Raw genomic sequence first — 230,686 nt, forward strand, 5'->3', positions numbered from 1 at the left:
TTATTCGGGGTACTTCGCGCAGCGCTCAGATTAATCCCCTCTAAATATACCGAGGGACTTCCCGGCTGGTAGTTAAAGTCATCTCAGCCAACGCAGCGTTGGCAATCGAAAACCCCTGCGATTGCGAGCGCTGCATTTTGCTGCTTACCCAACAAATGTAAAGTGGTTGCTAGTAGGCGAACTTTAGACAGTCTATGGTTTGGGAGTTGGTGCAGTTTCTCCTGCAAAGGAAGTACAATTACCACCGAGGCCAGAAGTAATCGCGCAAGTATTAGTTTTCAGCATTCCCTGATATGTATCAGCACCGGTGCCGGGGCCGCCCAACTCGTCGCTGTAAAGTTCTTTGTCCCAAATTTTGACATTTGCCTCCCTCGCCACAGTCTCCATCAACTTCGGATTAGTTGTAGTTTCGGCAAAAATTGTCGGCACTCCTGCGGTCTTAATTTCTGAGGACAATTCGGCAATTCTTGCTGCGGTGGGCTGTTCCTCAGTCGTCACACCCTGCAAAGCTCCAGCCATCTCCAAACCGTAAGCATCGGCATAGTAACTCAGAGCATCGTGAGTTGTTACTAACTTGCGTTTTTGGGCTGGAATAGTCGCAATTTGAGCTTTGATCCAAGTATCTACTTTTTGCAACTCATCTGTTAAGCTGGCTGCATTTTTTGTATAAATTTGAGCATTGTTGGGGGAAACTTTGATCAATTCATCGCGAATTGTTTCTACCATACGGATGCCATTTTGAGGGTTATGCCAAACGTGAGGGTCAGGGACTTTTTCGCCTTCTGCATGGGATTCGTTTTCCCCTTTCTCTTCGCCGTGCTCGTGATCGTGTTCGCCCATCAACGGTTTGGGAACGGCGAGTTCGTGGACGGCGATTTTGGGCGCGGAATTACTGCTGGATTGAATTAACTTAATGATGCTGGGTTCGTGGTTGTAGCCACCGTATAAAATCAGATTTGCTGTTTCAATCGCTTTGCGGTCTTCCGGCTTAGTTTGATAGGCGTGGGGGTCGTCTCCCGGCTTGATTAGACAGGTGGTGTCGATCGAACTTTGAGCGATTTCTTTAGTTATGTCGCAGATAACGCCAGTCGTGGCCACGACTTTGGGCAAGTTGGTGGCGGGACTAGCTGGAGTTTGAGTTGCGGCGGGACTCTCTGGCACTCCATTGCTTACGTTCTGTCCTCCACTGCACCCAACCAGCCCGCAGCCCATTGCCAAAACAGCCACACCGCAAAATCTGCGGGTTTTTCCAGCCCAGTTCTTTAACATTTTCACCTTTGGAACGATAATCATTATTGCTTTTTCGAGTTATCCTATTGTAGTAGCTACGAACAAGAATCGTTCTCAAAAGTTTGAATTATGTTAGAAGTGCAAGACTTAGCTGTTAATTATCGAGGAATCTCGGCCCTCAACAGCGTGAATTTCCAGTTAGATCCCGGACAATTAACCGGTGTGTTCGGCCCCAACGGCGCGGGCAAAAGCACGATGGTGAAAGCGATGCTGGGATTGATCCCGGCCTGTCGGGGTTTGGTGAAATATCAGGGGCGGTTGTTGAAGCAACAGTTATCGCGGGTGGCTTATGTGCCGCAGCGATCGCAAATTGATTGGGATTATCCGATTACGGTGTGGAATGCGGTAATGATGGCACGAACTGTCCAGACTGGTTGGTTTCGCAGTCCCTCGAAGCAGTCCCAAGAATTGGTGAAGGCTGCTTTGCTGCGGGTGGGAATGTGGGATTTGCGCGATCGGCAAATTGGCGAACTGTCTGGCGGACAGCAGCAGCGGATTTTCTTAGCAAGGTCGATCGCCCAACAAGCCGATTTATTCTTCTTCGACGAACCTTTTAATGCGATCGACAAAGCAACCGAAGAAATTATTTTCGATATTTTTGCCGAACTAAAAGCAGAAAATAAAACATTGCTAGTAATCAGCCACGATTTAGGCGAAACTTTAAAACAGTACGACAATTTATTATTGCTAAATAAGCAGTTAATTGCCACTGGTACCTGCCGGGAAGTGCTCACCGCAGCCAATATTCAAAAAGCCTATGGATACGATTTAAGTTTAGTGTCAGCCTAACCCAAAAAAGATTTATCTTTAAAATTGATAGTGGGACGGGCGTCCCGCCTGTGCAGTTAATTGTGGGACGGGCGTCCCGCCTGTGCAGTTAATTGTGGCACGGGCGTCCCGCCTGTGCAGTTGATTGTAGTTGAAAAAATCCTATTATTGACCTAATTCAATGTTAAACCTACTAATTGAGCCACTACAATTCGAGTTCATGCGAAATGCGATCGCCGTCGGCATTTTGCTAGGAATTCTCTGCGCCGTTGTTGGCTCCTACTTAATTGTACAGCAAATGGGAATGATGGTTGACATGATAGCCCATTCAGTATTAGCAGGATTGCCCGTAGCTTTTTCTTTAGGTTTCAATATTTCCATCGGCGCGTTTATATCGGGAATTATCAGCGCGGTAATAATGGCGTGGATTCAGTCGCAATCGCGCCTTAAAATTGATGCAGTTATGGCATTAATCTTGTCTACCTTTTTAGCAATTAGCGTCACGCTAATTAGCCTGTTGCGGACGACCAAATTAGACTTAGACGGGTTTTTGTTCGGGAATATCTTGTCAGTTGCACCTGCTGACGTGCAGCAGACTTTTGTGATAACTTTGATAATTTTGGTGGCGGTTAAACTCCTTTACAAAGAACTGCTATTTTATACTTTTGACCCGCAAGGAGCGCAAGCGTCCGGTTTACCTGTAAACTGGATTTATTTAGGGATGATTTCGGCGATTACGCTGACGATTGTTGCGAGTTTGCAAACTGTGGGGGCGCTGTTAGTAATCTCGCTATTAATCGGGCCGGGAATAACAGCGTATTTGTTGGTAAAAGAGCTACATTTAATGATGGGATTAGGAGCAATTATTGGGATTACAGCTAGCGTGACTGGTATGTATCTCAGCTATTATTTTAATATGCCGTCTGGGGCGGCAATTGTATTAGTTATTTTTGGGTTATTTTTAGTTGCTTTGCTGTTCAGTCCCAGTCAAGGGATTTTGACAAGAAAGAGAGGATAACACTCTTGGATGCACACACTCTATTTGTTGTGGATTTGTTGTGGATTTTTTACGCTTGCTTACGCAAAAAGTTTCCCGTAGGGATACTGCACCGTGCCCATTGCTGTCAACTTAAGCCTGAAAGCCATGAGATATCTCGCTTTCACCCCAGTCTAGATCCCCCTAAATCCCCCTTAAGAAGGGGGACTTTGAGTTGTTCTTGTCCCCCCCTTTTGAAGGGGGGCTAGGGGGGATCTGGGCTTAATCGTCAAACAGCAGTCTGTGACTACGTTTGACCTTAAGTGGACACCAATGGGCAATACGGTATCCCTACAAGGGCTATATATAGAGGTTCTGCTTAAGTCCTAGCTTACTTACTTAGCTTGACAATAAGCTTCGTAAACGCCGTCCAGCAGTAAGTTGATAGCAAAAGTTGCTTTCTCGGTGGCTAACAGCGCTTCCTGTTTTGCTTCTTCAGTTTGGCAAAGTTCTAACAGCGCTTCGCGGGTGGCTTCCGAGTGGAACTCGTCGGCTTTTTCGTGGACTTTAAAGAAAGACAAAGCAGCTTCGGAATCGATGCCGTAAAATTCCTTCAAACCAGCGATTTTGGTGGTAGAAACTTCGGGGATTTGCGCTTCGTAAGCGTAAAGGGCTGCTAAACCTGTGACGGGCGATTCGCTGCGCGCTAAGTCTTTGAGAATGCGAACGGATTCGCTGGTTTTTTCTAAGTGTTCGTGATCGATAACTGCATTTCTGTCTAAACCCAAACCTTCAGCAAAGCGCAGCCACAGTTCAGGGTGATTAGCAGCGCCTCTCTCTTCTTCTATCAGGTTTTCGAGGAGCATTTGACGAATTTTGATGTCGTCACAGGCGGCGTGCGTAGCGCTGACGTAGGTGGGGAAGTTGTGGACTTGCAGATAGTATTCTTTGGCGTACTCTTGCAGCATTGCCAGGTCGAGTTTACCTTCGTTCCACATTTGGTAGAACGGGTGTTTCAGCAGGTGGTTTTGGTCGAGAATCGTGTTGAGTTGTTCGAGAAATTGCTGTTGGGTCATAATTGTCGATCGCCTTGGAGGATAGTTCAGCCACTAAAATGGTATTGTAATCTCGCATTTTGTCAAGACCAAGTTTTCAATTTTTATGTTTTGATCCAACTGGTGCGCCCGTTATGCGAACTTAGGGCCCTCCGAACCCTTTGCTGCCCATAGATTGTGACCAAACCAGCAATTCACCTCCACAGCCGCCAGCGGCGAGAAACTGGCCTTCGGGATGCCATGCGAGACAGGAAAAACCGCCATCTGCACCTTTGAGAATTTGCAGCAATTGTTCTGCTTCATACCACAAACAAACTTGACCGTCTGCGGCGGCGGAAGCTAATAAAAATGTGCTAGGTTGAAAGGCGATCGCATTTACCACATTTTCATGCACCTCTAACGCCCAAGAATCCCAACCGACTCTTTCATCAGCATCTCTTTCCCAGACAGAAATGCCTTGAGAACTCGAAGCAGCTAACAAAGGCGCCCCCAAAGCATTAGTTTTACCCGACCAAGCTAACTCCCGAACTTTCCCCGGAAAACCCTGCATTACCCACGGTTCAAAATTGCCCCATTCATTAACAATGAGAGTATTGTCCATATTGCCACAAGCTAAATATTCCCCTTGTGGCGACCAAGCAATTGCACCGGTTGCAGAGGGTACTGATAAAATTTCCGGGTCTTCGTCCCAGTCTTCACCATGCCAAACTTTGACACCTTGATAGCCGCTAACTGCCAGATATTGAACCATCGGATGCCATGCTAAATCGAGGATAGATGATGACTCGAAATTCAGCGTTACTTCAACAACATTATCCTCAACATTCCATACTTGAACGTAGCGGCCCATACTGAAAGCTAACTGGTTGCAGTTGGGACTCCAACCTAACTTATCAACCCAGACACGCTGGTTGTCCAAATCAGCAATTAATTCCCCAGAATTAACGCGCCAAATTCGCACTTTTCCATCTTGTCCGCCAGCAGCTAGGAATTGACTGTCGCGGGAAAAAGACAAGCAATCGGCTGATTTATCCGTAGCAGTTTGTAGCGTTTGCAAGGACAATTCATTAACTGCCCCTACTGCCGCCAGCATCACTTCGCCCGCAGCGGAACAGACTGCTAAAGTTTTGCCGTCCGGCGACCAAGTAACAGCAGTTACGTAGTCAGACAGCATTTCTTTAGCGTGAAATTGCATGGTTAGTTCACTTTTATTTGTCTTTTTGTTACCCATATTTATTGAATCTGAGATGTTGCACTCTTCTTAAGAACGGGCAAGATGCCCGTGTCACAAGAGATGAATTTTATTCTGGTGGAACAGGCATCTTGCCTGTTCCGTTCCACAAAAGATGAATTTTATTCTTGTGGAACAGGCATCTGGCCTGTTCCGTTCCACAAGAAATGAATTTTATTCTTGTGGAACAGGCATCTGGCCTGTTCCGTTCCACGGGCAAGATGCCCGTGCCACAAAAGATGAATTTTATTCTTGTGGAACAGGCATCTTGGCTGTTCCATTCCACAAGAGATGAATTTTCATCTTGTGGAACAGGCATCTTGCCTGTTCATAAAAGGCTGATTAAAAATGCTTCAATATGTCAGTTAAACCAGACATCTACGAAAATCCTCTCGCAATTGATTTTCGTTTAAGTCGCGACCGATGAATACAAGCTCGTTTTTCGGAGTTTCTGTAGCCTTCCAAGGTCTATCCGGCCTGCCATCGAACAGCATATGCACTCCTTGAAAAACAAATCTGTTGTTTTCTCCGGCCATATTCAGAATGCCTTTTGTCCGAAAGATATTCGGGCCTTGAGTTCGCAACAATTCCTCAATCCAATCGCTAAATTTGTTGCCATCAATAGCACCGACTTCGACTATTGCTACTGAGGTAACAGTTTCGTCGTGTTCGTGAGTGTGTTCGCCCAAAAAGTCTGGTTCTATTTCTAATGCCCGGTTCAAATCAAATGCTTTGACGCCCAACAAAGCATCCATTTGTAATTCAGCGTTGTAAGTACGGTGAATTTTTGCCATTGCATTCATCGCGCGAATTCGCTTTTCTAATTCTGCCAATTCTTCCTCAGTCACCAAATCAGTTTTGTTGAGCAAAACTACATCAGCGAAGGCAATTTGTTCTTGAGCTTCGTCTGCATCCCAGTGCTGCCAGATGTGCTTGGCATCAACTACCGTGACAACTGCATCTAGCAGTAATGTTTCCCGCATATCTTCATCTACAAAAAATGTTTGAATTACGGGTGCTGGGTCGGCTAAACCTGTGGTTTCGATGACTATGTGATCGAATTTGTCTCGCCGCTTCATCAAATTGCCGATAATCCGAATTAAATCGCCTCGGACCGTACAGCAAATGCAGCCGTTGTTCATCTCAAAAATTTCTTCGTCGGCATCAATTATCAGTTGGTTGTCGATGCCTACTTCGCCGAATTCGTTGACGATGACTGCAACTTTTTTGCCGTGTTCCTGTGTTAAAATTCGGTTCAGTAGCGTAGTTTTGCCTGCGCCGAGATAACCCGTGAGAACGGTAACAGGAACTGATTCGATCGCCCCAGCAGTCACCATACTTTACCTCGATTATTTTACAATGATAACCATTATCGCTATTTTACACCAGACTTGCTGGCAGTGGTCACAATATTAAATAATGTTAATTAATTGTTCGTGAGAGCTTGGAGGGGCGAGTTTTACCAATAATATTTGCTGCAATTCAAAATATCGAGAAACCCGCCCCTCTCAGATCACAATTAATTGTTAATCATAGCTGCAATTCGATCGCGCTCTAGCTCTCGACCAATCAGCACTAATTTGGTTTGGCGGAGTTCGGAAGGTTGCCAAGGACGATCGTAAAAATATTCTATCCGCGAGCCCACACCTTGCAACACCATCCTCATCGGTTTCTTGGGAACCGCCACAAACCCTTTAATCCGATAGATTTCCTCCTGCTGCATCAAGGATTCCAGTTTTTTCACCAAAGCTTCAGGTTCAAACTCGCGATCGGCAATAAAGTAAGTCGAGTTGATATCATCATCGTGTTCGTGTTCCTCCTCAGTGTCGTGGTGACTCGGACGAGACTCCAAATCATCCTCAACCGCCGCATTAAATCCCATTAGCACATCGGGGTTAATTTCGCCACCTTTGCAAGGCACAATTTTCACACTCGGACGCAACTCTTGCTGCAACCAGCTTTGGACTTTCTTGTGAGTTTCCGCATCTACGCGATCGACCTTCGTTAAAAGTACCATATCGGCACAGGCTAACTGGTCTTCAAACAATTCCTCGATCGGAGTTTCGTGATCTAAACTATCATCAGCCTGCCGCTGTGCCATCAAAGCATCGATATCACCGACAAAAGAACCGCTAGCAATAGCTTCGCAATCAACAACAGCAACAACACCGTCTACAGTAGCACCGGTGCGAATTTCCGGCCAGCGAAAAGCTTGAATTAAAGGTTTAGGAAGTGCCAGGCCCGAAGTCTCAATTAAGATACAATCAATTTGCTCTCTGCGCTTCAACAATTCCTGCATAGTCGGCAAGAATTCCTCTTGAACAGTGCAGCAAAGACAACCATTTGTTAGTTCTACAATATTGCTGCTAACATTTTCTTCTTCGTCGCAAACTTGGCAATCGCGCAGCAGTTCTCCGTCAATTCCGATTTCGCCAAATTCGTTCACCAGAACAGCAATGCGGCGACCTTGATTATTTTGCAATAAGTGGCGAATTAAGGTAGTTTTGCCGCTACCGAGAAAACCAGTGATGACAGTAACAGGAATTTTGTGCATTGATAATTTTGTGCTTATTTGGTAATGGGATATCTTGTTCCGAGGCTCTGCCTGGGAATACAGATCTAGAGGCTCTGCCTCGCTGGAATATAAGGAGGGCTTTTAACACGAGGCCGAGCCTCTGGCTATGCACTCCCAGGCCGAGAATGTAGGTGACAACTTAAGACGGAAACCTACAATAAAAGTCGCTTTTAGGCGAAGTCTAGATCCCCCTAAATCCCCCTTAAGAAGGGGAGTAGGGGTTGACTTTGAGAATATTTCTTGTCCCCCCCTTATTAAGGGGGGTTAGGGGGGATCTAGATTTCGATAAAAACAAGAGAGACGGTCGGTTTGACGTTAAGTTGTCACCGATGGGCAAAGCCTGAAAGGAAATAGCTTAATTTCCCAGCGGTGGAATCTTGGCTAAAACGCCTTTTTTCAGAGCTGGAGGACGCTCAGACCAAGGCAACAAACCGTCCGGTTTAGCATAGTATTGACCCGCGCATTCGAGTACAGCCTCGACGCTTTCCGACTCATTTGCTGGTAAATCACCAAACAGATAAGTGTACTTTCCAACAGCAGCAAAAGACACGGCACAAGAGTGACTGCAAGCACTCATGCACTCAACCTCTTGAATATCAAATTTATCAGAAAACTCCCAATCTTTAGCGAGTTGGGACAAGTCTTCCATAAATTGTTGGCCACCGCTTTTGCCTTCGCGCTTGCCGTTTTTCCAAACACTAGCGCAAGCAGTGCAAACAAATAGACTGTGCTTTGTGCGTACAGCCGTGTTAATTCCATCCATCATCCGTACCTCGCAGATGCGTTCAAAAGTGAGTTAGATATCGGCGGGCATTCTGACTTGAGAAACCCCAAGGGTTTCATTACAGTTGCGGGACAGCGCCGGACTTGCACCGAACTTTCCCCGTTTCCTCTAACGGCTGCTCCCCGCTAGAACCGATCGCGAAATCACATCATACCGCACTTGCCGCCTTTTTTCAAAAAAGTTATGTTAGTAATGTCGATCCATCAAAAAAAAATAACTCTTTGTGCAACAGGCCAGATGTCGGTTGCTGACGGGATATAACCCCACCAAAAAAATAACTCTTTGTGGAACAGGCATCTGACCTGTTGCTGACAAGATAGAAACCCATCCAAAAAAAATAACTCTTTGTGTAACAGGCAATATGCCTGTTAATGACGGGCTAGAAGCCCTCCCATACAAACATTACTAAAAACTATATGAACGCCTTCCCCGATTTTTCCACTCACGGCTATCAGATTGAAAAAGAACTCGGACACAACAGTCTCGGCGGCCGAGTTACATACTTAGCGAAAAATACGAATACTCAAAAATTAGTTGTAATTAAGCAATTTCAATTCGCTCAATTAGGTGCTAGCTGGGCAGAATACGAAACTTACGAACAAGAAATTAAAGTTTTGCAAAAACTGGATTTTCCGGGCATTCCCCGCTATCTCGATGCTTTTCAAACTGACAGCGGTTTCTGCATGGTGCAGGAATACAAAAATGCCGAATCTGCTGTCGCCCGGACTTTTTCGCCGCCGGATATCAAACAAATTGCGATCGCAAGTTTAGAGATTTTAGTTGACCTGCAAGCTCAGAAACCGCCGATTATTCACCGCGACATTAAGCCCGAAAACTTGTTAATAGATGACGAACTCAATGTTTACTTAGTAGACTTCGGTTTTGCTCGGCTAGGAGGTGGAAATATCGCCGCTAGCAGCGTCGTCAAAGGCACGATGGGATTCATGCCGCCGGAACAAATGTTCAACCGAGAATTAACCAAAGCGTCGGATCTTTACGGCTTGGGGATAACCCTGATTTGCTTGTTAACTGGTACGAAATCTGCGGATGTTGGTAATTTAGTTGATGCCAATTATGGCATTCATTTCCGGCATTTAGTACCGCCATTGCAGCAGGGTTGGATGAATTGGTTGGAGAGGATGGTAGCGCCAAGATTGCAAGACAGATATCCATCGGCTGCGGATGCTTTAACTGCGCTAGAATCTTTGGATGTCAGCAGCTTGCCGAAAGTGAGAATTGAGCGCGATCGCCTTCAATTCACAGCTACTGAATATGGAGAAATCTTAACACAAACTATTGCAATTAGCAACCCAATTCCCGATACAATACTTTGTGGCAGGTGGGAAGTCGCGCCGCATCCGAACGATCCGCCCCACACGCCCTACGACCACTCTTGGATCTCCTTTGAACCGCAGGCATTTGAAAGCAATAATATCGAGTGTACAATCGCAGTCGATACGAGCAAATTGCTGGAAAGTCAAACTTACAACCGCCAAATCATCTTGCGCGCTAATTCTGAACCCGAAACTCATACAATAGAATTGCAAGCTACAACAGCCCCGCTGCCCGTACCGCAAAAAACTAATTTTTTGTCGGTATTAAGGCTGACTTTCAGATGCTGTTTGATCTTAGCAACTTTTATGTGCTGTTTGCTGTTAACATTTGTGATATTTGACTGGATTGATTATAGTTTCGTCTATCCGGTGGTTGACATCTTTTTGTATTCTGGGACTACTACTATCATGCTTCCCATCTGTTTTACGAGTGGCTTTTTGGGATTTTTAGTCGCCGAAATCTCCATTACAGCCCAATCAAACAAATATGATCTTAATTGGTTTCTAGCTTTATGTGGAGGGTTAACAGGATTGATTTTTTCTGGTTTTATTAGCAGCATATTAACCAGTATTCTTTTTGATATCGCGAAGGGTACGATCGATTATCAATTAATAAGTTTTGTGTATGCTGGGTCAGTGCTGGTTTCGATCCCAGCAACTTTACTTGGAGCCTTAATACTAGGAGGAAGGATTACGAATGTTACGAGCGAAAATGTTACGATAGTAGCAGTTATTATGCTGCTTTTATCATTTTCATTGTATGTTTCTACCGTTAGAATCGTCTTGATTATAGCGCTGGCATCCCTGATTTACAAGATAGTCTATTCGGTCTTTAACAAGCTGATTGACGAGCAGATAGCCAGACAAATTCTTGAAGTAGATGCTACCCAAAGAGCTTTTCTTACTGCCGGATTTTGTATGAGTTTGTCATTAGCATTTCTAAACTTCTTAAACTTAAAATCTCAATTAGCATGGGTTGAACCCAGAGAAATATTAGTTGTAGGAGGAACGATAATGACATCTCTAGCCGTGACTGGAATTCCGTTAATTGACTCGATCGTTTTTAAACCAAAAAGAATGCTTGCCAACTATCACAAATCCAGACCAAATTTAATTAAACCGTAAAAACTTGTTCGCACCAAGGACTTTCAACCTCAATGACTGAAGTCCTCACTAAAAACCTTACCAAACATTAAGAGTCTGCATTCCTGCCTGTTGTTGGCGGATTGTTTCGAGAGTTCGCTTTAAATCCAACTTTTAAAAACCTGGCTATTAACTATCACAACTCTCAACTACTAACTATCAACTATCAACTATCAACTATTTACCTATGAATGCTTTTCCTGACTTTTCCAACTACGGCTATCAAATAACCCGCGAACTCGGACACAATCGCGCTGGCGGTAGAGTTACTTATCTCGCTACCGAAATTAATACCAAACGTTCCGTCGCCGTCAAACAATTTCAATTTGCCCAAACAGGCGCTAATTGGGCTCAATATCAAGCGTGCGAACAAGAAATTCAGATTTTGCGAGAACTCGACTATCCTAGCATTCCCCGCTATTTAGATTCCTTCCCCACTGCATCGGGTTTCTGCATGGTGCAAGAATACAAAAATGCCCCTTCCTTGGCAAATTCTCACCGCTGGAAGCCCGAACAAATCAAGCAAATTGCTATCTCTGTTTTAGAAATACTCAAATACCTGCAAAATCGGGTTCCGCCAGTCATCCACAGAGATTTAAAACCCGAAAATATCTTAGTAAATGACCGGATGAATGTCAGCCTTGTCGATTTCGGATTTGCTAGAATCGGCGGGGGAGAAGTGGCCGCCAGCAGCGTTGTTAAAGGCACTTTGGGCTTTATGCCGCCAGAACAAATGTTCAATCGGCAGCTAACTGTTGCATCGGATTTATACAGTCTCGGCGCGACGCTAATTTGCTTGCTAATCGGCATCAATTCTACCGAAGTTGGAAGTTTGATGGACGATACCGGGCGGATTAATTTTAAACATCGGTTGCCACAGCTAACTCCAGAGTTTCTTGATTGGCTGCAAAAGATGGTGGAACCTAATTTCAAACACCGCTATCTTTCAGCAGAGGCCGCCTTAAATGCTTTAATTCCCCTCGAAGTAGTTCAGCAGCGTAACAACTTAAAACCGGTATTGATATCAGTCGGAGTATTAACAGCAATTTCTGCTATTTTTATTCCGCTTTTTGGGAAATCTCCCGAACCTCAAACAGCAGTAGATCTCAAACGAGTAATCAACTCAGCAAATTTGAACCCTAAGACTCAAGTAATGTTAACTGACGAATTAGAATCAACGAAACTTAGGGATGTTTGGTCCTTGAAGCAAAACAAAAAAGTCTATTTTGCTGTAAGTGCTGCTAACTTGCCAGAAGGAAAATATAGAAGTTATTGTAAGGTTGTCAACCCTCAAGGACTATTCGCAGCCCAGAGTCAATCTTATTTAAAAACGACGGGCGATCGATTAAATACTTGGTGCTGGTACAATTTTAAACAAGATGACAAACCTGGCAATTGGCAGTTTCAATTTTACTTAGACGGTCAAAAAGTGACGCAAAATAGTTTCAAGGTCTTACCTTAAGATAGTTGTTCCGGGCTGGCAGTGAATTTTTTTGCCGTCAAAAGTTGGCGGACTCCAAGTTTCTGCATAACTTGCGTTCTCCCGATCGCTCTCGCATAAAGCACTAATAGTTTTTATTACATTGCTACCCTTTTCTTTGTAAGCAAATACTGCGCCCGTGTAGGATTTCCCGGGGTTCCTATCAGTAGGTTTGACGCTCGCGATCGCGCTTTCAAATTGTGCTGGTTCGCGGTGATTGTGCCTAGTTTGAACCGGGCCTATTGATGAGACGATCCTGTAATTATAGTTCTTGGTCTGTTCTTTAAGTCCAAGACCCAATTTTGCAATTGAATCGCTAAATTGGCCGTATTCTGCATAGTAAGCTTGCTGCGCTTTATTGATGGCTGAAATATATGCTTGGGCTTCTAAAAATGTCTTACCCCTTGGCCGGGACAAGGGCGGGACGATCGTATTGAGTTTGAAATCGTAACATGACGCCATGAGGCCAGCCACAAGCGCGCTGTAAATTGCAATCCTCGGCAGCAAACTGGATACTGGCAATCTCGATTTTTTACGGGCTTTAGCTACATTGACTGACATTTTTTTAACTGTCATAAAGTAAATTTGCCAAGCTTGTAGGGTGCGCCACAAGCACCCTACAGATTACAAATTATGCAGTTTCGTGCTGTTTGTGCCAAGCGGGATGCCACAGCAATTCCGCAGTCGATCGCTTCTCGACCATTTCAGGAGTAATCATACAGTTAGCCACATCCTTGCGAGAAGGCAACTCGTACATCACATCGAGCATTAACTCCTCTAAAATGCTGCGAAGAGCTCTCGCGCCAGTTTTGCGACGATAGGCCTCCTGGGCGATCGCCCGTAGCGCTTCCGGCTGAAATTCCAACTCCACGCTGTCCATCTTTAACAGCTTTTGATACTGCTTCACCAGCGCATTCCGGGGCTCAGTCAATATCTGCATCAAAGCTGCTTCATCCAGCGGCGAAATCACCGTCACCACCGGAATCCGCCCGACAAACTCAGGAATTAAACCAAACTTGACTAAATCGTCCGGCTGTACCTGCTGCAAAATATCAGCCGCCCGCTTGTCTTTCGCCGGCAAAGTCGAGTTGCTTTCGCTTTCCGTTGGCTGAATAAAGCCTAAAGATTTTTTACCCAAACGCTGTTCAACTATTTTTTCCAAACCGACAAAAGCACCGCCACAAATAAATAGAATTTTGCTAGTGTCAACTTGAATAAAATCTTGGTAAGGATGTTTGCGGCCGCCTTGCGGGGGAACATTAACCACTGTTCCTTCCAACATTTTTAGCAGGGCTTGCTGCACTCCTTCTCCCGATACATCCCTGGTAATCGAAGTGTTTTCGCTTTTGCGAGCAATCTTGTCAATTTCATCAATATAAATAATGCCACGTTGCGCCGCTTCAACATCAAAATCGGACATTTGCAACAGTCGCAGCAAGATATTTTCTACATCGTCGCCGACATATCCAGCTTCTGTCAGTGTCGTCGCATCGGCTACCGCAAACGGAACTTCGAGCATTTGCGCCAAACTTTGCGCTAACAAAGTTTTGCCACAACCTGTGGGGCCGACTAGCAGGATGTTGGATTTTTGCAATTCTACATCGCTGTCAGGGGAAGATTTGTCGCTATCTTTAGCTTGGTCAACGCTCAAGCGCTTGTAGTGGTTATAAACTGCTACAGAAAGGACTTTTTTTGCTGAATGCTGACCGATGACGTGGTTGTCTAAATGCTGTTTAATTTCTGTCGGTTTCGGAATTTGAGCTAAAACGATTTTCGATTTGTTCGATCGACCCGGGCGCCGCGTTCCTTGTCCCTGAGACTCTCGCACCTCTGATTGGGGAATCTGTTGACCAATTGTTTTACTGGAGTCAAAGAACTCCTCCTCTAAAATTTCATTGCACAGTTCCACGCATTCATCGCAAATGTAGACGCCGGGCCCAGCTATTAACTTGCGGACGTACTCCTGCGACTTGCCGCAAAAGGAGCATCTGAGATGGGAGTCATATTTTGACATATTTGCCTCTTAATTTACGGTTGCGGTTGCTTGTTTCGACTGGGGAAGTTGCCGCGGGAGCGACCTTAGCTTTGCCCTAGAAGGGTTTCCCGATCGGACACCCAAGCCAGTCAAGCTTCGCGATCTCTATTTCTAAGTTAACACTTTTGAGGCTTTAGTCATTAGTCATGAGTCATTCGAGCAAATTTGAATTTTTCATTTTCACTTGAAAATAAAGCCGCACGGGCTTACCATTTTTTGTATTCCAAAAATTTTCCCGACATAATTATTTTCACTCGATCGCCTTTTGGGTCTGCTTCTTTCTCGACATCCATAGTAAAGTCGATCGCGCTCATAATCCCGTCACCAAATTTTTCGTGAATCACTGCTTTGAGTGGCATCCCGTAAACCTGCATAATTTCATAGAAACGATAAATCAGCGGGTCAACCGGAACCGAGGATTCCAAAGAACCTTTTAAGGGAGGTTCACAGAGAACCGCAGCCATCTCGCTATCTAGTCCCAAAGCCGAGATAATTTTCTCGGCTTCATCTGCTGATGCGGTAGCTTGACGATAAAGAACCGCCGCAATCCAAACTTCGTCGCGCCCCAAAACTTTTTCCAAATCTGCAAAACTAATTCCCTTAGCTTTTTTAGCAGCCAAAAGCTTTTCTGTAATTCCTGAAATTGCCATTAAATATTCTCCCCTTCACTCCAGTGTCCGATGTGAAATATCTCTCACATTTTGGGGATTTTGTCAATACCAAGTTGAGAAAAAAATCGAATTGATAGCTCGGAACTTCAGCAAAAGCTGCTCTCGTCAACCCACAACTCATACAATTTGAGATTTGAGATTTGAGATGCTAGATTGGCAATGACTGATGACTATCAGGGTTGAGAGCTAGTCAACAGTTGCATTCTTTTTTCCAACTGGTATCACAACTGACAAATCCTAAAATAACTCATAACTGCCCTGGGGCAATGGTACAGTTGCAGTATATGTAATAAAAGTTACACACCCAAAGGCATCGGGCCTTCGGCAAACGGCTGAATTTTGATCGTGCTAGCCTGAAGCTCAATCCTCGCTCACGCAGCCAAAGACCCTTTACCACTCAAAACCGGCAACTGACAAAAGTATGGAGATTCAGACCAAAGATTACACGATCCAGTACGATCGCGCTACGCAAACAGTCACCTGTAGCGGCTCGTTCCGACTCAGCCAGGCGGAAGAATACGCACCGATCGTCGATCTGCTCAACGAAGTGGCTGACTCCTGCCCAAACACCGTTACTCTAGACTTGCGAAAGCTAGAATTTTTAAATAGTTCTGGAATTAATATTGTCTCAAAATTTGTGATCAAAGTGCGCCAGCAAAAAAATATTCAAATCGCCATCAAAGGTTCTAAACAGATCCCCTGGCAGATAAAATCCCTGAAAAACTTGCAGCGGCTGATGCCTTCCTTGCACTTAGAATTGGAATAATAACGAAAAAGGTAAAGATGAATCCCCGGCTAAGTCGGGGAACCAGGATGAGGGTGGCTGAAGTTAATCGGAATAAGTCATAGTTAAACTAGCACAAAACCCTAAAAAACTTCAGAACCGACTAAAAATTACCAATTTTCAATTGCTATGCAGGAAGAACCATCCACAGAACAGCTACTTTTCGACGTTCAGCGGCTGAGTGCGGAACTTGAAAACTTGAAGCGCGAAAAGGTTGACCTAGAAATTTTGCTGGAGACTACCACCGAACATTCAGATACGATGGAAGCTCACTTGCTGAGCAAAGCTCAGTTGGCACTGCGTTCAAGTGAAGAGCAGTTTCGGGCGATCGCCTCAGCAACTCCCGTGCCAGTATTGGTTTCTCGCCTCTGTGACGGCTTAATTCTGTATGCGAACGCTCAATTGGCTTCTCTCCTGAACATACCCCTAGAAAAATTGATCGGCTGCAGCACTCCAGACTTTTACTTCAACCCCGCCGATCGCCCAAAGGTACTGGAGGCACTTGCTAAAGAGGGATACCTGCAAAACTACGAACTCCACTGTAAAAAATCAGACGGCACCGCTTTCTGGGCGATGATATCGGTTCAGTCGCTGGTGTTTAACGGGCAGCAGACGGCATTGTGCGCCTTGTACGACCTCACCCAGCGCAAGGAAGCAGAACAAACCCTCCAAGAGAGCGAAAAGCGTCTCCGCCGCCAGAGTTTGGCTTTGTTGCAGCTAGGTAGGCAGAGGACTCTCAACAGCGGTGCGCTGAATGTGGGAATTCGCGAAATTACTGAGGCTGCCGCCCGCACTTTGGATGTGGAAAAAGTCAGCGTCTGGCTTTACAACCATGGAAGATTTGGAACTCGCTACCCCAGCGATCAGCAGCTAAATTTTACGGAGAGAGTGATCGCTCACAACCAAACAGAGCCACTCCATACAGACGCCACCCCCCCAGAGCAAAACGAGGGGGGCAATCATTCTAAGTTTAAAATCCCCAGCCTCAAATTAGTTTGTCTCGACTTGTACGATCGCACCCAGGAGCATCATTTGAGCCGGGAGTCCATATCGGCAAGCGATTTAAATTTATCAATTTTAGATGTTGAAGGCGACGCACCGGGCGAAAATTTGCGATCGGACAATGGTTTAGAACCTACGACAAAGACTCAAAACTCTCTACAAACAAATTTGTCCCACTCATCTTCCCTAGCCGAACATTCCGCTGTGCTGCCAAATGCCAGCAAGCCGAATTCATCCATATTAAATGTAGCAATTAGGCTCGGTGGCCAGATCGTGGGCATCCTCTCTCTCGAACATATCGGCGCCCCCCGCCAGTGGGCTCTGGAGGAGCGCACCTTCGCTGATTCTTTGGCAAATTTGGTAGCGCTGGCGATCGAAGGATTTGAGCGCCAGCGAGCTCAGGAAGCCCTTTCCAAAGCCAAAGCGCAGCTAGAAATGACCGTCGATCAGCGTACCACTCAACTCACCACCGCCAATAAACTGCTCCGCATCGAAATTGCCGAGCGAAAAAGAGCCGAAATAGCCTTGCAAGAAGCCTTACACAAAGCTGAAGCAGCTTCGAGAGCTAAAAGCACTTTTTTAGCCAATATGAGCCACGAGCTGCGGACGCCGCTCAACGCGATTATCGGTTACAGCGAAATGCTACAAGAAGAAGCACGGGAATCGGGACTAGAAGAAATCATTCCCGACACCCAAAAAATTTATAACGCCGGCAAACACTTGCTGACTTTAATTAACGATATTCTAGACCTTTCTAAGATAGAAGCCGGTCGGATGGAGCTTTATTTAGAAAAATTTGATCTCAGTAATTTAATAGAAGAAGTCGTTGCAACTTTGCACCCTTTGGTCGATAAAAATCACAATCAATTGCAAGTTTCTTGCTCTGAAAATTTGGGAGTGATGTATGCAGATTTGACTAAAGTCCGGCAAATTCTGTTCAATTTGCTCTCAAATGCCTTGAAGTTTACCGAAGGTGGAACGGTGCTGTTGAGCGCGACTCGCGAACCAGCAGGCGACAGCGATTGGGTTTATTTGCAGGTATCTGATACGGGGATTGGAATGTCGGCTGAACAGCAACAGAATTTGTTTCAACCTTTTATTCAAGGGGACGCTTCGACTACTCGCAAGTACGGCGGCACCGGTTTAGGATTGGCCATTAGCCGCTTGTTTTGCCAGATGATGGGCGGCGATATAACTGTTGAGAGTGAGTTGGAGGTCGGCTCTACTTTTACTGTTCATTTAAAGGCAAAGGTTGATATTAGTTAAAAGCAAGTTCGGAAATTAACAATGTAGGGGATTTAAGGGATTTAACGGGTGGGGGTTTGACCAGGAATTGTGTACCGGATTTAACGGATTTAACGGATTTAACGGATGGCAAAAGATGGAATAATTTCCCCATTACTAATTTTCCCATTACCAATTACCCATTACCAATTACCAATTCCCTTTTTAATTGTGACACCGATCGCGATCGACCTCTGTTGTCGATCACACAGTAGCATTTTTTTTCAGCCTAGAATACCTATATTATTCCAAGATTGTCCTGCAGGCACGATCGGGCGCCTCGCTGCATTCACAAGTCCCACCTCAACCTAATTAAGGCGGTGGGGGGTTGCTTCCAGAAAGGCAATTTGGTAAAAGTAATGCTATGGTCGCGAAGCAGTAGAAGGCAAAATTTAACAGGAAATCAGGAAGTTTCAAAAGTCTCTGGACGCAGAAACATAATTCTGCTTTTTGGCTTCATACTGCTTCTACGGGCGAGATAGCACTGCTGCTGAAAGCAATGCACAATTTCTCAGAATCAAAGGAGTGCATCTACATGATTAAACCTTGCAGTCAACCGCTAAAAATAAACCCTTTTACTTGTTATCGCGATCCGGCTACAGGCAGGTGGACTACTGTAGTTACAAGTGTTCCAAACACTGGCGAAACAGACTCTAGTTTAAAAGCAGAATCCGAAGGCGAAAACGAAGGTAAAGCAGAAACGATCCTTTCTGCTTCGCCTGCTGTCTCGGTGTCGAAAAAAGTCCTTTCTTTCTCCCTGCCTCCGTTTAAACACCGTGCCAAAAAATCTGCTGTTAGTGTCAGCAGGTAGCTATCGCGGGGGTCTAATCTAGTTTCCACGGTTAGTCCCCGGCGATCGTCAAACCACACAAAACAAACTTATCCATAGCCTAAACTGCCAAAAAGCGATATACTGGCAGCAAACTTTCTCCTGCAATATCCGTGAAGTATTTGCTCGATCGCTGCCTCCACTTTGTATGGACAGACCGACCAATTCGCCAGCGGGGAACAATCATCGTTGCTATCCCCATTATTTTTTTGTTTGCTTCGCTGCTAGCAATTGCAGCCCTTCGGCAGATTACCATACAGATAAGAGAGCGAGCAGATACTAATAGGGCAATACTTCAAGAAACTAACGGCTTGTTAACCCTCGTGGTGGATGCGGAAACGGGCATTCGAGGTTACGGGTTGACGAAGCGCCGCGCCTTTCTCTCACCCTACTTAGAAGCGAAGAAGAGTTTGCCTCCGCTGCTGGCTGAACTCAAAGTTATGGTTCAAGAAAACAAAGTGCAAGCTCAGCGATTTGAAGATATAAAAAAAAGTACCGAACAGCATATAAATTTCTTGCAAAACACTTTGAATAAGCTCGACAGTTCGGCAACAAGCGTGCAGTCGCCGGAAATAATTGAGGTGTTCACTCAAGGCAAATTGAGGAGGGATAACCTGCGCGCAAAAATTAATGTGTTTGCTAATGCCGGCGAAGCCTACCAGAAAGCTCTAGATCAGCAAAGACGGGATTTGATAGATTTCACTAATTTTGTGCAAGTTGCTGGTTTGCTTTTCGGCTGTTTGGGCGCCGGGGCTTCCTGGTATTTATTTGATAGTTTAGAGAAGGAATTGAGGAAGCGGGAAGCTGGCTTGGAAGAAAGTACAAGTCGCATTCAAGCTGTGGTAGACAATGCGGCTGACGGGATTATTACTTTGGACGCACGGGGAAATATTGAGTCTTTTAATAGGGCAGCAGAAAAAATTTTTGGCGAGAAAGCCGATCGAATAATTGGCTCTAACCTGCGGCGACTGATAGCTCAACCGCAGCCTTACAACAGCGTGGGGGATTATTCGATCGAATATTTTGTGTTACATCCCGATACTACGCTGAAGACTTACCAGCAAGAAACAGTTGGACTTCACCACGACGGAACTAAGTTTCCGATGGAGTTAGCTATCAGCGAAATGCGTCTGGCAAATCAACACTTGTTTATTGCGATTTGCCGCGATGCCAGAGGACGAAAACAAGCCGAGGAAACTCTGCGAAAGCAAGCACAAATTCTGGATTTGGCAAACGATACGATCGCGGTACTAGACTTGAATGGGGCAATTTCCTATTGGAATTTGGGGGCGAAGTGGCTCTACGGGTGGCGGAAATCACAAGCAATAGGAAAAAATATTCACCAGCTTTTACAAACAGAATGGGCCCAACCTTTTGAGGTAATTCAAAAAGTATTTTTAGAGAAGGGTTCTTGGCAAGGAGAACTGGTGCGAACTAAGAAAGACGGGACAAAAATAACGGTGGCAAGCCGATGGACTTTGCAGTACGACGATCAAGATCAACCGGTTGCTATTTTGGAAATCAGCAACGATATTAGCGATCGCAAACGCTCAGAAATTGCTTTAGCCCAAAGCGCCCAGCGGTTTCGTGCTACTTTTGAGCAGGCGGCAGTCGGCATGGTTCAAGCGAGTGTAGAAGGTAAATTTCTGTTAGTCAATCAAAAACTTTGCGAAATTTTAGGCTACAGCCGCCAAGAATTGCTGGAGAAAAGATTTCAGGAGATTACTTGGGCAGGAGATTTGGCAAGCGAACTGGAACTTGTGCGCCAATTGTTAGCAGGAGAAATTGAAAATTTCTCTCTGGAAAAGCGCTACATCCGCAAAGACGAAGAGTTGGTGTGGGCAAACTTGACGGTTTCGCTGCTGCGAGAAGAAAATGGCACTCAATTTCTGATGAGTGTGGTTGAAGATATTAGGGATCGCAAACAAGCGGAGGAATCACTGCGGTTGCGCGCTCAAGAATTGAGGTTAACAGCCCAAAATCTGGCTCAAACGACGAATGTTTTAAGAAAGCGGAATCAAGAATTAGACCAGTTTGCTTATGTAGTTTCTCACGATTTGAAAGCGCCGCTCAGGGCGATCGCCAATCTCAGCAGTTGGATAGAAGAAGACCTCAGCGAGTCGATGACAGAGGATACTCTGCACCAAATGAACCTGCTGCGTGGCAGAGTTCACAGGATGGAAGGTTTGATTGAGGGACTGCTACAATATTCCCGCGTCGGAAGGATTCAAGTGCCTTCTGAAATGGTAAAAGTTGAGAAGTTATTAGCAGAAATTATTGATTCGTTGGCGCCACCATCGGGATTTGAGGTGAAAGTTGAACCGGGAATGCCAAATTTTGTGACAGAAAGATTGCTGTTGCAGCAGGTTTTTTCTAATTTAATTAGCAACGCAATTAAGCACAACCGAGCTGAATCCGGTCACGTAAAAATCTCGGTTAAAGAGTTAGATGATTTTTACGAGTTTTCTGTAGAGGATGACGGGCCGGGGATTGCTCCTCAATATCACGATAAAGTTTTTGTAATTTTTCAGACCTTGGAAGCTCGCGATAAAGTTGAAAATACTGGGATTGGTTTGTCGCTGGTGAAAAAAATTGTCGAAGGTCAAGGGGGCAGTATTTCCATCGAATCTGCCGAAGGTGAGGGAGCAACTTTTCGGTTTACTTGGCCGAAGCAACCTATTAGCCAAGACGGAAAATAAAACAACTCTAAAAGTAGGAGGTTTACGGATTACCGCAATCCAAAGAGTAAATGTAGGGTGCAGACGGACTACAGAGAACCCGATAGCGACTGTTTAAACTGCATCACAACGGATTTCGATGATAAATCCATCAGGATCGTAAAAGTAAATGCCGCGTCCTGTAGGGCGAGTGACGGGGCCGCTATCGATCGCAATTTGATTTGACTTTAGCACTTCCAGAGCGCGATCGAACAAATCCGGATCAATATCGAAGGCTAAGTGGTTGGCCCGGGTAAAAGCTTTCTCCGGGTCTGGGTTTGGCGGTTCCAAGTCGGGCTGCCAAAATAAGTCAATAACAGTACCGTCTGGGGTAACGAAATTAGCGACTTTACCAGCGGCTACCATTTCTGTTAAAGTTGCGGGAATTTCTGCACCTGTTAGTTCGTGCAGGCCGAGAATTGTACCGTAGAAGTGGCGGGAAGCTGTCATGTCGCGCACGTTTAAAGCGATATGATGAACGCGGCGCAAATTCCCCGGCGCGAGGGCAATTTTGACGTTGTTTTCGGTAGTTTGCATGATTGTCAATTGCGAATGTTAAAATTGAATGTTTTTAGATTTATTCTAATCGTGCCCTGGAAAATAAACGTTTTAAGTTGGTAGTGAGGACTTCATGGGGGCCCAGAAACCGGTTTTTTTACCTTGGCTGCGGTCTACAACGGGTCTTTTCGTAAAAAAACCCGGTTTCTCAACAATTGTGCGTAAGTCCTAAGCTGTTGTGCATTTAATTTGTATGTTGAGGGCGGGCAGGATGCCCACCCCACAAGAGCAAAAATTTATTTGACTATGCAATTTAAATGCGGATTAGCTTAGTATTGTTATTTTTCTTTAGGAAACGATGCCATACCTACAAATAGCATGGCCAGACCACCTGCCAGAATTGCGAAGGCAAGTAAACCTACCACTAAATCTAATCCCGATGTATTTTCCATTAAATTAAACTGTTCTCCAATTACATACAATCATCGGTATTTGTTCATGGTTTACTGCTTGCAAACAATGAGGAAGAACAGAAAAAAAATAGCTTTTAACTTATTGGAAAAAAAGCCTATTAATTTTTTCCCTCTTCCCTAAACATCCATCCGTTAAATCCGTTAAACCCTGTACACTGCTTAGTTGTCGAACTTCTTATTTCGCCAATTCTCGATCGATAGCAGCGATTAGTTCGGGCGAATCGGGGCCAACACTGCTGCGGAATCTGGCAACCACTTCACCCTGTTTGCTAACTAAGAATTTCTCAAAATTCCAGGAAACCTCACCCTTGGGATCGACTGCACTCGTAAGCTTAGCGTACAGCGGGTGCTGCTGAGTGCCTTTAGCGCGTACTTTGTCAAATAATTCAAAGGTGACGCCGTATTTTGTAGTACAGAAATTGACGATTTCTGGGTTACTTCCGGGTTCTTGACCTCCGAAGTCGTTGCAGGGAAATCCTAAAACACGGAGTCCAGCCGCGCTGTACTTCTGGCTTAATTCTTCGAGTCCTTTGTATTGAGGTGTATAGCCACATTTGGAAGCTACATTAACTATCAAGAGTACCTGGCCAGCGTACTCTCCTAGCTGCTTGTCTTCGCCTGCGATCGTTTTTACTTTAATGTCGGAGATTGTGCTGGGCATTTTCAAATACTTTTAAATTTGACCACCACGATTTTACCGCAAGTCGGTACAATTTTGTCTAGAGGTCGATCGCTCAAAATTTCAATATCCCGGTCGCGGCGGGTTTACGCATCTCAAACTTATATTATAGATATGGGTGAACCCGCCCCTACCAAAATTACGGTTAATTGACCGAACATGATCTTAGTAGATGGCGGTGAACTTTCTCCCCAGCACGACTCGCCACAATCCGCTGTTAGATTTAACTCTCTGAGTGGTGTTCCGTCATCCATTTTTGGTAAGTATCCTCAAGTTGCTTGTCTTCGAGAACGAGTTCTAGGCGGACTTTGACGCAACCGTGACGGGGTTGAGAGGCGATCGAATTTAATATTTTGCTAGCTTTCTGCACAGAGGTAAATTCAGCCTTAACTGTCGGTTCTTGGCGATCAGTCTTAATCTCCGTAAAATCTATACCGGTGATGCTTCCCTCGCCTAAATCTATTTCGGCTAACACCTTCGGATCGTCGCCGACTTGTTCGACAATCAGCTTTTCCCACTGGATGGGCACTTGTACCATCCGAGTTTCAATTTCTTTACGCACTATAACTTCGCCGACTTTGCGCTTGCTGCGATTGATCACCAATCGTTCTTCTAGCAGGCGAATTACTTCTTGATCGACAATATCGAAGTTTTCCTCATCCTCATCTGTCTCCAAATTTGGATCTGTGAGCTCGGCATCTGTTAGATTTGACATAGCTGTTGAGGGATTGGTTAACTCACTGTTGCTGAATTCACTATTCGCTTCTGAAGCATTTTCTAAATACTGACTCCCCGCATTTGCCGAAACTACCGGCAGCAGATCGACTCCATCCGAATTAATAGTTACAAACAGCGCTTTTTGGTGATAATCTACTTTTTTTAGCAGCTTAATACTTAATAAAAAAGTGCGGGGATTTTCGCTGTCTAGCCCGGTCACCACAAAGTTTAACTGACCGTTAGCATCAAAATAGACATCTTTAACTTTGCCGACCAAGTGACCTTGGTTGTCTTTGACGGTAAAACTTTTTAGCTTAGTTCTGACTTTTTCGGGTACCCGGTTGAGACGGGTTATTGATTTGGCAGTTGCTATCTTTTCTGCTGATGCTTGACCGTTCATTTTTTAAACTTTCCTGCTTAGGGATTTTTATTATGAATTGGTAAGGGTAAATTGGTAAAGGCGGGGCAAGTGCATAAACTTTGCCAAAACCAGAAAAGTTTTGTACCCCCCCCGCCCCTCACATAGGAATTACGCGATCGCTACCAATCCAATCAAACCTGCGCGGTGACAGAATTATGTCATTAAGACGCAATTCCTATGCAATAGCTGTTGCGGTTGGTTTAGATAGCTTTATTATCTACAACCGCAGTTCCATCGGTCTTAACGTCTAATTCTTCACGACGCAAGGTTTCTTCGCCCTCAACCGTGCTGCGAACAACTTCTTTTCTGACGTTGACCTCTTCCCGGACGAAAGCTTCCTTGTGAATGTCGGCCGTTTCTTCGTAGACTTCCATGCGTGCAACTTCTCCTGATTGGAAGTCAGCCTCACCGACTGAAACTACTCGACCCGCTTCTACCGGGGTTACTCGATCGATTACGACTCGTTCTTTTTCAATGGGTACTGAAGCTCGCGCTGTTTCAGTTTCCACGCGCTTGCCAACTGCTACTTCGCCTGTTTTTGCGCGGTGTTTGTTGGCAATCAAGCGTTCTTCATAAAGCTTGAGATTTTGGTGCTGCTGTTCGTTGGTTTCGTAGAGGGGGCGGTCCATATCGTAGCTGTAGCTGCTGCGATCGTAGCTAGCAGGAGTTGCAGGAGTTGCAGTGCTTGCAGTGGCAGTTCCTTCATTGCGGTAGACGCCTCTTACCTGTTCTTCGCGATCGTAATCTAATGGTTCTAATTCATTGTAAGCCGGCAATTGTTCTGCTTGAGCTTTGTTGCGAAGGCCTGTGGCGTGGACGCGACGGGATCCGTAGTCGAAGCGGGCCGAGCCGATTGGCAACAATACTTTTTTGCCAAAAATCCAAATACCGGTATCAATTACCAGATAGCGGAAACGACCAGTGTCATCAACCAAAGCATCATAAACCGTGCCTACTTTTTCATCAGAGTCGCCAGCATAAACATCAAATCCCTTGATGTCGTCTCCAGCAAAGATTTCTTCCTGATAATTAGGATAAAATTCTGCTAATTTTTGAAGTGCCATGTATTTTTTCCTCTTTGCTCTACTTAAATTAATAGTAGAAATTAATTCGTTCACTTCCCTCTCCCTAAAGTCAGAAGTGTATTATTTAGGTTGTTTAATACTATAGGAATAGTACGGCATCTCTGCCTCGGTGCTAGCGCGCTCAGCTATTTTAAAGATTCTAAAACTCTACAATCGTCAATTTTATAACAAGTATTAAAACTCAAAGGCAACGGTAGGGACATGGCATTGCGGTGTCCTACTCCCCCTGCTGGACACTCCTTTGTGCTGTGCCTACTGTTAATAATTGTTAACTAGGTGGTGAATAATCAATATTATATAGTAATACACAAAAATCAAAGCCCCTCATCTTGCAGGAGAGGGGCTTCAGGAAAGCTAGAAATTTTAAGTTCAGAGTTGATTGAATTGATTTCTGATAGCTTCTATCCGACTGCGGTTAACCCCCAAATCGGACTGTCCCAGACGCGAAGCCGATCGCACATGAATGACTTTTGCTCCATCATCTACCAAAAATTCAACGTCATCAACAAACCCCATCAAAGCACTGGTGAACTCGGCATAGAGGTAATTATCAGTTGCCGTGATAATTTTAGTTTTTCCATAGGAGTCGATCGCGCCTTTGAGCTTTGCCATCGCTTCACTCTGGGATGAAGTGTATGCCAAAGGCTCAATTTTGTGTTCGGCATCTTCACTGAAGCTGCTGACGCAGTTGGGGGAACTCGGGCACGCTGCGAGTTTTCCTGACTGAATCCCGATATTGGCAGGTCTTGTTCCAGCAAACATTGTTTTTTCTCCGGGTATAGCGATAAAAGTAGCGATCGAAAGTGCCGCTACTGCTAGCAATGACATTAAAATAACTAGGACTTTTTTCAACGCTGTCGGCGATTTTGTTTCAACTGTTTGCAAAGGATTAGCCCTCCTGAAAGTATAAATGCGGTATACTTTTCATATTAATTGAAATTTCCATCAAAAAGTTAAAAAGACTTCTTTTGTTCTTCAATTAACCAGTAAGTCAGCATTCTTCCTTTACCCTTAACCGGGATATGACCCCGTTCTTCCAAAACAAACTGCTCTTTCAAACGCTCGTAACTCGCCGCCGTCACTTGAATTTTACCAGGCAATCCGTTCGACTCCATGCGTGAAGCAACATTAACAGTATCCCCCCACAAATCATAGCTAAATTTACTAATCCCAATAATTCCAGCCACCACAGAACCGCTGTGAATTCCGAGCCTCAATTGAAAATTTTCTCCCATTTTGGCATTAAACCTTCTCAAAGCTGCCTGCATCTCCAAAGCTAAAAGCGCGATCGCCTCAGAATGATCCTCCCGCGGCGTCGGCAAACCCCCAACCACCATGTAAGCATCCCCAATCGTCTTAATCTTTTCCAACCCGTGCAATTCAGACAACCTATCGAACTCGGAGAAAATTCCGTTCAAAATTTCTACCAACTGCGTCGGACTTTTGTGAGCAGAAAACTCTGTAAAACCCACCAAATCAGCAAACAAGACGCTCACCTCATCAAAATGATCCGCTATCAACTTTTGCTCTTTTTGCAAGCGCTCCGCAATAGGTTTCGGTAAAATATTCAGCAGCAATTTCTCGGTTTGCCCTTGCTGCATTTTCAGCGCTGCTTCAGCTTGTTTCCGCTGAATCAACGAACCTAGCTGCGTAGCAACCGCGCTCACTAATTCCAACAAGCGCGGCTGACATTTCAGAACTTTTTCTCGATAAAAAATTAAAATCGCTAAGACTTGATTGTCCGCCAAAATTGGCACCCCAAAAGCAGCTTTCAATCCCACATTCACGGCAATTTCCGATCGCAAAAAAACTTGTGACGGTGCAGTAGAAACATCCTCGATCCATTCAGACTGCTGCGACTGCCAAATCCTCCCCGGGAGTCCCACACCAGGAGCAAAAGTTAACTGCCAACTTGTTTGTCGGAATTGGGCAAAACTGGAGTCACTGACGTACCTGCCTGTAGCGCATTTTAAAAAGCCCTCACTGCAAGGAATCCAAGCTTCGCCTAGATTCCATTCAATAGTTTGGCAAATTAAACCTAAAATCACATCTATAGCCGACTCAAAATCCTCAGATTTGCTAATAGCTTGAGTCGCTTCTAGCAGCAATCTCGTTTCCATTTCCACCTGGTGGCGTTCAGCGATTTCCTGGTGCAACTGGATATTTTGAGCGGTCAATTTTTGATTTTTTTCTTGCAATTGCATTTGCAATGAACGCACAGTAAGTTGGTTGCTCACTCGTGCCAATACTTCTTTAACCTGAAAAGGTTTGGTGATATAATCGGCTCCGCCAACTTCAAAGGCTTTGGCTTTATTTATTCCTTCTTCTAGCGCGCTGAGAAAAATGATAGGAATTTCCCTAAATTGCGATTGTGATTTTAATTTTTTACAGAGTTCGTAGCCGTCAATATCCGGCATCATAATATCGAGTAAAATCAAATCGGGGGCACTAGATTGAATTGCATCTAACGCCGAAAAGCCATTAGTAACAGGCCGAACTTTATAGCCATTTTTTTGCAAAATTCTAATCAACAAACGCAGATTATCTGGCGTATCGTCAACCACTAAAATATCTGCTTGATAGTTTTCAGTTTGTTCCGCCTTGATCTCCATTATCTGATTCCTCCGCCTCGGCAATTAAATTGAGTATTTTCTGGTAATCAAAATTATCGAGATGACCCTGGAGGATTTCCGCTAATTCAGGATGAGCATCCCTTATTTCCTCGATTGTCCTGGCAATTAAGTCAAAATCAGCACTGCGGATTACTTGCTTCATATTGTCTATCCATTCTGCGGGAAGTTTAGGCAAATAAGCAAGCCCAGCATTAGAGTGAGTTCCAGATAGATTATTTCGATCGCCTATTGAGATAAAGTCCGTTGAATTAGAGTAGAGATACTTCACCCCCAAATGTTTGTTGAGGGTATCAAATATATCTGTTTTACGGAAAGGTTTGCTAATAAAATCGTCGCAGCCGACCAATAAAGCAAACGCTTGCCTCCCTTCAATTGTACTAGCTGTCAAAGCAATAATCTTTGGAATCGGGGAGTCAGGATCGGAAATATTCCTTTCCCCGTGTCCTTGCTGCTCTGGTTCTCTCTGCTTGATTCTAGCCTTAATTTGTTTAGTAGCTTCGTAGCCGTCCATCACGGGCATTCGCACATCCATCAAAATTAAGTGCGGATGCCAATATTCCCACATTTCTATTGCTTCCTGGCCGTTGGTGGCTTGTTCCACCCCGAAACCCAAGGGAGAAAGCATTTTGACTAAAAGTTGGCGGTTGTCTTCGCGATCGTCCACAATTAAAATCCGGTAGTACGGTTGATTGGGTTCCAACCCACTAACTTCGCGGTTAAGTTGCGGATCGGGAATCTCAGCAGCATAAACCGCACCTACTGGAATTTCAAATTTAAAACTGGTGCCGACTTCCCGTTGACTTTCTACCACAATTTCTCCTCCCATCAGGCGGACAAATTGACGGCTGATATTTAATCCTAAACCCGTGCCTTTCTGAGTTTTTTGACCCGAAGCTGTTTGCACAAAAGCCTTAAAAATATTCCCCAATTCTTCAGGAGCAATCCCAACTCCTGTATCTTCAATTTCAAACATAAGGAAAAACCCCGAAGCAGTAAAATCCTCAGCATCATCCCTCAATTCTACCTGGGTCAAGTTACTGCTGTTACTAGCAAAATCCCGAATACTTCTTGTGGTATCAAAGCAAGATATCGGACTGTCCAATACATCAATAAATCCCGATTTGTCTAACTTTATAACTCTTAAGATGATTTCTCCTCTTTGCGTAAACTTAATCGCATTACTCAAAAGATTAATCAGCACTTGCCGCAGTTTAATATCATCTGTTCGCACATACTGAGGAACGTCAGCATCGCGCTGGAAACACAACTGCAATTCTTGAGTTTGTACCCGCAGTTGAAACATATCTTGCAAATCGTCAAGCAAGCGGTAGAGATCGAAGTTTTTTGGGTTGAGCGTCATTCGCCCCGCTTCGATTTTTGACAAGTCTAAGACTTCATTGATCAAGGTTAGCAAGTGTTCGCCACTACGGCGAATAATTCTCATATTTTCTCGGTTCTCGACAGTAAGATCCGGGCTGGGTTCCATGATTTGTGCAAAACCGAGTATAGAATTGAGAGGGGTGCGTAACTCGTGGCTCATATTGGCAAGAAAGGTGCTTTTAGCTTTGTTTGCTGCTTCAGCAGCTAATACGGCTTGTTGCAGTTGTTCTGTGCGTTCGTCAATTTGGGCTTCTAATGTGTGGTGGTAATCTGCTAGTATTTTTTCGGCTTGTTTGCGATCGCTAATATCTTGAAAAGCTGCGATCGCATAAGCAATATTTCCGCTAGCGTCAAAAATCGGCGTCGTATTGATCTCGATCGCAATTACTTTGCCATCTTGACGGATTTCTACATCGTCAACCTTGACAGATTCTCCTTTCAGTGCGCGCAAAATTGGCAGATTATCCGGCGAGTACAGCTCACCAGTATTGGCAACATAAAGTTGATAAGTGGCAGCTAATTGTTCCGCAGTGCTTTCCGGGATAGTGTCTGCACCCAGCAAATCCCGCGCTGTCTGGTTGAAATAGGCGATCGATCCATCGGGATGATAAACAGATACCCCCACTGGCAAAGCTTCTAAAAATTGACTCAGGCGGCTTTCACTCGCAGACAGCGCCTCATTTGCTAACTTTAACTCCTCGTTTACTTCTTGCCGCTTATGAATTTCATCGGTTAACTTTTGGTCTTGCAAGTAACTGTGAACTGCTTCTACTACCGTTAATTTTAAGTCTTCATTTTGCCAAGGTTTAGGGATGTAACGGTACAATTTAGCATACTTAATAGCATTGCTAAGAGCTTCCAAATCTGCTTGCCCTGTCAGCATAATTGTCAGCGTATCTGGCGAGCTTTCGTGAATTTTTCTGAGCAGTTCATCCCCTTTAATATCCGGCATGATATAATCGGAAAGCACCAAAGCAATCTCGTATTCATCTGCCTGCAAATCAGCCAGCAAATCTAAAGCATCAGCCCCCCCTTCAGCAGTTTCAATTATACACCGATCGCCGATCGCCTTTTTTAGTTCAATCTTTAAACTGTTCAAAACGTCAGGTTCATCATCAATACAAACAATCACAGGTTTTTTCATAACTTAGCCAGCCCAGATTTTATAGTCTCTATTAACTCTTTGCTTTGCCAGGGTTTGTACAAACAACAGTATAAATCTGCTTCTTTTACTGCCCGCCGAACGGCCGCTGCATCCGCTTGTCCAGTCAACATCACCTTAATGATTTTAGGATATTTTTGGTGAACTTTAATTAAAAGTTCGTCACCTTTAATTCCCGGCATCAGCCAATCAGAAACAACCACAATTACCTGAGATTCTTCTTGAAACTCCTCAAGTAAATCCAAAGCTTCATCACCACTTTCAGCTAATTCATAAAAGTAATCATTTTTGAATTCCTTCTTTAGCTGCATCTTGAGAGTATTCAAGATATCTGGTTCATCATCAACGCAAAGAATTATAGGCTTATTCATCTTTTACTCTCTGCTTAAATTTGAGTAGGTTTACCGACATAACTTGCTTTTAGGTTATTGATTTCGGGCAAGAATGTAGGATATCTGTCCCCTATCTTATACCATTTTAGATTTTAGATTTTAGATTTTAGATGGGAATGACTAATTTCATAAGGGTTGGGAACTTGCCTACAGTTACATTTTTTTAAAACGTGGTATTATTTTAATAGGACTTCCGAAGATAAACCCGCTTTCTTGTAATAAATCTTGTATTTGTCAGTGAGACAGGGACGAGTATCACCGGAAATCAGCCCCCGGCAGGTAAGTTTTGTTTAATAAATTGGCAGCGAGACTGTAAAATTTGTCTGCCCCGGTACAGAATCTACAGCAATTGTGCCTTCGTGTTTTTCCACAATTTTTCTCACAATATCCAGTCCCAAACCGCTACCTTCGCCCGCAGATTTAGTCGTAAAAAAGGGCTGAAAAATTTTGGGAATAACTTCTGGGGGAATGCCTTTGCCGTTATCAGTAAATTTGAGGAAAATATTGGCCTCTTGCTGCCGAGTTTCAATCGTCAAAATACCTTTATAATCCATTGCTTGCAGGGCATTATGAAGGAGATTCGTCCAAACTTGATTTAAATCATCGGGATAGCACATAATTTCGGGTAAATCTCCATAATTTTTAACTACTTCTATACCGTGTTTAAGTTGATTTTGATAAAGGGTTAACACCGTTTCAATGCCATCGTGCAAGTTCGCCTGGACTTTTTCTGGTTTGCTATCAAAATGAGCGTAAGTTTTTAGGGCAAATACTACTTTCCCCGACTTCGCTGTTGCTCTTTGGATCAGGCTAATACTTTTTTTAAAGCTCGCAAACTGGTAAGCACTATTTAAAACCACTTCCCAATCCGGCGATTTAAAAAGTGGCAAGAACTCTTCTATTTTTTCATAAATTTCCATGTCAACTAAAGTATCCGCAATTTCCTCGGAGTTTTCCACAAATTCTGCCATCAACTCCCCCGTCAACTGCTGCTTAAATTTCCGCTTCTCTCTGCTCGTAAATAAAGTTTCTTGATCTGTAGTTCTGTAGAGTAAATTAAAAAAATAACCTTGGTTTTCGTGAGAAAATTCTTGAAAAATTTTAGGAAAGTTTTGTAAAAACTCATCCGAAAAATTAGCTATATTATTGATAGAGGAACCTATAATGCCTAGGGGGGTATTAATTTCGTGGGCAATGCCGGCAATTAGTTGTCCGAGAGCGGCCATTTTTTCCGATTGAATCAAATGCTCTTGGGTGGCTTGGAGTTGGTGCAGCGCCGTTGCTAAATCTTGATTTTTTTCTTGCAAAGTTTGTTGCAGGGAACAAATTTTTAAATGAGTTTCTATCCGGGCTAAAACTTCTTCAACCTGAAACGGTTTAGTGATAAAGTCTACTCCTCCAACTGCAAAGGCTTTAACTTTATCCAGCACGTCATTAATCGCACTAATAAAAATAACAGGAATGTCTTTGGTAATTTCAGAAGCTTTGAGTTCCTGGCAAACTTGATAGCCGTCCATCTCTGGCATCATAATATCCAGCAGCACTAGATCCGGGGGTATTTTTTGAGCAGCAGACAATGCTAGCTTGCCATTGGGTACGGGGCGAACTTGATAGCCTTTTTCGCTCAAAATTCCTGCCAGCAGCCGCAGATTTTCTGGCGTATCGTCCACTACTAAAATATTAGCTCGATTGGTTTTAGGTGAAGTTGAAGTCATCGGGTATTTACTGTTTCTCGCTGAGTTCGATTATGTTCAAAATTCTGTCATATTCAAAATTATTAATGCAATCTTGAAGCTTGCCCGCAAGAGAGAGATTGACAGTGCCGATTTGTGCGATCGAAGTTGCGATCGCCTCCATGTCCACACTCAAAATACTTTGCTTGAATTGGGCCATCCAGTCTGGAGAAAGAGAGGCGAAAGCCTCCGGTGTCAGCACCTCCTGAGTTGACTCCTCTACACCTGTGGCACTTACTGCGGGTGGATCTTCATAAATATAGCGTACTCCTAAATGTTTTCCCATTGCCACAAAGATATCCTCCTCTCGGAACGGTTTCCGCATAAAATCATCGCAACCCGCCGAAAGAATCACCGCCCGTTCTTCCTCCAAAACGCTAGCAGTTAGGGCCACGATCGCCGTTGCTTGCCCGCCAGTTGTAGTTTTAATCTGTTTCGTTGCCTCGTAGCCGTCCATGACAGGCATTCTCATGTCCATCCAAATCAGATGCGGTTCCCACTCCATAAAAATATCAACCGCTTCTTTACCGTTATTCGCTTCTCTCAACTCAAATCCGAGTGGACTGAGAAGTTTTACCAACAGTTGGCGGTTCAAAGGTTTGTCGTCCACAATTAGCAAGCGATAACTCGGCTGATTCGGTTCGAGGGCAACAACTCGACGTTGAGTTTTTTTGCTTTCAATATCACTAGCTTCAACCAGATGAACTTGGATCTCAAACTGAAATACTGCACCCTTTCCGATCTCGCTGCTAACAGTAATTTCACCTCCCATTAATTGCACGAATTGGCGGCTAATAGCTAAACCTAAACCCGTTCCTTCCTGAGAATCTTTACCTGTTTTCGTCTGCACGAATGCTTCAAACAACTGATTAATTTCCTCAGCAGCAATGCCTGCACCAGTATCTTGAACTTCAAAATGCAGCCAGTAGCTGCCGGGCAATTGGTCAGTGCTGTTTTTATGTATATTCCGCCTTCCTGCTTTGACTTGCACCGACACTCCCCCTTCTGAAGTAAATTTAATTGCATTATTGAGCAAATTAATTAAGACTTGCCGCAATTTAACTTCATCAGTACAAATGTAATGGGGAACTTCTGCGTCTCTATCGAAGATTAATTGCAAACCTTTTTGCTCAGCTTTGAGACCAAACATATCTTCTAAATCGTCGATGAGTTGGTACAAGTCGAAGCTTTTTTCATTAATCGTCGTGCGTCCGGCTTCGATTTTTGACAAGTCTAAAACTTGGTTAATTAAAGCCAGTAAATGTTCGCCACTCCGCAAGATAATTCCGACATCTTCTTGATTTTCCTGAGACAACGTTTTACTGCGGATCATGACTTGAGCAAAGCCGATAACCGCGTTCAGGGGCGATCGCAATTCGTGGCTCATATTGGCGAGAAAGGTACTCTTAGCTTTGTTTGCAGCTTCGGCCGCTTCTTTTGCCTGCTGCATTTTGATTTCCGCTTGTTTGTTATCAGTAATGTCTTTAATAAAACCTTCGTAGTAAAGTAGATTTCCTGCTTCATCGCAGACAGCGCGACAATTTTCGGAAATCCAGATTATACTGCCATCTTTACGGTAGATTTCCGATTCAAAGTTTGATAGTATCCCGTACTCGTTTATCAGCGCTGCAAATTCGTCGCGGCGGTTCGGTTTCACGTAAAGCTGGTTATTGAAATTCGGCTGTGCTGCTATTAAATCTGCCGGCGAGTCGTAACCATAGATGTTAGCTAAAGCGGGGTTAGCGCTGATGTATTTCCCGTTAATAGCAGTTTGAAAAATTCCATTCAAAGCATTTTCATAAATGTTGCGGTACTTTTCTTCTGCTTCCCGGAGGGCAGTTTCTGCTTTTTGGCGATCGGTAATATCACTAGAAATAGACAAAAAACAAGCTTCTCCCTCAATATCGATGGTTTCTATAGACAGCAGTGCCGTTCTTTCTGTACCATTTTTATTGCGAAACCTCAGCTCATAATTGTGAATAGCCGTCTTGTTTTTTAACATTTGAATCATGCGATCGCGCTCTCCCAAACTCGCCCAGAAATTGAGTTCTACCGCTGTTTTTCCAATAATTTCTTCGTGACTGTAGCCCATCATTCGACAAAAGCTCTCATTGGCTTCTATGTGGCGACCATCGGTGATTCTAGTCAGGGTAATCGCATTAGGACTTAAACGAAAAGCTTTAGAAAACTTTTCTTGTGCCTTGGCAAGATCGGCGGTACGTTCGGCAACTTGCACTGCTAAATTGTCGTTGTATTCCCTTAATAATTTTTCGGCTAGTTTGCGTTCTGTAATATCTTGAAAAGCACACATTCCGTAAATAATATTTCCTTGGGCGTCGTAAATAGGAGTTCCCGAAATTTGCATGGGAACAGTTTGGCCAGCCGAGGAGATTTCAATGTCATCAACAGTTACACTTTTGCCCTGCAAAGCATTTAACATTGGGTCGCGTTCCGCCGGATAAATTTCCTGAGTTCCAGCTAAATAAGCTCCGTAGGATTGGCGCAAATTTTCGGCATCTGCTTCCACAATTCCTTGACCTAAAAGCTGCTTTCCTATAGGATTAATGTAGTGAGGTTGACCATTTGGCTCTGCAATAAAAATGCCTAGCGGTACTGCATTGAGAAATTGTTTAACTCGGTTTTCGCTTTCCGATAGAGAAGTAAATGAATGCTGCAATTGCTCGGCCATGCTGTTAAAAGCAGTCGCAAGTTCTCCGAGTTCATCTTGGCGATTTAGAGTGAGCTTTGTATCCCATTCATTCCGCGCCAAAGCTTTCGCCGCCGCATTCAATCTTAAAATCGGCTGCACCACCCATTTAGCAGTAAGAATCCCCAGAATTGTCGCCCCGATCAAAGCTGCAACCGATAGCCAAAAAGTCGTGCGCGTATTGGCGTTAATTTGCTCCATAAAGTCGGATTCTGGCACAACTACTACAATCAGCCAATCCAACCCTCGATCATCTTTAAAAGGAGCTACCTGAATAAAATTTCGTTTGCCGTCAACATCAAAAGTAAGTTGTTGAGAATTATTGATTTTAACTAAGCTATCGTAGGATTTATCTAAATGCTGTGCGGTTTCTCGAATTACCGGATTCTCGCTTTCTGAAGCTTTGATGCGTCTGGTTTCTTTACCTTCCACCACGAATTCTGGACTCGACGTTGAAGTGGCAATTAACATCCCCGATCGCTCCATGACAAAAGTTTGTCCCGATTTGCCAATTTTCAGGCTAACGAGAAATTCTTTGATTCGGGAAAACAGCAAATCGCTGCCAGCTACTCCTAACAAGTTTCCAGCATCGTCGTAGATAGGCAAAGCAGCAGTAATTGCCAGTTCCCTAGTCAAAAAATCTGTATAAATTTGACTCCAAATAGGTTTTTTTGCCGCTGCTGCTGCTATGTACCAAGGGCGAACTCGCGGGTCGTAAATATCGGGTGAAAGTTCCACTAATTGAACGCGGCTTCCCTGAGAGTCCGCAGTATATCGAGCTAATTTATTGCCAGTAGAGTTGTCGGCAGCCGATATCAAAATCCGTTCTTGAGTGCGGATTGCTCCCGAGTGTTCTCCATTTTCTTTGCCTGTGTAAATGATGCTGATAGAATCAAAATATTGAATTTGTTCGAGGAAATGATGTTCGAGTTTTTGCTTTTCTTCTAGGTTCAACTGCCCCAATTTTATGCCTTGAACGTTCAGGTGATTGACAATGTGGGGAATTGACATATAATTTTCCATGCGGTCTTTGATGCGATCGCTAATTTCTCCTCGCAACTGAGCGGCAACATCGTTGACTGCCCGCTGACCGTTTTGGAAAGATAGCCAACCTACAACTCCTACGGTGCCGACAATTTGCACTAAAAAAGGAACCACTAGCACCGTTTGTAATGGAGCTTTGCCGATAAATTTTGTAGCCAAACGATTGAGGGGTTTAGGAAACATATTCATCTTAAGAGGAATTAAAATTTGCAGTTGAAATTAGTAGATTTTATAATCTGAGAGCGAAAGACCAGCGAGTAATATCAAATCCGGTTTATTACTCATTATCAAATTGTTTGAACTCGATCTTTAAGAGTTTTTAGGACTTCCGTTCTCACTAAGGATCGTCGATTAAATAACTTCGTAGGTTGGGCCCGTGGAACGGGCCCAACCTACAAAAAATGCAAGTTATTTAATTCTCATTCCTAAGTCGAAATCATCTTATGTATTGCACCATTCTCAATAAGCTTTTTATGAACAGGCTTTCCGGCCTGTTCCACAATAAAATTCACTTTTTGGGGAACAGGCCGGAAAGCCTGTTAAGCGAGAATGGTGCAACATCTCAGTTTTAACAAACAGTAGCTAACAAGAACTCCGCCCAAAAACCTGCATTTACCTGCGATTCAACTCCATCCTTTCGCCGTAACGTAAAAGCATATCCAAACTCTCCAAACGATTTTGCCAAGTTTGCACTTGATAGCTATTTTCGGCAGAATGCAAGCGCATCGAAGATTGAAATTGAGATTGAAAACTCCCCAACAATCTTTTAGCAGTTGCTAAAGTTTCTCTAGAAGGATTTGCCGCCAACTTGCTCAAAGCTTGCGCCAATTCATCCGCTCGACTTTGCAAAACTTTCAGTTCAGATTCCGACACCCGCAACTGATTGTTAGCCAACAAAAAACTCCATTCCTGCTTGAGAGCAGTATACCGCGAAGCCGCCGCCGCAAACGGCTGTCGGTAAGGAATGGGCTCCGCTGCAGAAGTGGAACGCACTGGCGTGCCTTGAGTGCGGTTAAAAAACCCCTGCATCCCGCTGCTGATACTTTCCACCGCAAAAATAGCATAGCCCCCTGTCGGCAAATCGCGCAAAGCTTGAATTTGGTCGATCGCCACAACTTCCGGGAGAGTCAACAACTTAACCGAAGGAGAAATCAAAGCCGAACCGATCATTTGTTCATTTACCAGCGGTTCGGTGATGCGCTGAAGTCGGTTAGTATCCAAAGCATAAGTCATCGGCACAATCAAATCTACAATGCCCTGACGAGCCCAAACTTCCCAATTTTGCTGAATTTTGTAAATCCGCTGACTTTCCGGGTGCGGAAACACCGCCACCGACAGAATAGTGCGCGGATAATTCTGTCGCAAAAGCTGAGAAACTTCAGCTACAAAACTATTAATTTGATGAGTTTTAAACTCAACCCACTGCCGCCACAAACTGCCGTTCCTAGGCGAAATATTCACCGGATCTGCACCAGTCAACTGCCTAAATTGCTGCCTCGCCGCAATACCGTAACCGTAAGTAAAATTCGCATTATCATCCTGAAAAGGATAGCGAATATAGTCTAATTGCACCCCATCTACTTTGTAGTTGTTGGCAATTTCACTGACAATTCGCAGCAAATAATTACGCGCTTCCGGATTCGCCGGATCGAGATAAAATTTACCATCGTTAGGATTTTGCGTGCGTCCTTTATTGTCAATATTTGCCCACTGTGGATGAGCGGAAAGCACCGGGCCTGGATAAGAACTAGGCTGGCCAATTAAAGTATTGTGGCGCTTATTTCCTGTGGCAAAAACCCAAACCCAAGCGTGCAGTTCCATGCCTCGCTCGTGGGCTAATTTAACCGCAGATGCCAGCGGGTCCCAGCCAACTGTTAGGGGGTTTTGTTGCGGTGCAACTTGACTCGGATAAATCGTATATCCGGCATTCAAAGTTTCAAAGAAAACGGTATTGATACCGGCGGCGGCGAGTCGATCGAACACTGCGGCCAAACCCTGTTCAGATCGCGCTGCGACGATCGTCCCGCGATCGAGCCAAACCGCCCGAATTTCCGCCCCAACCCGCTGTCCTTCCTTCGGGTAATTTTGCCACAGCAACTGCCGCGCTTCCACCCACTGCTTTCTAGCCTCCGCGTAGTTTTGCTGTTGCAGGAGTTGGTCAAAAGTTTGCAAAACCTGCCGCGCTTGGGCGATCGCCCGTACCCTGATCGCTTGTAGAACAGGGGGGCGACTGGCTGCCGGGCCGCCACCCCCCTGTTCTGCAGCCACCAGTTGAGGGGAGGTAGCAGCATTGAGATTGATGGCGGTGTTGGCTGAATTAGATGCTGTCAGGGCGCTTTCAAACCGGCCCAGGAGGTTGGTGAGTTCTTGGCGCATCAAGTACGCTTCAATGCTGACGATCGGCTTATTGGAATTTACCTGCACGTCCAAACCCGCCGGCGCCGACTGATCCGAAGGATCTGTAAAAGTTGCAGGAACTGAATCGGGAAGCGAGGGAGAGGGAGAAAGTCGGCTCAGCGGGGTACTACGCGGCAAACTAGGGCTGTTTCTAGTGACTCTTGAGGGGGGATTTGGCAGTGGGAGCGATGCAGCAGTGGGCGGCGCTACAGGCTGCGAAGCGATTGTGCCTCCCCAGCGGGCGATCGAGGCTTGCAGCCAAGCCTTATCTAGATTTCCCGAACCGTCGCTACCCCAGCGCCAGCCGAGATAGGTAGCGCGATCCGTGGCGATGGCTGCGGAGGAACCGGAACTATCTTTCCAAGTAGCAATAGTTTGACTGTTTGCATCAGCCGGAATCAAGACACCGCCTTGGACTGAGGCATTTTTTTGTTCTGGTGGCATCCAACTGCTAGAAGTAGTGCAAGCCAGATCCCGACAGCGGTTGCGGGGTTGCGGGGTTGCGGGTTGGGTTAACGGAAAAGCCCAATAGGCCCCAAGGAGCGATCGCAAAGATTGGCGCACCAAGGCAGGGGAACTGCGGCCGACGGGGCCCGAAGCAATCAAGCGGCCGCCCTGGGATGCCCAAGCTTGTAAAACTTTAATTTGCGCCGGAGTCAAAGTTTCAATGTTGGGCAAAAACAGCACGTTAACGCCTGCTAAGTCCGCCAAATTTTTGATTTCTTCGAGATTGATTGGTTTGTAAGCAATGCCACTTTCCCAGAGGCGGGTGGTAATCTTCACCCAATCAGGAGAATTCTCGGAACTGCGAACAACGCCCAGAACTACTTCTGCGAAACTCGGAGAGGGAAATAGGATGAAGAGATTGAGTAATGTACTCGCTAGAGTTCCAATTAAGACTCTTTGCAAGAAAGTGAAAAAGCGAATTTTTTTAGCCTGGGAGCAGGCATCAGGCATTTGATGAGGCTTTTTGATTTGTTGCATCATAAATATGAGAATTACCCAGCGCACCGCTAGACAAAAATTCAATAACAATTAAGAGCGATCGATCCGCACCATACAATTTTCTATCCTGCCCTGCAACCTGAATCAGGAAAAAGTGCGATCGAGCGATTTTAGATTTTAGATTTTGGATTTTAGATTTTGGATTTGCGATTTGGGATTTTAGATTTAAATCTGGATCTATTCCTCATGACTGTTGACTGGTGACTGTTTGGACATTTGAACTATACCGATTGGACATTTGAACAATACCGATGCCACCGGAAACGATTTTAGATTAAAACCTGGGTGCATTTGGGTTGAAAAACCAAAAATACAATTTAGATGCCGCACAGCTTACAGCCAACAGCCAACAGCCAACAGCCAACAGTCAACAGTCAACAGTCAACACTTTTCTAAGTTGCAGCTTCATTCACCGGGAATCTATCGATTAACTGCATCGCCCGACAAGCATTCCTCCGCAAAGCATCCGAAACATGAGGAACATGAGGAATCTGAGACAAGAAATCCAAAGTCCGGCGCAAAATCCGCACCACATCCCCTTCATCCAAACTCGTATGGCTAATCAGTTCCAGCCATTCAACACCCAGAGCCCACTGTTCGACCAAAGTCACTAAATCCCGTTCCAGCCAAATCGGGATCGCAGCTTCGTGGCGGTACTGCACTTGAAACAATCGGCGGCGCAGGCCTTTTTGTAGATTGTCCAAAGGTGCCAAAACTTCCGGCGACAGCGAGTAGTGAGTCCAACTGTCGGGCCGAGAAACTTCTGTAACTAAGGCCGCGCAAGCAGCAGCGAGGTGGTGGGGGTCGAGTTCGTCAAACTCGGCAGACATCAGGGACAAACCCAGCCACAGTTCGTTATCGCCGCGAATGGCGGCGCAAGCTTGGCCCAAGACTGTGGGCACCAACCTGTCGGAGGAGTCATCTCGGTTTCCAGTTGCCGAAACTACTCTTTCCAAGCAGCCGAAATTCAGCAAGATGTCGATTAAGTTGAGAAATTGCTCCCAGTAGCGAGCTCGCTGCTTTTCTAAGTCTTGTTCGCTTTTGCGGATTTCTTTTTTCAATTCTTCCCGGCGGCGCTGGCGTTTGAGCAAAGTACCGGGATTGCCCCATTCTAGAACCGGGTGAATTTCTAGCTTAGCTTCTAGGGCTGCGATTTTTTGCTGTTGCTCGATCGCCTCTGGGCTCGGTTCTGGTGTCGGCAATTGTGGGATCGATGCAGCAATTGAAGCAGTTTCTTCAGTTCCCAAGCGGCACTGGCCGAGTCTCAGGGGCATTTCCGGCGGCGGGTTCAAGGTATCTGCAACGCTCAAGCGGGGTAATTCGGCGTGCAGGCTAGCGACATCGCTAATGGCGACGACATACCAACGGTTATCTTTGCCCAAGCACACCAAATTTGGTGCTTGGCCAGAACCTGCGATTTTGGCAACCAATACGGCGGGTACAGGAGTTGTGTGCGATCGTTTGGCTGTCGGAACGTGCTTACCTTTGAGGCTCAGAACCGTGCCGAGCACTGCAAAAGCCACAGCTACGGACATCTCCTTAAATCTGGCTTCTTCAGCTTGCTGCAAGAGAATTTTGAGCAAACGTTTGTCTTCTTTGAGTCTTGCCTGCAATTTTTCGTAATGGGCGAGCTCTTTTTCCAGGGTGGAGACATTTCCTCCGGCCGCCAGGGACTGTTCAAGCACCGCCAATTCTGTTTGCAGCCGATCTAATTCTGATTGCTGCGGCTGCAAGTACAAGGTAGACAGGTATTGACCAAAACTTCGCTCTACCAACTCTTGAGCTTCGTCGAGAGTGTGTGTTTGCAGCAAATTCAGCACCATGCCGTAGCTGGGCGTAAACTGACTGGCGAGGGGGTCGGCTTTGGCTGTTGCCAAATAAGAGGCTTCTTTTGCGCCTTCAAAGCGCGTCTGAACTGCGACAACGTGCCCCAGCTTGTCCATGCCCCGCCGACCAGCCCGACCGGCCATTTGCAGGAATTCTGAAGCGTTTAGCAGTCGGTGTCCCTTGTCGGTGCGCTTGGACAGGGTGGAAATAACTGTGGTGCGCGCGGGCATATTAATCCCGGCTGCTAGGGTTTCGGTGGCAAATACGACTTTAATCAAACCTCTGCCAAAGAGTTCTTCTACTAAACCTTTCCAAGCGGGCAAAATGCCTGCGTGGTGGGCGGCGATGCCTTTTAAAAGTGCTTCTTTTTGACCGAAGCGTTCTGCTTCTGGGTTTCGCTGTAAAAAATCGTCAATGATGCGTTTGAGTTCGGCTGTTTCGGCTTCGTTAACCAGGGAGAAATTGCCGACTTCTGCTACTGCTTGGTCGCACCCGCGACGGCTGAAGATGAAGTAAATTGCTGGTAGCATATCTCGATCGTCCAACCGGGCCAAAACATCGGTCAAACTCGGAGTGGGGATGCTGCCTCTTTCTACTTTTTGCTGCTTCTTTTTGGGGACTAACCGAACATTCGCTCTTTTGCCGGTCTCGTCTAGCAGGGGAAATATCCCTTTTTGGTTGGCGAAGTGGAATTGCAGCGGCACTGGCCGAAAGTCTGAGTAGACGAGCTCTGTGGGCCCGTGGACTTTGTTAATCCAGTCTGTGAGTTGCTCGCTATTGGCAACGGTTGCTGAGAGGGCGAGAAGTTGAATTTCGCTCGAACAGTAGATGATCGATTCTTCCCAGACTGTACCGCGCTGGCGATCGTTCATGTAGTGACACTCGTCGAGTACCACGGTTTCGACTCCGGTGAGGGAAGTGCCGACTTCTCCGATCGGCGTACCGTAGAGCATATTCCGAAATATTTCGGTAGTCATCACCAAAATCGGCGCATCTCGATTGACGGAGATGTCGCCCGTCAGCAAACCTACGTTGTCGTCTCCAAATTGACTGCGGAAGTCGCGCAGCTTTTGGTTAGAGAGTGCTTTGAGGGGAGTGGTATAGAAGACGCGCCGCCCTCTGGAGAGTGCTTGATGGATGGCGTATTCCCCGATTAACGTTTTCCCAGAGCCTGTGGGAGCGCACACGACAACGGATTTACCTGCATCAAGGGCGGCGATCGCCTCTCTCTGAAAGTTATCTAGCTCGAAGGGAAATATGGTCTTCAGATCCAGCTCTGGGCGGTTCTGGGCAGTGTCTGGCACAAGGATTATTATAAGGTTGCAGGGTAAGTATGCTTAAATCTTGCTGAAAGCAAGTCAGCAGAGGACTGTATTGATTTTAGACCAACGCCCGCAAATCGGCTATTAAGGAATAAGTCTGTTGGCAGTTGGCAGTTGGCAGTTGACAGTTGACAGAAGAAATTTTTGCCTTCTTCCCTCTTCCCTCTTCCTTCTTCCTTCTTCCTTCTTCCCTCTTCCTTCTTCCTTCTCTATGATTCCTGTTATTTCGACTATTCCTGTGGTGCAGCTTGCTTCGGGCGATCGGCTTTCACTGCAAGTCTATCAGTTCCAAGGTGCGATTCCCGGCAAAAAAGCTTATCTCCAATCTAACCTCCACGGCGCTGAGATTAGCGGTAATGCTGTGATTTACCAATTAATTGAGTTTTTAATGTCTTTGGACAGCAGTCAGTTAAGCGGCGAAATTTTGCTAGTTCCTGTTTGTAATCCTGTGGGTGTCAGTCAGCGATCACACCATTTTTCCCCTGGTCGCTACAATCTGTATGATGGGGTAAATTGGAACCGGATTTTCTGGGATTTTGAAAAACAAGGGGAAGATATTCTGGGTTTTGCTAAGTCTCACATCCATCTCGATGCCAATACTGTCAAAGTTAATTACAGAAAAGCGATTGCTTTGAGTTTTGCCAAAGAGTTGGAAAAAATTAACGCTCCTAGTTGCCGCCCCTACAGCGAACTTTACCGATATCAGCTACAATCTTTGTGTTTGGATGCTGACTACGTGCTGGACTTGCACAGTTCTACGAATCAAAGTTTAGATTACCTTTACTGTTTTAATTCCCGCGAGGAGAGTGCGAAAGCTTTTTTGCTCGATCGGGCAATCTTGATGGACGAGTACGACGGCGATGCTTTTGACGAGGCGTTTCTCAAGCCTTGGCTGGCTTTGGAGAAGATTTTTGCCCAGTTGGGAAGTGCGCTCAAATTTGACGTGGAAGCTTGGACTTTAGAATTAGGTTCGGGGATGGAAATGAATCCCCAGTCGGTGGCGAATGGCTTGCGGGGCATCAAAAATTACTTAGCAAGTAAGGGTTTATTGAAACTAGATGGATTTCCTCTCCCGGAAACTGCGAATCATCCAGTTATTTTTACCCCCAAGAAGTCGGTAATAAAATACTACGCGCCGGCGGGCGGGATGATTCAAAATCGAGTGCAATTGGGGAGTTATGTCAAAAAGGGCGATCGCCTTTATCAAATTCTCAGCTTTAATAAGAATGGGGAATTTCCGAGTTTGGTTGATGTTTGTGCTGAGTCGGATGTTTTCATTTTTGATGTTTCGATTAATCAGTCAGTAAATCAAGGAGAGTACGTGTTGTCTGTGATGGCAGATTGAGAATACCAATCAACCCGGTTTCTTCAATAAACCGGGTTTCTGAAAACCTATTGGTAGTCGAACCATAATTTACGATATACTATTTAATAGGGCTTGTTTAAATTTCGCTGCACTTTTATAATAAATTTCAGGATTGTCAATTAAAGCGCGATCGATAACTGTGGCTAGCGGTTGAGGAATCGCAGAAGTGCGATCGCGCACAGGAACCGCATCATTTTGCAACACCGCCAAAAACGGGTCTTGATCCTGCAAATTGCGCGGGGAATATCCCGTTATCATCCCATACAAACAAGCCACTCTATGTGGGATTATAGAAACTTTTACTCCCCCCCCTTAGCAAGGGGCTAACTCTTACTCCCCCCCTTAGCAAGGGGGGGCTGGGGGGGGTAAAACACCCAATGTTCTCAACGATTTAATCTAATCTACCCTTCTAACTCTTACTCCCCCCTTAGCAAGGGCTGGGGGGGGGGAAACACCCGATCTTTTCAGCGATTTAATCCCCTCTACAATAACCTCTAAAACCCATCCAAATTATGATAAATATCCTCATTAGTAAATCTCAAAAATTTAATCCTTGCCGACTCAATAAAGGCCAGCCTTTCTGCATCATATTCTACAGCGCCATCCACAAAATGGCTGTCACCATCAACTTCTAGTGCTAACTTGATTTCCGGTGAGTAGAAATCTAGCACAAATGCTGCTACACTATATTGTCTGCGAAATTTACAATTCTCAAGCCGTCTGTTTCTAATGTGTTCCCATAGTCGCTTCTCAGCTTCTGTCATTTCTGTGCGAAGCTTCTGTCGCTTGAATTTTTCTGAGTTTCTGTTGTAGAGTTTTGTCATTGTTATATATAGCAATCCTAAATGATTATCAAGACTATGATACAATTATATGCAATACTCGATCGTGAATAAAAAGATGAATAACTTAAAACTGCCCCTCAAAGATATGGAAAAGGAAATAACTCAATTAGAATCTTTTATTAAAAGTGATATCGATGCAAGAGAACTTAAACGAGCAATAGCTGTAAGGATGGCTGTCGAAGGCAAGTTCTACCATGAAATTAGCAAAATTCTCGGTGTAAGTGAATTTTTTGTTGGTCATTGGAAAAAACAATTTCAAACCAAAGGCATCGAAGGAATCAAGCTAGGGCATAAAGGGTCAAAAGGGTATTTAACAGCTCTACAAAAGACTGAAGTAATTGAGTGGCTAAAGAATAAAGAATATTGGAATTTAGATGAGCTGGTTACTTATGTAGAGCGAGAGTTTGGTGTGATCTATAAATCAAAACAGAGTTACTATGAACTTTTCGATCGGGCGAAAATTAGTTGGAAAAAAACTCAAAAAATCAATCCTAAATTTGATGAAGAACTGGTAAAAAAAAAGACGGAAGAAATTAACAATATTTTATTCAAAAACAAGGCTGGCATAGAATCCGGGCAAATAATAGTATTATTTATAGATGAATGTCATCTACTTCATGGCGATCTGACTGGTTATGTTTGGGGTCAATCAAAAATCAGAATTGAAGTCCCAATTACCAATGAAAAAGATAGACAAACTTATTTTGGCGCACTCAATTATCAAAGCAAAGAATTCCATGTTCAGAGCCATCCATCTGGGGATGGAAAATCAACAGTTAAATTTATAAAATACTTACAAGACAAATATAAAAATCGCAAGATTATCTTGATTTGGGATGGAGCCAGTTATCATAAATATGGCGAATTTAGAGATTTTTTATTAGAAGTAAATGCTGACAAAGAGCCTGATGAGTGGTCAATTACTTGTATTTTATTTGCTCCAAATGCTCCCCAACAAAATCCCGTTGAAGATATTTGGTTACAGGCTAAAAACTTTTTAAGAAAGTATTGGTATTTATGTAGGTCTTTTAAGATTGTAAAATTTTTGTTTGAATTTTTTACTAACGAACATAAATTTGATTTCCCCAAAATACATAAATATAATTGCACGGAAAAAATTAATTAGGATTGCTCTAGGTCTAGAAAATGATTTAGGAGTGCTATAGGATTTTTTTGTTGGTCTTATGGTTTTTTAACCCCCCCAACCCCCCCTTGCTAAGGGGGGGCTAAGAGTTTTTTGAGTTTGTTGGGTGGTGGTACGGTTTATGGTTGAATGAAGATACCGATCGCATTATGAACTCTCGCAGCAGTTGACGGAGGTCGATCGAGCAAACTACCTCCCAAATACAAACTCGTCGAACTTCCCCCATCCAAATTTAAAGCCTCCACAGCACCCATTTGCTGCAATATCTGCGCCAGTTCTGCGAAATTTGGCCCGGCCCCGCCCGCGCGATTGTGCACGGCTACAATCAGCAAATTCCCCGCCGCAGTTCGCCCGATCGCACTTCTAATTGCTGTCTGTCTAACATAGGCATCGCTAAACCCTTCCGCCCTAGCATCCAGCACAACTTGACTGTTTTGTACCAACACCGGCCCGCCGCCGAGAATGTACGGAAAACGGTTGAAATCAGCAGGAAAAGTGTTAGTTTCTAAACGCAATAAAGTGCCGATAGAGAGTTCAGATGCAGGGAACAAATCGGCACGCAAAGCTAAAATATAACCGTTAGCTGGAATGGGAAAACTGGTTGTTCCCGGCGCACCTCCGGGGGATTGGCTGACAACTCGATTGCCCACAACTGTCACAACTATTTCATTGCCAGACAACGGAGTATAAGTTGTTCCCCAATCAGGAGTGTAGCGACCGATTCCCGGTTGTACGTAGGCACTATTGAGATGAGAAACAGGCAAAAATTGATTTGCCGGAGTTATCAAAGTTTCTTGCAAAGTTAAACGATCGATCGCAAATTCTCCCCGATCGTTCCATGCGATCGCCCCCCGGTTCAAAATCGGCCCGGAAAGCCATTTATTGTCCCGCCGAATTGCCCCTAAAGCTAACCGATTTATCCGATTGAAAAACCCTGCATTAATCGCCGCAGCCGCACCCGAAACTTCTGCTGTTTGCAATAAAGGTGCAGTGCCTTGATCGGCAGGCGGATTGCTGAGAATTGGTCGAATTTTCACACCCGCTTGACGCGGATTAACTTCTAACCAAACTACCGGAAAACGATCGGTTCCTAAATTTTGATACTGCTGCCGCCACTGCACACCGGGCGCCCAAACAATGTTTTTTTCTACTAACGAATCTGGCCGAATGTCGATAACTAATCGATTGGGATTTCCCAGGCTGAAAACTTGCGGCCGCCAACCTAAAGGAATCTTCACTTTGACTTTGGTTTGAGCGCCGTCAGGTTCGACTTTTAGTGATAGCAATTGTTGGCTGGTTTGAAAAGTTTCCTGAAGTAACGCCGGATCGACTTTAGCATCGATCGCGATCGACCATTCTTGACCGGCGATCGGCGCTGCGGGCCTTATTTGCAGCGGGAGAGTGGGTTTGGTCGGGTCGTCTGGTGTTTCGAGGTTTGGCGCTGTGCGGAGGTTTGGCAGTGGGAGAGCGGGCTTTGTGGGGTCGTCCGGGGGGTTGGGTGTGGGTGTCGGCGACGGGATTGGTTTATCGACAAAGTTGACTTGCCAGGGAGTTGGTCGATCGAGATCTACTACAATGCGATCGCCCGATTCTATTTCTGCTTGCCGAATTCCGGTAACACTTGCAGTTTGAGACGTAATTTTGAGAATATTTCCATCAGCAGATATCTCCCAGCCGGCAAGTCTAGCAAAATCGGTAACATCTAAGTAACGATACGCGCCTGTTGCCCAGGTTGCTAAGCTTTGAGCGTCGGTTAAAGATACCGAAAACCACTGCACTGCTTGTTTGGCACTGTCGGCGCTGCTGAGCAAATCCACTCCCGCACTTTGCATCAATCCAACATCAGCAATCCAAGTTCGGAAATTCCCAGAAGTGCTGTTTGCCGGCTGCTGAGTCCAAGTTAGTGGGAGAATGCGGCCGTTTAGAGAAACTTGGCGGCCTTGTTTGATTCTGGAATCTGGCGGTAGGGATTGAGTCAAAAACTTATATTCCGACAGGGAATGAATTCCCTGTCTCATAGCTGAAGTCCTCTCAAGAGAACTATATGTCAATATTTCAGTCGGTTTCAACCGACTTTCGCTATCAGCCAGGGAATTCATTCCCTGGCGGGAGCTCGAAGCATGAATCAGCCCAGCCCTGTCCCCCTCTTGTGCTCTTGCGGGTTGATTCCAAAACAAAGATGGGGCGATCGCCAGTACAGGTAAAATAGAGACTGACAATATTAGACGCCAATAGAAAAAATTACGTTTCACAGCTTACAACTCACAATTTCACTTCTAAACGCATGGGGATTTAGAAACCCGGAAAATCCGTATGTCTCTTCTTACTAAATACGATATTTTTGGCGATCGCGCTAATTGCGCTCAAGCCCTACTACGAACTGCTCACGCAGGAAGAGAAATCACAAACTCCGAACCCTGCCCCAGACAAGAATTGACTACTAATGTACCTCCATGTTTTTCCACAACAATTTGGCGGGCTATAGATAATCCTAATCCAGTTCCTTGACCCACAGACTTGGTGGTGAATAAGTGGTTAAAGATGTTTTCCTTGACTTCAGCCAACATCCCCACTCCATTATCCTTAATGCGAATGAAAACCTGATTGTTGTCTTCGCTCAGAATAGTTTGAACCGTAATTTGATTAGGTAGGGCTTTAATTTCACTAAAACTCCGCCCCTTATTTGACTCCTCCAGAGCGTCAATGGCATTAGCCAGCACATTCATAAATACCTGGTTTAACTGTCCGGGAAAGCATTTTATGAGGGGTAAGTTACCATAATCTCTCACAACTTCAATGGCAGGGCGGAATTCGCTGGCTTTTAAACGGTGCTTGAGAATTAGCAGAGTGCTTTCAAGTCCATCGTGAATATTGAAAGCAACTGGTCGATCGCTATCTGCCCTAGAAAACGTTCTCAGACTTGTACTGATATTGCGGATGCGATCGACTCCCTCATTCATTGAGCTAATCAATTTCGGCAAATCTTCTCGCAAATACTCCAAGTCCATCTCCTCAATTTCTGATTCAATTTCCACTCCCGGATTGGGAAATTTTTCTTGATACAAGTCAATCAAGTGGAATAAATCCCCCACGTATTCTTGAGCGGGTTGCAAATTGCCAGCGATAAAGCCTACGGGATTGTTAATTTCGTGGGCTACTCCTGCGACTAAATTTCCGAGAGCAGACATTTTCTCACCCTGCACCAATTGCAGTTGCATCTGTTGAAGATTGTGGATAGAGGACTCTAGTTTTTGGGCATAATCCTGAGATTGTTGATAAAGCTGTTGAGATTGCTGATATAAGCGGGCGTTTTCCAGCGAGATGGCAGCTTGGGAGCAGAGGATGTTGAGGAGGGCGACGCGATCGCTCGTAAATGCTCCCGTTGCTAGATTATTTTCTAGATATAAAATGCCCATCAACTTCCCTTGATGCAAAATCGGGCTACACAAGATACTTTTGGGCTGCTGACGGATGATATAGGGGTCATTGGCTAAGCTCGCATCGGCACTTGCATCAACTATTACAGCAGTTTGCTTGTCATGCTTGACTTTGTAAATCAGTCTGTGGGGAATGTCCTGGCTATCTTCAATGGGAATACGCTGCAAGACAACTGGCTTTGAACCTGTGGTAATTGACGCTTTGATTAACAGGCGCGAGTCTCGCAAGAGCATGAACACGCATTTATCAGCCCCCGCATTTTCGATGACGATCCTCATCAACGATGAAAGTAGATTTTCCAGTTCGATTTCACCGGAAATAGTATGAGAAGCTTTGAGAATAGTAGCTAAATCTAAAGCCACAGAAACACTACTACTGGATGTGGCCGAACTGGTGGAGGTGACATTACCCCATGTTAAGAGAGTTTCGTGAGCGAAGAGAGGAGAAAGGGTTTGCTCTAATATAGGTGTAAGTAGTTGAGGATAGCGAGCTTCTAAGTCAGCGACTTTGGCTTTTGCACCCCAACGAGCGTAGGCATAGTAGGCTTGGATCATGTATTCCCCAGCTATGCGCTCTTTGCCCCAATCTAGGTAGAACTTTGCTGCCAGTTCGTTAGCAAGTGCTTCTTCTTGGATATATTCGTTGGCTTTGGCTCCAGAAATTGCCTGGTCGTAAAACTCAATTGCTTTGGCTTTTTGTCCGAACACTCTACTTGTTTCCGCCTCTACCAAATCAACCTTATGTTGAGAATTCATGGGTGCATAAGACGCCCATTGCTGTAACTTGGTTTGGTTTTCTATTACACCCTGCAATGCTTCTGATGCTTCATCTAACTGCGGATTTAATTGTGCCAAAGTTAGCAGAGAATCATAAAGATAAAATACTGGTTCGGTGACTAATCCCGCACCAGCCATAAAATAGCGCCTGACTTCAATAGCATGATTTTTAGCTGGCTCAATTTCTCCAAACAAGAAACAAAGCATTAGTTTATACAAATGGAAAATATACAATCCATATCCATCTTTGGCAGACTCTAGCTGCTGGAGAAATTCTGTTTCTTCAAGGGCTTTCCCAGACAAAAGGGTGGTATGTTCTGCAAGACCTAGCAAATTTAAAACAGGTTGCCAATAAATCCGGCAATAATTTGCGGTTGTCAATTGATTTAATTGCATCAAGCTATGGCAGTAGGCGCTAATATCCTGCTCTAAGGTAGCCAGGGATTGATTACACCAAAAAGAATGGAGACAAAAACCGTGGCCATTGTACCCAGCAAGTACCAAGTTTCCAAATTCTATGGCAGTGGTGTAACCTTCTTGCAAGAGTGGTAGTGTTTCTTGAATGTGAGAGTTGCGGTGTACAATAAACAACCCCAAGAGCATCAAAACCTCTGTTTTACTTGCTTTGGCATCGAGTTTTGAGATAATCTGGAGTGCCAGAGAACCAAACTGTGTTCCTGTATCCACGACTTGGAAGAAATTGCAGAGAATATTGCCATAGTTCGCATAGCCGAAAGCAGAAGTCGATGTGTTACCGTACTGAATTGATAGTTTAACCGACAAAGTATTCAGCAATGGGTACAGCGCAGAGCCAGTGAGGTAAGCTGCTGGGCTGATGATATTGACAATTTTAAGAGTACCGAGTTTTTCTGCATCTGTCATTTCAGGCAAGTGAACCAAATCAGCGATTTCCCGATCTCCAATGAGTTCCTCAATCTGTTGGATTTCCTCTTGAATATCTGATGGTGTCGGTGTTTCAGGAAAGGTGACACCAAGCTGTTGTAAGACTTGTTGGCCGATCGCGATCGCTGATGTCAGTTTACTTTGGGAAATATGAGATTGAATTCTGATGCAGTAAACATTGACTTTTTCAGGTAAGGAGCGTGCCTGTTGAATGACAATATCAATGAACTGTTCCATCGCCTCAAAGTTACCGTTTAGCATTGCTATTTCCGCAGCTAATTCATATAAGGCGATGGTCATTTCATACTGCTGCTGCCAAGTAGTTTCTTCCAACAATGACAATCCCACTGTCGCATATTCACGCGCTGCTTGATAGGCGGTTGAAGTTTTAGCTTTGCGACAGGCAATTAAATTGAGTTGAGCTAATTCTTCTCGTTCTGTTGGTTGGGTAATTAAAACAGTTCCGTGATTTAATTGATTGACGATTTCAAAAATACGGTCAACTCTAGCTTGTGTGGAAATCTGTTGCAGCAGCAGTTGTCCGATTTGGTAATGAGTCGCCTGTTTTTGGTCATCAGGAATCAGGGAATAGGCAGCTTGTTGGACGCGATCGTGTAAAAACTTGTATTTGGGTAATTGGTCATGGGTAATTGGTAATTGGTCAGATTTCTTGTCATTACCGATTACTAATTCGCTATTCCCTTCTGCTTGATAAAACTTGTAAATTTCACTAATGGGTAAAATTAATCCTTCTTGCAGCGCCTTCCATAAAGCTGTTGCGGTTTCTACTGGCGAATTTTCATCAACAATTGCTAACGTCGCCAAATCGAACTGATTGCCAATACAAGCAGCTAACTTTAAAATTTCCTGTGTCCTGGTTGGCAACTTTCGCAACTGAAGTGCCATGAATTCTACTACATCATCCGTTAGTGCCAAGGTTCGCACTAGAGCAATATCGCACTGCCAATACCGAGCTGCAAAATTAAATTCAATTAGCCCATCTTCATGCAAAGATTTGAGGAATTGTGTGCTAAAAAATGGATTGCCTAGGGTTTTCTGATAAACGAGTTCTGTCAAAGGCAGAGCCAATGCTGTAGAACAAACTAGAGTATCGGCCACTAAACTATTTACGTCGGCTCGATCGAGGGGAGCTAAGGTAATAGTATTCACCTTGGCTGCGGTTTTTTGAATCTCTGCTAAGGTCAGCATCAATGGATGCGCTGGAAATACTTCGTTATCCCGATAAGCTCCTATTAATAAGAGATAGCAGTTATCGGTAGCGCTCATCAGCAGTTGAATTAATTTTAATGATGCTGAGTCTGCCCATTGCAAATCGTCCAAGAAAATTACTAAAGGATGTTCTTTTCTTGTGAATAATTGAATGAATTTTTCAAACAACAAATTGAAGCGATTTTGACCGGCAATGCCAGAAAGTTCGGGGACTGGCGCTTGCTGTCCGATAATCCGTTCTAGTTCGGGAATTACTTCAACTATCGCTTGAGCGCTATCGCCCAAAGCTGCCAGAATTTCCGATTTCCATTGTTCAACTTGAGCATCTGTTTCCGATAGCAATTGTCCCATTAAATCGCGAAAAGCTTGGACAAATGCACTAAAGGGTAGGTTGCGTTGGAATTGGTCGAATTTGCCTTTAATAAAGTAGCCTCGCTGTCTGACAATTGGTTTGTGAACTTCGTTGACGACGGCGGTTTTGCCAATGCCAGAGAAACCAGCCACCAGAATCATTTCGGCGCTTCCTGCACTCACGCGCTCGAAGGCGGATAGCAGGGAGAATACTTCGCTTTCTCTACCGTATAATTTTTCGGGGATGATGAAGCGATCGCACAAATCTCGCTCCCCTATGGTAAAGTTAGTTAGTGTCCCTGTCTCTTGCCACTGAGATAAACAAGTTTCCAAATCGTACTTGAGTCCGATCGCACTTTGATAGCGAGCTTCAGCATTCTTCGCCATCAGTTTGCTGACAATCTCAGACAGCACCAATGGAACGTTCTGGTTGACTATTGAGGCTGGGATAGGCTGCTTGGCAAGGTGACAGTGTACCAAATCCATTGCATCGTCTGTTTGAAATGGTAACTTTCCTGTTAGTAATTCGTAGAATGTGACTCCTAGGGAGTAGAAATCTGTGCGGTAATCAATGCCCCGATTCATCCGGCCAGTTTGTTCTGGAGATATGTAGGGTAAAGTGCCTTCGAGGACGTTGGGATTGTGAATTTCTTGGGTTTCGCGAGGTAGCAGTGAGGCGATGCTGAAGTCAATCAGCTTGACTTCTTTGCTGGTGGGGTTAATTAGAATGTTGGCGGGTTTGAGGTCTTTATGGATGACGTGGTGGTGATAAAGTCCGTCAAGGGCGTTGGCAATTTGAATTGCAATCGGAAGAAATTCGTTAACGGGCAAGCCTTCTACAGGTTCCTTGCTAGCTGCTGCTAGACTAGCGAGGTAGCTACTTAAGGAAATTCCGCCAAAGTCTTCCATCACCAGAGCATAGTGGTTATGGTAAGTCTCCAGACTGTATGCCTTAACACTGCCAGGAATCTCTAAGTTTTTAGCAATGATGTACTGGTTGCGGAAATGAACGAGTTCGTTGAAGCGGGGAAAGTCATTTCGCAGCAGTTTGATTGCGACTGGCTGCCCATTTGAACACCGAAAGCCACGATAAACTAGAGTTCGATTTCCTGCGTATATTTGCTCGTTAATGTGATATCCGAGAAAAAGATTTGTGATATTAGTCATACCTACGTATTCCTACTGCTTTTTTAAAGCCTGAAGCTTCTTAGATTTAATATCTAATATTGTGGCTCTATCTGGCGCAATATTCATTTAATTACATTTTTCTTAACATATTTTCGAGACCGAATTATGAAATAATGATTTTCCAAGCGAGACTTGAATGTTTTATGTGATATCTGTTTATAATGTAGTTGCAAGCAATTAAAAATAACTTAGATAACGCTGATTTGACGACATCACTTCAGAGAATAGGAGCTTAAGAACTTAGTTAATAGGCGTGGCATAATTAGGGGGCAATTTTTGACATTCTCGTCCCTAAAGAGATTGAGATTGAGATTGTTGATTCAAAAAGGCGGCGCTGGGTTTACCAGATACTCCACAAGATGTCAGAAATCCTGGAAATAGCTTTCATTGATGAGTAACAAAAGTTTGTGGGTAAAAAAAATACAAATTAGAGTTATGGACAACTGTCAACCTTTTTCGGCAAGACATCTTAGCCTGGGTTGTGGACGATCGCTGACAAGACTTGCGCGCAAACTCTGAGTGTAATGGGTGAAATTTTATCAATTTTTTGATAAACTTGATGTTCGCGGCCCAAGAGTTGACTTCACAATAAGACAGGTTTCACCAGTTGTGAACCGCGCTGCTACATTGCACCTACCGACTGAGCGGGCAGGTGGCTTTTGTGTCTGCGGGCGCTGACGAAAGCAAATCAACAGCGCAGCAAGCAAAATAACGCTAAAGTTACTATCTACCTGATTCCGCTGCAAGGCTACCCTTCCGGACTCAGGAAAAAAACACACAAAAAGCCCGCGCGGCGCAGCTATCCCGTAGGGAATCGCCTGCAATGTATCTACTTGCAGGGCGGCGATGGCCCCAAGAATCACTGCTTTTTAACAGCAGGGTATTCTAGGAGACATCTCCGAAGCGATGCGAGCTAGATAATTTAAAATCTGCAAACAGGGTTTTAGTGCTAAGTACAGGCAGCATCGACGTAAATTTTTATCAAATCAGCTTCCAATGTGCTGTTTTAAAGTTTACTAGGCTCCCACCGCTCGGCAGCCTTCTCTCTCCGAGCTATAAAAACGCATCCACCACACAATCACGGAAATAACATTCAATCAACATGGGTAACACGATCGATCCAAACAGAAACGTGCATCAAACTGAGCGAGGAACTCCATTCGCCGGCCAAAGCTGGTTAGTGGAAGAAAGAGATGCCTGCGGTGTGGGGTTTATTGCCAACCAAAGCGGCGAAGCTACGCACTCGATTATTGAGAAAGCACTGCCAGCTTTAACTTGTCTAGAACATCGCGGCGGTTGCAGCGCCGACTCTGATTCCGGCGACGGTGCGGGTTTGATGACCGCGATTCCTTGGGAATTGCTGGATACTTGGTTTGCCGAACAGGGAATTGTGCCTCCGGCGCGGGAAAACTGCGGCGTGGGAATGCTGTTCCTGTCTCAAGATAAATTTCAAGCGACTATAGCGCGGCAGGTTGTTGAGCAAGTTCTGACCGATCGCGGGCTGAAACTTTTGGGATGGCGCAAAGTTCCCATTGTACCGTCGGTTTTGGGCGAGCAAGCGCTAGAAAATCAACCCCAAATCGAACAAGTAATTGTCAGTTCACCGCACTTAGCCGGAGACGAACTCGACAAACATCTATTTTTGGCGCGCCGCACGATCGGACACGCGCTGTCAAATCGCCCCAACTTCACCCGCCGAGACTTTTATACTTGCTCTTTCTCCTGCCGCACGATCGTCTATAAAGGCATGGTGCGATCGGCTGTACTGGCAGAATTTTACCCAGACCTGAAAAATCCCGCTTATAAAAGCTCCTTTGCCGTTTATCACCGGCGCTTCAGCACCAACACCATGCCCCGCTGGCACTTAGCCCAGCCCATGCGCTTGCTGGGACACAACGGCGAAATTAACACGCTGCTGGGCAATATTACCTGGATGAAAGCGCGACAAGCCAATTTATCTCACCCGAATTGGAGTCAAGCTGATATCGACACGTTTAACCCAATTGTCAATCTCGAAAGCAGCGATTCGGCAAACTTGGACAACGTGATGGAATTGTTGGTACACTCCGGCCGCACCCCCCTAGAATCCCTGACAATTCTGGTGCCCGAAGCCTACAAAAATCAGCCGGATTTGGCGCCCTACCCAGAAATTGTCGATTTTTACGAGTATTACAGCGGCATTCAAGAACCTTGGGACGGCCCCGCACTGCTGGTGTTCAGCGACGGCAAACAAGTAGGTGCTACGCTCGATCGCAACGGTTTGCGGCCGGCCCGCTACTGCATTACTAAAGACGGTTTGGTAATTGTGGCCTCCGAAGCCGGAGTTGTCGATATTCCCGAAGCAGATATTGTCGAAAAAGGCCGTTTGGGGCCAGGACAAATGATTGCAGTTGACCTGCAAACCAAGGAAATTCTCAAAAATTGGCAACTCAAACAGCGAATTGCTAAGCGGCACCCCTACGGCGAATGGCTGAAACAAAACCGCGAAATCTTGCAGCCGCAGCCTTTTGCCGAAACAGCAACCCTCGACTCGCAAACCCTGTTAGCAACCCAAACTGCTTTTGGCTACACAGCAGAAGATTTGGACATGGTGATCGTCGAGATGGCGAGTTCTGGGAAAGAACCGACTTTCTGCATGGGCGACGACGTTCCCTTGGCTGTGTTGTCAGAAAAGCCTCAGTTGCTGTACAACTATTTCAAACAGCGGTTCGCTCAAGTGACAAATCCGCCGATCGACCCCCTGCGCGAGGGGATGGTGATGTCGCTGACGATGAATATGGGTCTGCGGGGCAATTTACTGCAAGCAGTGCCGGAAAATGCCAAGCTGCTAAAAATTGATTCCCCCGTACTCAACGACGCTGAACTGTCTTTCTTGAAAGAGCAAAAGTCTTTCACCGCAACCGAATTGTCAACGCTTTACAAAATTGCTGCCGGGCCTGGAGGTCTGAAAAGCGCAGTCGAGCAACTTTGTCAAGAGGCGGCTCAAGCGGTGCGCGAGGGTTCGAGAATTCTGATTTTGAGCGATCGAGTATCAAAGGAAGAAGGAAGAAGGAAGAAGGAAGAAGGAAGAGGGGAGAAGGCAGAGGGAGATTTATCTTGTGGTGGATTGAGTGCAGAATTCACTTATATTCCGCCATTCCTGGCAGTTGGCGCGGTTCACCACCACTTAATTAGCGTCGGCCTGCGGATGCAAACTTCCCTAGTTGTGGATACCGCCCAATGTTGGAGCACTCACCACTTCGCTTGTTTGATCGGTTACGGTGCGATCGCGATTTGTCCTTACCTGGCCTTGGAAAGCGTGCGCGCCTGGTGGTCTGACACCAAGACTCAAAACTTGATGCAGCACGGCAAAGTTCCCAATATTACCGTGACACAGGCTCAAGCTAGATACCGCACAGCGGTGGAAAACGGCTTGCTGAAGATTATGTCAAAAATGGGAATTTCGCTGCTGGCTAGCTATCAGGGGGCGCAAATCTTTGAGGCGATCGGCATTGGCGGTGATTTGCTCGATTTGGGTTTCAAAGGCACTGTTTCCCGCATCGGCGGTTTGACTGTGGCGGAACTGGCTAACGAGGTAATGTCTTTCCACAGTCAGGCTTTCCCAGAATTGCACCTCAAAAAGCTGGAAAATTACGGCTTTGTGCAGTACCGGCGGGGCGGCGAATATCACATGAACAGCCCGGAAATGGCCAAGGCTTTGCACAAGGCTGTGACTACTTTTAACGAAGGAAGAAGGAAGAAGGAAGAAGGAAGAAGGGAAGAGGAAGAAGGAAGCAACGGTAACGGTAATTCAGTCCTTGGCGGGATCGGGGACGATCGCACTGAGGCAAAAACGGCTTACGATCACTACGAGGTTTACAAGCAACAGCTTGAAAATCGCCCGGTAACGGCTTTGCGGGATTTGCTGGATTTCCAGAGCGATCGTCCTCCCATTCCCATTGAAGACGTAGAATCTGTAGCAGATATTGTCAAGCGGTTCGCCACGGGCGGAATGTCCCTCGGCGCTTTGTCCCCAGAAGCCCACGAAACCCTAGCGATCGCGATGAACCGCATCGGCGGCAAATCCAACTCCGGCGAGGGCGGCGAAGATCCGGTGCGCTACAAAGTGCTAAACGATGTGAGCGCGGCCGGTTTCTCACAAACGCTACCTCACTTGAAAGGTTTGCAGAACGGCGATACAGCTTCTTCATCCATCAAACAAGTAGCTTCGGGACGCTTCGGGGTGACTCCTGAGTACCTGATGAACGCCGAACAAATCGAAATTAAAATCGCACAAGGTGCGAAACCGGGTGAAGGCGGTCAATTGCCGGGGGCGAAAGTGAGCGAGTACATTGCTTATTTGCGCCGATCGAAACCGGGTGTAACTCTAATTTCGCCGCCTCCTCACCACGATATTTATTCGATCGAGGATTTGGCGCAGTTGATTTTTGACTTGCACCAAATCAATCCGAAAGCAGGAGTTTCGGTGAAGTTGGTGTCGGAAGTCGGCATCGGAACTGTAGCTGCAGGTGTCGCCAAGGCAAATGCTGATGTGATTCAAATTTCCGGCCACGACGGCGGCACCGGTGCGTCTCCTTTGAGTTCGATTAAGCACGCAGGTTCTCCGTGGGAACTCGGATTGACAGAAGTTCACCGGGTGCTGATGGAAAATAAATTGCGCGATCGAGTTTTGCTGCGCGTTGACGGTGGCTTTAAGAGCGGCTGGGACGTGATTGTAGGCGCTTTGATGGGCGGCGAAGAGTACGGTTTCGGCACGGTGGCAATGATTGCAGAAGGCTGCATTATGGCTCGCGTTTGCCACATGAATAGTTGTCCGGTGGGCGTGACAACTCAACAAGAACACTTGCGGAAACGGTTCCCCGGAACGCCGGAACACGTTGTTAATTTCTTCTATTTCGTAGCACAAGAAGTGCGGAGTTTGCTGGCGAAATTGGGTTATAAGTCGATCGCAGATATCATCGGCCGCGCGGATTTGTTGAAAATGCGCGATGGGGTGAAACTAACTAAAACTCAAGCGATTAATTTGGATTGTTTGACTAAGTTACCGGATACTAAGAGCGATCGATCTTTCTTGATCCACGGCGACGTACACACCAACGGGCCAGTGTTAGATGATGATTTGCTCGCGGATGCTGAGATTCAAAGTGCGATCGCCAATCACGGCACTGTTAGCAAGAGTGTAAAATTGGTGAATACCGATCGCACTGTAGGCGCAAGAATCAGTGGTGCGATCGCACAGCAACACGGCAACACCGGTTTTAGCGGTCAAATCACCCTCAACTGCACTGGTAGCGCGGGCCAAAGCTTCGGCGCGTTCAATTTGCCGGGGATGACGCTGGTACTGTCAGGCCAAGCCAATGACTACGTTGGTAAAGGGATGCACGGTGGCGAAATCGCGATCGCACCCCCGGCTGGTGCGACTTACGATGCTTCCGAAAATGCGATCGTCGGTAACACTTGTTTGTATGGTGCGACGGGGGGAACTCTGTTGGCTGCGGGTAAAGCTGGCGAACGGTTTGCGGTGCGAAACTCGATGGCGAAAGCAGTCATTGAAGGTGCGGGCGATCACTGCTGCGAGTACATGACTGGCGGCGCGATCGTCGTGTTAGGAAAAGTCGGCCGCAACGTCGGTGCTGGAATGACTGGCGGCTTGGCTTATTTCCTCGATGAAGATGGCAGTTTCCCGGCTCACGTCAACGGGGAGATTGTGAAGATGCAGCGGGTTTGTACGGCCGCTGGGGAGGCGCAATTGAAGGAGTTGATTGAGGCTCAGCGCGATCGAACTGGTAGCAAGAAAGCTGAGAAGATTTTAGCAAATTGGTCGGAATATTTGCCTAAGTTCTGGCAAGTTGTGCCGCCGAGTGAAGCGAATTCGCCGGAGGCTTCCGAACAAAAGATTGCTGTGGAAGTGTAATTTTCCAGTTGATTAAATAGATGAGGGGCGACGCGAGTTGCCCCTTTTTTTCATTTACCAGACTTATACCATTTCTCTAAAATCGTGCAACACTCTTCGACCCCCCCTAGCCCCCCCTTGCTAAGGGGGGGAACAAGAATACTGTTGCATTCTTTTTTAAAATTGGTATTAGCAACGGGGGTAAAAAAAGCCAAGCAAGCAACGAAAAACCCTCTTGCTCCCCCCCTTAGCAAGGGGGGGCTGGGGGGGGTAAGAAAAGCCAAGCAACAACGAAAAACCCTCTTGCTCCCCCCCTTAGCAAGCTACCGTGTACACACAAGTTGATTCTGAGCTAGTTTCCATCCCAAAAAGATGGATTCAAACTGTCGGAGTCCATGAACAAGCGTAGGCATTCCGGGAGGTCTCTGAGAACTATAACCAGACCAACCCCCAAGTCGAGCGATTAACCAAGTAGCCCAAGGCAAGGAGGCGGGAGGATAGGGGTTTTGTAATTTTTTTGTGCGACCTTGAAGAGAGGGTGCAATCACTTCCAAGCATTGCTGTTGCTGATCAGAGAAGGTAACAGAAGCTGGTAAGTCCTTGTTCTCGCGTCCTTCGACCATTTGTAGCGTTCTCACGGCAACGCCTAAAGCCAAAACAGTGAGTCGTTGAATGGCTTCCACGGACTCTAATTGGGTAGCTTCAAGATTTAATCCAGCTTTTTTTAGCGTGGCAAAAAGTTGTTCAATGCGCCATCGCCATCGATACCATTCAATAACTTGTAATGCTTGCTCTACGCCAACTACCCTGTGGGTTGTGAGTAATCGCCAGTGAATTGCTTCCTCTCCCGGCGGGGGATTAACTTCTATTGCTTCAACTGCATAAAGAGTGATACTAGGCGGATAATCTTGTGCCTTCAATTTATCAGGACGCTGGATCTGCACAAGGGCACAGCGGATAATTAGCAATGCTTCTCTTGCCGTCCGACCAATGCGTGGATCGGCAGGGACATCAATTTTATAAGTTCCCTGACATGGCTGTTCTCTTAAGTAGGTATAAAGCGATTGAGATTGTCCTAACAACCGACGGTCTTGACAAACTCGCACCAATACATGATTATATGGGTCGGGAACCGTCGCCCATTCCTCATATAAGTCACTTTCGCGATCGCCGATGTGAGTGATCATCCTGGCGCCACCGTTACTTAAACACCGTTGGCTGCGCTCGGCAGATGCTAGCCATTTATAGGATTCTTTCTGCTCTATCGGTAGATGTTGATACTTCCGTTCATGCTTATCCTGATGAGCTAAGTCTCGACTCCACAGTTGCACCGTGCTTAACCCTAATGGAAAGCCGTTTTCAGCATCCAAAACTAATGTAGGATGTATATAAAAACCGACATCTGTATTGTTGCCGACCACCCCTAATTTATCGGGTTTTAGTCGGCCTGCATGAGACTGCAAGTTTATTTCACTGCTATCACTTATAGCTAATACATGCCGTTTTTCTACTTGCTGTTGGCAATGTTCCGATAGGCTCCGCACTAATTCTGATACTGTCACGTTTTCATTCTCCAGAAAGCGATAGTATCCTACTTGTTCAGCTCTAGTTCGGCTGATTTGACGAATGTTTACCGATTGATGTTGGCCCATTGCTGCATACAATGCCGCCCCCTTTTTACCAGCCTTGGGTCTCCAAAGGCGGTTCCTTCGATTTGTTGGGCGTGAATCAGTATGGGGTTGTCCACGGTTTATACCTCTCTCAAAACATGAGTCTAGTTTACTTTGACTTGTGTGTACACGGTAGCCTTAGCAAGGGGGGGCTGGGGGGGGTAAGAAAAGCCAAGCAACAACGAAAAACCCTCTTGCTCCCCCCCTTAGCAAGGGGGGGCTGGGGGGGGTAAGAAAAGCCAAGCAAGCAACGAAAAACCCTCTTGCTCCCCCCCTTAGCAAGGGGGGGTTGGGGGGGGTAAGAAAAGCCAAGCAAGCAACGAAAAAACCCAAATAAAAAAATGACAAAACTTTACAACAAAACCTCAGAAAAACTCAAGCGACAGCGGCTTCGCAGAGAAATGACAAAAGCTGAAAAACGTCTCTGGGACAAAATCAAAAACAGACAGCTTGAGAATTGTAAATTTCGCAGACAGTACAGCGTAGCAGAATTTGTGTTCGATTTCTACTCACCGGAAATCAAGTTAGCACTAGAAGTTGACGGTGATAGTCATTTTCAAGAAGGTGCTGTAGAATATGATGCGGAAAGGCAAGAATTTATTGAATCAGCAAGAATTAATTTTTTGAGGTTTACAAATGATAATGTTTATCATAATTTGGATGGGGTTGTAGATGTGATTGTAGATGGGATTAAATCGCTGAGAACATTAGGTGTTTTACCCCCCCCAGCCCCCCCTTGCTAAGGGGGGAGCAAGATGGGATAACAGGGGATTAAATAAATCGCTGAGAGCATTAGGTGTTTTACCCCCTTGCTAAGGGGAAGAGCAAGAGGGTTTTTTCGTTGTTGCTTGGCTTTTTTACCCCCCCCAGCCCCCCCTTGCTAAGGGGGGGAGCAAGATGGGATAACAGGGGATTAAATCGCTGAGAGCATTAGGTGTTTTACCCCCCTTAGCAAGGGGGGAGCAAGATGGGATAACAGGGGATTAAAAATCACCTCAAAGGTCAAGAATTAACCTTTAAATCCCGCACAAATTGCATAATTTGTCGGCAAAAATTGTTATCCCAACATTCCAGACGAAGACAAACACGGCTCTAATATTATATCAAATATGTCGGGCGATCGGCATTCGCGGAGGTGCTGTTTTCCACATCAAATCTATTTCTTCCGGTGTCAATCCGTAAGCTTGATTAACTAAATCGGATAAACGGTGTTCGAGTCTCAACGCCTCAGCTTTGCGAGATTGAATGGCCGGTGCATATTCATTATAAGTTTCGCGGACTGCTTTTAGTCCAGCAACGCCGAGAGGATCGGAGGATTTAGTTTTCGGCATTCGCTTTCTGATTTCTGCTACGAACTCTGCAAAGGAAAGGGCAGAAAAATCTTCGAGTTTTTGTCCGAGTTTATCAATTAAATAAGTGATTTCCAGCCATTCCAAGACATCTCGGTGAGTTTCTTGATTAGTTTTGGCGATTTCAATTAAACGGCTGACAATTAATTCGACTTCGGCACGAATTGAGTCTGTTGGCGGTGCGATGGGTAAAGTTTCTACCTGTTCTCTAAACATTCGCAGTGTGTCATTGATTCCTTTTTGCAAAGTGTGGTGACAAATCCACCAAGTTATTGGCGAACACAGCCACCCAAGCATATAAAAATTTCCTGTTGGCCATAGATAGCAAGTATTCACTGGGTATATCTCTTGATCGACGAAGCAAAACCAAGAATAAGTAGCCAAATCTTGAGTGATAATTTTTGGTTCTTGAAAAACGTTATAGTAGGCACATGATCGCAGTTCCCACCAGTAACGCCCTTGGTCGGAACGCTTAGACAGTTTTTCTTGCATCGGCTTCATATACTTATATACCGATGGAAATGTTTGTGCAAATACTTCCTCTGCTTTATCGTTTGCTTTACTCCACGGCCATACACTATCGCTGCTAGACTTCAGCAAAATAATCCAAAGATTTGCCCACTCTGGACTCCAGCGTTTAATATCTTGACCTCGTAAATAAGGCTTGATAATTTCAGCCGATTTAGGGTCAGCTTGAACGAGACTATTTTTAGTAGCTTCATCAATCAAAAAAGCTTCGTTAAATCCTGTTTTTATGCCATATAAAGGCTTAACGCCTGCAAAATCTTTGAGCGCAACTCCCACTCGTTGAATTTTCTGCATCAAATCATCCACAGCAGGAGGTTCCAGACTCCAAGCAGTCGCAGTAAAACGCGATCGCGAAATTTGATAGCCGTGTTGTTGAACATATTGTGTAAGGTTAATATTAGCAAGTTCCTCGCGCGGAACCGGACAAACAATCACAGGCGAATTAGGTTCAGATTTACCTGGCTCAATCTCGCTTTCAGTTTCAGAGATACATAGAGAAGCGTTAGGTTTTCTAACTGCGACAATACAGGGAAAAGTATCAGCATCCTCAAAAATTGGCGCGTGTCCGAAATCAATAATTTGCTCTAGTAAACCTTGACTGGCAAAGAACTTGCGTAGAGGTTCGCCGTATCCCGACCTCAGCCATTTATTTGTGACAATATACGAAAGCACTCCCTTCGGTTTGAGAATGTTTAACCCGAGTTCATAAAAATAAGTATAAAGGTCTGCTACGCCGTTATATGATTCATAATTTGCTTGCAAGTATGGTTTAATTGGAGATAGCAACTCCTGCCGCACATAAGGCGGATTGCCAATCACAACATCAAAACCGCCATCAGCAAAAATCTGGGGAAATTCAGCTTTCCAATCAAACGCTGTATCTGCTACATTACTGTCAGCGACGATCGAGTTTCCCGCTTTAATGTTATCATCCAAATAAGTCAGCGTTTTACCAGGTTCCGCCGTCTTTAACCACAGAGAAAGTTTGGTAATTTCTGCCGATTCCGGCAGCAAATCTACGCCGTACAGGTTGTTGCTTAAAATGCTTCTGTCAAATTCCAGGGACTTGCCGTTTTTTGGCTTACATCCCAAAGCATTCAATTCGCGATCGACTCTTTCGTACTGCTGCATCAAATAATCAAAAGCCGCAATCAAAAAAGCACCCGAACCGCACGCCGGATCGATGACGCGCGTTTTTTGCAGCACCTCGTCTCGATACGCTTTCCAAAACTTAATTGCAGTTTTCGTTGGGGGCTGAACCGACTCTTCAGCAACTTCGTTAATTAGGAAGAAATCGCGCAATTCTTGCTCTCGCCGCTGCAAATAGCCGCCGAGAGAAACCTCGACAATATATTGAGTAATAAAAGCTGGCGTGTAAAACACACCTTGAGTTTTCCGCTTGCCTTTTTTCTGATTGTATTCCTGTCCGGTAGTTTCAGCATTTAATTCTTCCAAATCTGTAACAGACTGCTCGAAAATATGCCCCAAAATATCGACGGAAACTTCGGTATCAAAATCAAATCTCGTCAGCTTATTAAGCAGACTGCATAAGGGATTTGGCACAGTCAATTGTGCGTCTAAAACCGGATCGAATTTAAATAAACCGCCGTTGTATCCCGGTACAGGAGGGTCATCATTTCCCACATCAACCCAGCGAAATACAGATTTATAATTTTCCCAAATTAATCTAGGATTGTATTGGTCTTGGTGGTCGTGAGCGTTGCTGAGGGTGTTTCGCGGCAGCAGCCCTTTATCTTCACAAAAAGCAATGAATAAAACGCGGTCTAAAGTTTTTTGAGCTTTTTCGATGAGTACGCGATCGCGGTTGGGGATATCCTGCGGCCCAGTAAAGCGAAAATGCTTGACGAGAGCGAGTCGAATTGCTTTGTACTCTTGATATAATTTATTGGTAATTTCCTCTTGAGCTTCGTCAGAGTCTTTTAACAGTCTGTCAATAACAGAACCTGTTTGAGATTGGTTTTTAGGCAAAAAATTGCGGCGACACAGCAGAAAGTAAAACCGCTTAAAAGCTTCAATATCCGCCAAGTCAGCCAGAAAAAATTGTTCGTAATAAGCGGGAGTTTTATTGGTATGATAAAGTCGCAATTCTCGATAATTCGAGACAATAATCCAGCGACAATCTGGTGTATAATTAGCGTAGCGCCAACCTTGGTCAACTGCTGATTCCGATCGCCCGGATGCGGGACGGTCTAAATCATTTTTCGCTCCCTTGAGTTCGATCGGAGCAATCACTTTACCTTGCAGGGACACCGCTTTGCCTTTAGGATTGTCAGCAGCAGTAAAAAAGCCGATCGCCCCGTCAGCAGAACCGCCGCCATCAGATATCGTTTGTTCCGCGTTAATTTCCCAAGCTTTCCCCGCACCTTGAATTACCGAGCAATATCCCAAAACATCCTGAAAAATATCATTAATAAAACTACCGTGCAGCGCAACTTCTTTAACTTCGTCTAACGTACCCGTTTTAAGTGTAGCAATCCAGGTTCCCAATTTTTGGTGGCGCACTTCCATATCTTGCGGAAAGCTAAAAGCACGCAAAGCAGTGTTGAGTGTTTTGCTGTGAAAAAGGGCGCGAGTAGAGCGATTTGTCATCTTTTCAAGCAGGTTAATCAAGTTAATTTTACAGCATCCAAGTGCAACAGCGGCTCAGACCTTCTGCTATCAAATCAGTTATACTCAAAGGCCGAGCCTCTTCGTTGGCGTAGCCCCCGTAGGGGCGGGCTTCGCTAACGCACCCTACCCCCTCAAAAAAGTCCGCGAATCGCCCGCTTCGATCGCACAACCGCCCCCTAAAGCTGAGCTAGCTCTCATTAACTTTGCATATTGTAATTATCACCAAAAGCTATAATTTTTTCTCACTCGCTTTCCGCTGCTCCCTCCGGGTTTTACAGCAAAAGTTAAATACAGGTGAGCTTATCTGCACTTAACCAAAAGTTTTGTTACAATAGGTGAGCTGTTACAAATCGTAACTTATGCTGGTTCCTATTTTAATAATTGACGTTGCCCTCGTTGCCTGGTCTTTGCACTTGATGCAAGAGGCGATCGCGCAACGGGAATTTTCACTAATGCTAGCCGGCACCCTAGTTGCGGTCTCAGCCGCCGCTCTGCTAGTCGTCTACTTTCTCATGGGCTCTTGTTTGAGCCATTTAACCGAAATATCCCAACACACTTACTAAATGATAGTAGGCGATTGACCGTTGTCCAGAAGCGAGGAGAGTTTTGTGAAAAAAAGCCGAAAGCCTTGCCAGCCGAAGGCTCAAAACTAATTTCCCCAAAAAGCTTGACAAATATTGGTCAGTTAAGGCATGATTGAGAGCGCGAAAAGAAAGGGGAATTAGCTCAGTTGGTAGAGCACTACAATGGCATTGTAGGGGTCAGCGGTTCGAGCCCGCTATTCTCCATAAATCAAGATTAGGGATAAATTACTCGTGTACCCTTACTCGTAGGGAAACCGCACTGCCCTTTCCTCATCGCCGTGTACTTAGTCGTAGGGAAACAGCATTGCCGCGTCGTTAAATTCGATCGCGCTACACACCCTGAAAAGCAATTTTCCCGTAAAATCAAAACAGTCTACCCGCAACCAAAGCGCTACCTGTGGCAAAGTCAACTGAACCCAACAATCCAGAGAGTCCGAGCCAACTTGCCCGCACGCCTCTGTACGACCTATCATTAGAACTCAAAGCCCGGATGGTGCCCTTTTCCGGGTGGGAGATGGCGGTGCAGTACGCAGGCATCAGCAGCGAACACCAAGCAGTACGCCAGCAAGCAGGAATGTTCGACATTTCCCACATGGGGAAATTTTGTTTAAGAGGGAAACAATTAATAGAAAAATTTCAACCCTTAGTACCCTCAGACTTGAGCCGCTTGCAACCCGGTCAAGCTCAATATACAGTCTTGCTAAATGCCCAAGGCTGCATCTTAGACGACATTATTTTCTACTGCCAAGAACCCGATGCTATCACTAACGAAGAACGTGCAGTAATCATTGTCAACGCCGCCACTCGCCTCGCCGACAAAGCCTGGATAACCACGCACTTAGAATTGAGCGAACTATGTTTTACAGACATCTCCGAAGATAAAGTTTTAATTGCGATTCAAGGGCCAGAATCTCTCAAATATCTCCAGCCTTTTGTAGAAGACAACCTCGCACCAATTAAGGCTTTCGGCCACTTAGAAACAAATCTGTTGGGACAACCGAGTTTTATCGCGAGAACTGGTTACACTGGCGAAGATGGGTTTGAAATCATGGTGGATGCCGAAGTAGGAAAACAACTGTGGCAAAAATTGTTAGCTGCTGGCGTTGTACCCTGCGGTTTGGGTGCGAGAGATACCTTGCGTTTAGAAGCAGCAATGGCTCTTTACGGTCAAGATATCGACGACAATATCACGCCTTTAGAGGCTGGATTGGGTTGGGTTGTTCACCTCGACACCAAAGGCGATTTTATTGGGCGTGAGGTTTTGGAACAGCAAAAAGCGAGTGGAGTATCGAAGCGGTTGGTAGGGCTAGAAATGCAGGGGCGGCACATTGCGCGCCACGGCTATCCGGTAATATTTGAAGGCGAAACAGTAGGAGAAGTTACTAGCGGTACATTATCGCCTACTTTGAATCGGCCAGTAGCCCTCGCATTTGTTCCCGCAAAATTAGCGAAAATCGGTCAGCAATTAGAAATCGAAATTCGCGGGAAAAACTATCCGGCTAATGTGGTGAAAAAACCATTTTATCGATCGCCAAACCGACCAAATTAAATTAAGTAGTTGAGCATTAATGCAGGGGCGGGCTAGAAGCCCAACCCCTACTCCCCACAATAAAGTATAAGTGTATGTGTTGTTGTGGAACGGGCTTCTAGCCCGTTGCTCATAATTATGGTCAAGAAGACTCATCTACTAGCTTAGCAAATTTTCGCAAAGTTGCAGCATAGCGATCGCCCGCCACATCCATCAAATCATTATGACCGGCCCCATCAACCCAAAAATTCACTTTCGGCTCGTTGGCGGTGGCAAACAACTGCTCTCCATGCCAAAAATGCACCACCTCATCAGCCTTACCATGAATCACCAAAACAGGCGATCGAACTTTGCCAATCTTATCAATATTCACAAACTTGTCAAAGGGTAAAATCGGAATCCGCGTCAACACCCGAAAAGCCGAAACAAAGGAACTTTCAACCACCAAACCGCCGACTTTTTGCCGGGAAGCCAAATCAATTGCCGGCCCACCGCCCACAGAACGGCCGTAAAGAATAATTTGGTTTGCAGGTACTCCCAACTGTTGGGTTAAATAATTGTAAGCAGCATCAATATCACGATAAGTATTATACTCAGAAGGATTTCCCTGACTCGTGCCGTAACCTTGATAATCATAGGCAAACACAGCAAAACCGCTATCTCGAATCTCTTTGAGTAGCCACAAAATGCCGTCCAAGTCTTCCGCATTCCCGTGACTGTAAAGTATGGTATATTTAGCTTGCGGGTTAGGAAAATGAACAGTAGAAATTTTCACGCCATTAGCTGAGCTAACTTTGATAACTTCCCTGTTCTCACTCTGACTAGATGGGGGAGGTTGAAAAATTAGCCGTTCTGAAAAAAAGAAACCGTAAAAACACAGAAATGCGTAAATAAAAATTATAGAGCGCATAAGTCGTTTGACAGAAAATTCTCCGAAAAGCAAGCGTTTAATATTTTTCCTGTTCCACTTAGTCATTACTAAAGGCTCATAGTTGAATAAGATTTAACTAATACTTTTTTATTGCGAGAAAAGACATGGCAGAATACCCAGATGACTTGAAATACCTAGACAGCCACGAATACATCCGACTCGAAGGCGACATAGCCACGATCGGCATTACTACCTATGCACTTAACCAACTCGGCGATATCGTGTTTATAGATTTGCTAGAAGTCGGTGCCACGCTGGAAAAGGACCAAAGTTTCGGTACAGTCGAGTCAGTCAAAGCCGTTGAAACCTTATACGCACCCGTTACCGGTACAGTTGTAGAGCGCAACGATCAGATTGTAGAGTCTCCCGAAGATTTGGCCGACGACCCCTATGGCGCTGGGTGGCTGCTGAAAGTCCGCGTTGACAATCCCAGCGAACTCGATAACGCTTTATCGGCCGCGGCGTACAGCAAAATGGTGGAAGGCGAGTAGTTTTGAGTTGGGAGTTTTGAGTGGGAATTTGGCCGTAGGGCTCGTTGATTCCTCCACAATCCGCCAGGGGTTGAAACCCCTGGCTAATAGCACAAGTCGTCTAAAGACGACTGAAATACCAAATCCGGCTTAAATACCCCCTTTATCTCGTTTGTCCGGTACGGCAGACTTCGTTTGACTCTCGACAGCGGTTTCAACCACCGACCTTAATCTACAGTCGTCTTCAGACGACTTTAGCTATGAGACAGGGGTTGAAACCCCTGTCGGACTGTCGGACTGTCGGAGTTTGATAGACAGAGAAAATCTCCCCTTCTTCCTTTGCAAAATGTTACAAACAAAGAAGCAAAAGTCTATTCAGGAGAATCCGCCTTGGTACTCTACAGCCCTCAACTTGAACCCAACCAGCAGCAAAACCTTTCCCCTATAAATGGTTTTGCGGGCCGGCACATTGGCCCTAAGCCCAGCGAAATCCAGGAAATGCTCGATGTTTTGGGCCTTTCCAGCCTCGATGAGTTGATTGACAAAACGGTTCCAGCGGCGATTCGCATTTCTCAACCCTTACAACTTCCCGCAGCGCAAAGCGAGTATAGCGCTTTGGCAGAATTGAAAGAAATTGCAACAAAAAATCAGGTATTTCGATCGTACATCGGCACAGGATATCACGACTGCATAACTCCCCCCGTCATCCAGCGGAATATCCTAGAAAATCCGGGCTGGTATACAGCTTACACTCCCTACCAAGCCGAAATTGCTCAAGGGCGATTGGAAGCTTTACTGAACTTCCAAACCATGATAATTGACCTCACGGGTTTGGAAATTGCCAACGCTTCCTTGCTGGATGAAGGGACTGCGGCGGCGGAAGCGATGGCGGTGAGTTACGGCGCCAGCAAAAATAAGGCAAAAGCGTTTTTTGTTTCCCAAGATTGCCACCCTCAAACTGTGGAAGTTGTGCAAACTCGCGCTAAGCCGTTGGGAATTGAGGTAATTGTCGGCGACCATCAAAGCTTTGAGTTCGATCGTACAATCTTCGGCGCTCTCCTGCAATACCCCGCCACAGACGGCGCAATTTACGACTATAGCGATTTTATTCGATCGGCACACGAAGTCGGCGCATTAGTCACAGTCGCCGCCGATATTTTGAGCCTGTGCTTGCTCACACCCCCCGGCGAATTCGGCGCGGATATAGCCGTAGGAAGCACTCAGCGCTTCGGAGTGCCGATGGGATTCGGAGGGCCCCACGCAGCCTATTTCGCCACCCGAGAAGAGTTTAAACGGCAAGTTCCCGGGAGAATTGTCGGCGTTTCTAAAGATGCCAACGGCAAATCTGCTTTACGTTTGGCCTTGCAAACTCGCGAACAGCACATCCGCCGCGAAAAAGCAACTAGCAATATTTGTACTGCTCAAGTTTTGCTGGCAGTGATGGCGAGTATGTATGCTGTTTATCACGGCCCGTCTGGACTGAAAGACATTGCTGAGAAAGTATGGAGTTTAACAGCACTTTTGGCATCCGGTTTAAGAAGTTTCGGATACAAAATTGGTTCTCAACCTTTCTTCGATACTTTGCGGGTAGAATTGGGAGACAAACCCCTGTCAGAACTTCTAGAAGCTGTTAAAGTTCGCAAAATTAATCTCCGAGTTTTCGATGATTCGACAGTGGGAATCACTTTAGATGAAACTGTCAGCGTTGAAGATGTGCAAGAGTTGTGGGAAATTTTTGCACAGAATAAAGATTATATCAGGGCAGACGGGCAGAATGCTCTCAACATTCCGCTGGATGCCGACGCATTGAATTCCTATTTGACGTTACCCGATTTTTGCGATCGTACCAGCAGCTATCTCGGCCATCCAGTTTTCAACAGCTACCATTCGGAAACTGAACTTTTGCGCTATTTGCACCGTTTAGAAGCCAAGGATTTATCGCTAAATACATCGATGATTCCCTTGGGTTCTTGCACCATGAAATTGAATGCCACAGCAGAGATGATGCCGGTGACTTGGGCAGAATTTGGCAAGATACATCCCTTTGCACCCCGCGATCAAACTCGCGGCTATCAAAAGATGTTCGTGCAACTAGAACAGTGGCTGGCAGAAATCACCGGTTTTGCGGGAATTTCTTTGCAGCCAAACGCCGGTTCCCAAGGCGAATACGCGGGTTTGTTAGTTATTCGCCAATACCACGAACACCGAGGCGAATCTCACCGAAATATCTGTTTGATTCCCCAGTCAGCCCACGGTACAAATCCGGCTAGCGCGGTGATGGCGGGGATGAAAGTAGTTGCTGTCGAGTGCGATTCCCAGGGCAATATTGATGTCGCAGATTTACATAAAAAAGCCGAGAAGCACAAAAATGAACTGGCGGCGTTGATGGTGACATATCCATCTACGCACGGCGTTTTTGAGGAAGAAATTAAAGAGATTTGCGAGATTGTCCACAACTGCGGCGGACAAGTTTATATGGACGGCGCAAATATGAATGCTCAAGTTGGTTTGTGCCGCCCCGGTGATTTTGGTGCTGATGTTTGTCACTTGAATTTGCACAAAACTTTCTGTATTCCCCACGGCGGCGGCGGGCCGGGAATGGGGCCGATTGGGGTAATGTCTCATTTGGTAGAATTTTTGCCCAGTCATTCTATTCTTAACAGTCAACAGTCAACAGTTAACAGTCAACAGTCAACAGTTAACAGTCAACAAATATCAGTTGGTGCTGTTTCCGCAGCGCCTTGGGGAAGTGCTAGCATTTTGACGATTTCTTGGATGTACATTCGGATGATGGGAGGATGGGGTTTAACTGAGGCAACAAAAGTAGCAATTCTTAATGCTAATTACATGGCAAAACGGTTACAATCTTATTATCCCGTTTTGTACAAAGGGAAAGCTGGCTTGGTGGCGCACGAGTGTATTCTGGATTTGCGATCGCTCAAAAAATCTGCGGCTATTGAAGTGGAAGATATCGCTAAACGGTTGATGGATTACGGCTATCACGCGCCGACGGTTTCTTGGCCGGTTGCTGGTACGGTAATGGTGGAACCGACGGAAAGCGAATCGAAGCAGGAATTAGACCGTTTTTGCGATGCGATGATTGCGATTCGAGGCGAAATTGCGGAGATTGAAAAAGGTAATGTTGACGCGCACAATAATGTCTTGAAAAATGCGCCGCACACCGCAGAATCTCTGATGGTTGATGAGTGGAACCGTCCTTATACTCGCGCGCAAGCGGCTTATCCGGCCCCTTGGACTCGCGAACATAAGTTTTGGCCGGCGGTGGGCAGGATAGATAATGCGTTTGGCGATCGCAATTTTGTCTGTTCTTGTTTACCAATGGAGGCTTATAGTCAAGGTTAAATAAGTCTCTCCGGGTGGCAATGGGCACCTTACGCATATACTCTTGTGGGGTGCTTCTAGCCCGCCCAAAAAATAAAGTTTAAATGTATAACAGCTTATCAAACTAGATAAACGCGGCGAAAACAATGTAATACAAAAATCCAAACATCCCAGGAAAAATAAAAAATGAATAGACGATTTTTGTGGTTGGCTCCCGAAAATAAATCGCGTTGGATTATCCTATTATTGTTAGGTTGGTTGGCTGCTTTGGGGGTAGTGGCAACAACAGCTTACCTTAAAATGGCGATCGCCCAAACAGCCAATCCCACCTTATCTGTAGACGTTACAGCAGATCGACATCCCATCAGTCCCGACATCTATGGTATGAATGATTATGCGATCGATCCCACACTCGCCCAAGAGTTGCGAATTCCAGTGGAACGCTGGGGGGCTAATCACACCAGCCGCTACAACTGGTTAGTCGATTCTTCCAACAACGGCGATGACTTCTTTTTCGTGGGTGGCGGCGACAATAAAAATCCTGTTCCCGGCGATTCTATAGATAAAATTGTCCAAACCAACCGCCAAAACGGCAGCAAAAGCATCGTTACAATTCCAATGATTGGCTATGTAAATAAATTTAGCACTTGGAACTGCGGCTTTAGAGTAGCCAAATACGGCCCGCAAGAAAAAACAAACCCCTACATTTTTCCAGAAGGCGATAAGTGCGGCAATGGTAAGCGTCCCGACGGCACTTTGATAACTGATAACAATCGCCTTGATGTCAGTATTACTAGCAATCCAGAATTTCAAAAACCTTGGGTTGAACACTTAGTTAAAACTCACGGTACTGCTGCTAACGGCGGCGTGCAAATTTACCAAATGGACAACGAACCAAGCGGCTGGGGAAATACTCACCGCGATGTTCATCCAGAAGCGACGAGTTACGAGGAATTGCGCGATCGCACTTATCAATATGCCTCAATGGTAAAAGCTACAGATCCCACTGCTAAGGTACTCGGCCCGTCGGATTTTGCCTGGCCTGTATATGTGGATTCTCTCGTAAAAGGCGATCGCGAAAAACACGGCGGTGTCTGGTTTGCGCGGTGGTACTTGCAGCAAATGCGCGCTTACGAACAGCAAAAAGGTGTTCGGATTCTCGATTATTTTGACGAACACTACTATCCTGCGGCGGACGATACCTGTTTGGCCAATTGTCCCGCCGGCGATGCCAACACCCAAGCGCTGCGGCTGCGATCGACTCGTTCTCTCTGGGATGCTACCTATACTGATGAAAGTTGGATTGGTAAATACAATCCGCCACTAACAATTATCCCTCGGTTTCGAGAGTGGGTAAAACAGGATTATCCAGGTACAAAGGTTGCAATTACTGAATACAATTGGGGCGGTTTGGAGTCAATGAATGGGGCGTTAACTCAAGCCGATGTACTGGGGATTTTTGGGCGGGAACAACTGGATTTAGCCACGCTTTGGGGGCCTCCAAAGTCCTCGGAACCGGGTGCTTATGCCTTCCGAATGTACATGAATTACGACGGAAAAGGCGGTAAGTATGGGGATACATGGGTGCGTTCGGATAGCACAGATCGGGGACTTTTGTCAATCTACGCAGCCGATCGCAGCAGTGATGGTACTCTGACGCTGGTAATTATTAATAAAACTAGCCAAAATTTGACCAGCAACTTGAGTTTGAAAGGATTTAAACCGGCGGATAAAGCTCAAGTTTACACTTACAGCGAAGCGAATTTGCAGGCGATCGTCCGTCAGAGCGATTTAGGTGTCAGTGATACTGGATTCCAGGCAACTTACCCAGCTAATTCTATGACTTTGGTGGCTATTCCCAAGGCTAATTCTTAGGGGGACTTAACTTAACAGACGGGAATTCCGCGCCAGAACCGAAATAATTAAACCGCAGAGGACGCTCTTGACACTGAGGAAGAGAAGAGAGAGATGAATAATTCTGACATTTTAATCTGAAATTAGACCTGAAGCGTTCATGCGATCGTCCTCAGCATTTGAGTGTGTTAGTGGACAAATACAACTCTCCTGTCCCAGCCACTGCGATCCTACTTGATGCAGGGCTGCCATCACTGGTTGAATTTGGCGACCCTTGGGCGTGAGGGAATATTCTACACGGGGCGGAATCTCGGCATAAACACGCCGATCGACTAACCCTTGAGATTCCAACTCTCGTAGGCGTTGGGTGAGGGTTTTGGTGCTGATGCCAGGAAGTGCCGCGAGTAATTCGTGGGGACGCCTCGCGCCTCCAAACAGTTCGCGTAGAACCAAAATTGACCATTTATTGTCCAACAAATCTAGCACAAATTGAATCGGACATTTAACCTCTACGCACTGACTTGCTTCCACCATAAACTCCCTTCACAGTTGCCTTCACAATAATTTCCATATTTCTTTAGAAATGGCTCAAGCGTCCTATTGGCTTCAATGCTTTACCTCAAGTAACTATAGGATACCACTGGTAACTGACTTGTGGGCGATCGCGGATTAAGGCAATGTGGTGCACAGTCATCAATTCCGAACAATCCACTCTCCACTCCTATGGTCAGTTCAATTAGTAAATCGGAGTCTGCTGGTTTGCCATCCGGCATTAAAGCACCTGTTCAAGAAACCCTGTTAACACCCCGCTTTTACACCACCAATTTTGATGCCGTTGCCGAAATGGATCTGTCCGGGCAACAAGCGGAATTAGAAGCAGTTGTAGCAGAATTGCGCGCGGATTATAACCGCCACCATTTTGTCCGCAATCAGGAGTTTGAGCAATCCTGGGACAACATTGATGGCGAAACGCGAAAGGCATTTATTGACTTTCTAGAGCGCTCCTGTACCTCAGAATTTTCGGGTTTTCTGTTGTTCAAAGAACTTTCCCGCAAACTTAAGAATCGCCAACCGTTGTTATCGGAAGCCTTTAGCTTACTGGCACGGGATGAAGCGCGTCATGCTGGTTTCTTGAATAAGGCGATGACGGATTTTGGGTTGTCTCTGGATCTGGGCTATTTAACAAAAAATCGTACCTACACATTCTTCCCTCCAGAATGGGTAATTTATACTGTTTATCTGTCGGAAAAGATTGGCTACTGGCGCTATATTTTGGTGTATCGCCATCTCGAACAACATCCAGAACATCAAATTTATCCCCTGTTTCGCTACTTCGAGAATTGGTGCCAAGACGAAAATCGGCATGGGGATTTCTTTAAGGCATTGTTGCGATCGCAGCCTAAGCTTTGGAATAGCTGGAAGGCAAGACTCTGGGCGCGCTTTTTCCTTCTGACGGTGTTTGCCACCCACACAATGACGGTGTTGGAACGCTCCACATTTTATGACTCGATCGGGATCGACCCCCAGGAATATAACAAGCAGGTGATTCATCACACCAATGAAACGGCAAAACGGGCGTTTCCCAGTATTTTAGATACCCACCATCCAGAATTCTTTCCCCGTTTGGATCGATGTGCGATCGCCAATCAGAAGCTAGCAGAAATCTCCAGTAACCAGCGCCCTGCCGCTATCAAATTTTGCCAAAAATTACCCTGGATTGCTGTGATTGTGTGGCAGTTGTTGCGCCTTTATTTACTGCCATCGATTAATGCTGAAACGTCCAGAACCGCGATTAATTAGGAGATAAGATCATGACTAATCTATCGACACGCCTCCGAGAAGGCACGATGCAATCCCACACCACAGCCGAAAATACGGCATTTATGAAATGCTTTCTCAAAGGCATTGTGGAACGGGAACCTTTGCGTAAACTATTTGCCGATTTGTACTTTGTTTACAGCGCCCTAGAAACGGCTTTGCAGAACCATGTCAACCACCCGATTATCGGGAGTCTCTATTTCCCTGAGTTAAATCGCGTTGAGAATCTGGCTGGCGATCTAGCTTTTTATTACGGTGAAAATTGGCGGAAGGAAATTACGGCTTCGCCAGCGGGTTCTGTGTATCGCGATCGCATTCAAACCCTCTCAAAAACCGATCCAGTCCTGCTGATTGCCCATGCCTACACCCGCTACATGGGTGATTTATCCGGCGGACAAAGCTTGAAAAAGGTGATTCGATCGGCGTTGTCTCTGCCGCCGGATCTAGGAACAAATTTCTATGAATTTTCCCAAATCTCGACACCAGAAGCAAGGCGAGTATTTAAGGAACGCTATCGCCAAACCTTTGATGAGTTTCCGGTGGATGCTGACACGATCGAGCGAATTGTCGCCGAAGCAAATACGGCATTTGCCCTCAACCGGGAGGTGATGCACGAACTCGAAGCCGATGTAAAAGCTGCGATCGGAGACCATACCTTTGATTTGCTGACTCGGCAAGATCGCCCCGGCAGCACAGAACGCCACTCTCATGGTGCCCAGCGAGAATCTGTGGCGAAATAGAGTGCCCAAGGAAAACAAGATCGATCGTATCTCTAAAATATGCCGGGGCTCTGAACTTACACAACAACAGAAGGACACATTAGTTAATGAAACAGTTATCACAAACGGTTGAATTTGATGCTGGATTGTTGAATACATACAACCAGCCTGTACCCCGCTATACCAGCTATCCACCCGCCACTGAATTAACTACTGACTTCGATCGCAACGCATTTAAAACCGCGATCGCCGTCGGCAATCACAAACAAACCCCCTTATCGCTTTACTGCCACATTCCGTTTTGTGAAACGCCCTGTTATTTCTGCGGCTGCAATACCATCATCACCCAGCGCAAGGAGTTAGCAGAACCCTATTTAGGCTATCTCGCTCGCCAAATTCACCAAGTTGCCAGTTTGGTGGATGCCGATCGACTGGTGCATCAGTTGCACTGGGGCGGTGGCACTCCCAATTATCTCGATCGCACTCAGGTAGAGTTTCTCTGGAATCAGTTCAATCATTATTTTAGTTTTGATGCAGCAGCAGAAATATCGATCGAAATCAATCCTAGCTATATCGATCGCGAATACATTCTATTTCTTCGACAATTAGGCTTCAATCGGATTAGCTTTGGTATTCAGGATTTTAATCCCATCGTGCAGGAAGCAATCAATCGGGTGCAGCCCGAAGCGATGTTGTTTAATGTAATGGATTGGATTCGGGAAGCAGGGTTTGAAAGTGTCAATGTAGATTTGATTTACGGCTTACCTTTCCAGACACAAGCCACATTCCAAGAAACAGTAAAGAAGACCTTGCAATTAAATCCCGATCGCATTGCCGTCTTTAATTTTGCCTATGTTCCCTGGATCAAACCGATTCAGAAACGAATGCCGGAATCTGCTTTGCCGACTGCGGGCGAAAAGCTGAAAATTATGCAAAGTACGATCGCCCAACTGACGCAAAATGGCTATGTGTTTATTGGCATGGATCACTTTGCCAAGCCGAATGATGAACTGGCGATCGCCCAACAAGCGGGTCAACTCCATCGCAATTTTCAGGGGTATACAACCAAGCCCGAATCAGATCTGTTGGGCTTTGGCATGACTTCCATCAGTATGTTGCAGGATGTATATACCCAAAACCACAAGGGATTAAAAGACTTTTATCGGGCGATCGATGCGGGTGAATTACCGATTGAAAAAGGCGTTCGACTCAACCAGGACGATCTGATTCGGCGCACAGTAATCATGGAATTGATGTGTCAATTCCAACTGTCGGTGCAAGATTTGGAAGAAAAATACCATCTCGGATTCGATCTCGATTTCAATGACTATTTCGCCCAGGAACTTCCCAAACTCGATCCCTTAGAAGCCGATGGGTTAATCAAACGTTGGGGGGATGGCATTGAAGTAACTGCGATCGGGCGATTGCTGATTCGCAATATTGCATCCGTGTTTGATGCTTACCTCGGCGATCGTACAGGCGATCGTACAACCAAAACCTTTTCCAAAGCCATTTGAAATTTTGTAATGCAAACAACTCCGACTCGATATCCGCTGGATTGGACTGCGGTATTCTTTTTCACCACAATTCATGCCATCGCATTTTTAGCACCTTGGTTCTTCTCCTGGTCTGCCCTGGGTATGACTATCTTTTTGCACTGGTTATTTGGCAGTATTGGCATTTGTTTGGGCTATCACCGCCTATTGAGCCATCGCAGTTTTCAGGTTCCTAAATTGCTGGAATATGCGATCGCCCTGATTGGTGCCTTTGCTCTACAAGGAGGGCCAATTTTCTGGGTTGCGGGTCATCGGCTACACCACGCCTATACCGAGGATGTCGATAAAGATCCTTACTCAGCCCGTCGGGGGTTCTGGTGGAGCCATATGTTGTGGATTTTCTACCCGCATTCAGAATTCTTTGATTATGAACAGTACCAGCGGTTTGCCCCCGATCTGACACGCGATCGATTTTATTGCTGGCTGAATCGCAACTTTTTGCTGCTGCAAATCCCCTTGGGGATACTGCTGTATGCACTAGGGGGATGGTCATTTGTGATCTGGGGAATGTTTGTCCGAGCTGTTTTGCTCTGGCATAGCACTTGGTTTATTAACTCGGTCACTCACCTGTGGGGATACCGTACCTTTGACACAAAGGACAACTCCCGCAATCTTTGGTGGGCGGCGATTCTCACCTATGGCGAAGGTTGGCACAATAACCACCACGCCCATCCTAACGTTGCCAAAGCAGGCTGGCGCTGGTGGGAATACGATCCGACCTGGTGGGCAATTTGGCTGTTAAAGAGATTGGGTATTGCCCAAAAAGTGGTGATGCCACCGACTCAAAATAGTACACCTTAGAATCAGAAAATTCCTGGACGCACGCGAAGTCAAAAACCCGGTTTCTGCGTCAATATCTCAAAGGAATAGCGACGATTTTCAGAGAAACCGGGTTTTTTGCGTAAGTATTAATCATAAATATAGGAGCTCAATCTGAAGCGATGTCTACAGTCACTACACCCTTCACTTCTGTTTACGGCCCAGTGCAATCCTGGCGCTTTGGGCGATCGCTAGGAATTGATCCGATCGGGCCAGATTCTAGTTGCTCATTTAACTGTGTGTATTGCCAGTTAGGTGAGATTGAGCACCAGAGTTGCAACCGCCAGATTTTTGTCCCGACTCAGAAAATTCAACAGGATCTGCAATCCTTCCCTGTCTGCGATGTGGACACCATCACTCTCAGTGGTAGCGGTGAGCCAACTCTGGCGCAAAATTTAGGCGAAATTCTGGTCATGGCGAAGCAAATGACCGGGAAGCCCGTTGGCGTATTGACCAACGGCAGTTTGCTGGGCGATCGCGCGGTGCGTGAGGAACTGGCGATCGCCGATTGGGTAGCTGTCAAAGTTGATGCCATTTCTGCTGACACATTCCGTCGCATCAATCGCCCCATGCCAACCATCAACCTCCAGGAGATTTGGGCCAGTCTCCTCCAATTTCGCCAACTCTATTCAGGACACCTGGCAATTCAGACGATGCTACTCACCGAGTGGAACGAACAGGATCGCGCAGAGTACATCCGGCGGATGCAAGCATTACGGCCGGACGAAATCCAACTCAACACGCCGACGCGACTTTGCCCGCTAACGCATCAGCTAGAAGCACGAGGGAATGATCTGCCCAATTCCTGTTTATATCCGACAAGGCAACTCAAGCAAGTCAATGCTGAAGTGCTACAGGTTTTTGGCGATCGCATTGAACGTGTCATAGGAATTCCAGTGCGTTACCCATTATTAAAACCAGAGGCGGAGAAGCTATGAAACCTCAGAAAACAAACCCATATTTTCAGCTTTTAGAAATTCCCCCAGGCTATCTCAACATCATGGGATATGTAGACGAGTCGGAAGTGAATGGGCCGGGTTGTCGAGCCGTGATCTGGGTGCAAGGATGTCTGCGGGAGTGTCCAGGTTGTTTTAATCCGGCTTCTTGGTTTTTTGAGATTAATCAATTAATTGCGGTTGATGTTCTTGCTCAGCAGATTCTCAGTCACCCTCGCAACCAGGGTGTCACCTTTTCGGGCGGAGAACCCTTCTGGCAGGCTCCAGCCTTGGCAGATTTGGCACGCCAAGTCAAAGCAGCAGGATTAAATGTTATGTCGTTTACTGGCTTCACGTTAGAACAATTGCGATCGCAACAGGGGCCGGCTGGTGTTGAGGAGTTGCTGGAACAACTCGATATTTTAATCGATGGTGCTTATGTGCAGTCTTTGGCAGTCAACTCATCCGATTCTCTCGTTTCTTCCAGCAACCAACGGGTACATCTTTTCAATCCTGCTTTTGAGGATCGACTCACTTGGGCGAGCGATCAAATGGAGATTCATATTCTCAAAGATGGCAGTCGGATTTTTACAGGCTACCGGGGTCAAATGAATCTGGCTGAGTCGGAGTTATGAAACCGATCGCATTAAGCATCGAGCATCCAAGCAACACACTTTTGCATTTGCTCGCTCATGGTTTGTCGATCGGCATTGTACCTGCGGCCGTGTCCCGGCAACACCCATTCAAACGAGTAATTAGCCAAATTCTGCATAGATTTGATTTGTTCCGGCCAAGAATACCAACAAACTTCGTGAAAGCCAACTAGCTGCTGCAAACTTTCCGACCAAGCAAGATGATCGCCGCTAAACAAAAACTTGTTATTGTAAAGCAAAACAGTGTGACCTTTGGTGTGGCCGGGAACAGGTATAATCAACAAATCATCGGCTATTTGATGCGGTTCGCTGCCCGACAATTGAATTTCTACACTGCGAGTACCCGCGTTAATTTCGTCCGCATGAAGGATGCGATCGCACCCAAAATGGTCGCGGTATCTTTGATGGTCTGCTACGTCGTCGCGGTGAGTCAAGTACAGATAGCGAATGCCACCCATTGCTTCTATGTTTTTGACTAGCGGCGGCACAAAACGGGGAGAATCCACTAAAATGTTGCCTTCTGGGCGGACAATTAAATAACTAGCTGCGCCGTAGGATTTCTCTGAGTGGTAGCCGCAGTGGTAGATATTTTCTGTTACGAGTGCGGGCAACTGTTGCTGAACTTCTTTGATGTTTTTGGGTTTTTCAACAGTGCCGATCGAACTTGTGGGACAAGACAAAAGAGCTGCGAGCGATCGCATTTCTTCAGTTTCATTAGTTGGCTGGTGGTAAACCGCAGACTGTTCTCCCGCTTGAGTAAATACTTCAGGTGCCATCCACCGACAAGTATCACAGTCAATGCAGGTATTATCTACATAAAAGTTACCGTTAATATTTTCAGTACGCCGCCGATTAATGTTAGCCATTTTTCTACCTCTTAATAACCCATATAAATTATGGTAACTTACTATAACGAGTACCCCCGACATCCCGCCGGGTTTAAACCCCCGTCTCACAGCACAATTCGGTTAAAACTCACATCTTGCACCATTCTCAAGAACGGGCTCTCCGGCCCGTTCCACAAAAGATAAATTTTCTTGTGGAACAGGCCGGAAAGCCTGTTCCTAAAAGGATTATTGACAATGGTGCAAGATCTAAGTTTCAATCAACAATTCTATCGCTGCTGATCCGCTGGAAAAGCACCCGCTTTCACCGCCACAGTAACAGGTTGTCCGCCACGGCTTAATTCAAGCTGCAGATCGCTGCCCACTGTACTTTTCTCGACAATTTGCTGTACGCTGCCAGCATCGCTGACTTCTGCACCGTTGATTTTCTTGATCACATCGGCAAGGCGAACTCCAGCTTGTGCCGCCGGAGAATTTTTCGCAACTCCCAAAACTAACACGCCTTTATCTTCCGTCAGCCTCAATTTGGTGTTGGGATTTTGATTAAATTCTCTCTTGATTTCGGGAGTAATGCTCAACATCCGAACGCCGAGATAAGGATGTTCGGCTTTTCCTGTTGTTACTAATTGGTCGGCAATTTGTTGTGCTCGATCGATCGGAATAGCAAAACCCAATCCTTGAGCACCTTGAATAATCGCCGTATTCATGCCGATAACTTGACCGCGCTGGTTCAGCAGCGGCCCACCGGAATTGCCGGGATTGATCGCAGCATCGGTTTGAATAAAGTTGACGCGCTTGTCGGGAACACCGACATCGGCGCTAGAACGGCCTGTAGCGCTAATAATTCCCACAGTCACAGTATTGTCCAAACCGAGGGGATTGCCGATCGCGATCGCCCATTCTCCCGGCTGTAACTCTTCAGATTTGCCCAAACTCACCACAGGCAAATTGTTAGCTTCAATTTTAACAACAGCCACATCAGTAACTGTATCTACGCCTAAAACTTTGCCGACAAATTCGCGGCCATCCTTCAGTTTTACCGTCACCGTATCCGCGCGGTCAACGACGTGAGCGTTAGTCAAAATGCGACCGTCGGAACCAAAAATAAAACCCGAACCGGAGCCCCTTTCTACTCGATTTCCCGGCGCAATCGGAGATTCGGAACCGAAGAAGCGGCGGAATTGCTCAGGTATCTCATCTGGAACTTGGTTCGTCACCGTGCGAGAGGAGTTGATCCGCACCACTGCCGGGCCGACTTCCTGCACAACTTTACTGACAAAATTAGAGTCTTGAGATGGCAGTATATTCGCAGGCAACGCTGAGATTGGTGCTGCACTTGAAGGTTCAGCTTGAATGGCGTTAGAACTTCCAGGAACCTGAGAAGTTAGGGCGTTGCACCCAACAGTTGCGGTGGAGCCGAGCAAAATGAGGGATAAAAAAGCAAGTTTTTTAGGCAAATAAAAACGGCGAGAACGCTGAGCTGAAGCAGGCATATTTTGGGTTGACATAGTATTAATTTGGTGAGAGTTAGAGGGAGAGTTATAATTAGGGTTTTGCATTTTTAGCACCTACTGTAATTAAGTTAGAAGTAAAGGCTCTTTAATTTTAATTCAAGCATTTATACTATCGGGTTGACTGGTGGGGTTTACCCTACAAGCTGGGGTAGAAACCGGACAGTCGCAGGCAAATTGTCTGTCGATTCCAGCTTTTGAGTGCGATCGAGCTGGGTCGGCACTGGTGAATTGCTGTCTGAGTGCGATAAGATAAACTACGGTAGCCAGCTAGCATATTCCGCATTTCCCGCGAAAATTTCACAGGATTGATATCCGAAGTCAACAACAATCCTGGACTCAAAAAACCCAGGTTGCTACGCAAAATATTCGTTGTGAGCGATCGACGTTAACCTAGAAACGGAGGTTTTGACCCAGCCTGCATCCAGGAAGGATAGCAGCTAAAGCACCGGAAAGCCTCACCCGAAAGCAGGAAGTAAAAAACCAGTAAAGCCTCAAGCTAAAGTACCAACTATACCCCAGTCAAAATAGCCTGCCAAAACTCTCTTCATATCGTTTCCGGTTGCATCGGAATAATAAAATCGAGTCAACCGTTAACACTCAACCATTCAGTTTTTTGACCCGCCCGTCAACAGTCAACAGTCAACAGTCAACAGTCAACAGTCAACAGTCAACAATAATTCCGGTGCAACCGGAATTGATATCAAATCTAAAATTTGAACCTATGGAGGAATTTTACTGCTCCATAGGTTCAATGGAACTAACCGAATCGATTTGCCTCGACTTGTTCCTCAAACTCTCCAAAATATCAACAGTATTCTTAATAAAACCAGCCATCGGCACAGCCACTAACAAACCTGCTACTCCCGCCACCTTAACCCCCACCAGCAGCGCCACTAAAATCCACACGGGATTGAGACCGATAAAACTGCCTAATAACCGAGGAGCAACCCCGCTTTCAATTATTTGCTCAATTACTGTAGCGACAGCTAAAACTGTGACGCCGAGCCAAAAGTTGTTTAATGTGATCAGCAAACTGACAATGCAAATACTGAAAGGTGCCCCGAAGGGAATCATAGTCATTGCACCCACACCCAAACCGAACAGAAGTCCGAAGGGAACTCGCATAATTAAAAAAGCAACAGTGATAGACAATCCCATCAAGCCCGCCAAAGTTGCTTGCCCGACGAAGTAGTTGTGGAAGCTTCGCGCCAGCAACTCTCGCAATTGAAGGCTCAGCTTGGAGGGAAACCATTTAAATAATCCTTCCCATACGCGATCGCCGTGTAAGAGCAAGTAGAATGTCACGACTATTGTGAGGAGGAAATTCAACAGACTGTCTGCAGCACCCAAACCAAATCTGAGAATTTCGCCAGTGAGAGACTGCAATTGAAATGAAAGTCGATCGCTCAATTGGGTAGTCAAACCGCTGACATCAATGCGGAGATTGCGATTTTCCGCCCAATTGTGGAACGCTTCAATCTGTTCTGTGCCAGAAACTATCCAAGTCGGCAGTCGGGTGGCGAGTTCATTGATTTGGTTTAGCAGAATGGGAGCCAGAGTGATACCTAAAACCACCAATACCAGTAAAGTCAAAAACAATACCGACAAAACTGCTCGATCGCGCTTCAAGCCGTATCTGTGCAGAAAGCGCACTGGATAATCTAGCAAAAAAGACAGCACTGTAGCCACTACCAAAACTGTAATCAGGGCGCGAAAATATTCAAAGACTAGGAGGGCTAACCAGCAGTTGAGTACCGCTAGGGGAAATACCAGTCCGTAAGTCCACCACTGCGGCAGTTGAGTGAAACGTCTCATCTAAGTTAACCGAGTTAAAATTTGAGATGCAAGATGTGAGATTGACACTGCTATTCGCCCTTCTCCGTTAACCATTTTATAGTGCCTTTATTTATACCCGGCTGCTGAAAATTCCCAGTTGCTCGACCCGCAGCGGAAATTGGGTTGCTGGCAGGCAGTGCCTGCCACAACCATGTTATATCGTTTCCGCTGGTATGGATATATCACCTGCGAAAAAAATATTTTTTGCTGTTGGCAAGGCGGCAGTTTGCAGCGCGCGATTCAACCTTTTTCCCCGTGCCGTTCGAGAGCTAATTGAATTAAACGGTCTACTAATTCCGGGAAAGAAATGCCGTCCGCTGCCCACATTTGCGGATACATACTGGTAGCTGTAAAGCCGGGAAAAGTGTTGATTTCGTTAATCAAAACTTCTCCGGTTGATTCAATGTAGAAAAAGTCTACTCGCGCTAAACCTGCCGCGTCTATAGCCAAAAATGCTTGCACTGCCATTTCTTGGATTTTCGAGACGATCGCACCGCTGACTTTTGCCGGGATTGAGCAGTCGGCTTGTCCTTGGGTATATTTAGTTTCGTAGTCGTAGAAATCGCTTTGAAAAGTAATTTCTCCCACCGTTGAAGCTTGGGGATTATCGTTACCCAAAACTGCACATTCTAATTCTCTAGCAACCACACCCGCTTCGACAATTATCCGCCTGTCGTAGCTGGCGGCGCTGTCGAGAGCAGCTTCTAACTCCGCGCGCGATCGAGCTTTAGCAATTCCCACAGACGAACCCAAATTAGCGGGTTTTACAAAGCAAGGATAGCCCAACTCAGCTTCAATTTTGTCGCACAGTTTGGGAAAAACGCAAGGATTAGACCAGATTTCGGAACGGTTGACAGCGATGTATTTTACCTGCGGCAAACCAGCGTGAGCAAAAGCCATTTTCATCGCAATTTTATCCATTCCCAGCGCCGAACCTAAAACCCCGGAACCGACAAAAGGAAGTTGCATTAATTTCAGCAACCCTTGCACCGTACCGTCTTCGCCGTTTGGGCCGTGCAAAACAGGGAACCAAACATCTACAGCATTAAAATTAGGAAACTGTGCAGCGGGAGAGTCGTTTTGTGCTGTGTGTTCCTCTATTTCCAGAGGTTTTCCGGTGGCTAAGACTTGTTGAGGTAATGTTCCCGACAGCCAGCGGCCGTTTTTTTGGATGTAAAAGGGCAGAACTTCGTATTTAGAGGCATTTTCCTCCGCAGCGAGGGCACGGGCGATCGCCCGCGCCGAACTAATTGAGACTTCGTGTTCGCCCGATCGCCCCCCGAACAATAGCCCGATCCGCATCATTGTCATTTTTCACTACTCCTAGGACTTTTCGACAAATATACACGCAGAGAGCGCAACTAAGGCACATACGAACCGCTTTAAGACTACTTATCCCCTCCCTTCCACTCTTCCTCTGTGTCCTCTGCGCTCTCTGCGGTAAAAAAAATTACATCTTCTTAGAAAAGTTCACCAGTAAGCCGTCCCCTATCTCATTCCGGTACTATTTAAAGCATTTCCCCCGTCAAACTAAAAGCGCGAATATCTGTAATTTTAACCCGCACAATTTTACCCGCCAATTCCGCAATATCGCCCTTAAAAAATGTGAGGCGATTGCCGCGAGTGCGCCCCATCACCTGAGTTGGATCTTTGAGATTCTGGACTTCCACCAAAACCTCTTCAGTGCGTCCGAAATAGCGCTGCGATCGTTCCATCGCCGTTGTTGTCACCACATGATTGATTCGTTGCAGGCGATCGGCTTTCACATCCTCACTCAACTGATTTTCCCACAAAGCCGCCGGCGTCCCAGGGCGAGGCGAATAAGCCGCAGTATTCACCAAATCGAAACCAACATCTTCGATCAACTTCAAAGTCTTCTCAAACTGCGCTTCCGTCTCCCCAGGAAAACCGACAATCGCATCAGCCGTAATCGAAGCATCCGGCATATAACGGCGAATTGTATCAATAATCCGGCGGTATTTCTCCTGAGTATAACCCCGAGACATCGCCTTCAGAATATCATTATCTCCAGACTGAAAAGGAATGTGAAAATGTTCGCAAACCTGCGGCAATTCCGCACAAGCCTTAATCAATCTTTCCGTAAAATAGCGCGGGTGGCTAGTAGCAAATCTGAGGCGATCGACACCAGGCACATCCTGCACAAAATAAAGCAAATCCGTCAAAGTATGCTGGTTGCTGCCGTCCGGTTTTGTCCCCGGCAAATCGCGCCCGTAAGCATCAATATTCTGCCCCAATAAAGTTACTTCCTTGTAACCTTGACGGCCCAAATCCTCCATCTCAGCCCGAATTGCCTCCGGCATTCGCGACTGTTCAACCCCGCGAACATTGGGGACAACACAATAAGTGCAGCGTTCATTGCAGCCGTAAATTACATTCACCCAAGCAGTCACCTTGCTGTCGCGGCGCGGCTTAGTAATATCCTCCATAATCTCAACAGCTTCAGTCGCCACAACTTGATTGCCCTCAAAAACTTGTTCGAGTAAATCTTCAAGTCGGTTAGCGTGTTGTGGCCCCATTACTAAGTCTAATTCCGGCACTCTTCGCAGCAGCGCTTCACCTTCCTGCTGCGCCACGCATCCAGCTACAATTAAAGTTAAACCCGGTTCTTGGCGCTTGCGATGAGCTTGCCTTCCTAGGTTAGAATAAACTCTTTGTTCGGCATTGTCGCGAATCGTGCAAGTATTGTAGAGAATCAAGCTAGCTTCGTTCGGGTCTTCCGAGAACTCAAAGCCCATATTTTCCAGAATGCCGGCCATCCGTTCCGAGTCGGCTTTATTCATCTGGCATCCGAAAGTAGTGATGTGATAGCGGCGGGGTTTAACGGTCATGGCGAATTGCAGGCAAATAAAAAATATAGGTTTTTAACCTTAACAATTGATTATAACACTTCTGTGTTAAACGAGATAGGTCTGATAATTGGAAATTTTAGTAATTGTAGGGTGTGCAATGCGTACCTTACCCTACAAATAGCTTTATATCCCAGACAGATTATGCGAAGCCAGTATCTGGCTATTCAGTTGTTTTTAATGATATAAAAAATGTAAAATTGTTTTGGCAATACCTTGTGCAGCCAAATAAGGAACCCCATTGCCAACCGTTTTAAACATATTAGTCAACGTCATTTTTGCCGGCAGTGCAAAATCTTTTGGTAGTGACTGAATAGCCAGTGTTTCTGCAACAGAAAGCCGACGAAGTTTGTAAGGGTGCAAGTGAACTTCGTTATTGCCGTAACAAGCTGTTGGCGAATAACGCCATCGGTGCAATCGCTTGAAAGATTTTTTTGAATCATCTCCTTCATCAACGGAAGCAAACCGCTTAATGCCTGCTTTGGGTTGGAAATAGTGTTTGGCATTGGGATGGTTGAGAACGTCATTTTTTTGGAACCAAAATTCTACCGTTAAATCTTGGGGAATGCCATCAGGACAAGGCACGAAACCATTATCTGCAAAGGCTGTTCTATCAGGCCAAGGATGAGAAAAGATTTCTGATTTGGGATATAATACCTGACTTGGCCAAGGAAATAATTTTTCGGATAACATTTGGCTTTTTTCCTCTAGGGAAACGCCCAAATTTTTGACAAGGTTTTTTCTAAATCCAATCAAAATAATTCTATCTCTATCTTGCGGGACACCGTATTCTATCGCATTAATTAAACGTTCGGCAAAAACGTATCCCGAATCCGCCAACTGATGTTTTAGTTGGTCGTAAAAAGCTTTATGTTTTTTTGTTCTCCACAAACCTTTGACATTTTCAAATAAAAAGAAATCTGGCTGCTGCTGACAAATCAATTCAATGTATGAAGCGGAAAGTTGACCTTTATCTCCTTCTTGACCCCGGTTTTTACCACCAATAGAAAAGTCAGGACAAGGCGGCCCCGCGATAAATCCTACAATATCGTGATGCTTGCGGGCATCCTGCATCAATTCTCGCAGGCGAAAAGCTGGTTCTCCCCCTACAAGTCGAGTTACATCTGCTTCCTCTCCTTCGCAATATCCGTATTCTGGTAGTGGCAAATTCAGACACTGCCGAGAATAGCGGTATGCTTGCATGAAAGGTGGGAAAATTTCATTGACATACGCTACATTAAAGCCGATCGACTCAAAACCCAGATCGAGCAAGCCAGAACCCGAAAAAAATGAGAAAATACAGGGGATGGGGAATTGGGAATGGGGCATGGGGAATTGGGAATGGGGCATGGGGAATGGGGCATGGGGAATGGGGCATGGGGAATTGGTAGAATAGCCGGGGCGGGTTTATTAGATTATGGATTTGAGGCGATTATTGTGGGTAAAAACCGCCGCTACAGGTATTATTAAAACCATTGACCGCCTCGGAAACGCCAGTGGGGGAAGAAAATCCGCATCAGTGTTTGGGATGCCAGATAAATAGCCAGCCACACTAAACTATAATGCAAAGCAAAAGCTCCCAAGTCAAAATCTTGTGCAGGTATCCCCGGCAAACCGATAACTTTGATTAAAAATAACACAAAAAGCGCTTCCCAAATTCCAGCGAGCAATTGAAAAGCGCCAGGCCAATCTCGATCCCAGCGGAACTTTTGGATGTAGATATATAAAGCATCCCAGCCGAGACCAAAAATCGCTACATACCCTAAAATCCAGAAAAAAATTGAGCCTGATTGGGAGATAATTAAACCGAGAAAAAAGGGCAGCGTTACTAAAACGCCTACGGTTACAAATAACAGTAATCGAGTTTGCCAGCGACCGAATAAAGTGGGAGTCATGCGATTTTAGATTTTAGATTTTAGATTTTAGATTACATGGCAAAATTGTTCGAGTTTGAATTGATATTTTAGATTTTAGATTGAAAGCAAAGGTTGTTTAAATCTATTAAATCCTGTAGATTGCTTGTTGCCGAACTTCCTCGTTCAAGTTAGCCGGGAGATTTATTGAAAATCCATTTCAACCACTGCACAAACGATCGCCAAACGCTCAATTTCCGCACACCCGGAACTCTGTTGGCGCTCAGACTTTCAACCGAACGCAAGGCGGCGTATTGCAAGCCCAAAAAACTGTCTACCGGCGCGTAAGGCCCTCCCAAAGTAATCGCACCGGCTGCGTATACTCGGCCTTCTGTGTTGCTAGCAGAAGAATTCCGCAATTCGGGCACTTCAAAATCGTTGTTAACACTCAGCCTCCCCAAACCATTGAGGGGAAGATTGTATTGAACTACCAAATCGTTTAACAGAGGACTGGTTTTTACCTTAGCGTCCAAACCCGTAGCATCAATAATAAAATCAGCTTCTAACTTAATTTGCCCCTTGAGTTCCTTCTCCTGAATGTACGTCACCGTGCGGTTTTGACTGTCGCGCTCGACTCGCTCGACTTCGCCGAAGGTAATTTGATACCATCCTTGACTTAAACCTTCTTTGACAATCCGCCGCCAGTCGCTGCGCTGGGCTGTGGTAGTGCCGCCCCAGTCGGTGAGCAACTGCAGGCGAAATTCGGGGGCGGCTTTTTCCAAAAGTACGCGGAGTTCCCCGCCCCAGCAAGCTTTCGGCCAGTTGAAAGGTTGAAATTCGTAGTGATTTTCGACGCTGCGCTGAGCGAGTTTAAATTTGTTACCTTGAGGTTTGGGCGATCGCATCAAATGCAATACTTGAATGTGGCGGTTCCGCTGTCGCGCTTCGTAAATTCGCTGCACCACGCGCGAAGCTACTATTCCCCGGCCTCTAATTAACACGCTGCCGCCGCTGGCCTCCAATTTTTCGTAAACGCCGTCGTGGCTTTCGTAAGCGTTGACAACCGACTCAAAATCCTGGGTTTGTTCGCGGTAAGCTTGCAAGTCCGGCAGAAATTGAATGGCGGGATAGCCGGTGGCTAAGTGTACGTATTGGGCGATTAAAAAAGCGTGGTCGCGGTGATCCGCATTCGATCGAGAATAAGCGATCGCGTACCTGCCGTCATCTGTTTTGCGAATTCCCCGCACTCTACCGTAGCGAAACATCTTATTCCACCCAATTCGATCGACTTCCCTGTCAATAGAATCAAACACATTCCCCGCGCGAGGCGTATAAGTTTCGGCAAAAGTCGGTTCAGCAAACACCTGCCACATCAACTTCAACGACATCCCCAAACGCCCTTTGAGCAATTCCTGCCAAGCTTCCCGCAAAGCATAGGGAGGCCAGCCCCAAATATTGTCTGGACAAGAGTCAGAATTCGATCGTAGGCGTTCCCGCAGCGGAATTTGAGAATTCAGGCACAGACGCAGGTAGCGGGCGTAAGGCTGGTTTTCCATGCCCAAAACCGCAATTCGATCGATTTTCACGCCGCAAATTCTCAGCAAATCCACCCAAATAAAGCTGCCCAAACCACCGCCAACGGCAGCCCAATCAACTTCTGTCACAGGAAGTCCCCTAGATTCGAGCGATCGCATTGACACTTGAGAAGCTTGCAAAAATGCGATCGGCGGAAATTCTCCCCTACTACTTGTTTGAGGAAGCTGCAACATTATTGGCTGGCCCAACGCGGGATCTGGCCCATTGGTCTGCGGATTAAAGAAAATGTGAAAATTGACAGACGGCGTTTCAGGGGAATTAACAGCAAAAGAAATGCCGATCGCGTAGGGCCCAACTTGCAGCATATCCCCGTTTGCCAGCACGCACCGGGTTTGGCGAACCCCGTTGACAAAAGTACCGTTCCGGCTACCCGTGTCAGTAAGTAAAATACTGTTACCTTCAGTGCCAATCACTGCATGAAAGCGAGAAACTTGACTGCTGCTGAGGGCAATTCGAGAAACTCGTTTCCCGTTGATAGTGGCGGGCATAGCTTCAAAAATTCGTCCCAAAGCGATGGGTAAGTCGAGTATGGGGGATCGACAATCCCCCGTAGCTGTATCTGTCCAAGTCAGTCGCAGGCGCAAGGGTTGAGAATTCATGATTATTTTTTAAACATCAGCCGTCGGCTTTGAGCTTTCTGCAAAAAAAGATTTTTGAAGTTGAGAGTGTTTAGCGGATAGCCTGAGTTTCCGTTTTTCTTAAATCTTGCACCATTGTCAAGAACGGGCAAGATGCCCATTCCACAATAGATGAATTTTCTTGTGGAACAGGCCGAAAAGCCTGTTCCTAAACAAGTAATTGAGAATGGTGCAACATCTCAGTTTTTCAAACTTTCACGGAGAAAGCATCACACTCGCCGCCGCCGCCAAAGAAGTTCCGCACCACGGACACCCCGCATTCAACTGCGCGTAAGGCGAAATTCGGCTGCACTTGGGACACTGCAAACCATATTTTGAAGGCCCCGTCGGCTGAAAGTTACCAGGTGCAGGAGGCCCAGACAGCAAAACTGTCTGCGGCGCGGCTACTTGCACCTCCGTCACATTCACCACCTCAATTTGCACTTGGCCTAAATGGATGTGGCTTCCCGAGTTCAATTTTGCTTCGCCTCGGGCGAGAATTTTTCCGTCTACCAGTGGCGGATTGCTTTCGCGCAAATTCCGCACTGCATACTCCTGCAATTCCTGATTAAAAAATATTTCAACGTGCAGCCCCGATACGGTGGGATGCGAGAATACTATATCGCACTTCGCCGGATCGCGCCCTAGCCTCACGGTTCCCGGATTTTTGCTCGGCTGTCCGTTTTCAATTGTTCGAGTTTGACGCACCCCAGCTTCTGTCCATGCTAAAGTGAGCTGGTTTGTCATGATTGTATCGGTTGGCTCAAAAATATAAAAAAATATTAACTGATTTATTTTGAGGACGGAGTTCCTCACCAAAAAACTTAATTATAATTATTGATGCCGACTCGATCGCACTTCTAAAAATATTATGTACAGCTATGCAAAAAAGCCCTGAATTCGGGGCTTTTAGTGCTCGTATTGGCTTTTTTTGAGAGAGTGAATCGCGCTTGCCAGCTTTTCTTTACCGCAAAATTATTGACCGCAGTGCAGCTTGGTTAAAAAATTGCTGTTCAAGATTTGCCAGCGATTGCTAAAAACTAATTCCTGTGGGGTTTTCACATTTGCGAAGCTTTGGTGCGCTAGTGACGAATTTTGGAGGTTTGACGATCGAACTACCTCGGTAACTTCGATCGCCCCACCTCCTCAAACGTTCACTGTCCTAGTGCTATCTCTCACGCTGCAACTGTGCAATCTTTCATTACAGGGCCAGCCTTGAAAGACTTAAGCTTCGCTCTTGCGGCTTTTCCGACCGCCTTCGCGACCAATTTGAGCCATGTGTTCGCGATTTCTGCTGACAGCTTCGCCGCCTTTTTGGCCAGCTTGTCTGGCTTCTTCAGGGGTGAATTCGTGTGCAGTTCCTTTCTCGTGTGCAGCTTTTCCGCCTTTGCTAGCAATTGCGCGCTGTTTTTCTGCATCCATAGAAGCGAATCCGCGTTTGCTTTTCTCAGCCATGACTGTCTCCTTGTTTGTTTCTGATTTTTTAGCTCGATCGCGCCTTCGCCTCCCACTGTCGTGGTTATTTCCAGTCAGTGGTGAGATATCCGACGGTAAATTATGAAACCTCATCAGACGAATCTAAGCTTTTGGTTTAACTCGCAGAATGAATCTTTCATCATTTACAACTGTGAACTAAAAATAGTTCACGCCCGGGCACTATAGTTAGAGCCGCCAATTTTTTAAGCTGGTTACTGTCTTTCAATCATTCTATAAACCCCCCCAACTTTTATACCTCTTTCTCAGGTATAGTCATTCTTTAGTTCGCTGGAAGGATGGAACCGAAAGCTGATTGGCAGTAGACTCAGAGGATTTTTTGACTCGGGTGGCGCCACCTCAAAAATTAAAAGTCCAAAGACGGATGCTTTTTTGGTCTTTTTACTTTTTTTTTGATGCCTTCGGCACTTGCCAGTTATCCCTATGTTAGTTGGTCTGCCGATCGAGTTGTTTCTGGTAAGCGATATTTTGGGGCGCAGCGCAGGACGTACTCGATCGCACTGATCAAGTTTACCTTATGACCTATCGAAACATACATCGGCTTTACCCCTGTTTGCGTCCTTAGCGCTGCGCCTATCGTTGATCCCTCCAGTAGCAAGGGTTGCCAACTGCCCCGATCGAGTCCGACTTCTGAATGTTCTCCAATAAATCGATTTTTGGCAACTCCGATCGTCGCAATCCCGGTCAAAACCCCCAAATGGCAGGCAAGACCGAATCTGCGGGGGTGGGCTAGTCCTTGACCATCGCACAATATCAAGTCTGGCGTCAAACTGATATTTTCCAAAGCTTCGAGAACTGCCGGCACTTCTCGAAAAGACAGGAAACCCGGAATATAAGGAAAAGTTGTAGGACTGCGAACTACAGCTTGCTGCTGCAACTGCAAGTCGGGAAAGCTCAGAACTGTTACAGCGGCCCGCGATACATCGTTTGCACTGTCGTAGCCGACATCTACGCCTGCGACGTAGCGAACTGTGTCCAGTTGATTGTCGGTAATTACCTGTGACCGAAGCTGTTCTTGAATGGCGATCGCTTCTTCAACTGTCTGCGGCCAAGGGTGTCGCTGCAACATTTTGATTTTTCTTCAACCGTTCTCATCTAAGATTAACTTATTTTCGGGCATTTTTAAACTCGGATTTTTATCGTTTGTCGCTCTAAATTCCCAACTTGCCCAAGGAGTCTTTTTTTCTACTCAGGAGGGTTGAGCAAGACGGGCCGATGCCAATTCTACATATAAAGTCTGTAGGCCGTAGACTGAAATTCTATCTTTCGCTTGTGCTTGAACCAACCCCCAAAGGTTTTATCGGCACGCTTCTCCAATTTTCTACTCAAAATTTACAAAAAATACCTATTTGATGCTGTTTTTTTAGCTTTCTAGAAAGCTTTCTCTTTGCGATCGCCATTTTATCGCTTCTCAAAGAGCGATCGAGCTATCTATTTACTTCTGCTTTATCTAACAAAATCCTCTTTGTCAAGATAATTGAAACATTTATTCATCAATAATCTCACCCAGCTATAAGTGCCATTGTACATCCCCGCTCACCGAGCGAAGAGGTTCCCAGACCCTCACAACTATATGACTTTTATGAAAAAAAATCAATGAATTTATGAGTTGTTGCACCCTTAACATGAAGTTATAATCTTAGATAATATCGAATAGAAAACTAACATCAAGTAACACAACATAGGTGAATCAACATATGAAAACCATGCAAAGTGTTCGGTACAACCTAGCTCTCTACTTAGTCGGTGGCATCGTCTTCATCATCGCCGCCTTAATTTTAAGACCTTTTGCCCTCGTCGGCCCAGGGGAACGGGGCGTTATGATGCGCTTCGGGAAAGTTCAAGACGTGATTTTAGATGAAGGCATCCACCCGATTTTACCGATATTCACCTCTGTAAAAACTCTCAGCGTGCGGGTACAAAAAACAGATTTAAAAGCAGATGCAGCATCCAAAGATTTGCAAAGCATTACTACAGATTTGGCAGTCAACTGGAATGTTGACCCCGCCAAAGTTAATCAAGTTTTTCAACAAGTGGGAGACGAAGAACAAATTGTTACCAGCATTCTGAGTCCGGCAATTTCGGAAGTTCTTAAAGCAGCAACTTCTAAAAAAACCGCAGAAGAAATTATCACTAAGCGCACCGAACTCAAAACAGAAATCGACAACACCCTCAAAAAGCGTTTGGAACCTTACGGCGTTATTGTCAGAGATGTTTCTTTAATAAATTTTGGCTTTTCTCCAGAATTTAGCAAAGCCATCGAATCCAAACAAATAGCAGAACAAGAAGCTAAACAAGCAGAATTTACAGTTCAAAAAGCCACCCAAGATGCTCAAGCTGAAATTAACCGTGCTAAAGGTAAAGCTGAAGCTCAACGCTTGCAGCGGCAAACTTTAACTACCGAAATTTTGCAGCAGCAAGCCATTGAAAAATGGAATGGCCAGTTTCCGACAGTAATGGGAGGAGGCGGAACTTTGCCATTAATTAATATTACGCCGCCGACTTCTCAAGCTGCAACTCCTGCTAAATAAGCTGCTGCAAATAATGATTGCTAGGGCGCGGGGAGAAGGGGAGAGGGGGAGAGAGTCTGAGGGGGAGAAGAATAGAGGGTTTGTGACTGCGGAAGTGAAGATGTGCTTTTTTAAATGCCGAACAGCAAGGGTAGAAAATATAACTAACAACTAAGGTTAAATCTCACATCTTGCACCATTGTCAATTAATTGTTTAGGAACAGGCTTTTCGACCTGTTCCACAAGAAAACTTATTCTTTGTGGAACGGGCCGGAGAGCCCGTTCTTGACAATGGTGCAACATCGGAGTTAAATCCCGCTTACTTAAATACCAAGATACAATTGACGTTGCGCGAGTCCTGAAAAACGTTAGAGTAAGAAACAACTCGGAAATTGTAAAGGTTTGCTTGAAAGTTCGGCTGATGGGAGATCGGGAGAACCAGTCAATTTCTAATTTAGGTGAAGTGGGGGGTGTAGGCGATCGCCTTACTGCGTCAGAAGCCCTGTGGCTACGCGATCGAGCTTTGGCAGCTACTAGCAGTGGCATTGTGATTGCTGACGCCAAGGCACCCGACTGTCCTATAATTTATTGCAATCCGGCCTTTGAACGGATGACAGGTTACTGCGCCAGTGAAATCTTGGGGCGCAATTGCCGATTTTTGCAAGGCCCGGATACCGATCGAACTACTGTAGCTAAAATCCGCGAGGCCTTGCGCCAAGGTCGAGAAATCCAGACACCAATTAAAAATTACCGCAAAGACGGCACTCCTTTTTGGAGCAAATTATCGCTATCTCCCGTGCGAGACGACAACGCTAATTTGACTCACTTCGTAGGAGTTCAGTCGGACTTGGCGGAACCAATATGTGAAGTGCAGCAAGCATTGCAGCAAGCTAACGACCAACTGCAAACGATTTTGGAAGCAGTTCCGGGAACAGTATCTTGGATTAGCTCGGATTTGCGCTATTTGGGGGTTAACCAGCACTTAGCCAAACTGCATGGTTTGCCGCCATCGGCTTTTGTTGGTAAAGATATTGGTTTTCTGGGCGCTAGCTCGGATTTTAACTCTTTTGTGGTGGAGTTTTTTGCCGGCGACGCTACGGAAGCGGTTAAAGAACTCAACGTTAAGGTACAAACCGACGGGGGACAGTCGGAGGAATACTATTTGATTGTGGCTCAAAAGTACGATCGGGGCAAAGCAGCTTGTCTGGTAGGGATTGACATTACCGAGCGCAAGCGGGCAGAAGAAGCTCTGGTGCTGACTCGCAAGGCGGTGGAAAGTTCAAGTGACGCGATCGGCATCAGCGATGCGAACGGCACTCACATTTATCAAAATCAAGCGTTTTCTCAGCTATTTGAATGGGACACCGCAGAGGAACTTAAGATAGCTGGAGGTATAGCGACAGTTTTTGCTGACTCTGCAGTCGCCAGCGACGTACTCGATACGATCGCCCAGGGTTATTCTTGGTTTGGTGAAGTTACTAACCGCACTAAAAGTGGCCAAATTTTGCCAATGCTGCTGCGGGCCGATGCTATTAAAGACCCCACAGGGAAAATTGTCGGTCTGATTTACATGAATACCGATATTACCGACCGAAAGCGCACGGAACAAGAGCTGCGGCAAAGCGAAAAGCGCTTTCGATCGTTGATTGAAAATGCTAGAGACATTATTGTGATTCTCGATGAGAAAGGCTTTTGCCGCTATGTCTCTCCTTCCCTAGAGCGGATTTTGGGCTACCCGACGGGGGAAGTGCTCGGCAGATCTATATTTGACTTGATTCACCCTGACGAATTGCTGATAGTGGATCAAGTGTTCAAAGGTGTCATGCAAATGCCCAAAGTTAGCCTGGGAATGGCGGAATACCGAGTGCAGCACAAGGACGGTTCTTGGTGCGTGTTGGAAGCGGTGGCGACGAATTTGCTCAACGAACCTTCGGTGCGGGGAATTGTGGTCAACTGTCACGACGTGACTGAGCGCAAGATGGCTGAAGAACAACTGTTGCACGATGCTTTGCACGATGCGCTGACGGAGTTGCCCAACCGTGCTTTGTTGACTGACAGGTTGGGGCAAGCTTTTGCCCGCGCCCAACGGCATCCGAGCTATCAGTTTGCGGTGCTGTTTCTGGATTTGGACAGGTTTAAGGTGATTAATGACAGTCAGGGACACAGCACGGGCGATCGGCTGTTGGTGGCTGTGGCTCGCCGTCTGTTGACTTGTTTGCGGCCAGGGGATACGGCGGCGCGTCTGGGGGGAGATGAGTTTGTGATTTTGCTGGAAGAAATTCATGGTGTTGATGAGGCGATCGCCCAAGCAAAAGCAATTCTCAAAACGATCGAACGACCGCTGAATTTGGAAGGTAATAAAGTTTTAATTACTGCTAGCATCGGCATTGCTTTGAGTACCGACAAATATCAGTGGCCGGGAGATATTTTGCGCGATGCTGATATTGCGATGTATCGGGCCAAAGCTCTCGGTAAAGCTCGCTACGAAGTTTTTACCCGTGCGATGCACACTCAGGCTGTGGCTTTGATGCACTTGGAACACGATTTGCGGGAGTCGGTTGAAGAACTAAATTTGAAATATTCGATAGTGGATTTAGCCTGTGGGACGGCGGCGGAAAACTCGCCGATGAGTGAAATTGATCGGAGATCGGAGCGTCCGAAGTCGCCATTGACTACTTTAAAATTGGAATGTCCTTTTACTGTTTATTATCAGCCGATCGTTTGTTTAAAAAGCGGCGCAGTTATCGGATTTGAGGCGCTGGTGCGCTGGCTGCACCCGGAACGCGGTTTAGTTTCCCCGATGGAATTTATTGCGATGGCGGAGGAAACAGGGTTAATTACGCCTTTGGGTTTGTGGGTTTTGAACGAAAGCTGTCGCCAAATTATTCAGTGGCAGAGTTTGAATTTACCTGTGGGAAATTCGCCGCTGACAGTCGCAGTAAATCTTTCGGGGAGGCAGTTTGCGGAACCCGAGTCGATCGAGCAAATTAAGCAAGTTTTGCTGGAAACGGGTGTTGACGCGCGCTGTTTGAAGTTGGAGATTACTGAGAGTGTGGTGATGGAGGATGGGGAAGCGGCGGCGGCGATGCTTTCGCAGTTGAGAGACTTGGGTATTGGGCTGTGTATTGATGATTTCGGCACTGGTTATTCGTCTCTGAGTTATTTGCACAAGTTCCCGATTAATATTTTGAAGGTCGATCGCTCTTTTGTCAGTCGCATCGGGGAAACGGGCGAAAATTTGGAAATTGTGCGGGCGATCGTCATGCTGGCCCGCAGTTTGGGGATGGAGGTAGTGGCAGAAGGTGTCGAAACCGCCGTCCAATTGGCTCAAATGCGGTCGATCGGCTGCGAGTACGGTCAGGGATACTTTTTCTCTAAACCTCTCGACAGTGAGGCAGCTACAGCCTTGTTGAGGCGATCGCCCAAATGGTGATCCGATCTACAATAGAAACTGTATCAAGGCAAACTCATACCAAAACCTATGTCTCAATCGATCGCCCCAGTTTTAGAAGAAAAGCAAACAGATACTTCCCCAACTTTAACCTTTGAAGAATACCGATTTTATCAAGGAGATATAGATGTACAATACGAGCTGTACAAAGGCAAATTAATCCCGATGCCAATAGCTACAGTTTTACACATCAAAATTTGCGAATATTTAGTTTATAAATTGCAGCGTTACCTAGCTCAACACAATCTCGACTTAGTAGTAAAAACAGGTCTGGGAGTGAGAACAGATGAAGATAAATCTCGGATTCCCGATGTAGTTGTCTGCACTCAAAGTCTTTTGGAACAAGCTGCTGCTAGACCCGGTGCAGGTATCCTCGAATTTGATGAAAAGCCGCTGTTAGTGGTAGAAGTAGTCAGCGAAAATCGCCGCGAAGATTACGTGATTAAACGCGGAGAGTACGAATTAGCGAATGTGCCAGAATATTGCATTGTTGACCCTAAAACGGGCAAGCAAAAAATCCGGCTTTTTGCATTGATTGAAGGTGAAGATGGTTACACGTATACAGATTTCTTGCCTGGTGAGGAAATGGAATCTGTAGTATTTCCCGATCTGAGATTATCAGTCAATGAAATTTTAGATCCGCCATTGGTAGAGGAGTTAGTTAAGGCAGAACAAGCTCAATTGCAGAAAGCTGAAAGGTTGGCGGCGAGATTACGGGAATTGGGCGTAGATCCTGATGCTGTGTAGGAAATTGGATGAAGTACGCGCGAGCGAAGCTATCCCGAAGGGAATCGCCCTTGACGTATCTCAATCATCTAGCGGCAAGTCGCGCAGGAAATAAAAGCGATCGCGCCATAAATTATCTCCTTTAATTCGCCCTAAGTAACCCGTCAATGGCGAGGAAAGTTCTATTAAAATTTCGTGCATTTCTTCAAGCTTCAATGGCTGAGGTGGATTGGGATTAGCATAATATGCCCCATGAAGAGTCTCAACTCCAGCATTTTCCACACCTGTGATTTCTAGACGATTTTTTACGATTTTGATGAGTTGCGATCGCACTTTAAGCTTTTCCCGCACATCGTCAATATAGCGATTAACCTTAGCATCGGCTTCCTCACCAAACGGCTGTTGTTCCAAACAAGGTTTTAATTGTAATAAATCGATCGAACCTGGTTGCTTAGCTTTCAGTTCAACCAGCTTTTGCAATGTTTCTGGGCGAATTACATTCATTTTACTACCAATAGCTGCTTGATTAGCTGGATTAGTTAAAGGCCCAGCCGCCAAAATAATTTTAACCGATCGATCGAACTTATCTTGACCCAAGTGAGTCAAACCTAAATGAATTAGTTGAGCCGTTACACTATTAGGTACACTTTCATGTTTGCTAGCTTTGCACTCTCCCGCTACTGGATAGGGAGTCTCGCAATAAAAGTCCAAACCACCAGCGCCGCCCGTTGATTCGGGATTGAGACTAGCTTTCGGATTATTGTTAGAATTGGCAAATCCTAGCTTGATAAAACTTTTGCGGACTAACTTTTCAAATGTATTACCATCGCTAGAGTTTCCGATTTGTGCGATCGTTTTAATCCAATCTAAATCTATATCTGGTTTTGCTGCTGGTAATTTTTCCGACCAACCTAGAAACATTTTGATTTCTGCGTCTAGTTGTTTGGCTTTTGGGTTGGTGGTCGATAAATGCACTAATGCACTTTGCAACTCTTCCAATTCTGGATGTTCTGGCGGCTCTAGTTTTTCCAGCTTTTGACGGCGTTTGGCAAAGATAGACTCGCTCAACACTGGCGTTGAATCAGTAACAGTTAGGGAATTTGGCAAAGGTACAAAATTGCCGCTGGGATGCACAGACATTTCTAGCGGCTGAGACAGCAAATAGACGCGAAGATAAGCTAGAAAAAGATAAGGTTTTTCTAGGAGAGTTTGCTGTAATGCCTCTGTTGTCCAGACTGTTAACTGCGACAAAGCCTCTAATGATTCTGGATCATTCAGCATTTGGCACAATTCGCATTTAGCCCAAGCTTTTATCAAAACCGTTTCAGAATTTAACTGAGCAAGTGCGTTTTTAGCGACGGGCAAAAAACTTGAGCGATAATGTTGCTCGTGGGGTAGCAAATTAATCGAGATATTGGCGGGGTACAAAGCAAACTTCTGCCCCGGATTAATGAATTTCCGGGGCATAGCCACAATTAATCGCCCTAAAATTAACGCCTCAACATCAGCAGCAGGTAGACGCAGAGCATTGTACATCGAAACAGATATACTCATGATCAACTAAATAAATCACTCAAATCATCCGATTCATCTGTATTGTCAATAGTCGGCGGATTAAGAAGGTCTTCTAAAAGTTGACGTTCATCTTCATCATCAACAACAGGCATGATACCAGATGGATCGCTCAATATCTCTCGCAGTAAAGGATTGTCAAAAGTTAGCTGCTTCTGAGAGATGAAATCAAAAACTTGATTTTCCGTTAAATTATAGTCTATGCACTTTTTACAAACAGAATAAACAGCGATCAAAGGTTTTATTTGCTCTTCTATTAAATCTGCGATTTCACCACCTCTTTCTTGAGGTGATACAAGTTGTTCAAGTAACTTGTATGCTTGAGCAGTCTTCTTTATTGTTTCGATTTTGGCTTGAGAACGGACTAAACAACCGCGAGTTAAGTCAAATCTTTCGTAATCTATTAAGCGCCTCAATCCTGCAACTAATTCATTTTGAGAAGACTGGATTACTGCAATGCCAATTTTGACCACTTTTCCATTTTCTGTGCCAATAACTTTGAAGTTAATACAATCATTATTTTTGGCTTTTGGCTTGATTTCAGTAGTAACCTCTTCAATAAACACTCCTTCGATTGTCTGACCTTTCAACGTTTCAAAACCAAAGCAAAGAGCTTTAGCAATTAGGGAGTTATTCTCCATATAGTCTACGAGACCTGATTCAAGTTCCATGAGAGCAAGTTCAAATCGCTCAAAAGGATCTTCTGGAAGAGCAGGTCTAGAAACTTTAAAATTCTCTTCACACCATGTCAAAGCTTCCCGTACCGCTGGCTTATTTGTGCCGTATTCTTTGAGTTGATTCTCTTCAAAAGGATATAGCTGATTGTGAGGCTTTAAATTCCTGAACTCATAGAAATCTTTCAGCCACAAAGTTACTATCTCTATCATTGAATTGCCATCAAGAAAGTTTAATTCAATTGGCTTTCCTTTTGTATATGTTGATAGTCGAGCTGGTGTACCGCCCGACATCAGCTTGATTTTATGTGTCCAAGTATTGGGCAGCATTACTGTGAGAATGACAACTCCTTGACCGAGTTCCGATTGATTGAGAGTATCGTGGAGGCGTTTAACTAAATCAGCAATTACCATTTCTGTTGGCAAGCCATCATCAGTAGAGTTGTTTTTGACATCTATTTCATCAAAACAAATGATGACTGGGTTGTAGCAACTCACCAAATTCACTATTTGCTGAACTGTATTAAGAGCTTCAGCTTCTCTATCTTGATTGGTTTTACCAGAATTTGCTGGCAATCCCAGTTCCTCAGCCTTAGACTTATCTAGTTCCTCACCTGACAACCATTTGATTGCAAAGGCTGACTGAATTTTTGAAAGCGTCCACAAAACAGCACGAATAATATAAGGATCAGCATTAGGCTTTGTTTGGCAAACTTTTTGACTCATAGTGTTCATAAAACTCCTATTTTTAGCCGCCCAACTAGCACATACTTTATCAAATCGGTCAAGAAAATTGGCGGGTGAAAGGTTTGGAGCATCAGCATTTATAGCTTTCAAGCCTTGATTTGCCATTGCGGCAGCTACTTCCTGCCACTGCATCACCCCTTGATTAACTGGGTGACTCAAACTATTTGCTAAGGTTTGCTGAAATTGGTACTTAATCAAGTTTAAGTCGGTGTAATTATTGACGCTTGCATAGACAAACAAAGCGCCACCATCTCGTTCTAGTCGATAGCGAATGCGAGCGAGAACATGGCTTTTACCGACTCCTTGCGGAGCAGTTAGGGCAAGGGAACTAACTTTATCTTGACTGGATTGACTGGTTCGCACCAGCTCAACGGCCTGAAAAACTGCATCAGAAGCGTGTTTGTTGAGAGTGGGAACATCGGGGAATCCTTTTCCCCAAATATCCTGCTCTTTGACAATGCCAGTTTTGCTAAATGGATTGTGACTTTGGATGGCAGCTTTGAGGGATTCTATGGGAGATGCGGCTGAATTTTCCATAATGATTGGGTGTGAGGTAACAAACTACAAAAAGATTCAGGGTAATTTTAGGCGTTCAAGCGCTTGGCGTAGTTACGAAATCCAACGCCAGAAATGGTGATTGAGTCCTCGCGTTTGTCTGCAGTGATGTCTGGCATTTCTCCAGACATTAGCTGAAAAATATCTTGAGCCTGCATTTTCAGTAGCCATTCATTGAACTCCGATCGCCCTACCCTTTCCCCGATCGCCCGTCGCATCCGATAAATCGGCACTAAATCGTCTAAGTTATAATCCCGGTTCAAGCTGTCATACACATCGAGCGCCACAGCCTTAAAATCGTCATAGGATGCGATCGTCCCTACATCCGCCTTCCCCTTCTCAACCGCCACACTTGCCGCACCATCCTGATGCCGAATCCACTTCAACAAAGAATTTCCCAGCCGAGTACCAATTTGAGAACCATCAAACTCAAACAAAGAATCCTTACTTTTGAGCCCCTGCGCTAAAACTTCTTTCCCTTTCGCCGTCAATTCCACCAGCGTCACCCGATTTACCAGCGAATACTCGATCGCCCCAGTCGCCTGCAACTCGCCGAGCACTCCCAGATATCTCTGACTCGTCTCATTAGTGCGAACAATCCGCTTAGTCAAATCCCCCTTTTTCACCTTCATCTTCCCACCGCCCAAATCCCACAAATTCAGCAGTACCCGAACTTTCGCCTTCGCATCCCACACCGCTTGCTCTTCCGGTGTCAAAGTTATAGGCACCGCAGTTTCACTTTTCTCAGACATATCCATACCTTTAAATACTTGTTTTTACTCTTAGATTTTACCAGAAACCTTGCTGTGAAACATTTAAACTTTTTCGCAACAATCCGCGCGAGGCTACGCACAACTTATGCAAATTTCATTTAAAAATAATAGGCATTGACTAAAATGTGATTGTTTGATAAAATATCAAATCAAACAAGCGATCGCACTTCAAATTCTCTGCACCAAATGCGATCGAAACCATTTTAAGCACAGCCCGCTACATCCTAGCAACCTCAACAAATGTAGCGATCCCAACCGCAGCTAATAACCAGCAAACCAGCGTAACTGCGACTTTAGTTCAATGCTCGATTCTGCCTTTAGAAAGACGAATTCAACCTAAACATCTTGTTACATTGCAATGGCAATCAAAACATTGAACAAGATTTTACCCATGAAAACTATTCCCGATCAAATTTCCGACATCAAAGAAAAACTTCCAGATTTGACTCCCACCCCTCCCGGTTTAAAAGCTCAAGCATCTAGCCACGACCTCAAAGCCCGTTTAGATTGGGGCGAACCCGGACTCACAATCATCGACGCCCGTGACTTTGAAACCTTCGCCAAAAGCCACATTACTGGTGCCGCACCCATGCCAATGGACGAATTAGTCGATCGAGCAAAATCCAGTTTAGAACCCATCCGCGACATCTACATCTACGGCGAAAACGACGAACAAACCGCCGAAGCTGCCAATCTTCTGCGCGCAGCAGGCTTTCAAAAAGTAGCTGAACTAAAAGGCGGAATTCCTGCTTGGAAAGCCATCGACGGCCCCATGGACGGCGCAGTCGAACATGACAATCCCGGCCCCGACGCCTATAACGTTTTCTCTCGCTTGCAACACCACGCCGAAGCTCAGAAAATCAACAAATAATATCAATTCCGGTTGCACCGGAATGATAGTTGACTGTTGACTGTTGACGGTTGACTGTCAGTAGAAAAACTGAATAATTTTTGAGTGTTGACTGTTAACTCGATTTTATTATTCCGATGCAACCGGAAACGATATAATCTCAGATTTGTGGCAGGATTCGCCCACCCAATCTGACACTTAATAAACCCGGTATCGCAAAAGTTACCGGGTTTTTCAATCAGAAGTTATACCAAATCCAGCCTCAATTTTCTTAGTCTCTTACAGAGTAACTTCCTTTGTATAGCCTCGGTTTCAACCGCCGACTCTTAACTTCCTGCCATCCAAATATGCCTTAACTTCCCCAAACATTAAGCGGTTTGCATCAAAAGTAATCCGTTTAACAGCTTCCTCAAAAGAAAGCCAAGCAGAATTTTGAACCTCCTCCTCTTGCAAAACAACTTCCATCGAATTGACAAAACCTAAAAAATAAGTCACACTCTTTTCAATCGGCTCCCCATCCTTAACAAAAGAATAGTGTTCCGTAAAACTCGGCTCATCCAGCATTTCAAAATCCGATATACCAGTTTCCTCCTCAAATTCTCGCCTTGCCGTTTCCGCAGGAGATTCCCCCGGATTCGCGTGACCCTTCGGAAACGCCCAATGTCCCGCTTGATGTTGAATCAACAAAAACAAAGCATCAGCTTCCTTTCCAAAAATCGGCACAATCCCAAAACATTCATCTTTCATATTTTTATATTTCCTATTGCTAACTAATCCCAATCTTCTCTTAGTCTCGCGTTGCGCGGACTTTGTTTGTGTAGACTCGATTTCCAATCGCCGGGAATTTGTGGTGAAAATTCCCACCCTAACCGAGTCTGCTGTTCATAAACCCGCTTCAAAGTATTAACATCCCTCGCTGAAATAGGCGGAGGAGTTCTCACCTGAGAAAAATAAAGCACATCAGTTTCCATCAAACTGTGGCCCCAAATTCCCAAAGCGTGACCCAACTCGTGCCGCGCCGTCGCCGGAATATACTTACCCACTTGATTCGGATTCAAATAAACCGAAAACCGATGAGATAACACAGTTTTATCCCCATCCCGACGGGCATATAATTCATAGGTAGCCTCTCCAGAACGCGATCGCAAAACCCCTTGACGCAAAGGCGGAGCCCGACGTAAAATCCTAATATCAGCCACCTCCGAACTATCCACCACTTCCAAAGGCAAATAAACCCCCCATTCCCGGACAACATCCAACACAGCCGCCACCCATTCTTCAGACTTATTAGCATCAACTGGACGCTCAACATAAACCTGAATCGGAAACTTAGACCACAACAAATGACCGAAATTCGGTGGCTTAACCTGGTCAAAATAATCACCACTATTTGTGGAATCTTGCCAATTTGCTAGCGTTGGTGGCAAAGGATGAACCTGTGGATTCGGCAAACTATTGGGGAGAGAAGAAACAGTCGCCGCCGGAGTATTAACCTGAGTAAAAATTATCAGGCTAAAACAACATAAAGCCAATCCCAAACCAGCCAGCAATCGAGATTTTACCGTAACTTTCCACAACCGCATTTTTCTGACTGCACTTAAATCTCATCTTTAGGGCGGGCTAGAAGCCCAACCCCTACTCCCCACAATATTTATTTATGTGGCACGGGCGTCTCGCCCGTGAGCTAATGTGGCACGGGCGTCTCGCCCGTGAGCTATCTGCGGTTAAAAATCCGAATATTATAACTTAGGCGCCAACCAACCAGCACTCAAAATCACAGTCAAACCCATAAAAACAATAGACAGACCCCAAGTAATCCGGTTCAGACTCGTTTCTGCACTCTTGGCGCTGGTAAACAATTGAGCTTGTCCGCCAATCCCTCCAATACCATCGCCTTTAGGACTGTGCAGCAACACAAAAATCACAAGTCCTAAAGCAGACAAAGACCAGATAACTTGTAACACAGCAACAATATTCATAATCGGGGGGAATTGGTAATTAGTAATCGGTAATTTATTATGATATCAAATTTGGTCGATCGCACACAATTTATGCAGGGAGACTCCAAGAGTCCACTGGTGTCAACTTAAGCCTGAAAGCCTTGATAAATCTAGTTTTTACCTGACTCCAGATCCCCCTAAATCTCCCTTAAAAAGGGGGACTTTGAGCCATTTCCGGTTCCCCCCGACCTAGGGGCGGTGCCCCCGTGCCCGCCCTTGGCTAGGGGGGATCTAGGCTGAAGAGTCAAACAGCATTCTGTGACTTGGTTTGACGTTAAATTAACACCAATGGACGGCGCCTTTGTCCCTAATCCTGCGTCCCTACTACAATCGGACTCGCACCGGAGTGCGATTGGCACGAACTTCAAACTCAGGCGATCGTATCATAGAGCGTCCCGTCATCTCCGGGGGCTGAGGCAACCTCAACAGCTCCAGAATCGTCGGCGCAATATCCGCCAAACAACCATCCGTCCTCAGAGGAACATCCGTTCCGTGACCCGGAATCTTCCGACCTTCACCTTCTACCAGAATAAACGGCACAGGGTTAGTAGTGTGAGCCGTCCAGGGATTCCCGTCCTCGTCAAACATCTGCTCAGCATTTCCGTGGTCAGCAATAATAATTGCCGTTCCCCCAGCTTTACTAATGGCGCTCACCAGCCGCCCCAAACATTTATCCACAGTTTCGATCGCAATTATCGTCGCATCCATCATCCCCGTATGACCAACCATATCCGGGTTAGCGTAGTTAATCACCATAAACGAATAGATGCCTTTTTCCAAAGCCGTCACCACCCCATCCGTCACCATGTCCGCCGACATCTGGGGCGCCTCATCGTAAGTCGCCACCATCGGGCTCTGCACCAATTCCCGGTGTTCCCCGATAAAAGGCTCTTCCAGACCCCCATTAAAAAAATAAGTCACATGAGCGTACTTTTCAGTTTCCGCCGTCCGCAACTGCTGCAAACCGTGCTTAGAAATCACCTCGCCCAGAATATTGTTCAAATTCTGCGGTTCAAAAGCCACCATTACCGACAGTTTCGGGTCGTACTGAGTAAAAGTCGCAAACGCCAGAGGCTCAATTAACTGCCGTTCAAACCCCTTAAAATCGGGAGATACAAAAGCCTGAGTCAATTCTCTAGCCCTGTCCGGGCGAAAATTAAAGAAAATTACCCCATCGCCGGATGCCACGGCTCCCCGCGCAATGCGAGTCGGAATTGCAAACTCGTCGGTCACTCCTTCAGCATAGGAGGCCTGCAACACATCCATAGCCGATCGACCGTCAGGAGCACCCTCAGTCGTCATCACCTCGTAAGCCCGCTGCACCCGATCCCAGCGCTTGTCCCTGTCCATCGCGTAGTAGCGGCCGCTGATGGTCGCAATCCGACCCACCCCTACCTCTGCGATATAACTTTCAATCTTGCCTAAAGCTTCGACACCCTCTTTCGGAGTAGTATCACGACCGTCAGTAATCGCGTGAATGCAAACATCAGAAATTCCCTGTGCCTTTGCTAATTGCAGCAAACCCTTAATATGACTGAGATGGGAATGAACCCCACCTTCAGAACAAAGACCAGTCAGGTGCAACTTGCCGCCCGTGGCGCGGACTTTCTCGCAAAGCCCAACCAGCGCGCGGTTGTCGAGCAAAGAACCATCTTCCACTGCATCCGAGATCCGCACCAACTCTTGAGGAACCACGCGGCCCGCGCCCAGATTCAAGTGACCAACCTCTGAATTCCCCATTTGCCCGTCTGGCAGCCCTACCGCCCGACCCGATGTTTTAATCAGAGTTCTGGGATAAGCGGCCCAGAGACTGTCCATCACGGGTGTTTTCGCAGCGGCGATCGCATTTCCGTCTTTTTCTTCACGATAACCCCAGCCGTCTAGAATAATCAGCACTACAGGAGATACAGACGCTTGTGCCATGTGAATACCTTATTTACAATAATTAATTTCTCGATCGTCAAGATTTCCGATTTTGCGGAACATCTTCCGCTAATCAGTTTACATATTTTTTAGGCTCCGGCTGAACAAAGCCCACCAAAATTCCCTTAGCCACAGCATTGTGGGAACTTATTTCGATCGGCTTGGCGAATTGTTTAATTGATTGCCTTGGCTTGTACTGTGAATGCACAGTCGGAGGCTGTTACCGATCTCACCAACAGCAGCCGTGCTTTTGTGGCCGGATTTCATGGATAGTTTAACCGTCGGTGGCTCTTGAAACACTAAGAAGATTACCACAGATTGCCGACTTTTACTACTGCCTTAAGGAATAGATTAAACAGCTTTGACTGGGCTGGAATAACGTTAAACGAGTTGAGCAAAAATCGGTTGCCGAATCCGCTCACTCTCAGCGGACATAAAATTCTACAACATCTTTTTTAATTTTGACATCGTAATTGCCAAAGAAATCGTGACCGAGCAGACCTATTGGCATTTGTTTCGCGATCGCCACTTCGACATTTTGGATCAAAGCACCCCCAACCCGAATCGATCGCACCAGCCCGATCGGGAACTCGACAACGCTACCGTCAGCGATCCCCGCTCTGATGGTACGCACCGGCCTCACTCCCAGTGCAGTAGCCATCCGCTGAGAAATCAAAGTGCCGCTCGCCCCGGTATCGACAATCATCTCAAAAGTCTTGTTGCCGTTAAATACCACATCAATCACCGGCGTCCCGCCAGCGCGACGCTTGATTTTAGCTTGAAATACCTGTGGATTCCCCCGTGGCTTAGCCGGTTGATTTGCTGGGGGTTTGGCACCAGGATTGGATGGGTTCCAAAACTGAGAGTACAATTGGCCAGTTGTCAATCCCGATCCCGTTATAGTGCGATCAAGCTGCTGGGAACTCCCATCGGGAACCAATGTCATCACCTGGCTTTCTGGCTGATGTGAATAAGAATACACCTCGCCACCCCCCACCGATCCCAGACCAACCAAAACGCTCGCACAAACCAAGCCCGATCGCCAAATTCGCTTGAGAATCACTTTTGCCATGATCTAATACCATTTTTTTAAAGATGTGCTATGGATGAAGTCTTAGCCCCCCCTTAATAAGGGGGGGTTGGGGGGGTAATATCTAGCGCTACTTTATGAAATTGGTATAAATACCTTAATTGCTTCAATATTTCCCACAACGACCGCCATTGATATCCTAACTTGCTCCCGAAAACCCAGCGCCCGAAGAGCCTGATCAGATCATCAGGAAAACTTGGCAATTTTCAAGCGATCACATAACATCGAAACACAGATAAACTGATAAACGGCAACAGGCTGTAATTGCAGAGCCTGGTTGGATATCTTGAAATTAAGCATTTGGGGGCGATCGGCAATGCACAAACTTTTATATTTTGCGACTATAGGACTACTAGCTTTCTCGATCGGAGGATGTGGTGGCGACGAGGGAACCAACACAGCCAGCCCCAGCCCCAGCCCTAGTGCAGCCTCTCCGTCTCCGGCCGCCTCTGCCAGCCCCACCCCAGCAGCTCAGGCTTTCCCGTCCCCAATAGTAGCCGCCCAGCCTCCAGGGTTAATTCGATCGACCAACCCAGACGAACGAGCAAGACAGGCTCAAACAAATATCGGCGACAACCAGGACAGGAATCCAACGCTTCCGCTTCAGCCGGTGCCCCAAGGCCCTGTGACAGCCAATCCTTCTCAGTTAGACCCCTTTGGGCCGCTGCCACCGATCGTATTACAAATCCCTCCAGGAGCCAACGGAGCGGGTGGGACTACCTCCGAACTCCCCAAACTGCCACAGCGACAAGTTGCCGTGCTACCCGAACTTCCCGAGTTATTGGCTCCGCCCCCAATTAACAGGCCTGGTCAGACGGTTGCTATCACCAGGGGACCCGGCGGTCGATCGGACACTCAGCAAGTACGAGGTCCGGGAGGCTCTTTACTTCCCGGAGGTGATGGGGGGCAAATTGGCTCGCCGCCGCTAGTTCCAGGGCTAACTGCTCCTCGGTTAGGTGGCGGTGGCGGTGGCAGAAATGGTTCCTTACCCGGAGGCACCGGGGGACAAATTGGCTCGCCTCCTCTAGTTCCGGGCCTAAATGCTCCTCAGTTAGGTCGTACTCGTACATCCCCGCCTGGACTCGAACCCATTGCAGCGAGACCCATAGGAGTGCCGGATCTGCCGGAACTGCCAGTAGATAAGCGCCCCCCCCAATGGAGAGACCCCAATGCCAGGGTAGCAAGAGGTCCTGGCACCCGTCCCCCGGGAACTACTGGGCCAATAGGAGGTAGAGCCCAAGATGCGCGGAATCCGCAGACTCGCCGTCCAGCACCCCCGCGCCCGCCCCAGCCAATAGCAGCTAGACCTATAGGAGTACCGGATCTGCCGGAACTGCCAGTAGACAAGCGCCCGCCCCAGTGGGTAGACCCAAATCCCCCACCTCCTCCCGTCATCCCAGTAATTCCGCCACCGCCTTCTACTGACCTCGCTACGGGCACTGAAGTCAGCGGGGTGGTAAAAGTCGGGAACGAGACGCAAGTGATTGTCAAAGTACCGAATGAACCAACTAGCCGATATGTAAAAGTAGGGCAGCGGCTGTCTAACGGGCAAGTGTTGGTGAAGCGGGTCGATCTCAAGCAGGGAGCAGATCCGATCGTGATTCTGGAGGAAAACGGCGTTGAGGTAGCCAAAGGTGTGGGCGAAAAACCCGCCAGTCGCCAACCACAACCCGCCAATGCAGTTATTAGCCGTCTCCCAAATCCGAATAGCTCAGCGCGACGCTGAAAATTGACAGTAAAGCAGGAAAAATGCTAAAGGCAAAAACTCTAATTTTTGCCTTTTTGCATTTAGAGCAGATCTCGAACCTGAAGGTAAAATTAGTACAGGGATTAAAAAATAGAGGACTTTTCAGTGAGTATTAGCTTCTAGAAAATCCCTATTAGTAATTGAAGTTAAAGGAGATCGATCATGCTCGGTTCAATTCAAAAATTAGGGATGGTGATATTAGTTGCTTCTTGTATCGGCAGCGCCACTAATCTCTTGAATCCCCAGCCATCAATGGCTCAAGCAACACCCGATCCAAAACCAGAAGAAGGAAAACGCTCTCCCTTCTGCCAAGGAAACCCTCCTACGGGAAGAGTAAAATGCAATTACGAGGGAGGCGATAATTACGAGGGAAATTTCGTTAACGGCCTGCCAGACGGCAGTGGTGTCTACGTGTACGCTAATGGCGATCGCTACGAAGGAAATTTTCGGAATGGAGTGCCAAATGGTAGAGGGACATTCATTTTTAAAGATGATGCCCGCTACACAGGCGTGTTCCAAGACGGCACAATGAGATCTGGGACGGTGGTTTTCTCCAACGGCGAGCGCTATGTCGGAAACTTCGCAGTCGTCAGGAACGTTCAGACTGATGCCATTAGCAGTCAACCATCAGGGCGGGGTCAATTTTTTTATACCAATGGCGATCGCTATGAAGGACAATTCTTTGCAGGCTCACCCTTTGGCCCTGGGGTATTGGTGCGGGTAGACGGCACTCGCTGTTCCGGCAGATTTTTTAATCAAGAACTTGACGCTAGTGTCACCTGCACTTTCCCCAACGGGACGCGCTATGAAGGAGAATTACGAAAGGGAGTGCCTCACGGTGTCGGGACGATGATCGATGCTAGAGGTAGGCGCTTTCCGGGGGTATTTCGCAACGGCAAGCCCGGAGTTTCGTAAAGGATAAATGATTGAGGTTTTCAGCCAACTTTTGACAACAAATGGGACAAAAGACAAAGGACAGAAGAAGATAATATCTAACAGCGCATAGGAGAAATTTGATTGATGATTTCCCGTTCTTGGACCAGTGGAATCGCTTTATTAGTTGGATCAGTGTTGGGAATTGGTAGTTACGCGACTTATCCCTTGCCCTCAATGGCACAAGGAACAGAAGCTAGAACCGGTCGCTGCGTGCCAGCTATCGCTACAGGTAGAGTTAGGTGCGATTATGACAGCGGTGATAGCTACATCGGACAGTTCGTTAACGGTTTGCCCAGTGGCACTGGGGTATACGTATATTCCAACGGCGATCGCTATGAGGGGCAGTTCCGTCTGGGCAAACCAAATGGTCGAGGACAATTTATATTTAAGGACGACGCCCGCGTCGAGGGCATATTCCGAGATGGCAAAGTTAGTTCCGGGACAGCTATTTTTACTAATGGCGATCGCTATATAGGGTCGTTTTCTCTTGATCAAAAAGTAGGCGTGCCCACGGGACAAGGGCAATTCATTTTTGCTAATGGCGATCGCTTTGTGGGTCAATTTTTAGGGGGCAAGCCTTTAGGTACGGGAGCGTTCACCCGGGCTGACGGCAGTCGGTGTTCGGGACAGTTCTATACTCAAGAACTTGATGGCAGGGGTAACTGTTCGTTCTCCAACGGTATCCGCTATCAGGGAGAGTTACGCAAGGGATTGCCTCACGGCAAAGGGACAATTATCGATACCAGAGGCCGGCGACTTCCGGGAGTATTCCGCGACGGCCAGCGGGTAGAGCAATAAACTGGGAATATCTGTTAGTAAGGGCAGGTTGAGAGCTAATATTTTTTGAACAAAACCTGCCATTGCTAGGTTTTAAAGTCAAAACTATTGATAATTTAGGACCAGCTTTTTCTCAACCGAATTGCTAATCTTAAATATCCACTTAATGGAGTTAATGGAGGCGTTTTGATATGACAACTACTGCTTCTGCTTCCGGGAACACCGGCCAATTTCCCTTCGACTTTGCCCCGCAGCGGACTCAAGATGCTGATTTGTTGCGACAACTCAATTTTGTGCCCGGTTTGAAGGAAGTCTTGACTTTGCGCCAAGTTCATGCTTTGGAACACGCTACTGTTTGGGTACTAAGTCAATCGTTTGGTGCGACGACAGCAAGAACCGATAATGAGTTATTGGGCGGGATGTCCACAGAACAAGGGTTTTATCTTTATGGCCACGTTAACATTGCACAGTTGCGTCAAGCAGTGCGCGAGGCTTTGCAGCGGATTGCCAGCGGAGAGTGGGATTTAGCTGTACATCCCCGCTGTGGCACGAATTTGTCCGTGGCAATGCTGCTGACGGCAGGACTTGCTGTTGGCATCAATTTAGCCCTGCCTCGCGGGCCCATTCTACAACTTTTTGGTTTGGGTGCAGCGGCTGCTGCTGCGGCTCAGTTAGCTCCTGATGTGGGAGCTCTGGCTCAGCGGTACGTCACAACTGCTATTCCGTTTAATTTGAGTGTGGTTGATATTACTGTAAGTCACGACTTCTGGGGACGCGAAGCTCATTTTGTGCGGGTGCGTTGGGTTGAATAGTTGCACAGTATCAAGCGCGATCGATAGATCTAACTCATCTGCGTTAATCTGTGTTAATCTGCCTGTATCTGCGGTTAAAAAAAGAGAATGTATTAACCGCAGATAAGAATGGATTGACGCGGATTCACGCAGATGCAGAGAAGAGATATCTGAATAATTCCGATGAAGCGCGGATTTGATATAACTAATAACAATTAACTCATGAATTCTGGGTCATCGAAGATCCTAAATGCGATCGGGATCTACTCCTAATTCTCGCAACCTCACCGCCAATCTTTCAGCCCGTTGTTCAAGTTCCTGGAACCGAGCTTGTTCTGCTTTAATCAACCCTTCAACTAATGGCGGAGACAGTATTTCATTCACTGATAATGTCAGATTTGGAAAGACTACAGACACCATTTGTTGCCCCGGCAAAAAATCTGTTTGTGTATAGATGTCTTCACCTTCAGGAAAGGCTAAAACTCGCACCAGTTCTTTGTTAGGTGTAGGGTCAACAATTACATATTCGGGCACGTTAGCTAGTTCGTACTCAGCTCGTTTAATCACATAATCGGCGCGCCGATTTTGACTCACTACCTCTATGACTAACAGGGGCTTTTCCTCAAAATCGAGGATACCAGAACCTGCTCTAGCAGCAGCTTGTTCCAAAAGACTTTGAGTGCAAACAACTACATCAGGAATCCGAGAGGTATCTTCTTCTGTTCTTACTCCTAGGCCTGTTTTTGCTACTAAGTCAAGATTGTGTTCCGCTAGGTAACGCTGCAATTGGTAAACTAAATATTCGCAAATTTTGATATGTAAAACTGTTGCGGTTGGCATCGGAATTAATTTGCCTTTGTACAGTTCATATTGTAGATCGGAATCAGTTTGATAAAATCGGTATTCTTCAAAGGTCAAGGCGGGTGAAGTATCAATTTGATTTGATTCAACAACTGGCACTACAGATTGAGACATATCTTTTCACCGATGTCGATATAATCCTATTATATTCAATCTGCCTCGCTCTGGGTGCATTTGCGGTTAAAAATTCCCAATTATCGATCGCACTCGCCACCAGAATTGTCAGAGAATAGTTGAATAGTGTAAAATCAACTTTGCGATCGCCCCGACAACTCGACCTCACCCTTCCGTACACCATCCGAGTTCCTATGTCAATCAAAAAAATTCTTTCTATAGCGCTGTTAATTTTCATCCCCATTTCCATCGCCGCTGAGTATTTGCACTGGGGTTCCCTCGCAGTTTTCATCACATCCGCTTTAGGCATTATACCTCTGGCGATTTGGTTGAGCACAGCAACAGAAGAAGTGGCGATCGTTACAGGCCCCTCCATAGGCGGCTTATTAAATGCAGTCTTCGGCAATGCTACGGAATTAATTATTGCCATAGTTGCCCTAAAAGCTGGCTTAATTGACATTGTGAAAGCCAGCATAACCGGTACAATTATCAGCAACTTGCTCTTAGTCATGGGATTTTCCATGCTGCTAGGAGGAATCCGCTACAAAGAACAGGAATTTAAGCCAATAATCGCGCGGGTGAACGGTTCCACAATGACTCTAGCAGTGATTGCAATCCTGCTGCCGACAATGGTAATTTACACCTCCAATGGAGTCGAACCCGCAGCCATTCAGAATCTTTCCTTAATAACTGCGATCGTCCTAATTGCAGTTTACGCTCTAACTCTCCTATTTTCCTTAAAAACTCACAGCTATCTTTACGATGTTGGGCTAGTAGAACTAGAGTCAGAAAATTCTCAAAATACCAAAGAGGAATCTACTACGCACAAACCGAATTTGTGGCTGTGGATAGGAGTGCTAGTTGCCTCAACTGTTGCCGTTGCTTTTGAATCAGAAATTTTCGTGGGTGTTGTCGAAGAAACTACCAAAGGATTGGGATTAACGCCACTGTTTACAGGGGTAATTCTGTTGCCGATTGTTGGCGGCGCCGCCGAATATGTAACTGCGGTGGGAGTTGCGATGAAAAACAATATGGATTTGTCAGTTTCTGTCGCGATGGGTTCGAGTTTGCTAGTTGCTTTGCTGGTAGCGCCGGTGTTGGTAATTATCGGATTAATAATTCATCAGCCGATGGATTTAAACTTCAATCCGTTTGAAGTAGTTGCAGTTGCCATTGCCGTGACAATTGCTAATCTAATTAGTCTTGACGGGCGATCGAATTGGCTTGAAGGAGTGCTGCTTTTAGCAACATATATCGTGTTAGGAGCGGCATTTTACTTTCACCCCATTACTTGATTTCTCGTTGAACAGGCAAGATGCCTGTTCCACAAAAACTCAATTTTCTTAACTGGTTCCTAGGCTATGCCTGGGAACCGATGTCTAGAGGCTCTGCCTCGTTTGTTTCCATGCAAATTGGAGGCAGAGCCTCCGGATCTGAATTACCAGGCAGAGCCTGGTAACGAGTAATTCCGAATCTCACAAGAGCACTAAAGTGCTAAATAGTATCCGGGTTTATTCCCATCTCCCGTAAGCGCGCCGCCAGTCTGTCAGCTTGCTGTAATCGAGATTGTTCTTGTCTGATTAAATCTTCGACAAGTGGGGGAGATAGAATTTGATCCACTGATAAAATCAAATCTGGAAACTGTAAAGACACGATGTTTTGCCCGGGGAAAAAATTCGCTTGCTCGTAAGCAGTCTCATTTTCCGGCAAAGTTACAACTCTGACCCTAGTCCGGTTAGGTTTAGGGTCTGCCATCCAATATTCCGGCACTCCTGCATTTTCGTATTCTGCTCTTTTTGTCACGTAATCTTGACGCTCGTTTTGGCTGACAACTTCAACAATTAACACTGGCGTTTCATCTAAATCAAAGACGCCAGCACCCGGTCTGGCAAGCAGTTGTTCCCAAAGACTTTGAGTACAAACAATCACATCAGGAATCCGCGAGGAATTCTCTTCTGTTCTCACTCCCACATTAGTTTTTGCCACCAAATCGAGATTGTGTTCAGCTAAGTAACGCTGCAATATGTAAACTAAGAATTCGCAGATGCTTGCGTGTAAAGCAGTTGCTGCTGCCATCGGTATTAATTTTCCCCTGTGAAGTTCGTAGAGAACGTCAGGTTCTCCCTCATAGACAAGATATTCTTCAAAAGTTAAGGTTGGCGAAGCATCAACTCGATCGGTTTCCGAAACAGGTAAAACAGACTGAGACATATTTATCCGCGCTCCGGTTTGAGTTCTCTTAATTAATTTTAGCCTCTATTCTTTTATTCCTCTGGGGTTAATTGAAAGAATTAGGTATTTTTCAAGCAGTTACGGACAGCGACACTGTTGAACAGGAAAACACTCTCGTCGGCAACTTCTTTTTTTGCCTTTACTGTCGCGACAATCAGAAGTATCCCGACATTCTACCTTATCTTCACAAATTTGCTGACGGGGAAAAGTACCTAAGCTTTGTATAGAAACTTCAGCCGTAAGCGCACCCTGTTCTATAACTTGGTCATTTTCTTTAATTTCATAGAGAAACTTATTTTCTCCCTCTAAAACCGAAAAAGTTCTTGTTTTATGACTGTTACCCAACTTAAATCCAAAATCCTCGGAAAACTCACCTTTGTTGTAACCTCGGTCTGTGTAAGGATAGGGGTTAGTTTCCATGCCATCAGTCACATTTTTAATCATCACCCTCCTGTTAGGGCCGGGAGGAGTTTTGCTGGAGACAAATCGAGCGCTTTGCGAATCAGGCGTGATCACAGTACCGGCACACACACCTACATATTCAGTGCGCTTAAATTGAATCAAATTAATATTAAAAGCGTTTTCGTTTTTCACCCTAAATTGTGCTTCGCTAGTCTGCTGGGCGCTAACTGTGAAAGCTGCTAGCGTCAAAAAAAAAGCCCCCACCAAAATAGCTAGGAATTTAATTGGTGGCCTCCCCGTAATAAATCTGGCGTGTTTCATCTCTCTACCTCTAATGTGAATAGATAGCATTTTGTTTAGGAGTTATTTTAACTTGAGAGCAGATATGTTGTCAAAGTAGCTCCAATAGGTTTCTGGTGAGGACTTGAGTCTTGGATGCTGAGTTGCGAAAGGAAAGATGGAAGTTCTGACTGTGAAATTTGTAGAGTCAGGAAGGGAGTCCTGATTACTGAGATGTTGCACTATTGTCAAGAACAGGCAAGATGCCTGTTCCACAAGAAAATTGACTCTTTGTGGAACAGGCATCTTGCCTGTTCCTAAACAAGTAATTGAGAATGGTGTAACATCTCAGGAGTAGGAACTTAACTACCAAGTTACTCGATCGCGCCATCTCTCTAAAAGCTTGTCTCCAATGCCCTGAACCCGCGCCACGTCGTCCAAAGAGGTAAAAGGTTGCTGTTGCCGCGCTGCAATAATTCTCTCGGCTAACTTCGGGCCAACCCCGGGCAAGGTTTCTAATTCTTCCTGAGTCGCTGCATTCAAATTAACTAACTTTTTACCCGCAGCAATTTGAGGTTTAGCACTCGCCGATTTTGATGCTGCTTGTAGTGAATCGCACTCTTTTTTCTTAGCATCAATTCTCTGTTTGATTCGGGCGGGAATTCCCAAGGTTGCACCTTTGTAAAGTCGATCGAACTCCCGCTCAAAATGGGCCGCAACTGTGGGACTCTCGATCGCCAGCAGCGTCTCGTCATTCCCGTGATTTGCCGCCTCACTCCAGTTGTGAGAACCTGTAAGTACCGTTTTGCCGTCCACAACGCCGAATTTGTGGTGCAGGCGATCGCCCATTGGTAACAGTGGCACTCCCACCGTAGTCAGCGGCTTTCTCCAAGGGCGATTGTCAGTTTCTAACCCGCAATCTTGCATCAAAGTCGCCCCCATCATATCCAACCCTTCACTATAAGAGCGATAAATAAAATTAGAGTCAATTAAAGCTCGCACCGCCACTCCCCGGCTAGCTTCAATTTCCAAAGTATTTGACAAACGCTGAGCCGAAAATACAAACAGTGCCAAATCAACCGACTTTTTCGCACTACCCAAAGTTCGATTTATCAAACTGTTAACGCTTTTTTCCCAAGGCAAAGTCTGGGAAGTCGGCGAAAATTGCACCGCAACTGTCGCATTCCCTACTCTCACTTTTTGCACTTGACGAAACGGCTTTTTGATGCCAAACTTGCTGTCCGGTTTGTCTTTGGGCCCGTCGCCCCACATGATGTTAAATTCTTGAGTAAACAGTTGCGCTATTTGAGCATTTTCAATTTTTAGCAAATTGTTGGCATTGCCGCGACTTGCTGCTGTCTTGAAATCGCCGTGTATATCGCTTGTGGTAAAATTAGCAGAAGTGACGATTACGGTTTTGCCGTCAATTACCACAAATTTGTGGTGCATCAAACCGCTGCCTTTACTGCCGTCAGCAGTATCATCAATTACAGGAATACCCGCATCCTTGACAATTACCAAAGCATCATTTTGCTTGATTTCCTCGACCGTTAATTTACCGTCTTTATTGCGATCGGCAAGTTGCACAAATTCGCTATAACGATCGCGCTCTCTTTCCGGTAATTTCGCTAACTCCTGAGCTGTAAAATCGCTCCAAGCGCGACTATACATATGTTCGACAATTAATCTCACTTTAATTCCCGATCGCTGTCGATCGGCCAAAACCCTCGCAATACCGGGCAATCGAAACTCCTGAACCGCTACATCTACGGTCGATCCAGCACTGGCGATCGCCACAGCGATCAAGTTTTCTAAATCATCTCCAGGTCTAGTTTGCTGGCGGTAAGGCTCTGTATAACTCGAAGCGATCGACTGATTGAAGTATACTTGCAATAAAGGGTCTTGAGGCAACGGAATCAGACTGGGAGATAATTGAGGCTGCTCTTCCTCTTGTTGTCCGCAAAGCACGAGACCGATTGCCAGCAGCAAAAGCCAGCACAAACGCCATAAAGTATAATAAAGTTTAGCCACAAAAGTTTAAAATTTATTGAGGTTATTTATCAGCTCATTGTTCAAATATATTCGATAATGTCAAGTTAGAACCTATTAAATTTATGCAAGGGAAGAGATTTTACGTCTTGTAAGACTGCCGCGATGCCGGAAGCATCACTGGTAGGGTAGCAGCATTCAGGGGCGTGGATCAAACCCGATACTGCTGCTTTATGGCTAAAAGAAAAACACTTTTTCCGTGTGGTCACAAAGGATATGGTAAAGCGTGTCATCGCTGCACGCAAGAGTTTGTGGCGCAGCAGAATTATGTTCAACTGTTGGCCGAAAAACAAACCAAAAAACAGGAGAGGGAAGCATCATTTGCCACAGATGTCATCGAGCTCAGAGGTCTGCCAGATTATGTAGTTACTAAAGCCCGTGCAATTATAGCAGCTTTGGGCGAAAATAAGAATTACCGAGATTTTGGGGGGAAACGCCTGCGTCACAATCGTTTGATTATAAGTATTCCTGTAGGGCGACACTACAGAATGTTGTGCAAAGATTGCGGGACTTTCTTGATTCCCCAAAAAGTTTTGTCCCACGAAGATTATAATGTTTGTAAACCGGGAAGTTAGTTATTTGTTATTTGTTAGTTGTTATTGGTAGCCACTCACAACAGTCAACAGTCAACATTCCTTATTACTTATTGAAACCCATGCAAATTTATCTCGACTATAGCGCTACGACTCCGACACGCCCAGAAGCAATTGATGCGATGCAAAAAAGCCTCACTCAACAGTGGGGAAATCCTTCGAGTTTGCACGAGTGGGGACAAAGGGCGGCGACAGCTTTAGAATTAGCCAGAATGCAGGTTGCTAGCTTAATTAACGCGCTACCAGAATCGATAATTTTTACCAGTGGCGGCACTGAAGCAGACAATTTGGCAATTATGGGAATTGCCCGTCTTTATACAAAGCCGCAGCATATCATTATCTCCAGCGTAGAGCACTCCGCAGTAGCAGAACCGGCGCGACAACTCGAACAGTTGGGATGGGAAGTAACGCGCCTACCAGTGGATAAATTTGGGCGAATTCACCCTTTGGATTTGCAAGAGTCGCTGCGATCGAATACAGTGTTAATTTCAATCATTTACGGACAAAGCGAAGTTGGCACGCTGCAACCAATTGAGGCATTAGGACAAATTGCGCGCGATCGCAATATCATGTTTCATACCGATGCAGTTCAAGTTGCCGGCAAGCTGCAAGTAGACGTGCAGAAACTGCCCGTAGACTTGCTTTCGGTTTCCAGTCACAAACTTTACGGGCCACAAGGTGCAGGTGCGCTTTACGTGCGTCCGGGAGTAGAATTAGTGCCAATGTTAGGCGGTGGTGGCCAAGAATTGAAACTGCGTTCCGGGACACAAGCGCTGCCAGCAATCGTCGGTTTTGGGGTGGCGGCAGAGTTAGCATTGCAGGAAATAGATGTGGAAACGCCGAGGTTAATTGGATTGCGCGATCGGCTTTTTGACCGATTATCCCACGTACCCAGTTTAGTACCAACAGGCGATCGATATTTCCGACTCCCACACCACGTAAGTTTTTGCATAATCTCCCCTTCCTCCCGCCCTTACCAAAAGAGAGATACAGGGCGAATCACAGGCAAAACTTTGGTTAGACAGCTAAACTTAGCCGGAATTGGCATTAGTTCCGGTTCCGCTTGTAGCAGCGGCAAACTAACTCCCAGTCCGATATTATTAGCAATGGGATATGACGAAATCGGTGCCGTTGGTGGAATTCGATTGACTCTAGGACGAGAAACCACAGAAGCGGATATTGATTGGACAGTAATTGCGATCGAGCAAATTTTGGATAGATTAATGCCAAAGGTAGCATTGTGTAGGAATTAAAAAACCGGGCGGTTTGTCTGCACACACAATCTAAGAAACCGGGTTTTTTCCGATATCTTCGCCTCCGATCAAAGATTGTCGCAAAAACCCGGTTTCTGGCCACCCACGCACAACCATGCTACAATAAACCCGATATTATTCACAACTCCCCAACAATGGAAGAAAGCCGCGCCCAAGCCTACCTAGAACTAATTCACACCCTGCTGAATTGCCCCAACGGCGAAGAACCGCAGATATTACAAGATAACTCAGAATTGTTGGATGTCGAATTTCTGGAAACTTGCGAGTTAGTAGCAGAAAAAATGGCACAGCAAGGAGGACAAAACGGCGCTAATTTCCTGCGAAAGCTGATCGGCCAGCTAGCACAATTAATCGATATCAACGATGGTGATATCTCCGCAGGTGAAAATCCCCAAGAGTATGCAAACTTTATTCTAGAATTATTGCAAGCCGAAGATGGTAGCAATAGCAATACAGCAGTAATTTACCCGATGCTAGCTGAACGAAAACATCTACTAAATGCTCGTTTTTCGGACATTTTAGAGCAAGTAATGCAGAAATTAATTGGTGGGGAAAATGCAAAAACTATTGATTCAATTGTCAGTCTGGTTGAAGATTTGAGCATTAATATTAGTAATTTTTCCGGTGGGAATAGAGCCGATAATATTGAAATTGCCATTGCCGCTTATCAACTTGTTTTAAATAATCGGCAACCCGGAAGCGAAAAGTTTGCTCAAACTCAAAACAACTTAGCTGCTGCCTACATTACCAGAATAAAGGGCTCGCGGGCCGAAAATGTGGAAATGGCGATCGCCCTTTATGGCGCTGCTTTAACAGTATATACCCTTGAGGCTTTCCCGGAAGATTGGGCAATGGCTCAAAATAACCTAGCTGCTGCTTACGCCAACAGAATCAACGGTTCGCGGGCGGAAAATATCGATCGCGCGATCGCATTTTTTGAGGCTGCTTTAACTGTTCGTAGCCCTGAACACTTTCCTGAAGATTGGGCCATGATTCAATATAATCTAGGTAATGCCTATAATGACAGAATCAACGGTTCGCGGGATGAAAATCTCGAAAAGGCGAGATCCTTTTATCAAGCAGCATTAACAGTATATACCCGTGAGGATTTCCCTGAGTATTGGGCAATGATTAAAAAGAAGCTGGCTAATACCAATTTAATGTAAAGTGGCACATATCTCGATCCCCCTAAATCCCCCTTAAGAAGGGGGACTTTGAGCGGAATCTTGTCCCCCCCTTATTAAGGGGGGCTAGGGGGGATCGGATTCTATGCAGCCTCATAAAAAATTGGTATAATGCTTAAAGTGATGCAGCCTTAACAATCTCAGAAACCGGGTTTTTTCCGACATCTTCGCGCACCATCTCAGAAACCGGGTTGTTTCCGATATCTTCGCCTCCGATTAAATATCTTCGCAAAAACCCGGTTTCTCGTCACCACGCACCATCTCAGAAACCGGGTTGTTTCCGATATCTTCGCCTCCGATTAAATATCTTCGCAAAAACCCGGTTTCTCGCCACCCAAAAACCCACCCCCCAATGATGATAAAATAAATCCCGGTGTTATTGACAACTCCCCACAATGGAAGAAAACCGCGCCCAAGCCTATCTCCAATTAATTCACACCCTGCTGAATTGCCCCAACGGAGACGAACCGCAGATATTACAGGATAACTCATAATTATTGGATCGCGGATTTCTGGAAACTTGCGAGTTAGTAGCATCAACCTTGGCAGAACAAGGAGGCGAAAATGGCGCTAATTTCCTCTGACATCTAGCCCGTTACCTAGCGCCACTCATCGATATGAACGATGACGTAGATAGCAATAAATCTGCCAGTGAAAATTTCCAAGAGTATGCAAATTTTTTCCTAGAATTATTGCAAGCAGAACAAGATAGCAACGGGGATATAGCAGTAATTTACCCCATGCTGGAAGGGCGACAACATCTCCTTAATGCCAGTTTTGCCGAGACTTTACAGCAAGTGGCGCCGAAGTTAATTGCCGGCGAAAACTCAGAAACAATTAGCTCAATAATCGGGCTTATTGAAAAGTTGAGTATTCATATTAGTGACTTTCCCAGTGGGAATAGAGTGAATAATATTGAAATTGCCATTACTGGTTATCAAATGGTTTTAAATAATCGCGAACCTGGTAGTGAAAAATGGACGCAAACCCAAAATAATCTGGCGGCTGCCTACAATAACAGCAAAAACCAGGCGGTTGAAACTGCGTCTACACAAACGATGTCCGCCTTCGCGGACTAAGAGAAGAGATAATTCAGAAGTGTTGAAATCCTCGATCGAGCTTTAATACAATATCAGGATAAATACCGCTGCTATCAGTCAACCAGATATCGGTGTTCTCGGTAGCTGTTCCCACAATCGCAGCACCATCACCTATTTTTTCCACTAATAACTCAGCATTTGCCATCGGCAAAAACAGCACTAACTCGAAGTCTTCGCCGCCGTATAATGCCCAATCTAAAGCTTTTTCTGTTGATACGATTTCGCTGAAAATATGGGGAATTGGTATTTTTGTGCGATCGACTTTTGCGCCAACACCGCTAGCCCGACAAATTTGAATAATCGCATCAGCTAAACCGTCGCTGCTGTCCATTCCGGCGATTGCAATTGAAGATTGAACCCCCCCCGGCCCCCCCTTGCTAAGGGGGGGAGAATTAACCCCCCCCGGCCCCCCCTTGCTAAGGGGGGGAGAATGGAAATCTGGCTTCCCCCCCTTACTAAGGGGGGGACTGAGGGGGGGTTCCATCGCACCTGGAGAATTGGACTCTTGCTTCCCCCCCTTAGCAAGGGGGGGACTGAGGGGGGGTTCCATCGCACCTGGAGAATTGGACTCTTGCTTCCCCCCCTTAGCAAGGGGGGGACTGAGGGGGGGTTCCATCGCATCTGGAGAATTGAAATCTTGCTTCCCCCCCTTAGCAAGGGGGGGACTGAGGGGGGGTTCCATCGCACCTTCACAACCCAATATTTCCCAAACAACCGGCAAAACATCCAGCCGCGGTTTAGGACACTGGTGAGCGAGAATTAAAGAAGCCCGATCGACCTTTTCCAGATTTTGCCCGAATTCTGGATTTAACAGCAATTCTAATCCCGCGCGGGAGGCTCCGTGAACCCCAGTAGCGACAATCGCCCAGCCCGATCGCGCATTTGACCGACTAATGGTACGATCGCACTCAACTTGTCCAAAAGCCGTAATCGCCACAGTCACCACGGGTGATCGCACAACATCACCACCGACGATCGGCGTATCATATTCTTGCAAGCAAGCCGTCATCCCCCGATAAAACTCTTCAACCCACTCCACAGCCGTATCCGCCGCCACAGCGAGGGCTACAGTCACCGCCAGAGGCTTTGCTCCCATCGCAGCCAGATCCGACAAATTTGCCGCTGCGGCGCGCCATCCTGCGTAATAAGGCCCCGTAGTGCGATCGCTAAAATGCACTCCATCCACCAACATATCTGTAGTGATAGCCAGAGATTGGTTGGGATTTGTAGCCATGACAGCGCAATCATCACCAACTATCTCTGCGGGGCAGAATTTTTGCAATATTCTTAAAAGACCTTGTTCCCCGATATCTTTAATCAGCATTAAAAAGGATTTTTTAGTGAGAAGCGGGCGGGCAAGATGCCCATCCCACAATAAACTCAATGTATTATGGAACAGGTGTCTTACCTGTAGCACGTTATTGGTGCGTAATTCCTGAACCAATGACAACTAACAACTGTCAACTGTCAACTGTCAACTGTCAACTGTCAACTGTCAACTGTATTACCATTCCTTACCCGAACTCGGCGGCAAGCGCAACCTAGGAAACCTATAAAAAGTATCCCCTTCATCATCTACCTCTAAAATCGCCGAAAAAATCTTAACTTGCCGAGTTAAATACTGCTGAGCAACTTCAGCCTCAACCCTAGCATTAGCCGCCAGTTGAATCAGCGAAATTTGACTGTTTTGAGTTTCCAACAACTGATAAAAAGCCTCATCCAACCGCTGCTTTTGCTTGTTTTCATTCACATTTTTTACAATCAACAAGCCTGCGAATCCGCCCAAACCCATTACCAATAAAAATTGTAAAATAGCCATATTCTCGATTGAATTCCTATTTTCAATAACTAAACTATAAAATTTATCTCTTCTTCCAGCCTGATGCCGGCGGGCTTTGTCTGTGTAAAAGTGATTTCAATCGCCGTCATCTGTATTTGGAAAAGATTTCAATGCCTGTCACTATTTATTTTTTCAGCCCGCGCAGGCGGGCTTTGTTTCTGTAAAAGCGATTTCAATCGCCGTCACTTTGGTGTAAAAGCGATTTCAATCGCCGTCAATAATTAAACTTGAGGTCGCACCAAATTTTCGATTCCTTTAACTACCTTAGCAGATACGATCTTGTCTCCCTGCTTCAGTTGCTCCAAAACTTCTTTTCCTTCAATCATGTAACCAAAAACAGCATAGCGGCCGTCCAACAGATTCAGGCCAGCGGGCGTGAGTTCAGGTTCAAACAAGAAAAAGAAAAACTGAGAAGAAGCGCTATCAGGGTCAGTTTCTGTACGGGCCATCGCCACAGTACCGAAAGCAGAAAAAGGCAAAACAGGTTCGTCGCGATAACGCCCCGCATCTTCTAGAGTAATCCCGTAAATAGGTTCTTTTTCCTCCCTGACGAGCACTTCTAGCGGTATATTCCGGTATTTGCCCGTAGCTGGGTCAATAAAACCAACATCCTTGCCTTCGGGGTCTCCTGTTTGCAAAACGTAAGATTCTTCCGATCGAATAAACGGCAAACCGTCATAAAAACCTCGATCGACTAAATCCACAAAATTACCAGCCGTAACCGGGGCGCTGTAGCCGTCAACCACAACAGTAATTTCCCCTTTTTCAGTTTGTACAGCCACAGTAGCGCGCCCTTTCAGTTGAGGCAGATTAGCATACTTGGCAGGCACTTCAAACGGAAACTTTGTCACCATCAACTCTTCGATTTCGCCTACCGAACCCAGGATTGTGGCTTTCAAGTCAATCACTTTGTCCCTGTCTTTAGCCTCAACAGCCTTTTCCAGTTGAGCAATTTTCTCCTTGACTCCTGCAACTAGCGCCTCAGCTTCCGGCTTTTTGGCGTCGGGAATACTTTCTAAAAGGTCAGATTCCCGAAGGTTGAGAATCCTGGAAGCTTTACTGACATCGCTGCTAATGGGGCCCCAACGTTTAGACCGTATGTGGTTGCCAATGTCTTCGAGACTAATTTGCAACTCTCGCACAGTCTGATTGTCAATAGGTAAAGCGAAGCGCAGCAGCGCCCGCCCGTCCGTAATCGCATTCCCCGCAGGCATACTGCTGCTGGGGCGTTTGGCATGGGAGACTGCACTGAAACTCAGGGAGAGAGTGAACAGCAGAAGCGCTAAAGCGACGGTTTTGATCCAGCGCTTGCACGTATCGATCGAGAAATTAGGCCAATGCAACATAACTTTAACTTTTATTGCCTCTCTTATCTTCCCACAGCGCTGCCCGCCCTCTAAGCTGCTACCCATCTAAAGTGCCTGTTGGTTGGGCTGGGGAGGAGTTGCCCACTAACAACAGTCAATCGATTTTAGATTTTAGATTTTAGATTTTAGATTGACCCCACGGATCAATTCGGGGGCTCCTTTATCGGATACAGGTTTTTTATTTCTGGACGGATGAATCCGGGGACTTGTATCCTGGATGCTTTCGGTCAACTGACAACAGCCCACTGCCCACTGCCATTAACATTTCAGTAAAGCACTTGCTCCCTTTGAACGGTAAAATAAAATGCCAATTGCTTTTTGATGCCGTCAGCTAGACTGCGGCTTTAACCTGAGCCGCTCAAAAACGGATACCATCCCCAGACTCCTGTCGTGGAGAGATCAAAATTTTAGACCAAGGTTCAATCTCCCAAATTCATCTGTGGAGTAAATCTAAAATCTAAAATCTAAAATCTAAAATCGACTGACTGTAGTTCCCCCGTGCCTCAAGGCGACGGGATTGCCCGCAAAAATTTATATGATTTCCAGTAACGACTTTCGACCAGGTGTTTCAATTGAATGGAATAACGGCGTGTGGCGGGTTATCGAATTCCTCCACGTCAAGCCAGGAAAAGGCTCGGCTTTCGTGCGGACAAAATTAAAAAATGTCCAAACCGGAAACGTAGTAGAACAAACCTTCCGGGCGGGCGAGACTATGCCTCAAGCCAACCTGGAAAAGAGTGTGATGCAGCATACCTATAAAGAGGGCGACGATTTCGTCTTTATGGATATGGAAACTTACGAGGAAAGTCGCCTCAGTGTCAAGCAAATAGGCGATCGAGTCAAGTACCTCAGTGAAGGGATGGAAGTCAACATCCTTCGCTGGAACGACCAAATCCTGGAAGTGGAACTGCCCAACTCTGTCGTCTTGGAAGTGTTGCAAACAGATCCCGGAGTTAAAGGAGATACTGCCACTGGTGGCAGCAAACCCGCGATCGTCTCCACCGGAGCTCAGGTTATGGTGCCTCTATTTATTTCCATTGGAGAACGGATTCGGATTGATACTCGTGAAGACAAGTACCTCGGCCGAGAATAGAAACGAGGGAATAAAAGGGAGTTTTTAGTTTTTAGTTCTGAGTTATGAGTTAAAGAAGTTAAAATTCAATACTCATCGCTCACAGCTTAAAAACTATCCCTTTTGCCTCCAAAATCGGTGAATTCTCCTAGCTTCGCCTGATTCGGAATTTTCAATTTTCAATTCTCAATTTTCAATTCTCAATTACCATTGAATCTGCTGTGCAACTAGACTTAAACCAGCTTTGCGAACTGCTAACTGTATTAGACAAAACTGGCATTTCGGAACTGACCTTAAAAAGTGGGGATCTTGAACTGACAGTACGCAAAGGCATTCTGACAAGTTCGCCAGAAACCGCTGCTGCGCTCCCTGCTGCCGTGGCTACAGTCGCTCCGATCGCGTTGGGCGCGGTTGCTAGCCCAACCTTAGCGTCACCTTCTGCTGTTGACCAAAATTTAGCAGCGGATCTGGCTGACCCTGCACCGATCGCCCCTGCCGCCGTGCCTGCTGCCCTGTCTGTCCCTGTCGATACCAAATGGGTGTCAATTATCTCGCCGATGGTAGGAACGTTTTATCGCGCTGCTGCTCCTGACGAGCCACCTTTTGTCAATGTGGGCGATCGCATCAAGGTCAATCAGACAGTCTGTATTATCGAAGCGATGAAGCTGATGAACGAGATCGATGCTGATGAAGTGTCCGGTCAAGTGATGGAAATTTTAGTTCAAAATGGCGAACCTGTCGAATACGGTCAAGTGTTGATGCGAATTAATCCGGATTGAAGGATTACTTGATTGTTATGGACAGAATAAATGGTAATATTTCCCGATCACTTCTCTCCGGTGAGTTTGATGAAGTCATCCCAGCCTGTCCCGCAAGAGGTTGTGCAACAAGTTGCTGAGTATTTCAGTATTTTGAGCGAACCCATGCGTTTACGAATTTTGAACTTGCTTCGCGACGGCGAAAAATGCGTGCAAGAATTGGTGGAAGCTACTCAAACGAGTCAAGCCAATGTTTCTAAGCACCTAAAACTCATGCTCCAAGCTGGTATCCTCACTCGCCGGAGTGAAGGGACTTCAGCTTATTATAAGGTGCAAGACGAGTTAATTTTCGAGCTGTGTAATATGGTGTGCGATCGGCTTGCCAGCCGGATCGAACAGCAAGCCCTACACTTTCGGGAATTTAGCCTAACTACGAAGCACTGAAAATTAGTTGCCAGTCCTCAATCCTCAATCCTCAATCCTCAGTCATGAGTCATCAGTTATCAATTCCTATTCTCGGCCTGGAGACCGATGACTAATCACTTGTAACTAATGACTCATCATTACTAAAGGGGAAAATTTTTGTCAAAACTTTGGCGGGTACTCGGCTGAGCAACCTCCAAACCTTCGCCACCCAAAAGTTCTAAAGGCTTGCCTTCCACCGAAATCCAAACCTTGGTATTCGGTTGTAAACTCGTAGCCGTATAGATAACTTGCCCTAACCGGCCAGTCATCGAATTGCTCCCTCCCCCCGAAGTAAATTCTGCCGACAAATCGACATAAACTCCGTCATTCTTAACACTCAAACCCCTGAGTTTTGTCCCATTAGGAATTTCGCTAGAAACAGTTCCATCCTTCGGCCCAGCCAACAAACTGTTAAAAGCAGCTTGTAAAGCTGCATCAGGCTTGTCAGCTTCTTTGACAGCTACTTTCGTAGGAACTCCCTCAAATTTGCCGCTCGCATCTTTAACCCAGTAGACTTGCACCGTCTGGACATCAGTCTGCGGCAAAGGCTTTGGCTGCGGCGATTTTGGGATCAGAGCGTTAGGCGTCTGAACCTGCGGCGTCTGAACCTGTGGCGTCTGAACCTGTGGCACTTGTACAGGATTTGGAGGGGGTACGGGGATAACTACAGCAGGAGATTCCGCAGGACTTGGGGAAAGCGGCGGAGCGGTAGTTTGAGCAGAAGACTGCGTATCTGCGGGGGTTGGCGAACGGTTCGCGGTCCACCAGGCAATGCCCCCTCCCGTCAGTAAAGCCAACCCGCAAACACCGGCAATGACGGCTGTGGAGACGCGGCGTACTTCTTGTCCATCTTTCATAATACAAATTCTCCTTACAGATAGAGCGCTTGGGACGGTGAGGAGCGACTCTTGATCAGCTACATTTGTCTATGGTTAGATTCTGGAATTGACACAATTGCATTGCTGCTAGCGAACACTTTATAGCAAGCCCAACATATTCTGAATCCGACTATTGGAATCCTAGACCATAATATAAGATTTCGCCCGTGGAGTATGTCACAGTATCTCGATCGGCCTAGTGGCTATATTCTATAGTAATCATAAAAACTTAAAGAATAAAGGAAGAAAAAATAAGTAAAAAGTAATAAGGAAGGTAACGGAGGTAAGGGGGGTAACGGATTTAAGGGATTTAACGGATAGAAACAGTTCTAAAAATATTTTTTCCCAAACAAAAAGCGCCCCTATTACTAGGAGCGCTTTTTGTAATCTCAGACTAAAACTTAGCCATTGATAGAAGGAGCAACCAAAGCTACAGGAGTGACTTCACTTGCAGCCAAGTCGAGAGGGAAGTTGTGAGCATTGCGCTCGTGCATCACTTCCATACCCAAGTTAGCGCGGTTGATCACATCAGCCCAAGTATTGATGACACGACCTTGAGAGTCGATAATCGATTGGTTGAAGTTGAAACCGTTCAAGTTGAAAGCCATCGTGGAGATACCCAAAGCGGTAAACCAGATGCCAACTACTGGCCATGCACCTAACAAGAAGTGCAAAGAACGGCTGTTGTTGAAAGAAGCGTATTGGAAAATCAAACGACCGAAGTAGCCGTGGGCTGCAACGATGTTGTAGGTTTCTTCTTCTTGACCGAATTTGTAACCGTAGTTTTGCGATTCGGTTTCGGTTGTTTCACGAACCAAAGAGGAAGTAACGAGAGAACCGTGCATTGCGGAGAACAAAGAACCACCGAAGACACCAGCAACTCCCAACATGTGGAAGGGGTGCATCAGGATGTTGTGCTCTGCTTGGAACACAATCATGAAGTTGAATGTGCCGGAGATACCCAAGGGCATACCGTCTGAGAACGAACCTTGTCCAATTGGGTAGATCAAGAATACTGCGGTAGCTGCTGCAACTGGTGCAGAGTAAGCGACGCAAATCCAAGGACGCATACCTAAGCGGTAGGACAGTTCCCATTCGCGACCCATGTAGCAAAATACACCGATCAGGAAGTGGAAAATTACCAATTGGTAAGGGCCGCCGTTGTACAACCACTCATCGAGGGAAGCTGCTTCCCAGATTGGGTAGAAGTGCAAGCCAATGGCGTTGGATGAAGGAACAACAGCACCTGTGATGATGTTGTTACCGTACATCAAGGAACCTGCTACTGGTTCGCGGATGCCGTCGATGTCCACTGGAGGGGCAGCGATGAAGGCGATGATGTAGCAGATGGTGGCGCTGAGCAAGGTGGGAATCATCAAGACTCCGAACCAACCTACATAAATGCGGTTGTCGGTGCTTGTTACCCACTCACAAAAGCGTTCCCAGACGTTGGCGCTTTCGCGCTGCTGTAAGGTTGTTGTCATTTGTTTATGATTGCTTTATTTTGTTTTCAATGTTCGTGACGGCTTTGTGTTCCGCCATGTAAATAAATATAAAGCATATTCTCAGGTTTGTAAAGTTTTTTAACAACAGATTAACTAATGAAAGGTATAAGCTTAAGTTATTAATATGAAAAAAACTCGATAAAGAGGTAAGAATGCACAAAAAAGTAGGTAAAGCCTGGAAGCGCGTCGCCTTCAGGCATGGAAATATTAAGATACAGATTTCTGCTGGCTAGGTATCAGAATGAGAGCCCAATAGGGAACTTCAGCGGGATCGACATCTGCGATCGCCCGAATTCGCTGATTCGGCATAGTTGCGCGTTCTATATACAGTGCTCGATCGAACTGTCCCAACTCAATGAGCACGTCCCGGACTTTCGCAAAATGCCTGCCCAGCTTAATAATCACAGCAGCATCAACAACCGCCAGTCGATCGCGCAAAACCTCAGCATCCAGCGTCGCAGGCATAATGCTTAACACATCGTTACGATAAGTTAGCGGCACTCCCAACGCAGCCGCACTCGCCATTGTGGAAGAAATTCCCGGCACAACTTCAGTGGTAAATCTCGCCGACAAACGGTTGAATAGATACATAAACGAGCCGTAGAGAAAAGGTTCGCCCTCACATAGCACGGCCACATCCTGTCCCTCGCTCAGATGTGCGGCAATTTTCTCGGCAGCAACATCATAATAAGGTTGAGACGATCGCGTCGGACTAAAAGGCAACGGCATCGGAATCTCAATTTGCTCCGATCGCAGATAATCAGCAACAATCGCCCGCGCCAGCACCTTACCATTTTCCATCGCCGGATATGCAATCACCGGCACCGATTGCAAAATCCGATAAGCTTTCAAAGTAATCAATTCTGGATCGCCAGGGCCAATACCCAAACCGTACAATTTACCATTCGCCTTAGTCATAATTCATCCTTTTTCGCTAACGCATTCACAGCCGCCGTTGCCATTGCACTGCCACCGCGCCGCCCGTGCAACGTAATAAATGGCACTCCCCGACTGTTGGCGGCCAGTTCGGCTTTGGATTCGGCAGCCCCCACAAATCCTACCGGGAAACCCAGAATTAAAGCCGGTTTGGGTGCTCCGGCATCCAGCATTTCCAGCAGTCGGAACAAAGCAGTCGGGGCATTGCCGATGGCCACAACCGCACCCTGCAAGTTGTCCAGCCATAAATCAAGCGCCGCCGCCGATCGAGTATTTCCGATTTGCCGCGCCAACTCCGGGATTTCGGAATGCCAGAGGGTGCAAATCACCGGGTTGTCAGCCGGAAGGCGTTTGCGAGTGATGCCTTCAGCCACCATCCGGGCATCGCACAGGATGGGCGCACCTGCAGACAGGGCTTGGCGTCCGCAGGTTGCGGCCCCGGGCGAAGCTGCTAAATCTGCAACAATATCGGTCATGCCGCAACTGTGAATTAGTCGCACGGCTACCGATTCTAAATCGGGCGGCAAGCTTGACAAATCTGCTTCGGCTCGAATTGTGGCGAAGGATTTGGTGTAGATTTCTGTTCCGTCTCGAATGTAGTCAATCATTCTTTAAAACTGCTATGGGAAGTTTGTGGGATTTGTGAAATAGATTTTTTGAATGAACCGCGAAGGCGCGAAGGGCGCGAAGGAAGAAATATCAAGAGAGATAGGAAGAGAAATGCTTAAAATTTGTCTGTTTTCAGTTTAAATTCCGATTTTCTGTGCTCAACAACTCCTGGAATTGGTCGATCGCCCGCCGATCGACAAACTCACCAAATGACTCCACAGGCTCTCGAAACCGCTGATAGACCCGCAACATTCGCTCGATCGTATGGGGCATTTCGGTCGCACTCACAGCCGGAAAAATTGGTCGCCCGAACGGCAAATCTTTTCTACCCGCATAAATCTTGTAACCTTGGATCGTCTCGTCTCCTCGCTCAATCTGAATTCCCACCAGCGTGATATCAATTGGCCGATGCTGGGCGCACGACTTTTGGCAACCGCTGAAATGAATGTTAATCGGTTGGTCGATCGTCAATTTTTGCGCTAAATCCCTCACCATTGATAGGGCGTGACTTTGAGTATCTGTCGCCGCCGACGCACAGCCGCTGCTGCCAGCACAAGCCACCAAGCACGAATCTAGGCGAGTCGCCGACGAGTGCAATCCCAAATCGGCGATTTGCTGTTTTACCTCAAAAAGCTGGGAGTTGGGGATATCGGAAATCAACAGATTTTGCCACGGCGTAAGTCTTAGGGTACCGCTGGCTAGTTTTTGGGCTAAATTTGCCAAATTCCGCAGTTGTTTTGATTCTAGCCTACCGAGAGGCAGTGCAATTCCCATGTAGGAGAAACCGGACTGTCGCTGAGGATGAATGCCGAGATGTCGGTGATTGGGGAGGGATTTTTCAGATGAGGCATCTTGCCTGTTTTGGGGAAAGGTGCAAGATGTGAATTGCAATAAAAATGGTAAATTCTGCTGTACCTTTTCTAGATAACTTTCAGCGCCCCAATCTGCCAGCAGGTGACGCAAACGCGGTTTTTTGCCATCAATTCGAGGTTGATTTTTGGTGTATTCAAGATAAGTGCTAGCGAGGGCGGCTAATACTGAAATACATTGCGATTCTTGGATTGAAATTCCTTTTTCGCCGTTTAAATGCAGCCGAAAAACGATTTCTGATTGGGTTGAACGCCCTTCAGCAGCTAATAAAATATCGTTGCGTAAATCGCGGATCGAAACCGATTCCCCGCCGTCGAGGCCAATACTGAACTTAGGCGAAAGTTCCGATAATTCGGGATGCGTTTGCAGGTAATCATCCCAAGCTTTCACTAGCGGGCGAGTATCGAGTAACTGCTGGCGATCGATCCCGGCTGTCGGACTTGCCATAATATTGCGAATCGGGTCAACTTCCACGCGGCGAGACGCTATCCCCAATTCCTGCAAGCGGTTCCAGACTTCTGGGGCAATTTCCGAGTTCACTTCTCGGATTTGCAAATTTGCCCGATTTGTCACTTGCAAACAGCCGGTACTGTATTGATCTGCCAAATCCGCGATCGTCCAACACTGCTGCGCGTTTAAAATTCCCCCCGGAATCCGCATTCTTGATAAAACTCCGTCTCGGGCTTGGGAACCGTAAAATAAACCCGGACAAGTCGGCAAATCAGTCAAAGCTAACAAATAATCTCCTCCCCGTGCTACGCAGGGAATCCAAAAGTAAACGCCCACAAAGCGCCCCCGAAATCGGCATTCTGACTTTTACAGTTGCGGCACAGCGCCGGAATTGCACCGGACTTTCCCGCTTTCAGGTTTTAGAAAGGTATCACGAGCTGACGCACAGAAAGCAAAACCCTCAACTTTCTTAACAAAACTTCTGGCGATCGCCCATCTCTCTGGTTTCATCAGTTTTCCTAATCGCAGTCATCAGTTTAACTGTCGCTAAACCCCTTTACAAACGTTAACAAAACCGTTAATAATAGAAACATCATCCGAACATTGAAAACCAAATACAGCAATCATAAAACCATGACAACAACCTTACAGCAGCGCGAAAGCGCCAACGTCTGGGAACGCTTTTGTGAGTGGGTAACAAGCACCGACAACCGCATTTATGTAGGTTGGTTCGGAGTCTTGATGATTCCCACCTTGCTCAGCGCCACCATCTGCTACATCATCGCCTTCATCGCTGCCCCTCCAGTGGACATCGACGGCATCCGTGAACCAGTAGCAGGTTCCTTAATGTACGGTAACAACATCATCACAGGTGCTGTTGTTCCTTCATCCAACGCCATCGGCTTGCACTTCTACCCAATCTGGGAAGCAGCTTCCCTCGATGAGTGGTTGTACAACGGCGGCCCTTACCAATTGGTAATTTTCCACTTCCTGATCGGTGTATTTTGCTACATGGGTCGTGAATGGGAATTGTCCTACCGCTTAGGTATGCGTCCTTGGATCTGCGTCGCTTACTCTGCACCAGTTGCAGCAGCCACCGCAGTATTCTTGATCTACCCAATTGGACAAGGTTCCTTCTCAGACGGTATGCCCTTGGGTATCTCCGGCACATTCAACTTCATGATTGTGTTCCAAGCCGAGCACAACATCCTGATGCACCCCTTCCACATGTTGGGAGTTGCTGGTGTCTTCGGTGGTAGCTTGTTCTCCGCCATGCACGGTTCTCTCGTTACTTCCTCTTTGGTTCGTGAAACAACCGAAACCGAATCGCAAAACTACGGTTACAAATTCGGTCAAGAAGAAGAAACCTACAACATCGTTGCAGCCCACGGCTACTTCGGTCGTTTGATTTTCCAATACGCTTCTTTCAACAACAGCCGTTCTTTGCACTTCTTGTTAGGTGCATGGCCAGTAGTAGGTATCTGGTTTACCGCTTTGGGTATCTCCACGATGGCTTTCAACTTGAACGGTTTCAACTTCAACCAATCGATTATCGACTCTCAAGGTCGTGTCATCAATACTTGGGCTGATGTGATCAACCGCGCTAACTTGGGTATGGAAGTGATGCACGAGCGCAATGCTCACAACTTCCCTCTCGACTTGGCTGCAAGTGAAGTCACTCCTGTAGCTTTGGTTGCTCCTTCTATCAATGGCTAAGTTTTAGTCTGAGATTACAAAAAGCGCTCCTAGTAATAGGGGCGCTTTTTGTTTGGGTAAAAATATTTTTCGAGAACTGTTTCTCTTAAGAAACTAAGTGATATCAAGTCCGCTTGAGTAGTTGTTATTCAGAGTCCTGAAGGAACTGAAGAATAATCTCGGCCTTTCGGCAATGCGCTTACTTCGTTGCCCTTGACTCATGACAAGTAAGCGTTTTGAGTCAAGCGCTCACCCGGACATGGTATGAGTAATGGCTAATCAAAAAACAGAATAGGCAGAACCTCCCAGCAGTTAAAGTGCTGCGGGGATCTAAGGCGCGATCGCATTTTAGGTTAAGTTAATTTGATTTACTTAATAGCCGATCGCCAAATCTAAAATTTATCTAAAAATAAAAAGGTGAAAAATTAATTTTTCACCTTTTTATTCTCAACTTTCAAATTGCCCGCTACTGAACAAACTTCTTGAATGCCAGAGTCACGTTGTGGCCACCAAATCCAAAAGAATTCGACAGCGCTACATCAACTTTTAGATCGCGGCTTGTATGAGGAACATAGTCCAAATCGCACTCAGGATCGGGATTTTCCAGATTAATTGTCGGCGGGATTTTGTCATTGGCGATCGACATTACCGTCGCCACCGCCTCAATTCCCCCAGAACCGCCCAAAAGATGACCCGTCATCGACTTGGTAGAACTAATTGCTACTTTGTAAGCATGGTCTCCCAAAGTCTTTTTAATCGCTTTCGTTTCCGTAGAATCGTTGGGAAGCGTGCTCGTGCCGTGAGCGTTGATATAGCTCACTTGATCCGGCGTCAAACCCCCATCCTTGAGCGCTAAAGCCATCGCCCGCGACGCACCCTCCCCCCCCGGTACCGGAGAAGTCATGTGATACGCATCGCAAGTTAAACCGTAGCCGACGATTTCTGCGTAAATCTTCGCGCCACGCGCCAGAGCGTGTTCCATTTCTTCTAGAATCAGAATGCCAGCACCTTCGCCGACGACAAAACCATCACGATCGCGATCGAACGGACGGCAAGCATGAGTCGGGTCATCATTGCGAGTCGAAAGCGCCCTCGCCGCAGCAAAACCCGCCACGCACAAAGGCGTCACGGCAGCTTCCGTACCGCCGCAAATCATGGCTTGCGCGTAACCCCCCTGAACTAGGCGAAACGCATCACCCACCGCATTTGAACCCGCAGCGCAGGCCGTCACCGTGCAAGAGTTTGGCCCCTTAGCGCCCGTGTGAATCGCCGTCAGGCCCGCGGCCATATTCGCAATCATCATGGGAATCATAAACGGGCTGCATCGATCGGGGCCGCGATTCAGATAAATCTCTTGCTGGTCTTCTAAAACCTTCAGGCCACCAATGCCAGTGCCAAGAATGACACCCACCTGTTCTGCGTTCAGGTCGTTAATCTCAAACTTCGCATCAGCAAGAGCTTGTTTGCTCGCTGACACCCCAAATTGAGCAAAGCGATCCATCCGCTTTGCTTCCTTGCGCTCTAAATAGTCGTGTGGGTCGTAACCCTTCACCTCTGCGGCAAAGCGGCAGTCGTGCCGCGACGGGTCGAATAAGGTGATCGGGCCTATACCATTCTTCCCCGCAAGCAACCCGTCCCAATATTCGGACAAGGTATTGCCGATCGGTGTAATCGCGCCGAGACCCGTGATAACAACGCGCTTACGCTCTAAATTTGTCATGATTTCAGTTTCAAAAAATTAAACACCCAGAACGCAGAACAAAAGAGGAGTTTCCAGTTTTCTAACTTCTCTCCTCTTAGGGGAAAAGACAGGTATTTTATGCTTTTGGAGCTGTAAGTTTGCTGCTGATGAAATCTACAGAAGCTTGAACCGTAGTAATTCCTTCGGCTGCTTCGTCGGGAATTTCAATATCAAACTCTTCTTCCAAGGCCATGACCAGCTCTACTGTATCTAAGGAATCTGCTCCTAAATCGTTAGCAAAGTTGGCTTCGGGCTTGACTTCGCTCTTATCGACTTCCAGTTGCTCTGCCACAATTTTCTGGACTCTAGCAAAAATGTCGTCTTGGCTCATAACATCGTGTCCTCATTGGTTGCTGCGTATCTAATCTTATCCGAAAGGGGGATCTGCAGGAGAAAGGCTAGCCGCTTTTCTAAGTGACACGGGCCAGCGACAATTGGGACACCGACGATCGCAGCAACTCTACGACTAAGGCAAAACAAACCCCAATAGTCCAAAATCAATCATCTCGTTTAGCCACCTGATAACGTTGAGGAACCGGAATTTTGGGTCGATGGTGCGTCAGTCATCAACTCAAAATGCTTGAGAAAAGCTGACAATTGGCTCCTAGCTAGGCGGTGATAGGTTAATTATAAAGAGGAAAAACTAAGCAGGAAGCCTCCCGACTTCGGCTCAAGTTTCTTTTCCCGAACCTTGTGTCTCCAGCAGAAACGACTATGCCATCCCAAACTCTCAGATATGCTTACTTTCCCGGTTGCGTTGCCCAAGGGGCGGCCCGCGAACTTTACTTGTCTACAATGGCGCTCACTCAAGCGTTGGGGATTGAACTGGTGGAACTAAAAAAAGCTTCCTGCTGCGGTTCTGGCACTTTCAAGGAAGATTCGCAGTTACTCGAAGATACTGTCAACGCTCGCAATATTGCTTTGGCTGAGGAACTGAATCTGCCTTTGCTGACGCATTGCAGCACTTGTCAAGGGGTAATCGGTCATGTGGACGATCGCCTCAAAGAATCTCAGAAAACCGATCCCAACTATATAGAAAAAGTCAACGGTTTACTGGAAAAACAAGGCTGTTCGCCTTATCAAGGCAGTACCGAGGTGAAGCATCTGTTGTGGGCGATCGTTGCAGATTACGGTTTAGAGGAAGTTCAAAAGCGAGTCACCCGCAAGCTTTCGGGTTTGAAGTGCGCGTCTTTTTACGGGTGCTATCTGCTGCGAGCTCAGGATAAGCTGCTTTACGATGACCCGCACCAACCGGAATCGATGGAAAATGTGTTTCGGGCGATCGGCGCAACTCCCGTTTACTATCGAGGGCGGACGCAGTGCTGTGGCTGGCCGTTGGCGAGTTATGCCACTAACCAATCTTTTCAGATGGCAGGCAAACATATTCAAGATGCTCTTGACAATGAGGCTGATTGTATGGTAACGCCTTGTCCGCTTTGTCATTTAAATTTGGATTCGCGACAGCCGGAGGTGGAAAAAGTAATCGGCCGCAAATTGGGTTTGCCTGTGTTGCATTTGTCGCAGTTGGTGGCTTTGGCTTTGGGTGTGGAGCCGAAAAAACTAGGACTCGATCGACATATTGTTTCAACTAAGCCCGTGTTAGAAAAATTAGGCTTTTAGTCGATCGATTGGCGCGGCTTTGTAGTAAGGGCTTTAGTCCTTTCTCATCTTAAATCCAGGTTGGTAGTAAAGACTTTAGTCTTTTCTCAAATCAAATCCGGTTAGATCGGAATTATAGGCGAGTGCTAGCGGGACGATCGATCACGCTTATACACTCTTGAGTTGATAGAAGATACCGTCCACAATTTCAGTCGTGGACGCACACATACCAAAGAAACCGGGTTTTTTACCGAATCTGCTGGTCACAACCTTTGTTTTTTCGTAAAAAAACCCGGTTTCTGATCCCCGGTGCGTAAGTCCTAAATTTGTCGTTTTGTCTCCAGAGGTGGTCTAGTCTTCTTCTTGTGGGGCAGCAATGGCGCTGCGGAGTTATCACTCTTTTTCGGTTAAGTTGCTCGACAATGCCATTTATTTCTGATCTTAGCTCGTCATCAGAGATCCCAAATGGGTTCTTTAAGCTATTGACACCACCAACAGAGGAAGCGGTCTAACGGCCAGGGCTTCAGGGGACGGCGTTGCACGGTGGCTACACCACTGATAACCTATGCCTCAGTTTCGTTGCCAGCCCTTGTGAGACTGCGATTGCTAGACCGCATACCGTAGCCCGGATCTACACTCAAAAGCAAGTGTGGGGCTGGTAGGTTAATAGGCAAATAACAGAAATTGTATACAATTACACAAAATAGTTTGTTAAGACTTCCTAACTGCCTAGCTATTGACAAGGAGTAAACAATGAAACGAAATCCCGTAAATCTCACACGTTCGGTATTCCTATGGGCAATGCTAGGAATCATTTGTGGTTTGTTTGGTGCAAGTTATTGGATATTTTTGTCTTATATAATGCTGGGATTTGAATATTTTAGTGGACATTCTCTACTAATCATCATGCCACTTGCGGGTTTGCTCATCGGTTTGCTCATTCATTGGCTGGGAAATCCTGGCGAAATAGGGTTGATTATTGACAATATTCATCTCAATGGTGGGCGGTTACCAATGAACGAGAATCCTTCGATGATTCTGTCGTCGCTAATCAGTATTGCAAGTGGAGGCAGTGCTGGTCCAGAAGCACCAATGGTGCAAGTAACAGGTTCAATTGGTACGTGGTTAGCCGATCGCTTTCAATTGCGTGGAGAGGCACTACGAACTTTGAGTATTGCTGGCATGGCATCTGGTTTTACAGTTTTGTTCGGCGCTCCATTGGGTGGTACTTTTTTTGCTTTAGAAATTCTGCATCATCAGAATGTTGTGGAGTATTTTGAAGCAATATTGCCTGCGGTCGTGGCAAGTTGTGCAAGTTACACCATCTTTGTAGCAATTACCCAGCTTGGAATTGGTCCTACCTGGCATTTTCCTCAATACAATGTGGAAAGCCTTTATGACTTTGGCGCAGCGATTGCTTATGGAATCGTAGGTGCGCTCATGGGGTGGCTTTTTATCGCTATATTTCGCAGTGTAGGTCGCTTGTTTGATGCCATACCCAGTCCAATCTATGTGCGGACTACTTTAGCTGGGCTAGGACTTGGTGTTTTATCAGCTTTATTTCCGCTCACTCGTTTCTTTGGTGAACATCAAATTGAAAAAATTGTTGAGGGAAACTTTCCTTTGGAATTGCTCTTGATTTTAGTTATTGCTAAAGTGTTTGCTATTAGTACGACAATAAATGGAGGCTGGCGGGGGGGAATTATCATCCCACTGTTTTTTATAGGAGCCTGTTTAGGAAAGGCAATCGCTATCATTAATCCCGCATCCAACGAGACTTTGGCAATGATTTGTGTAATGGCTGCTCTGAATTCAACAGTTACTCGAACTCCAATTAGTACAACTCTGCTACTCGCCAAGTTGACAGGATTCAGCACTTTTACACCGATTCTCTTCGCGAGTCTCGTGGGCTTCTTCTTGGCTCCCCGATATCCCTTCATTACCTCACAGCGTAAAATTGATTGACAAACCGCTAGAAATCCTCTAATAGCTCCGTGTAGCGGTGAAAAATACGTGCATTTGGCGAGTGTCGGCTCTAAAGGCTTCTGCCATTACAAACGCACCAATGGCATCAAACAACATCTAGCCGTTGATACCAGTCAGCCTGCCGTTTTTTATCTATTGCACAAAAGCCAGTGTGTCCGATGACTGTGGCTTGATTGAAATGTTGAGTCACAACCTCGATTATTTTCACGATCGGGCCCGTCAATATGCCGAAGATTACCATTCTGCAAGGGTAAGGGGTATCACCCGGATAAGATCATCGCAGTTTGGTCAAGAACTTTGATCCCACTCTCACCAATCCTACTGCCAAACTCAATTTGTATTTCATCAGGCTGATGCTCAAAGGGTTGGCGAATGATAGAGATCCCAAATGGGTTCTAGAAGAGTCCCAGCGTGAATAACTGTGAAGTTTTGTCGCTTTTTCGCGAAGTGCTTCCAGGCACTGCGGTAGACTAACCTTTAATTCTCTGTGCAGGCTATAGCGGTGGCACCTCGCCGTCAAATCTGTTAATTCGCAGAGGCAGCAAATTTTTAGTGACTCGTTGGGAGCCTTTATTCAATGTCTCATTCAGTCAAAATTTACGATACTTGCATCGGCTGCACTCAATGCGTCCGCGCTTGTCCGACTGACGTTTTGGAGATGGTGCCCTGGGATGGCTGCAAAGCAGCTCAGATTGCCTCATCTCCCCGCACGGAAGACTGTGTAGGCTGCAAGCGGTGCGAAACTGCTTGCCCGACCGATTTTCTGAGCATCCGGGTTTACCTGGGAGCAGAAACCACTCGCAGTATGGGTCTAGCCTACTAAATATCGATCGACACGCCGATCGAATTACGGGCACAAAAGAGGGGGCGATAAAATTGCCCCCTCTTTTTTGTCGCGGAATCTGCATTCTGGGGCCGGAAGAAGGTAAAAATGATAAAACTTGAGTTTTATTGCGATCGCTAAGCAGGAGTAGTACGTTAAATGTGCGGAATCGTTGGCTATATCGGCACGCAAGCAGCAAGCGAGATTTTGCTAGCAGGATTGGAGAAACTAGAATACCGGGGCTACGATTCAGCGGGCCTCGCTACCATCTCCGAAGGAGAAATTACCTGCATCCGAGCAAAGGGCAAATTGCACAATCTCCGGGAAAAGTTAGCAGAGATAGACTCTCCGGCTCCCATCGGCATCGGACACACCCGCTGGGCAACTCACGGCAAACCAGAAGAATATAACGCTCACCCTCACCTAGATAATAGCGGGCGAATTGCGGTGGTTCAAAATGGAATTGTCGAAAATTATCGTGAGTTGCGGAAAGAATTGAAAGCAAAGGGACATAAATTTGTCTCGGATACCGATACAGAAGTTATTCCTCATTTAATAGCTGAATTTTTGAAAGAAGCAAGAAGGGAGAAGGAAGAAGAAAAAGATAAAAAAACTGAGAAAATTGCTGATTTATCGTTTTTGGAAACTGTTTTAAAGGCGGTAAATAAATTAGAAGGAGCTTTTGCGATCGCCGTTATCTGTGCAGATTTTCCAGAGGAAATAATTGTCGCCAGACAGCAAGCTCCTTTGGTGATTGGGTTTGGTGCTGGTGAATTTTTCTGCGCTTCCGACACGCCGGCCTTAGTATCTCACACCCGCACTGTTTTGTCGTTGGAAAATGGCGAATTGGCAAGGCTAACTCCGATGGGAGTCGAAGTTTACAGCTTTGCAGGAGAAAGGCTGAAAAAAAGCCCGCGCATCCTTGGTTGGAGTCCGGTTTTAGTCGAAAAACAAGGCTTCAAACACTTCATGCACAAGGAGATTTACGAACAGCCCGCCGTAGTCCGAGCTTGCTTGGAGGCTTATTTAGACAGCGAGTGGCAGCCGGGAAATCCGCGCTCTCCCATCAATCTCAACTTGCCCAAGGAACTTTGCGCCGATGTCGAACAAATTTCGATTCTCGCCTGTGGAACGAGCTGGCACGCCTCGCTAATTGGCAAATATTTGTTGGAACAATTAGCTAATATTCCGACTGCGGTGCAGTACGCTTCTGAATACCGCTACGCGCCCGCACCGCTGACAGCAAATACTTTAACTATTGGGGTAACACAGTCGGGAGAAACGGCGGACACGCTGGCTGCTTTGGGGATGGAACAGCAGCGCCGCGCGGGTTTTACCGATAAATTCCGAGCGAGAATGTTAGGCATTACTAATAGAACCGAAAGTTCGATCGCCCACATGATGCCGCACGTAATCAACACCCACGCTGGTATAGAAATCGGCGTGGCTGCCACTAAAACTTTTGTCACTCAGTTGATGGCCTTCTATTTCTTAGCTTTGGATTTGGCGCACCAGCGACAAACAATCAGCACTGAGAGATTGGCAGAAATTATTACTGGTTTGCGCCAGTTGCCGACAGAAATTGAGAAGTTTTTGGAGATTCAAGAACAGTATGTGGAGGAATTGTCCCACCAGTTTACAGACACCCAAGATTTTATCTTTTTGGGGCGGGGAATTAACTTTCCGATTGCTTTGGAAGGGGCGCTGAAACTGAAGGAAATTAGCTACATTCACGCCGAAGGATATCCGGCGGGAGAGATGAAACACGGCCCGATCGCCCTTTTGGATGCGAAAGTGCCTGTAGTGGCGATCGCTATGCCCGGAAGCGTCTACGAAAAGGTGCTTTCCAACGCTCAGGAAGCGAAGGCGCGTGACGCCCGTTTAATTGGCGTTACGCCGAAGCAAGGTGTGGCGGAAGCCGAGATTTTTGACCACGTTTTGCCGGTGCCTTTGGTGGATGAATTGTTGTCACCGATTGTGACAGTGATTCCGCTGCAATTGTTGGCTTATCACATTGCAGCCCGTCGGGGTTTGGATGTGGATCAGCCACGCAATTTGGCGAAGTCGGTGACGGTGGAGTAAAGGAAGTCATTAGTCAGTAGTCATTAGTCAGTAGTCAGTAGTCATTAGTCAGTAGTTGGTTGTTGGTTGTTGGTTGTTCGTTCTAATAACCAATAACCGATGCCCGATGCCCGATGCCCGATGCCCGATGCCCGATGCCCGATGCCCGATCGCCTATTCCCTCTGGCTGACTCCGCAAATTGCGGCTAACAGCAACCAGCTTGTAGTATTGAGTCGAAAATCAAACAGCGTCACATCTACAGTGTTAAAAAGCGTACAGGCGGCGAAGGCTAATAAATAACTGAAAAAAATTAGGCGATCTGCCGCTCTTACATCTTGACAAACCACCGGACTTTTGCTATTAATTATAGATTTTTGATTGAACACTAAAGCATTTTCCGCTACTTCCTGTGTTGCTATTTGCTCATGTTTGAGATCCGCAGAAAAAAGCGGCCAATTCGCCAGCAGCAAAACACCCCTAGCCAAAACCCAACCAACTAAACCAAACAAAAAAAGCGTTGCGGGTATTCCCGTTTCCGCAGTCAACATCAGTATCAAACTGTGAGGATGACCCAGCCATTCTTGCATCTGAGCTTGATAGAGAGGCGTAAAATTTCGCAATCCCCAACCAGTCCAAGGACGCTGCTGAGTCATAGACCAAGCAAATTCCCACTGAGTTTTTCTCAAAGTAGCAGTCGGTCGATTTGGGAACATCTCGTCCGTGAGTCTAGCCCAAAAGAAAGCCGGAACAATTCTTCGTAAAGATTGCCGCAGTGGTTCCGGGCCAAAGGCCGACAAAAAAACTGTGCTAGCCAAACTAAAAACAGCAGCTAATAATTTTTTATAACCCGCATAAAATGCAAAAGCCAAAACTGCCAAAACTGCCAGTCCCCAAGCATTGCGAGAATTAGTAAAAATCAAAGCAACAGCATTTCCGATCGCAGCCAAACTTAAAAATAGGCAGCGGTAATTGAGAATTGGGAATTGGGAATCGGGCATTAATATTCCTTCTTCCCTCGAATCTCTTCTTTCTGACTTCTGACTCTTGACTCTCGACTTTTGCTCAATAATTAATCCGTGTATCCGTGTCAAAATCCGTGTCGTGCCTTCCTGATTTCCTCGGACTTCTCCTATCCAAAGCCCTAGCCCTAAAATAAAAGCAATTGTCAGATAGCAAGCTAAAATATTAGCGTACATAAATACAGAAGCCATACGGCCGGGGGGATTGCCTTGGGGTGCCAGTACCCAGCCAAAAATAGGTTGCAATTGATCGATGCCGCTCCAACCTAAAAATTGCTGTCCCAGACCTAAAATTATCACTGGAATTGAACTAATTACAATCATCCAAGACAATTGCCGCAATTGAGGCAAAGTTTGAATTAAACTGCTGAAAGCGGCAAACAATATAAAGAACGGCAAGAAATTGTACAACCCTAAAAAAGCCTCGCTGCGGTTGTTGGCAAAAACCGCCGTGATGACTAGCAGCGCGCTCAGAATTGCGAATCCTCGATTCAGCGGGCGGCGACTAATTTGACGGAACTTTTGTTTGCAAGTGCCGGCCAATCCCAGAAATAAACTTAAAGCTCCCAAAATTGGAATTAAGGGAAAAATCAGCATCCCCACTTGGGCGAAATTCCAAGGGATTTGCAGGCGGGGATCTGGATGTTTTTGGAGGCGAGACTGGAGATTTTCGACTGTCTGTTTGGCAGCTAATTTCAACCGATTTTTGATATTCACCCACACTCCCAATCTCAAATCTAAAATATACAATTTACCATCGTTAAGCTAGTTCCCAAACGCATTCCGATCGCGTCAAGCGTATTTGAGCTAGGGCAAAAATGGTGGGGATAATGCGGCCGTAGTTCGTGGAAATCGATCGCCAACCCAAATCCGCTAAAAACCAAGTCCACATCACCGGGCCTATCAACGAAAATACGCTCCGCGTCGCACCGTAACGAGCTGCACTCACCGCCATACCGCGCCGCGCCGTCTGAATGGCGACATAATTTTGAAACTGGGTTGCTGCAGTTGCAGTGCCTGCAAGCACTCCTTGTTTTGCCATTTGATAGGTGGCAAAATGCAGCGCAAATTGATTTGCCATTAGTTTGAGCAGCATTGGTTTTAAGATGGAACTAACAGCTAAAGCGCTGCCGCCTTTGAACAGTAAACCCAGCGGGTCTTTTTCAGCAGAAATTGGCAGGGGTTCTGAGAGTTTAGAATCAACGATCGCTCGCTGTACGCGCAGTGTTAGCGCTTGCTGTTCGTCTGCGGGCAAACGCTTCCACGCGCGGCCCATTAAGTGCAGAAATACTTCTGCCTCTAAGTCGGTGGTTGACAACTGTCTGGGATAAGGGATTTTGAGATAGCGACAAACTTGAATTAGTGCTTGTCTGTAAGTTACTTGTTGGGTTCGCCCTCTGAGTACCGTCAACCCGTCCGCTGCAAGATAGCGAAACCGCTGTTCTACGGCGTCGAGCCATGCTTGGCGATCGCGACTTTGTACATCTATCGGTGCGGGGGTTTGCACGTAATCTAAAGGGTTAAACTTGCGGCTGAACAGAAGTTCTGTTAGTTGCTGCAATTCTTCTTCTGTTGTCAATTCGAGTGCTGCTCTGAGTTCGTCCAAAATTTTGCCCTCCCCTATTCGATTTTAGATTTTAGATTTTAGATTGCTGCTGATTGACAACCATTAGGATTTAGGATTTACCTACAGTGGCATTTTTTGATCTGGTCTTAATCATGGATTTGTGCTGTCCTTTATTCTACTACTTGGTGCAGGGCGATGGCGTTGGGCTTGCAGCCCGTGCTACGGCTCTCAGGGTTTGGCCACAAACTGAAACACTGCACAGAAACTTCCCCCGCAGCTTTAAACTGATAACTACTGACTGTTGAGTGTTGACTGTTGACTACTTATTAATGACAACTGACAACTGACGACTGACTACTGACCACTGACTAATGACTACTGACTAATTATGTTCGATGTTGCGGTGATTGGTGCGGGTATGGCGGGGCTGAGTTGCGCTCAACGGTTGCGTCAAGCTGGTTATTCTGTGGCGGTTGTTGAGAAATCTCGTGGCGCGGGGGGACGTGTGGCTACCCGTCGCGTACAAGGTACTAGGGCCGATCACGGGGCGCGGTATCTGGAACCGCAGGGGGATGCGGTGCAGGGGTTAATTGAGGGTTTGGTCGATCGCCACATCCTCAAACTCTGGACTGATACTGTCTGGGAATTCAGACAGGGAAAACTTTCTGCTATTCCTAGTTCTTGTTATGTCGCACCTGCGGGTATGAATGCTATCGGTAAGTATCTGGCTGAGGATTTAGAGATTTGGTTTGGCCGCCGCGTACAAGCTATTTCTACTACAGATAACCAAATGTGGCGTCTTTCCCTAGAAGTTACTGATGACAATTTACAGGCGCCTCAAGAATTGATTGCTAAGGCTGTGGTGGTAGCAATTCCTGCTCCTCAAGCTTTAATGTTTTTGAATTCGGAAATTGGTTTTAAACCTGATTTTCTTGACAAATTGCGCTCTGTGGAGTACGACCCTTGCATTACGGTTATGGCTGGCTATTCTGCGACAAAACAGCAAGATTTAAGTAATCTAAATCCGCAGTGGAAATCTGTTTCTTTTCCCGATAATTCTGATTTAGCTTGGGTTGGTTTAGATAGCAGCAAGCGGCTGGAGTCGCAGCAACCGGTGTTTGTGGTTCACAGCAGCGCAAATTTTGCCGATCGCTATCTAGAATCTGTTGATTTGCCAACAGTCGGTCAAGAATTGCTCGATCGCACTTCTGAATATTTAATTCCTTGGCTCAAACAGCCGGAATGGTTGCAGGTTCACCGCTGGCGCTATGCTTTTTGTCGAAATCCTTTACCTGTTTCTTGTTTGGCTGCGGAGGGGACTTTGCCCTTGGTTTGTGCGGGGGATTTGTGCGGGGAAGGTCAAATAGATGGTGCTTTGCGATCGGGTTTGGCGGCGGCTATTTGGGTTAATTCTCAGTTGCAAAATTTGCCGTTAGATTCCAGCCTAAATTGGTAATATGGCTAAAATGAATGTATCGATTTGGCCTCTAACGCTATGATTGCCATCCCGTCTGGGTTTAGCCCCGAAGATTATCTTGCCTTTGAACGTGATAATACCGTCCGGCATGAATATCGGCGCGGTTTGGTGTACGCGATGGCGGGAGGTAGCGATGACCACAGCCGTCTCTGTATTAATTTTATAACTGCGATTAACCTTCACCTGCGCGATATAGTTATGAAAAATCCATCTAACGACTTACAAAAAAATGGAAAAATGGTGTAGAATCCCACTTTTCCAAATTTTTATTTTTGTGCTGTTTGCTGCTGTTTTGACTCTTGTTCTTGCATCTGCAATAACTCGGGAACTGTTACGAAAATGTACCCTTCCTTTCTCAGTTTAGCAATAATATCAGGCAACGCTTTTACAGTTCTTGCTCGATTGCCGCCGCCGTCGTGCATCAGCACAATGCCACCGGAATTGGCCTGCCTCATCACATTGTCTATCAAAGATTCCGTAAGGGTACGCCAATCAAAAGAATCAGCAGACCACATCACAACTGCATAATTTTTCTTTTGAGCATAAGCTGCCAATCCATTGTTTAAAATGCCTCCTGGCGGGCGGAACATTGATGTTTGGATGCCGGTCAAGTCCTCAATTAAGGATGAAGTGCGATCGATCTCGCGAGCCGCACCGTCTTCGTTATACTGAAGGTATTCATGGTTCCAAGTGTGGTTACCGATCGCGTGACCTGCAGCAGCGACTTGTTTGCCAATTTCGGGAGAATTTTTCAGGTATCTTCCTACCCAGAAGAATGTAGCTTTAATATTGTTTTCCTTGAGAATATCTAGGATTTGTGTAGTTGTTTTCGGCCAGGGGCCGTCGTCAAATGTCAGGGCGATCGCCTTGTGCTGGGAGTCGAGTTTCGCGTGACGAATGGTTGTACCTTGAAACTGCGAGGGTACGGCTGATTGAAATCGGATTGCCTGCAATTGGGCTAGAGCATTTTGGGAAAAGTCAACTCGATGGGCGATCGCCTCGGAGAACTTATTAATATTGGACATCGGCGGTTGTTCTTGCGACTGGGATACGGCCAAGACTTGCGCCTGAATCGGTTGCAATGGCTGACTGGCCCGCAAGTTAATCGGCCATGTCACACCCAGCAAAAAACTTCCTATGGCGGCCATAAAAGCAACGATTAAAGTTTTTCGCCGCCTCCACAGCAGTTTCAATTTTTTCACGTCATTCTCTCCTTCACACGTTGTACAGTTAATTTGAGATTTTATGTTGATATCAAGTTAATCCACTTAAGAGGATAATCTTAAATTGGACAGTCCGTAAAAATGCTACTGGAAATAACCGATCGTGGGGAAGTCCGTCCGGATAAAAAAATTTAAGATTTGTGCGCCAGGCATCCCCTAACCCATGCAGACGGGGGGTGGTTGAACTTTTTGCCTCGCCAGGGTGACGGCGCTCAAATCGGATTCATGGCACGATATTGTGAGTGTGAGGGACTCAGCCCGCATCGGCCCGCGTCTCTACCGACACTGCAAGTTGGTTTAACCTGAGATGTTGCACTATTGTCAATAAGCTGTTTAGGAACAGGCAAGATGCCTGTTCCACAAGAAAATCTAGTCTTTGTGGAACAGGCAAGATGCCTGTTCTTGAGAATAGTGCAAGATGTGAGGTTAACTGCATTTGATATGAGGGCGATCGCGCGCGCCCAGGGTCGTAAAATTAACTTTTACTACCGATTCTCTCGTTGTACAAGCCGACAATCCGATCGATAACTTCAGCAACAGTCAGATTGTCTGTTTGAATTTCAACAGCATCGGCCGCTTTACGCAAAGGTGCAACCTCGCGGGTGCTGTCTTTTTCGTCCCGCAGGGCGATGTCTTGTTCCAATTGGGCCAAGCTAATATTAGCCCGATCGGTATCTTTAAGTTCTAACAGCCGCCTGCGCGATCGCTCTTGTACCGAAGCCGTCAAAAAAATCTTTAGTTCCGCATCGGGAAACACGTTAGTGCCGATATCGCGGCCTTCTGCTATAATTCCGCCTTTTGTGCCGCAGCGCCGCTGTTCCTCCACCAGAAACTGCCGCACGGTGGGAAGCGCCGCCATTTCCGACACGCGGGATGTCACTTCCAAACTGCGAATTGCCTCGGTTACGTCTTCGCCGTTAATCTTCAACATCTTTGATGCGGGATCAAGGTTGTATTCCAAATAACTGGCACTGATTAATTCGGCGATCGCACATTCGTCGGAAATTGGCGTGTCTGTTTTCAATGCCAGCCAAGTCAGCGCCCGATACATCGCACCGGTATCCAGATAAAATAAGTTCAAAGCAGTTGCGGCAAGGCGAGTTACGGTAGATTTGCCAGCTCCCGCCGGGCCGTCGATCGCCACAATGGGCCGGCGATTCCTGAGAATTATATTGTCAATCAAGCGAGTAGAGCCAACTCTGGCGGCCACGGCTAAAAGTCCCGCTGTTTCCACAACCTGCAAGGGCATCAAAGTGTCGGGATCGACGAGTTCGGCGTATTCGAGCTTTACTGCGGGTTCTTCTGCGACTGCTGCTTGGGCGGCAGCGAGTGTGGCTGCTGCGGTGCGGTCCCCTGAATAAAAAGTTTCCGAGGCTTGTTGCAGGGCGCGGTAGAGTACGGAGGCTTGCTGTTTTTGCTCTACTGTTAAATACTGATTGCGAGAACTCATTGCCAGTCCCGACTCTTCGCGGACGATCGGACAAGCGACAATCTCTACAGGCAAGTTAAAATCCAAGACCAGCTTCCGAATAATTGCTAGCTGCTGGGCGTCTTTTTGACCGAAATAAGCTTTTGTCGGCTGCACCAAACTCAAAAGTTTAGTCACAATTGCCGCGACGCCTTGAAAATGACCGGGCCTTGCTTTGCCGCACAAAACCGATGTCATCGCCGGTGGTGGCACTACTTGAGTTAAGGATGAAAGGTGAATCTCTATCTGTTTTTGGGGGGTTTGCTCTGTTTCTGTGGGTGAAGCGAAGCTATCCCGTAGGGAATCGACTGCTTGATGGCCGAACATTTCCGTTGCTGAGGGAGCGAATATGGCATCAACCCCAGCTTGTTCGCACAACAGCCGATCTTGCTCGAAATTCCGAGGATAATCTTGAAAATCTTCTGTGGGCCCAAATTGCAGCGGATTGACAAAAATGCTGACCAGGGCGATCGCATTTTCTTGCCTTGCCCGCTGGATCAAGCTCAGATGCCCTGCGTGCAAAGCTCCCATCGTCGGCACCAAACCGACTGTCAAATGAGGTGCAGCAGACTTTTGTAAATTTAAGTAGCAGCGAAGTGCTGCAATGGTAGTAAACAGGCGCACCGGTAGAATCTCCTGAAGGCATTCGGCAGAATGCAGAGTTTATTTGTCAGAATTGGTTCGACTTGACATCTTGCACCATCCTCAAGAACAGGCTTTCGGGCTTCTTCCACAAAGAATGGTGCAAGATGTCAGTTTTATTCTACTTTCTGCCTTCTACACTTCGGATAACTTTTGTATTCTGCCTGAGAGTGGCCTTCAGCGTCCACCAGTTGTTTGCTGTGGCGGTTCGATCACTTCGATTTCCACTCTGGCAACGCCACTGCTGATCATTCCTAGTACGTTGGCGGCGCCGGCGGACAAGTCAATGAGCCGATCGCCCACATAGGGGCCGCGGTCATTAATGCGGACGACTACGGTGCGGCCGTTGTCGAGATTTCTCACCATGACTCTCGTTCCAAAAGGCAAATTTGGGTGGGCTGCGGTCATATCATTTTGGTTGAAACGCTCGCCGCTGGCGCTGAGGTTGCCGTTAAATCCTGGGCCGTACCAGGAAGCCCAGCCGCTGAGGCGCACTTGAACTGGGCCCAGAGACAGCACGGGGGGTTCTGGTTGGGGTTGGCCTGCGACTTCTTCCAGGGGTGGGGCGTTGCCCAGAAGTCGGCGGAGGCGATTGGTTGCTTGCAGGGCGTCTCGGCTAAAGTCGCTGGTGGTGTCGGGGAGGATGGTTTCGGCGTTGATGTTTACCAAGTCCTCGCCGTTTGCCTGGATAATGTAGCGATCGCCTTTTTCCCACTTGACGGTAATGCTGTTGGGATCGATGTTGTTGCGGGCTAGCTGATTGAGTCTTGCTGCTAAGCTTGATGCCCGCCAAACTGGATCAGGTTCTTGATTGCTAGAGTTGCTGGCAATGTTTCCGACTTTGGGATTTTCTCTGGCGCCCGCTACTTTTGACGGACTGCTAGCACCGGCTTGGTTGTTGCCCGTTTCTCCCAAAGGCGTGTTTGTTTCCGGATTCGCGTTCAGAAAGGTGATGACTGGAATGTTTCGCACGTAGACTGTCGCTGCTTGTCGCCCGCCTAAGTCGTGGGGCTGAATTTTGGCGATCGAGTCTCGGGCAATTTCAGCTCTTGCTTGATACTGATACTGTCCGACTTTTTGCGCTTCGACCCGAGTAGCGTTTAACTGCCGGGACGGTTGGGTGGCAATTACTTGCTCGGAAACCTGAGAGTTTTGGTTGTCGGCACCTGTTGCTTGTGCGTGACAAGAGGATGCCGTTCCTACCATAGGAACTAACAGGACAGCGAGTAGACCACCAACAAATTTTTCCTTCATACGTCCATTTTTGTGAATAGCCATTGCCAACCGAGATTGGAGGATTGGCCATTTGGCGGCGGGCGTCAAGGATTTCTCTCTTGCCCTTCGCCATTCCCCCGTGAGTCAAAGCAAAGTATCCGGGTGCGTTTTTGCTTTAATGCTTCCGCCCCAAAAAAAATTGGCGGAAACTTCCCTGACACTTGACAACTCGTACTCGATCCGCAATTTGTGTTTTGTTCACGAACTGCAACAGACTACCACAAACTTTTGTGGTTGGGGATCGCTGCGATCGCAATTTTCACCAAATCTTCATCAAATTTTCTCAAAACCCTCTATCATAAAATCCTTTAGTTCCAGTGCTTACAGCCGTTTCAGTCATTACGGAAAAATTTACAAAAATTTACAAAAATTTAGTATATTTTGTGGGCTACGGAATGGCTAGTCTTAAAAAAGCTGTTTGTCAACTGTTATGGGAATAAACTAAAAATTAGAAGAAATCGATTTGGCGGACTTATGGATTATCGAGAAGCAGGTGTGGATGTTGAGGCGGGCAGAGCTTTTGTCTCGCGCATCGGGAGTATGGTCAAGAGCACGCACCGATCGGGAGTTTTGGGCGGATTCGGCGGGTTTAGCGGGTTTTTCAGCGTTCCGGAGGGTTTAAAAGAGCCGATTATGGTTTCGGGTACTGACGGCGTTGGGACTAAGTTGAAATTGGCCCACAATCTCGATCGGCACGACACGGTAGGTATCGACTTGGTGGCGATGTGCGTCAACGACGTGCTGACATCCGGGGCCGAACCCCTCTTTTTTCTCGATTATTTAGCCACGGGAAAGTTAAATCCCGAACAATTAGCTGCGGTGGTGGCCGGGATTGCTGACGGTTGCAAGCAAGCGGGCTGTGCTTTACTCGGAGGGGAAACGGCAGAAATGCCCGGTTTTTACCAAGCGGGTGAGTACGATTTGGCGGGGTTTTGTGTGGGAATTGTCGAAAAGAGCAAATTGTTGGACGGTTCGCGGGTGCAGGTGGGAGATGTGGCTGTGGGGCTGGCCAGTTCGGGCGTGCACAGCAACGGTTTTAGTTTGGTGAGAAAAATTGCGGGCGATTTAGGTTTTGATTGGAATTCCCAACCCGAAAAGTTAGGTGGCAAAACTTTAGGAGAAGTGCTGCTAACTCCGACTAAAATTTATGTTAAACCAGTCCTCGAAGCAATTAAGAGCGGTCTAGAAATTCACGGCATGGCTCACATTACGGGCGGCGGTTTGCCGGAAAATTTGCCCCGCTGTTTGGGAGTTAATCAATCTGTCAGAATTGACAGCAATAGCTGGCCAAATTTGCCAATTTTCCAGTGGATTGCTGAAGCGGGCCAAGTTGCCACAGCCGATATGTTCAATACTTTTAATATGGGGATTGGCTTTGTGCTGTTGCTTGATTCCAGGGAAGTAGAACAGGCTGTTAAATGGTTTGAGTCTCAGGGAATTGGTGCGTTCGCGATCGGGGAAGTGATTGAGGGGAAAGGAGAATTAATCATGGATAACGGGTAAGGGGTAATTAGTAAGAAGCAATCGCAGGGGCTGAAGATTCCTTCGCTTTGTTTTATGCGTTAACAGACAATCTCAATCTGCATTCATCTGTGTATATCTGCGGTTAAATTTATAATTTTGAAAGTAACCGCAGAGGACGCAGAGGACGCAGAGGAAGAAAGAGAAAAAGGAATTCACAAGAGATAACTCGTTGCTACAATTTTAAATGCAATTGAAATAAGCTATTGTGCTTTTAAATATGGTATAATTCAAAATTAATTCCGTGAATTAGTGTAAAAAATTCCGCCGAATGTTTAAATTAATTGAATATCTATACTATTTATTACATCGACTCTGAAATGAAGGATTGTTAATTGTTGAAGTGAGAAAATATCAAAAATCAAGGTAATGTTTGTATCACAGTTTAAATAAAAAACACCTTATTAGGCTTGTACGTGACTCAAAATTTCCAAAAATTCCTGCACAACTAGATCCGGTTGTTCGCTGCATCGGGTAGCATCGTAATGTTTGACAAGACTGATGCCAGAATCTATGAAAAGCTGGCACATTTCATCTTCTGTTGCGTTTGGATGGGATGATCCACTGTCAATTTTCAGTATCCCTAGCTTGTTTTGGTGGAAGATCAGAAAGTCAGCTTGTTGGTTTTGTCTGCCGGCGGGTGTTGTCAGTCGCAGTTGGGAGTTGGGGATGAAGAGAGTGGAAGTGCGATCGAGTATTTCGGCAATTTTCACTTGTGCGTCGGAGTGAAGGCGAAAACCATTCCAGTTAATTTCGTTTTCAGAGCCAGCCTGAGTTTCCTGATTTTGTTCATCTTCAATATCTGTGAATTCTTCAGATGATGCTGTGTTGTCATCCGGTGCGATCGCTCCTTTGTAGTCAGCTTGAGACAAATCTGTTTCAATGAAGTTAGCAACTACTCTAGCTCCATTTAAGTTCGCACCACTTAGATTTGCACCGCTGAGGTTAACTTCGATGGTCAAATTTCGCTGTAAATTCACTTTGTGTCGTCGCGTGTATCGTTTTAAGACTGACTGAATATTATCTTTTTTGACTTTCTCTCCAAAGGCTTCAGAGAGTTGCTTCCACAGCTTAGCACCAGCATCTTTGATATAATCAGAGTCATAGCCTGCGCTTTTAGCAATTTCTATATAAGACAGTCCATCCCATGATTGCCGAAACACTAGCTCTTGAACTTTATTGAGACTTTGGTAGTCTAGTACACTTTCTACAAGTGTTATTGCTTCCTCAACTGTCATTTGTTAAACTCCCTCAACAATGAAACGTTAATGTTGGCGTAACACTTAGCGACACCCTTATAGATGAAATCCATCGTCAGATATAGATTTTACTGCAATTAGTCCAAAATATTACTTTTTTATTACTTTTTTATTACTTTTTTATTGCTTTTCTCACTGTCAAAGCTCATATAGATTCGTTATGGTGTTAATAACTTAAACGAGGAAAGTTCCATGATTGCTATAGTTGACCCAATTAGTCTCATGGTTATTGGCTCTGTTGTTGGAGCTATAGCTGGTGGTGTAAGTGGCGCGGCAAAAGACACTAAAGCTCCTCTTAAAGGAGCTTTAAAAGGAGCTGCAACAGGTGCGATTATTGGAGGTACTTGCGGATTAGCAGGTCAGCAACCTCCCAAGCAGTCCTAGCTTTAGTCTTTGGGTTACGTTAAATACTTCTAGCTCAATCGCACTATGGAGGTTTTATGCTCGCGATAATTGACCCTGTTACCGCTACTATAGTCCTCTCTGCTATAGCAGGAGCAGTAGTTGGAAAGAAAGGCAAGCACATTATTGATGGATTAGCTGCAGCTAACACTGCTACTAATTTTGAAAAAGGGGTGGAATTTTTAGAAAGAGAAAACAGTAAAGATCGGTAAAATCATTGATTGATTATGTTAGAATTCCCAATTATTTGATTGGGAATTCTGTATTCCATAGTGAAAAATTTTAACAATAAAGATAATTGCGATCGCTAGTGCGATCGCTCAACCATTAACTACCTCCAAACCCGTATCTTTAGCTACTTGTTCCGCTACAATTTCCTCCAAAGTAGCGACTCTCTCCCACTTAGACTCTATTGGCTCAAACTGGCAGTAGCAAAGGATGATTTCATCCCAGTCGCAGTCTTCGCCAACAGCAGGATAGCACTGTACTTTTACGATCAACCAATTGCTTTGGCGGTGGTAAATTTCTCCGTCTGGGAAACGTTTAGACTCTCCCAAGCGATCGCCAATTTTGGGTATAGTTCTGTTTCTGGAATAGTCCATCTCTTCGTGCAGCAAGTAAGTACCAGAACCTATTGCATCGAGTCTTTTTTCCCATCCAGTCTGAGCACCGTCAGTGCGGTAAATCTTCAGTGTTGGCTTGCTTTTAAGCGAGTTAATCTTGGTGGTCATACCACAACTCCTGAAAGTAAATTTCTTCTCCTACAAACTCGCAGTCTACCTTCAAAACCGGGTCGTTATTAGGAATAAATCTCTGATAATCCCAGCCGTATTTTTTAGCCATTTCCGCGCATTTATCTGGATCGGTTGCCGGTTTTGTAAATCGCTTTTTCTCGGACGGGTCAGTTTCGGACATTTTACCACCCTGGAATTGAACGCCACAGCCTAATTATACCGCCTTTTCTTTAGACGATCGCAACTGTCTAGTATTAAAGAAAATTAAATTAGTGAAACAAAAAGGAGCGAGCGCCTTTCAGCAAACACGCCAAATAATTACGATCGCACTTCCTCTCCTCTCATTTGTTCACAGCACTCTTTGACGGATGGGGAACAGGCTTGTGAAGTGCGATTTAACTGAATCCAGGAACATCCTCATACAAAGCAGAGATTAGACACTGAAAATTGATACTAGCCAACTCCAGAGATTCCCCCTCACCGTAGGAAGAAAAAACCCAACGCCCTTCCACATCGCGACGGTAGCAATCTACATTCATCCGCTGTTGACCGATTAATACATATTCTTGTATAGTTGAGAGCGATCGATAATCCGCAAATTTATCTCCTCTGTCAAACGCCTCAGTTGTTGGAGATAGGACTTCCACAATTAGCGAAGGATAGCAGATAAAATCGGCAACCGAAGTAGTATCTCGTTCATCGCAAGATACAGCTATATCGGGATAATAAAAAGTATTAATCGTCTCCAGTCTTACTTTGGTATCAGCCATAAAAACCAGGCAGCCACTCGCGCGCAGATGATTTCTCAGCAAAGTTGCCAAATTTAGACAAATCAAAACGTGGGGATTACTGGCCCCTGCCATTGCATAGATTTGTCCGTTCCTGTATTCGTGCTTGATGAGACTTACCAGTTCACCTTCTAAATAGTCTTTAACTGAAACTTCCGGATAACTTTTGCTGGTAATCATGAGGTTTTCCTCGATTTTCACGATGGAATTTACTCGCTTAATTCGATTTTACTTAATCATGTTGTTTATGGCTGCTAATCAGACTCCGACTCAAAATCCACACGATCGTAAATATCTCCCAACACCATCTCAAACTCCACACAACTCAATCTCAACACCGCATCAGCACCATCATACTCAGACAAAACCCACTTATTATCATCCGTCTTCACAAACTGTTCAACGTGCATCTCGTATTGATCGATCAAAACATACTCTCGAAAACTAGGAATAGAACGAAAAAGTTTAAACTTGCCACCCCTGTCATAATCCGCCGTCGATTCCGATAAAACCTCAGCCACCATCACCGTATTAGTAATCGTATCTTTCCTACCTGAAACAAACTCCAACTTCCCCGCCACCAACATCACATCAGGATAAGTACAAACTTGCTTCTGCGGTATCCACAAACGCAAACCTAAAGCAAATAAATGATAATCTCTCTGTTTTTTCAAAGCGAAGTTCAAAGGAGCAATCAAATTACCTACTATCAGGTTGTGATTGGCGGAATCAAGCACCATTGGTAATATTTTACCGCTATGATATTCACTTTTGTACTCTGCTGCCTCTTCTAGTTCAAAATACTCCAATGGAGAGTAATAAGGCTGTGCTTTCTCGATTGCTTCGCGGATTTCTGTTGATGTTGTCATAGTACATCCTCGGACGATCGTACTTACAATTATATAGGACTTACCCGCTCCGACCAAAGAAACCGGGTTTTTTCCCGAATCTGCGTCCTACAACGAAGTATTTCGTAAAAAACCCGGTTTCTGAGCCGCCATAGTCATCTTATGGCAATATCATCCACAAATCGAAACTACTGCTCACAATCTCAAATCTTTCGTATCAATTACCTCTCCTTCAAACTCAAAACCACGCTCCATACCATCAAAATATTTGTCAAAATTAGGCTTAATCCACAGCGCTGCTTCCCCGTGTCCCAACTCCACAGCTTTATCAATTATCTCCTTCCAATCTCTCAAAGAAAATCCCGTCGCTTCCATTGTCTTGAAACAATCCCAAACAAAATTTGGCACCGATACCGGCGACACTGCATACCTCAACAATTCCTCAGCACCTTCTGGCAAAATAATGAGATTGCTGGCAACTAAAATCATTCCTATATCTTCTTCCCTTTCCCCCTGCCAATTCACTTCGCCATTTAAAACATAACCCCAAGGTTTAAGAAAATTGTCGATCAGATATTGCAACCATTCGACATAATCATAAAACTTTTCCGCGCCGCTCCACTGAATCCCCCCGCCGTCAGCCGTAGGAATCCACTTACACCACAATCCGGGCTGAGTCTTCGGCGGGCGGTTGTAATTAACAACAGAAACTTCGGAGTCTTCATCCCATTTTTCATTCACAAAATAGCAGCCTTCTTCGCCCACAGGCAAACCCACTGCTGTTCTCGCCGGATCGGGAATACTTTGCAAAATCGCCGGATTTCGCTTCATCCGTCGAGTTTGAGAAAACTCTAATAAGTAAATAGCTTCGCTGTCTAACAACCGTTTATTCAAATGAAATGTTCCGTCAAATATTGTAGTGTATCCCATGATTTCTATCTATTATAAATGTATGGTTTCGTTTTTTTATACAACAAAGTTTATTGTGTGTGGAACGGGCTTCTAGCCCGTTGCTAATCTTGGCACAAAATGTAAGTTTAAGCTCGTATGTTCAACTATTATAAAGAACGGGCAAGATGCCCGTTCCACAAGAATATTGAGTTTTTTGGGTAACGGATGGCAACCCTACTTAGTCTTGTCCAAACTCCGCGACTCCAACCAAATAGGAATTGCAATCCAAGCAACTGCTAACAGCAAAGCAAATACCGCAAATTGAGCAGCCCAAGCTACCAATTTCTCTAAAGACACAACTTGTCCCAAGAAGTACGATAAACTCACCATTACAGATGCCCAGCTTGCAGCACCCAGAACATTGAACAGCGAAAATTTCCAAAAAGGCATTTCTGCAATACCCGCTAAGGGGCTAGCAAAAATTCGCAGCAATGCGATGAAACGGCCCAAAAATACGGCTTTAGCTGCATTTTTGCTAAACTGTTCTTTTAAGTCAAACAGTTGTTCTTCTCGAAAGCGGAAAAATTGTCCCAGCTTCAGCAGCAGTGGCCAGCCGCCGTACCTGCCGATCGCATAACCAAAATTCCCGCCCAAAGTAGCACCCGCGATCGCACTGCCGAGCACAAACCAGTAATTCAGTTCCCCACTGCCAGCTAAAAACCCGCCAGCAATCGTAATTGTCTCGCCTGGAAGAGGAACTCCCAGATTTTCCAGCAAAATTCCCAGAAATACTGCCCAGTAGCCGTAATCACGCGCAAACTGCTGAATAGTCTCTAACGATAAAAACTCAAAAGACATTCGATACTGCCTTCGTAAACTTTTGCAAAGCTCAATACATTTATATATTGGCTCGATTCAGCCAATAGTGCAATCTTTCGCTGTGATGAAAAACACACTCTTGTCGCGATCGCTGGCCCAACTAAAAATTAGCCTTTCAGGCATAATAGATGAATAGAGAATTGTTGCGGTTGCGTTCCGCGCGATCGCCAGCCAGTTTTCCTACTAAATTTATCACAACGGCTCTCCCCACCGATTCCCTAGCCCGATCGCCCATCCTAAAACCTTAGCTGAAATCCCCTGAGTCTCTCAACAGAGTCAGCAACTAAACTAACTTATTCATACTTTACGATCGTAGGATAACTGCTATGGAATTTCCCAACTTCAACCAACCCATCGTCCTTCAACCTCACAACTGCCTCGACTCCCAAGCCGGCAGCCTCCTCCAGCAACAGCTAGCCGAGATTGTGCCCGATCGCCACAAACTCTGGGTAATAGACATGGCCGCCGTAGATTTCATCGACAGTTCCGGGATCTGCGCCTTAGTCGGCGGACTCAACGCCGCCCGCCACCGGGGATGCCGCCTCGTCATCTGCAACCTCTCAGCCACAGTCAAGCTAATTTTTGAAATTACTCAACTCGATCAACTCTTTGAAATTTTCGACAGTTTCGACCAAATTATCTCCCGTGAAACTCCGGCTTTAGTTGCTTGATTCAAATGAGATCCCGAGTTTAAATCTCAAGTTTGCAAGAGGCTTCAAGCAACCGCAGAGTTAATTTCTATATCATAAATAGGTTTATTTGTCAAGCAATACCAATGACAAAGAAATAAATCCGGCACTTGAACGCCGACAGAAGCGATCGCAGGTGCAGCCGGAAAAGGCCAAAGTTGATCGAAACAAATCCTTTCCCCTACAAACCCGAACTGCATCAAATAAGTCGCCGGCGGCGCATTTAAAAGATTCAGCAAGCGGTAAGCCAACTCATACAACTCCTGCCGCCAAACATCCGACAAATGCACCGGTTGAGAGTAACTCAACTCGCCAGACTGCTTGTCAGGTTCGCCACCGATCACCTCAGCATACAGTGGGCCCTTTGCCGTCAACACCACAGGCAGCCAAAAATTGCCACCCCCGACGGGACAAAGCAACTCCTGGGACACTCGATCGCGCGCCCCCGAAACATTGGCACAAAATCGAAACACATCTTGAGCCGGAAAAACCAGATTTTCTGGTATATCCAGCGTCAAAGGACAAAATATCGTCGCCCCACCCGGAGCGATCGCGCCAGAATCGAGTTCAGAAACCCCACAGATATTGACTTCAGTTAAAGGATCAGATTGAGCGATCGCCGCGGAGAGACTTGCGGCCGAATCTTTCTCACCACCCGCCACAATCAAAACCTTAGACATTGCCAAAGCTCGGCATTTGAATTCCCCGATCGTCCTCAGCATCGACGCTCGGCAGATCCAGGCCCTTAGCCTTGCGGCTCCGCACAGCGAGACGGTAAGTTACGCTTTGCAACTCCGTGTGCAACTGGCGGTTTTCCTTTTGCAGTTGATCCAATTTTTCCTTAATCGGCTCGATCCGCTCGGCAAACTTCTGGCGGTAAACCCCCGGCAATTCCTGCACTACCTGTTCTAGCATCCGAGAGCGATCGGTCAATTCTTGCACCGATTGCCGCAGTTGGTAAACCTCAGCATCCCGCTCCGCGATTTGTTCCTGATAAAAACCCACCTGTTCTTCAACAGCTTGGAGTTGTTCCCGCATTGCCTGCATTTGAGCTTGGTGGCGATCGGAAACTTCCGGTGCCGGCACAAAATTAGAATTGCCCTTCACCAGCCTGAAAAGTTCTTGAGACAACTGCTGCACCAATTGGTCGCGCATTTGCAGCTCTTCGGTGAGACGAGATACCTCTGATTGCAATTCTTTTGAGCTTACAAGTTTAGTTTGATTCATAAAAATGCTCCGTAAGTGGGAAACTCAGAGGCTTTAGCCCTGAGAGGTAAACGACAGGGGCGGTTTCAATACATTCGACGGAGTTTATCCTGAGCGAAGCCGAAGGGCAAGCGTGACCACCGCCTTGAATCCGCTTTCCCCTTGCGGGGGTAGAGGGGTATAGTTATCCCTCTGTGGAGATATGGTTGTCTCCGGCTCCCTTTCGGGGTAATGTTCGCTTCACCAATGTTATAAGAGCTTGTTAAGCTTGCAGCACTGCCTCAGTGACCTTAAGGCTGTTTAACTACAAGCGACAGAGCGGAAAACTAGCGTCGCATTCTCCGGTGTCGTGACCCAAATAACGTAGACCTCTAAAGTCTTAGGCTGGTCAGTACAGCTTGCTCAATCACTAGCGACCAAGCTCAGTCCCTTTAGGGCTGGGTTACTGACGATGACTCTCAGCTTTTACGATTGAATATAGTATATATCTGCTATTTAGAATATCTTTCCATTACCACAGAGGCAAGAGGCACTTGGCAATTTTTGAGTTGGTTGCGAGAGTTTGATGCTCGATCTTTGCCACAACCCAGGCGATGGATCGATCGTTCGAGAGATCAACGCTCAACTCCAATCTCATTAATCGCATCAGAAAGCACTTTGCCAGCTTCGTCCACTGTGCTGCCAAAACAGATAATCCCGTCCTCGTGACCGGCCATCGCCAGAATTTTGCGATCGGCCAAATCCTCCTCCTCAAAAAGTCTAAACATTTCTAAGGCCATCTGGGGAGTGCCGTAAGGTATTTCTTTTCTAGTCGTAGGAATCTTAAACAGCAGTTGCTGCCATAGTTTAGGATTGTGGACATGAATTATCCCGCCCACATCCTCTCTCTGAAAGTACAGGGCCCCGTGAGTCAGGGACTCCGACGAAGCTTGTACGGGGCCCCGGCATCCGAGGAAATTTTGTTCTAAGTTAAATTCGGTAACAGTACAGTATGATTCTGGTCCCAGAGTTCTCAAGTGTGCAGTCTGGGTTCCCGAAATCACGAATTGGCAAGAATTACCGAGTCTGACGCTGACGTTGCCAAACCCTATGCCATTTTCGTAGACGCCAATTAATCCCCAACAGTGGAGCCGATCGCGCCAGTTCATCAAATCTGCTATGTTCCGCGCAGCTACAGGGTCTGCTTCTTCCCAGTCACAGCGGTACTTAACGACTCCTTCATCCATCCATTTTTCGGTCAGAGTGGACACGACAGACCCGATCCAAGCAGAGACTTAATCGAAGTTGTCAAACATCTTTTTTTTGCCTGCTGCCTTATGTCTCGGTGCATCAGTGCCTTAACTAATCTACATTCCAGTGTCGCCGTAATTAGCGACCGACATTAGCAAAAAGTAAGCTAGGAAAGTTGAACCAATTATTCCAAAAATCATGGTTTAGCCTCTAGGTGATTACAAAAGTTCAATATTAAAATGTACGCTTTCAATCGGGGAGTTTGATTCCAGGCTATTGCCCGATCGAGTTTCTGATGTGAAACTACATAACATCCCTGAATCACTTATTGTTCTATACTACAGCATTTCTACTGAGGTGAACTCTACCTTCATAAATCTTTAAGGATAAAGTACCCTTAATTCGGTAACTCCGGCAAAAAGCAACCGTACATTTACTGATTTTTTATCATTATACATATAATGAAGCAAAAAGCAAGCGGAACACAAAAAATATTTTTTAGCCAGTCTGGGAGGAACTGGCACAATCTTCGGGTGATCTACGTTAGTCCACACCTCTGTCGATCGGGCCATTGTTAGCTCTGATGCCACCTACAACCTAAGAAACCGGGTTGAGCGTAATGTCATGTCGGGTAAAATCACCGGAATTCAGCTCGCGTCGGCGGGTTCACCAAAATCTGTAGTATTAAGTTACAGCCTATTAAGAAAAAAACAAGCCGATCAAGCAGTGATGACTCGATCGGCTAAAGTCTTCTTTGGAGTGCGATCACTCGCAGCCATTTAAATGTGGAAGTGATACAAGATGCTGCCGTCGTCTTTTATTTCGCAATTGGCATTAAAAACTTCAGCTTGTTGGTTCAAAAAACGCTGAGCCACATCCGGCGACAGTCGCGTTTCCATTGCAAACCGCACCAGAGTTATTTCGCCGCGGCCTTCTTTGATCAGTCGGTACAAAGCACTTTGGAGCCTTTCGCTCTCTTCTCGCTGAAAAGCTGCTTTGTACTTCCAATCCGCCACCGAAGGAATCAAACCCCGGCTGACCAAAATCGCCAACAGCAAGCCAATTCCCAAAATCAGAGGCACTGTCGGATCGCTCGTGGGCGTCGCCACAATTTGCGGCACTGTAGCGGCGGCCAAACTGCTGACCATTTCTTTTTCAGACGCTTGCGTATCCGCCATTGCAAGCTGAGTTTTGTTGTAAAAGTCTTGCTGAAGCTTCATTTGCTGCAACAGGCGAGCGCGCTCTCTTTCGTATTGGTCGAGTTTTTGCTGAGCTTGTTTCAGGTCTTGAGTGACTTGTGCCAAGCGTTGGTTGAGCGACTGATTGACTGATTGCCACCGATATCTGTTAATCAGGCGGCTTTTTTCCACCATGCCCTTCATCAACATATCCACCGTTTGGATTGCTTGCTCCCGATCGAGCGATCGATACCCAACAGCAATCTCTAAGGGTTGTTCCGGCTTGGAAATCTTGACGCTAGCATTTTGTCGAACTTGCTGGGGCGACAGCTTAACTGCATCTGCCACGGCTTTGACAACATTATCTGCCAGCAGAACCTCCGGGGTGAGTTGCTCTCCCTGCTTGAGAATTGTCGTGCCCGTGGTCGAAAATTTGACTGGCGGATTATTAGAAGTGAGAGTGCCTTGAGCCATGAATCCGGGGGGCGGGGCGAGGCGGTAGGCCAGGGCGCCTGAAATACCCATAATTACAGCAAAACTGCCTAGGGCAATCCATCTGTATTGATGTGCTGAAGATCTAAAACGTAAATTTCCCATTTTGATAGTCAAGTCATAACATTCGCTTGCCGCAGCTACTGCCAAACGCCAGAGCGATCGTTTCTTTCTGGTTAGTCAAATTGACTGCTGAAAATTTTCTCAGTTTGTACCTAAAAGCTATTAGCTTTTGAGAGTTGTCAATATTCATGAGCCCAAAAAACCGATCGCGCTTTTATTTGATCCGAGCTATAACTTCAGTTTTTGTCCTTAATAATTAATCTGTAACAAGGCTTCTGGAAGTCTACTGGCATCAGACTAGCACTCAGGCGTGCGATCGCCGCGCCTCCCCGTGTTTGTTGACATTCAAAACAGTCTCCTTTTCACCCTTGGCAATCCTCCAATTATCTTACGTCTTGGCGTCTTGCGGACGCGGTTGAAGAATAAAAAAAACCTTAAATAATCTGCCTAAAAACTTAACAAGCAAGAATTATACCATGCAGTTAAGAGTTTGCTGCATATTAAAAAAAATTGTGGCTCTGGGCGCGAGACCAGATCCACATATTCACATAACAATTACGGTTCGATCTGTTGATGGTTCGATCGAGCTCACCTAGGCGAATGTTCAGAAGCCGATCGGCAAAATAAGACCCTCGCGGGCCATGACAGCCTTGGGGAAAGCGATTTGCACATCTTCGGCGATGCGATCGAGAAAATCGTCAGTATGAGCCGGATCGTGGTGAAAAATCACCACTCGTTTCACCCTTGCTTCCTTAGCCATTCTCACCGCTTCCTGCCAAGTCGAGTGTCCCCAACCCACCTTCGGAGACTTGGGATTGTGATATTCCTCGTCGGTGTACATCGCATCGTAGATCAGCACGTCAGCGTCGAGGGCCAAATTGTAGACATTCTCATCTAGCCGATCGGGAAAATGCTCCGTATCAGAACAGTAAACCACCGAACGTCCCTGCCAACTCACCCGATATCCCATAGCAGTATTCGGGTGATTCAGAGAACCAGTCCTAATCTCAATATCGTCCAGCATCATCGTCTGGTTGTGATTGAGTTCGTAGAAATTCAAATCTGCAGGCAAACCCATCAGCGGCACCGGCGAATTCGAGTGCAGAATCCGTTCCACAAAATGCCTTTTGAGACAATCTCCATCCGGCGGAATCGCCCCATAAATATCAAACCTATTGCCGCGGATAAAAGCTGGGGCGAACAGCGGGAAACCTTGAATGTGATCCCAGTGATAGTGAGTAAAAAACATATAAGCTTGCACAGGCATTTCTTGCACCAACTGGTCTCCCAGCATCCGCAAGCCTGTTCCGCCGTCAAAAATCAAGCGTTTGCCAGCGACTCGCATTTCCAAACAAGAAGTATTGCCGCCGTAGCGAACAGTTTCCTGTCCGGGTGTCGGAACACTGCCCCGCACGCCCCAGAACTGTACGACAAAATCATCCATACCTTTTATTGATTCCGAGGGTTGAGGGCAATCAACGGGAGTTGCCGCTACAGAGGACAAGCTGATTTCCATTTTAAAATTCAGGCTTTAAGGTTCCACATTGTCCGTGATGGCGCAGTAGATGGTCGCACAACACTAAAGCTACCATTGCTTCGACCATTGGCACAGCTCTTGGCAAAACGCAAGGATCGTGCCGTCCCTTGGCAGCGAGCAGGGTTTCTTCGCCCTCTCGGGTAACTGTACGCTGCTGCTGGCGAATTGTCGCAGTTGGCTTGAATGCCGCCCGCAAAATGATATTTTCGCCGTTAGCAATGCCACCCTGAATTCCGCCAGAGCGATTCGTCACTGTACGAATTACACCCTGATCATCAGTATAGTATTCATCATTATGTTCGCTGCCCTTGAGCAGAGTCCCGGCAAACCCGGAACCAATTTCAAAGCCTTTGCTGGCGGGCAAGGACATGATGGCTTTGGCCAAGTCGGCTTCGAGTTTGTCGAATACGGGCATTCCCAGCCCTTTGGGTACATTGCGGGCGACGCATTCGACTACACCCCCGATCGAATCTCCACTGTCGCGAACTTTTTCGATCAGTTCAATCATTCTTTCGGCACATTCGGCATCTGGACAGCGGACGATGTTGCTTTCTACTTGTTCTAAGGTAACAGTGTCGGGGTCGGCGACACATTCTAAGTCTTTGATGCGTTTGACGTAGCCGACTATTTCGACTCCTGCTGCTTGTTTGAGAATTTTTTTAGCGATCGCCCCTGCTGCTACTCTACCTATTGTCTCTCTCGCGGACGATCGACCTCCGCCTTGCCAGTTACGAATTCCGTACTTAGCATCGTAGGTAGCGTCAGCGTGGGAAGGGCGGTAAGTTGTCGCCATTTCGCCGTAATCTTGGGGACGAGTGTCTTGATTGCGGACTAAAATTGCGATCGGCGTTCCCAAAGTTTTGCCTTCAAACACCCCCGACAAAATTTCGCAGGTATCTGCTTCTTTGCGGGGGGTGGTAATTTTGCTTTGGCCAGGGCGACGGCGATCGAGTTCGGCTTGAATTTCCGATGCGTCGATCGACACCAGGGGCGGGCAACCGTCAATTACTACTCCGACACCGCCGCCGTGAGATTCCCCAAATGTCGATATCCGAAATAAATGCCCAAATGTGTTCCCCATGATGCTTTAGCCTGACACCTAATAATTTTTAGCTTAAATGGAATAGAGATTTACTGTATTTATAAAAAATATACCATTGACGAGAAGGCGACAGGCGATCGTCTCACAGAATCACTCCCTTCCCACCCCTAGAAGATTATCTACCAGGGAGAGAGGGAGAGGGGAATGGGGAATTGGGCATGGGGCATGGGGCATAGTTTCTTTCTATTCCTTCTTCCTTCTTCCTTCTTCCTGACATCCGTTACATCCGTTACAAAATCCGTTGCCGAACTTCCTTCTTCTTTAGTCTTCGTGTTCTTCAAAAGGATCTCTCAATTCCTTAGCGGGAGGGCCGAAAGCCGTGTAGATCGAGAAACCGGTGATGGCCACCAGACACACACCGAGAGAAATGCCGAGAACTGCTGCGGGTTCCATATTTTTGATCGATTATGAGTGCTCCACTCTATAATATTACAAAAAATAACAATCCGTCTGAAACTCTAGTGATTTTAGGCGCTGTACGGTATGGCAGGCAACCCCCACTCCCCGTTTTCCGAGTCCCCCGGCGGCATTTCTGAGAAATTGCGATCGCAATTAGCGGTAGAAATATGTCAAACTTTTCTGTAGAGATTCATTGCAGGTGACTTATGGCACAACGGACTTGGTTAGGAGATATACTCAAACCCCTTAACTCGGAATACGGCAAGGTAGCCCCCGGCTGGGGAACCACGCTGTTGATGAGCGTGTTCATTGGACTGTTTTTCGTGTTCTTGTTGATTATTTTGCAAATCTACAACTCTTCTCTGATTCTGGAGAGTGTGGATATGGATTGGTCGAGTCTCGGCCGCTAAAAATTGATCGCAAAACAGTAAGGCTAAAAGTAAAAGCTGAGGGTTGAGGAGAAAGGGCAAAAGCTAAGTTTTCCCGTTTTTCCTTACCCTTTCCGATTACTTTTGGCATAAATAAACAAGAAGTAACTAAACAAATTGCTGGAGAAAAACCATGAATATTTTTGGCATTGGTTTGCCGGAAATGGCCGTTATTTTTACGATCGCCCTATTGGTATTTGGCCCGAAAAAATTACCTGAAATCGGTCGGAGTATGGGGAAAGCAATTCGGGGCTTTCAAGACGCTTCGCGGGATTTTGAGTCGGAGTTCACGCGGGAAGCTAAGCAGTTAGAAGAAGCAGTAGCAACTAGCAGCAAACCGGAAACTGAAAAACTCACGGCGGCTACTCCCAAGGAAGATAGCACAGACATTTAAATGAATAACCCTCAGAAGTCGGAAACACCAGCGGAGTTAGTGATTCCCCAGCTAATAGTTGGGTTGGGCAATCCCGAACCTAAATACGATCGCACCCGACACAACATAGGCTTTAATGCTGTCGATGCCTTGGCTAAATCTTGGCAGATTTCCCTGTCGGAAAATCGCAAATTTCAAGGCATATTTGGCGAGGGAAACCGGCCGCGGGGACAGAAAATCCGCTTGCTGAAACCGCTTACTTACATGAATCTGTCGGGTCAAGCGATTCGGGCGGCGACGGATTGGTACAAAATACCTGCGGAGTCGGTGTTAGTAGTATACGACGATATGGATTTGCCGATCGGTAAATTGAGAATGCGGCTTGCCGGTTCAGCCGGCGGACACAACGGCATGAAATCGACAATTTCTCATTTGGGCACAGATAAATTTCCCCGCTTGCGGATTGGCATCGGCAAACCTCAAAACGATGCTGCTAAAAATGAGAAAGATACGATTTCCTTCGTGTTAGGAAAATTTTCCTCAGAGGAAACTCAGTTAGTAGAGAAAGTGCTTAAACTGGTTGTAGAAGCAGTGGAACTAAGTCTGCACCAAGGAGTAGAAAAAGCCATGAGCCTTTACAATAGTCGCACAATTGCAGAAACAAACGCGGAAACAAAAAGGTGAGTTCGAGACGTTTGCCTGAAACAACTGCATATGTCCGAGTTACGGGCCAATCTTGGCAAAAAGGCACGATTGAGGGTGAAGTGACTGCCGGCAATTTTGAGTGGCAGTTTCAGTGGCGTTTTACGTCAGAAAAAACACTGATTCTTGAGCCTTCTCAGGGTAGGGCATTGATTCAGGAACCGCTGCACCGTTTTCTGGAAAAATGGGATTATCAGCTTGAACCGGGCGGGGATTATTCGTTTACGGTTCGGGCTGAGTTTTAAAATCTTGGTAATAGGAAATGGGGAAAAGGCAATCGGGAATAAAAACTTCCTCTAGTAGGATATCCCGATGCCAGTAATTCTTTAATTAATCACGGGGAATCGCTGTAATGGGAAATTGGGAAAAGGCGATGGGGAAGGCAACTTTTCTCTAGTAGTATCTCCCGATTCCAGTAATTCTTTAATTAAGTCAGGTGGCGTCGCTTCTCGGTAAGCCCCGCAATAATACATTGTCAAAACAGCTTTGTAAGCCCAGTGATTGGAAGGTACATCGGTAAAAGGATTGGGCAGGGTTTCAGCCTGATTCTGCACGCAAGCATTGAGAATTTGTTCTCGCGTTTGCTGCACTTGAACTAAAGAATTATTGGGCTTTATTGGTGCGGGATTTTGCGCCTGTGCGGGAAATGAACAACTGGCACTAATTAGCAGTATAATTGTGGAAACGATTCTGAGTTTAAGCATCTAATTTCCTCTGGTGCGACAATATATCCTAAATTCCACTGCATTCCCTACAATAGCCCACCAACTAACGGAAGTTCTTGGGAAACTAAATCTAAATAGCTTGAATACCGGATACAGCGTGGTGGCTCTTGTAACTTCAAGGCGGTCAACTGCTGTACAGCCTTTCGTTTCATGAATTTGGTGGGCGGTCGCTACCCTATCTTCGGTGTTCGCGTAGCTCTGGTTTTCGGGTAGTCTCCGGTTTTGTGTTCCGTGCTGTGTTTCCCGCTAGGACTCTTCCTTGCCCTTTGCCTTTTTGCCCTTTACACTTCTTGGGGAGGTCGCCTCTGGCGAGTCGATTTTTTATCTGATCTCCTGCGAGATAATTAATTTTTAGTCCCATAGGAAATTTACAAAATGAATAACCTATTAGAAGAAACTTTTGCCACCGTCTCTCAACTACCCGAAGCAGAACAAAATGCCATAGCATCCTTAATTTTAGACAAGATATCAGCACCAAGAGTCGCGCCTTTCCTCATTTCCCAATCAGACATTGAAACCCTAGAAAAATCCTACATTTTCCGAGACAAGACAGAAGTCATTGACTTTATTAACCAATATCCGTTTTTACTTCCCGTTGTGCTAGAAGCACCCGTTCAGATTAGCAATTATTTTCCCGAACAAAAACTATTACTTCAAGTCATCAATGACCCCGAAATTCCTAACTATGTTCATCTGGTTCTCTCAATCATCTTGACAGACCTCGATCCAGATGAAGCAATGGATAGAGAAGACGAATTGCGTAAAAATTGGTCTAGGGGATTATCCCATGAAATTCGGGAGCATTTTTATACGATTTTGGAATATACTGATGAGTTTTGATTGGTCGCAATACCTAAATTTAGCAAAAGAACTTGCTGGTCAAGCAACTATTCCTGCTGAACAGGAGGCGCGATTGAGGGATGCTATCAGTCGTTCATATTATGCTGCTTTTATCTTAGCGCGGAACTATTTGCGAGATAAACAAGGTCATTCCATGCCAAAAACTAGCGATATTCACCGCTATGTTTGGCAAGAATTTGATATTAATCCTGACTCAAGATATCAATTAATCGCCGATAATTTAGCAGTGTTGCGCCGATATCGAAATCAAGCAGACTATGACGATAATTTTCCCTTATTATCTGCGATTGCTACTATTTAGATCAAGCGTTCTCAAGAAATAATTTATAACCTAAATAATCTCTAAATATCAATTTGATCTGATAAGGCCTTTGCTAAAACAGCAGTAGTTGTAGGGTGTGTCGCCTGCGATAAATTCCTAACTAAATACCAACAATCTCATAGCGACGCACCTGATGGATATATTACAAACCTTTGGAATGTTCAGACATTTTTCGCATTCGCAAAGCCAATATACTCAAAAACAACAGCCCCACTGCCCCAGCTAGCGGATTGCCGTTAACTCCTGTCACCCAGTCGGGTACAGAGCCCGAATATCGCACTAACTGCCCGATGTTAATCATGTAATATCCCCAGACTAAACCTGCATGAAGCCCGATCGACAAACCGAGGCGATTTTGGCGCGATCGTTTTCCCCAAACCAGAATCAAACCCAGCAACAACAACCCCGGAAACTGCGGCCAACTCCGCAGCATAGCGGCAACAGGTTTGAGAAAATGAGAAAGGGCAAACACCAGGCTATTCACCCACAGAGATATTTTATAATTGTAATCCCGCTGCAACTCGTCCAGCAACCAACCACGGAATACCAACTCCTCCGCAAAACCGACTCCCAGGGCGCTTAACAGCCCTTCTGCGATGATTCTCGGCAAATTATCAGAATTTTGCCACGCGACTAAGCCGAACAGCCCTTGCACCGCAAATAAGCTGAAAGTGATCGTCAGCCCGATCGCCAATCCGGTTAAAAGCTCAAAACCGTTTTTTCGCGTATTGGTTAAACCGTAACTCTTGAGTAATTGGGTTTGTCCGTAAACCTGTTTTCCCCAGCGCGGCACTAGGAACAGAAACTCAGTAAACAACAATCCCATTGTCAGAATAGTTGCTAGGTTACTATCTTTAACTAAGAGATAAATTGGTGCTGCTAGCGGCAGCCAGATTGCTAGCAAAATTAATAGGAAAATTATCACACGTAAAGGAAATGGATAAGTGGCTATTATTTGGAGGCGGTTAATCATTGGTTACAATTTACTTGCTGAGAAATTTTAATTTTTAGTAAAAATAAACATAACACGGGTCGGACGCATGAGTGAAACAGTCAACAACACTGTCGCTTAAATGAGTGACACTCAAATGGTGTAGCACAAGTAAGTGTCACTCTAAAAAGCGACTGTAAACTCCCCAATACTGCCACTTATATATGGAGTATCACAATATGAAAGGATAAATAAAAATGTCTCAGCAAGATCCTACAAGTATCGATTTAACCAGTAGTGATTTTTCGTTTGGAGAAATGTCAGTCGATGACATAGCTGCGATCGCAGCAATAGAGGCTGGAATTAGCGATCCAACACATCCAATCGAGGGCGAAACCGCACCAATACCTAGCATCCCACCGCTACCGATCGCACCGACCGCAATTCCGATCGCCAAACGGCCGGTCAGTGGGCGCTACCGCGGTACATTAGGCAGCTTTCAACTCGAACTCCGGGTTGACGTTGACCGCACTCGACCGATGAAGCGGTTAAGCGGCGACTTCTTCCAAATCAGTGGCGGTACTACCACCTATTTTGGCTCCTTTATCGTCGATGCGCCGACGATAAAGGTAACGGCTTCTCAAGTAGTTATCAAGGGCCTCGGAAGCTTTACCTTTGCCGCCGGAGCTCCCGTAATACAGGTGACAATCCAGCGCAAGTTCATCTTCCAGCCGCAGGCGCCAGCAACGGTGGAATTTTTCACAAAGGGCGGAGTCGCCGGAGCAACTTACACTTGTGTCTTCGAGTCTGTCTATTTCCGCAGTCTGCGACTAGAAACAGACCAGGTTTCCGATGTTGTCACTCCCATATTCAGCAGCTACAACACGGGTTCGCTGCCGTCGGGGGGGCCAGCGCGCAACCTCAGCGTCGTCAGTTCCTATGCAGAAGCTGGGATCGAGATGATCGCAACAGCAGGAAACAACGTTATCAATATCGATGAAGCTGGTGCGGGCGCTAAATGGAGCAACTCCGAACTCCACGCTTCGATGCAGAAACACTTCACCTTGTGGCAGGATTTGCCGCAGTGGGCTGTTTGGCAGGTAGTTGCTCAACTTCACGACCTGGGCCCTGGGCTCTACGGCATCATGTTTGACCAGCAAGGGAAGCAGCGGCAAGGCTGCGCCGTTTTTCATCAAGGTATAGGCGGGGAAACTGCCGAAAAGCTGCGATTGCAGCTCTACACTTATGTTCACGAGCTGGGGCATAGTTTTAACTTGCTGCACTCGTGGCAAAAGTCTTTGGCGACGCCCCCTGGTACGAATCGCCCGCTGGCACTGTCTTGGATGAACTATCCCTTTAATTACCCAGCACCGGGTGGCGAGGCTACCTACTGGAGTCAGTTTGCGTTTCAGTTCGACAATGAGGAGGTCATCCATCTCCGCCATGCGTTCCGCAACAATATTATTGTGGGTGGAAACGACTTTGCGATCGGCTCTGGTCTGGGGCAGGAAGTGATGGCCGATCCGATTCGGGATGAGTCGGGACTGACTTTCAGGATCTCAACCAACCAAAAAAGCTTCGCGCTAGGTGAGCCTGTGGTACTGCAATTAATGCTGGGAACGACGGCTGCGGGCGGGCGCCGGGTGCATACTTGGCTGCATCCGAATTGTGGCTTGGTCAAAATCGTGATTCGCAAGCCTAGCGGCGCAGTTATGGTTTATGAACCGCTAATCGATCATTTAGTTGGTCAGCGAGAAAGCACGATCGCGCGCGATGATGTAATTCCAGAAAGCGCATATATCGGCTATGGCAAAGACGGATTTTATTTCGATCAACCCGGAAATTACCGGGTACGGGCGGTCTATGGGGCTTTGGACGGTTCAGAGGTATTCTCGGATATCATCACTATTCGCGTTCGCTATCCTGTGACGCCAATTGAGGAAGAATTGGCCGCTCTGTTTATGGGCGACGAACAGGGTTCTTTGCTCTATTTGCTGGGTTCGGATGATGAGTCTTTGCGAAGCGGTAACGATGCTTTTGAGGAAGTTCTGGCAAAATATCCGAAACACGCGATGGCAAACTATGTTCGGATGGTGAAGGGTATCAACGCTAGCCGTGACTTTAAAACGATTACCGACGATCGTGAAACCCGGGTGATTGTACGCCCTGCGGAGTTGGATGAAAGCGCTAAGTTGCTGACAGCAGTTGCAGATTCCAATATTCTCGACCCTGTTTCGGCACAGATGTCCCTTTCCTGTTTAGCTGAGGTTCAGGCTAAAACTGGTGATGAGGATGCTGTTAGCAAAACCTTTAGCAAAATCTCAGCAATGGAAGTCAAGATATTGCGATCGGCAGCCAAGAAGTAAACAGTGAATTGGTGAATTCCCCTGAAGATTGCTTTACTTTATTTTAAACTAAATAAGTAAAGCAATTTTTGTTAGTTTGTACAAAACACTGCTAGCAAAAACTTCACAGCATTAATGATAAGTCTGTTGTTGGTTCGACACCTGATAATTCTGTTGGCAATTTTGGCGATCGGGTCTACCTGCGTACCCGATCGCCCCCAGGCCGATTTTTTGACCCCTTACCATTACCAAGCGAGTACCACTATGCGTTTATTTATCAAACTTCGCGACGGTTTCAGCAATAACACCGTGACTGTAGAAGTGAATGAACAGGAAGTCTATCGCAAGTCTGGCGTGACTACGGATTTGACGATTTCCTTCGCGGATGCGGTGGAAGTTCCTGTTGAGGAATCCACAGTTAAGTTGAAGGTAGCTGTGGAGGGTGGCCAGACGCAGACAAAGGAAATTCGGGTGCAAGAGACTCCTTTTGTTGATGTCTGGATTGTTGGCGGAAAAATGGAGTTGCGAGCATCCAAGGAAGATATGCCGATGCTTTAGCAACTAGCTGATTCCACAAGAAATTAAACATTGACATCTTGCGGTTATTTCCTAATTGTGCAAAGCAGATTTTTGGGCGCTGCGAACTGGTGCGGGCTGTACACAGCAGACAGAAACAGGTACAATAGTATTGTATCTGTTGCAACTTTAGGTAAAATAAGTTAAAAAGCCAGGTGACAATGACTGAAGCCTCCGATTTTTCCAATGTCGATCGAGAATTAGATGACACAATTTTAAGCTTCGCAGACATTCAGGCAGAACTCAACCTGCGCCACGCGAAAGATGCTCTGCGAGATATAGTAGAAAATCTCGACTTGACAGTTCAAGAGCGAACTGGACTAGAACCGGAAATTGGCGGGTTGGAGAAAATGCTCGACAAGCTAGAGCGCGCTTGCGTGCAAATAGCTGTGTTTGGGATGGTGGGAAGGGGCAAATCTTCGGTTTTGAACGCGCTGCTAGGTCAAAATGTGTTTGAAACTGGCCCGACTCACGGGGTGACTCGCACGACGACTATCGGCCAATGGGATGTCGGAGAGGGTATTGATGAGAATTTGCCTGATGGCTTACGCCCCGCTACGCTACGACTTTCGCCAGTTATTTACCGTTTGTCGCAAGTTGAATTAGTCGATACTCCGGGAATAGATGAAGTTGACGGCGAAACTCGCGAACTTTTAGCCCGCCGCGTTGCTCAACAAGCTGATTTGATTTTGTTTGTGGTTGCTGGCGACATTACAAAGGTGGAATACGCAGCACTTTCGCAGTTGCGGGAAGCCGGAAAACCGATGTTATTAGTGTTTAATAAAATTGACCAGTATCCTGATGCAGACAGGCTGGCAATTTATCATAAAATTCGAGACGATCGCGTCAGAGAATTGTTGTCTCCCGATGAAATTGTGATGGCGGCGGCTTCGCCTTTGACGGCGAGGGCGGTGCGCCGTCCCGACGGAAGTATGGGCGTGCAAATGACTCGCAGTTTGCCACAAGTGCAAGATTTAAAATTAAAGATTTTGGAGATTTTAGACCGGGAAGGCAAATCTTTGGTGGCGCTGAATACGATGCTCTGTGCGGGGGATATTAACGAGCAGTTGGTGCAGCGAAAAATGGAAATTCGAGATGACGCGGCTAATCGCATTATCTGGAACGGGGTAATGACTAAAGCGGTGGCGATCGCACTTAATCCAATTACTGTAGTTGATATTCTTAGCGGTGCGGTAATTGATGTGGTGATGATCTTAACTTTATCTAAAGTTTACGGCATTGCGATGACGGAAGCGGGCGCGGTGGAATTGCTGCAAAAGATTGCGATTAGTATGGGGGGAATTACTGCGGGGGAATTGTTGGCTAATTTTGGTTTGAGCTCGTTGAAAGGATTGTTGGGTTTGGCGACGCCGGCGACGGGGGGTTTGGCTTTAGGGCCTTATTTGTCTGTGGCTGTGACGCAAGCTGCGATCGCGGGGGTTTCTTCCTATGGTATCGGTCAAGTTACTAAGGCTTATTTGGCTAATGGTGCTTCTTGGGGAGATGATGGGCCCAAGGCTGTGGTGAGCAAGATTTTGTCTTCTTTGGATGAGGATTCTATTTTAAACCGGATTAAGGAGGAGTTGCGGGCTAAGTTGGATTTGGGAAGTGTGGATAAACAGAAATCTTAGTGAAAAGAAGGAAGGCACGACACGGATTTTGACACGGATACACGGATTAATTATCGACCGTGAGTAGTTATTTGTTATTTGTTATTTGTGAGGAACTACCAATAACCAATGCCCGATGTCCGATGCCCGATTCCCAATTTCTAATATTATGTTATTAACCATCTCTACAACTCGCGTCCCTGCTACAGATTTGGGTTATTTGCTGCACAAACATCCCGATCGCCATCAATCCTTTCCGATGACTTTCGGGTCGGCCAGCGTGTTTTATCCAGAGGCAAATGCACAAAGGTGCACGGCGGCTTTACTGTTAGATGTCGATCCGGTTGGTTTGGTGCGGGGCAAGTCGAAATCGGGCGATCGCCCTCTCGAACAATACGTGAACGATCGCCCCTACGTTGCCTCTTCGTTTCTGTCTGTCGCCCTCGCCAAAGTCTTTAGTACAGCTCTATCCGGTCGCTGCAAAGACCGCCCAGAACTCGCAGAAACCGCTATTCCTTTGACAGTTAATCTGGCGGTTTTGCCCTGTCGCGGTGGCGAGAAGTTCCTGCGGCAAATGTTTGAGCCACTTGGCTATCAAGTCGCAGCAAAACCCCTGATTCTTGACGAGCAATTTCCCGAGTGGGGCGCGAGTCCTTACTTTTCTGTGGAACTGCAAAATACAATTCGTTTGGCGGATTTGTTAAGCCATCTTTACGTGCTAATTCCCGTGTTGGATGACGACAAACATTATTGGGTGGGCGATGATGAAATCGAGAAGTTATTGCGTCACGGCGAAGGTTGGTTGACCGCGCATCCCGGCCGCGAACAAATTGCCAACCGCTATCTGAAACGCCAGCGCCGTCTGACGCGAATTGCTGTGGCACAGTTAGCAGAAGAAGCTCATATCGACGCTGAGGAGCTCGAAGTTTATCATCAGCAAGAAGAGGAAGTTTTAGAACAGCGAATTAGCTTGAATCAACAGCGTTTGGAAGCTGTGACGGAGGTTTTAAAGCAAAGTGGTGCTAAGCGAGTGGTAGATTTGGGCTGCGGTGAGGGAAAACTGCTGCGATCGCTTTTGAAAGAAAGTGCGATCGAACAAATTACAGGCGTCGATGTGTCCTTTCGTGCCTTGGAAATTGCCAGGGAACGTTTGCAAATCGATCGATTGTCTCCCGCACAACAATCTCGGATTCAACTAATTCAAAGTTCGCTGATTTATCGGGACAGCCGCTTGACTGGTTTTGATGCGGCGGCGGTAATTGAAGTGATCGAACATCTGGATTTAGAACGGTTGGCTGCTTTTGAGCGGGTTTTGTTTGAATTTATCCGACCGAAAAGTGCGATCGTCACAACTCCAAATATTGAATATAATGTTAGGTTTGAAAACTTGCCGGCGGGCAAATTTCGCCACCGGGATCACCGCTTTGAGTGGACAAGGGCAGAGTTTCAAGCTTGGGCGAATGGGGTGGCCGAACGGTTTGGCTGTGGGGTAGAGTTTCGTTGTGTGGGAACTGAAGATTTAGAAGTAGGTTCGCCTACGCAAATGGCAATTTTCGCCCAGTGAAAATAATACCCACAGTCTGTTTGTGCTTACAATATAGTTAAACTTGGAAAAATGCAGGCTTCCGCTATGAGTAAATCTATTCAAACCCAGATCGTTGAAATTGACAATTCTCAGGGCATTCGCATTCCCAAATCTTTGTTAGATCAAATTGGTATTAGCGAAGCAGTAGAAATCGAAGTTCACGGCGATCGGATCGTCATTCGTGCAGCCCAAAAACCGGGTGCCGATTGGTACGTCATTGGTTCAGCCCAAAAACCGCCTGCCGGTTGGATCGTCATTGGTGCAGCCCCAAAACCGCGTGCCGGCTGGGAGGAAGCGTTCGCAAAAATGGCAGAGCAACATGATGATGTCCTTCTTGATGATGTCACCACTACGGAGTGGGAAGAGCTTGAGTGGCAATGGTAGTCAAACGTTTTGATGTTTTTTTAGTTAACCTTGACCCCACTGTTGGCAGTGAAATTCAGAAAACTAGACCTTGTTTGGTGATTTCACCAGATGAGATGAACAAGCGCATTGCCACTGTCATCATTGCTCCAATGACAACGAAGGGGCGACCATATCCCAGTCGCATAGATTGTCATTTTCAAGGCAAAGATGGGCAAATCGTCCTCGATCAAATTCGGACTGTTGACAAAAATCGATTAATTAAATATCTCGGTCAAATCAGCGCTGACGAACAAAAAGCAGTTTTAGATACTTTGGTACAGATGTTTGCTGAATAATAATATTAAATGAAAATTACTTTTCCAGAACTATCTTTAGTCGTTCTCATTGGTGCATCCGGTTCCGGCAAATCCACCTTTGCCCGCCAACATTTCCTACCTACAGAAATCATTTCATCGGATTACTGCCGGGGTCTGGTTTCCGACGACGAAAACAATCAAGCGGCCACCGCTGATGCTTTTGAAGTATTGCATTTAATTGCTGCTAAACGTCTGGCTGCAGGTAAGCTAACTGTGATTGATGCCACCAACGTTCAGCCGGAAAGCCGCAAATCTTTGTTGGAATTAGCCCGAAAATACCATTGTTTTTTGGTTGCTATTGTGCTAGATTTACCAGAAAAATTGTGTGCCGATCGCAATCAACAACGTCCAAACCGCAACTTTGGAAATCACGTAGTTCGGCGGCACGTCCAAAGTTTGCGGAAATCGCTCCGAAATCTCGATCGCGAAGGATTTCGCTACGTTTACGTCCTCCGTTCCCCAGAGGAAATCGACGCGGTGGAAGTCGAGAGACAACCTTTGTGGAACAATCGCAAAGGCGACAGCGGCCCTTTTGACATCATCGGCGACGTTCACGGATGCTGCGACGAATTGGAACAATTGCTGCAACAGTTGGGCTATCAAATTATCGAAAAATCCAGCGAATCCGATTTGGGGAATTTTCCCACCTACGCGCACCCGGAGGGCCGTAAAGCCGTGTTTTTGGGCGATTTGGTCGATCGGGGCCCGCGCATTCTCGACACCCTCAAACTCGTGCGAAACATGGTACTGGCAGAAACAGCTTTGTGCGTGCCTGGAAATCACGACATCAAACTGCTGCGAAAACTCAGCGGCAAAAATGTCAAAATCAACCACGGACTCGAACAAACCTTAGCAGAAATTGCCGCTTTACCGGATGAATCGCGCGAACCAGCAGTACGAGAAATTAGCCAATTTTTAGATAGTTTGACTGGGCATTACGTCCTCGACGGCGGCAAATTAGTCGTCGCCCACGCCGGGATGAAAGCTGAATTTCAGGGACGCGCATCGGGCCGCATTCGAGATTTCGCCTTGTACGGAGAAACAACTGGCGAAATCGATGAATTCGGCTTGCCCGTCCGCTACAATTGGGCCGCCGAATATCGAGGTCAGGCAGCGGTTGTTTACGGACACACCCCCGTTCCAGAAACAGAATGGTTGAACAATACTGTTGATATTGACACCGGCTGCGTTTTCGGGGGCAAACTAACAGCTTTGCGGTATCCCGAAAGAGAATTTGTTAGCGTTCCGGCTGCTAGAATTTATTGCGAACCTGCCAAACCGATCGCCTTTCAAGACAGCCAAACTCCACTTAACAATAGAGACATTAATTCACCCGTTATCAATAGCGGTTTGGCGGCAGTGAATATCACCGCCCAACAGCAGTTTGATGACGTACTGGACATTAGCGACGTACTCGGAAAACGCATCATTTCAACTCGCCTGCAAAGTAACATTACGATTAAAGAAGAAAATGCGATCGCAGCCCTAGAAGTAATGAGTCGGTTTGCCGCCAATCCCAAATGGCTGATTTATTTGCCGCCCACAATGTCTCCCGCTGCTACCTCCAAAGAACCAGGACTTTTAGAACATCCAGCCGAAGCATTTAGCTACTACCAACAGCAGGGCATATCGACAGTTGTGTGCGAAGAAAAGCACATGGGTTCCCGTGCAGTTGTGATTGTTTGCCGCGACGCATCGGCAGCTTTACGCCGCTTTGGCATTCTCAGCGAGAGTATGGGCATTTGCTACACCCGCACGGGACGGCATTTTTTCGATAATTCTACCTTAGAAACAGAATTTTTAGCGCGGGTAAATGTCGCTCTCACTGCGAGCAATTTTTGGGAGAAATTTCAAACCGATTGGGTGTGTTTGGACTGCGAATTAATGCCTTGGTCAGCCAAAGCTCAAGGTTTATTGAAAGAGCAATACGCCGCCGTGGGAACAGCATCTCGTCACGGGTTTGCGGAGGCGATTAAGAACTTAGAACAGGCAAACCAGCGGGGAGTTGAAATTAATTCTTTGCTGACTAGCTACCAAGAGCGAGCCGAACTAGCCGATCGCTATGTTAAGGCCTACCAGCGCTACTGCTGGTCAGTGAAATCGCTCTCCGACCTCAAATTAGCACCTTTCCACATCTTGGCAACCGAGGGAACTGTTCACACTGACAAAAATCACTGTTGGCACATGGAACAGATTTCACAAATTTGTAAAGCTGACCCCGAATTCCTGTTAGCTACTGAATACAAAATAGTTGAAATTGCAGATTTCGACAGCCAATTGGCGGGGATTCAATGGTGGGAAAAACTGACTGCTGCGGGAGGCGAAGGAATGGTTGTTAAACCTATGGATTTTATTGTGAAAAATAGCAAAGGACTCGTACAGCCTGCGGTAAAATGTCGCGGTCAAGAGTATTTGCGAATTATTTATGGTTTGGAATATTCTTTGCCGGAACATTTAGAAAAATTGCGATCGCGCGGACTTTCCGGCAAGCGTTCTTTGGCGTTGCGAGAGTTTGCTCTCGGTGTAGAAGCATTGGAGCGATTTGTTGCGGGTGCTCCATTGAGACAAGTTCACGAGTGCGTTTTCGGAGTTTTAGCAATGGAGAGCGAACCTGTCGATCCGAGGCTGTAATCGGAAGGTAGAAAGCAGGCGAAAATCTCGACTTTACAGTAATCTGGCAGGGGTTTAAACCCCTGCCTCAAAGCTAAATTTGTCTGAAGACAATTTAACAAATTATTAGGATAACAACCAATTACCAATTACCAATTATTACTGTATCTTACTAACTCAGAACTTAGGTAATTGGCAGAGGTTGGGCGATTGCGGCAAATAAGTTGGGCCATGTACACCCTACTTTAATTCCACGAATCGGTGGCTTAACATCAGGTTTTTAAACCTAATTCGATCCTATTTGTAACCTCTATTTTTTTCCGACCAAATGCGGGTTGGTAGTCCCCAAACATAGACAAATCCTTCGGCAGCTTTGTGATCGAATTCGTCCTCTGCGCCGTAGGTTGCTAAGTCGAAACTGTACAGAGAATTGTCAGATTTGCGGCCGACAATAGTCGCATTTCCTTTGAACAGTTTGAGCCGCACGGTTCCAGTTACTCGCTTTTGCGTGTCCTGAATAAATGCGTCTAAAGCTGTTTTCAAAGGATTGTACCAAAGACCGTTATAAATCATTTGGCTGTAAGTTTCTTCGATGCCTCGCTTGTAGCGCGTCACATCTGCTGTCAGCGTCAAACTTTCTAAGTCTCGGTGCGCGTGCATCAAAACTAAAATCGCTGGTGTTTCGTAAATTTCCCGCGATTTAATCCCGACGAGGCGGTTTTCAATCATGTCAATCCGGCCGACTCCGTGGTTTCCAACTATTTCGTTGAGCTGAGAAATTAAGGCGACTGGTGATAAGTTTTTGCCGTTTAAACTGACAGGATTTCCGCAATCGAAACCGATTTCTATGTATTCAGGTGTGTCGGGAGTTTGCTCGATCGCCTTTGTCATCAAATACACCTCTTCCGGCGGTTCCGCCCAAGGATCTTCGAGGATTCCGGCTTCGATTGCCATTCCCAATAAGTTGCGATCGATACTGTAAGGGGAAGACTTTTTCACTGGCGACGGAATGCCGCATCTCTCGCCGTATGCGATCGTTTCCTCGCGACTCATTTTCCACTCGCGCGCGGGTGCTAAGATTTTAATCTTGGGGTTGAGCGCGCCGATCGACACATCGAACCGCACTTGATCGTTTCCTTTACCTGTGCAACCGTGGGCGATCGCATCTGCACCGTATTTTTCCGCAGCTTCTACTAACAATTTAGCAATCAGCGGGCGAGCCAGGGCAGTCGAAAGGGGATAACGGTTTTCGTAAAGTGCGTTAGCTTGAATCGCTGGAAACGCATAGTCTTTGACAAATTCTTCGGTAGCATCAATAACTAAAGATTCCGAAGCACCGGATGCTAAAGCTTTTTTGCGGATCGGTTCTAATTCGTCTCCCTGTCCCAAATCCGCGGCCAGAGTAATTACTTCTTCAACACCCCACTCGTTTTTGAGGTAAGGAATGCAGACGGAGGTATCGACTCCGCCGGAATATGCTAGGACAACTTTTTTAGCGCGACTCATTGTTCTTTACATCCTGAATTTAACTGACATCTTGCACCCGCTGTGAATCTGCCTTTTAGGGGCGGGCTCTCCGGCCCAACCCCTACTCCCCACAATAAAATTAAATTTTTGTGGAACAGGCATCTTGCCTGTTCGGGAGAATGGTGTAAGATGCCTGCCCCACAATAAAATTAAATGTTTGTGGAACAGGCATCTTGCCTGTTCGGGAGAATGGTGCAAGATGTGATATTTAACCGACTTTTCATTATGCACCTAATTGAGATCGATTCTTGTCAGAAATAGTACAGATTTATATATTCTTTTTTTGCTAAACTTGGCTATTTCCCTGGGGAGTTGCTGCGGAAAATCTGCTACCGTGGGATACGGTAACTGTGGCGATGGGGAAAAGCCGTGTTTTTTAGTGTTGTAATTCCGACGTACAATCGTAAACCGATTTTGGCAAAATGTCTACTGGCTTTGGAAAATCAGCAGTTCGGTGAGATTGTCAGAGAGTATGAAGTAATTGTCGTGGACGACGGATCGACGGACGGGACGCTGGAGTGGTTGGTGGCAAATGCTGACTTATTGCCTCATGTGCGATCGATCTGTCAATCTCACCAGGGCCCGGCGGCGGCTCGGAATTTGGGCGTTGAAGATGCTAAGGGCGATACGATAATTTTTATTGACAGCGATTTGGTGGTAACTGAGAATTTTTTGCAAGCACACGCCGATGCTTTGCTAGAGGGTTACAAAGATACTGATGCTGTTTTTACTTACGGCAGCGTGATTAATACTTGCAATTTCGAGAATCCCACCTCAGAACCTTACAAAATCACCGATTTTTCGGCGGCTTATTTTGCTACGGGAAATGTGGCGATCGCCCGCCACTGGCTGCTGGCTGCTGGACTTTTTGACACTCGCTTTCAACTGTACGGATGGGAAGATTTAGAGTTGGGAGTCAGGTTAAAAAATTTCGGTTTGAAACTAATTAAATGTCCGGCTGCTGTCGGCTATCACTGGCATCCCCCTTTTAGTTTAGAGCAAATTCCGGGCATGATTGACCGAGAAATTCAGCGCGGGAGAATGGGAGTTTTGTTTTATCAAAAACACCCAAGTTGGGAAGTAAGGATGATGATTCAAATGACTGTTTTGCACCAAATCCTGTGGGGATTTTTATCATTAGGTGGGATGCTAAACGAGCGAACGATGGCTCCTTTTTTACAATGGTTGATTGACCAAGGAAAGCCGCAGCTAGCTTTAGAAATTGCTCGGATTTTTCTGAATTGGTATAACGTGAAAGCCGTGTACGCCGCTTGCGGGGAATTGCAGACCGAGACAAAGATACCATAAATCAGCCCCACCCCGCAAATAAAATATAAGATATTGTAGGAGTTTTTCAGGGCCCATTGGTGTCAACTTAAGCTCATAATTAGTAACAGTATACTGTTTGAGAATTATGCCTACACTGCCCTAGCGCTGCTTAAGAAGGGGAATTTAGGGAACTCAAGACTTGGATACCAACCAGAAAAACCAAGAATTTTAGTCTTAAGTTGACACCTATGTTCCGGCCTGTTTTAATTAACCTTTCCACTGAGGATATCTACTGAAAAAACACAACACAAAGCCACCCGATAAAGGGAGGCAAAACCGGGTTATAGAAATTGTAAAAGTTTGACCTTTAATCAAAATTCCTTGCTTAGCCTGTGATTTGAGGCATCGATGCTGTTTTCTCACTCGGCTCCGAGAATTTGAGCCACCAACATTTTCAAACGAGCATTGTTTTTGATATAATGACAGATAATTTAGGAGTGTGCTAGAGGGCCAATAGTTGTGCTGGTTTATCTGAGAGTGTTAGCTACAAGCGGTTAATGACTTTAAAAATATTCCCACATATACAACTTGAATAGTTTGAGGGTCTGCTGTGAATACAACTGACAATAAAAATCCAAGACTAGAAACACTTAGACTTGAAAACACTGTCTTACAAGAAAATATTTTAATGGTGGACGACCATCCAGAAAGCTTGCGGCTTTTATCCCAGCTTTTGTCTAAGCGGGGATATAAAGTGCGACCGACACGAGATGGCAAATTGGCTCTTAACTTTGCTATGTCGAGTCCACCAGACTTGATTTTGCTGGACATCATGATGCCCGGTATGGATGGCTATCAAGTCTGCGAACAGCTAAAAGCTTGTCCGCAAACCAAACATATTCCTGTGATTTTTATTAGCTCTTTAAATGAAGTATTTGATAAAGTGAAAGCTTTTTCGGTTGGGGGGGCAGACTACATTAGTAAACCCTTTCAAACAGAAGAAGTGGTGAGCCGGGTCGAAAATCAACTGCTTCTGAGCCGTCTTTATAAACAAATTTTAGCACAAAATGCGCGGCTGCAAGCAGAAATAGAAGAACGCAAGCGGATCGAAGCACAACTCCGAGACAGCCAACGCTGGCTGTCTGCTGTAATTCAAACACATCCTAATCTTTTGTACGTTTCCGATTTGATTGAACAGCGAACTTTGTATATCAACCGCGAAATCTATAGCGATATTGGCTATTCTTTTGAAGAAATCCAGCAGATGGCAGGAGGATTTCTTCCTAACTTAATACACCCTGACGATTTGCCAGGATTCTCAGAACACCTCAGCAGGATTGAGGCAGCAAAAGACGGTGAAAGCTTTGAGTGTGAGTACCGAATTCAGCACAAAAATGGTGAATATCGGTGGTTTGTTAGCGTGGATACCGTGTTTGCCAGAACAGCAGACGACAAACCTTGGAAAATTTTGGGGACGGCTACTGAAATTAGCGATCACAAACAAGCAGAACTCGAACTTAAAACAGCTTTAGCTGCTTTGGAACGGCAAATCAAACAAAGATTTCTGATAGAAACAATTACTCTAGAAATTCGATACAGCTTAAATCAAGATCAAGTTTTTCAAACAGCTACTGCCCAAATAGGTCGAATTTTCAATGCTGATTGCTGCTTGATTCACACTTACACAGAACACCCAATTCCCAGAATGGTTAATGTTGCTGAGTACAGAAAAACCGCATCCAAACCGCTTTTAGATTTAGAAATTCCCATACAGGGCAATCCTCACCTTCAGTTTTTATTGTCCCAAGATCAAGCTGTAGTTTCTGACGATGTTTTTTCCGAACCGCGGCTAGAAAACGTCCGAGATTTGTGCAGTCAAATAGGTTTGAAATCGATGATATCCGTCCGCACTTCCTACCAGGGAAAAGCTAACGGAATGATATGCTTGCATCAGTACGATCGCCCCCGCCACTGGACGCAGGAGGAGATCACATTATTGAGCGCTGTGGCGGCACAGATGGGAATTGCGATCGCTCAAGCCAATCTTCTCGAACAAGATAAACAACAGCGACTTAAACTTCAACAAAGCGAAGCTAGTCTAGCAGCAGCCCAGAAAATTGCCCATATCGGCAGTTGGGAATTTGATTTAGTCACCAATAAACTTACTTGGTCAGAAGAAGTCTTCCGCATTTTTGGTCTTGACTCAAGTGCAACTGAACCGACATCTGCCAAACTTTTAAAGATGTGTCATCCCGACGACCGAGAATTATTTCAACAAACAGTCAGCCTAACTATCTCACAAGGCATTGCCTACAAAAGAGAGTTTCGATTTTTGCATCCTAGCGGTCAAATTATATACGTGGAAGGAAGGGGAGAAGCTGTTTTTAGCGAAACCGGGGAAGTAATAAAACTGTTGGGAACAGTGATGGATATTAGCGATCGAAAACAAGCCGAAGCAGCTTTGCAAATTAGCGAGGAACGTTTTTATCTGGCATTTGAAGGCAGTGCCATGGGCTTGTGGGATTGGAATCTTGCCACGGGAGAAGTCTATTTTAATCCGCGGTGGAAAATGATGCTGGGATATGAAGTAGAGGAAATAGTAAATAGTTTTGCATCCTGGGAGAAACTGGTACATCCAGAGGATTTGTCTCCGGCTAAAGCAGCGCTAAATGCTCACCTGCAAGGCCAAAATCCTACTTACGAAGTGGAATTTAGGATGCTGACAAAATCCGGCGAGTGGAAGTGGATTTTAGCTCAAGCGAAGGTGATGGAACACGACGCTTCGGGAAATCCTTTGCGGATGACGGGTACGCATATTGATATTAGCGATCGCAAACAAGCCGAAGTAGATTTGCAATTTAGCGAACAGCGAGAACGAGAAAAAGCGAAACAGTTAGAAAAAACTCTGGCAGACTTAAAAAAGGCTCAATCTCAGCTTATTCAAGCCGAAAAAATGTCAAGTATTGGGCAAATGGTAGCGGGAGTAGCCCATGAAATTAATAACCCCATCAGCTTCATCTACGGCAATATTATTCCCGCCGCACAGTACGCTCGCGATTTGGTAAAATTGATCGAACTCTACCAGCAATACTATCCCGAACCCGTTCCTGAAATAGAGGAAGAATTGGCAGAAGTCGAGGTAGATTTTATTGCTGGCGATTTCCCGAAAATCATGGCTTCAATGCAAGAAGGTGCTAACCGAATTAAGCAGATAGTCCTGTCGTTGAGAAACTTTTCGAGACTTGACGAAACAGAGCGCAAAGTCATAGATATTCATGAAGGGATAGAGAGCACTTTGGTGATTTTGCAGCACCGCTTGCAGTCACAGCCAAAACGTCGGGAGATTCAAGTTATTAAAAATTATGGGAACCTGCCCAAAGTCGAGTGTTATCCGGCTCAATTAAACCAGGTATTTATGAATTTGCTGGTGAATGCGATCGACGCTATGGAAGAGTCATCAGCCCACTGTACTTGCAAAGTTAATCAGATTCGCATTGTTACTGAAGTCAGCAGCGAAAATCAAGTGTGCGTGCGGATTTTTGACAGCGGGCCCGGTATCCGTCCCGAAGTTCAGTCAAGGATGTTTGACCCATTTTTTACTACCAAACCGATCGGCAGTGGCACTGGTTTGGGGTTATCGATTAGTTACCAAATTGTTAAAGACACCCACGGTGGTAAGCTAGAGTGTCATTCAGAAGTTGGTCGGGGAACAGAATTTGCGATCGAACTGCCGATTTCGCAAAAGTTGAAAGTTAAAAGTTAAGATAAGCTGTTAAATGATGGGCGGTAAATTAACCATAATTCTAGTAGGGGCCGGTTGACCAACCATCTATAATATAAGCCAGAAATGAGCCTAAAGCCGCCCAGACCGTCAGATTGGGGGCAATTGCAACGGATATCATATTAATGGTCTATCAGAACCTATTTTAGAGTGCGTCATAACCTGACATTTTCTCCAGTATTTCCTGCGAACGGTCTGTCATATCATTTCCGGTTACACTCATACATGATGTTGACTGTTGACGGTTGACTGTTCACGGCGTCAACAGTCAACCGTCAACAGTCAACAGTGAACTCGAATTTACTATTCCGATGCTAACGGATTTGATATCATTGAGTGTAATCTCATCCTAAACATGATATAATAAAGAGTTAGCCTTTTGAGGCTCCAGACGTTGCGCTGCTAAAATTAGTAGTGAATATTACAGTTGCTATTATACAAACTCTGTCAACATACGTCTGCTGTAGCGTCTACCACATTTTAACTGAATTATGACTGACTCAATTCGCTTCCTCATGTGTGCTCCCGACCACTACGATGTGGATTACGTGATTAATCCGTGGATGGAGGGAAATGTCCACAAATCATCGCGCGATCGCGCCGTCGAACAGTGGGAAAAACTCTACCACGTCCTCAAAGAAAACGCCGTGGTAGACCTCGTACCGCCCGAAAAAGGCTGGCCGGATATGGTTTTCACCGCCAACGCAGGCTTACTTTTAGGCAATACCTTCGTCCTCAGCCGTTTCTATCACAAAGAACGCCAAGGCGAAGAACCCTATTTCAAAGCATGGTTTGAAAGCAAAGGTTTCACCGTGCACGAACTCCCGAAAGACTTGCCGTTTGAGGGCGCTGGCGATGCTTTACTCGATCGCGAAGGACGCTGGTTGTGGGCCGGATACGGCTTCCGTTCCGAACTCGACTCGCACCCGTTACTAGCAAAATGGCTCAACATTGAAGTGCTTTCGCTGCGTTTAGTTGACGAACGTTTCTATCACCTAGACACCTGTTTTTGTCCCTTGACAGGCGGCTATTTACTCTACTATCCAGCAGCATTTGACTCGTACTCCAACCGCTTAATTGAAATGCGAGTTGCGCCAGAAAAACGCATTGCCATTGAAGAAGCAGATGCCGCAAATTTTGCCTGCAATGCCGTCAATATTGACAAAATTGTGGTAATGAATAAAGTCAGTGATGCCTTAAAATCGCGCATCACTCAGGCCGGCTTTCAAGTAATTGAAACACCGCTGAGTGAATTTCTGAAAGCTGGTGGCGCTGCTAAGTGCTTGACACTGCGGGTAACAGAACCGGTGCAAGAAGATCGATCGGCAAACGTGATGGTAGAAAGCCGCACAATTCGCATGGAAGGTCACTTGCTTGACGCTGGTTTAATTAGTCGTGCTTTGGACTTAATTGTCGATCTCGGCGGCAGTTTCCAAGTTCTCAATTTCAATCTGGGAGAGCAGCGGCAAAGTACATCATCTGCCGACGTTAAAGTTTCGGCTCCTTCCCACGATGTGATGGAAGAAATGATGGGAATGCTGATTGACTTGGGTGCAGTTCCTCCGCCACAAGAGATTTGCGATGCTATTTTAGAGCCTGTAGTCCAAGATGGGGTCGGCCCGGACGACTTTTATGTGAGTACAATTTATCCCACGGAAGTGCGGGTAAACGGTCAGTGGGTGAAAGCGCAAAATCAGCGGATGGATGGTGCTGTTGCTATTACTGAAACTGCTAATGGCCCAGTGGCTAAATGCAAATTATTGCGCGACTTGAAAGTAGGAGAAAAAGTCGTTGTTGATGTGGTCGGCATCCGCACCATTCGCAAAACCGAATCGCGGGAACAGCGCAATTCGCAAGAATTTAGCTTTATGTCGGGCAGCGTTTCTAGCGAGCGCCGCGTAGAATTGGTGGTGGAACAAGTAGCGTGGGAATTGCGCCAAATTCGCGATCGGGGTGGCAAAGTTGTAGTTACCGCAGGGCCTGTTGTTATCCACACCGGCGGTGGCGAACATTTAGCACATTTGATTCGTGAAGGTTACGTACAAGCACTGTTGGGTGGAAATGCGATCGCAGTTCACGACATGGAACAATCGAGCATGGGAACCTCTTTAGGGGTTGACATGAAACGTGGCGTAGCTGTGCGCGGCGGACACCGACATCACTTGAAAATAATTAACACTGTGCGGCGTTACGGGAGTATTGCAAAAGCTGTAGAAGCAGGCCTGGTTACTAATGGTGTGATGTACGAGTGCGTGAAGCATAATATACCGTTTTCTCTTGCCGGTTCGATCCGCGATGACGGGCCACTTCCTGACACACAAATGGATTTAGTTAAGGCTCAAGAAGAATATACCGAACTGCTGCGCGGTGCGGATATGGTGCTCATGCTGTCGTCTATGCTGCACTCAATTGGTGTGGGAAATATGACGCCGGCGGGTGTGAAGATGGTCTGTGTGGACATTAATCCGGCGGTGGTGACGAAATTGAGCGATCGGGGTTCGATCGAATCTACGGGAGTTGTTACCGATGTGGGATTATTCCTAAGTTTGTTGGTGAATCAATTGGATAAATTGACCAGCCGCCATCATGTAACTCAATCTGTTTAGATTTAGCTAGTCTACTCGTTACCAGGCTCTTCCTGGTAACGCAGATGCGGAGGCTGTGGAATTAAGAGATTTAACCACAGAGGGCGCAGAGAACGCAGAGGGAGATCCCAGAGAGATGAATAATTCCGATGAAGCGCGGATTTGATATTAATATTGCAATAAAAAACCTCAGACCCGCAAGTCTGAGGACCGGAGTTCCTGAAAATCGTCACTTCTTACTATTGTCGCTAACAAACACCCGAACATACAAGAGGGGTGTAACCCAGCACGGCAGCTTGTGGCAGATAGAGATTGCTTCGTGACTCGGAAGGCGAAAGCAATTTTTAATTCAACACTTCACGAAAGCAAAACAATTATTCTCGCCATTTACATATCTGGGTTGATAATTGTGCTTTAGGATGGGAGTCTGTCCTCGATCGCAATATAAGGAGCACCGTGAGTCCCCGTATATATTTGAGTCGGGCGGTAAATGCGGTTTGCCTCTAGCTGTTCCTTCCAGTGGGCCAACCAACCAGCAACACGGGCGATCGCAAAAACCGGTGTAAATAAGTCCAGCGGAATTCCCATTTTTCGGTAAACCAGACCAGAATAGAAATCTACATTTGCATAAATTCCTTTCTGACCCAATTTCTCTTCAACAACTTCTTCCAACTTGACAGCAATGTCGTAATAATCGTCGTGACCGAAGTTCTCAAACAACTGTTCCGCTAACCTCTGAAGAATAGTTGCTCTCGGATCTTTCACCTTGTAAACTCGGTGACCGAACCCCATGATTTTGTCCTTATTTGCAACGCTCTTCTCGACAAAAGCCCGCACGTTTTCTACCGAACCAATTTGCTCCAACATATCAATCACTTCTTCATTAGCTCCCCCGTGCAGCGGGCCAGCCAAAGTGCCAACTGCTGAAGCAATCACTCCGTAAGGGTCTGTCAGTGTCGAAGCTGTTACCATTGCCGAAAATGTAGAGGCATTAATTGTATGTTCAGCGTGGAGAGTCAGACAAGTGTCAAAAATGCTAGCTAACAGCGGATCGGGTTCTTGCTCGTTGAGCATATAAAGAAAGTTAGCCGAGTAGTTCAAGTCATCCCTCGGCCGCACCGGGTCATTTCCCCGTCGCATTTGCTGGAACGCTGCTACCATTGTGGGAATCTTAGCTAGCAGCCGCACGACAGCTTCTCTAATGTATGCTGGGTTAGCCAGAGCTCTGCGCGAGTAGAACAAGCCCAGAGCGGCCGCTGAAGCTTGCAGGGCGTCCATGGGATGTCCTCTTTCTGGAAAGCATTTCATCATGTCCCGGATGCGATATTTGATCCGGCGGTGATAGCGAATTTCATGCTCGAAAGCTTCGAGTTCTTCCTTTGTCGGAAGTACCCCCCAGATTAATAAATATGAAGTTTCGAGAAAGGAACTTTTCAGTGCCAGTTCCTCGATGCTAATCCCGCGATATTCCAGCAACCCTTTTTGTCCATCGACGTAGCTAATGCTGGACAAGGTGGCGGGAACACCTTCTAAACCTGGTTTGAATTCGCCGACGACCATTGCGATACCGTTTTGTGTGAGTTCAATCTACTAAAAGTACATTACCAGAAACGAAGATAGTGTCGCAGTCTTAACAAATAATCATTTAATTGGGGTTCAGAAACCGGGTTTTTCAACAGACAGCCCGATCGCACCGCTGCGTATTGTCGCCCCTCAAACCCAGTTGCGCCGTCCCAGAATGCGGTTTTAAGAGGGCTGGCACGTCCTGTTAATGTCGGGGCGATTCGCGGTTTCTAGTGCAGCAAAAACTTGGGCGCAGTTAGCCAAAACATTTGGCTGCGGCCCACTGGGGAGCCTGTTTCGGGGAGGATTAAACCGATGATACCTGCTTTTTTGAGGATGAGGGCATCTTGCGATCGAGCCCAAAGCAAAGTTTCTGCCCAGTGGCCCAAATCAGGTTGGTGGCCCACCAGGGCCAAGCTGCGGCTACCTATTTCCTGCCACTGTTTGTACCACTCCAGCCAGTTCCCGATGTCTCCTGAAGGTGCGAGAGTGGCGGATTCTTCTATTTGGGAACTCAAACCGACTGTTTGCAGGATTTGGGCGGTTTGCTGCGCGCGCAGTAGGGGACTGGTGAGAATCAGGTCAAACTGAATTTCGAGTTCGTACAGCCGCTGGGCAATTTTCCGGGTTTTACGATCGCCCTCTTTAGTCAGCGGGCGTTCTGAGTCTGTATCATATTCTTCGGGTGCGGCTGCGATACCGTGGCGGATTAGATAAATAACCATATATCAATACTTCCAGGCATTTTATCCCGTTTTTATAGGAGCAATCTAGGATCTACCTACCTTTTGCCTATTCTACAACTGCATTGAAATCTGGCGCCGTCATCTGGTTGGCGCTTCTGTAGCGATCGCGCCCTTGTCGTTTCGCATCATATAATGCTCGATCGGCGAGGGCAACGAGTTCATCCGGTGATATTCCCGCAGTGGGAATCACAGTTGCCATTCCCATGCTAACGGTCACGATCGAGCTGACATCAGATTGCTCGTGAGGAATTGCCAAATGTCGGATTGCCTCTCGGATCGACTCAGCAACCGCGATCGCGCCAGCAGCATCCGTATTCGGTAGGATAGCAGCGAATTCTTCGCCCCCGTAACGTGCAAACAGATCCGATGAACGTTTAACCGCTTGTGCAGCCGATGAAGCCACTTGCACCAAACAAGTATCCCCAGCTTGATGTCCGTAGCAATCGTTATATCGCTTGAAATAATCTACATCCAACATAATCAACGAAAGCTGTTGTTTCCCCTGCATCAGCCGGTGCCATTCCGACTGCAATCGCTCATCAAAACAGCGGCGGTTTGCTACTTGTGTTAACCCATCTGTCGTAGCAATTAATCTTTCTTGTTCCGCCCGGTGTCTGAGCATCTCCTCTGCCTGCTTGCGTTCTGTAATATCAGCAAAAGTTGTTACTACCCCATAGGGTTGAGACTGATTCATTTGGAACAGCGGTTGAGAATTAATCGAAATCCAAGTCAGCGTTTTATCCGATTTGTGAATGCCCATCACCACATTTGATAGCGGTTTTCCCGTCTGTAGGGTGATCGTTGCCGGATGCTGTTGGCCTGGGAAGGGAGAGCCATCTTCCCGAACGGTTCGCCAGTCTAAATCTATGGATGTACGCCCCATCATTTGTTCGGGGGTCAGCCCTATAATCCTTTCGGCACTAGCATTACAGGTAGTAATTTGTCCGTCTGCTAGCTGAAGTACGATGCCTTCAGTCATGCTTGTAATCACAGAACGATACCGTTCCTCGCTCTCCTGCAATTGACTCAGGAGAATGTTTTTAGCATCAAACTCTGAAGCCAGATGCAGGCTACCCCCCAAAAACCCCGCCATCAGTTGTAAGGTCTGGATATCTGACTCTGTAAAGGCACAGGGTCTAGCTGAAACAACTTTTAAGACGCCAACCCGATCGTCCTGATAGAACAAGGGAACAACCACCAGTGACCGGATACCAATGCGCTGACAGGCAGACTGCTCCACCCGTGTATCGGTTTCTGAATCATCGCAAAGCATGATTTGGCCGGTCGCAATACATTTTCCCGATAAACTTGTCCCTACTTTGATCCGTAATCCCACATAGGCGCTGGCGATACCGCTCGCTGCCCGATACACCAACTCATCCCCTTCCAGCATTTCAATCACGGCCCCATCGGCACCGAGCGATTTTTGAGTTCGATCGGTAATCACCGCCATCACTGCATCCAGGTTAGGATTGCGGATGGCGATTTCCTGTTGGGTGGCAATCACCATGGCCAGACGCTCGAACTCTTGTTGCAATGCTGCTTCTGCTTGCTTGCGATCGGTGATATTTTTCATAAAGCAGTGATGCCCGATCGATCGCTCCTGCGAGTCGTAGGCTGCCAACATCACCAATTGCTTGTAAAAAATCGAGCCATCTTTCCGGATACCCCGGGCCTCAACCTCCACTCGGCCCTCGGCTAGCATTTTTTGATAAGCGGCCATCATCCTGTCGCAGTCTTCGGGATGAACTGTTTTCTGCCAATTCATACCAACCATTTCTTCAGGCTGATAACCTGCTATATTCGCGTAGGCTTGATTAACGTTGATGTACCGTCCGAAAATATCCACCCGCGAGATGCCTTCGACGGCATTAGCAAGAGCTGTACTCAATTCTCTGAGTTCTGTTTCCGCCTGCACCAGATCCGTAATGTCTTGGGATGTACCAAACAACCGAATGACTTTTCCCTCTGCATTGAGTTGGACCTGTCCTCTGGCTTCGGTATGGCGGATAGAACCATTCGGACCCACGATTTTGAGGCGCAATAGATAAGGCTGCCCGTGAGTGAGTGCTCGTTGAACTAACATGTGTAGCTGTTTGGCACTTTCGGGATGGTAAAGCCGCAGGTTTTCTTCATAGGTAGGTTCGCCTAGGGCCATGTCGCGTCCCACAATCTCGAAGAGTTCGGGAGACCAGGTAATTTTACCCGTAATTGCGTCCCATTCCCAGTTACCGATGTGGGCAACCCGCTGGGCTTCTGACAAGCGGGTTTCACTCTTTTGCAGGGCTGTTTCTGTCTGCTGCCGATCGGTAATATCCTTTTCGTTCACGAGCAACATCGGGTTGCCTGTTACCGGGTCGTTGGTACAGCGCACGTCCATCCCATGCCAGCGAATTCCCGCCAGAGTAATCACTTGAGCCTCCGTGCTAAAGACCTCACCGGACTTAAGAACTGCCATTGCTCGCTCTGCTACCTGAGAGTCAACAAAGTGACTCACAAAAGCATTATCGGTCGCAGAGCCAGGATGCAGCGCATCCCCGTAACAGCGCAAGGCCGCCGGGTTTTGCAGCAGCGGCACACCTTCGAGGGTGTACAGCGAAACCATCAGCGTGGTGTGTCGGATTGCCTCGATCGATCGCAGGGTTTCCGGTTCGATTTGAGGAGCGGTTTCGACCTTACCCTCCACCAGGATGGCCAAACCCCCGCTATCAATCCTGATGCCAGAGCACCGACAGCAGACAGAAACGGGCTCACCGCCCGGATAAAACGTCCACTGCTCGGACAAGGTTTGGCCTTGCTCAAACTGCGGCAGATAGCTCTGCAAGCGACTCCGAGTAAACTCTGACAACATATCCCTAAAGTTGTTGTGGCTCGCGAGTTGCTGCCGCGTGGAAGCATCCCACAGGTACAAGGATGCTTGGTTTGCCCACCGGATTTGCCAATCCTCAATATCAAATATCCAGATCGGGTTTTGTAACAAGTCAAAGGCTTTGAGGTGGACAATATCGCCACTCAGGGAACAGGCAAACTCTGGTTGTAGACAATTTTGATGATTGACTCTTGGCGCGCTTTCTGTATTCGGAGCAGTTGGATTCGGTTCTGTTTCGAGTTCCGGCGGTTGGTTGAGCCCGATCGCCGGGCGGTGAGATTCCAGATGCCGCATCCTCAAACCGATGTGCACTGCAACCTGTTGCAGGATCTGAACGTCGAGAGGTTCCCACTGACGCGGACTTCGGCAGTGATGAGCAATCAACAGTCCCCAAAGCTTCGGAGATTGCTGCTGTTGGCCATCTAGCAAGATTGGCGCAACTAAATTTGCCTGAACTTGGAGGCGATCGAGCAATTTGACCTCACAAGCTTGAAGATCACCGCTGTGAATATCAGAAATGCTGCTCGTGTGTCCGTGGCTGTAACGCTCTACCCAGGTGGCTTCAAAGCAAGGATCATAAATCTGTTTTCCTAGGGTTCGCGGCCACTGGGCATCAACCGATTCCGCAAATACTACGCCATCTCTATGCGGTAGGAAGCGATAAATAATCACGCGATCGGTTTGCAGCAGCACCCTGGTTTCTTCTACCGCACATTGCAAAATTGTCTCCAGAACCCCGAACTCGTTGAGTTGAAGTGCAATTTCTGAAACTTTTTTTATAATTTTCTCTAATGACCAAGAGAAAGTCTGTTTTGTAGACATCTCCGTGTTCCTTTTTTTGTGAAGCTATTTTATACTATTCTAACCCGCGACAAATAAATATTATAATTTGTTTTAAATCGTAGCAACTGGTTGTTTTGTTGAGAAACGAAACGAACACTTTATGTGGGAAGCAAGACTTTTTTGAAATACTACAATTCCTTTGGTATGTGAGTTGGCCAGCAATTTATGTTTCCCCTCTCTATTTGGCTTATTGTACGGCGCTTTTTTCTAAATATTTAGCGAAATTCTCCTGCACGAACTCGAACAATTTGTGATTTATTTAGCGAATTTATAGGGAAAGGTAAAAAAAGCTCAACATATAAAAGTGTTATGATTTAAGAATTCTGTAGTGAAGTTTAGTAAACTAAATAAAACTAAGTTAGACCCGAAACCTGGGTTTTTACCAAAATACTTCATTGCATCCCTTGACAAGAGTTAAAAAAACGGTTTATTGGGTGTGTATTTTTGGGAAATTGGGAGAAAATTTATTGTTGTTAGTCCTAGACGGATCAACCATTTTTTTTAACCCCTTATACCAATTCACTATGAAGCTGCATTTAATATAACGCTAAGGATATAGTTCCAACCCGAAAGACATCAGCCTCATTTAGTGTATCTTCATAGTGAATTGGTATTACTTGGTTCAAACCCTCAATAAGAGTTAAAAAACCCGGTTAATGAGAGTTGGAGTGCGTCGATGACTGATTGTCAAGTTGAGATTCCCGGAATGAGAAAAAAACACGGCAACACCTGGTAGCAACCGGCTGTCGAAAAGCGATCGCATTCCCAGGCTGTTGCTGGAATCAAGACCGCACCTAGAAACTCCAGAGTTAATGGTCGTAAACAGGATTGTCTTTAGGACTAATTAAATGCAGCAACTTTTGCTTTATCTGATCATCGAATACTTCCCATTTCAGCCTTGCATAATCGCTCTTCTCATTCCCGCCAGAAAGAAATCCCACCGGAATTTCAAAACCTCCAGCTTGACTTCTGCCGCCACCAAAAAAGCGTCCTTGAGCATCTTGACCGAAGGCTTCTTTAATGAATTCGTCGGGGTCGAGAGTAAGTTTATTAGTTCGCAGCGAGCCAATTACTACTTCAATTTCTTCGTCTTTGTCGTGAACAATTGCGTAAACAACGGCTGTATGTACGTTCTCCTCTGTTACTAAAAAGTCCGCCGCTTGGGGAATAGAATCCCGATCGTCATAGCGGAGGTAGCCGATGCCGGCGATCGAAAAATTGTTCTGGACGGTGCGGTGTTTGAGCGATCGCTCGATCGCGTCCATCACCCACTTAGAACGAGACGACTGTAAAACGGCATTCAGCAACTGCGGGTCATAAAACCGGCTCAAATAAGCCGCAGCTAAAAAGTCCTCTTCCTGAGCTTGTCTGAGGGCGATCGTATCCGATCGCAAACCGTGCATCAAAGCTGTAGCACACTTGATATGCAGACTGACGCTGGCGTCGAGAGTTAGGAGTCCAGACTGTAAATACTCGGCAAAAATCGTGGCTGTAGCGCGGATTTGAGGACGCAAATCGGTAAATTCTGCGTTCATTTCCCCCTGCAAATTGTGGTGGTCGATGACGGCGGCGATCGGAACTCCAGCCGCTAAAATATACTCGGTTAAGTTACAAGTCGTCCCTTGATTGTCGATGAAAGCGCAGCCCTGAAACACCGACAAATCCTTAGTTTTTACTGTTTCCAGCGTCCACCGCTGCAACGGCAACCCTGTCAATTTAACTAAGGCAATATTTTCTTGGTGGCTGAGGGCGCCGGCGTAGATAATCTCGCAGAGGATATCATACTGTTCGGCGATTAATTTGTAAGTCCAAGCGCTTGAAAGTGCGTCGGGATCTGGAAAATCTTGCAGCAATATTAATTGGCGAGTGCCTTTGTGCCGATCGAACATTTGGCGCAATTGCTCGACTTTGCGATCGTGCAATTCCTCGCGGAGACGGCCGCGATTCTCTTCGGAAGCAACTTCGGCTTTGCTGCGCCGTTTCCCCGGCGCACTCACTGCGGGTACAACCTCGCTGCTGGGCTCAAGTTCACCTTCGCGGTTGCCGGATGTTTCATCGGAATTGTTAGGGGGATGGTCTTTCATCGTTGAAAATTAACAATTTAACTATTTCAGGATTTGCACGACATTCGATCTTAAACCCGGTTTCTTTGTAGAGGGCTTGTTGTCAAAGCCAATACTTTTTACTAGAAACCTGATTTAAGAACGCAAATTATCTGTTTAATTTTTTAATTCATCCAGAGAGTGTGCGTTGCCGGGAACGAAGCAATCTCAGAACTCATAACTCCCGCAAAAAACCCCCGCGCTTGCGCTGACAGGGGTTTTAAAGGCCTATTACATATTTTTGCCATTCTTTGTGCATACCACTCTTAACGTGTTTAGTCACTTCAAAATAAAGACCGCTGTGAGGTTTCCTCGGCGGATAGCGCAGCGGCATTCCCGCTTCTTTCGGCGTGCGGCTGCCTTTATTGACATTGCAGCGCACGCAAGCGGTGACGAGGTTTTCCCAACTGTCCCCTCCTCCGCGCGATCGGGGAATGACATGATCGAGGGTTAAATCGTCCCCCGTATAACTACAGTATTGACAAGAGTGTGCATCCCGGTGCAAGATGTTCCGGCGGGTTAGCGGAATATCCTTATAGGGAACTCGGACGTAATGCCGCAGTCGGATCACAGTTGGTAGCGGGAAGTTTGGCGCAATAAATTTCCCGTTGTGTTCTACCTGTTCTGCTTTTCCTTTCAGCAACAAAACTACCGCCCTTCGCCAATTGGTGATGTTAAGGGGTTCGTAGGAGGCGTTCAGCACCAGAACATTGCCCATTGTTGATTATTAAAGAGAATATTTTTTTCGATGTTAACACAGGTTCCACTTTAGGTGGGAGGGCATCAGGAACAGCGAGGCTCAGCAAAAAACGCTGAAAAACCACTCCTTTACCCTATACCTTGGCGCCTGCGCCCCCTAGGGCTGCATCTATTTTCTGCCTTTGGTGTTTGTCAGCGAGCTTTTTTCCCGGAGTTTTGGCTGAGATGAGGCCAGTGTGTGCGATCGCAAAAATTTGCAGAATTAATTTTATTTTTTTCCCTAAATGCCTAATCTTCCCGGCAACAAACAGTTTAACTTTTTAGACTATTAGTAACCTTAAATGAAAAAGCTTATTACTGCTCATGAAATTTCGGCTCTTAAAGTCAGCTTTTAGCGCGTCAATTATTGCCCTTGCTGCTCCGATTTTAGCAAACAGTCCAGCCTTTGCCCAAGCGCCTTCATTCTTCTGCGGCGCGGCTGGCGGCCGCCCCGCTACAATTGCTGTCCAACAAGGCAAAAATATTCCCGTTATTTTGTGGCTAGCTGATAACTATTTCAATGAATCAGGAGAAGATGCGATTACTCGGTGTACCAGAGTCTCAGGAATTCTCAACAACTCGCAACCGCAAGGAAGCTGGGAGAATATTGTCACCGCAGGTTCATCGCCCACCGGTCAACTAATTATTTGTGCAGCTAATCCTCAAGACGGTTCCTGTAGATTATTATATCAAGTACCCAAAGGGCAAAATCCCGAACAAGCCCGACAAGAACTCTTAAAAAGAGTTACAAATCCTAATGTAAGTGTTTCGCCTGTTAAAGTAAATTGATAATCATTAGTAGGGACATGGCATTGCCCATAGGTGTCAACTTAAGGTACAACCAATAGTCCGGCAGGGGTTGAAACCCCTGGCGGACTAGATGGATGACTAACTGACTTGGCGGGCTGACAGCTTAAGTTGACACTAATGGGCATTGCCGTGTCCCTAGTTGCAGATAGTTGAAACTCTGGTAAAATACTTCGGTTGAGTGGTGAAAAAATTGCAGCTTTGCTTTAGCAATTCTTCTAACCCTTCAACCTGCCTCAGCCAGACCGTGCCGTTGCTTCCAGCTACAGCAATTTGCTTTCCGTCTCGACTCCAACTGACACTAACAACATTCTCATCGAACTCAAATTGAGCAACCTGCCGCCCCGCTAAATTCCACAGCCGTACAGTCTTGTCAATTCCCACTGTAGCAAGCCGTTCTCCGTCGGGACTAAAACTAATTGATTTCGCATCAAAATGCAAGGTTTGAAATTCCTTAACTAATTCTTTTTCTGACAGATTCCACAGCCCAACTTTGCCATTCAATGTTACTGTAGCAAAGCGATACTGGTGTTGAGCTGGAGTGAAACTGAGCCCAATTGCCTGAACAGGCAGTGTTTTTTTCAGCTTGCCCGACAAATTCCAAATTCGCACTGTTGAGTTGCCATCTAAAGTAGTTATGAAATCGCCCTTTGGGCTAAAATTTACACTTCTCACTAAGCCGTTGTGACCTGGGAGTTTCCGGCTAGACGATACTAATTGTGGCAGTTTAGACAAATCCCAAATTGCAGCATAGCTGTCTATCCCCGCAGCCGCTAAGAACTTTCCTTCGGGACTAAAACTGATGCTGGTAACAGAGCCTTTAATTCCTTTCAAAGTAGAAATGTTTTTACCTGATAAATTCCATATTTTAACTGTGCTGTCCCTTCCGGCGGTCGCTAAAAATTTACCATTCGGGCTAAAGTTTACCATATTAACTGACTGCTGCAAAGCTTTCCATTCAGCAATTTTTTGCCCGGAAAAGTTCCACATCCGAACTCGATCGTCTATTCCTGCCGTTGCTAAAATTTGCGTGTTTTGGCTAAAACTGACGCTGGTAACTGCACCTTTATGAGCTTGCCAAGTTATCTTTCTTGGCGGACTTAATGAGGCTTTAATCTGCTGTGTTTCACTAATTTTATCGAGAATTATTTGTAATGCTAACAGCGGTCTAGTTGCCGGGTATTGTTCTAGCTTAGGTTTGTTTTCAACCAAGGTTTTTAATTTTTTTCCGGAGGCGATCGCCCTCAGTAAAGCTTCTGATAAAGCTTCGGTGTTTTCTGTTTTTTGAGATACCGCTAACAATAAAGCATCGCTGCCATTTTGTTCGATTTCAATACTTGCTTGTGCTAATTTAAACCGCTGGTAAGCGAGAGTTGAAAAGCCGATCGCCGCCAGTAACGATGCTGCCAGTACCGCAGAACCGATGCCGATCCACTGTTTTGCTTTTTGTTTGGCAGAGTCAGCTTCACTCAAAGCTTTTTCGGCATCACAGACAGCTTTTTTGGTTTCGAGTGTAGCTGAATGCAGCAGTTGATTTTGGTCGCTCAAAATAACTTTCTGGCTAGCCGTCAAAAACTGAAAATCTTCGTTTCTCAAACTTTTTCCTGCTGCCCAAACTAATGCTGACTGCAAATCATCTCCTCGCAACAGTTGGGAATCATCTTCACAGCTAGAATTTAGCCAGACTTTGATCGCTTCCGAGTAAGGCGAGAGTTTTTCTAATTTTTCTTCAATTAATTCTTTGTTAAATACAGCATCATAAATCGGATTAGAAATTGTTAATTTTTCCCCGCGCTTAACGATTAATCCGCTTAATCGCAACTCCATTTGTTCGGCACTACCATCGGGGACAATTTCAGTTTGTTCTAAAATTTGCTGATACAATCCCAGTCTCCTGACAATCCGTTGGTTTTCTCTGAAAAGCCGATCGCGAATTGTGGACAAATGTTCGGGCACATCTTGAGATTCCCAATTCTCCACTATTTTCAAGCGCACTACCTTCTCCACCCACTCTTTAGAAGGGTGAATTTGATCTTCCTCCCCCTCTTGGCAAGCGGTGGCAGCATCTTTCTCCCCCCCTTGCCAAGGGGTAGCAGCATCTTTCTCCCCCCCTTGCCAAGGGGTGGCAGCATCTTCCTCCCCCCCTTGGCAAGGGGGGGCTGGGGGGGGTGAATTCGGGATTAATTGTGGATTTTCCAACAATAGTTTGCACAGCTTTTGAGTCAAAAAAGGCTGCCCGCCCGTCCAATACAATACTTCTCTCAAAACTTCATTAGGGCTGTCTGTCAGCTCTGCCAACCCCGCTGCTAGCGGTTGAGCTTCTGTTTCGTCAAAACCAGTTAATTCGATCGCCTTGCCAATATTAAAAGGGGTATTGCTGGTGGCATTTTGCTCGCGGCACAAATCCGTCGGCGATGCTACGCCTAAAAGGGCCCAAGTTAGGCGATCGAACTCTGAATTGTTGGCGCGCTTGTTATAGCACGATCGGATTAAGGCTAAAAAATCGTCGGCTGGAAAATCTAGGGCGAGAATGCTGTCGATTTCGTCAATAAAAATGACAATATTGCTGGAAATGTTGGGTAACAGTACGGTTTCGATGAATTCGCTCAATCTTTGAACCGGGGTTAAAAAATTGCGATCGCGCCACCAAGTCCGCACGTTGACAATATCCGACAGGTTAAAGTTATTTTCGAGAATGCGTAGCAAACCAGCATACCACTGTTCGGGAGTGACGCCGCGGTTGCCAATTTCCGAAATGTCGATCGCAGCACAAGCAATTCCTTCATTTCTCAGCCGCTGAATTGTCCGCACCTGCAAGCTAGATTTGCCCATTTGCCGGGAATTCAAAACATAACAAAATTCCCCGGCTTTCAATCCGTTATATAAATCGTCGTCTGCTTGTCGCTTCACATAATTGGGAGCGTTATTGGTGAGACTGCCGCCGACTTGATAGTAACTGGGCTTTGTGGTAAACTTCATAAAATCAAAAAGAATATTCAGCGGTTTAAACCGCTCAAGAGTCAAACGAAGTCCCTCTCTAAGAGACTAAAGAATCGAGGGGTTATTATAATTTTGTATGATTAATTGTACCACAATAAATGAATATATTTAATTAAATCTCAGATACAAATGGCTAAAAAAGTTGCTAGATGAGCCTTCTTCCTTCTTCCTTCTTCCTTCTTCCTTCTTCTTACAACATGAAAACTGATTGGACTGGATATAACGACGACAAAGACAAGTTAAGAACCGAAATTTGGTCTTCGCTGAAGCAGCAAGCCGCATCTATTGGCGATCCGTTTGGTCATATTCCCCACTTTGTCGGTGCTGATTTGGCGGCCGAAAGATTGGCAAGTTTACCAATTTGGCAACAAGCAAAAACGATTAAGTGCAATCCAGATTCGGCGCAAAATCCGGTGCGGATGCAAGCTTTGCAAGATGGAAAACGCCTGTATATGGCAGTACCGCGATTGACAGACGATCGCTGTTTTGTTGAGTTGACTGCTGAGGATTTGCAGAGGCAAAATGTATCTATTGCTGAAAGTGCGATCGCCCGCAAAGCACTTGATTGCGGAAAATTGGTAAGTTTTGCAGAAATGGAGCCAATTGATTTAGTAATAGTCGGCTGCGTAGCCGCGGCGCCCAACGGTGGAAGAACCGGGAAAGGTGCAGGATTTGCCGATTTGGAATTGGCTATGTTGAAGGAATTCGGGTTAGTACAAATCGATACGCCAATTGTGACAACAGTGCATCCTTTGCAAATAGTCGAAGATGTGCGTTTACCAATGCAAGCTCACGATTGGGCGCTGAATTGGATTGTTACTGCCCAGGAGGTAATTGAGACTAATACAAGTTATCCGCGTCCAATGGGGTTAAACTGGGATAGTATACGGCCGGAACAGTTGGAAAAAATTCCAATTTTGCGAAAGTTCAACGAACCGCGAAGGCGCGAAGGACGCGAAGAATGAAAGAAGAAGAAAAGGAAGAAGGTAATTTCATAATATATCTACTTTGTGGTGAACACGCGCCATGCAATGAAAGCAGTAAAACCTAGATAACCAAACACGGCTATCCAGTCTAGCCAATTATCGGATGTTATCAAAAAAATATCGTTCATGGGTATCATTCACCTGATTATTACTTGCCGCAGTTACGCATCAAATTTTACACGATCGCGCTTAAGTGCGATCTAAAATATTGCCGATACAGTTCGCACCTCGGCACGCACTCGTTCCCGTGCAATCTCACCAACCCCAAACTATCTAATTTAAACGCCTGCATAGCCTTTAATGGCACCGGAGAATCCGCCGCTGCAATCTCTCTCATTCCCTGCGCCAACTCTGGATATTCTTCTAAATTCCACAACTGCCGGCGCAAATGGTCGCTATAAATTCCAGCATCTGCGATCGCAGTTTCTTTTAATTCATCGAGTGTCAAATCCGATCGCGAAATGTGATATAATGCAACTCGCACTAAATACGGATGTCCGCCGACAATTGACATCAATTCCTCAACTTCGGCTTCCGACCAATTCAAGTTGTGGCGCGCTGCTAAATCTTGTATTTGCTGATGGTTGAATTCTGGCAAATCTACGGGCAGTCCGACGTTGAAAGGCGATTGATTGATGTTCATCGGGATGTAAACTTCGGTGGAGTGAACTACAATTAATCGCAGTTTTTTCCAGATGTCCCGCCGCTTCGATTCTTCGTGCCACGCCCGCAGCAGTCCTAAAAAGTCTTCGGCAATGTCGGGATATTGGAAAACGCGATCGATCTCGTCTAATCCTAAAATTAAAGGACTGTCGATTTGCGGCAAAATGTATTTTTCAAAGTAATCTTTGCAGTTGACTTTGCTGCCAAAAATCTCGTCCCAATAATCGTCTAATTGATTTGCTAAGTGCAACTCGCGGCCGACGTAAGCGCAAAACCATTTTAAAAATTTATCTAAGTCCGAGAATACGGCTTTATCTACTAACTGAAAAGTTAGCGGCACGGTGCAATAGCCTTGACGGGCTCCGTGATGCAAAATTCGGGCCATCAAGGAAGTTTTGCCCATTTGTCTTGGTGCTTTGATTCTAATTAAGGCGCTGGGCTGCACAATAGTTTGATAACAGCGTTCTTCGATGGGCGGGCGTTCTACATAAAATTGAGAAGCGACATCGACTTGTCCTCCCGGTAATTCCGGTTCGGCGGCGGGTAGAGGTATTTCGTCGCTGCTAATTTCTAATAGCTGTTTTTGTGTTAAATCTTCCGTTTCTTCTGTGACGGGTGCGGGTTGTTCTGCTAGTAAATTCAGAACCTCTTCGATAATAATTGGAGTGTCGGCGGTGGTTTTCCATTCCCTCTGTTTGATGCGGTACAGATAGCCCCGCAAATCGTGATTTAGAGGCGCGTTGAGGGGAAAGCCGACGCGGATGGGGAGAATTATTGGTTTCTTGTCAGGGCGGGAGTCTTGCAGTTCTTTTGCTTGCTGAACTTGATATGTTAGTAGTTCGCTTTGGTTTCCCGTTGGCGGCAACAGTAGCAGCAAATAATCGCATTCTTGGAGAAAAAAATTAATGCGATCGAACCAATTATCTCCCAATCTAATGTTATTTTCGGCTGTGAAAACTGTATGACCGATCGCGCTTAAGGCCGTTTCTAACTGTTTTCCCAACTCGCGATCTGGTTCGGCGCTGCGGTAGCTGACAAATACTTTAACAATTCTGCTGCTGCTGGCTGTTTCCCCCGCTGGCGGCAAATTGTCCAGCTCGTCTAAATTTTCCGGTTCCTCAAGTTTAGCCGATCGATGGTCGCTAGCAGCCAGAGTCATTTCAAAAGCCGCGAACAACTGCCGAATTTTACTCAAATCCGCACCTTCTCTACCCTGCTTAATTTTGCTGACTGTATCGGCACCGACGCCAGATTCAGCCTCGATTTCAGTCAGAGTACCTCTAATGTTATATCGGTCAGACCATTCTTGGAGCGCCTCGTTAAGTTTCTTTAAGCCAGAGGCAGTGAGAATGCGACCACGATCGCGTTTTGACTTGAGCACTTCGCTTGCACTGAAAGGGGAACGAATCTAGAAATTTTAACGCCTTAAGTTCCTATTTTGGGCGATTTTAAGGAAGATAATCAGCCAGCCGGAATTTAAGGGATTTTACTTGAAGAGGTTTTTGGGGCGATCGACTCCTCAAACTCTGTCCTGACAACGGCTTCAACAGTTGAATATATTTTAGGATAAAAAGTTTTTCTTAACTCCCCAATCTCCGCCGCTAATCACCACTTAACTTTTTAGAGTAGATACACAAAGCAAAAAAGGAGCAGCCAAATGAGCAAAATCTTACACAGACTGGCAATGGCCGCTTTGGGAACCGCCGCCATTTTCACAATTAATACACTTAATAATTTAACAGAAGCATCAGCGGCTGGTAAATTTGACCAACCAGAAATTCATCAAAACACAGTTTTTCCACTTGGCGTACCGGGTCAGTTCCATAAATAGGCAAATTCATTGATTGATTTAATTTAATTAAGGAGAAATTATGAAGTCTACACTGTGTTCGCCACAACCTATAGCTACCAAATCTAACTCGGTTGATGCTGAGGCGATCGATGCCTGCACTGCACTTGCATGGGTGGAATTGGTAGCATTAGATGCCAGCGCTCTCACGGGGGATGATTGGTTGGCTTTGTGCGATGATATAGATAGCGGGGAAATCTACCGCTGCTGGTTTTTGTGGCGCGATCGCGAAGTTAGCGGTAATTGGGAAGCTTACGATCCTTTGAGCGATCGCCGATTTGTTGCTAAAGGAAAAGTGTTTCTCAAAGCCGCTATCGACTCGCTCGAAGATGCTAGAAATCTGGAAGTCGCCTAACTTGAATTCATCGAAGGTGAATAAAATTTGCGCCTACAAAACAAGAATTCTGCCAAGAGAATCCGCCAGTGTACAAAGTTTTGTCGGCCTGCGCGAGACTGGAAGAAAAAGGGGCAATAGAACCGGATTTGATAAAAGTGCCGGAAACGGAATACTCTCAAAGAAAATAAAAAGATTACGGCTGCGGGCAAGAGTTGACTGTATGATGCTAGGTGCTTCGCCTCGAAAGCGGTCGAGAACACTGTGACCGCCGCTTTCTCGTTGCAGCCGTTAAACTCTTTCTCTTCAAACATGACTCTAAAACTGCGATGGCTGTTGCCGGCCGCCCTTAGTCTTTTCTCGATCGCCCTGCCCGCAAAAGCTGATACACTAACATCTTGGCACTTCGATGCCCGCGAAAACCAACTCAATTTAACCACAGATTCAGGAGTTCAGCCGGAAGTTAAACTCATTGCTAATCCCACCCGCTTAGTAATTGATTTGCCGGGAATAGTCTTGGAGTATCCCGAAAGTCCTCAAAGCTACAACTCAGCTATTCAACAAATTAGAGTCGGGCAGTTTGACACGGAAACTACCAGGTTAGTGATACAATTAACTCCCGGTTATAAGTTAGACCCGCAAAAAGTCCGAGTCATTAGAGAATCTGCTACGCGCTGGTCATTTCAGTTGCCGAATCCAGAGCAAATAGCGGGGAACGAGTCTTTTATACCCACAGCTATTACCCGCATAGAACAAGCAGCAGGTCAAATTACGCCCACTCTTTCTTCCGAAAATCTGAGAAACTATTCCGCTGATTTGGGGATGTCAACAGGCTTGGAAATGACAGCCATCAAGCCTCAAATCGAAAGTGCGATCGAACAGTATAGATCCCTCAGCGCGGGAATGTTTTTTCTGGATTTAGATACAGGAAACTATTTGGATATCAAGGGCGATCGAGTATTTCCGGCAGCGAGTACCATCAAATTACCTATTCTGATAGCCTTTTATCAAGATGTAGACGCAGGCAAAGTTAGCCTCGACGAAACATTAGTTATGAAGTCCGACTTAGTTGCCAGCGGTTCTGGAACTATGCAAGACGAACCAGATGGCACTCGGTTTAGCATCAGAGAAACCGTAGATAAAATGATTACCATCAGCGACAATACAGCCACCAACATGATTATTGAACGTTTGGGGGGAATTGCTAAACTCAACGAGCGTTTTCGCAGTTGGGGATTAACTGATACTAGAATTCGCAATTGGTTGGGAGATTTTCAAGGAACAAATACCACAAGTTCTGTGGATATGGTAAAGTTGCTGGCGATGCTGTCTGGCGATAAATTAGTCTCTGAATCCAGTCGCGAACAAGCTTTAGAATTACTGCGGCACACAACAACTAGAACGCTGTTGCCTTCCGGTTTGGGCCCCGGCGCAGTTATTGCTGACAAAACCGGAGATATCGGGTTTGTAGTTGGCGATGCGGGAATTATTGATATGCCCAACGGTAAGCGTTATTTAGCGGCAATTTTTGTCAAACGTCCCTACAATGACCCGATTGTGAGAGATTTTGTCCGTCGAATTTCGCGCATTGTTTACAATTATTTAGACCAACCTGCGGCGAGAGTACCGGATAATTTGCGTTGATCAGACAATGGGGCGATTGAAATCGCTACTAAACAAACAAAGTCCGCCTTCGCGGACTTGAAGAGAAGATTTTTAATTACTAATCACTATTAGACTTCTTGCAAAAATAATTAGGACGGGCAAGATGCCCATCCCACAAGAGTTATTTTTTCTTGTGGGATGGGCATCTTGCCCGTCCCATCAATTGAGGGAAAGGATTTTTGCAAGAGCTCTATTCTTTGCGCTCGATGGTTACAGTCAAATGAGCCGCAACTGCCCCAACTGTAGCAAGTACAGCAGCAATTGGAAAAGCTACTGAGCCGGCAACGCCGCCTACTAATCCCGCCATCAGCGGAATGTCTGCCAAAGTCCGCCCTTGCGAGTTTTTGATGACGAGGCGGCGGAGTTTTCCTTGCTGAATTAGTTCTTTGACTTTACCAATTAGGCTGTCGCCGCTAATCTTAAATTCTTCGACTCTGACTTTTTCCTCTGTGGCAAATTCTGAGGCGAATACATGAGTTTCAACTGTTGGGTTGGCTGAATTTCCAGTCGCTGCTGTTTCGTCTTGTAGAATTGTTACTTGTTGTTCTTTTTGTAAGTTCATTTTGTGTAGGGGCGGGTGAAAACCAGCCGTTTAATTTCTATACTCTTATCTTCGGCGATCGCACTTGGGAATGACAGGCAAGGAAACCCTACAATCTGCATTCGTACTTTCCACCCCTGCCTTTTTACTCAAAAGATTATTTTTGGCGTTAGATCAGGGCGGGTTTATCTCTTCCTAAAGGTAGAGAAGATATTGTTTAAACAACCCGTCTCTAGATACAAGTAAGGTGCGTATTGCCAGCCGTGTCAAGGTGGCTGCTGTCTGTTGAATCTTTAAGTTAGACACCAATCGGCGATCGCTGGCACTTACCCACAAAGCCCACCATTTTGCTTGCCTAATCACCATACTCCCATCAAGTATCTAAGTGCTAGCTATATCTACTCGTAGCGTACCTTCTTAGATTTAATCACCTCAATTACATCATCGTGCTTTTGCCCCTCAATAATATCCTTGAGATGAATTTGCCCATTAATGTATTGAACGTGGATACGCCAGCCTGAGACTTTATCGATATCAGCACGATAAATTGCCTGCTTCAAACCCTTTACTTTGTGCAGTCTCGTCTTTGGAAATTTTCTCGTTCTGTGACATTCGTTGTCTTCAAGTTCTGCCAAAGCTTCAAGAAAACAAATCTTTAGCTCATCATCGGGCAAAATCTTCATAGCTTCGTAAATAATGCCATATTCATCGCAGAGCGTAATAGTTTGTGCCATAAATAAGCTTACGAGATTTAGGCAGTTTCTAGATTTTGGTGAAGCATATCTTGATATAAAGACTCTGCTACACTCTGATATGCTTTATCTAGGTCATCGTGTTTGACTACTCGAAAAAGAGTAAAGATAACTTGCCCAAAAATTGGATCTTCGTCAACTGCCCAAATCACCCTTAGTGTTCGAGAAATGCGTAAAGTGTATAGTGAAGATTCGTAGCCATTAAGATTTGTCCGTAAGCGAAGGCGGCGCAGCTTACGATAAAAGTTAGCTTTTTGAGTTGAAAAGAGGCTGGCGCAATCGTTGATTTTTTGAATTGCTGCTGCTTTTTCATCTTCACTCAACTTAGTAAGATCGTTTTCAAAGCCCTTTGTTGACTCAATTAGAATATCCACGTTACGAACCGCCAGTCTGATTAAGTCTATTATACTGCTTTTCTAAGGGATGGTTAGCCCGATTTCCAAAGTTCAGATTCATATTGCTCTCGGTCAAACTTAAATGGCCCCAGACTATATTGCCAATCACGATGAAACTGACCAAAATCTGCCCACTCAACAGTAGATTCATTAAGTGCGATCCGAACCTGCATAAACCAGCACTGAATCACCCCACAAGTGCAACCTAAAACAATCGCTTTGCCAGCCTGTGGATCGTTGGATTGCAACTCAAATCCACAATCCCAAGGCTCGTCGAGCAAGTTTCGTGAGGGAAGCAGAATCATAGAAGGTGGTAAGTACAAGTAATCTCCGGGTGGAAAATCTGATTCATCAATAGTCTCTCCTGCCGATCGCCGCTCCTGAATCTCTGCTCTAACAAGTGGTTCTTCAACTTGGCGCACTAATTCTACTAGCGGTTGATGGTTGATATGAATCTCAGCTACATCAAGTTTATTGCCTAATGTCCAAGGCAAAGATATTCGATTAATTCGTACTTCAAAGCGATCGTAAGTTTGCATTTCAAACAATAGCTTGCTATAACATGGATGGTGTCGATACCTGCATCACGTAATAATGCTGCAGCAGAAAGTGGTAATCCATGGTCAAGCAACAGCTTCATAGTGATTAGGTAGCTCAATGATGCGATCGTCAAGGTAAGAAGATACAAAAATTAGAGCTTGTCGGATATCTTCATCCTCTAGTTCTGGAAAATCTTGATGTAGTTCTTCTCGAACGGGATAAGTTGCTAGCAGCTCAATCACCCGACGAACAGTAAGCCGAAGATCGCGAATACATGGTTGCCCGTTCATCCGCTTTGGATTGCTTGTAATACGATCTATTTTCATTTTTGCCCTCGAAACCTCAAGATTAGTTCTGACGAAACCATATCAAGTTTCCCAGTTAAGTGGAGTTGGTCTCTCTATTTTAGTCGTTCTGTAGATCCCGTCTACGCGCACAAAATCGTCAGCGTTGGCACTTTCAGCTTTGATAATTTCCCCCCAAGGGATGTATTCATAATCAGGCAACCACGCATCTTGTCTTCGCAGGAGAAAATCCAGAAAAAGTCTCGGATCTCTTAAACTATCTTCAGTTACTTTGAGTGTGTATTCTTCAGTGCGAAATTTGTAACCAACATGAGTACCACTGGTAATATAAATATCCCATTTCTTGGGGTTCCAACCGTCGGCTATGGGCGTACCCCGCGCTTCCATTTCCTCTGCATATTCCGGTAACTCTTGGGGTAAAATCTCAAAAACCTCTTCGGTGTAATCTACTCCCCACTCGAACTCTTCAATACATTTACCATTCTCAAATAGCTGATACGCAGAACAACCTGATGTATCTTCATTCTGTAAATAAATGCATCGAGTTTTCAATGACTCAGACACCTGAGAAACCTTGCTCTCTACACACACATTGATTGGAAAAACTATACTCCACGGATGTCCTTGATACTGATATATAAATGACATCCAGCAATCACTAGGATGATACTGCTTACCCCATACGTTTAGCTCTAAATTGCCACCAAATACTTTGGAAATCACCGGACTGCTTAATTCAATGGGAGCTTTGACTAAAAGAATGCCAACCTTATTTGCTTCCAGTTCTATAAACTGAAAACCGCGCCTTTTTGATAGTGCTACTTCTGATATCATAGAAAAACAAAGGGTCTAGTGTGAAAAAAAATTGGAACCTTCACTTTTTTAGTCGAGATTGTTTCTATAATTGTGTGACAGATGCGTTACAATATATGATATAACCTAAAATACTGCAATTCGCTCACCGATGTCAAAAGTTAGATAGATAATTTTATATACTCATGACTATTTTTACTCTGCGATCGATCAAAAAAGACTTCGGCATCAAGGAACTCTTGACAGATGCCAGCTTCAGCCTCGATGAAGGCGATAAAGTCGGACTCATCGGCACCAACGGTTCCGGGAAATCAACCCTGCTGAAAATGATTGCGGGTATGGAGTCGATCGACTCTGGCGATCGCTGGGTCAATCCAGGGTCTACAATTGTCTATCTCCCCCAACAGCCGGATTTAGACGAAAATCACACTGTCTTAGAGCAAGTATTTGCTGACAGTGGCGAACAAATGGCTTTGGTGCGCGAATACGAGGAAATTTCCGATCAATTGTCCCACGGCAAAGGCGATACAGACAAGTTGATGGCGCGTCTGTCTGCGGTGTCTGAACGCATTGATGAGGTGGATGCGTGGGACTTGGAAACGAAGGCGAAATTGATTTTGACCAAGTTGGGGATTGAGGATTTTGATGCGAAAATTGCCGACTTATCGGGCGGCTACCGCAAGCGAATTGCCTTAGCAACAGCCTTGTTGTCGGAACCCGATGTGTTGCTGATGGATGAACCGACAAACCACTTGGATGCGCTGTCTGTGGAGTGGTTGCAGAACTATTTGAACGGCTATCGCGGTGCTTTGCTGCTGATTACCCACGATCGCTATTTTCTCGATCGCGTTACCAATCGCATCCTAGAGATCGATCGCGGCGACCTTTACAATTATGCTGGCAATTACGCTTATTACTTGGAGAAAAAAGCCTTAGCTGAAGAATCGGCCGCCAGCAGTGTTCGCAAACACGCGGGTGTATTGCGGCGCGAATTGGAATGGCTCAAACGCGGGCCGAAGGCGCGCAGTACCAAGCAAAAAGCTCGGATCGATCGCATTAAAGATATGCGAGCCCAGGAGTTCAAAACAGCCAACGGCAAAGTCGAAATTGCGACAGCGGGCCGCCGAATTGGTAAGAAGGTGATTGAGTTACTGAATATCTGTAAAGCTTACGGCGATCGCACTTTAATTAAAGATTTTACCTACAATTTCACACCCGAAGACCGGATTGGAATTATTGGCTGCAACGGTGCGGGAAAATCGACGCTGATGGATATCATCACCGGACGCATTCAGCCGGATTCGGGTACTGTCGAAATTGGGACAACCATTCATATCGGTTATTTTGACCAGCATTCAGAGGATTTGACGCCGAACGAAGACCAGCGAGTTATTGAATACTTGAAAAGTGTCGCGGAATTGGTGCAAACGGCGGATGGGGAAATCATTACCGCTTCTCAAATGTTGGAAAAGTTTCTGTTTCCACCGAACCAACAGTATGCACCGATTAACAAACTTTCTGGCGGGGAAAAGCGCCGGTTATTTCTGTTGAAAGTGCTGATGAGTGCGCCAAACGTGCTGATTTTGGACGAACCGACAAACGACCTGGACGTGCAGACTTTGGCGGTTTTGGAGGATTATCTCGAAGATTTTAACGGCTGCGTGATTGTGGTGTCCCACGATCGCTATTTTCTCGATCGCACGATCGACATGGTTTTCGCCTTGGAACCGGGCGGCAATTTGCGCTTGTATCCCGGCAATTATTCGGTGTATTTAGACTACAAGAAAGCGGAAGAAGCCAAAGAAATCAAAGGGCAAAAAGAAAAAGAAAAACTTACACGAACCGCTGAATCTAATAATTCAAATACCCAAACTTTCACTCAAAAATCTACCAAAGTTTCCTTTAATGAGAAGCGGGAATACGAACAATTAGAAAGTCAAATTCCGCAGATGGAAGCTGAGAAACAAGAGATTGAAAAGAGGTTGTCTAACAATGCTCCCAGCGGGTTTGCCGAGGTGAAGAAGTTATCGGATCGTTTGGCTCAGTTGACGCAGCAGATCGATCGGGCGACTGAGCGCTGGTTGGAATTGGCCGAACGGGTGGGTTAATTTGGGGTTGCTGAAATTGGAAATATTTTAAGAGATGTTTTCGATCGCTTCACAAATTTAATCAGAAACGAGAAAGAGCTTGGGAAGTATATCGATCTGAAAAGAAGATACACAGCACCCCAGGGCTGTTGACAAAAAATTGTGTGGGTGATATATAAAAGTTACCCAAAAACCGGGTTGTGTGACGAAAAAACTGCATTTGAGCTTTTAACTAGGAGTAAAAAACCAGGTTTATTTGGTATTTCTGCGTAACTCCTAGTATAAATAATCAATGCAGTAGTGTTACAAAAATTACCGCCAACAATCAACAACCCAATCCAGCATCAGGAATTTTCGTCAGTAATTTTGAGCAGAGTACATCTAACTTAAACCATCCTGGATGTAGAAATCCCGTTAATTCCGGTAATTGCTTGATTGCAGTTCAATCGCCATAGCTAACAATCCGGTTTCTCCGCCGATTCTGCTCAGCGACTGTAAAAAAAAATCATCTTAGTCCCAGGAATACGATCAGATGAACAACAATCGATTGAAAGCTCACACAATCTCAGCTCTGGTGAGCTTAGCATTAACTATTGCCCTTTTTACCTATTCCCCAGTCGCAGCTCAAAATACTCCCACCAATTCCCCCGCACCCGCATCAAGGCCAACCACCGCAGCCACAGCCCCGACAGCACCGCCCCTAGAAACTCCCAAAGCTGCCCTCAAAACTCCTCCCAACGCTGACAAGCCAACAGAAGTTGCTGTCGGTTTCTACCTCACCAACCTCGGTCGCATTAATCAATCAGATGAGACTTTTGATATCAGCGGTTATTTGTCCGCAACTTGGCAAGACCGGCGTCTAGCATTTGACCCGAAAGCAGTTGGCGATCGGGAAATGCGTTACAGTCCCGAAAAAATATGGGAACCAGCTTTAACGATTGTCAATTCTCAATCAGCAGCCAAAAAAAGCGCGGTGGAATTAACCGCACAGCCGGACGGTACGGTCAATTATTTAGAACTTATTAACGCCACTGTATCCTCTGACTTAGATTTGAGAAAGTTTCCCTTTGATTCGCAAACAGCTAAGGTTGTTTTGGAATCTTTGTCTTCTGATGAGCAACGTATAGTTTTTAAAACAGATTCCAAGTTGACTGGATACAGTACAGATTCTTTCCTTTCTTTATCCGAATGGCAAATTCTCGGATTCAACAGTACAGTCAATACCAACAAATTTGAACTAGAAAATAAGAGCTATTCGCGGTACACTTTTGAACTCAAACTCAAGCGAAATTACCAATTCTACATCTTTAAAGTCTTTGTTCCCCTACTGCTAATTACGCTGCTTTCTTGGGCGACTTTTTGGATCGATGCTAACGCAGCTTTTTCCACTCAAATGAGTGTAGGGATGACCAGTACCCTCACGGCAATTACTTTTAACTTCACTGTTGCTAATGCTTTGCCTAGATTATCTTACTTGACTCTGCTAGACACCTACATATTTACCTGTTATATCTTTTTCTTTTTGTCGATCATGGCTAATGTCACCGTACATTTCTTGCTCAACAATCACAAAAATCCTGATTTCACCTCTGGGATGATGCGAAAGTTTCGCTGGATGTTCCCCTTAGCTTTTATGCTCTTTCAAGGGATAGTCATGACCCTATTTTTGGGATCATGAAACTGAAATGGGGAGTTGGGATTAAAATTCTTTTCCAAAATCCAATGATGTACGATCGTCAATATTAACAATAATGTCGCTCGCACGTTGGATGGCAACATTCATCGCGATCGGGCAATCCAAGTTGACGCCAAGTTGATTAAATCGAGCAGGTGCGTCAAAGTTGGGTGCATTATGTCCTTTCCAGTCGCTGACACATGGCACCAGAAGGTCTTGACAAAAAACTTTTTTTGTGGTGTAAGTTAGTCTAAATCTCCCATGAAAAACCAGTAAGACACTCAGGTACAAAGACCAAAAGCGCCGTGATGGCAGAATAACAAAGAAGTTTGTCAAAGACTAAACATTTGGTGAGCGGTGAGGTACAATTCACCTATTAAGGGGAATTGGTAAATTTTAAGATTATCCTGTAGAAGTCAAAAGCTAACAGTCTCAGGGTTGTCGAGCAGCGCGAATCAGAGAAAACTATGCCTCAAAAAGTAATCGCCGAACAGATGTCTTTGGAATCAGCGTCAGAGCCGATCGCCGTGAGGGCGACGGTGGAAACAGTGCCAGCCGAAGCAGTGGCAGTAGAGTCCTACGCCGATCGGTTGATGGACGAACTGTTTGAAGGAGTCGATCGAGCATTCGACGGTAGCGGCGGACTGCCATCCGAGCCCGTGCAGCCTGAATTCGTGGCCCTCAAGTCGATCTCGGTACCTCAAATAGTTTTGTCGCAGTTGGCACCCCAGCCACAGCCAGCCGAAAAAGACGTAGAAGCGATCGCCCGCCAAGTCGCCCTAGAAACAGCCAAAAAACAGCAGTCCAAACAATCATTCGACAGAATGCTGCTGGGAGCAGCATTTGGGTCGCTGCTGCTAGTCATGGGGTTATGGCTGGCAAGCAGGTCGGGACTCGTGCGCTTGCCCGCGGCCCCCGCACCAGAGACGCCCGTAGCAAGTGGCAAAACAGCACCAGACACCCAATTTGTCGAATACGTGCAGCGCTCGCTAGAAGCGATCGAACAAAAAAAAGCACCCCAAGCTAACCCCCAACTTGCAGGAGTTCCCGGAGCCCCCACCCCAGGAACGCTGCCGAGCATTCAAATTTCCGGCGCGCCGCCGGCAACCGCAGGTCTTTCGACCGCAGTCAACCGAATTGCTGATGCCCTAGAACAAGCCGGCGCGCAGCCAGGAGCACCTGCACCCCAAATAGTAGTCATCCCTCCCCCCGCTCAGGTGACAGTGGCTCCGCCTGCTCCGGTAGCTGCTGCTCCGGCTGCTCCTCAAACCGCGGCAGTTTCGCCCTCGCCGGCTGCTCCAGCCTCCGGTCGTGCGATCGCCGCTGGGGGCACTCGAGAGCCCGTCGCCGCTTCCCCTTCCTCCTCGGAGTCTCCCCAGCCAAAGATTTTGGCTCGCGAAACCGAACCGGCACCAGCGCCCCCAGCCCAGCAATCCGCGCCCGCGCCCGATCGATCGGCACCGGCCGTCAGCAGCGCCCCGACTTCGGCGCACACGTTGGTAGGGATTTTGGAGTTGGGCGATCGATCGGCTGCTTTGTTTGAAGTAGACGGCGTAGCCCGCAGAATTTATGTCGGCGAAAGCATCGGCGCTAGCGGTTGGACGCTGGCAGAAATCAAAAATCAAGAAGCAGTGATTCGCAAGGGAGGAGATGTGCGATCGGTTTTTGTCGGGCAGAAATTTTAATTGGTCAGTTGTTAGTTGTTAATTGTCAGTTGTCAGTTGTTAGTAGCTAATAAATTAATCACTGGGGAATCTCAACTGCCCAAAACTAACAACTGACAACAAATAACAAATAACAAATAACTAATAACCAATAACATAGGACTAATAACAAATGGGCTTATTTGACGATTTCAGCCGATTTCTAGAAACCAGATTAGAAGAATTTTTACGCAGCAATCCCCATCTGGAATTGCAGGCAATAGAAGAACAACTGAAGGAACAAGAAGAAGACACTCTGCGGCTGATTCTCGATATCCAAAAACAAGAGAAAAAACTGCAAGCCGAAATTCTCTCCGCCGCCCAGGAAATTCAGCGTTGGAACGATCGCATCAACAAAGCTAAAGCTGCTCAAAGGCTTGATTTAGCTCAAGCAGCCCAAGAGCGGCAAGCAGCTTTGCTGCGTCAGGGGAATCAGCGCTGGGGTCAAATGCAAGGCTGCAAAGAACGGATTGAAAAAGCAAAAGAACTGTACCGTCAAATTCAAGTACGGCGAAAAGAAGTCCGAGCAAAAGCGGCAGAAGCTGCAACTCGAACTACCACTAAAACAGAGCAGAATTGGGATACAAAGGGTTGGAATCAGAGTTCAAATTATAATGTTTTTAATGCGGCCGATCCTTTAGAGGAAAAGTTTCAACGCTGGGAAGCAGACGAAGAACTCGATCGAATGAAGCGGAATATAGGCCGATAGTTACGAAAGCATTCCAATCCTTTAGGAATGGGTTCATCCCGGAACTCTGATTCCTGATGCAACTATTCGTCAACCCTCCAGACTCTCAGGTATGGCGATCGCTCAATCCGACTTGATATAATTACCATCCTAAAATTCTAGGGCCAATTAATCAATCATCCCTACAATATTTTCACCTAATTAATTGGCGTTGCATATTTATGCAATAAACAAAAGCTCTAATCAAGTAAAAAAATCCATGATTTGTCCCGGCTGTCAATCCACCAATCTGACGGGGTGACAACCCCCTCATGTGAAAAAGACGAATTATGAATCAACAAACAGTTTTTTAACTTAAATCGCTGTGGTTATTCACAACGGTTGCTCGGCTTGAAAAGGCGGCTCTTCTGGCAGCGGAATAAACTCTGTCTCTTGAGGAACCTGAGCAAACCGTCCCTCTCTCCAATCGAGTTTAGCTTGCTCAATGCGCGAGAGGCGACTCGAAACAAAATTCCACCACTTATGGCGCTCACCAACAGGTTCACCGCCAATCACAATACAACGAGCCTTGCCTGAAGCAGAAATGTTTACTTCAGTGCCGGAAGTGAGAACTGCCAACCGATGTTGTTCCAGAGGCACTCCATCGATCGCAAGCCCCTCTGTTACGCTGTAAACCGCCTGTTCGCTGTAATGGCCCGGTAAGGTAAATTCTCTTCCAGCAGTCAGTTGCACGTCCAGATAAATCATGGGTGAAAATATTTGAACTGGCGAAGTACGACCATAGGCATCACCGGCAATTAGGGTGAACGAAACTCCTGCATCCTCCCAAACAGGCAGTTCAGTTGCCGGATGATGCCGAAACCAGGGGTCGGTTTCTTCGTATTCATCGGGAAGTGCTATCCAGGTTTGAATGCCATGCAGGATGGCTTCTTTGCTGCGATCGTCATCCGGCGTGCGCTCAGAGTGGACAATGCCTCGCCCTGCCGTCATCCAGTTCACCGCACCGGGACGGATTTCTTGAACGCTGCCCACACTATCACGATGGAGCAAAACACCTTCAAACAGGTAGGTGACGGTTGCTAAGTTGATGTGCGGATGCGGCCTGACATCCACGCCCCGGCCGGGTGGAAACACCGCAGGGCCGAGATGGTCAAAAAAGATGAACGGGCCTACCAGTGCTAGAACGTCTGAGGGAAGCAAGCGGCGGGCTTGAAATCCACCCAAATCCTGAATGTGTGGCTCAATGAGATGCTGGATGGTATCCGTCATAATGTTTATGAAGTTGCGAACGCTAATCGTCTATCTCAAAACTGCATTATACAAAAAGCTATGCTTGTAAAGGATGATCGCAATATCAGTGACTGGTCTAAACTTTCCCAATCGAAAGCTCTTGTAGAGTGTCGAGTTCTCAACGAGCTTTCTGCTTACGAGACGATGGAGAGTTCATCACTGACTTGAATCCTACCTTTGACCAGGGAGCGAATCAGACGATCGAGTGAGCCACGTTCTTCTTCACTGATGGACTCATCGAGGATGGCGGCCATCATGCCGTAGCGGTCAGCTTTGGTAACGCGGCGAGTATCGGTGACAGTGGCAATTAATTCGTTGATAGCGCCGGGGAGAAGATTAACTTGAAACATGGGATTATTTTGAACTCGACACCTTAATCATCTCGTGGTTTCATCTAAGAGCAAGTGATGGTGCTAGTTTTTTTCCGTGATAATACTGAAAATATTGGGTGAACCAAGTCCGTGTTACCAGTGATCGAAGTCACAACATTGAAACCTATGCAGCGGTGGAACAATTACAACCCACCTTCGGCCCTTTGAGCAACTGTTGACTTGGAATTCCCTCAAAATTGACGCAAACCTCATGGCTTGGTCAAAAATACCTAAAGGTGACAGTAAAAGGGCGGAATGTGGGGAATCGCCCTTTTATCGAAAATCAAAATAAGTAGACAGACAAAAAATTAGTCCGCCTACTTAATCGCTAACTCCACATCACTCCCACTCGATCGTTCCCGGTGGCTTAGAAGTAATATCGTAAACCACCCGGTTCACCCCCTTAACCTCATTCACAATCCGGTTCGAGATCAGTTCCAACAAATCGTAAGGAACCCGCGCCCAATCAGCCGTCATCCCGTCTTCACTCTTAATAAATCGCAAGACGATCGGGTAAGCATAAGTGCGCTGATCGCCCATCACGCCTACACTGCGAATCGGCAGCAAAACTGCAAAAGCTTGCCAAAGTTCACCGTACAATCCGTGCCGGTTAATTTCTTGGCGAACAATGAAGTCAGCATCCCGCAAAATATTTAGTCTCTCGGAGGTAACTTCTCCTATAATCCGAATCGCCAATCCCGGGCCTGGGAAAGGTTGCCGGTTCACGATTTCTTCGGGAAGCCCGATCGACCGGCCGACTTTTCGCACCTCATCCTTAAACAGTTTTCGCAGCGGTTCAATCAGCTTAAATCGCAAATCTTTCGGCAAACCGCCGACGTTGTGGTGGCTTTTAATTTTAACAGCAACTCGCTCGCCGCTTTTCGGGTCTGCATTAGTGTCAGCCGACTCAATCACATCAGGATAAAGAGTACCTTGGGCGAGGTAGTCAAAGGGGCCCAGACGCTTCGATTCTTCTTCAAATACGTTGATAAATTCGTGACCGATCCGCTTGCGTTTTACTTCTGGATCGGTAATCCCTTCAAGTTGAGCTAAAAAGCGTTCGCGAGCATTAACATACTCAACATCAATGTGGAATTGCTCTTTAAATAATTTTACCAACCGTTCGGGTTCATACTTCCGCATAAACCCTTGATCGATAAACATACAGGTAAGTTGGTCGCCGATCGCCTTGTGCAGCAAGAAAGCCAAAGTAGAAGAATCTACACCACCTGATAGAGCCAGCAAAACTCGTTTATCTCCCACTTGCGCGCGAATTTCGCGAATCGATTCCTCCACAAAAGTAGCTGTCGTCCAAGTCGGTTCGCACTCGCAAATGTGGTAAACAAAATTGCGAATTAAAGCTATTCCCCCGATCGAGTGAACTACTTCTGGGTGAAACTGAACCCCGTACAAATTTTTCTCGTGGTTAGCAACAGCAGCAGACGGAGTATTGTCCGTGTGAGCGAGGATCTCAAAACCCGACGGCAACTCGGAACATGAGTCTCCGTGGCTCATCCACATCGTGCTGCCTTCTTCGACATTTGTTAGCAAATCCGTAGGATCGTCAATAAATAGCGATGCCTTGCCGTATTCGGCTAACTTAGCCCGCTCAACCGTGCCTCCGAGCTGCTTTACCATCAACTGCATCCCGTAGCACACTCCCAACACCGGTATTCCCAAATTCCAAATTTCTGGGTCGCAGTGGGGTGCTTTTTCATCGTATACAGAACTCGGCCCTCCTGAAAGAATAATTCCTTTAGGATTGATAGCTTTTAACTGTTCTGCAGTAGTGCGGTAAGAAATAACTTCTGAATATACTTGAGTTTCGCGAATTCGACGAGCAATCAGTTCGGAATATTGCGAACCGAAGTCGAGAATCACGATGATCTGGCGATCGATCTGCTGCATTAAAGAGTTTGTGAGAACGGATTCAGTTTCTATTTTAGTAGTCACGGTTATTGCGTAATTGCTAAGTGATAATTGGGCAGAAAGTAGCGGACGTATCTGTCGCGGTCTCAGTACAATTCTAAGGAAGGCGAGGAACCATTGGTCGCTAGGAATAAATCTTATTTATACTAGATTGCAGTCAGCGATGTTAGTCGATTAATCGGGTACAGGGCAAGCATAGATTGACTTCGAGCCTTACCCTAATTAATTGAATTCTTGCTTCAGAAATAACTTCCCGAAGCAACCTAGTATAATTAAGGTCTAGGGACTAAGAATTATTACTTGTTAAATATTATCCCTGACCGATGTTTTAAACAGAATTCAGGGATATTCACACTACATTAACAAATTTGGGTCAAAAATGTATCTCCTATGTCACTTTTAACAATAATTTTGCGATCGCGCCCGAACATCACCGAGCCCACGGGGATGTGCAAGTTAGTGTGAGTAAAAATGCAATCCGATGAGCGCAAGTCTATTTGTCGGGCGATGTCGCCGTAAATTCGATCGACCCAATTGCTGCCAGTTTGGGCGTCTAAAGCTCGCAGTTGCCCGAGAGCCTCTTCGGCTGTCGCTGCGGCAAAAATTGCGGAACACGTATCGGCAGGCATTCCAGCTTTAGCACAGTAAGCTGTGAGAATTTCCCTGCGCCCGTCAGCGAGGTGGTGGTGAGTGTGAAAAATTCCCGCCGCTAATTTCATCAGTTTCCCGTGATAGCCAAACAGCAAAATTGACTGCACCCCCTGATATCCTGCTTCTACCAGCAGCGGGCCAAGCCAGTTAGCGGTTTTGACTAGCCTCTCAGGATTGATGCCGAGTTGTCGCGCCAAATCCAAGCCGTTTTCGCCGATGCAGAAAACCAAACAGTCAAACAGTTCCGCTTTTTGTTGCAGTTGTTCGCGGTAAAGTTCCAACTGTCCGGGGGCACTCAGCGGTTGAGAAATGCCCGTTGTACCCAGCAGCGAAAGTCCTTCTACCACGCCGAAAGCTTCGTTAGAAGTGCGGGTGGCTAGTTGCCGCCCTGACGGCAGAATCAGGGTGACAGTAATTTTTTCTCCCCCTGCGAGTTCTCGACTCAGATTCGATCGCAACAGTCGCATTGCGTAATCATAGATCGCCGCCCCTCCACCGACTGTGTGACGCCCTATACCTTCACCGCCGAGAATCACAATCTGCTCTCCCTCTTCCCAATTTCCCAATTCCACCATTGCCCAAACGGGGGTATTGCGAGTCAGATCGAGATTTTCCCCCGGATCTGAGCGAGTCACGCCCAAAGCGGTACCAGTTTTGAGTACAGACGCCTGTTCGATCGGAATTTCTGCCGTTATTTGCGGTTCCAGTAAATTTACTGATACGCTCTCTAGAGAGTGAATACCCTCACGCAAGCACCGCAAAGCTGCAAGTGCCGCTGCACAGGCAAATACTGGCAATGTATACCCGGATAAAGGTTGAGTTTTTGTCACGATCAAATGCAGAAATCTGTAAATTTGCTGGCGATCGACATCACGCCTTAGCACTGATACCCCTCAAACATTTAAGTGTAATTCTAGGGTTTGCTATTATCATCAGTTAGCGTAATTTTTGTCAACTATAATTTTGTCCTGTGAGTTGCCTTGAAGCAAGCCACACTTTTGTTGAGGTGCGTTAGCGAAGCCCTCATAGAGGATCGCCAATAACCCACTCCGAAGCTTTACCGGCACCTGGGGGCGATTTTCACAAAAAACCCGGAATCTCGATCGCGAACCCTGGGACTGAACAAACGGATTCCAGGAATTAGGTACAAATCGTTAGCAGCTATACTCCGCAAGTCGATCGTCCTTCATTCTATAGATTTAGCTAGCCCTAAAGGTTTGAGAGCGGAATGGAGGATGTCGCGCTAAATTTGCTTTGGCCTTTGGGGAACTTGTTTGAGGCGGAATTTGAGCAATTTTTGGTATGCGAAATGCTGCGCTCGCTTCCTGGTTAAGCCCTACAACCTACTTTTTTACAATTAGCAGATTTATATCTCCCAAGCGGTTGATGTCCTAGCGATTGCAAGTCATTTATATTGATATGAATTACCCGGACGTGCCAGTCCTACTTTCGAGCTAGCCTCTTGAAGGTGGGGCTGGTTTTATCTAACCCTGTTACTTCAATTCTTCAATCTAAAATTTAAAATCTAAAATCTAAAATTGATTGACTATGGTTGAACCAGTTGCAGAGTTAAATGAACCTCTATCTCTTCAGACGGCAGAAATAGTAGACCCGAAAATATTTCAGCTCGTTCTCTCTCCAAAAATAACTCTCAAATTTTCCAAAAAAGACGTTCGATCGACCCTGAAAGCCTCAACTCTAGACGGCGTTTTTGCCACTATCTTCGAGTCGGCGACCACCGGCGTGCTGCTGAGCAATTTCTTGCTGCAACTCGGCGCGAGCAGCGTGGAAATAGGTATATTCTCGGCTATTCCTATGGTGGTAAATCTCTTGCAACCACTAGGAGCCTACATCGCAGACCGCACAACCAGCCGCCACTGGTACAACCTATTTGTATTCGGCGCGTCGCGGCTGCTGTGGCTGGTACTCGCGGTGGCAATTGTTTGGGGTTCCCAGCACGCAGATCTCCAGCAACTGCTGCAATGGACACTGGTAACAGTCGTAGCAGCTAGCGTGCTGGCAGCTTTTGCCAATTCTAGCTGGTTCAGTTGGATGGCTGCTGTGGTTCCTCAGCGCTTGCGGGGACGCTATTTTGGCTTTCGCAACAGTGCTGTCAGCCTCATTACTTTGCTGGGAGTGCCGTTGATGGGATTGGGAGTGTCAACTTGGGACGGCGGTCCAATTTTGGGCTACGGTATTGTTTTATTGGTGGGTGTTTGGGCGGGAATGATTAGTTTGGGGTGTCAATTCTTTATGGTTGATGTGAATCCCCAGGTATACAAAAAAGATGCACAGAGCGATCGACTTACACAGAAAAAAGAAAAGCAAATAACAGATTTTGTGCCTTCTGTGCTAAAAGATTCTAATTTTTTAATGTTTATTCTTTACTTCAGTGTGTGGACATTTGCTGTCAATCTCAGCGCGCCTTTTTTTAATATCTACCTGCTGAAAAATTTAAGCTTGGATGTGAGTTTGGTAACGATTTACACCAGCTTAAGTTCCGGCGCAAATCTACTGCTGCTGATGTTTTGGGGTAAGTTGGCCGATCGCTGGGGAAATCGCCCCCTGCTAATTGCGGTTGGGCTGGTGGTGGCCCTCACGCCTTTGCTGTGGTTGGGTACGGGCAATTACCCGTTTGCCCTATGGGTGTGGCTGCCGCTGCTGCACTTGTTGGGGGGAACGACTTTGGGGGCGATCGGGCTGTGTACTAACAATATTCAAATGGAGATAGCGTCGATCGAGCAACCCTCGACTTATTTTGCGATCGCCGCAGCGGTTTCGGGATTAGCTGGGGCTTTGGGAACTACCGCCGGCGGCTTTCTTGCCGAACTTCCGGGCATGAGTTTGGGGGCACTGTTTACCCTCTCGGCTGGTGTTCGCTTGATTGCCCTTCTGCCTTTGGTTTTGGTGCGAGAACCTCGTAGCCAGTCGCTGCGGTCGATCGTCCCCACTTTTGGACGTTTCAAATTTAACCGGGGCTAGGAAATTTTCCCACAAATTTACCGATCGAGAAACCAGAAAAGCCCACTGCAGAAAATCTGGGAGCGGCTGAAACAAATTTTAATCCAAAACATAGTCCAAAGCTGCTATTTGTTCGGCCAATAGGTCAGCATTATCTTGCAGCCAACTGACAAATCGATAAGATCTAGCTATTATAAAAACTGACAAGGCAGAGCGTAAATGTGTTTAAAGGTCTGTTAGCTATGGCGTTGGAGCGCTACTCCTGTTAGGAGAATCGAGCCTTTTCCCAGAACTAATGCTACTATTTCACGCTTTAAATTTTTTACATTTTAAGAGAATCGAGCCTTTTCCCAGAACTAAAGCTACTAATTCACTCTGTAAACATTTTAATTTAAGAAATATAAATAAATTTCACATTTTAATACAGCCAACTAGACTAGATGGTGTTTTGAGACTAATATCCTGAGAATCGAAATAGCTAAAGATTGCCCAGCCCGATAACAATTTGGTCGAGCAAGAAATTAGGAGGGCTCGCCTGACGCGACAGAAAAACGGGAAGTGGCAATTCTCTTGTAACCGATGACCAATGACAGGTCGCTATTAAATTTCAGATTCAAAGAGAGAATATAAAAATGACGAAACCAGGGAAACGTCTGATAGTTTGCTGTGATGGAACTTGGAACAAACTAGATACTCAGTGCCCAACTAATGTGGTTAGGCTTGCCCAGGCCGTGAAACGGACAGCCAGTGACGGGGTTCCGCAGATTGTGTTTTATGACGAGGGAATTGGAGTAGACAGTAACAAGATTGTGGGCGGAGTCACTGGGCTGGGAATCGATAAAAATATACAAGATGCCTATCGTTTTCTTTCTTTCAACTACGATCAGGGTGACGAAATCTATCTATTCGGGTTCAGTCGCGGTGCTTACACGGTCAGGAGTCTAGCGGGGATGATCTATTGCTCCGGTCTCCTATCCCGCCGTAACGTTACCATGGCATCACAAGCTTACGAGCTTTACCGTAAGCGAGAGATTTCACCAAAGCATTCGGAAGCAAAGAGTTTCCGCGAAAAATTCGGCAAAGATAAGGGCGATCGCGTCCCGATTACCTTGCTTGGTTGTTTCGACACCGTTGGAGCCCTTGGTATTCCTCTTGTACCCGGCTTGAAGAAGTTTGAGGGACAGATCAAAACAAGGTACAAATTCCACGACACCACTTTAAATAAGGATATTGAGAATGCGTTGCACGCCGTTGCGATCGACGAAATTCGCGAAATCTTTGATGTTACCCTGATGAAGAAAAATCCTGATGCCCCGAAGCAGAAGCTTCGTCAAGTTTGGTTTCCAGGCGAGCATGGCTGCATCGGCGGTGGTACGCCAGAATACCGCGGGTTATCCGATGCTGTCTTGAAGTGGATGTTGGATCAAATCAGTGACTTTGAATTGAAGCTGGAATTCGAGCCAGAGGCCATTGAGGATATCAAGCCTGATTATAAGGTTCCATTTCAAAACAATCCTGGGTTCTTCAAATTGGCAGGAATCAAGTGGCGTGAGGTGGGGGAGACCCTTGAGGATCTTCATGAAAGCGCGATCGAGCGATTGGAAAAACGCCAAGACTATCGGCCTAAGAATCTGCAAAAGATTCTCTCCAAATTAATGGAAAATCGAGAAAAATGATCAAACTTTATCAAACTCTCAGAACCGAACATCAGAAGATTTTGTAATCTACCTAATCTACCACAATCAAAAGGAAAAAAATCATGACAAGAGATACATCTAGAGATGGATTCAGCAACAAAGCTTTGGCATATACGTTGACTCATTTCAAACCAATTTGGGACTTAGTTCAAAGTTACGAGCCTCTGAAACGTAAACTAAACAAATTTTTTCTCAATAGCATCATTTACAAACTTCCGACTCGCCCACTTCCCTATAGCTTAATGGGATTAGATCCCAAAATTCCAGGGACAGATATTCCCAAGAAAACTGATACCTATATCTCTTGGGATTCACTTACAGACAAGACTTATACTGGGCGACATTTACCTCCCGATCCGGAATTTAACAAAGAAGGGAATTTACCACCACTGGACAAAGTAAAGACCTTATTCCAAAAAAGAGACGGAAAAACCATTTATTCGGAAAAATCGACTCTGCTCTTTCCCTATTGGGTGCAGTGGTTTACAGATAGTTTTCTCCGGATCGATCAGGAAAACCGCTTCAAAAATACCTCCAACCATCAGATTGATATGTGTAATGTTTACGGGTTGACCCGCAAACAAACAAATCTGCTCAGAGCTTTCAAAGACGGCAAATTTAAAACCCAAAAACTCAAGCGCAAAGATGGCGTAGAAGAAGAGTATCCACTCTTTTATTATGCCGATCCTGAGCAGGGTATTATCGATCCTCAATTTGAAGGTCTTCATGCACCCCTTAATGATGAGAAAAGACAACCCCCCGAAAAGAAAAGCAAGCTATTTGCAATGGGAGTTGAACGGGCCAACGTCCAAGTTGGCTATGTCATGCTCAACACTTTAT

At 46.1% G+C, this 230,686-nt stretch carries 185 protein-coding genes, 1 tRNA gene and 2 riboswitches (1 of these 188 cut by a window edge); of the genes, 79 read left to right on the plus strand and 107 right to left on the minus strand.

The features are described 5' to 3' along the window. Window positions 1-192: 192 nt before the first annotated feature. Window positions 193-1,293 (minus strand): metal ABC transporter solute-binding protein, Zn/Mn family, encoded by a 1,101-nt coding sequence (locus QUA43_RS01315; RefSeq protein WP_333370351.1) that lies wholly within the window; start codon window positions 1,291-1,293, stop codon window positions 193-195. Window positions 1,294-1,359: 66 nt separating this feature from the next. Between QUA43_RS01315 and QUA43_RS01320 the strand changes: the two genes are divergently transcribed. Both QUA43_RS01320 and QUA43_RS01325 read left to right on the plus strand, forming a co-directional pair. Further along, on the plus strand, window positions 1,360-2,079 hold the full coding sequence (locus tag QUA43_RS01320; protein WP_333370353.1) for a metal ABC transporter ATP-binding protein: 720 nt from the start codon (window positions 1,360-1,362) through the stop codon (window positions 2,077-2,079). A gap of 160 nt (window positions 2,080-2,239) precedes the next feature. Continuing rightward, window positions 2,240-3,076, plus strand: a complete 837-nt coding sequence (locus QUA43_RS01325) for a metal ABC transporter permease (RefSeq protein ID WP_333370355.1) — start codon at window positions 2,240-2,242, stop codon at window positions 3,074-3,076. A 353-nt stretch (window positions 3,077-3,429) separates the two neighbouring features. Here the strand turns inward: QUA43_RS01325 and QUA43_RS01330 are convergent, their stop codons facing one another. From QUA43_RS01330 to QUA43_RS01350, 5 genes are all read right to left on the minus strand, one after another. Then, window positions 3,430-4,110, minus strand: coding sequence for a CADD family putative folate metabolism protein (locus QUA43_RS01330; RefSeq protein WP_333204863.1), 681 nt, complete (start codon window positions 4,108-4,110; stop codon window positions 3,430-3,432). A gap of 121 nt (window positions 4,111-4,231) precedes the next feature. Next, window positions 4,232-5,320 (minus strand): WD40 repeat domain-containing protein, encoded by a 1,089-nt coding sequence (locus tag QUA43_RS01335; RefSeq protein WP_333370357.1) that lies wholly within the window; start codon window positions 5,318-5,320, stop codon window positions 4,232-4,234. Between the two features lie 365 nt (window positions 5,321-5,685). Beyond that, on the minus strand, window positions 5,686-6,657 hold the full coding sequence (locus QUA43_RS01340; protein WP_333370359.1) for a GTP-binding protein: 972 nt from the start codon (window positions 6,655-6,657) through the stop codon (window positions 5,686-5,688). 182 nt (window positions 6,658-6,839) lie between these two features. Further along, entirely contained in the window at window positions 6,840-7,874 is a 1,035-nt protein-coding gene (cobW, locus tag QUA43_RS01345; RefSeq protein ID WP_333370361.1) for a cobalamin biosynthesis protein CobW, read from the minus strand. Between the two features lie 376 nt (window positions 7,875-8,250). Next, window positions 8,251-8,661 carry a DUF1636 domain-containing protein gene (locus QUA43_RS01350; RefSeq protein ID WP_333370363.1) on the minus strand — a complete coding sequence of 137 codons (411 nt, stop codon included), beginning with the start codon at window positions 8,659-8,661 and terminating at the stop codon, window positions 8,251-8,253. 22 nt (window positions 8,662-8,683) lie between these two features. After that, window positions 8,684-8,830, minus strand: a riboswitch (cobalamin riboswitch). A gap of 265 nt (window positions 8,831-9,095) precedes the next feature. Between QUA43_RS01350 and QUA43_RS01355 the strand changes: the two genes are divergently transcribed. Continuing rightward, on the plus strand, window positions 9,096-11,138 hold the full coding sequence (locus QUA43_RS01355) for a protein kinase domain-containing protein (protein WP_333370365.1): 2,043 nt from the start codon (window positions 9,096-9,098) through the stop codon (window positions 11,136-11,138). Window positions 11,139-11,343: 205 nt separating this feature from the next. Further along, complete coding sequence (locus QUA43_RS01360) at window positions 11,344-12,618, plus strand: serine/threonine-protein kinase (protein ID WP_333370367.1); 1,275 nt, start codon at window positions 11,344-11,346, stop codon at window positions 12,616-12,618. Here QUA43_RS01360 and QUA43_RS01365 read toward each other — a convergent pair. From QUA43_RS01365 to cynS, 3 genes are all read right to left on the minus strand, one after another. Beyond that, window positions 12,610-13,212: a type IV pilin-like G/H family protein gene (locus QUA43_RS01365; protein ID WP_333370368.1), complete on the minus strand. Its 603-nt coding sequence runs from the start codon at window positions 13,210-13,212 to the stop codon at window positions 12,610-12,612. The genes QUA43_RS01360 and QUA43_RS01365 overlap by 9 nt on opposite strands. Before the next feature lie 55 nt (window positions 13,213-13,267). Next, entirely contained in the window at window positions 13,268-14,650 is a 1,383-nt protein-coding gene (gene clpX, locus QUA43_RS01370) for an ATP-dependent protease ATP-binding subunit ClpX (protein ID WP_333370370.1), read from the minus strand. Window positions 14,651-14,877: 227 nt separating this feature from the next. Then, window positions 14,878-15,321, minus strand: a complete 444-nt coding sequence (gene cynS / locus QUA43_RS01375; protein ID WP_333370371.1) for a cyanase — start codon at window positions 15,319-15,321, stop codon at window positions 14,878-14,880. Window positions 15,322-15,763: 442 nt separating this feature from the next. Here cynS and QUA43_RS01380 point away from each other — a divergent pair, with 442 nt between their 5' ends. Beyond that, on the plus strand, window positions 15,764-16,108 hold the full coding sequence (locus tag QUA43_RS01380) for a slr1659 superfamily regulator (protein ID WP_333370373.1): 345 nt from the start codon (window positions 15,764-15,766) through the stop codon (window positions 16,106-16,108). A 147-nt stretch (window positions 16,109-16,255) separates the two neighbouring features. Then, on the plus strand, window positions 16,256-18,394 hold the full coding sequence (locus QUA43_RS01385) for an ATP-binding protein (RefSeq protein WP_333370375.1): 2,139 nt from the start codon (window positions 16,256-16,258) through the stop codon (window positions 18,392-18,394). A gap of 600 nt (window positions 18,395-18,994) precedes the next feature. On the opposite strand, the gene QUA43_RS01390 is transcribed toward QUA43_RS01385, so the two are convergent. Then, window positions 18,995-19,252 carry a hypothetical protein gene (locus QUA43_RS01390; protein WP_333370377.1) on the minus strand — a complete coding sequence of 86 codons (258 nt, stop codon included), beginning with the start codon at window positions 19,250-19,252 and terminating at the stop codon, window positions 18,995-18,997. Window positions 19,253-19,354: 102 nt separating this feature from the next. Here QUA43_RS01390 and QUA43_RS01395 point away from each other — a divergent pair, with 102 nt between their 5' ends. Further along, window positions 19,355-21,940, plus strand: coding sequence for a PAS domain S-box protein (locus QUA43_RS01395; protein WP_333370379.1), 2,586 nt, complete (start codon window positions 19,355-19,357; stop codon window positions 21,938-21,940). A 93-nt stretch (window positions 21,941-22,033) separates the two neighbouring features. Here the strand turns inward: QUA43_RS01395 and QUA43_RS01400 are convergent, their stop codons facing one another. The 12 genes from QUA43_RS01400 to QUA43_RS01455 all read right to left on the minus strand — a co-directional run bounded on the left by QUA43_RS01400 (window position 22,034) and on the right by QUA43_RS01455 (window position 43,415). Next, window positions 22,034-22,495, minus strand: coding sequence for a VOC family protein (locus QUA43_RS01400; protein WP_333370381.1), 462 nt, complete (start codon window positions 22,493-22,495; stop codon window positions 22,034-22,036). Window positions 22,496-23,104: 609 nt separating this feature from the next. Next, window positions 23,105-23,590, minus strand: a complete 486-nt coding sequence (locus QUA43_RS01405) for a glutathione peroxidase (RefSeq protein ID WP_333246317.1) — start codon at window positions 23,588-23,590, stop codon at window positions 23,105-23,107. Window positions 23,591-23,831: 241 nt separating this feature from the next. After that, window positions 23,832-24,725: a DUF2382 domain-containing protein gene (locus QUA43_RS01410; RefSeq protein WP_333370383.1), complete on the minus strand. Its 894-nt coding sequence runs from the start codon at window positions 24,723-24,725 to the stop codon at window positions 23,832-23,834. A gap of 221 nt (window positions 24,726-24,946) precedes the next feature. After that, complete coding sequence (locus QUA43_RS01415) at window positions 24,947-25,810, minus strand: DUF2382 domain-containing protein (protein WP_333370385.1); 864 nt, start codon at window positions 25,808-25,810, stop codon at window positions 24,947-24,949. Window positions 25,811-26,200: 390 nt separating this feature from the next. Continuing rightward, complete coding sequence (locus QUA43_RS01420) at window positions 26,201-26,659, minus strand: DUF1499 domain-containing protein (RefSeq protein ID WP_333370387.1); 459 nt, start codon at window positions 26,657-26,659, stop codon at window positions 26,201-26,203. Window positions 26,660-26,784: 125 nt separating this feature from the next. Further along, window positions 26,785-28,443, minus strand: coding sequence for an adenylate/guanylate cyclase domain-containing protein (locus QUA43_RS01425; protein WP_333370388.1), 1,659 nt, complete (start codon window positions 28,441-28,443; stop codon window positions 26,785-26,787). Continuing rightward, the gene (locus tag QUA43_RS01430) at window positions 28,418-30,988 is read right to left on the minus strand and encodes a response regulator (protein ID WP_333370390.1); all 2,571 of its coding nucleotides are present in this window, start codon (window positions 30,986-30,988) and stop codon (window positions 28,418-28,420) included. Before QUA43_RS01430 ends, QUA43_RS01425 begins: the two co-directional genes overlap by 26 nt. Further along, window positions 30,985-31,377, minus strand: coding sequence for a response regulator (locus QUA43_RS01435; protein ID WP_333370392.1), 393 nt, complete (start codon window positions 31,375-31,377; stop codon window positions 30,985-30,987). The genes QUA43_RS01430 and QUA43_RS01435 overlap by 4 nt, the downstream gene beginning before the upstream one ends. Window positions 31,378-31,688: 311 nt before the next feature. Then, a complete protein-coding gene (locus QUA43_RS01440) occupies window positions 31,689-33,113 on the minus strand; it encodes a response regulator (RefSeq protein ID WP_333370394.1) in 1,425 nt (474 codons plus the stop codon). A 7-nt stretch (window positions 33,114-33,120) separates the two neighbouring features. Then, a complete protein-coding gene (locus QUA43_RS01445; protein WP_333370396.1) occupies window positions 33,121-37,065 on the minus strand; it encodes a PAS domain S-box protein in 3,945 nt (1,314 codons plus the stop codon). A gap of 429 nt (window positions 37,066-37,494) precedes the next feature. Further along, window positions 37,495-40,236, minus strand: coding sequence for a family 10 glycosylhydrolase (locus tag QUA43_RS01450; protein ID WP_445301939.1), 2,742 nt, complete (start codon window positions 40,234-40,236; stop codon window positions 37,495-37,497). A 440-nt stretch (window positions 40,237-40,676) separates the two neighbouring features. Further along, the gene (locus tag QUA43_RS01455; protein WP_333370400.1) at window positions 40,677-43,415 is read right to left on the minus strand and encodes a DEAD/DEAH box helicase; all 2,739 of its coding nucleotides are present in this window, start codon (window positions 43,413-43,415) and stop codon (window positions 40,677-40,679) included. Window positions 43,416-43,644: 229 nt separating this feature from the next. Between QUA43_RS01455 and QUA43_RS01460 the strand changes: the two genes are divergently transcribed. Continuing rightward, on the plus strand, window positions 43,645-44,778 hold the full coding sequence (locus QUA43_RS01460) for a succinylglutamate desuccinylase/aspartoacylase family protein (RefSeq protein WP_333370403.1): 1,134 nt from the start codon (window positions 43,645-43,647) through the stop codon (window positions 44,776-44,778). A 69-nt stretch (window positions 44,779-44,847) separates the two neighbouring features. On the opposite strand, the gene QUA43_RS01465 is transcribed toward QUA43_RS01460, so the two are convergent. After that, on the minus strand, window positions 44,848-45,030 hold the full coding sequence (locus QUA43_RS01465) for a hypothetical protein (protein ID WP_333370404.1): 183 nt from the start codon (window positions 45,028-45,030) through the stop codon (window positions 44,848-44,850). 263 nt (window positions 45,031-45,293) lie between these two features. Continuing rightward, the gene (locus QUA43_RS01470; protein WP_333370406.1) at window positions 45,294-45,623 is read right to left on the minus strand and encodes an endonuclease domain-containing protein; all 330 of its coding nucleotides are present in this window, start codon (window positions 45,621-45,623) and stop codon (window positions 45,294-45,296) included. Window positions 45,624-45,699: 76 nt separating this feature from the next. On the opposite strand from QUA43_RS01470, the gene QUA43_RS01475 reads away from it, so the two are divergent. Beyond that, window positions 45,700-46,770, plus strand: coding sequence for an IS630 family transposase (locus QUA43_RS01475; RefSeq protein ID WP_333370408.1), 1,071 nt, complete (start codon window positions 45,700-45,702; stop codon window positions 46,768-46,770). 137 nt (window positions 46,771-46,907) lie between these two features. Here the strand turns inward: QUA43_RS01475 and QUA43_RS01480 are convergent, their stop codons facing one another. Further along, window positions 46,908-49,007, minus strand: coding sequence for a phosphodiester glycosidase family protein (locus QUA43_RS01480; protein WP_333370410.1), 2,100 nt, complete (start codon window positions 49,005-49,007; stop codon window positions 46,908-46,910). A 165-nt stretch (window positions 49,008-49,172) separates the two neighbouring features. Next, a complete protein-coding gene (locus tag QUA43_RS01485) occupies window positions 49,173-54,653 on the minus strand; it encodes an AAA family ATPase (protein ID WP_333370413.1) in 5,481 nt (1,826 codons plus the stop codon). Between the two features lie 1,123 nt (window positions 54,654-55,776). Here QUA43_RS01485 and QUA43_RS01490 point away from each other — a divergent pair. Continuing rightward, on the plus strand, window positions 55,777-60,588 hold the full coding sequence (locus tag QUA43_RS01490; protein ID WP_333370415.1) for a glutamate synthase-related protein: 4,812 nt from the start codon (window positions 55,777-55,779) through the stop codon (window positions 60,586-60,588). 302 nt (window positions 60,589-60,890) lie between these two features. Here the strand turns inward: QUA43_RS01490 and QUA43_RS01495 are convergent, their stop codons facing one another. Continuing rightward, entirely contained in the window at window positions 60,891-62,219 is a 1,329-nt protein-coding gene (locus QUA43_RS01495) for an IS4 family transposase (protein ID WP_333370416.1), read from the minus strand. 359 nt (window positions 62,220-62,578) lie between these two features. On the opposite strand from QUA43_RS01495, the gene QUA43_RS01500 reads away from it, so the two are divergent. After that, entirely contained in the window at window positions 62,579-62,980 is a 402-nt protein-coding gene (locus QUA43_RS01500) for an endonuclease domain-containing protein (RefSeq protein ID WP_333370418.1), read from the plus strand. A gap of 360 nt (window positions 62,981-63,340) precedes the next feature. On the opposite strand, the gene QUA43_RS01505 is transcribed toward QUA43_RS01500, so the two are convergent. After that, window positions 63,341-66,724, minus strand: coding sequence for an Eco57I restriction-modification methylase domain-containing protein (locus tag QUA43_RS01505; protein WP_333370420.1), 3,384 nt, complete (start codon window positions 66,722-66,724; stop codon window positions 63,341-63,343). 380 nt (window positions 66,725-67,104) lie between these two features. Here QUA43_RS01505 and QUA43_RS01510 point away from each other — a divergent pair, with 380 nt between their 5' ends. The 3 genes from QUA43_RS01510 (at window position 67,105) to gcvT (ending at window position 68,878) form a co-directional block, all read left to right on the plus strand. Continuing rightward, the gene (locus QUA43_RS01510; protein WP_333085722.1) at window positions 67,105-67,308 is read left to right on the plus strand and encodes a hypothetical protein; all 204 of its coding nucleotides are present in this window, start codon (window positions 67,105-67,107) and stop codon (window positions 67,306-67,308) included. A 152-nt stretch (window positions 67,309-67,460) separates the two neighbouring features. Continuing rightward, window positions 67,461-67,533 (plus strand) — tRNA-Ala (locus QUA43_RS01515). Window positions 67,534-67,726: 193 nt separating this feature from the next. Beyond that, a complete protein-coding gene (gene gcvT / locus QUA43_RS01520) occupies window positions 67,727-68,878 on the plus strand; it encodes a glycine cleavage system aminomethyltransferase GcvT (RefSeq protein WP_333370422.1) in 1,152 nt (383 codons plus the stop codon). 121 nt (window positions 68,879-68,999) lie between these two features. Here the strand turns inward: gcvT and QUA43_RS01525 are convergent, their stop codons facing one another. Continuing rightward, window positions 69,000-69,833: an alpha/beta hydrolase gene (locus tag QUA43_RS01525; protein ID WP_333370424.1), complete on the minus strand. Its 834-nt coding sequence runs from the start codon at window positions 69,831-69,833 to the stop codon at window positions 69,000-69,002. A 59-nt stretch (window positions 69,834-69,892) separates the two neighbouring features. On the opposite strand from QUA43_RS01525, the gene gcvH reads away from it, so the two are divergent. The 3 genes from gcvH (at window position 69,893) to QUA43_RS01540 (ending at window position 75,475) form a co-directional block, all read left to right on the plus strand. Further along, complete coding sequence (gene gcvH / locus QUA43_RS01530) at window positions 69,893-70,279, plus strand: glycine cleavage system protein GcvH (protein WP_333370426.1); 387 nt, start codon at window positions 69,893-69,895, stop codon at window positions 70,277-70,279. Window positions 70,280-70,702: 423 nt separating this feature from the next. After that, window positions 70,703-73,621: an aminomethyl-transferring glycine dehydrogenase gene (gene gcvP, locus QUA43_RS01535; RefSeq protein WP_445301940.1), complete on the plus strand. Its 2,919-nt coding sequence runs from the start codon at window positions 70,703-70,705 to the stop codon at window positions 73,619-73,621. 165 nt (window positions 73,622-73,786) lie between these two features. Further along, entirely contained in the window at window positions 73,787-75,475 is a 1,689-nt protein-coding gene (locus tag QUA43_RS01540) for a glycoside hydrolase family 44 protein (protein ID WP_333370427.1), read from the plus strand. Between the two features lie 111 nt (window positions 75,476-75,586). Here QUA43_RS01540 and QUA43_RS01545 read toward each other — a convergent pair whose 3' ends face one another. Then, window positions 75,587-75,988, minus strand: coding sequence for a helix-turn-helix domain-containing protein (locus QUA43_RS01545; RefSeq protein WP_333370429.1), 402 nt, complete (start codon window positions 75,986-75,988; stop codon window positions 75,587-75,589). 189 nt (window positions 75,989-76,177) lie between these two features. Between QUA43_RS01545 and acsF the strand changes: the two genes are divergently transcribed. The 6 genes from acsF to QUA43_RS01575 all read left to right on the plus strand — a co-directional run bounded on the left by acsF (window position 76,178) and on the right by QUA43_RS01575 (window position 81,936). Then, window positions 76,178-77,254 carry a magnesium-protoporphyrin IX monomethyl ester (oxidative) cyclase gene (gene acsF, locus QUA43_RS01550; RefSeq protein ID WP_333370431.1) on the plus strand — a complete coding sequence of 359 codons (1,077 nt, stop codon included), beginning with the start codon at window positions 76,178-76,180 and terminating at the stop codon, window positions 77,252-77,254. A gap of 8 nt (window positions 77,255-77,262) precedes the next feature. Beyond that, entirely contained in the window at window positions 77,263-78,012 is a 750-nt protein-coding gene (locus QUA43_RS01555) for a heme oxygenase (biliverdin-producing) (RefSeq protein WP_333370684.1), read from the plus strand. An 86-nt stretch (window positions 78,013-78,098) separates the two neighbouring features. After that, window positions 78,099-79,508, plus strand: a complete 1,410-nt coding sequence (hemN, locus tag QUA43_RS01560; RefSeq protein WP_333370433.1) for an oxygen-independent coproporphyrinogen III oxidase — start codon at window positions 78,099-78,101, stop codon at window positions 79,506-79,508. A gap of 9 nt (window positions 79,509-79,517) precedes the next feature. Next, complete coding sequence (locus QUA43_RS01565) at window positions 79,518-80,348, plus strand: fatty acid desaturase (protein WP_333370435.1); 831 nt, start codon at window positions 79,518-79,520, stop codon at window positions 80,346-80,348. Window positions 80,349-80,488: 140 nt separating this feature from the next. Next, window positions 80,489-81,304, plus strand: coding sequence for a radical SAM protein (locus QUA43_RS01570; RefSeq protein WP_333370437.1), 816 nt, complete (start codon window positions 80,489-80,491; stop codon window positions 81,302-81,304). Further along, a complete protein-coding gene (locus QUA43_RS01575) occupies window positions 81,301-81,936 on the plus strand; it encodes a 4Fe-4S single cluster domain-containing protein (protein WP_333370439.1) in 636 nt (211 codons plus the stop codon). Before QUA43_RS01570 ends, QUA43_RS01575 begins: the two co-directional genes overlap by 4 nt. Window positions 81,937-81,947: 11 nt before the next feature. Here QUA43_RS01575 and QUA43_RS01580 read toward each other — a convergent pair whose 3' ends face one another. From QUA43_RS01580 to QUA43_RS01610, 7 genes are all read right to left on the minus strand, one after another. Then, window positions 81,948-82,820 (minus strand): MBL fold metallo-hydrolase, encoded by an 873-nt coding sequence (locus QUA43_RS01580; RefSeq protein ID WP_333370441.1) that lies wholly within the window; start codon window positions 82,818-82,820, stop codon window positions 81,948-81,950. Window positions 82,821-83,068: 248 nt separating this feature from the next. Beyond that, window positions 83,069-84,307 (minus strand): HhoA/HhoB/HtrA family serine endopeptidase, encoded by a 1,239-nt coding sequence (locus QUA43_RS01585; protein ID WP_445301937.1) that lies wholly within the window; start codon window positions 84,305-84,307, stop codon window positions 83,069-83,071. Window positions 84,308-84,449: 142 nt separating this feature from the next. After that, window positions 84,450-84,674 (minus strand): hypothetical protein, encoded by a 225-nt coding sequence (locus QUA43_RS01590; RefSeq protein WP_333370445.1) that lies wholly within the window; start codon window positions 84,672-84,674, stop codon window positions 84,450-84,452. A 371-nt stretch (window positions 84,675-85,045) separates the two neighbouring features. Continuing rightward, a complete protein-coding gene (locus tag QUA43_RS01595; RefSeq protein ID WP_333370447.1) occupies window positions 85,046-86,128 on the minus strand; it encodes an AI-2E family transporter in 1,083 nt (360 codons plus the stop codon). Between the two features lie 261 nt (window positions 86,129-86,389). Next, a complete protein-coding gene (locus QUA43_RS01600; RefSeq protein WP_333370449.1) occupies window positions 86,390-87,460 on the minus strand; it encodes a D-alanine--D-alanine ligase family protein in 1,071 nt (356 codons plus the stop codon). 197 nt (window positions 87,461-87,657) lie between these two features. Continuing rightward, entirely contained in the window at window positions 87,658-88,998 is a 1,341-nt protein-coding gene (miaB, locus tag QUA43_RS01605; RefSeq protein ID WP_333370450.1) for a tRNA (N6-isopentenyl adenosine(37)-C2)-methylthiotransferase MiaB, read from the minus strand. A 195-nt stretch (window positions 88,999-89,193) separates the two neighbouring features. Beyond that, on the minus strand, window positions 89,194-90,345 hold the full coding sequence (locus tag QUA43_RS01610; RefSeq protein WP_333370452.1) for a DNA cytosine methyltransferase: 1,152 nt from the start codon (window positions 90,343-90,345) through the stop codon (window positions 89,194-89,196). Here QUA43_RS01610 and QUA43_RS01615 point away from each other — a divergent pair. After that, window positions 90,337-90,486, plus strand: coding sequence for a hypothetical protein (locus QUA43_RS01615; RefSeq protein ID WP_333370454.1), 150 nt, complete (start codon window positions 90,337-90,339; stop codon window positions 90,484-90,486). The two genes, QUA43_RS01610 and QUA43_RS01615, sit on opposite strands and share 9 nt — an antisense overlap. On the opposite strand, the gene QUA43_RS01620 is transcribed toward QUA43_RS01615, so the two are convergent. From QUA43_RS01620 to nfi, 5 genes are all read right to left on the minus strand, one after another. After that, window positions 90,483-90,911, minus strand: a complete 429-nt coding sequence (locus QUA43_RS01620; RefSeq protein WP_333370456.1) for a hypothetical protein — start codon at window positions 90,909-90,911, stop codon at window positions 90,483-90,485. The two genes, QUA43_RS01615 and QUA43_RS01620, sit on opposite strands and share 4 nt — an antisense overlap. Before the next feature lie 149 nt (window positions 90,912-91,060). Beyond that, a complete protein-coding gene (locus QUA43_RS01625; RefSeq protein ID WP_333370458.1) occupies window positions 91,061-93,064 on the minus strand; it encodes an FHA domain-containing protein in 2,004 nt (667 codons plus the stop codon). 234 nt (window positions 93,065-93,298) lie between these two features. Further along, window positions 93,299-93,829 (minus strand): FHA domain-containing protein, encoded by a 531-nt coding sequence (locus QUA43_RS01630; protein WP_333370460.1) that lies wholly within the window; start codon window positions 93,827-93,829, stop codon window positions 93,299-93,301. A 477-nt stretch (window positions 93,830-94,306) separates the two neighbouring features. Then, window positions 94,307-94,537 carry a KGG domain-containing protein gene (locus QUA43_RS01635; RefSeq protein ID WP_006631632.1) on the minus strand — a complete coding sequence of 77 codons (231 nt, stop codon included), beginning with the start codon at window positions 94,535-94,537 and terminating at the stop codon, window positions 94,307-94,309. A gap of 460 nt (window positions 94,538-94,997) precedes the next feature. Beyond that, window positions 94,998-95,645: a deoxyribonuclease V gene (nfi, locus tag QUA43_RS01640; RefSeq protein ID WP_333370462.1), complete on the minus strand. Its 648-nt coding sequence runs from the start codon at window positions 95,643-95,645 to the stop codon at window positions 94,998-95,000. Between the two features lie 628 nt (window positions 95,646-96,273). Between nfi and QUA43_RS01645 the strand changes: the two genes are divergently transcribed. The 3 genes from QUA43_RS01645 (at window position 96,274) to QUA43_RS01655 (ending at window position 101,284) form a co-directional block, all read left to right on the plus strand. Further along, window positions 96,274-97,107, plus strand: coding sequence for a prohibitin family protein (locus tag QUA43_RS01645; protein WP_333370464.1), 834 nt, complete (start codon window positions 96,274-96,276; stop codon window positions 97,105-97,107). Between the two features lie 400 nt (window positions 97,108-97,507). Next, on the plus strand, window positions 97,508-100,519 hold the full coding sequence (locus QUA43_RS01650) for an EAL domain-containing protein (RefSeq protein ID WP_333370465.1): 3,012 nt from the start codon (window positions 97,508-97,510) through the stop codon (window positions 100,517-100,519). A gap of 48 nt (window positions 100,520-100,567) precedes the next feature. Beyond that, window positions 100,568-101,284 carry a Uma2 family endonuclease gene (locus tag QUA43_RS01655; RefSeq protein WP_333370467.1) on the plus strand — a complete coding sequence of 239 codons (717 nt, stop codon included), beginning with the start codon at window positions 100,568-100,570 and terminating at the stop codon, window positions 101,282-101,284. Between the two features lie 60 nt (window positions 101,285-101,344). Here QUA43_RS01655 and QUA43_RS01660 read toward each other — a convergent pair whose 3' ends face one another. From QUA43_RS01660 to QUA43_RS01670, 3 genes are read right to left on the minus strand one after another with little or no spacing between them, the layout of a single operon-like run. After that, window positions 101,345-102,817 (minus strand): DUF1802 family protein, encoded by a 1,473-nt coding sequence (locus tag QUA43_RS01660; RefSeq protein WP_333370469.1) that lies wholly within the window; start codon window positions 102,815-102,817, stop codon window positions 101,345-101,347. 2 nt (window positions 102,818-102,819) lie between these two features. After that, window positions 102,820-104,793, minus strand: a complete 1,974-nt coding sequence (locus tag QUA43_RS01665; RefSeq protein ID WP_333370471.1) for an ATP-binding protein — start codon at window positions 104,791-104,793, stop codon at window positions 102,820-102,822. Between the two features lie 47 nt (window positions 104,794-104,840). Beyond that, a complete protein-coding gene (locus QUA43_RS01670; protein WP_333370473.1) occupies window positions 104,841-105,563 on the minus strand; it encodes a hypothetical protein in 723 nt (240 codons plus the stop codon). Between the two features lie 412 nt (window positions 105,564-105,975). Between QUA43_RS01670 and QUA43_RS01675 the strand changes: the two genes are divergently transcribed. After that, the gene (locus tag QUA43_RS01675; protein WP_333370475.1) at window positions 105,976-106,455 is read left to right on the plus strand and encodes a rhodanese-like domain-containing protein; all 480 of its coding nucleotides are present in this window, start codon (window positions 105,976-105,978) and stop codon (window positions 106,453-106,455) included. A gap of 291 nt (window positions 106,456-106,746) precedes the next feature. Here the strand turns inward: QUA43_RS01675 and QUA43_RS01680 are convergent, their stop codons facing one another. The 5 genes from QUA43_RS01680 to QUA43_RS01700 form a co-directional block, all read right to left on the minus strand. After that, the gene (locus tag QUA43_RS01680; RefSeq protein WP_333156557.1) at window positions 106,747-107,181 is read right to left on the minus strand and encodes an NUDIX domain-containing protein; all 435 of its coding nucleotides are present in this window, start codon (window positions 107,179-107,181) and stop codon (window positions 106,747-106,749) included. Between the two features lie 23 nt (window positions 107,182-107,204). Beyond that, on the minus strand, window positions 107,205-108,017 hold the full coding sequence (locus QUA43_RS01685) for a peptidase (protein ID WP_333370477.1): 813 nt from the start codon (window positions 108,015-108,017) through the stop codon (window positions 107,205-107,207). Between the two features lie 156 nt (window positions 108,018-108,173). Continuing rightward, window positions 108,174-108,413: a preprotein translocase subunit SecG gene (gene secG, locus QUA43_RS01690; protein ID WP_333057626.1), complete on the minus strand. Its 240-nt coding sequence runs from the start codon at window positions 108,411-108,413 to the stop codon at window positions 108,174-108,176. A 345-nt stretch (window positions 108,414-108,758) separates the two neighbouring features. Next, on the minus strand, window positions 108,759-110,357 hold the full coding sequence (gpmI, locus tag QUA43_RS01695; RefSeq protein WP_333370479.1) for a 2,3-bisphosphoglycerate-independent phosphoglycerate mutase: 1,599 nt from the start codon (window positions 110,355-110,357) through the stop codon (window positions 108,759-108,761). A 424-nt stretch (window positions 110,358-110,781) separates the two neighbouring features. Then, window positions 110,782-111,429: a retropepsin-like aspartic protease gene (locus QUA43_RS01700; protein ID WP_333370481.1), complete on the minus strand. Its 648-nt coding sequence runs from the start codon at window positions 111,427-111,429 to the stop codon at window positions 110,782-110,784. A 334-nt stretch (window positions 111,430-111,763) separates the two neighbouring features. Here QUA43_RS01700 and QUA43_RS01705 point away from each other — a divergent pair, with 334 nt between their 5' ends. The 4 genes from QUA43_RS01705 to QUA43_RS01720 all read left to right on the plus strand — a co-directional run bounded on the left by QUA43_RS01705 (window position 111,764) and on the right by QUA43_RS01720 (window position 115,719). After that, window positions 111,764-113,173, plus strand: a complete 1,410-nt coding sequence (locus tag QUA43_RS01705; protein ID WP_333370483.1) for a hypothetical protein — start codon at window positions 111,764-111,766, stop codon at window positions 113,171-113,173. Between the two features lie 183 nt (window positions 113,174-113,356). Then, window positions 113,357-114,109, plus strand: coding sequence for an MORN motif-containing protein (locus QUA43_RS01710; RefSeq protein WP_333370485.1), 753 nt, complete (start codon window positions 113,357-113,359; stop codon window positions 114,107-114,109). Between the two features lie 105 nt (window positions 114,110-114,214). Continuing rightward, on the plus strand, window positions 114,215-114,928 hold the full coding sequence (locus QUA43_RS01715; RefSeq protein ID WP_333370488.1) for an MORN motif-containing protein: 714 nt from the start codon (window positions 114,215-114,217) through the stop codon (window positions 114,926-114,928). A 170-nt stretch (window positions 114,929-115,098) separates the two neighbouring features. Continuing rightward, the gene (locus QUA43_RS01720; RefSeq protein ID WP_333370490.1) at window positions 115,099-115,719 is read left to right on the plus strand and encodes a DUF6391 domain-containing protein; all 621 of its coding nucleotides are present in this window, start codon (window positions 115,099-115,101) and stop codon (window positions 115,717-115,719) included. Window positions 115,720-115,944: 225 nt separating this feature from the next. On the opposite strand, the gene QUA43_RS01725 is transcribed toward QUA43_RS01720, so the two are convergent. Next, window positions 115,945-116,673 (minus strand): Uma2 family endonuclease, encoded by a 729-nt coding sequence (locus tag QUA43_RS01725; protein ID WP_333370491.1) that lies wholly within the window; start codon window positions 116,671-116,673, stop codon window positions 115,945-115,947. Window positions 116,674-116,867: 194 nt separating this feature from the next. Here QUA43_RS01725 and cax point away from each other — a divergent pair, with 194 nt between their 5' ends. Further along, window positions 116,868-117,968, plus strand: coding sequence for a calcium/proton exchanger (gene cax, locus QUA43_RS01730; protein ID WP_333370686.1), 1,101 nt, complete (start codon window positions 116,868-116,870; stop codon window positions 117,966-117,968). 199 nt (window positions 117,969-118,167) lie between these two features. On the opposite strand, the gene QUA43_RS01735 is transcribed toward cax, so the two are convergent. The 3 genes from QUA43_RS01735 to QUA43_RS01745 all read right to left on the minus strand — a co-directional run bounded on the left by QUA43_RS01735 (window position 118,168) and on the right by QUA43_RS01745 (window position 121,617). Further along, window positions 118,168-118,884, minus strand: coding sequence for a Uma2 family endonuclease (locus QUA43_RS01735; protein WP_333370493.1), 717 nt, complete (start codon window positions 118,882-118,884; stop codon window positions 118,168-118,170). A gap of 99 nt (window positions 118,885-118,983) precedes the next feature. Next, complete coding sequence (locus QUA43_RS01740; RefSeq protein ID WP_333370495.1) at window positions 118,984-119,628, minus strand: hypothetical protein; 645 nt, start codon at window positions 119,626-119,628, stop codon at window positions 118,984-118,986. Window positions 119,629-119,952: 324 nt separating this feature from the next. Beyond that, window positions 119,953-121,617: a DUF655 domain-containing protein gene (locus QUA43_RS01745; protein ID WP_333370497.1), complete on the minus strand. Its 1,665-nt coding sequence runs from the start codon at window positions 121,615-121,617 to the stop codon at window positions 119,953-119,955. Window positions 121,618-121,808: 191 nt separating this feature from the next. Between QUA43_RS01745 and QUA43_RS01750 the strand changes: the two genes are divergently transcribed. The 3 genes from QUA43_RS01750 (at window position 121,809) to QUA43_RS01760 (ending at window position 124,668) form a co-directional block, all read left to right on the plus strand. Continuing rightward, complete coding sequence (locus tag QUA43_RS01750; RefSeq protein WP_333370499.1) at window positions 121,809-122,210, plus strand: DUF7682 family zinc-binding protein; 402 nt, start codon at window positions 121,809-121,811, stop codon at window positions 122,208-122,210. An 80-nt stretch (window positions 122,211-122,290) separates the two neighbouring features. After that, window positions 122,291-123,481, plus strand: coding sequence for a cysteine desulfurase family protein (locus QUA43_RS01755; RefSeq protein WP_333370688.1), 1,191 nt, complete (start codon window positions 122,291-122,293; stop codon window positions 123,479-123,481). A gap of 155 nt (window positions 123,482-123,636) precedes the next feature. Then, a complete protein-coding gene (locus QUA43_RS01760; protein WP_333370501.1) occupies window positions 123,637-124,668 on the plus strand; it encodes a tetratricopeptide repeat protein in 1,032 nt (343 codons plus the stop codon). Between the two features lie 234 nt (window positions 124,669-124,902). Here QUA43_RS01760 and QUA43_RS01765 read toward each other — a convergent pair whose 3' ends face one another. Further along, complete coding sequence (locus QUA43_RS01765) at window positions 124,903-125,223, minus strand: hypothetical protein (RefSeq protein ID WP_333370503.1); 321 nt, start codon at window positions 125,221-125,223, stop codon at window positions 124,903-124,905. 80 nt (window positions 125,224-125,303) lie between these two features. Between QUA43_RS01765 and QUA43_RS01770 the strand changes: the two genes are divergently transcribed. Further along, a complete protein-coding gene (locus QUA43_RS01770; RefSeq protein ID WP_333370505.1) occupies window positions 125,304-125,765 on the plus strand; it encodes a hypothetical protein in 462 nt (153 codons plus the stop codon). A gap of 13 nt (window positions 125,766-125,778) precedes the next feature. Here QUA43_RS01770 and thiL read toward each other — a convergent pair whose 3' ends face one another. The 3 genes from thiL to QUA43_RS01785 form a co-directional block, all read right to left on the minus strand. Then, window positions 125,779-127,110 carry a thiamine-phosphate kinase gene (gene thiL, locus QUA43_RS01775; protein WP_333370507.1) on the minus strand — a complete coding sequence of 444 codons (1,332 nt, stop codon included), beginning with the start codon at window positions 127,108-127,110 and terminating at the stop codon, window positions 125,779-125,781. A 180-nt stretch (window positions 127,111-127,290) separates the two neighbouring features. After that, on the minus strand, window positions 127,291-127,605 hold the full coding sequence (locus QUA43_RS01780) for a hypothetical protein (protein WP_333064835.1): 315 nt from the start codon (window positions 127,603-127,605) through the stop codon (window positions 127,291-127,293). A 242-nt stretch (window positions 127,606-127,847) separates the two neighbouring features. Next, window positions 127,848-128,972, minus strand: a complete 1,125-nt coding sequence (locus QUA43_RS01785) for a peptidylprolyl isomerase (RefSeq protein ID WP_333370509.1) — start codon at window positions 128,970-128,972, stop codon at window positions 127,848-127,850. 556 nt (window positions 128,973-129,528) lie between these two features. Between QUA43_RS01785 and efp the strand changes: the two genes are divergently transcribed. The 3 genes from efp to QUA43_RS01800 all read left to right on the plus strand — a co-directional run bounded on the left by efp (window position 129,529) and on the right by QUA43_RS01800 (window position 131,267). Then, on the plus strand, window positions 129,529-130,086 hold the full coding sequence (gene efp / locus QUA43_RS01790) for an elongation factor P (RefSeq protein WP_333370511.1): 558 nt from the start codon (window positions 129,529-129,531) through the stop codon (window positions 130,084-130,086). A 200-nt stretch (window positions 130,087-130,286) separates the two neighbouring features. Continuing rightward, window positions 130,287-130,844, plus strand: a complete 558-nt coding sequence (gene accB / locus QUA43_RS01795) for an acetyl-CoA carboxylase biotin carboxyl carrier protein (protein WP_333370513.1) — start codon at window positions 130,287-130,289, stop codon at window positions 130,842-130,844. Between the two features lie 30 nt (window positions 130,845-130,874). Further along, window positions 130,875-131,267 (plus strand): metalloregulator ArsR/SmtB family transcription factor, encoded by a 393-nt coding sequence (locus QUA43_RS01800; RefSeq protein WP_333370515.1) that lies wholly within the window; start codon window positions 130,875-130,877, stop codon window positions 131,265-131,267. Between the two features lie 122 nt (window positions 131,268-131,389). Here QUA43_RS01800 and QUA43_RS01805 read toward each other — a convergent pair whose 3' ends face one another. From QUA43_RS01805 to cobG, 5 genes are all read right to left on the minus strand, one after another. After that, window positions 131,390-132,145 (minus strand): GerMN domain-containing protein, encoded by a 756-nt coding sequence (locus QUA43_RS01805; protein WP_333370517.1) that lies wholly within the window; start codon window positions 132,143-132,145, stop codon window positions 131,390-131,392. A gap of 422 nt (window positions 132,146-132,567) precedes the next feature. After that, window positions 132,568-133,650, minus strand: a complete 1,083-nt coding sequence (gene psbA, locus QUA43_RS01810; RefSeq protein ID WP_333070606.1) for a photosystem II q(b) protein — start codon at window positions 133,648-133,650, stop codon at window positions 132,568-132,570. Window positions 133,651-133,878: 228 nt separating this feature from the next. Then, entirely contained in the window at window positions 133,879-134,589 is a 711-nt protein-coding gene (locus QUA43_RS01815; protein WP_333370519.1) for a precorrin-2 C(20)-methyltransferase, read from the minus strand. Next, window positions 134,586-135,215, minus strand: coding sequence for a precorrin-8X methylmutase (locus tag QUA43_RS01820; protein WP_332961226.1), 630 nt, complete (start codon window positions 135,213-135,215; stop codon window positions 134,586-134,588). Before QUA43_RS01820 ends, QUA43_RS01815 begins: the two co-directional genes overlap by 4 nt. A 133-nt stretch (window positions 135,216-135,348) precedes the next feature. Further along, window positions 135,349-136,872: a precorrin-3B synthase gene (cobG, locus tag QUA43_RS01825; RefSeq protein ID WP_333370521.1), complete on the minus strand. Its 1,524-nt coding sequence runs from the start codon at window positions 136,870-136,872 to the stop codon at window positions 135,349-135,351. 8 nt (window positions 136,873-136,880) lie between these two features. Further along, window positions 136,881-136,960: riboswitch (adenosylcobalamin-variant (AdoCbl-variant) riboswitch) on the minus strand. A 209-nt stretch (window positions 136,961-137,169) separates the two neighbouring features. Here cobG and psbA (QUA43_RS01830) point away from each other — a divergent pair. Then, entirely contained in the window at window positions 137,170-138,252 is a 1,083-nt protein-coding gene (gene psbA, locus QUA43_RS01830) for a photosystem II q(b) protein (protein ID WP_333070606.1), read from the plus strand. Between the two features lie 445 nt (window positions 138,253-138,697). Here the strand turns inward: psbA (QUA43_RS01830) and fabF are convergent, their stop codons facing one another. Further along, window positions 138,698-139,951 (minus strand): beta-ketoacyl-ACP synthase II, encoded by a 1,254-nt coding sequence (gene fabF, locus QUA43_RS01835; protein ID WP_333370523.1) that lies wholly within the window; start codon window positions 139,949-139,951, stop codon window positions 138,698-138,700. Between the two features lie 97 nt (window positions 139,952-140,048). Next, complete coding sequence (acpP, locus tag QUA43_RS01840) at window positions 140,049-140,303, minus strand: acyl carrier protein (RefSeq protein ID WP_333048671.1); 255 nt, start codon at window positions 140,301-140,303, stop codon at window positions 140,049-140,051. 383 nt (window positions 140,304-140,686) lie between these two features. Here acpP and QUA43_RS01845 point away from each other — a divergent pair, with 383 nt between their 5' ends. From QUA43_RS01845 to glmS, 4 genes are all read left to right on the plus strand, one after another. Further along, the gene (locus tag QUA43_RS01845) at window positions 140,687-141,592 is read left to right on the plus strand and encodes a CoB--CoM heterodisulfide reductase iron-sulfur subunit B family protein (RefSeq protein WP_333370526.1); all 906 of its coding nucleotides are present in this window, start codon (window positions 140,687-140,689) and stop codon (window positions 141,590-141,592) included. Between the two features lie 732 nt (window positions 141,593-142,324). Continuing rightward, window positions 142,325-143,536: a chloride channel protein gene (locus QUA43_RS01850; protein ID WP_333370528.1), complete on the plus strand. Its 1,212-nt coding sequence runs from the start codon at window positions 142,325-142,327 to the stop codon at window positions 143,534-143,536. Window positions 143,537-144,134: 598 nt separating this feature from the next. Next, on the plus strand, window positions 144,135-144,380 hold the full coding sequence (psaC, locus tag QUA43_RS01855; RefSeq protein ID WP_015175986.1) for a photosystem I iron-sulfur center protein PsaC: 246 nt from the start codon (window positions 144,135-144,137) through the stop codon (window positions 144,378-144,380). A gap of 159 nt (window positions 144,381-144,539) precedes the next feature. Further along, window positions 144,540-146,462 carry a glutamine--fructose-6-phosphate transaminase (isomerizing) gene (gene glmS / locus QUA43_RS01860; protein ID WP_333370530.1) on the plus strand — a complete coding sequence of 641 codons (1,923 nt, stop codon included), beginning with the start codon at window positions 144,540-144,542 and terminating at the stop codon, window positions 146,460-146,462. A gap of 153 nt (window positions 146,463-146,615) precedes the next feature. On the opposite strand, the gene QUA43_RS01865 is transcribed toward glmS, so the two are convergent. Together QUA43_RS01865 and QUA43_RS01870 are read right to left on the minus strand one after the other, a co-directional pair. Next, entirely contained in the window at window positions 146,616-148,178 is a 1,563-nt protein-coding gene (locus QUA43_RS01865) for an O-antigen ligase family protein (protein WP_333370532.1), read from the minus strand. Between the two features lie 43 nt (window positions 148,179-148,221). Then, entirely contained in the window at window positions 148,222-149,067 is an 846-nt protein-coding gene (locus QUA43_RS01870) for a YaaW family protein (RefSeq protein WP_333370534.1), read from the minus strand. Window positions 149,068-149,416: 349 nt separating this feature from the next. On the opposite strand from QUA43_RS01870, the gene QUA43_RS01875 reads away from it, so the two are divergent. Both QUA43_RS01875 and QUA43_RS01880 read left to right on the plus strand, forming a co-directional pair. After that, the gene (locus tag QUA43_RS01875; protein ID WP_333370536.1) at window positions 149,417-150,484 is read left to right on the plus strand and encodes an FAD-dependent oxidoreductase; all 1,068 of its coding nucleotides are present in this window, start codon (window positions 149,417-149,419) and stop codon (window positions 150,482-150,484) included. Window positions 150,485-150,523: 39 nt separating this feature from the next. Continuing rightward, complete coding sequence (locus QUA43_RS01880; protein WP_333370538.1) at window positions 150,524-150,751, plus strand: Uma2 family endonuclease; 228 nt, start codon at window positions 150,524-150,526, stop codon at window positions 150,749-150,751. Window positions 150,752-150,771: 20 nt separating this feature from the next. On the opposite strand, the gene QUA43_RS01885 is transcribed toward QUA43_RS01880, so the two are convergent. From QUA43_RS01885 to QUA43_RS01895, 3 genes are all read right to left on the minus strand, one after another. Further along, on the minus strand, window positions 150,772-151,707 hold the full coding sequence (locus tag QUA43_RS01885) for a polysaccharide deacetylase family protein (protein WP_333370540.1): 936 nt from the start codon (window positions 151,705-151,707) through the stop codon (window positions 150,772-150,774). 496 nt (window positions 151,708-152,203) lie between these two features. Further along, complete coding sequence (locus QUA43_RS01890; RefSeq protein WP_333370542.1) at window positions 152,204-153,820, minus strand: bifunctional pantoate--beta-alanine ligase/(d)CMP kinase; 1,617 nt, start codon at window positions 153,818-153,820, stop codon at window positions 152,204-152,206. Window positions 153,821-154,015: 195 nt separating this feature from the next. Next, a complete protein-coding gene (locus tag QUA43_RS01895) occupies window positions 154,016-155,092 on the minus strand; it encodes a septal ring lytic transglycosylase RlpA family protein (RefSeq protein WP_333370544.1) in 1,077 nt (358 codons plus the stop codon). A gap of 495 nt (window positions 155,093-155,587) precedes the next feature. On the opposite strand from QUA43_RS01895, the gene purM reads away from it, so the two are divergent. After that, window positions 155,588-156,616, plus strand: coding sequence for a phosphoribosylformylglycinamidine cyclo-ligase (purM, locus tag QUA43_RS01900; RefSeq protein ID WP_333370545.1), 1,029 nt, complete (start codon window positions 155,588-155,590; stop codon window positions 156,614-156,616). Between the two features lie 422 nt (window positions 156,617-157,038). Here purM and QUA43_RS01905 read toward each other — a convergent pair whose 3' ends face one another. After that, a complete protein-coding gene (locus tag QUA43_RS01905; protein WP_333370547.1) occupies window positions 157,039-157,872 on the minus strand; it encodes a pentapeptide repeat-containing protein in 834 nt (277 codons plus the stop codon). Window positions 157,873-158,085: 213 nt separating this feature from the next. Between QUA43_RS01905 and QUA43_RS01910 the strand changes: the two genes are divergently transcribed. Both QUA43_RS01910 and QUA43_RS01915 read left to right on the plus strand, forming a co-directional pair. Further along, window positions 158,086-158,277, plus strand: coding sequence for a hypothetical protein (locus QUA43_RS01910; RefSeq protein WP_333211369.1), 192 nt, complete (start codon window positions 158,086-158,088; stop codon window positions 158,275-158,277). 56 nt (window positions 158,278-158,333) lie between these two features. Then, window positions 158,334-158,507: a hypothetical protein gene (locus QUA43_RS01915; protein ID WP_333370549.1), complete on the plus strand. Its 174-nt coding sequence runs from the start codon at window positions 158,334-158,336 to the stop codon at window positions 158,505-158,507. Window positions 158,508-158,615: 108 nt separating this feature from the next. Here QUA43_RS01915 and QUA43_RS01920 read toward each other — a convergent pair whose 3' ends face one another. The 6 genes from QUA43_RS01920 to QUA43_RS01945 all read right to left on the minus strand — a co-directional run bounded on the left by QUA43_RS01920 (window position 158,616) and on the right by QUA43_RS01945 (window position 162,414). Further along, the gene (locus tag QUA43_RS01920; protein ID WP_333370551.1) at window positions 158,616-159,026 is read right to left on the minus strand and encodes a hypothetical protein; all 411 of its coding nucleotides are present in this window, start codon (window positions 159,024-159,026) and stop codon (window positions 158,616-158,618) included. Next, window positions 159,010-159,210, minus strand: coding sequence for a hypothetical protein (locus QUA43_RS01925; protein WP_333370553.1), 201 nt, complete (start codon window positions 159,208-159,210; stop codon window positions 159,010-159,012). Before QUA43_RS01925 ends, QUA43_RS01920 begins: the two co-directional genes overlap by 17 nt. Window positions 159,211-159,424: 214 nt before the next feature. Next, window positions 159,425-159,997 (minus strand): Uma2 family endonuclease, encoded by a 573-nt coding sequence (locus QUA43_RS01930; RefSeq protein WP_333370555.1) that lies wholly within the window; start codon window positions 159,995-159,997, stop codon window positions 159,425-159,427. A 74-nt stretch (window positions 159,998-160,071) separates the two neighbouring features. Continuing rightward, a complete protein-coding gene (locus QUA43_RS01935) occupies window positions 160,072-160,686 on the minus strand; it encodes a Uma2 family endonuclease (RefSeq protein WP_333370557.1) in 615 nt (204 codons plus the stop codon). Between the two features lie 174 nt (window positions 160,687-160,860). Next, window positions 160,861-161,595: a hypothetical protein gene (locus QUA43_RS01940; RefSeq protein WP_333370559.1), complete on the minus strand. Its 735-nt coding sequence runs from the start codon at window positions 161,593-161,595 to the stop codon at window positions 160,861-160,863. 195 nt (window positions 161,596-161,790) lie between these two features. After that, complete coding sequence (locus QUA43_RS01945; protein WP_333179291.1) at window positions 161,791-162,414, minus strand: DedA family protein; 624 nt, start codon at window positions 162,412-162,414, stop codon at window positions 161,791-161,793. A 347-nt stretch (window positions 162,415-162,761) separates the two neighbouring features. On the opposite strand from QUA43_RS01945, the gene QUA43_RS01950 reads away from it, so the two are divergent. Then, window positions 162,762-163,106, plus strand: coding sequence for an STAS domain-containing protein (locus QUA43_RS01950; RefSeq protein WP_333349442.1), 345 nt, complete (start codon window positions 162,762-162,764; stop codon window positions 163,104-163,106). 44 nt (window positions 163,107-163,150) lie between these two features. Here the strand turns inward: QUA43_RS01950 and QUA43_RS01955 are convergent, their stop codons facing one another. From QUA43_RS01955 to psbN, 8 genes are all read right to left on the minus strand, one after another. Beyond that, a complete protein-coding gene (locus QUA43_RS01955) occupies window positions 163,151-163,804 on the minus strand; it encodes a hypothetical protein (RefSeq protein WP_333370560.1) in 654 nt (217 codons plus the stop codon). Further along, the gene (locus QUA43_RS01960) at window positions 163,797-164,351 is read right to left on the minus strand and encodes an Npun_F5560 family protein (RefSeq protein WP_333311475.1); all 555 of its coding nucleotides are present in this window, start codon (window positions 164,349-164,351) and stop codon (window positions 163,797-163,799) included. Before QUA43_RS01960 ends, QUA43_RS01955 begins: the two co-directional genes overlap by 8 nt. A gap of 593 nt (window positions 164,352-164,944) precedes the next feature. Next, entirely contained in the window at window positions 164,945-165,556 is a 612-nt protein-coding gene (locus tag QUA43_RS01965; protein WP_333370690.1) for a class II aldolase/adducin family protein, read from the minus strand. Between the two features lie 783 nt (window positions 165,557-166,339). Further along, on the minus strand, window positions 166,340-167,263 hold the full coding sequence (locus QUA43_RS01970; RefSeq protein ID WP_333370562.1) for a hypothetical protein: 924 nt from the start codon (window positions 167,261-167,263) through the stop codon (window positions 166,340-166,342). A gap of 634 nt (window positions 167,264-167,897) precedes the next feature. Next, on the minus strand, window positions 167,898-168,809 hold the full coding sequence (locus tag QUA43_RS01975; RefSeq protein WP_333370564.1) for an MBL fold metallo-hydrolase: 912 nt from the start codon (window positions 168,807-168,809) through the stop codon (window positions 167,898-167,900). 1 nt (window position 168,810) lies between these two features. Continuing rightward, on the minus strand, window positions 168,811-169,911 hold the full coding sequence (gene aroC, locus QUA43_RS01980) for a chorismate synthase (RefSeq protein ID WP_333370566.1): 1,101 nt from the start codon (window positions 169,909-169,911) through the stop codon (window positions 168,811-168,813). A 140-nt stretch (window positions 169,912-170,051) separates the two neighbouring features. Further along, window positions 170,052-170,213 (minus strand): hypothetical protein, encoded by a 162-nt coding sequence (locus tag QUA43_RS01985; protein ID WP_333344905.1) that lies wholly within the window; start codon window positions 170,211-170,213, stop codon window positions 170,052-170,054. Continuing rightward, a complete protein-coding gene (psbN, locus tag QUA43_RS01990; protein WP_190742515.1) occupies window positions 170,194-170,325 on the minus strand; it encodes a photosystem II reaction center protein PsbN in 132 nt (43 codons plus the stop codon). Before psbN ends, QUA43_RS01985 begins: the two co-directional genes overlap by 20 nt. 212 nt (window positions 170,326-170,537) lie before the next feature. Between psbN and psbH the strand changes: the two genes are divergently transcribed. The 4 genes from psbH to QUA43_RS02010 all read left to right on the plus strand — a co-directional run bounded on the left by psbH (window position 170,538) and on the right by QUA43_RS02010 (window position 172,079). After that, on the plus strand, window positions 170,538-170,741 hold the full coding sequence (gene psbH, locus QUA43_RS01995) for a photosystem II reaction center phosphoprotein PsbH (protein ID WP_015176007.1): 204 nt from the start codon (window positions 170,538-170,540) through the stop codon (window positions 170,739-170,741). Window positions 170,742-170,892: 151 nt separating this feature from the next. Then, window positions 170,893-171,153: a TatA/E family twin arginine-targeting protein translocase gene (locus tag QUA43_RS02000; protein ID WP_333156304.1), complete on the plus strand. Its 261-nt coding sequence runs from the start codon at window positions 170,893-170,895 to the stop codon at window positions 171,151-171,153. Next, window positions 171,154-171,816 (plus strand): aminoacyl-tRNA hydrolase, encoded by a 663-nt coding sequence (pth, locus tag QUA43_RS02005; RefSeq protein ID WP_333370568.1) that lies wholly within the window; start codon window positions 171,154-171,156, stop codon window positions 171,814-171,816. Continuing rightward, window positions 171,813-172,079 carry a DUF3146 family protein gene (locus QUA43_RS02010; protein ID WP_332958583.1) on the plus strand — a complete coding sequence of 89 codons (267 nt, stop codon included), beginning with the start codon at window positions 171,813-171,815 and terminating at the stop codon, window positions 172,077-172,079. Before pth ends, QUA43_RS02010 begins: the two co-directional genes overlap by 4 nt. 81 nt (window positions 172,080-172,160) lie before the next feature. Here QUA43_RS02010 and QUA43_RS02015 read toward each other — a convergent pair whose 3' ends face one another. Next, window positions 172,161-172,538 (minus strand): S-layer protein, encoded by a 378-nt coding sequence (locus tag QUA43_RS02015; RefSeq protein WP_333370570.1) that lies wholly within the window; start codon window positions 172,536-172,538, stop codon window positions 172,161-172,163. 396 nt (window positions 172,539-172,934) lie between these two features. Here QUA43_RS02015 and QUA43_RS02020 point away from each other — a divergent pair, with 396 nt between their 5' ends. Together QUA43_RS02020 and QUA43_RS02025 are read left to right on the plus strand one after the other, a co-directional pair. Then, on the plus strand, window positions 172,935-173,399 hold the full coding sequence (locus QUA43_RS02020; protein WP_333370572.1) for a hypothetical protein: 465 nt from the start codon (window positions 172,935-172,937) through the stop codon (window positions 173,397-173,399). Then, window positions 173,389-173,721, plus strand: a complete 333-nt coding sequence (locus QUA43_RS02025) for a HEPN domain-containing protein (RefSeq protein WP_333370573.1) — start codon at window positions 173,389-173,391, stop codon at window positions 173,719-173,721. Before QUA43_RS02020 ends, QUA43_RS02025 begins: the two co-directional genes overlap by 11 nt. A gap of 163 nt (window positions 173,722-173,884) precedes the next feature. Here the strand turns inward: QUA43_RS02025 and QUA43_RS02030 are convergent, their stop codons facing one another. Continuing rightward, entirely contained in the window at window positions 173,885-174,715 is an 831-nt protein-coding gene (locus QUA43_RS02030; protein ID WP_333370575.1) for a type II CAAX endopeptidase family protein, read from the minus strand. A 215-nt stretch (window positions 174,716-174,930) separates the two neighbouring features. On the opposite strand from QUA43_RS02030, the gene QUA43_RS02035 reads away from it, so the two are divergent. The 7 genes from QUA43_RS02035 to QUA43_RS02065 all read left to right on the plus strand — a co-directional run bounded on the left by QUA43_RS02035 (window position 174,931) and on the right by QUA43_RS02065 (window position 184,142). Next, window positions 174,931-177,039, plus strand: a complete 2,109-nt coding sequence (locus QUA43_RS02035) for a hypothetical protein (protein ID WP_333370577.1) — start codon at window positions 174,931-174,933, stop codon at window positions 177,037-177,039. A 114-nt stretch (window positions 177,040-177,153) separates the two neighbouring features. Next, window positions 177,154-177,576, plus strand: coding sequence for a hypothetical protein (locus QUA43_RS02040; protein ID WP_333370579.1), 423 nt, complete (start codon window positions 177,154-177,156; stop codon window positions 177,574-177,576). Window positions 177,577-177,755: 179 nt separating this feature from the next. Then, window positions 177,756-179,225, plus strand: a complete 1,470-nt coding sequence (locus QUA43_RS02045; RefSeq protein ID WP_333370581.1) for a GTP-binding protein — start codon at window positions 177,756-177,758, stop codon at window positions 179,223-179,225. Between the two features lie 148 nt (window positions 179,226-179,373). After that, window positions 179,374-180,768 carry a 3' terminal RNA ribose 2'-O-methyltransferase Hen1 gene (locus QUA43_RS02050; protein WP_333370583.1) on the plus strand — a complete coding sequence of 465 codons (1,395 nt, stop codon included), beginning with the start codon at window positions 179,374-179,376 and terminating at the stop codon, window positions 180,766-180,768. A 66-nt stretch (window positions 180,769-180,834) separates the two neighbouring features. Beyond that, entirely contained in the window at window positions 180,835-181,173 is a 339-nt protein-coding gene (locus QUA43_RS02055) for an AbrB/MazE/SpoVT family DNA-binding domain-containing protein (RefSeq protein WP_333307864.1), read from the plus strand. After that, window positions 181,167-181,490: a type II toxin-antitoxin system PemK/MazF family toxin gene (locus QUA43_RS02060; RefSeq protein ID WP_333370585.1), complete on the plus strand. Its 324-nt coding sequence runs from the start codon at window positions 181,167-181,169 to the stop codon at window positions 181,488-181,490. Before QUA43_RS02055 ends, QUA43_RS02060 begins: the two co-directional genes overlap by 7 nt. 9 nt (window positions 181,491-181,499) lie before the next feature. Next, entirely contained in the window at window positions 181,500-184,142 is a 2,643-nt protein-coding gene (locus QUA43_RS02065) for a polynucleotide kinase-phosphatase (protein WP_333370587.1), read from the plus strand. Between the two features lie 276 nt (window positions 184,143-184,418). Here QUA43_RS02065 and QUA43_RS02070 read toward each other — a convergent pair whose 3' ends face one another. Further along, the gene (locus QUA43_RS02070) at window positions 184,419-185,627 is read right to left on the minus strand and encodes an argininosuccinate synthase (RefSeq protein WP_333370589.1); all 1,209 of its coding nucleotides are present in this window, start codon (window positions 185,625-185,627) and stop codon (window positions 184,419-184,421) included. A gap of 390 nt (window positions 185,628-186,017) precedes the next feature. On the opposite strand from QUA43_RS02070, the gene QUA43_RS02075 reads away from it, so the two are divergent. The 3 genes from QUA43_RS02075 (at window position 186,018) to argZ (ending at window position 193,304) form a co-directional block, all read left to right on the plus strand. Then, entirely contained in the window at window positions 186,018-186,956 is a 939-nt protein-coding gene (locus tag QUA43_RS02075) for a glycosyltransferase (RefSeq protein ID WP_333370591.1), read from the plus strand. Between the two features lie 571 nt (window positions 186,957-187,527). Continuing rightward, window positions 187,528-190,680, plus strand: coding sequence for a PAS domain-containing protein (locus tag QUA43_RS02080; RefSeq protein ID WP_333370593.1), 3,153 nt, complete (start codon window positions 187,528-187,530; stop codon window positions 190,678-190,680). Window positions 190,681-191,189: 509 nt separating this feature from the next. After that, the gene (gene argZ, locus QUA43_RS02085) at window positions 191,190-193,304 is read left to right on the plus strand and encodes a bifunctional arginine dihydrolase/ornithine cyclodeaminase (protein WP_333370595.1); all 2,115 of its coding nucleotides are present in this window, start codon (window positions 191,190-191,192) and stop codon (window positions 193,302-193,304) included. A gap of 393 nt (window positions 193,305-193,697) precedes the next feature. Here the strand turns inward: argZ and QUA43_RS02090 are convergent, their stop codons facing one another. The 5 genes from QUA43_RS02090 to QUA43_RS02110 all read right to left on the minus strand — a co-directional run bounded on the left by QUA43_RS02090 (window position 193,698) and on the right by QUA43_RS02110 (window position 202,124). After that, window positions 193,698-194,843 (minus strand): citrate synthase, encoded by a 1,146-nt coding sequence (locus QUA43_RS02090; RefSeq protein WP_333370597.1) that lies wholly within the window; start codon window positions 194,841-194,843, stop codon window positions 193,698-193,700. 233 nt (window positions 194,844-195,076) lie between these two features. After that, window positions 195,077-195,571, minus strand: a complete 495-nt coding sequence (sixA, locus tag QUA43_RS02095) for a phosphohistidine phosphatase SixA (RefSeq protein WP_333370599.1) — start codon at window positions 195,569-195,571, stop codon at window positions 195,077-195,079. A gap of 67 nt (window positions 195,572-195,638) precedes the next feature. Continuing rightward, entirely contained in the window at window positions 195,639-199,283 is a 3,645-nt protein-coding gene (locus tag QUA43_RS02100; RefSeq protein WP_333370601.1) for a diguanylate cyclase domain-containing protein, read from the minus strand. A gap of 830 nt (window positions 199,284-200,113) precedes the next feature. Then, a complete protein-coding gene (locus QUA43_RS02105; protein ID WP_333370603.1) occupies window positions 200,114-201,388 on the minus strand; it encodes a bifunctional oligoribonuclease/PAP phosphatase NrnA in 1,275 nt (424 codons plus the stop codon). A gap of 238 nt (window positions 201,389-201,626) precedes the next feature. Continuing rightward, window positions 201,627-202,124, minus strand: a complete 498-nt coding sequence (locus tag QUA43_RS02110) for an HNH endonuclease (RefSeq protein WP_190659271.1) — start codon at window positions 202,122-202,124, stop codon at window positions 201,627-201,629. 344 nt (window positions 202,125-202,468) lie between these two features. Between QUA43_RS02110 and QUA43_RS02115 the strand changes: the two genes are divergently transcribed. Continuing rightward, the gene (locus tag QUA43_RS02115; protein ID WP_333370605.1) at window positions 202,469-202,933 is read left to right on the plus strand and encodes a COP23 domain-containing protein; all 465 of its coding nucleotides are present in this window, start codon (window positions 202,469-202,471) and stop codon (window positions 202,931-202,933) included. A 156-nt stretch (window positions 202,934-203,089) separates the two neighbouring features. Here the strand turns inward: QUA43_RS02115 and QUA43_RS02120 are convergent, their stop codons facing one another. Further along, complete coding sequence (locus QUA43_RS02120) at window positions 203,090-205,930, minus strand: AAA-like domain-containing protein (protein ID WP_333370607.1); 2,841 nt, start codon at window positions 205,928-205,930, stop codon at window positions 203,090-203,092. A gap of 170 nt (window positions 205,931-206,100) precedes the next feature. On the opposite strand from QUA43_RS02120, the gene QUA43_RS02125 reads away from it, so the two are divergent. Further along, complete coding sequence (locus tag QUA43_RS02125; RefSeq protein ID WP_333370609.1) at window positions 206,101-206,916, plus strand: 5-formyltetrahydrofolate cyclo-ligase; 816 nt, start codon at window positions 206,101-206,103, stop codon at window positions 206,914-206,916. Between the two features lie 196 nt (window positions 206,917-207,112). Here QUA43_RS02125 and QUA43_RS02130 read toward each other — a convergent pair whose 3' ends face one another. Continuing rightward, window positions 207,113-208,981: an AAA-like domain-containing protein gene (locus QUA43_RS02130; RefSeq protein ID WP_333370611.1), complete on the minus strand. Its 1,869-nt coding sequence runs from the start codon at window positions 208,979-208,981 to the stop codon at window positions 207,113-207,115. A gap of 276 nt (window positions 208,982-209,257) precedes the next feature. Here QUA43_RS02130 and QUA43_RS02135 point away from each other — a divergent pair, with 276 nt between their 5' ends. From QUA43_RS02135 to QUA43_RS02145, 3 genes are all read left to right on the plus strand, one after another. Then, window positions 209,258-209,431, plus strand: coding sequence for a hypothetical protein (locus tag QUA43_RS02135; RefSeq protein ID WP_333370613.1), 174 nt, complete (start codon window positions 209,258-209,260; stop codon window positions 209,429-209,431). Between the two features lie 40 nt (window positions 209,432-209,471). After that, a complete protein-coding gene (locus tag QUA43_RS02140; RefSeq protein ID WP_333370615.1) occupies window positions 209,472-209,804 on the plus strand; it encodes a hypothetical protein in 333 nt (110 codons plus the stop codon). 291 nt (window positions 209,805-210,095) lie between these two features. Next, entirely contained in the window at window positions 210,096-211,427 is a 1,332-nt protein-coding gene (locus tag QUA43_RS02145; RefSeq protein ID WP_333370617.1) for a serine hydrolase, read from the plus strand. A gap of 211 nt (window positions 211,428-211,638) precedes the next feature. Here QUA43_RS02145 and QUA43_RS02150 read toward each other — a convergent pair whose 3' ends face one another. The 7 genes from QUA43_RS02150 to QUA43_RS02180 all read right to left on the minus strand — a co-directional run bounded on the left by QUA43_RS02150 (window position 211,639) and on the right by QUA43_RS02180 (window position 214,815). After that, entirely contained in the window at window positions 211,639-212,010 is a 372-nt protein-coding gene (locus tag QUA43_RS02150) for a DUF4342 domain-containing protein (protein WP_333370619.1), read from the minus strand. Between the two features lie 174 nt (window positions 212,011-212,184). Continuing rightward, window positions 212,185-212,355, minus strand: coding sequence for a hypothetical protein (locus QUA43_RS02155; protein WP_333370621.1), 171 nt, complete (start codon window positions 212,353-212,355; stop codon window positions 212,185-212,187). Window positions 212,356-212,387: 32 nt separating this feature from the next. Beyond that, window positions 212,388-212,723, minus strand: coding sequence for a hypothetical protein (locus QUA43_RS02160; protein ID WP_333370623.1), 336 nt, complete (start codon window positions 212,721-212,723; stop codon window positions 212,388-212,390). A gap of 17 nt (window positions 212,724-212,740) precedes the next feature. After that, window positions 212,741-213,115, minus strand: coding sequence for a hypothetical protein (locus tag QUA43_RS02165; RefSeq protein ID WP_333370625.1), 375 nt, complete (start codon window positions 213,113-213,115; stop codon window positions 212,741-212,743). 53 nt (window positions 213,116-213,168) lie between these two features. Then, window positions 213,169-213,675 carry a hypothetical protein gene (locus QUA43_RS02170; RefSeq protein ID WP_333370627.1) on the minus strand — a complete coding sequence of 169 codons (507 nt, stop codon included), beginning with the start codon at window positions 213,673-213,675 and terminating at the stop codon, window positions 213,169-213,171. An 84-nt stretch (window positions 213,676-213,759) separates the two neighbouring features. After that, window positions 213,760-214,002, minus strand: coding sequence for a DUF433 domain-containing protein (locus QUA43_RS02175; RefSeq protein WP_333370629.1), 243 nt, complete (start codon window positions 214,000-214,002; stop codon window positions 213,760-213,762). Window positions 214,003-214,044: 42 nt separating this feature from the next. Further along, on the minus strand, window positions 214,045-214,815 hold the full coding sequence (locus QUA43_RS02180; protein WP_333370631.1) for a hypothetical protein: 771 nt from the start codon (window positions 214,813-214,815) through the stop codon (window positions 214,045-214,047). Window positions 214,816-214,979: 164 nt separating this feature from the next. Between QUA43_RS02180 and QUA43_RS02185 the strand changes: the two genes are divergently transcribed. Together QUA43_RS02185 and QUA43_RS02190 are read left to right on the plus strand one after the other, a co-directional pair. Then, window positions 214,980-216,902 (plus strand): ABC-F family ATP-binding cassette domain-containing protein, encoded by a 1,923-nt coding sequence (locus QUA43_RS02185; protein ID WP_333370633.1) that lies wholly within the window; start codon window positions 214,980-214,982, stop codon window positions 216,900-216,902. Between the two features lie 511 nt (window positions 216,903-217,413). Beyond that, the gene (locus QUA43_RS02190; protein WP_333370635.1) at window positions 217,414-218,559 is read left to right on the plus strand and encodes a hypothetical protein; all 1,146 of its coding nucleotides are present in this window, start codon (window positions 217,414-217,416) and stop codon (window positions 218,557-218,559) included. Window positions 218,560-218,580: 21 nt separating this feature from the next. Here the strand turns inward: QUA43_RS02190 and QUA43_RS02195 are convergent, their stop codons facing one another. Further along, on the minus strand, window positions 218,581-218,763 hold the full coding sequence (locus QUA43_RS02195) for a hypothetical protein (RefSeq protein WP_333370637.1): 183 nt from the start codon (window positions 218,761-218,763) through the stop codon (window positions 218,581-218,583). 260 nt (window positions 218,764-219,023) lie between these two features. Here QUA43_RS02195 and QUA43_RS02200 point away from each other — a divergent pair, with 260 nt between their 5' ends. Next, window positions 219,024-220,241 carry a hypothetical protein gene (locus tag QUA43_RS02200; RefSeq protein ID WP_333370639.1) on the plus strand — a complete coding sequence of 406 codons (1,218 nt, stop codon included), beginning with the start codon at window positions 219,024-219,026 and terminating at the stop codon, window positions 220,239-220,241. Window positions 220,242-220,392: 151 nt separating this feature from the next. Next, entirely contained in the window at window positions 220,393-220,968 is a 576-nt protein-coding gene (locus QUA43_RS02205) for a TIGR04376 family protein (RefSeq protein ID WP_333370641.1), read from the plus strand. 351 nt (window positions 220,969-221,319) lie between these two features. On the opposite strand, the gene QUA43_RS02210 is transcribed toward QUA43_RS02205, so the two are convergent. The 4 genes from QUA43_RS02210 to cbiD form a co-directional block, all read right to left on the minus strand. After that, a complete protein-coding gene (locus tag QUA43_RS02210) occupies window positions 221,320-222,216 on the minus strand; it encodes a pirin family protein (protein ID WP_333370643.1) in 897 nt (298 codons plus the stop codon). Window positions 222,217-222,371: 155 nt separating this feature from the next. Then, the gene (locus QUA43_RS02215) at window positions 222,372-222,587 is read right to left on the minus strand and encodes a hypothetical protein (protein WP_333370645.1); all 216 of its coding nucleotides are present in this window, start codon (window positions 222,585-222,587) and stop codon (window positions 222,372-222,374) included. Between the two features lie 360 nt (window positions 222,588-222,947). Continuing rightward, window positions 222,948-224,561: a glutamine-hydrolyzing GMP synthase gene (gene guaA / locus QUA43_RS02220; RefSeq protein ID WP_445301938.1), complete on the minus strand. Its 1,614-nt coding sequence runs from the start codon at window positions 224,559-224,561 to the stop codon at window positions 222,948-222,950. 335 nt (window positions 224,562-224,896) lie between these two features. Next, entirely contained in the window at window positions 224,897-226,018 is a 1,122-nt protein-coding gene (cbiD, locus tag QUA43_RS02225; protein ID WP_333370693.1) for a cobalt-precorrin-5B (C(1))-methyltransferase CbiD, read from the minus strand. A gap of 718 nt (window positions 226,019-226,736) precedes the next feature. Here cbiD and QUA43_RS02230 point away from each other — a divergent pair. The 3 genes from QUA43_RS02230 to QUA43_RS02240 form a co-directional block, all read left to right on the plus strand. Beyond that, the gene (locus tag QUA43_RS02230; RefSeq protein ID WP_333370646.1) at window positions 226,737-228,170 is read left to right on the plus strand and encodes an MFS transporter; all 1,434 of its coding nucleotides are present in this window, start codon (window positions 226,737-226,739) and stop codon (window positions 228,168-228,170) included. A 611-nt stretch (window positions 228,171-228,781) separates the two neighbouring features. Next, on the plus strand, window positions 228,782-229,825 hold the full coding sequence (locus tag QUA43_RS02235; protein ID WP_333370648.1) for a DUF2235 domain-containing protein: 1,044 nt from the start codon (window positions 228,782-228,784) through the stop codon (window positions 229,823-229,825). Window positions 229,826-229,908: 83 nt separating this feature from the next. Then, window positions 229,909-230,686, plus strand: the beginning of a protein-coding gene (locus QUA43_RS02240) for a peroxidase family protein (RefSeq protein ID WP_333370650.1). The gene runs 869 nt beyond the window's last position; the window shows 778 of its 1,647 coding nt (coding positions 1-778); its start codon is at window positions 229,909-229,911; the stop codon falls past the right edge of the window.

The sequence above is a fragment of the Microcoleus sp. N9_B4 genome (assembly GCF_036701635.1).
GTDB lineage: Bacteria > Cyanobacteriota > Cyanobacteriia > Cyanobacteriales > Microcoleaceae > Microcoleus.

What these genes read in the sequence shown, in the direction of transcription:
- QUA43_RS01315 (WP_333370351.1), bottom strand. Translation starts at nt 1,293, where the DNA reads ATGATTATCGTTCCAAAGGTGAAAATGTTAAAGAACTGGGCTGGAAAA.
- QUA43_RS01320 (WP_333370353.1), top strand. Translation starts at nt 1,360, where the DNA reads ATGTTAGAAGTGCAAGACTTAGCTGTTAATTATCGAGGAATCTCGGCC.
- QUA43_RS01325 (WP_333370355.1), top strand. Translation starts at nt 2,240, where the DNA reads ATGTTAAACCTACTAATTGAGCCACTACAATTCGAGTTCATGCGAAAT.
- QUA43_RS01330 (WP_333204863.1), bottom strand. Translation starts at nt 4,110, where the DNA reads ATGACCCAACAGCAATTTCTCGAACAACTCAACACGATTCTCGACCAA.
- QUA43_RS01335 (WP_333370357.1), bottom strand. Translation starts at nt 5,320, where the DNA reads ATGGGTAACAAAAAGACAAATAAAAGTGAACTAACCATGCAATTTCAC.
- QUA43_RS01340 (WP_333370359.1), bottom strand. Translation starts at nt 6,657, where the DNA reads ATGGTGACTGCTGGGGCGATCGAATCAGTTCCTGTTACCGTTCTCACG.
- cobW (WP_333370361.1), bottom strand. Translation starts at nt 7,874, where the DNA reads ATGCACAAAATTCCTGTTACTGTCATCACTGGTTTTCTCGGTAGCGGC.
- QUA43_RS01350 (WP_333370363.1), bottom strand. Translation starts at nt 8,661, where the DNA reads ATGATGGATGGAATTAACACGGCTGTACGCACAAAGCACAGTCTATTT.
- QUA43_RS01355 (WP_333370365.1), top strand. Translation starts at nt 9,096, where the DNA reads ATGAACGCCTTCCCCGATTTTTCCACTCACGGCTATCAGATTGAAAAA.
- QUA43_RS01360 (WP_333370367.1), top strand. Translation starts at nt 11,344, where the DNA reads ATGAATGCTTTTCCTGACTTTTCCAACTACGGCTATCAAATAACCCGC.
- QUA43_RS01365 (WP_333370368.1), bottom strand. Translation starts at nt 13,212, where the DNA reads ATGACAGTTAAAAAAATGTCAGTCAATGTAGCTAAAGCCCGTAAAAAA.
- clpX (WP_333370370.1), bottom strand. Translation starts at nt 14,650, where the DNA reads ATGTCAAAATATGACTCCCATCTCAGATGCTCCTTTTGCGGCAAGTCG.
- cynS (WP_333370371.1), bottom strand. Translation starts at nt 15,321, where the DNA reads ATGGCAATTTCAGGAATTACAGAAAAGCTTTTGGCTGCTAAAAAAGCT.
- QUA43_RS01380 (WP_333370373.1), top strand. Translation starts at nt 15,764, where the DNA reads ATGGAGATTCAGACCAAAGATTACACGATCCAGTACGATCGCGCTACG.
- QUA43_RS01385 (WP_333370375.1), top strand. Translation starts at nt 16,256, where the DNA reads ATGCAGGAAGAACCATCCACAGAACAGCTACTTTTCGACGTTCAGCGG.
- QUA43_RS01400 (WP_333370381.1), bottom strand. Translation starts at nt 22,495, where the DNA reads ATGCAAACTACCGAAAACAACGTCAAAATTGCCCTCGCGCCGGGGAAT.
- QUA43_RS01405 (WP_333246317.1), bottom strand. Translation starts at nt 23,590, where the DNA reads ATGCCCAGCACAATCTCCGACATTAAAGTAAAAACGATCGCAGGCGAA.
- QUA43_RS01410 (WP_333370383.1), bottom strand. Translation starts at nt 24,725, where the DNA reads ATGAACGGTCAAGCATCAGCAGAAAAGATAGCAACTGCCAAATCAATA.
- QUA43_RS01415 (WP_333370385.1), bottom strand. Translation starts at nt 25,810, where the DNA reads ATGGCACTTCAAAAATTAGCAGAATTTTATCCTAATTATCAGGAAGAA.
- QUA43_RS01420 (WP_333370387.1), bottom strand. Translation starts at nt 26,659, where the DNA reads ATGTCATTGCTAGCAGTAGCGGCACTTTCGATCGCTACTTTTATCGCT.
- QUA43_RS01425 (WP_333370388.1), bottom strand. Translation starts at nt 28,443, where the DNA reads ATGGAGATCAAGGCGGAACAAACTGAAAACTATCAAGCAGATATTTTA.
- QUA43_RS01430 (WP_333370390.1), bottom strand. Translation starts at nt 30,988, where the DNA reads ATGAAAAAACCTGTGATTGTTTGTATTGATGATGAACCTGACGTTTTG.
- QUA43_RS01435 (WP_333370392.1), bottom strand. Translation starts at nt 31,377, where the DNA reads ATGAATAAGCCTATAATTCTTTGCGTTGATGATGAACCAGATATCTTG.
- QUA43_RS01440 (WP_333370394.1), bottom strand. Translation starts at nt 33,113, where the DNA reads ATGACTTCAACTTCACCTAAAACCAATCGAGCTAATATTTTAGTAGTG.
- QUA43_RS01445 (WP_333370396.1), bottom strand. Translation starts at nt 37,065, where the DNA reads ATGTTTCCTAAACCCCTCAATCGTTTGGCTACAAAATTTATCGGCAAA.
- QUA43_RS01450 (WP_445301939.1), bottom strand. Translation starts at nt 40,236, where the DNA reads ATGCCTGATGCCTGCTCCCAGGCTAAAAAAATTCGCTTTTTCACTTTC.
- QUA43_RS01460 (WP_333370403.1), top strand. Translation starts at nt 43,645, where the DNA reads ATGATTCCTGTTATTTCGACTATTCCTGTGGTGCAGCTTGCTTCGGGC.
- QUA43_RS01470 (WP_333370406.1), bottom strand. Translation starts at nt 45,623, where the DNA reads ATGACAAAACTCTACAACAGAAACTCAGAAAAATTCAAGCGACAGAAG.
- QUA43_RS01475 (WP_333370408.1), top strand. Translation starts at nt 45,700, where the DNA reads ATGAATAACTTAAAACTGCCCCTCAAAGATATGGAAAAGGAAATAACT.
- QUA43_RS01485 (WP_333370413.1), bottom strand. Translation starts at nt 54,653, where the DNA reads ATGACTAATATCACAAATCTTTTTCTCGGATATCACATTAACGAGCAA.
- QUA43_RS01490 (WP_333370415.1), top strand. Translation starts at nt 55,777, where the DNA reads ATGGGTAACACGATCGATCCAAACAGAAACGTGCATCAAACTGAGCGA.
- QUA43_RS01495 (WP_333370416.1), bottom strand. Translation starts at nt 62,219, where the DNA reads ATGGGCCAACATCAATCGGTAAACATTCGTCAAATCAGCCGAACTAGA.
- QUA43_RS01500 (WP_333370418.1), top strand. Translation starts at nt 62,579, where the DNA reads ATGACAAAACTTTACAACAAAACCTCAGAAAAACTCAAGCGACAGCGG.
- QUA43_RS01505 (WP_333370420.1), bottom strand. Translation starts at nt 66,724, where the DNA reads ATGACAAATCGCTCTACTCGCGCCCTTTTTCACAGCAAAACACTCAAC.
- QUA43_RS01510 (WP_333085722.1), top strand. Translation starts at nt 67,105, where the DNA reads ATGCTGGTTCCTATTTTAATAATTGACGTTGCCCTCGTTGCCTGGTCT.
- QUA43_RS01525 (WP_333370424.1), bottom strand. Translation starts at nt 69,833, where the DNA reads ATGACTAAGTGGAACAGGAAAAATATTAAACGCTTGCTTTTCGGAGAA.
- gcvH (WP_333370426.1), top strand. Translation starts at nt 69,893, where the DNA reads ATGGCAGAATACCCAGATGACTTGAAATACCTAGACAGCCACGAATAC.
- QUA43_RS01540 (WP_333370427.1), top strand. Translation starts at nt 73,787, where the DNA reads ATGAATAGACGATTTTTGTGGTTGGCTCCCGAAAATAAATCGCGTTGG.
- QUA43_RS01545 (WP_333370429.1), bottom strand. Translation starts at nt 75,988, where the DNA reads ATGGTGGAAGCAAGTCAGTGCGTAGAGGTTAAATGTCCGATTCAATTT.
- acsF (WP_333370431.1), top strand. Translation starts at nt 76,178, where the DNA reads ATGGTCAGTTCAATTAGTAAATCGGAGTCTGCTGGTTTGCCATCCGGC.
- hemN (WP_333370433.1), top strand. Translation starts at nt 78,099, where the DNA reads ATGAAACAGTTATCACAAACGGTTGAATTTGATGCTGGATTGTTGAAT.
- QUA43_RS01565 (WP_333370435.1), top strand. Translation starts at nt 79,518, where the DNA reads ATGCAAACAACTCCGACTCGATATCCGCTGGATTGGACTGCGGTATTC.
- QUA43_RS01570 (WP_333370437.1), top strand. Translation starts at nt 80,489, where the DNA reads ATGTCTACAGTCACTACACCCTTCACTTCTGTTTACGGCCCAGTGCAA.
- QUA43_RS01575 (WP_333370439.1), top strand. Translation starts at nt 81,301, where the DNA reads ATGAAACCTCAGAAAACAAACCCATATTTTCAGCTTTTAGAAATTCCC.
- QUA43_RS01580 (WP_333370441.1), bottom strand. Translation starts at nt 82,820, where the DNA reads ATGGCTAACATTAATCGGCGGCGTACTGAAAATATTAACGGTAACTTT.
- QUA43_RS01585 (WP_445301937.1), bottom strand. Translation starts at nt 84,307, where the DNA reads ATGTCAACCCAAAATATGCCTGCTTCAGCTCAGCGTTCTCGCCGTTTT.
- QUA43_RS01595 (WP_333370447.1), bottom strand. Translation starts at nt 86,128, where the DNA reads ATGAGACGTTTCACTCAACTGCCGCAGTGGTGGACTTACGGACTGGTA.
- QUA43_RS01600 (WP_333370449.1), bottom strand. Translation starts at nt 87,460, where the DNA reads ATGACAATGATGCGGATCGGGCTATTGTTCGGGGGGCGATCGGGCGAA.
- miaB (WP_333370450.1), bottom strand. Translation starts at nt 88,998, where the DNA reads ATGACCGTTAAACCCCGCCGCTATCACATCACTACTTTCGGATGCCAG.
- QUA43_RS01615 (WP_333370454.1), top strand. Translation starts at nt 90,337, where the DNA reads ATGGGGCATGGGGAATTGGGAATGGGGCATGGGGAATGGGGCATGGGG.
- QUA43_RS01610 (WP_333370452.1), bottom strand. Translation starts at nt 90,345, where the DNA reads ATGCCCCATTCCCAATTCCCCATCCCCTGTATTTTCTCATTTTTTTCG.
- QUA43_RS01620 (WP_333370456.1), bottom strand. Translation starts at nt 90,911, where the DNA reads ATGACTCCCACTTTATTCGGTCGCTGGCAAACTCGATTACTGTTATTT.
- QUA43_RS01625 (WP_333370458.1), bottom strand. Translation starts at nt 93,064, where the DNA reads ATGAATTCTCAACCCTTGCGCCTGCGACTGACTTGGACAGATACAGCT.
- QUA43_RS01630 (WP_333370460.1), bottom strand. Translation starts at nt 93,829, where the DNA reads ATGACAAACCAGCTCACTTTAGCATGGACAGAAGCTGGGGTGCGTCAA.
- QUA43_RS01635 (WP_006631632.1), bottom strand. Translation starts at nt 94,537, where the DNA reads ATGGCTGAGAAAAGCAAACGCGGATTCGCTTCTATGGATGCAGAAAAA.
- nfi (WP_333370462.1), bottom strand. Translation starts at nt 95,645, where the DNA reads ATGTTGCAGCGACACCCTTGGCCGCAGACAGTTGAAGAAGCGATCGCC.
- QUA43_RS01645 (WP_333370464.1), top strand. Translation starts at nt 96,274, where the DNA reads ATGAAAACCATGCAAAGTGTTCGGTACAACCTAGCTCTCTACTTAGTC.
- QUA43_RS01650 (WP_333370465.1), top strand. Translation starts at nt 97,508, where the DNA reads ATGGGAGATCGGGAGAACCAGTCAATTTCTAATTTAGGTGAAGTGGGG.
- QUA43_RS01655 (WP_333370467.1), top strand. Translation starts at nt 100,568, where the DNA reads ATGTCTCAATCGATCGCCCCAGTTTTAGAAGAAAAGCAAACAGATACT.
- QUA43_RS01660 (WP_333370469.1), bottom strand. Translation starts at nt 102,817, where the DNA reads ATGAGTATATCTGTTTCGATGTACAATGCTCTGCGTCTACCTGCTGCT.
- QUA43_RS01665 (WP_333370471.1), bottom strand. Translation starts at nt 104,793, where the DNA reads ATGGAAAATTCAGCCGCATCTCCCATAGAATCCCTCAAAGCTGCCATC.
- QUA43_RS01670 (WP_333370473.1), bottom strand. Translation starts at nt 105,563, where the DNA reads ATGTCTGAGAAAAGTGAAACTGCGGTGCCTATAACTTTGACACCGGAA.
- QUA43_RS01675 (WP_333370475.1), top strand. Translation starts at nt 105,976, where the DNA reads ATGAAAACTATTCCCGATCAAATTTCCGACATCAAAGAAAAACTTCCA.
- QUA43_RS01680 (WP_333156557.1), bottom strand. Translation starts at nt 107,181, where the DNA reads ATGAAAGATGAATGTTTTGGGATTGTGCCGATTTTTGGAAAGGAAGCT.
- QUA43_RS01685 (WP_333370477.1), bottom strand. Translation starts at nt 108,017, where the DNA reads ATGCGGTTGTGGAAAGTTACGGTAAAATCTCGATTGCTGGCTGGTTTG.
- secG (WP_333057626.1), bottom strand. Translation starts at nt 108,413, where the DNA reads ATGAATATTGTTGCTGTGTTACAAGTTATCTGGTCTTTGTCTGCTTTA.
- gpmI (WP_333370479.1), bottom strand. Translation starts at nt 110,357, where the DNA reads ATGGCACAAGCGTCTGTATCTCCTGTAGTGCTGATTATTCTAGACGGC.
- QUA43_RS01700 (WP_333370481.1), bottom strand. Translation starts at nt 111,429, where the DNA reads ATGGCAAAAGTGATTCTCAAGCGAATTTGGCGATCGGGCTTGGTTTGT.
- QUA43_RS01705 (WP_333370483.1), top strand. Translation starts at nt 111,764, where the DNA reads ATGCACAAACTTTTATATTTTGCGACTATAGGACTACTAGCTTTCTCG.
- QUA43_RS01710 (WP_333370485.1), top strand. Translation starts at nt 113,357, where the DNA reads ATGCTCGGTTCAATTCAAAAATTAGGGATGGTGATATTAGTTGCTTCT.
- QUA43_RS01715 (WP_333370488.1), top strand. Translation starts at nt 114,215, where the DNA reads ATGATTTCCCGTTCTTGGACCAGTGGAATCGCTTTATTAGTTGGATCA.
- QUA43_RS01720 (WP_333370490.1), top strand. Translation starts at nt 115,099, where the DNA reads ATGACAACTACTGCTTCTGCTTCCGGGAACACCGGCCAATTTCCCTTC.
- QUA43_RS01725 (WP_333370491.1), bottom strand. Translation starts at nt 116,673, where the DNA reads ATGTCTCAATCTGTAGTGCCAGTTGTTGAATCAAATCAAATTGATACT.
- cax (WP_333370686.1), top strand. Translation starts at nt 116,868, where the DNA reads ATGTCAATCAAAAAAATTCTTTCTATAGCGCTGTTAATTTTCATCCCC.
- QUA43_RS01735 (WP_333370493.1), bottom strand. Translation starts at nt 118,884, where the DNA reads ATGTCTCAGTCTGTTTTACCTGTTTCGGAAACCGATCGAGTTGATGCT.
- QUA43_RS01740 (WP_333370495.1), bottom strand. Translation starts at nt 119,628, where the DNA reads ATGAAACACGCCAGATTTATTACGGGGAGGCCACCAATTAAATTCCTA.
- QUA43_RS01750 (WP_333370499.1), top strand. Translation starts at nt 121,809, where the DNA reads ATGGCTAAAAGAAAAACACTTTTTCCGTGTGGTCACAAAGGATATGGT.
- QUA43_RS01755 (WP_333370688.1), top strand. Translation starts at nt 122,291, where the DNA reads ATGCAAATTTATCTCGACTATAGCGCTACGACTCCGACACGCCCAGAA.
- QUA43_RS01760 (WP_333370501.1), top strand. Translation starts at nt 123,637, where the DNA reads ATGGAAGAAAGCCGCGCCCAAGCCTACCTAGAACTAATTCACACCCTG.
- QUA43_RS01765 (WP_333370503.1), bottom strand. Translation starts at nt 125,223, where the DNA reads ATGCTACTAACTCGCAAGTTTCCAGAAATCCGCGATCCAATAATTATG.
- QUA43_RS01770 (WP_333370505.1), top strand. Translation starts at nt 125,304, where the DNA reads ATGAACGATGACGTAGATAGCAATAAATCTGCCAGTGAAAATTTCCAA.
- thiL (WP_333370507.1), bottom strand. Translation starts at nt 127,110, where the DNA reads ATGCTGATTAAAGATATCGGGGAACAAGGTCTTTTAAGAATATTGCAA.
- QUA43_RS01780 (WP_333064835.1), bottom strand. Translation starts at nt 127,605, where the DNA reads ATGGCTATTTTACAATTTTTATTGGTAATGGGTTTGGGCGGATTCGCA.
- QUA43_RS01785 (WP_333370509.1), bottom strand. Translation starts at nt 128,972, where the DNA reads ATGTTGCATTGGCCTAATTTCTCGATCGATACGTGCAAGCGCTGGATC.
- efp (WP_333370511.1), top strand. Translation starts at nt 129,529, where the DNA reads ATGATTTCCAGTAACGACTTTCGACCAGGTGTTTCAATTGAATGGAAT.
- QUA43_RS01800 (WP_333370515.1), top strand. Translation starts at nt 130,875, where the DNA reads ATGGTAATATTTCCCGATCACTTCTCTCCGGTGAGTTTGATGAAGTCA.
- QUA43_RS01805 (WP_333370517.1), bottom strand. Translation starts at nt 132,145, where the DNA reads ATGAAAGATGGACAAGAAGTACGCCGCGTCTCCACAGCCGTCATTGCC.
- psbA (WP_333070606.1), bottom strand. Translation starts at nt 133,650, where the DNA reads ATGACAACAACCTTACAGCAGCGCGAAAGCGCCAACGTCTGGGAACGC.
- QUA43_RS01815 (WP_333370519.1), bottom strand. Translation starts at nt 134,589, where the DNA reads ATGACTAAGGCGAATGGTAAATTGTACGGTTTGGGTATTGGCCCTGGC.
- QUA43_RS01820 (WP_332961226.1), bottom strand. Translation starts at nt 135,215, where the DNA reads ATGATTGACTACATTCGAGACGGAACAGAAATCTACACCAAATCCTTC.
- psbA (WP_333070606.1), top strand. Translation starts at nt 137,170, where the DNA reads ATGACAACAACCTTACAGCAGCGCGAAAGCGCCAACGTCTGGGAACGC.
- fabF (WP_333370523.1), bottom strand. Translation starts at nt 139,951, where the DNA reads ATGACAAATTTAGAGCGTAAGCGCGTTGTTATCACGGGTCTCGGCGCG.
- acpP (WP_333048671.1), bottom strand. Translation starts at nt 140,303, where the DNA reads ATGAGCCAAGACGACATTTTTGCTAGAGTCCAGAAAATTGTGGCAGAG.
- QUA43_RS01845 (WP_333370526.1), top strand. Translation starts at nt 140,687, where the DNA reads ATGCCATCCCAAACTCTCAGATATGCTTACTTTCCCGGTTGCGTTGCC.
- QUA43_RS01850 (WP_333370528.1), top strand. Translation starts at nt 142,325, where the DNA reads ATGAAACGAAATCCCGTAAATCTCACACGTTCGGTATTCCTATGGGCA.
- psaC (WP_015175986.1), top strand. Translation starts at nt 144,135, where the DNA reads ATGTCTCATTCAGTCAAAATTTACGATACTTGCATCGGCTGCACTCAA.
- glmS (WP_333370530.1), top strand. Translation starts at nt 144,540, where the DNA reads ATGTGCGGAATCGTTGGCTATATCGGCACGCAAGCAGCAAGCGAGATT.
- QUA43_RS01875 (WP_333370536.1), top strand. Translation starts at nt 149,417, where the DNA reads ATGTTCGATGTTGCGGTGATTGGTGCGGGTATGGCGGGGCTGAGTTGC.
- QUA43_RS01880 (WP_333370538.1), top strand. Translation starts at nt 150,524, where the DNA reads ATGATTGCCATCCCGTCTGGGTTTAGCCCCGAAGATTATCTTGCCTTT.
- QUA43_RS01895 (WP_333370544.1), bottom strand. Translation starts at nt 155,092, where the DNA reads ATGAAGGAAAAATTTGTTGGTGGTCTACTCGCTGTCCTGTTAGTTCCT.
- purM (WP_333370545.1), top strand. Translation starts at nt 155,588, where the DNA reads ATGGATTATCGAGAAGCAGGTGTGGATGTTGAGGCGGGCAGAGCTTTT.
- QUA43_RS01905 (WP_333370547.1), bottom strand. Translation starts at nt 157,872, where the DNA reads ATGACAGTTGAGGAAGCAATAACACTTGTAGAAAGTGTACTAGACTAC.
- QUA43_RS01910 (WP_333211369.1), top strand. Translation starts at nt 158,086, where the DNA reads ATGATTGCTATAGTTGACCCAATTAGTCTCATGGTTATTGGCTCTGTT.
- QUA43_RS01915 (WP_333370549.1), top strand. Translation starts at nt 158,334, where the DNA reads ATGCTCGCGATAATTGACCCTGTTACCGCTACTATAGTCCTCTCTGCT.
- QUA43_RS01920 (WP_333370551.1), bottom strand. Translation starts at nt 159,026, where the DNA reads ATGACCACCAAGATTAACTCGCTTAAAAGCAAGCCAACACTGAAGATT.
- QUA43_RS01925 (WP_333370553.1), bottom strand. Translation starts at nt 159,210, where the DNA reads ATGTCCGAAACTGACCCGTCCGAGAAAAAGCGATTTACAAAACCGGCA.
- QUA43_RS01930 (WP_333370555.1), bottom strand. Translation starts at nt 159,997, where the DNA reads ATGATTACCAGCAAAAGTTATCCGGAAGTTTCAGTTAAAGACTATTTA.
- QUA43_RS01935 (WP_333370557.1), bottom strand. Translation starts at nt 160,686, where the DNA reads ATGACAACATCAACAGAAATCCGCGAAGCAATCGAGAAAGCACAGCCT.
- QUA43_RS01940 (WP_333370559.1), bottom strand. Translation starts at nt 161,595, where the DNA reads ATGGGATACACTACAATATTTGACGGAACATTTCATTTGAATAAACGG.
- QUA43_RS01945 (WP_333179291.1), bottom strand. Translation starts at nt 162,414, where the DNA reads ATGTCTTTTGAGTTTTTATCGTTAGAGACTATTCAGCAGTTTGCGCGT.
- QUA43_RS01950 (WP_333349442.1), top strand. Translation starts at nt 162,762, where the DNA reads ATGGAATTTCCCAACTTCAACCAACCCATCGTCCTTCAACCTCACAAC.
- QUA43_RS01955 (WP_333370560.1), bottom strand. Translation starts at nt 163,804, where the DNA reads ATGTCTAAGGTTTTGATTGTGGCGGGTGGTGAGAAAGATTCGGCCGCA.
- QUA43_RS01960 (WP_333311475.1), bottom strand. Translation starts at nt 164,351, where the DNA reads ATGAATCAAACTAAACTTGTAAGCTCAAAAGAATTGCAATCAGAGGTA.
- QUA43_RS01965 (WP_333370690.1), bottom strand. Translation starts at nt 165,556, where the DNA reads ATGGATGAAGGAGTCGTTAAGTACCGCTGTGACTGGGAAGAAGCAGAC.
- QUA43_RS01970 (WP_333370562.1), bottom strand. Translation starts at nt 167,263, where the DNA reads ATGGGTATTTCAGGCGCCCTGGCCTACCGCCTCGCCCCGCCCCCCGGA.
- QUA43_RS01975 (WP_333370564.1), bottom strand. Translation starts at nt 168,809, where the DNA reads ATGGAAATCAGCTTGTCCTCTGTAGCGGCAACTCCCGTTGATTGCCCT.
- aroC (WP_333370566.1), bottom strand. Translation starts at nt 169,911, where the DNA reads ATGGGGAACACATTTGGGCATTTATTTCGGATATCGACATTTGGGGAA.
- psbN (WP_190742515.1), bottom strand. Translation starts at nt 170,325, where the DNA reads ATGGAACCCGCAGCAGTTCTCGGCATTTCTCTCGGTGTGTGTCTGGTG.
- psbH (WP_015176007.1), top strand. Translation starts at nt 170,538, where the DNA reads ATGGCACAACGGACTTGGTTAGGAGATATACTCAAACCCCTTAACTCG.
- QUA43_RS02000 (WP_333156304.1), top strand. Translation starts at nt 170,893, where the DNA reads ATGAATATTTTTGGCATTGGTTTGCCGGAAATGGCCGTTATTTTTACG.
- pth (WP_333370568.1), top strand. Translation starts at nt 171,154, where the DNA reads ATGAATAACCCTCAGAAGTCGGAAACACCAGCGGAGTTAGTGATTCCC.
- QUA43_RS02015 (WP_333370570.1), bottom strand. Translation starts at nt 172,538, where the DNA reads ATGCTTAAACTCAGAATCGTTTCCACAATTATACTGCTAATTAGTGCC.
- QUA43_RS02020 (WP_333370572.1), top strand. Translation starts at nt 172,935, where the DNA reads ATGAATAACCTATTAGAAGAAACTTTTGCCACCGTCTCTCAACTACCC.
- QUA43_RS02025 (WP_333370573.1), top strand. Translation starts at nt 173,389, where the DNA reads ATGAGTTTTGATTGGTCGCAATACCTAAATTTAGCAAAAGAACTTGCT.
- QUA43_RS02030 (WP_333370575.1), bottom strand. Translation starts at nt 174,715, where the DNA reads ATGATTAACCGCCTCCAAATAATAGCCACTTATCCATTTCCTTTACGT.
- QUA43_RS02035 (WP_333370577.1), top strand. Translation starts at nt 174,931, where the DNA reads ATGTCTCAGCAAGATCCTACAAGTATCGATTTAACCAGTAGTGATTTT.
- QUA43_RS02040 (WP_333370579.1), top strand. Translation starts at nt 177,154, where the DNA reads ATGATAAGTCTGTTGTTGGTTCGACACCTGATAATTCTGTTGGCAATT.
- QUA43_RS02045 (WP_333370581.1), top strand. Translation starts at nt 177,756, where the DNA reads ATGACTGAAGCCTCCGATTTTTCCAATGTCGATCGAGAATTAGATGAC.
- QUA43_RS02050 (WP_333370583.1), top strand. Translation starts at nt 179,374, where the DNA reads ATGTTATTAACCATCTCTACAACTCGCGTCCCTGCTACAGATTTGGGT.
- QUA43_RS02055 (WP_333307864.1), top strand. Translation starts at nt 180,835, where the DNA reads ATGAGTAAATCTATTCAAACCCAGATCGTTGAAATTGACAATTCTCAG.
- QUA43_RS02060 (WP_333370585.1), top strand. Translation starts at nt 181,167, where the DNA reads ATGGTAGTCAAACGTTTTGATGTTTTTTTAGTTAACCTTGACCCCACT.
- QUA43_RS02065 (WP_333370587.1), top strand. Translation starts at nt 181,500, where the DNA reads ATGAAAATTACTTTTCCAGAACTATCTTTAGTCGTTCTCATTGGTGCA.
- QUA43_RS02070 (WP_333370589.1), bottom strand. Translation starts at nt 185,627, where the DNA reads ATGAGTCGCGCTAAAAAAGTTGTCCTAGCATATTCCGGCGGAGTCGAT.
- argZ (WP_333370595.1), top strand. Translation starts at nt 191,190, where the DNA reads ATGACTGACTCAATTCGCTTCCTCATGTGTGCTCCCGACCACTACGAT.
- QUA43_RS02090 (WP_333370597.1), bottom strand. Translation starts at nt 194,843, where the DNA reads ATGGTCGTCGGCGAATTCAAACCAGGTTTAGAAGGTGTTCCCGCCACC.
- sixA (WP_333370599.1), bottom strand. Translation starts at nt 195,571, where the DNA reads ATGGTTATTTATCTAATCCGCCACGGTATCGCAGCCGCACCCGAAGAA.
- QUA43_RS02100 (WP_333370601.1), bottom strand. Translation starts at nt 199,283, where the DNA reads ATGTCTACAAAACAGACTTTCTCTTGGTCATTAGAGAAAATTATAAAA.
- QUA43_RS02105 (WP_333370603.1), bottom strand. Translation starts at nt 201,388, where the DNA reads ATGAAAGACCATCCCCCTAACAATTCCGATGAAACATCCGGCAACCGC.
- QUA43_RS02110 (WP_190659271.1), bottom strand. Translation starts at nt 202,124, where the DNA reads ATGGGCAATGTTCTGGTGCTGAACGCCTCCTACGAACCCCTTAACATC.
- QUA43_RS02115 (WP_333370605.1), top strand. Translation starts at nt 202,469, where the DNA reads ATGAAATTTCGGCTCTTAAAGTCAGCTTTTAGCGCGTCAATTATTGCC.
- QUA43_RS02120 (WP_333370607.1), bottom strand. Translation starts at nt 205,930, where the DNA reads ATGAAGTTTACCACAAAGCCCAGTTACTATCAAGTCGGCGGCAGTCTC.
- QUA43_RS02125 (WP_333370609.1), top strand. Translation starts at nt 206,101, where the DNA reads ATGAGCCTTCTTCCTTCTTCCTTCTTCCTTCTTCCTTCTTCTTACAAC.
- QUA43_RS02135 (WP_333370613.1), top strand. Translation starts at nt 209,258, where the DNA reads ATGAGCAAAATCTTACACAGACTGGCAATGGCCGCTTTGGGAACCGCC.
- QUA43_RS02140 (WP_333370615.1), top strand. Translation starts at nt 209,472, where the DNA reads ATGAAGTCTACACTGTGTTCGCCACAACCTATAGCTACCAAATCTAAC.
- QUA43_RS02145 (WP_333370617.1), top strand. Translation starts at nt 210,096, where the DNA reads ATGACTCTAAAACTGCGATGGCTGTTGCCGGCCGCCCTTAGTCTTTTC.
- QUA43_RS02150 (WP_333370619.1), bottom strand. Translation starts at nt 212,010, where the DNA reads ATGAACTTACAAAAAGAACAACAAGTAACAATTCTACAAGACGAAACA.
- QUA43_RS02155 (WP_333370621.1), bottom strand. Translation starts at nt 212,355, where the DNA reads ATGGTGATTAGGCAAGCAAAATGGTGGGCTTTGTGGGTAAGTGCCAGC.
- QUA43_RS02160 (WP_333370623.1), bottom strand. Translation starts at nt 212,723, where the DNA reads ATGGCACAAACTATTACGCTCTGCGATGAATATGGCATTATTTACGAA.
- QUA43_RS02170 (WP_333370627.1), bottom strand. Translation starts at nt 213,675, where the DNA reads ATGCAAACTTACGATCGCTTTGAAGTACGAATTAATCGAATATCTTTG.
- QUA43_RS02175 (WP_333370629.1), bottom strand. Translation starts at nt 214,002, where the DNA reads ATGAAAATAGATCGTATTACAAGCAATCCAAAGCGGATGAACGGGCAA.
- QUA43_RS02180 (WP_333370631.1), bottom strand. Translation starts at nt 214,815, where the DNA reads ATGATATCAGAAGTAGCACTATCAAAAAGGCGCGGTTTTCAGTTTATA.
- QUA43_RS02185 (WP_333370633.1), top strand. Translation starts at nt 214,980, where the DNA reads ATGACTATTTTTACTCTGCGATCGATCAAAAAAGACTTCGGCATCAAG.
- QUA43_RS02190 (WP_333370635.1), top strand. Translation starts at nt 217,414, where the DNA reads ATGAACAACAATCGATTGAAAGCTCACACAATCTCAGCTCTGGTGAGC.
- QUA43_RS02200 (WP_333370639.1), top strand. Translation starts at nt 219,024, where the DNA reads ATGCCTCAAAAAGTAATCGCCGAACAGATGTCTTTGGAATCAGCGTCA.
- QUA43_RS02205 (WP_333370641.1), top strand. Translation starts at nt 220,393, where the DNA reads ATGGGCTTATTTGACGATTTCAGCCGATTTCTAGAAACCAGATTAGAA.
- QUA43_RS02210 (WP_333370643.1), bottom strand. Translation starts at nt 222,216, where the DNA reads ATGACGGATACCATCCAGCATCTCATTGAGCCACACATTCAGGATTTG.
- QUA43_RS02215 (WP_333370645.1), bottom strand. Translation starts at nt 222,587, where the DNA reads ATGTTTCAAGTTAATCTTCTCCCCGGCGCTATCAACGAATTAATTGCC.
- QUA43_RS02230 (WP_333370646.1), top strand. Translation starts at nt 226,737, where the DNA reads ATGGTTGAACCAGTTGCAGAGTTAAATGAACCTCTATCTCTTCAGACG.
- QUA43_RS02235 (WP_333370648.1), top strand. Translation starts at nt 228,782, where the DNA reads ATGACGAAACCAGGGAAACGTCTGATAGTTTGCTGTGATGGAACTTGG.